We start from the raw sequence: 223,433 nt of genomic DNA on the forward strand, positions 1-223,433 counted from the left end.
ACTCGGCGTCGAGCACGGTGATCGCGTACTGCGAGGTGCGCACTTCCTCATCCGCGCCGAGCAGCGTCGGCGAAGCCTCTGCACGGGCGAACCCGCCCATCGCCGCGACGACGATGGCCACGGCGGCGACCGCGACTGCGGCGAACCAGATCCATCGGGGCAGCTCGGCGATCCCGCGCGTCCACCGGGAGGCAGCGTGCCGCACGACCTGCGCGGGCGCCGGGCGCGAGGCCGCAGGCGTGGCGCCACCGTGATCCCCCGTCATGCTCACGGGGCCAGCATATCGATGTGCATTGCTGAGGCGACGGTCAGCGATCGCAGGTCTCGAACACGTACCCGTCGTCCGACGGCGTGACGAGGTCGCGGTCTCGCAGCACCATCGACGAGGGGGCGTCGTCGTCGGCGCACATCTCGTCGAACGACCGCGGCAGCTCGTCGGAGTACTCGATGTCGATCACGGCGTCTCCGTAGACGTCGGTGAACGCCCCGCACTCGTCGAAGACGCTGCACTCCTCGACGACGGCGAAGTCGAATCCCGCGCGCTCGCGCAGCACCGGTGCGTCTTCGGCGGCGTTCTTCTGCCCGGCCGCGAGTCCGGAGTCGTGGGCGACGTCGACCAGCAGCGCCGCGAGGGCGAGGTTGTCGTCGAGAGTGAGCGCGTCGTCCGAGCGGGTGTACGAGTCGAGGTTGTCGAACTCGACCGCGTCGAATCCCGACTCGGCGCACCCCTCGATCCACGGTCCGGCGATCTCGGCGATGCGCTCGCGGCGCTCGTCCGTCGACGTGTCGAGCAGAGCCTCATCGGGCCAATCGGGGTCGAACACCGGCTCGCCGTCGCTCTGCAGCACGAGGTCGTCGGGCCAGGTGTCGAGCTCGCCCGGCTGGGTCTGGAATCCGTTCACATAGCAGACCGAGTACAGCCCGTCGGCGGGCACATCCGAGCGGTCCCGGCCGACGATGCCGACTCCGTCGGCGGGGTCGTAGCCGCCGCCGAGCTGATAGTCGGGGGTCGCTCCCGCGGGGGGAAGGGCGAACTGCGCCGGAGGGTCGGAGATGGTCGTGACGCACCCTGTGAGCGTGAGGACCAGCACGGCGATGGCGGCGACCTCGACCGTGGCGCGCCTCAGCTGCCGGCCCCGTACAGTGCGGCGATCTCTTTCGAACCCATCCCTTGAGAATACGTCTCATGCTGGGGCCAGCCGGCGGGGGAGTCCTCCCACTCCTCCTGTCGGCCGAAGGGCAGCAGATCGACGAGACCCTGCAGCTGGCTCATGCGCTCGGTGCCACGGCCGTTCGTGTGCCACGTGCGATAGACCGTGTCGCCGTCGCGGAGCAGCACGTTCACGCCGAAGCCCTCGTTCGGCCCGGCGTCCATGTCGGCACCGAAGGTGCTGTCGGCGCTCGAATACCAGGTCATGCGGTTGCCCACCCTGTCGCGGTAGGCCAGTGCCTCATCGATCGGTCCGTTCGTCACGATCACGAAGCGGGCGTCGTAGTAGCGCTCGAGGAAGTCGAGGCGGGTGAACTGCGACGTGAAGCCGGTGCAGCCGGGGCATTGCCACTCATTGCCGTCGGTCCACATGTGGTTGTAGACGATGAGCTGGCGGTGCTCGCCGAAGATCTCGGGCAGCCGCACCGGCCCGTCTTCGCCGACGAGCGTGTAGTCGGGCAGCTCGACCATCGGCAGTCGTCGTCGTTGTGCCGCGATCGCATCGAGTTCTCGCGTCGCCGCCTTCTCACGCACGCGCAGTGCGTCGAGCTCGCGACGCCACGTGTCGACGTCGACGACGGGCGGAAGGGGCGTCTGGGGCGTGCTCACGGTGGACCTCCGGGTGCTCGGTAGGACGATGCCCCCAGTGTGCGCCCGACCACCGACATCGTCAACCGATCGGCGAGGGTGCCCCGTCGACGGCCGGAGCCTCGGCCTCCTCGGCCGGATTGCGGCGGATGCCGATCCACGACACCACACCGCCGAGCACGAGCAGCGCGGCGGTGACCCAGGCCGCGTTGTGGAAGCCCGCGAGATCGAGCGTGCCGCCGATGATGGTCGACAGCATCGCGACGACGAGCAGCCCGGCGACGCGGGAGACCGCGTTGTTGACCGCGGAGGCGATGCCCGAGCGGGATTCGTCGATGGCGCCGAGGATCGCCGAGGTGAGCGGAGCCACGGTGAGCGAGAGCCCGAGGCCGAGCACGATCATCGCCGGCAATACCTGCCACCAGTAGTCGAAGTCCTCGCGGACGAGCAGCAGCATCAGCGCGCCGACCGCCATGATGAGCGGACCGACGGTCATGAAGATGCGGGGCCCGAAACGACCGGCCCAGGATCCGGCGCGCGAGCTGACGAGGATCATCAGGATCGTCATCGGCAGGCTCGCGAGGCCGGCCGCCGTGGCACTGAGACCTGCGCCCTGCTGCAGGTAGACGCCGACGACGAAGCCGTTGAGCGACAGTGCGGCGTAGACGAAGAGGGTGGCGAGGTTGCCCCAGGCGAAGTCGCGCACCCGGAACAGCGACAGCGGCATCAGCGGGGAGGCCGAGCGCTGCTGGCGCACCAGGAACCAGGCGAACAGCGCCGCTCCGGCGATGCCGGGCATCCAGATCGCGGGGGACTGCCACCCGAGGTTCGGCTGCTCGATCAGCGCGAAGACCACAGCGCCCAGACCGATCGCGCACAGCGCCCCGCTGAGCCAGTCGACCCGCACACCGCTGGGGTGCTCCTTCAGCTTCAGGCGCGAGAGCAGCACGAGCGTGACGGCGATCGGCACCACGTTGATGAGGAAGACGAATCTCCACGAGAGGAAGTCGACGAAGAGCCCGCCCAGCAGGGGGCCGACCAGCTGTGCCGCCGTCGTGAACGCGGTCCAGACGCCGATCGCCCGCGACTGCACGTCGGCGCGCATCGTCGCCGTGATCAGCGCGAGCGAGCTGGGCACGAGCAGTGCGCCCGCGGCGCCCTGCGCCGCGCGCGCGATGATCAGGATGAGGGGATCGGGTGCGGCGGCCACCGCGACCGATGCCACGCCGAAGGCGATCAGGCCGATGCGCATGACGAGCACCCGGCCGTAGGCGTCCGACAGCGACCCCGCGAGCAGGATCAGCGCGCTGAGAGTGATGAGGTATGCGTCGACCACCCACTGCTGAGTGGTGATGCCGCCGCCGAGCTCTCGGCTGATGGCGGGCAGAGCGACGGTCACCACGGTGCCGTCGAGGAAGGTCACGAAGGACGCGAGGACGGCGACGGATATCACGAGCCGCTGCAGCGGCGCGAAGCGAGAGGATGCCACACGGCGACACTACTGCCGCCGGGAGACCTCCGGGGCGGTCAGCGGGTCGCGGTGCTCGTCCGATACAGCTCGCGGAGTCCGGCGGCGCCGTCATCCGCGTAGGCGCGGTGCTGGCGCTGGGCGCCGGTGCCCTCGGATCGGAGGCGGGCGAGGCCGTCGACCACGAAATCGTCGTCGCCGAGCTGGGCGAGCGCCGGGCGCAGCCGTTCGAGCAGCCGGTCGGCGATCGTCCAGGCCGGTTCGATCGATCCGTCCACCGGGTCGACGAGGCGAGCATCCGTGCCGTATCTGGCCGCGGTCCACAGCGAGGCGTCGATCGCGTCGAGGCTCAGACCGTGACAGTCGTCGAGGGCGTCGCTCACCAGCAGCGCGCGAGTCAGGGCCACGGCGAGCAGAGTGTCGTCGACCGTCAGCTGCGCATCGAAGACGCGCACCTCGACGGTGGGGAACCTCTCGGACAGGCGGACGGTCCATGACAGCGAGCTGGCTTCGGCGATGGCCCCCATCGAGACCAGCTGATCGACGTGCGAGCGGTAGTCGCTCAGATCGTGGAAGAGAGGAGGACTCCACGAGGCAGGAAGTCGACGGATCAGGATGCTGCGCCAACTCGCGTAGCCCGAATCCCGCCCGTGCGCGAACGGCGCATTGCCGGTGATGGCGAGCAACGGAGGCAACCAGGCCCGCACGCGGTTGACCACGCGGACGCGCTCCTCCTCGTCCGGCACCTCGACGTGGATGTGCAGCCCGTTGACCTCGTGCTCACGCGTGATCTCGACGAGCTGGGCGGACACGGCGTCGTAATGGGGCGACGACGAGACCACGAGGCGGTTGGGCGAGACGAAGGGGGTGCCGGAGGCGGCCACGATCGATCCCTGCTCCGCAGCGACCTCGCCGAGAATCCCTCTCGTGCGACGCAGCTGCCCCTCGGCATCCGCTCGCGTGACGCACGGCTCGGTCGCCGACTCGAGCTGGCAGGTCAGATACTCAGGAGTGAGACCGGCGCCCGCCGCGTCGAGGATGCGCTCGCGCGTCTCGGGACTCATGGCCGACGGCACAAGTGTCTGCTCGTCGAGGAGGACGAACTCCTCCTCGACACCGAACCGGGCCACAGACGCGGACCTAATGATCGCGCAGCGCCGAGATGAGCTCGGCCTTGCGCTTGCCGCTGTAACCGGTGAGGCCGATCTCCTTGGCGCGTGTGCGCAGTTCGTCGACGGTCCAGTCCTCGTAGTCGCCGTGCTCGCCGCCTCGGCGCCCGACCGTGCTGCGGCCGTCTCTGGCTGCGGCGTTCGAGATCCTGGCGGCCTTCTCCTTCGAGGCGCCGTCATCGCGGAGCTCTTCGTACAGCTCCGGATCCTTCAGTGAGTTGTTCCTGCGTCCTGGCATGTCGTCTGCTCCTCTCGCACGGCGGGAAGCCCCGCGTCAAGGCCCTCCGGTGACAGGCCCCGGGGGTCTAGGTTGAGTGACCGATGGGCGCACTCCCCCGCGCCCCCAAGAAGGGAAAGACCGATGAACATCCTGCTGATCATCATCATCGTGGTCGCCATCATCCTGGCGATCACCGGCGGGCTCGTGCAGTCCCTGCAGTTCCTCCTGTGGGTCGGCCTGGTGCTGCTGGCCATCGCGGTCATCGCCTGGTTGATCCGAGCGATCTCCGGCAGCCGCACCCGCTGATCCACGCAGTGAGGCCCGCTTCGGCGGGCCTCACTCCGTCTTCAGGGATCAGTCCCGGGAAGCGTCCCGCAGGCCGTCGCCGACGTTGTGTGCGGCGTCCTTGACGTTCTCTCCGGCCTGCTTGACCGAAGCCTTCGTCTGGTCGGCGCGACCCTCGGCTTCGAGGCTCTCGTTGTCGGTCGCCTTTCCGACGCCCTCCTTGATCTTTCCGCCGGCCTTCTCGGCTGCGTTCTTGATGTCGTCTGCTCCACTCATGGCGCGATTCCTTTCATCAGTCGATCAATGGATGTCCACCGTCGCACGGACCGAGAATCCTGCACACGGGATTGACAACCGCGGTCGGGCGTGACAGCGCCACCTCCCCGTCGACGTGGACGTCGGCGACGACTAGCCTGGCCCCAGGCGGGTGGTCCTGCCCGCTCTCACCTCGGCTGCGGTCGACGAAGGAAGCGGTAGAACATGGACTCGATGATGATGGGCGCCATGCGCTCGAACATGATGTCGATGCCCGACATGGCGACCATGGACATGTCGGTCATGCAGGCCTGCATGGACGCGTGCTCGGCCTGCGAGCAGGCGTGCACGGTGTGCTCGACGCAGATGATGGACTGCTCACCGGCATGCATGAACTGCGCGGACATGTGCAACACCATGATGCGGTCGATGATGCGGATGCAGGGCATGACCCCTGCGTCGATGATGGCGATGCTCGACGCCTGCATCGCGATGTGTCAGACGTGCATGGACGAGTGCATGGCGCACGCCGACCACAGCGAGGTGTGCAAGATGTGCGCTCAGACCTGCAAGGACTGCATGGACGCGTGCATGGCCGTCAAGGACATGATGATGGCGGCCGCCTGAGCGGCAGCGAGTCGCACGGCGCCCTCAGGAGAGCGCGACGTTGAACTGCGTGCGACCGACGGCCAGCACGCCGTAGCGCACGTGCAGCGCGATCGGCGTGCCCGCAGGAGCCTCGAGCGCTGCGCCGCCGCTGTTCCACAGTGCGTGAGTCGCCCCGTCGAGGGTGCGCACGGTCAGTTCGCCGGTCGCCGCGTCGGCGTGCTCGACGATCGCGTCGGCCCACTCGGTCGGGGTCGCCGATGCGATGCGCGCCTGGATCAGGTGCAGCGCGTGACCCGCCTCGAACGAGGAGCACGCGAAGCCGTGGCGGCACATGCACGCAGAACGCTCACGCACCGAGAGGGGCGAAAGGCGGTTCAGCGGCGTGGACACGGTGGTCTCCTTCATGAGCGGACGTTCCGGCAAGAGTAGGTCGGCCGTGGCAGCGAGGAAACCCGAGCCGACATGCTCCGAAACAAACGGGCGTAGACTCTCGGGGTGCTGTTGTCGAAGAGCGCTCTCCGGATTCCGGATCGAGCGCGGAATGGAGCCGTGGGCGCGTTCAGCGCCACGGACAGAGGCTGACGATCGGCCGGAGGCGGAACATCCCGTCCCCGGAACCACGTCGTACCCGGCATCCGTGCGGATGCCGTCCTCCATTCCTCTTCCGCCGCCCTCTGCGGCCCACACGAAAGCACCGACCCATGCGTCCCATCGACGAGCGCACCCTGCGCGCCTCCTTCATCAACGCCTCCCGCAAGGAGGTCTCCGATCTCACCCTGCCCGCCGGCTTCGCCGACCTCGACGTCGAGAAGCTCGACTACCTCGGCTGGGTCGACCCCAAGCTCCCTCGACGTTCGTATGTCGTCGCCTGGGTCGATGACGTCCTCATCGGCGTGATCCTGCAGCGCGCCGAGCAGCGCGTCACGGCCAGAGCCCAGTGTTCCTGGTGCGAGGACGTCACCCTGCGCAACGACGTGCAGCTGTACGTCGCCCGCAAGGCGGGTCCGGCCGGCCGCAAGGGCGACAGCATCGGCACTCTCGTCTGCGCGGAGTTCGGATGCTCGCAGAACGTGCGCGTGCTGCCGCCGCTCGCGTACGAGGGCTACGACCGCGAGCTCGCCCGCGAGATGCGCATCCTGAAGCTCCAGGAGCACGTGAGCGCGTTCATCGCGGGTGTGAAGGGCTGACGCCTCACACGATCTCGAGCCGGGCGACCGTCTGCTCCTCGTCACAGGCGCCGCCGACCCACAGGCGTACGGCTCCTGCTTCGACCCGCTTGACGCCGTCGAGCCCGGTGAAGGCCAGCCGGTCGATGGGCACGTCGAACTCGACGATCTGCTCGGCGCCGGGCGCGAGCGCGACCCGCCGGAAGTCCAGCAGCTGGGCGACCGGACGGGTCACGCTCGCGACCTCGTCGTGCGCGTAGAGCTGCACGACGTCCGTCGCGGCGATCTCGCCGGTGTTGCGCACGCGCACCGTCGCCCGGAAGTTCTCCCCCGAGGTGACCGATGCGGGTGCGGTGAGCTGATCGTGGGCGAAGGTCGTGTAGCTGAGACCGAAGCCGAAGGGCCGCACGGGCGTCGAGTCGGCGCTCGTGACATCCGTGAGTCCGCCCAGCACGGGGTGCAGATACGAGTACGGCTGCGCTCCCGCCGAACGCGGCAGCGATACCGGCAGCCGACCCGACGGAGCGACGCGACCGCTCAGCAGCCGCGCGATCGCGGGGCCGCCCTCCTCGCCGGGGAAGAACGTCTGCAGCACAGCCGCGGGGATGCCCGCGGCTGCCTCGTTCGCCACGGCCGAGCCGTCGACCGCTCCGAGGCCGGTCATGGTCCCGGCGGCGCCCGCACGGGTCGGCAGCGCCCAGTCGAGGACGTACGGACGTCCGGTCATCGCGATGAGGATCACAGGAGTGCCGGTCGCGACGACGGCCTCGACCAGCTCGCGCTGGACGCCGGGGAGCTCGAGGTCCTCGACGTCGTTGCCCTCGCCCACGGTGCCTCGTCCGAAGAGGCCGGCGCGATCGCCCACCACGACGACGGCGACGTCGGCAGCGGAGGCGGCGTCGACCGCGGCGGGGATGCCGGAGCGATCGGAGCCCTCGACATCGCATCCGATCGCCGAGACGATCTCGGCGGCGGGGAACTCGTCGCGCAGCGAGCCGGCGACCGTCGGCAGATCTATGCCTGTGGGGGTGTCGGGGTGATGCGCGAGCACATGGTTGACGAACGAGTAACACCCCATCAGCGCTTCGGCGCTGTCGGCGTTCGGCCCGATCACGGCGATCCTGGCGGTGGTCGAGGGCGCGAGCGGCAGGGATCCGTCGTTGCTCAGCAGCACGATCGACTCCTCGGCGAGACGGCGCGCGAGCGCACGGTGCTCTGCCGGATCCAGGTCGATCGCGGTCGGAGGGGTGTCGAAGTCGGCATCCAGCAGCCCGAGCTCCTCCTTCTGCGCGAGCACCCGGCCCACGGCCCTGTCGAGGATCTCGACCGGGAGCCGACCGTCCCGCACCTGATCGGCGAGCGTGACGAAGGCGTCGGGCGAGGGCAGCTCGACATCGATTCCCGCTGTGAGCGCGAGCCTGGCGGCGTCCGCTGAGTCCGCGGCTGCGCGGTGCATGCTGTAGAGGAAGTCGACCGCGAAGTAGTCCGACACGACCACTCCGTCGAACCCCCAGCGATCGCGCAGGATGCCGGTCAGGTAGTGCGCGTCTGCCGTGACGGGAACGCCGTCGATGTCGACGTAGGAGTTCATCACGCTGCGGGCGCCGCCCTCGTGGATCGCCATCTCGAACGGCGGGAGCAGCACGTCCTCGATCTCTCGCTGGCCTGCGCTCACGGGCGCGTGATTGCGTCCGGCCTTCGAAGCGGAGTATCCGATGAAGTGCTTCAGGGTCGCGTGCACGCCCTCGGACTGGAGGCCGCGGACATACGCCGTGCCCACCCGGCCGACGACCAGCGGGTCCTCGGCGATGCACTCGTCGACCCGGCCCCAGCGCGGGTCGCGGATGACGTCGAGCACGGGAGCGAGGCCCTGATGGATCCCGAGTGCGCGCATCGATGATCCGACCGCTCGGCCCACCTCCTCGACGAGCTCGGGGTCGAACGCGGCGCCCCAGGCGAGCGGCGTCGGGAAGGTCGCTGCCTTCCAGGCGGCGAGACCGGTCAGGCACTCCTCATGCACGATGGCGGGGATGCCGAGTCTGGTCTGCTCCTTCAGGCGGCGCTGCTCGGCCCACAGCCACTCGGCGCGTTCCACAGGGTCGACCGGACGCGTGCCGTACACCCGGGTGAGGTGACCGATCCCGTGCTCCGAGGCGTCCTCGTAGCGGGTCGAGCTCTTCTTCTCGCCCGACATCGGCGCGACGACCTCGACGCCCTGGTCCACCCAGAAGCCGACGAGCTGCGCCTGCTTCTCCTCGAGGGTCATCCGCGCGAGGAGCTCCTCGACGCGGGGCGAGCGCGGCGCGGCGCCTGCGTACTGCGACATCTTGTTCTCTCTCTCGTTCTCGTTCTCGTCGACGTGCGGGGTCGCGACGGCGACCGTGTCAGCCCTTGACAGCACCGGTCAGCCCTCCCACGATCCGCCGTTCGAACAGGCTGAAGAAGATCAGCGCAGGGATCATCGACAGGGAGGTGAATGCCAGCACTTTCGCGGTGTCGACCGAGTACTGCGAGGCGAACGACTGCACGCCGAGCGGCAAGGTGAACGCCGAGGCGTCGTTGAGGATGAACAGCGGCAGCAGATAGCCGTTCCAGCTGCCGATGAACGCCAGGATGCCGGTCGTGATCACTCCCGGCAGGGAGAGCGGCAGCACCATCCGCCAGAAGAACCCGATGCGGCTGCATCCGTCGATGAACGCGGCCTCCTCGATCTCATCGGGGATCGCCCGGAGGAACGGCACGAGGATGATGATGGTCGTCGGCAGGGCGAAGGCGATCTGCGGCAGGATCACTCCGCCGAGCGAGTTCATCAGCCCGAGACTGCGCACCACGATGTACAGCGGCGTGATCGCCACGGTCAGCGGGAACATCAGGCCCGCGGCGAAGAAGGCGTAGAGCACGCCGCGACCGGCGAACCGGTATCGAGCGAGCACGTATGCCGCCATCAGCGCGAGAGCGACGGTGCCCACGGTGGTCGCGAGGGCGACGATCGTCGAGTTGCCCACGAGCCGCCAGAACACGTCGCCGGTGAGGACGTCGAGGTAGTTCGACACCACCCAGGGAGACGGGAACCCCGACGGGTCGGTCGTGATCTGCGCGTTCGTGCGGAACCCGCCGGTGATGATGTATGCGATGGGCGCGAGCATCAGTCCGACGGCGATCAGCGCGACGAAGTACACGGTCGGATGCGCCCACGGGAGCTTCGGCTTGGCGGTTCGACCCGGGCGTCCGAGACGTGCGGGTCGCTGGGTGACGAGCACCGAGGTGGCGGTCATCGGACGTACTCCTTCTGTGTGGTGGCGTCTGCACCGGAGTCGGCGTCTGCGTCTGCGACGGCATCCTGCGGGACGGCATCCTGCGACGCGCGCGACCGGGAGCCGCGCTTGCGACCCGAGGCACCCGTGAGGGCGCCGTCGGTGTCCTTGCGCAGCACCGCACGCTGATAGATGAGAGCGACCACGAGCGAGATGAGGAACAGGACGACCGCGACCGCGTTGCCGTAGCCGTAGTTGCCGGCGTTGCGGCCTTCGGAGACCATGTAGGTCGCCATGGTCGACGTACCGGCGGTGGAAGCGATGTACTGGCCCCAGATGATGTAGACGAGGTCGAACAGCTGCAGTGAGCCGATGATCGACAGGAACGCCCAGATGCGCAGAGTCGGCGCCAGGAGCGGCAGAGTGATGCGCCACTGGATCTGCCAGTAGGACGCGCCGTCGATCGCCGCCGCCTCGTGCAGCTCCTCCGGGATGCCCTGGAGGCCTGCGAGGAACAGGATGACCGCGAAGCCGATGTACTTCCACGTGATGATGGCCATCAGCGTCCAGATCGCGAAGCCAGGATCCGACAGCCAGTCGGTGGCGAGGAACCCGAGGCCCATGTTCGTCAGCATCGCGTTGATCGCGCCGTTGGTCTGCAGCATCAGGCTCCACCCCGTGCCCACGACGACCTCGGAGATCACGTACGGGACGAAGATCAGCACGCGGATCAGCGACTGGCCGCGCATCTTGCGGTTGAGCAGCAGCGCCAGCACGATGGCGATCGGGCCCTGGAGCACGAGGGAGAACACCAGGATGAACCCGTTGTGCGCGAGCGCGTCGTGGAACAGCGGATCCTGGAGGATCGTGAGGTAGTTCTTCAGCCCGACGAAGTCGGTGGGAGGGCCGTAGCCCTGCCAGCTGAAGAACCCGTAGTACGCCGCCATCAGCACCGGGAAGATGACGAAGGCGAGGAACACGAGCAGGGCGGGCCCGGCCAGAAGGATCACTTCCAGCCGGGCACGCATGTCACGCTTTCGCTGCGGCATCCTGCACAGCCTTGACGAGGTCTTCCGCGCTGCTGTTGCCGGCGAGCAGGTCGACCACGGCGACGTTCAGCGCGTTGCCCACGTTCTGGCCGTAGACGGTGTCGAGCCACTGCGTCGCGTAGGGGGCAGCGTTGTACGCCTCGAGGATCGTCTGCAGGTAGGGCTCGGTGACGGCCTCCTGAGCGACCGTGTTGACGGGCGGGGCGTTGAACGCCTTGTAGTACGCGGTCTGCACGTCCGAGGTGCCGATGTAGTTCAGGAAGTCGACGCAGGCGTCCGGTGCATCCACCGAGCACGAGTAGCCGTCGACGCCACCCATCATGGAGCCGGGTTCGCCGTCTCCGCCCTCGACCTCGGGGAACGGGAACCAGCTGAGGTCGGCCAGCGGCTTCTGATCAGGGGTGAGCGAGCCGATCACGCCGGGGTTCCAGGCGCCCATGAGCTCCATGGCGGCCTGGTGGTTCGCGATGAGGCCGGCCGAGCTGCCCGCGCCCTGCTGTGCGGGAGTCGTCAGGAATCCGGAGTTGAAGGGCTCGGTCTCGGCGAACGCCTGCAGGTCCTCGCCGGCACGCACCCAGCAGTCGTCGCTGAAGTCCATCTCGTCCGCCGCGGCGGCGAGGGTGTCCGAGCTGCATTCGCGCAGCGCCAGCCAGTAGTACCAGTGCGCGGCGGGCCAGGCGTCCTTGGCGCCGAGTGCGATCGGGTCGATCCCCTCCGCCTTCAGCGCCTCGGTGGCGACCTCGAGCTCCTCGAGGGTCGTCGGGTTCTCGGTGATGCCGGCCTGGTCGAAGAGGTCCTGGCTGTAGAAGAGGCCGCCGGGCAGTACGGCGACGGGCATGGCGTAGATCTTGCCGTCAAGGCTGTTCGCCGAGTACGACGCATCGGGGATCTCGTCGGCGGCCGGGCCGTCGATGGCGTCGGTGAGATCCTTGAGCTGGCCGGCCTTGACCATCGCCGCCATCTTGCCGCCACCACGCTGCAGGAAGATGTCGGGGGCGTCGCCCGAGTTGAGGGCGGTCTGCAGCTTGCCGTCGAGATCCTCGTTCTGGATCGACTGGATGTCGATCGTCACGCCCGGGTTGTCCTTCTCGAAATCCGCGACGGTCTGTTCCCAGAACTCCACTCCGGGGCCCGTCGTCGAGTTGTGCCACAGGGTCATGCTGGTGTCGCCGCCGTCTCCGGAGCCGGACGAGTCCGCGGTGCAGCCCGAGAGCGCGAGCGCTCCGACGGCCAGGACCGTGACTGCGGAGGCGAGGGGGAGCCTTCTGCTGTTCATGTGATCGTTCTCCTCATCGAGTTGCGCGCCGCGTCACTGCGGGGCGCCTGCGGACACTCTGGTGAGACCGCAGTGGCATGAGTCTCCGGCGGACGCGCTCGATCGTCAAACGTTTTCGAAAACAGTTTCCATCGCGATCGACGGGAGACTACGCTGGCGTCTCATGGGGGCACGCACGACGATCCATGACGTCGCGAAAGCGGCGGGAGTGTCTGTGTCGACCGTCTCGAAGGCGGTGAACGGCCGGTACGGGATCGCGGATGCCACGGTGCAGCGCGTACTCGACGCGGTGAAGGAGCTCGGCTACGAGTCGAGCCTCGTGGCGAGCAGCATGCGCGCGCGGCGCACCGGTGTGATCGGCGTGCTGCTGGCGGACTTCGAACCCTTCAGCGCCGAGATCCTGAAGGGCGTCGGCTCGGCCGTGCACGACACCTCCTTCGATCTGCTCGCATACAGCGGCTCCCACCTCGGCGCGGGCGACGGATGGGAACGCCGATCCCTGAGCAGGCTCTCCGGCACGCTGATCGACGCCGCGATCATGGTCACGCCCACGGTCGTCAGCGCCGGCACCGAGATCCCCGTCGTCGCGATCGACCCGCACACGGGCCGGGCCGACCTGCCCACGGTCGAGTCGGACAGCTTCGGAGGCGCGCTCGTCGCGACCAGACACCTCATCGAACTGGGCCACCGCCGCATCGGCTTCCTCGCCGGTCGCCCCGACCTGCGCTCGGCCGGGCTGCGCGACGCCGGGTATCGCAGGGCACTGTCGGACGCGGGGATCCCCCTCGATCCGTCCCTCATCGGTGTTGGTCGCTACGAGCTCGACGCGACCAGGGAATCCGCCCGCATCATGCTGAGCGGCGACTCGCGTCCCACGGCGATCTTCGCCGCCAACGACCTCTCCGCGATCGCGGTCATCGATGTCGCCCACGAGCTCGGTCTGCGGGTGCCCGACGATCTGTCGGTGATCGGATTCGACGACGTGCCGGAGGCCACCAGAAGGGCGCTGCCGCTCACGACCATCCAGCAGCCGATGCGGCGACTCGGCGCGGTCGCGGCTGACATGGTGTTCACGCTGCTCGCGGGGCAGGAGGTCGACGAGATGCACGTGATCCTGCCGACGCGGCTGGTGGTGCGGGCTACGACCGCCCCGCCGCGGTGAGCTCGGCGCCGGTCGCGGAGCTTCCGGCCGCGGAGTGTCGCGTGACGTCGCGCACACGCCGCCACGCGGCATCCGACAGCTCTGCCGACAGCCTCTGGAACTCGGCGACGCTGCGCCGACCGGGCCACTCGGCCGGCAGCATCGACGGCGGCAGCCCCGGATCGACGTAGGGCAGCACTCGCCAGCGGTCGAGCAGCTGCACATACGCGGCGAACGGCGCGGTGGGCAGCGTCGCGAGCGAGGCCTGGAACGCGAGGTGCTCGGCGCGCAGCGACTCGAGGTCCCACCAGTCGGCGGCGGCCTCGGGCAGTGTGCGGGCCGTCGTCGGCGTGCCGGCCTGGAACAGGGTCACCCACTCGCTCGCTTCGAGGTCGTCGACGATCTCCTGCACCTCGCCCTGCAGATGCCCCGGACAGATCCACAGCGCGGGCGAGACGACACCCGCCCCGATCCACTGCAGGCGACGGCGAAGCTGGTGCCGGGTGGCTCGCGCGCTCTCGGGCATCGAGAACGAGATGAGGCACCAGCTGTCGGCATCCGTCATCTCGCGCATCTCGAAGATGCGCCGATCGCCGCGCTCGAGCATCGTCGCGGCATCCGGATTCAGCAGATACCCGGCCGCGTGCCTGCGCTCGGCGAGCAGCAGCCCCTTCTGCTTGAGACGGGTGACGCCGGTGCGCGCCTGCGCCGTGGGGATCCCGAGATCGCCGGCGAGGGCGACCAGGTCGGCCGTCGAGATCCAGCCGCCGAGAGGTCGCAGATACAGCCCGACCAGAGTGCGCAAGAGGGAGGCGGTGCTGCCGGGGCGCGCATCGATGTCATCGAGCACGGGGCCTGTGGTCGCCTCTGCGCGGTCAGCGGTCATGCGACTCCAGCGCGTCGCGCACGGCGAGGACGCCGGTGAGCGTCTCGACATACGACGTGCTGAGAGGGGAGAGCCCCAGACGGATGCCGTCGGGGAAGCGGAAGTCGGGGATGATGCCGTCGGCCCACAGCCGCTGCGTCACCGCGCGGAAGTCGGGGTGGCCGATGGTCACGTGGCTTCCGCGCCGTACGGCGTCGCGGGTGCTGAGCAGGCGCACGCCGAGAGGCGCGAGCACCTCGTCGTGGGCGCGGACCGCGAAATCGGTGAGCGAGAGCGACTTCTCACGGATCGCCTCGACCGACGCCTGCTCGATGAGGTCGAGCATGCCCTGCATCGCGAGCATCGAGGTGATCGGGGGAGTGCCGCTGAGCAGCTGACGGATGTCGCCGGCCGGCTCGTACTGCGGACCCATCGCGAAGATGTCGGCGGCGCTCCACCACCCCTGGATCGGCTGGCGCAGCACGCCCTGATGCTCGCGCCGCAGGTAGGCGAACGCGGGGGAGCCGGGGCCGCCGTTGAGGTACTTGTAGGTGCACCCGACGGCCATGTCGACGCCCCAGTCGTCGAGCTGCATGGGGATCACGCCGGCCGAGTGGCACAGATCCCACATCATCAGCGCGCCGACCTTGTGCACCGCGGTGGTGATCGCCGGCATGTCGGCGAGGGCGCCGGAGCGGTAGTCGACGTGGCTCAGCGACACGAGCGCCGTCTTCGCAGAGATCGCAGCGACCACATCGGCCATCTGCACCCCGAGCACCGGATCGGGCTCGATCCACCGCACCGTCATGCCGGTCTCGGCGGCGACGCCCTCGGCCATGAACCGGTCGGTCGGGAAGTTGCCCGCCTCGATGACGAGCTCGGTGCGCGAGGGGTCGGCGGTGGCGGCCGCGCGCATCAGCTTGTAGATCAGCACGCTGGTCGAGTCGGCGACCACGGTCTGACCCGCGGCGGCGCCGAGGGTGACACGTCCGATGCGATCGCCGAGCTCCATCGGAAGGGCCATCCACTGCTCGTCCCATGAGCGGATCAGGCGGGTGCCCCAGTCGTCGCGCACGAATGCCTCGAGCTTCTCGGGGGTGTCCTTCAGGGGCCGGCCGAGCGAGTTGCCGTCGAGGTAGGCGCCGACGCCGGGCGCTTCGGCGAAGGCGGAGAGGTGCGAGTGCAGCGGATCGGCCGCGTCGAGAGCCTGCGCGAGGTCGAGGAGGGTGCTGTCGGCGGTCGGAGCGGCGGTCGTGGTCTCGGGTGAGTCGGTCATGTCATGCCTTCAGATCGGCGCTGGTCAGCGGGCGGGCGAGTGTCGGGTCGGCGTCGGTGCCGGGGAGTCTCAGGAGCAGAGCGGCGGGATCGAGCGGGTCCTGTGGCGCGAGAGCGCGCAGGAGGTCATCGCCCGCGATGCCTGCCTCGCGGAGCGCTGCGAGCTCGGCGGGGTTCAGGCCCACGGGCGTCGGACCGTTGCCCATGTCGGTGCCGTAGAGCACCATTCCGCCGGCGGCGTGGAAGCGGCGGACGTTGTCGACCGCGGTGGCTCGCTCGTCGCTGTCCGCATCGTGGATCGCGAGCGTCGAGATCCACGAGACGGATGCCGCCTGTCGGGCGATCTCGTCGTCGGCGAGCCGTTCGGTGAACGGTGCATGGGCGAGGCGGGCGGCCCCGAGGCGAGCGGCGCGCTGCGCCTGGCCCGGTCCCTCGGCATGGGCGACCACGGACAGCCTGCGGGCCGAGGCGGCGTCGACGATCGTGCGGAACAGGTCGTCGTCGAAGACGGGGCCTGCGGTGGCGTTGCTCGCCACCTTGATGCAGGATGCTCCGGCATCCGCCATCGCGGTGACGGCCGCGCGCGCCGTCTCTGCGTTCGCGATCTCGCGGAAGGATCCTGTGGGGGCCCAGTCGCGGTCACTCGGGTACCCGCCGACGGGAGTGAGGAATGCGCCGGCGAAGTCGACCTGGACACGGTGCGGGGCGTCGGTTCGCCGGAACTCCCGAATCCCCGGGTCGGATCGGCGGACATCCGCAGAATCCGGGATGGTGTGGCGCAGATCTCCGGAGTCGTCGGGCGACGATGCCCGGGACAGCGATTCGATGACGGCCGGGTCCGCGCCGAGGTCGACCACGCGGCCCAGGGTCGAGCTCGCGAGCAGCGTGTGGTCGACGAGCTGAAGGTGCACGTGGTGGTCGGTGAAGCCGCCGATGACCACGCCGTCCAGACGGGGCAGATCGCGGGCGGGAGGCTCGGCGCGGAGTCGCATCCGCTCGCCGTCGCGGTCGATGATGCCGTCGCGCCATCCTTCGCCGTCGAAGAAGGTCGCCGCGTGCATCAGCCGCCGATCTCTGTGCGCACGGTGTAGAGCTCGGGGAAGAACGTCAGGTCGAGGGCGCGCTGCAGGAATCCGACTCCGCTCGAGCCGCCGGTGCCGACCTTCATGCCGATCGTGCGCGCGACGGTCTTGAGGTGACGGAAGCGCCAGAACTGGAAGTTGTCCTCGAGGTCGACGAGGTCTTCGCACGCTTCATACAGATCCCAGTGCTGCTGGTGGTTCTGGTAGATCTCGCGGATGGCCGGCACGAGTGCGGGCGTCTCGCGGTAGGGGAGACGCACGTCCCGGTCGAGGATCTCGGTCGGGATCGGGAGGCCGCGTCGCGAGGCGTAGCGCAGGAACTCGTCATAGAGCGTCGGCTTGTGCCATTCGGCGGTGAGCAGCGCGAGGTTCGCGGGGTGGTCGCTGAAGACGCTCAGCATCTTCTCGTTCTTGTTGCCCAGCGCGAACTCGACGGCGCGGTACTGCACCGACTGGAAGCCGGAGGAATTGCCGAGCGCTCCGCGGAACTGCGCGTACTCGGTGGGCGTGAGCGTCGCGAGGATCGCCCACTGCTGGGTCATGACGTCCTGGATGCGCTTGACCCGCGCGACCCTCTTCAGCGCCTCACGGAGGTTGTCGCTCGCGAGCAGCTGGCGTGCGGACGACAGCTCGTGCAGCAGCTGCTTGAGCCAGAGCTCGGTCGTCTGGTGCTGGATGATGAACAGCAGCTCATCATGGTGCTCCGGGACGCTGACGGGATTCTGGGCGGTGAGCAGCTGGTCGAGCGACAGATACGACCCGTACGTCATGCGCCCGGACAGATCGGTGACGATGCCGGCCTCGAGCTCGCGCTCGTTGTTCTCGGTGCTCATGGGTTGCTTCCTGTCGTGACGGACAGGAAGAACATATAACAATCGTGGCGAGCGTCACAATAGTGAAATGTCGCGCGGTGGGATCGGCTTCCGCCGAGGTCAGAGGCGCGGCGTGCGCAGCGGGGGAGTACGCCGCTCGCCGGGTGCGCCGACGGCTTCGAACCCGGCCGCGAGTCGCAGCAGCGACGAGTCGTCGTAGGCGCGGCCGGCGAGCGTCAGGCCGATCGGCATGCCGATGTCGGCCATCAGACCCATCGGCACCGTCACGGTCGGAATGCCGAGATGACGGATGGTCAGGTTGCCGTTCGCGATCCAGGTGCCGTTGCGCCAGCCGAGGTCGGCGGATGACTCGTTCACATCCATGTCAGCCGGCCCGACGTCGGCCACCGCGGGGAAGACGACCGCGTCGAGCTCGAGCTCGTCCATCCACTGCTCGAGGTCGACCCGGCGGGTCTCCTCGAGTCCGCGGAGGCCGTCAGGCAGCTCGGGCATGTCCTCGAATCCGACGCCGGGGTTCTCGCGCACCCATTCCGGGTACTCGGCGATGTCGTCGTCGAAGCCGGTGTAGCGGTCGGGCAGCGCACCCTCAGGGTGGGGGAAGATCGATGCCCCGTCGACCTCCGCGAGAGTGTGCAGCCGCGGGTCGCCGTTCGCCTGCAGGAAATCCTCCCAGGCCCAGGCCGACAGGTCGACGATCTCGCGGTGCAGGTACTCCGGCGTGACGAGCCCGCGGGTGGCGATGGTCGGGGCGCCGGGTCGATCGCCCTCGTAGTTCGACACCACCGGGAAGTCCACGTCGACGACCGTCGCGCCGGCCGCCTCGAGGCTCCGTCGGGCCGCCTGCCACCGGTCGATCACGGACGGACGCGTCGCGATGCGCCGGCCGGTCGGGCCGCCGATGCCCGCATCGTCGGCGGTGCCCGCGTCGGAGTCGGCGTTGATGTACATGCGCGGGATTCCGATGCGAGCGCCGTCGAGAGCTGCCGCCGCATCGGTGGAGAGCGCGCGGTACGACGCGGGGCGGACCTCGGAGGACTGCGGCAGTGACACCCACGGCTGTGCGCGCCAGAAATCGCCGCGGACCTCGGTGTCGTCGGCGACGATCACATCGAGCACCTCGAGAAGATCGGCCATGGTGCGGGTGTGCGGCACGACGACATCCATCGTCGGCACGAGCGGCCAGTTGCCCCGCGTCGAGATGACGCCTCGTGAGGGCGTGTAGGCGCACAGGGCGTTGTTCGTGGCCGGGCCGCGACCGCTCGACCAGGTCTCCTCGCCCAGACCGAACGCGCCGAAGCTGGCAGCCGTCGCCGTGCCCGAGCCGTTCGACGACCCGGAGGCGAAGGGCGCGGTGAGGAAGTCGGCGTTGTAGGGGCTCTCGGCGCGGCCGTAGACGCCGCGCTGCATGCCGCCGTTCGCCATCGGCGGCATGTTGGTCAGCCCGAGGCAGATCGCGCCTCCCGACCGCAGACGCTCGATCGTGAACGCGTCGCGCTGCGCGACGAGGTCGGCGAAGGCGGGGCTGCCGGCGGCCGCCGTGAGCCCTCGCACGAGATAACTGTCTTTCGCCGTGTACGGGATGCCGTCGAGCGGCCCCCGCGTCTCGCCACGGGCACGTCTCGCGTCCGATGCCTCGGCCTCCGTGCGCGCCTCGGGATTCGCGACGACGATCGCGTTCAGAGCCGTGTCCGTATCGAGGCCGTCGTAGGCGGCGATGCGCGCGAGGTAGGCGTCGACCAGTTCGACGGAGGTGGCAGCGCCCGTCTCCAGCGCTCGCCGCAGGTCGGCGATCGAGGCCTCGACCACGTCGATCATGCGGACACCCCCACACTCGGCTGCTGCTGGGTGATGCAGTGGATGCCGCCGCCGCGGTCGAACAGCGGGCGCGCGTCGACGGTGACGACCCGGCGGCCGGGATAGACGTCGGCGAGGATGGCCCTCGCGGCGGCATCGGCCTTCTTGTCGCCGAACCCGCACGCGACGACGCCGTCGTTGGTGACCAGATGGTTGACGTAGCTCCAGTCCACGAACCCCTCGCCGTCGCGCAGGGTCGCGGGCGCGGGCAGGTCGACGATCTCGAAGCGGCGACCGGCGGCATCGGTCTGATCGCCGAGGTGCGCGCGCAGCTCGCGGGTGACCTCGTGGTCGGGGTGCGCGGGATCCTGCTGATCGTGCAGCAGCAGCCGACCGGGGGAGACGATCGTCGCCACGATGTCGACGTGGCCGTTCGTGCCGAAGTCGTCGTAGTCGCGGGTGAGGCCCCGGGGCAGCCATACGGCCTTCGAGGTGCCGAGAGTGCGGGCCATCTCGGCCTCGACGCGGGCCTTGTCGGCGTAGGGGTTGCGGCGCGGGTCGAGCTGCACGGTCTCGGTGAGCAGCACGGTGCCCTCGCCGTCGACGTGGATTCCGCCGCCCTCGTTGACGAGGGTCGAGCTCACGAGCTCGGCGTCGACGGCCCCGGCGATGATGCGCGCGTGCTGCGCCGCCTTCTGCCACTGCGCCCAGGCCGGTGCGCCCCACCCGTTGAAGATCCAGTCCACCGCGCCGAGCACGCCGGGTCGCTCGTCGTCGATGACGAACGTCGGCCCGGAGTCGCGCATCCAGAACTCGTCGACCGGCGCCTCGACGATGTCGATGGCACCGCTGAGCATCCGCCGGGCGCGGGCGATCTCCGCCGGGTCGACGATCATCGTGACCGGCTCGAACTCGGCGACCGCATGGGCGACGGCGGTCCAGGTCTCGTAGCCCTCGTCGCGCTCGGCCGCCGTCTCGCCGAGCGTCGGCCCCTCGGCGGGGAACGCCATCCAGGTGCGGTCGTGCGGTGCGGTCTCGGCGGGCATGTGCCAGGCCATGGTTGTCTCCCTCGCTGCTGATCACGACCTCGGGAACGAGAGTCGCCGTCGCTATTGAACACGCGATCAACGAGTGATACGGTAACCCGTGATGAAGACCACGTCAAGAGCCGCCGCACCGCGCAGGCTGCCGCCGGAGGAGCGCGAACGCTCGATCCTCGACGGCGCCGTATCGCTCGCCTCTGAGAGCGGCCTCGAGGCCCTCACCGTGCGAGCCGTCGCTGCGCGGGTCGGCGTCACACCCGCTCTCGTCGCCCACTACCGGCCCGTGATGGAGTCGTTCGTCGCCGAGGTCTTCACGACGATCGTCGCGGCCGAGCGCGAAGAGGTCATCTCCTCCTACGACCCGACTGTCGACCTGCGCACGAATCTGCTGCGTCTCATCGAGACGCTGCTCGACGACTCGCGCGACGACGTGGCGATGGTGTGGGTGCAGTCGTGGGCGCTCGGAGCCCGCAACGAGGCGCTCGGCACCCGGGTGCGCACCGAGATGGACCTCTGGCACAGCGCCCTCGAAGACCTCATCGCCCGGGCGATCGCCGAAGATCCGGCAGTGCGGGTCGATCCCGATTCGTCGGCGTGGATGCTGCTCGCCATGGTCGACGGGATGAGCGCCCACTCGCTCGTGCACTGGGCGCCGCGCGATCGGGCGGCACTCGCTCGCCGCACCCTCTCCGCCGTGCTCGATGTCCCCGTGACGGACGTTCCGGAGCCCTCCGCTCCGGTGTCGGACGATCTCGAGCCCGGCGCAGCACGACGGGCAGCACAGCCCGCAGAAACCCTCAGGTAAGGACAGCTCATGGGAGCAGAACGCATGCACGCGGCCTCGGCCGAATCGACGGCGATCGTCGATGCAGTGCTCGACTACTCGCGCCGGCGGATGCTCGCGGCCGATGTGCCGCTCGACAAGCCCCAGTCGCCCGCCGAGCTCGACCGTCTGGTCGGCACGACGATCACCGATGCGGGTCTCGGATCGCAGCGGGCGCTCAGCGTGTTCGAGCACATCCTCGCTCCCGCCTGCCTGACGACGAGCCACCCGGCGTATCTGTCGTTCATCCCGACGGCGCCGACCATCGCGTCGATCGCGTTCGACCTCGTGGTCTCGGCATCCGGCCTCTATGGCGGCAGCTGGCTCGAGGGCGCAGGAGCCGTGCATGCCGAGAACGAGGTGCTGTCGTTCCTCGCCTCCGAGTTCGGCCTTCCCGACACCGCGGGTGGGGTGTTCGTGCAGGGCGGCACGATCGGCAACCTGTCGGCACTCGTCGCGGCGCGCGAGGCGGCGAAGGCGAAGCTGCTCGACGCGGGCAAGGAGCTGCCTCGTCGCTGGAAGATCGTGTGCAGCGTCGAGGCGCACTCCTCGAACAAGTCGGCGGCGAAGGTCATGGACGCCGACGTGCTGCTCGTGCCGGCCGGAGACGACGGCGTGCTGAGGGCGGACGCGGTGCGCGACGCACTCGCCGAGCACGGCGACGAGATCTGCGCTGTGGTCGCCACCGGCGGCTCGACCAACTTCGGCATCGTCGACGACATCGCCGGCATCGCCGCGCTGAAGGACGAGTTCGACTTCTGGCTGCACATCGACGGCGCGTATGGGCTGACCGCCATGCTGGCCCCCGAGGCTCGGGGTGTCTTCGCCGGGGTGGAGCGAGCCGACTCGGTGATCGTCGATCCGCACAAGTGGCTGTTCGCGCCCTTCGACTGCTGTGCGCTGATCTACCGCGACCCCGATGCGGGTCGTCGCGCGCACACCCAGCACGCCGAATACCTCGACACGCTCACCGACGCGGGCGACTTCAGCCCGTCGGACTACTCGATCCAGCTCACCCGGCGACCCCGGGGGTTGCCGCTCTGGTTCTCGCTCGCGACGTACGGGGTGACGGCCTATCGCGAGGCCGTGAGCGCGACGCTCGCTCTGACGCAGCGGATCGCCGCCGAGATCGCCGCGCGGCCCGAGCTCCGTCTCGTGCGCGACCCGCAGCTGTCGGTCGTCGTCTTCGAACGCGAGGGCTGGGAACGCGGCGACTACGACCGGTGGTCCGACGAGCTCCTCGACTCGCAGCGTGCGTTCGTCGTGCCGAGCTCGCACGGAGGCCGCCCGAACACCCGCTTCGCGATCCTCAATCCGCTCACCACGTTCGACGACCTCGTCGGCATCCTCGACACGATGAAGTAGGCAGCGGGACACGAAAGACGGTCCACGCCGACCCCGCCCCGTCAGCGGGTGGTGTGCGCGTCCAGGAAGTCGATGGTCTTCTGCAGGGCCGTCTGCGCATCCGGCATGTCGAGATGGAACTGGTACTCGTGGGGCAGCTGCGGCTCGTGCGGCGCAGGCCAGAAGAGGGTCGTCACGTCGACGCCGAGCGCGTCGAGCCGCTGGGCCATGGGGATCGACTGCAGCCAGGTGAGACCGTCGCCGTTGCCGCCCGAGATGTAGGTCGTCGGGAAGTCCTCGGTGACCCAGTCGATCGTCGACATCGTGGCACCGGTCGAGTCCTCGGCCCAGGTCTTGGTGCCTGAGTACGCCCACATCGAGGTCTTCAGCCCCCAGCCGGCGATGCCGTCGAGCGTCGCGAGTGCGGCCAGGTCGTAGACGCCGCAGTTCAGCACGGTCGCCACCACCTGCTCGGCCTCGAGCGCCGGGGTGACGTCCATGATCTCGGCGTAGTCGGGGCTCGTGATGAGCGTCGCCATCTGACTGGCCAGCTGACCTCCGGCGGAGTCGCCCGCGAGCACGATCTGGGTCGGGTCGACGCCCAGCTCGTCGGCGTGCGCGTCGATGTAGGCGAGCGCGTCGTTGAGCTGGTGCACGGCGAGCGGATACACCCCTTCGGGTCCGATGGTGTAGTTCACGGCGATGGTCGTGTAGCCCTCCGCAGCGAGGATCCGCATGTACGGGTCGACGTTCTCCTTCGATCCCGAGATCCAGGCGCCGCCGTGAATCCAGACGACGGTCGGAAGCGGGCCCGTGGCGGATGCCGGTGTGAAGACGTCCATCGTGGTGTCGGCGCCGCCGTCCGCATACGCGAGATCGAGCTTCTCGGTGAGTTCGGTGTCGGGCACGTGCTTGTCCATCTCGGCGGCAGTCTCGTCGCCGCCCTGGGTGAACACCGCGCGGATGACCATCGCGGACGGCCAGGGGGTGAGCGCGCCGATGATCGTCACCACGGCGACGACGATCAGCACGATTCCGACCGCCACCTTCGTGCGATGCCAGGGGCGACGACCCTTCGTCGGGTGGACGGATCCGTCGTCGTGCGCGCTCGCGGTCATGGAAACCCCTCTCCGCGCATCATCTTGGCAGTATTCCGGTTGCTCTTCGGCGCAGCCGCTCGCCGAGCGGTGAGATCGGCAGGCCACCGAGCGGGGTGCTCCGACCTCTCAGGCGGTCAGTCCCGCGAGTATGCGCTCCACCGCGTAGTCGAACGCCTCGTCGACGTCGCCGCCCAGACGGAAGGCTCCGGCGAGTTCCATCTGCAGGAACCCGGTCGCCCAGGAGGTGAAGAGCCGGGCCGCATCGAGCGCCCGATCCGGCCCGACGAGAGCGGCGCATGAGCGCAGCACCGGAACAGACGTCCGGTGCAGGGCGTCTTCGGGCGCGGAGGCGGTGAACAGCAGGCGGAACGCGTGCGGGCGCTCGTGCGCGAAGGTGCGGTAGGCGGAGGCGAGGAGGGGGAGCTCGTCGCCTGCGGCGTCGAGCCTGACCGTCAGCGCGTCGGCCGAGGCCTCCGCCACTGCGGAGAGCAGAGCGTCACGATCGCGGATTCGCTTGTAGAGGGAAGGTGCGCGGACGCCCACCCGCTCGGCGACCGCCTGCATGGTGAGTCCCGCGGGTCCGGCGGACTCGAGGATGTCGCGACCGGCGTCGATGATGGCCGCCAGCGAGGTTCGTTCGGGGGACGGCATCCGGGTCTCCTTCATGGCTATTGACATTAGCTATGATAGCTACGTAGTCTAGCCATCATAAGCCACCGCGAAGGGAACGGCCATGAAGCTCGCACCGCACCTGCATCGACTCGGCAACGACATCGTCGCGTCATACCTCATCGATCTGCCCGAGGGGATCACGCTCGTCGACGCCGGGCTGCCCGGCCACTGGAACGATCTGCAGCGCACCCTCGCAGAACTGGGGCGCCCGCTCTCCGACATCCGGGGTCTCGTCCTGACCCACGGCGACAGCGACCACATCGGGTTCGCCGAGCGGCTGCGCAGCGAAGCAGACGTGCCGATCTTCATCCATAGCGCCGACGCGCACCGCGTGCGCACGGGTGAGAAGCCGAAGACCCCGATGGGACCCGCTCGCGTCGGTCCACTGCTCGGCTTCCTCGCCTATGGCGTGCGCAAGAACGGGCTGCGCGCGCGCCATGTCACCGACGTCATGACGGTCGCCGACGGCGAGGTCCTCGACCTGCCGGGATCTCCGGTCATCATCGGGATGCCGGGACACTCGCCGGGCAGCATCGCGGTGCACATTCCCGCAGCGGACGCGGTGTTCGTCGGCGACGCCCTCACCACGCGCCATGTGCTGACGGGGCAGGTCGGTCCTCAGCCCGCGCCATTCACGGATGAGCCGACCGAGGCCATCGCGTCTCTCGACAGGCTGGCCGCCGTGTCGGCATCATGGGTGCTGCCCGGGCACGGAGCTCCGTGGCGGGGGTCGCCCGCCGACATCGCGGCCGCGGTGCGCGCGGGGAGCTAGAGCCCCGACAACACGGAGGCGGTGTCGCTGATCGTGATCTGCGGCGGGTAGAGACCCATCACCTGCATCGCGGCCGCATGATTCTCCGCCGTCGATCCCGCGCAGGCATCGCCGACCACGGTGACGTGCGCTCCGGCATCCGCTGCGGCCAGTGCGGTCGAGATGACGCAGCAGTCGGTCGCGACACCCGCCAGCACGACGTGCGCCCCTCGGCCGACGACCGCCTCGATCTCTGTGCCCCACTTGCCGAAGGTCGGCAGGTCGAGAGTCGGATGCGGCGACAGCCCGGCCGCGTCGGGGACGAGGTCGAACAGCGGATCCGTCGGCGGCTGGTCGGCGAACGGCCACGCGGCGAAGTAGGCGCCCCAGGAGGTCGAGCGGTCTGCCGTCGGCATCCAGCGCGTGACGATCACGCGGTCGCCGAAAGCCGTGGCCAGCTCGCGGATGCGCGGCATCGTGTCGGCGAAGAACGGCGATCCCCACGCAGATCCGGGCAACGCGAAGATCTGCTGAGGGTCGATCACGATCAGCCAGGGACCGTCGCTCACGCCGAAGCCTCCTGCGCGCGGATCTTTCCGGCCCGGGCGAACCAGGTCACGACGAACGACAGCACGAGGGCGAAGAAGACCCCGAGGTTGGCATAGGCCCAGTCGCCGTCGACACCCCCGACGAGGCCGAGGAGGTAGCCCTGCCAGTTGTTCCACGGCGCCGCATCCGCGAATCCGTTGAGCACGAAGCCCCAGCCGATCACGCTCGCGATCACCATCGTGCCGATCGAGATCCAGTCCCACGCGCCGTAGCGGCCGCGGCTGTCGAAGAGCGCCTCGTCGTCGTAGTCCTTCTTGCGGCGCAGGATGTCGGCGATCAGGATGCCGGCCCATGACGCCAGCGGCACGCCCAGCGTGATGAGGAAGCTCTGGAACGGACCGAGGAAGTCGGTCGCGAAGAACACCACGTAGATCGTGCCGATCGTGAGGATCACGCCATCGATCGCCGCCGCGGACGGGCGGGGGATGCGGATGCCGAGGCTCAGCAGCGTGAGGCCCGAGGAGTAGATGCCGAGCACCGCGCCGGAGACGAGCGCCAGCACGGCGGTGAGCAGGAACGGAACGAGCACCCAGATGGGCAGGATCGTCGCGAGCGCGCCGATCGGGTCGGCGGCGATCGCCGCGCTGAGCTCGTCGTCGGATCCGGCGAGCAGCAGACCGAAGATGACGAGGATCACGGGAGCCACCGAGCCGCCGATCGTGTTCCACAGGACGATCGCTCCGTCGGATGCCGTGCGCTTCTGGTATCGCGACCAGTCGGCGGCGATGTTGATCCAGCCGAGGCCGAAGCCGGTCATGACCATGACGAGAGCGCCGGTGACCTGTCCGATCCCGCCGTCCGGACGCGCGAGGACGGCCGCCATGTCGATGCTCGGAGCGGCGAGGACGATGTAGAGCACCGTCACGATGCCGGTGACCCAGGTGAGCACCGACTGCAGCTTCATGATCGTGTGATAGCCGAGCACGGATGCCGCGACGATGAGCGCGGCGACGATCACGGTGGCGGTGATCTTCAGCGCGATGCTGTCGCCGTCACCTCCGAGCTGCGTGATGACGGTGGCCGTGGCGAGCACGGCCATGATCGCGAGGAACGTCTCCCAGCCGATCGACGTCAGCCACGAGACGATGCCCGGAACCTTCTGCCCCTGCACGCCGAACGCCGCACGGGACAGCACCATGGTGGGCGCCGAACCGCGCTTGCCGGCGATCGCGATCAGTCCGCACAGCAGGAACGACACGACGATGCCGATGATCGACACGAGGGTCGCCTGCCAGAACGAGATGCCGAAGCCCAGCACGAACGAGCCGTACGACATGCCGAACACCGAGACGTTCGCCGCGAACCACGGCCAGAAGAGGTCGCTCGGCTTCGCGGTGCGCTCGGATTCGGGGATGATCTCGATGCCCGCGCGCTCGATGAGAGCAGGCTTGATGTCCGTCATGCCATCATCCTGGCACTGCGCAGGGCCCGTGAGGGCGTCGGCAGGGCTCAGCCGGCGAAGAAAGCTCCGGCGACGCGGGTGAGGTCGTGCAGGTCCGAGACGCCGGCGAGCTCGCGCGCCGAGTGCATCGACAGGATCGGGATGCCGACGTCGACCGTGCGGATGCCGAGACGCGTGGCCGTGATCGGGCCGATCGTCGAGCCGCACGGCACGTTGTTGTTCGACACGAACTCCTGCGTGACCACGTCGGCGGTCTCGCACCAGCCGCGCCAGGCGGCGGAGCCGACGGCATCCGTCGCATAGCGCTGGTTGGCGTTGAGCTTGAGGATCGGTCCCGAGCCGAGCACCGGCTGCACGACGGGGTCGTGCTTGTGCACGTAGTTCGGGTGCACCGAGTGGCCCACGTCGCTCGACAGGCACCACGACGCGGAGAACGCGCGTCGACGCTCGGAGGCGTCGGCGCCGAGCGCGTCGTAGACGCGGCCGAGGATGTCTTCGAGCAGGGGGCCGCCCGCGCCGGAGCGGGAGTTGGAGCCCAGTTCCTCATGGTCGAACGCCGCGAGGATCGCGATCGGTCCGCTGACGGCCGTATCGATCTTCTCGAGCGCGACGACGCCGGCGTGCACCGAGGCGAGGTCGTCGAGTCGGCCGGAAGCGAAGAACGCGCGGTCCTTGCCGAAGATCGCGCCGCGCGCTGTGTCGGCGATCACGACGTCGTAACCGCGGATGTCGGATGCCGAGACGCCGGCCGAACCGGCGAGCTCGGCCAGGATGTCCTCCTGGGTCGGGTCGCCGAGGCCCCAGACCGGCTGCGTCTGGAACTGCTTGTCGAGCGCGAGGCCCGTGTTCGCCTCGCGGTCGAGGTGGATCGCGAGCTGGGGAAGCCGCAGCAGCGCTCCCGTGTCGGCGAGCACCACGCGTCCGTCGGCGAGAGCCAGCCGTCCGGCGAGACGCAGCTCGCGGTCGAGCCACGAGCTCAGCAGCGGACCGCCGTACACCTCGACGGCCGCCTGCAGCCAGCCCCTCGAACCGGTCGTCGGCTGCGGCTTGAGCTTGAAGCCGGGGGAGTCGGTGTGAGCACCCAGGATGTGAGCGGGCGTGGTCGCGGTGGCGTCCCCCGGAACCGTCCACGCGATCGCGGCACCGTCTCGTACGACGACATAGCGTCCGCCGGGGGCGACATCCCAGGCCTGATCCTCTTCGAGCCGCGTGAAACCGGCATCCTCGAGGCGCCTGGCCACCTCGGCGGCGGCGTGATAGCTCGAGGGCGAGGCGGCGACGAAGTCGGCGAGATCCTCGGCGTGGGCGAGAGCGTCCGGGGTGACGGGCATGAGCGACCTTCCTGGAGGGGCGGTCCTTCGATCGTAATCGGCGACTCGATGCGCGATCTCCGCGACGGTCGGATGGCGGTCGTTCACCTTCTCGTCACCATCGGCCGGTACGGTCGATCTCGATAGCGCCTAGGGTTCCGGGGTTCGTCCCGTCTGGTCCGAGCGGCGCCACGGTGCTCCTCCGCAGGAGCGCCGTCATCTGACAGGACAAAAGCCCGGAGGACCCTGTTCGTCGCGCCCGCGAAGAACGGAAGGGTCTCTGATGTCCGCTCTCGCCTTCGCTCTCGTCATCGCCGCAGCCGTCACGCACGCCGCCTGGAACATCATCGCCCACGGCGTGAGCCGCGCAGGGACGCCGTTCCTCTGGTGGGGGGCCGTCGGAGGAACCGCCGTCTGGATCGGGGTCGTGCCGTTCACCGGCGGGCTCGGCACCGACGACGTTCTGGCGTTCCTGCTCGGCGTCGGAGTCTCCGGTGTGCTGCACGTCGCCTACATGGCGGTGCTGCAACGCGGATATCGCGAAGGCAACCTCTCGACCGTCTACGCGACGGCTCGGGGAACCGGGCCGTTCCTCTCTGTGATCGTCGCCGTGCTGGTGCTCGGGGAGCGCCCGTCGGCCCTCGCGCTCACCGGCGTCGCGGCGATCATCCTCGGAGTCGTCGCGATCGGTCTCGTCGACCGAGGACGTGCCGACCGGTCGCGTCGCCTGGATCCCGGGCTCGTGTTCGGTCTGCTCACCGGCGTCGCGATCGCGGTCTACACGATCTGGGACGCCAACGCCGTGCGCACGTGGAACCTCTCGCCCGTCGCCTTCATGGTGGGGACGATGCTGCTCGAGATCCCGTTCTACTCGCTCGGCGTCCGAGGCCGATGGGCGGCCGTTCGCGCGCTCGGCCGCACGCAGTGGAAGCGCATCGTGGCTTTCAGCATCCTGTCGCCGCTCTCGTACATCCTGGTGCTCACGGCCATCCAGATCGCTCCGGTCGCACTGGTCGCGCCGCTGCGCGAGGTCAGCGTCGTGCTGGTCAGCCTGTTCGGTGTCTTCGCCCTGAAGGAGAGCAGGCCCGGATGGCGTCTCGCCGCGTCCGCGGTCGTCGCGGGCGGAATCGTGCTGCTCGCGCTGTAGCGGTGGGTCTGCAGCGGTGGTTCTGGGGTCGTGGTCGTGGTCGTGGTCGCTCCGGGTGCGTGGCCTGCGTGATTGTATGGATGCTGTGTGCGCCGGGTGGAGTCTTCGAGAGAGCAGTCCGTCGGATGCGCACTGGATGTCGGAGCTGCGAGCGATCGTCATGCGTGCCGATCTGGAGCGTCTCGGACGCTTCGACCCGGTGCGTGTGCGGCAGCGGTTCCTCGATGGGTTCGTCCCGCAGAACACGCGAGTGATCGTGGTTGCCGGGCAGGACGTGGGGCTCATCGCGGTGAGGCCCGAGAGCGACGCGGTGTGGATCGAGCACTTCTACCTCGATCCCGCTCAGCAGGGCCGCGGCCTCGGCTCCGCGGTGCTGGCGGACGCCTTGGAGACGCGTCATGCGGGCGATGACCGGCCGTTCCGCCTCAATGTGCTGCAGGGCAGTCCGGCGCGACGGCTGTACGAGAGGCACGGCTTCGAGCTCGAGAGCGAAGACGCGGTCGACGTCTTCATGAAGGCCGAGCCGCTCCGGCGCTGATCGGGTGCCCCGTGACGGGTGCTCGGTCTGGGGTCTCGTTCCTCGTGTCTGGGTCCTTGTTCCTCGTTCCTCGTTCCTCGTTCCTCGTTCCTCGTGTCTCGTTCCTCGTTTCTCGTGTCTCGTGTCTCGTTCCTCGTTCCTCGTTCCTCGTGTCTCGTTCCTCGTTCCTCGTTTCTCGCTCCTCTTGTCTCTTCTGCCCTCGTTGACTGGTCTCTCCGCTCCTCTTGTGCCTGCGTTGTGCGGCATTCCGGGAGATTGGAATACGTGCTGTGATCTGGGATAAATCGGACTGGTTTCGGGGGTCGAATGTCGGTGGCCCCGTGTTGACTCGAGGGTATGAACAGCATCGTGGAGCGTCTGGGTCGGGTCGTCACTGACCTTGATGCGGTGCTGTGTGATGACGCGTTGGCGGGGTTGAGCGATGCGGAGCGTGTCGCGGTGCTGCAGGCGGTGGGGGCCGTGTTCCGGCGGGCCGAGGCGGTGATCGTGGAGAGCGTGGCGACCGGGGATCCTGCGGGGTTTCCGCATGCGGCAGGGTGTCGCGGGGTGAACGAGCTGGTGCAGCGGATGGTCGGCGTGGATGTGCGGGGTGCGTCCCGGGTCGACAGGGTCGTCGATCTGGTGCGCCGGCCGGTGAGTCTGGCGGGGGAGCGGATGCCGGCGCGGTGGTCGGAGATGCGCGTGGCCTTGTTGGATGGTGTGGTGGGTGTCACGGGGTTTCTGGCGGCGACGGGCCCGATCGAGCGGGTGTGGGACCGGTTGAGCGTGGATCAGCGGTTGGCGGCGGATGTGGCGTTGGCGGGGTGCGCCCGCGGGCACGGGATCGGCGGGGGCGCGGATTCTGGTCCGGCGCCGACGGTGCAGGACCTGAAAGCTCTTGCGGAGGATCTCGCCTCGATGTTCGACCCGGACGGGGAGGAGCCGAAGGATGAGGACGCGCGGCGCAAGCGCGGGATCACGATCGGTCGTCTCACGGACGGGATGCATGCGATCCGGGGGTATCTGACTCCGGATGCCGCGGCCCAGTTGCAGCTGATCCTGGACGCGATGCTGAACCCGAAGGGTGACGGCCCGCCCATGCCGGGAGTGTTCTTCACCCCCAGCGGTGACCCCGGTCACACAGACACAGACACAGACACAGACACAGACACCGGTGCTGACCCGGGGGTTGATCCGTTCAATGTGGATGAGCGCAGCGCGCTCGATGATCGCACGTCATCGCAGAAACGCCACGATGCCCTCGCCGCCGCTCTCGCGATAGCCGCCCGTCACAAGGACATGCCCACGCTCGGTGGTGCATCCCCGGTGCTCGTCGTCACCGTCGACGCGACAGACCTCGCCCACCATGCGGAAGGTTCTGCTCTCGGTGCGGGCATCGCCGGCGCGGGTGGTGGTGCGGGCAACGGCGGGTGGGCGACGATCCCTGGATCCGGTGCGCATGTGCCTGTGTCCGTCGCGGCGCAGACCGCATGTGCGGGGGCGATCCAACGGGTGCTCCTGGACGAGGGGCGCATCATCGGGATCAGCACCACCGACCGGGTGTTCACCGTGCATCAACGCCGGGCGATCATCGCCCGCGACAAGGAATGCCTTATCCCCGGGTGTCACGTGCCCGCATCCTGGTGCGAGATCCATCACGTCACCGAACACGCCCGCGGTGGGCCGACCCACACCGACAATGGTGTGCCTTTGTGCTGGTGGCACCACCGATCCTTGGGCACCTCGCAGTGGGAGATCCGCATGAACCACGGGCTCCCCGAAGTCCGTGGACCGAACTGGTGGGACCCCGACCAACACTGGCGCACCCCACAACACAGCCTCCCCGCGGACCGTGACCGAAGGCGCCTCGTTCGAACCGGGTGATACGCGGCGGCATCCTTACGGCAAGTGCTGCTGATCCCGAACAGCCGGCCAGACTCAGCGAGCCGGACTCACAGTGCCCGGCTCAACGGCTCGCCTCAGCAGTCTCACTCCAATGATCCCGCCGGTCAGCGGTCTCGCCGGTCAGCGGTCCCGCCGGTCAGCGATCCCGCCGGTCAGGGGTCCCGCCGGTCAGGGGTCTCGCCGGTCAGCGATCTCGCCGGTCAGCGGTCTCGCCGGTCAGGGGTCCCGCCTCAGCGGAAGTCGACCAGCCCGGCGTGCGCTGCCGTGACGAGGATCTGCACGCGATCGCGCACGTGCCACTTCGACATGATGCGGCCGAGGTGGGCCTTCACGGTTCCCTCCGACACGATCAGTGTGCGCGCGATCTCGGCGTTGGACATCCCCTGCGCGAGTCGCTGCAGCACCTCCTGCTCGCGATCCGTGAGCGCCTCCAGGGTGTCGTCGCCGCCGACGGGCTCCGTATCCCGCACGTGCTTGATCAGCAGCGACGCGATTCGCGGCGACAGCGAGCTCGCTCCGCTGTACACCTCTCGCACACCTTCGAGAATGCTCGCCGCGCTCGAGTCCTTCAGCAGATAGCCCGACGCACCTGCGCTGAGCATCGGAAGCACGGTATCGCTGCCGTCCAGCGTGGTGACCGCGAGGATCTTGATCTCAGGCCAGCGTTCGCTGATCACCGCCGTCGCCTCGATGCCGTTCATCTCCGGCATCTGCACGTCCATCATCACGACGTCGGGACGCTCGCGTTCCACGACCTCGATGCCCTCGAGCCCGGACTCCGCCTCGGCGATCACCGTGATCTCCGGGTCGCGGGAGACGAAGTGAGAGAGCGCTGAGCGCACCAGGGGATCGTCATCGACGATCACGACGCGGATTTGGGACATGGAGGAAGCCTAACCGGGGTCTACCTGCGGCGCGAGGTATTAGACCTTTGGCTATCGAGGTGTAGCCGTGAGACAGATGTGCCGCTCGCAGATCACCGAGAAGATGAGTACATCGCTAGTCAAAAGTGCAATAAAGGAGGTGAACGTATATGTCTTTCTGGAACCAGGTTGGTCACTTCTTCGGCTTCTACCGCTAATATATATGGCGAAAAGGAGATACTGAAGTATGGCTTCAAGTCTTTCGACGGGTGACCGCTCTGACGTCACCCGACTCGGCAGGGGCGAGAAGCTCAGCACGATAGAACGCATCGCCGTTTTGGCGGTCGTCGGGACCATCGTCATCTTCGACATCGTCGGACTGTTCCTCCCTCCGGGGCTGGAACCTCTGACAGCGGCAATCGGGATCGCATCCACTGCAGTCCTCGGCCTCTTCCTCTGGTCGCCACTCATCGCGACATACGCCCTCGGCGTCGTGTTCGCCCTATCCTTCATCCCCGGCATCGAAGCCCAGGTGCTGACCGTCGCCGCTTTCGCGGCCGGCTTGATCGTGCGCCTGGGGTGGACCTCACTGGTCCTGTCCTATGTCGGAGTCTTCCTCGTCGCATCCGCGTTGGTCGCCATGGGCGATTCGACGGATGCGTTCAACATCGGCATCTTCCTGGTCGGCGCCGCAGTATCCGGAGCCGTCGGCTATGCGCTTCGCCTGGCATTCGCTCGAGGGCGGACGCTCGAGATGCAACTGGCCGAGAAGGCCGAGCAGGAACGCCAGGCAGTACTCGCTGAGCGGCGCTGGATCGCCGGCGAGCTGCACGACAGCATCGCGCACCACCTCACCGTGGTGGCGCTGCACGTGCAGATGCTCGACGACGATCGCACGAGCAGAGATTCGCAGGAGGCGATTCGCATCGCCGCACGTAAGGCGATGACCGACCTCCGCTTCGTGATCGACCTCGCAGACGACGGACCCCGCTCCGAGGGAATGCCCTCCGGTGATCTGGTGGCCTCCGTCGAGGAGGCCGCGCAGGAGTTCGAAGCCGCCGGCCATGCCGTGGCCGTCATCGGCGACCCCTCCGATGAGCGCGTCCCGCGGGCCGCCGAGATCATCCTCGCGCGCATCATGCGAGAGTCCGCCACCAACGTCCTCAAGTACGCCGGCGCGGGCGAAGTCGAGATCCGATTCGACATCGACGACGACGCCGCGAAGATGGCGGTGAGCAGTCCGCTCTCCATCACGCCGCGTCGCGAGCTCTCCTCGAGCCGCACGGGCATCGGCCGCATGGCCGAACGAGTTCTCGGTGCCAGCGGCGAATTCAGCGCCGGTGAAGTCGACGGCCGCTGGGTCGTCTCGGCGTTGCTGCCGATCGTCTGACGCCTCCGGCATCCCAGCATCCCGGCTTGAAAATGGCAGGGGATTGCGTACCGGTATTCCGGTACGCTGGGAGCAAGATCCGCGGAATTCCGGGGTTTTCGACGTGAAACCTAGACGAAAGTCCAGGGTAGATCTCGACTATAGACCGTGTTCCATGGTGTAGCCGGGCGCTTACATTGGGTATACCCCAGAAATAGCGCATCCCCAGCGCTGTGATCGCGAGCGCGGTCTTTGGAATCTGATCCCCATCGCGCTCGCGATCGGCTTCTTCCGACGAGTCACCTCGAGGAATCGATGCCGATCGACTGGCCGGCTGTCAGCCGCCCACCGCACGCATGTAGTGCCCGTCCGTCGAGATCCCCGACGCCGCGACCGTGAACCGCACCACCTCGCTGAGGTAGCGATCTTCGGATGCCTCGAAGATGCGCCCGCCCGCATCACGGGAGATACGGCTGAGTCGAAGGATCGGCGTTCCCTGCGGCACGCGCAGCAGGGCGGCATCCTGCTCGTCGGCGGCGACGGCGTCGATCTGGTGCTCGAGCCCGACGATCGGGTGTCCCACCGACCCGAGGTACTCCGTGATCGAGATCTCGTCCGTGTCGACGTCGAGCAGTCGTCGTCCTACTGCCTCGGTGTAGAAGAGCCGCTCGAGCATCGTCGGCCGGCCGTCGAGCAGGCGCAGTCGCACGACGCTGACGATCGTGTCGTCGGGCGACACTCCGAGCAGTTCTGCGCGGTCACCGGCCCTGCGAAGGCTCAACTCCTGCGTCTGCGCGCCCGGAGTCACCCCGAGATCGCGGGCCCAGCGAGTGAACGGCACCGACACATCGACCGCCTGGCTGGCCTTGCGCGACACGACCCGCGCGGGGCGTCCCCGCCCCGTCTCGATCAGGCCCTCTCCGCGCAGGGCGGCGAGAGCGTTCCTGATCGGACCCCGCGAGGTGCGCCACCGTTCGGCGAGCTCCGCCTCGGTCGGCACGTCGTCGCCGGGGCGCAGGGTGCCCGCCGCGATCTGCGCGCGGAGGTCGTCTGCGATCTGGGTGTATACAGCTTCGGCCACATAGGCATACTACTTCGCTATCGATGCCGAACGGTTGCGCGTTCCCTCGACGTTCATCCGAGGAAAGAGCGGGTGAACGGACCTTGAACTCTTCCAAGTTAGGTACATATCTTGGCTGTTGTCCTGTCAGAGTGGCTCGTGGATCACCCCTCCCACTCTGAAAGGTCCTCATGAAGCTCCGCGCTCTCCCCGTACTCGCCGGCGCCGCGATCCTCGCGCTCGGCCTCGCCGCCTGCTCCGGCTCCGCAGAGGCCACCGGCGCGTCCGGTGCCGACGCATCATCGGCCGCCGGTGGATTCGCCGTCGACGAGAACACGCTCGTCTTCGGCGTCGTGCCCGACTCGGTCGACACCGAGACGAACTACCAGCCGCTCATGGACTACATCGCGGAGATCACCGGCAAGACGGTGGAGTACCACGAGTCCACCGACTACGCGGCGCTCATCGAGGCCGCCGTCGCCGGCAAGGTCGATGTCGCCTCGTTCTCGGGTTTCACCTACGTCACCGCGACGAACAACGGCGCGAAGCTCACCCCGATCTCCTCGATCGTGACCGAGGAGGGCCAGGAGCCCGGGTACTACTCCCAGGCCATCGTGCCTGCCGACAGCGACATCTCGAGCATCGAGGACTTCGCCGGCAAGAAGGTCTGCTTCGTCGATCCCTCGTCGACGTCGGGATACCTCTTCCCCTCCTACAACCTGCTCGAGGCGGGCATCGACCCCAAGACCGACATCACGCCCGTCTTCGCGGGTAAGCATGACGTGAGCGTGCAGAAGGTCGGCGAAGGCGTCGAGTGCGAGGTCGGATTCGCCGAGGACTCCGAGGTCGAGAAGTCGGATGCCGTCAAGGTCATCGACGAGACCATGGTCCCCGGAGCGCCGCTCGTCTACTCGTCGACTCTGCCGGACGACGTCGCGCAGGAGCTCATCGACGGACTCTCCGAGATCACGATCGACGACATCATCGCCGCCGGCATCGAGGGCGCGGACACTGATGCGTTCCGCAGCGTGTTCTACGCCACCAAGCCCGTCGACGACGCGTACTACGACCTGATCCGCGACATCTGCAAGGAGACCGAAGCGGAGCAGTGCCAGGGCTGACGCCCGATCGCTGACCGCAGCGTCAGCCGAGCGCCCCCGTTCCGCAGTGTGCTCCCACCCCGGGGCAGCGGAGCGCGGGGCGCTCACCCGCAAGAACCACGCTCGACGCCACGACCCTGGAGAACTGACATGAACACGGCAACCGATGCCCTCATCCGCCTGGACGGTGTGACGAAGACCTTCGGCTCGACCACCGCGCTGAAGAACGCATCGCTGCAGGTCTCACGCGGCGAGATCGTCGTGCTGCTCGGGCTCTCCGGCTCGGGCAAGTCGACGCTGCTGCGCCACCTCGACGGTCTCGAGGTGCCGACCTCGGGCGAGATCGAGGTGCTCGGCGCGAAGGTCCCGACGCTCAAGGGCAAGGCGCTGCGCGCCCTCCGCAGCCGGGTGGGATTCATCTTCCAGCAGTTCGAGCTCGTGCCCTCGCTGACGGTGCTCGAGAACGTGCTCACCGGATCTCTGTCGGAGGTCCGCGGCCCGCGGCTCGGCCTCTGGGGCTACTCGAAGGCGGCGAAGCTGCGCGCCCTCGAGCACCTCGATCGCGTCGGGCTGCTCGACCGGGCCTATCAGCGCAGCGACACCCTCTCCGGCGGCCAGCAGCAGCGTGTGGCGATCGCCCGCGCCCTGATGCAGAAGCCCGACATCCTGCTCGCCGACGAGCCCGTCGCATCCCTCGACCCGGAGTCCAGCGACCAGGTGATGGCGCTGATCCGTGAGATCGCCGCCGACGAGGGGCTCACGGTCGTCTGCAGCCTGCACCAGGTCGACCTCGCGATCTCGTGGGCCGACCGCATCGTGGGGCTGCGCCACGGCGAGATCGTGCTCGACACCCCGACCGGCGACCTGACCAAGGCCGAGGTCATGGAGATCTACGGCCGCGTCGCCACGACCACCGCAGAGATCCGCGCCGTGCAGGACGAACTCACCGAGATCACGGTCGACGTCGCCCAGCTCGACAAGGCGCGGGCCTCATGACCGTCCTCTCGGACCCGCCGCGGGCGCACGCGACCCCCGCACGCACAAGTGTCGCCGATCGAGCTCCTCGCCGCCCGATCTCCGCCGAGCGCATCGCCGCCGGGCTGACGCTGCTGGCGCTCCTGGTGCTCGGCATCCTCGCCGTCGACGAGGTCGGCATCTCGATCCCGGCGATGGTGCAGAGCTGGGGCAACGCCGAGAACTTCATGGCCCGAGTCGGCGGCCTCTCGTTCCCTGAACCGGCCGACCTCGCCTGGCTGATCGCCCTCACCGTCGGGCTCGTGCTCGTCGGCACGTTGCTCGCCGCCGCCCTGTCGGTGCCGATCGCCTACCTCGCAGCCTCCAACACGACCCCCGGCAACGGATGGCGTGCCGCCGCGCGGTTCGTGGGAGTGCTCACCCGAGCGCTGCCGGATGTCGTGCTCGCGATGGCGTTCGTTCTCATGTTCTCGCTCGGCACCCTGCCCGGCATCCTCGCCATCGGCATCCATTCGATCGGGATGATCTCGAAGATGTTCGCCGACGCGATCGAGCAGATCGACGAGGGCCCCCGGCTCGCGATCCGCGCCGCGGGGGGATCGAAGATGCAGGAGTTCGCCTCAGGAATCCTTCCCCAGGTGCTGCCGAGCTGGGTCGCGACGGTGCTGCACCGCAACGACATCAACCTGCGCGGCAGCGTCGTGCTCGGCTACGTGGGCGTGGCCGGCCTCGGACTCGAGATGTCCTACGCCTTCAAGTCGCTGAACTACGGCAAGGGCCTCGGCATCGCCCTGGTCATCTTCATCCTGTGCGTCGTGATGGAGATCGTGTCGAGCCTGGTGCGCGGGGCAATGCTCGGCCAGCAGCGGCAGACGCGGTCGTGGATCGACCGCATCATCCACCCGCGACTGCGCGGGGCGACGGGCGCGGCGACGACGGAGCGCCCGGAGTGGGCGGCCAGCCCGCAGACCGCCGTGCGTCGACCGTGGACCGCAGAGCGGGTGCGCAACACGACCGGCATCGGGACGGCGGTGCTCGTCGTCATCGGCAGCGTCGTCGTCAGCCAGATCAACTGGATGGACTTCTTCACCTTCTGGGCCAAGCTCCCCGAGGTCGCGGCGAAGTTCTGGCCGCCGTCATTCGGCAGCTATGAGGCGTCGGCGATGATCGCGGCCATGCGAGACACGGTCGCGATCGCACTCGCGGCGACGGTACTCACGCTGCTGCCGTCGCTGATCCTCGGCTCCCTCGCCGCGAGCAACGTCGCACCCGGAGCGGGAGCGCGGGGCATCGCGCGCTTCCTGCTCGTCGGCATCCGCGGCATTCCCGAGCTGATCCTCGCGATCGTGCTCGTCGTCATCACCGGCCTCGGCGCCCAGGCGGGAGTCATCGCGCTGGCCATCGGCGGCATCGGTCTGCTCGGCAAGCTGATCGCCGATTCCCTCGAGGAGGTCGACCGTGGGCCCGAACGGGCCCTGCGGGCGGTCGGCGCCACCCGGCTGCAGACCTACGCCTCGGCGACCGTGCCGCAGGGCATGCAGGCGCTCATCGGGCACAGCTTCTACATGCTCGACACGAACATCCGCGCCGCGACCATCCTCGGCATCGTCGGCGGAGGCGGTGTCGGGTACTACCTGCTCAACGCCAGCCAGGGTTCGCGCTATGAGACCGTGACGGCGATCGTGCTGATGATCCTCGTCACCGTGCTCGTCGTCGAAGGGCTCGCGATGTGGATGCGCAAGGTGTTCCGATGAGCGGCCGCACCGGCTCGACCGACTCCGCCGACCTCGTGGTCGTCGGCTCGGGGATCATCGGCCTCGGCGCCGCCTACGCGGCGGTGCGGCGGGGTCTGAGCGTCATCGTCGTCGACAGAGCGGATGCTCCCGTCGGCGCGACGATCCGCAACTTCGGCCACCTCTGCATCGGCGCGCAGACGGGGGAGGCCCGGCGCTACGCGGACCTGTCCCGAGACCTGTGGCTGCGCCTCGCTCAGGATGCAGGGTTCTGGATCCGCGAGTCGGGGACGCTGGTCGCCGCCCGCCACGCCGACGAGATCGCCGTGCTCGAGCAGGCGGCGGCCGATGGCGGCATCCGGATGCTCGATGCGGATGAGCTGCTGCGCCTCGCCCCGCTCCGTCGCCGGGGACTCCTCGGCGGAGCGCACATCGAGACCGACCTGCAGACCGATCCGCGCACCGCCGCCGCGGCGATCGTGCGGCACCTCGCAGGACTGGGCGTCGACTTCCGCTTCCGCACGGCGGCGACCTCCGTCGCCGGACGCCGCGTCGAGACGACGAGAGGCGCGATCACCACGGGCGCGGTCGTCGTCGCGGCGAATCATGACATCGACCAGCTGCTGCCGGAGGTGGCGGAACGGTCAGGCGTCGTCCGGTGCGCTCTCGACATGATGCGTGCAGCGGTGAGTCTCGGGCATCCGCTCTCCGCCCCGCTGCTGACCGGGTGGTCGCTCGTCCGCTACGGACGCTTCGCCGACGGTGCCGCCACCGCCGCGCTCCGCGATCGCCTGCATTCGGATCGTCCGGACCTCGCCGCGCTCGATCTCAATCAGATGTACACGCAGCTGCCGGACGGCACGCTCATCATCGGCGACTCGCACGCCACATCGACCGCGCCGGAGCCGTTCCAACCCGAGGCCGCGTTCACGGCGTTCCTCGCCGAGGCGGAGGCGCTGTTCGAGATGCCGGCCCCACGGGTGCTGGAGCGCTGGCAGGGCGTGTATGCGAAGGCGTCGAAGGACTTCCTCATCGACACGGTCGACGAGGGGGTGCTGGTGCTCGCCGCGACCACCGGCATCGGAATGACCACGGGTCTGGGGCTCGCCGACGAGAATCTCACCGCCGCCTTCGGGTGGACACCTGCAATGGAAGGAACCCCATGACCACTCAGCTCGACGCAGCTCCGGCGCCGGCGCTCGAACTCATCGTGCTCGACATGGCCGGCACGACCGTGCTCGACGACGGGGTCGTCGAGACGGCGTTCCAGCGCGCCGCCGAACGCACCGGAGTCGCCGATCGGATGCCGTGGGACGACGCGCTCGCGCACGTGCGCGCCACCATGGGGCAGTCCAAGATCGAGGTCTTCACGCACCTCGCGGGAGGAGACCGTGCCGCCGCCGAGCGCGCGACGGCCGCATTCGAAGGCGCCTACGCCGAGATCGTGGCCGAGCAGGGGGTCACCGAGATCCCCGGGGCGGCCGATGCGATCCAGGGGCTGAAGGACGCCGGTCTGAGGGTCGTGCTCACGACCGGATTCGCGCCGGTCACCCGCGATGCGCTGATCGACGGTCTGGGCTGGCGCGGGCTCATCGACCTCGCCCTCTCTCCGGTCGACGCCGGGCGCGGGCGTCCGGCACCCGATCTCGTGCTCACGGCGCTGATCCGCACGCAGACCTCGTCGGTCGCCGCTGTCGCTGTCGCCGGAGACACGATCAGCGACGTCGAGTCGGGCCGCCGCGCAGGCGCCGGTCTCGTCGCCGGCGTCCTGACGGGCGCCCACGACGCACGCGCGCTCGAGCTCGCCGGTGCCGACGTCGTGCTCGAGGACGTGACGCATCTTCGCGGCACGCTCACCGAGCGCGGGCTGCTCCCTCTCGTGCCCACGGTCTGAGGCCCTGACATGGGAACTCTGCTGATCCGTCCTCCCGGCCACCGTCGCGACGTGGCCCTGCGGCCCGCGGCCACAGCGATGGTGTGGATCGGGGAGGGCCACCCGCACGAGATGATCGCCGTTCCCGGTGTCGCGCTCGGTGAGCACGACGTGCTCGTCGCCGTCGAGATGTCGACGATCTGCGGGTCCGACGTCCACACCGTGCACGGACGTCGGTCCGCCCCGGTGCCGCTGGTGCTCGGACACGAGAGCGTCGGACGCGTGATCGCCCTGGGCGACGGCGGGGCCTCGACGGTCGACGGCGTCCCCGTGCGCATCGGGGATCGGATCGTCTGGTCGGTCACGATCTCGTGCGGCACCTGCGACAGATGCGCCCGGGGTGTGCCGCAGAAGTGCCGCACGCTCGGCAAGTACGGTCATGACCGCATCGGCGTGCACGGCGACCTCACCGGCGCGTTCGGCTCGCACGTCCAGGTGCGGGCGGGCACGGCGATCGTGCGGGTGCCCGAGTCCCTGCCGGCCGCGGTGCTCGCTCCGGCATCGTGCGCGACCGCGACCGCCTGGGCCGCCGTCGCCCGGGCTGCGCGCGATCACGACCTCGACGGCGCGACCGTCCGCATCCACGGAGCCGGACTCGTCGGGCTCTCGGCCGCGGCGATCGCGGTGGAGCACGGCGCGACGGTCGAGGTGCTCGACCCCGCACCCGAACGGCTGGCTCTGGCCGCACGCTTCGGTGCCGGTCCGATCGATCGTGACCCGGACGTCGTGATCGAGGCCTCGGGGCATGCCGTGGCCGAGGCGCTCGCCGGCGTCGCCACCGGGGGCACGGTCGTGCTGGTCGGGAGCGTCTTCCCTGCCGAGCCGGTGCCCCTCGACGCCGAGAGCATCGTTCGCCGGCTGGTGACCGTCACCGGCGTGCACAACTACACGGGATCGGAGCTCGCCGAGGCTGTCGCATTCCTCGCAGGACGAGGACGCGCCTACCCGTTCGTGGACGCGGTCGGCGAAGTGCGGCAGCTCGCCGACCTCGACGAGGCCATCACCGCGGCATCCGCTCCCGGCGCGCCGTTGCGCATCGGCGTCGTACCCGGACGCTGACGGGAGACGGCTCGAGCGCAGAAGAGCCAGGGCTCAGGCCGTGGGCTCTGCCGCGCCACCTTCCTCGGCGTCGTCTTCGGCGTCGTCTTCGGCAGCCGCGGATGCCGAAGACCCCGGTCCCGAGCGCCGCGGTCCCGCAGGGCGGATGCCCTCGGCATGGAAAGCGAGCAGCCGCATGGCGGTGTCGACCGTCTCGTCGAGGACCTCCTGCGGATCGCCGCTGAGCGCCAGCCTGCGGTGACCGACCCCGTCGGCCGTGGCCCATCCGACGTAGACGGTGCCGGGCTCGTGCCCGCCTTCAGGATCGGGCCCGCCGACCCCCGTCGTCGAGATGCAGACGTCGGCGTCGAACAGCCGCAGTGCGCTCGCGGCGAGATGCTCGGCGCACTCGGGGGAACACGGATCCGTTCCGGGCGTGAGTCCGAGCAGGCTCTCCTTCACATCGGTGAGGTAGGCCACGATGCCGCCGGCGAACCACGAACCGGCGTCGGCCCCCGCGCCGATCGTGCTCGCCAGACGTCCCGAGGTCAGGGATTCCACCACGCAGATGCGCAGTCCGCGCTCAGCGGCGACCTCGCTGACGCGGTCCAGCGGTGACTGCTCTGCTGTCACTTCTCTTCAGCGGAGTCCGCGTGCGTCGGGGCGTCGGACTCGATGGTCGCCTCGTCGGAGTAGTCGGGCCGCGGGGGCTGCAGCGGCTGGTCGGAGTACTCGCCGCCGAGGCGTCCGCCGTACGGGCGCCCGTGGTCGGCGAACTCGTCGCGTGCGTAGACCAGCTCCCACTCGCCGACGGTGAAGCGTGCGCCGGTGCGCAGCGTCTGGGTGCGATCGCCGGGGTGGGTGGCGGTGGCGTCGGGGTTGCTGTTCATCTCGCCCTCGCCGTGGAGTTCGAGGACGTACTCGTCACGGTCGTCGTGCGTGATCGTGGCGTGCACGGGATCGGCGCCGTCGAGCCGCAGCTCGTTGTCGGCAGCGGAGCCGATGCGCACCACGTCGACCTCGAGGGCGAACTCGGCGCGCTCGCCGTCGCGCGTGACGCGCAGGCGCGGGTTGCCCTCGCCGAACTCGGCGTGAGTGGTCGTGGGGGTGTAGCCCTCATCGGAACGGTCGTCGATGTGTCGTGCGTTCATGGTGGGTCTCCTCGCGGTTCCTGCCAGGATATCGGCGAAGGGATCCGCACGCAGGGGGTTGACTTCGGCCCGCTCCGACCCCGTCTGGACAGCCCGCTCGGGCCGACGCATCGAGGGCCTGCGGTCCCATAAACTGCATGACGAAGACCTGCACACCAGAGGAGAGGGCGAATGGGCAAGTTCATCTACGAGGGCAGCGTGAAGACCGAGATCGAGGATCGCGCCCTCACCCACCTGCAGCTCGTGATGACCGCCAAGCTGCGACGCGCCGAGCCGTTCCCGTTCAGCTGGCGCGAAGACGCGAGCGTCGGCGGCGGCCGCACGACGGTGTGGGTGCAGCCGGGCAGCTCGCTCGTCTTCAAGTACTTCGGCAGCAGGCAGCCGTCGATCAACCGCGCCTGGATCGAGGCGCTCGCCTTCACCGCGAACGCGCCGAGCGGGCTGTATCTCGTTCCCGAGCCACAGGACACGTCCGGCCCCGTCGCGCCGGCCGACGACGAGCCTGCCGCTCCCGGGGCCTGAGCGGCCCGAGCCATTCACCTGTCGCACTCCGATCGTCGATCGAGGTGTCGATTGTCAACCCCCTCCCGAGGGCGCCGACGGGCCGCGAGTCTCGTTGAACGCCCGACTCAGGCCACGCACGATGATGGCGAGTCGCGAGGAAGAGGAGACACCATGGCAGACAGCACCCCCGACCCCCGCAGCCAGCACCGCGACGAGGAATTCCCCGGTCAGCAGCAGAACCAGCCGGGACTGACCGACGACATGCGCCCGGCTCCGGACCACGGCGAGGAGTCGTACGTGGGCCACGGGCGTCTTGAGGGGCGTCGAGCCCTGATCACCGGCGGGGATTCCGGAATCGGCCGAGCCGTCGCGATCGCCTTCGCCCGCGAGGGAGCCGACGTGGCGATCGTGCACATGCCGGAGGAGCAGGCGGATGCCGACGAGACCATCGACCTCGTGCGCGCCGAAGGCCGCCAGGGGCTGAGCCTCGCCGGCGACGTCCGCGACGAGGCCTTCGCCACCGAGGTGGTGACCGAGACGCGAAGCGCCTTCGGCGGCCTCGACATCCTGGTGCTGAACGCCGCGTACCAGCACGACATCGACGGCTTCGAGAATCTCGAGACCGACCGCCTCCGCCGCGTGTTCGAGACCAACCTCTTCGGCCTGCTGTACTCGGCCAGGGCCGCGTACCCGCATCTGGAGTCCGGCTCCAGCATCATCGTCACGTCGTCCGTGCAGGCCTTCGAGCCGTCGCCCAACCTCATCGACTACGCGATGACCAAGGCGGCGCAGGTCGCGTTCGTCAAGGCGCTCGCCGAGGAGGCGGGAGAGCGCGGCATCCGCGTGAACGCCGTCGCTCCCGGCCCCATCTGGACGCCGCTGATCCCGGCCACCGGCTGGTCGGACGAGCGGGTGAAGACCTTCGGATCCGACACGCCTCTCGGCCGGGCCGGACAGCCGGCAGAGCTCGCCGGCGCCTACGTGTACCTCGCGTCGGCGGAGTCGTCGTACACCTCGGGCGCGGTGCTCGCGGTCACCGGCGGCAAGCACCTCTGACAGGGCGGGTTCGTCGGCATCCGCGCGCGCCGTAGGCTGGCTGGGTGAAGCAGTCCACGCCGTCCCGTCCGCTCGTGGGCGTCGTGCTCGTGGTCTGCTCCTGCCTGTCTCTGCCGTTCGGGGCCGCGGTCGCGGCCCAGCTCTTCCCGGTGCTCGGCCCGTGGGGTGTGACCTCGCTGCGCGTGGCGATCGCGGCGCTGCTGCTGGTCGTCATCGTGCGCCCGAGACCGTTCCGGTGGACGAAGTCGCAATGGCTCGCCGCCGTGCTGTTCGGGGTCTCGCTCGCCGCGATGAACGGCTTCTTCTATGCGGCGATCGACCGCATCCCGCTCGGCCCGGCCGTCGCGATCGAGTTCCTCGGGCCGCTCGTCCTCGCCGCCGTGCTGACCAGGCGCTTCGTCGATGCCGCCTGGGTGGGGGTCGCGCTGCTCGGGATGGTGCTGCTCGGCGTCGACGGACTGATCGGCGCCGAGCCCCTCGATCCGCTCGGGATCGTCTTCATCCTGATCGCCGCCGGCTTCTGGGCCATGTACATCCGGATGAGTGCCCGGGTGGGTGCCATCATCCCCGGCAGCAGCGGACTCGCGGTCGGCCTGGTCGTGGCCGCGATCCTGCTGATCCCGGTCGGTGTGCCGGCCGCGGTCACCGTCGCGGGCGACATGCAGCTGCTGCTACTCGCCGCGGTCACCGCCGTGCTGTCGTCGGTGATCCCCTACAGCTTCGAGCTCGCCGCGCTGCGTCGCCTGCCGCAACGCGTGTTCGGCGTGCTCCTGAGCCTCGAGCCCGCATTCGCGACGCTCGCCGGGTGGCTGATCCTCGGGCAGTCGGCGACTCCGCTGCGGATGCTCGCGATCGCCCTGGTGGTGGCAGCGAGCGTCGGCACGACGCTCGGCGTGCGACGTCAGCGCCGTCGAGACGATGCGGCCGCAGCCCGAGAGGTCGGGACCGCGCCCGACGGCGCCCGCCGCGACGACGAGCCCGGTCCCTTCACCGCGCCGATCCCGCTGCCCGAATGACCGGCCGACCCGTCAGGCGCTGACCGCAGCAGGCACGGGCAGCGGATAGCGGCGCCGCAGCAGCATCCGCTGCACCAGCGTCCAGACCACGGTCACGGTGAGATACAGCGCGGCGGCGAGCGGCACGAACATCGCGAAGACGGCCGTCAGATAGTGCAGAGCGCTGGTCACACGCAGCATCGTCGGCGAGTTCAGCGGCGAGTCGTCGTCGACCACGGCCGGCCGGAAGACCCGTCGTGTGATCTCGGCCACCACGATCATCACGGCGATCAGCGCACCGAAGACCCACAGCGTCTCCGGCGTCGCCGTGCCGCCGAAGACGGCGGAGACGAAACTGGTGCCGAGCGGTGCACCGAGCAGGTCGTGCGTGAGCAGGTCGTTCGGGTGCCCGGCGATGTCGGGGCGGATGAACAGCGTGTACAGGATGCCGACGACCGGCGCCTGAGCGAGGACCGGCAGCATCCCGGCGAACGGAGACGTGTTCTCGGAGCGGTAGAGCTCGAGCATCTCCTTCTGCAGGCGCTCGGGATTCTTCTTGTGCCGGCGCTGCAGTTCGCGCAGCCGAGGAGCCAGGCGCGCTGTGGTCTGCTCGGCCTTCGCCTGCGAGACGCCGACGGGAATGAGCAGGGCGCGCACGAGAAGCGTGACGAGCACCACGGCGAGTGCCGCGGCGGATGCTCCGGCGAGCGGTTCGAGCAGTGCGGAGAGCCCGGCGAGGGCGCCGTACGCCGCGTCGAGCAGGAAGGTCAGGGGTGGAAAGGCGAAGATGTCCATGGAAGTCCGTTCGTGTGTCGGGAAGGGTCGGCGAAAGCCGCGCAGTCCCGTACGAGGACGGACTACGCGGAGACGGCGACTCCCGGCGCACGAGGACGCGGGTGACCGGCGGCGTCAGGATCGCTCTGGGCGAGCAGGGTCGAGACGTCGATCGCCCGCAAAGGGTGCGGGGCGCTGCGTGGAGAGGGCGGTGCGACGCTCAGCGCCACGGCGATCGTGAGGGTCGTCAGGGCGATCAGCGCGATCGCGACACCGAGTGCCGCGGCATCCGGCACCGCGATGACTCCGAGCGCGGCCGCGACGAAGCCGAGCATCTGCCCGAACCATTCGCTCATGCGCGCCTCCCTGATCCCTCACGCCGAGATTATCACCGGCATCCGAGTGCGGCATCGGTCGCGTGCCCGCCTCGGGGCAGGGGAGCGGAGATAGCCTCGAGGCATGAGTGATCTGCGCGCACTGCTCGGCATCGAACACCCCATCATCCTCGGTCCGTTCGGCGGGCTCTCCTCCGTCGGGCTCACGGCGGCGGTCAGCGAGGCCGGCGGCCTCGGCGGCTATGGACTCTACGGCTACGACGCCGACCGCATCGGTGCGACGATCGCGTCTCTGCGGGAGGCGACCTCGCGTCCTTTCGCGGTGAACATCTGGCTGCCGACCGGCGACGAGGTCGAGCCGAATCCGCAGCACACCGTGTTCGCGCAGGCGCTGCAGCCGTTCTATGACGCGGTCGGACTCGAGGTGCCCGCCCGCCCCGAGCGCTACCTGCCTCCCCTCGAAGAGCAGCTCGACGCGATCTTCGAAGCGGCGCCGGCCGTGCTGAGCACCGTCTTCGGGGTTCCGTCCGGGGCCGTCGTCGACGAGGCGCACCGCCGCGGCATCCGTGTCGTGGCAACCGCGACGACCGTCGCCGAAGCCGTCGCACTCGCGGACGCCGGGGTCGACGCCGTCGTCGCGACCGGCTTCGAGGCCGGCGGCCATCGGGTGTCGTTCCTCCGTCCGGCCGAGGAATCGCTCGTCGGGACCTTCGCACTCGTGCCGCAGGTCGTGGATGCCGTCGATGTGCCGGTCATCGCGGCCGGCGGCATCGCCGACAGGCGCGGAGTCGCCGCCGCGTTCGCGCTCGGAGCGTCAGCCGTGCAGGTCGGCACGGCCTTCCTCGCGACGGTGGAGTCGGCGGCGAACCAGGCGCATCGCGACGCCATCCGCTCCACCGCCGCCGACGGCACCGTTCTCACGAAGGCGATGAGCGGACGCCTCGCCCGCGGCACCCGCAACCGTGCGGTGCGGGCGATCGAGGCGAGCGGGACGATCGCCCCGTTCCCGATGCAGAACTGGCTCACCGGCCGATTCCGCGCGGCAGCGGGCGAACAGAACCTCGGCGAGTTGCAGTCGCTCTGGATGGGTCAGGGCGCGGCACTGGCCGGTCATGCGACCGCCGCCGAGGCCTTCGCCGAACTGCTGGCGGGAGTGCCGGAGGCCCGGTGAGGGTCGTTGTCGATCCGGGCTGTGAAGCTGGCCAGGTACGGGGGCTTGCCAGCGACGTCATCGGCTAGAGGCGTCGCACCCCTCTGAGCGCCACCTCAGAGGATGACGGTGGACCGGCCGTGGACGATCACACGGTCCTCGGCATGCCACTGCACGGCACGGGCGAGAACGAGGCGTTCGACGTCGGCGCCGCGCTGCTGCAGATCGGCGGCCGACTCCGAGTGCGTGACACGGGTGACGTCCTGCTCGATGATCGGTCCCTCATCGAGATCCGCCGTCGCGTAGTGCGCGGTGGCTCCGATCAGCTTCACACCGCGGTCCTTCGCCCTCGCATACGGGTTCGCCCCGATGAACGCGGGGAGGAAGGAATGGTGGATGTTGATGATCGGGGCACCGAGACCCTCGATGAAGTCGTCGGTGAGGATCTGCATGTACCGGGCGAGGACCACCAGATCCACGTTGCCGCGCAGGAGCTCGAGCTGACGCTGTTCCATCGTCTGCTTGTCGCCTGAGGGGATGTGCACGAACGGCACCCCGAACGAGCGTACGGACTCGGCGAGGTCGGGGTGGTTCGAGACGACCATCGTGACGTCGATGTCGAGCTGGCCTCGCTGCGTGCGCCACAGCAGCTCCATCAGGCAGTGATCGTACTTCGAGACGAAGATCGCGACGCGCTTGCGCCGCGCGGTGTCGTGCAGCGACCACTCCATGCCGAACCGCTCGGCGACCTGAGCCAGATCGGCTTCGAGAGCCGTGCGCGCCGCAGAGAGCCCGGGGAGGTGGATCACCGTGCGCTGGAAGAACCGGCCGCCCTCGGAGTCGGTGGAGTGCTGGTCGAGCGAGATGATGTTCGCGCCGTGGACGGAGAGCACGCCGGCGACGGCGGCGACGATGCCGGGCTGATCATCGCAGGCGATCAGCAGGCGGGCGGTGTCGGGCTGAGACATGAGGGCTCCTCGGGGGTGTGCATCGATTCTGCCGTGGATGCGACCACCGGGCGAATCGGACGCATCGCGACGACGGGTCGCTACTCTGGGAGCGTGGACGCGGGCGATCTCGGACTGGTGCTGATCCCGCTGCTCGCCGTGGCAGCGCCGCTGCTGGCGCGCGGCATCCGACCCCTCATCCGCGTGCCGATCATCGTGTTCGAGCTCGTCCTCGGGATTCTCGCGGGGCCCGCGGTGCTCGGCTGGGTCGAGCCGACGCCCATCCTCGAGAAGCTCAGTGATTTCGGTCTCGCGATGCTGTTCTTCATCGCGGGCTCCGAGATCGACTTCCGGGCGGTCGCCGGACGGCCCCTCGTCCGCGCCTCGATCGGGTGGGCCATCAGCGTGGTGCTGGGCATCGGGATCGGCTTCCTCCTCGCCCCGGGCGAGGGGATGGTCGTGATCGCGATCGCCCTCAGCTCCACCGCACTCGGCACGCTGATGCCGATCCTCAGGGATGCGCAGGAGACCGACACCCCGTTCGGACGTGCGGTCACCGTGATCGGCGCGGTCGGCGAGTTCCTGCCGCTGATCGCGATCTCGCTCTTCCTCAGCACCCGCACCACCCCGCTCGCCACCGCGGTGCTGCTCGCCTTCGTCGTGCTCGCGGGGCTCGCCGTGCTCATGGCTCGGAGGATGCCGCACGGGCGCCTCCACTCGTTCGTGCGTGCGACTCTGCACACCTCCGACCAGTTCGGGGTGCGGTTCGTGCTGCTGCTCATCGCGTCGCTGGTCGGCCTCAGCGTCGTGCTCGACCTCGACATGCTGCTGGGTGCATTCGTCGCCGGAGCGGTGTGGCGCATCATCATGGCGCGCGCGCCCGAGAAGGACGCCGAGGCGGTCGAGACGAAGCTTGAGGCCATCGCGTTCGGCTTCCTCGTGCCGATCTTCTTCCTCTACACGGGCGTGAACTTCGACCTGCAGGCGCTCACCGGCTCGTCGTCGGCGATGCTGATGCTTCCGCTGTTCCTCGTCGCGCTGCTCGTGCTCCGAGGCACGACCGCGCAGCTCTCCGCGCCGATGGGCGCGAGCGCCAGGGACCGCACCGCGATCGGGCTGCTGGCCGCCACCGGGCTGCCCATCATCGTCGCCGTGACGGCGATCGGGGTGGATCAGAAGATGATCGACACCGGCACGGCGGCAGCGCTCGTCGGGGCAGGGATGCTGTCTGTGCTGCTGTTCCCCCTGATCGGAATGCTGATCCGCGGCGAGGCGGCACGACTCGTCGACCCGGCGCTCGTCCGCGATACACCGCAGGGGGAGCTGTGACGGCCGCGTCCGCGCTCGTCGCCGACGCGGTGCGTGCGCTCGCCGGCCTTCCGAAGGAAGGACTCGGTGAAGAGCGCGAATCGCGGTGGCGCGGACGCCGCATCGTGCGGGTGGGCGAGGCGTGGCACCTCGGCGTGCTGCTGCTCACCGAGACGCACGCACTGGCGACCGCCGAAGTGCTGAGGGCCGCCGATCCGGGGCGCCGCGGCTACACGGCGGAGTCCGCGCGCGAGCGCGCAGAACGACGTGCCCTGGCACTGCGGGGCGGGTTCGACGAGGGCGATGTCGTGCACGTCGGGTGGTCGGTGATCGACCTCGCCGCCGTGGACGCGGGCGGAGCGTCCGGGCCTCTGGCGATGATCGACACGGTGCCATCCGTGCGATGGAGCACGGCAGGCGGTTGGATGCCGCTCGAGGCATACCTCCGCGAACGGGTGGTGCTGCTGCGCGGCTGAGGCGACGGGCTCGGCTGACCGGCCGAGCCCGCGGCTCGGCTGAGCCCGCGGGCGTCAGGCTGCCGCGAACGTCTGCGCGAAACGGCGCAGCAGCGCCGCACCCTCCGTCACGGATGCCGACAGCACCTGCCCCTGCACGGCGTCGAACTCGTCGGGGTCGAAGTACCCGGTGGTGCGATAGAACGTCATCCGATCGGCGAAGTCCCGCGGAGTCGGCTCCGGATGGAACTGCGCCGTGTAGAGGTGGGTGCCCACCCGATACGCCTGCACGGGACAGGTGTCATTCGTGGCGAGCAGCACCGCGCCCTCCGGCAGAGCCGCAGCGCTCTCCTTGTGAGCGGTGAAGACGGTGAGCGCGGGGGAGCTCGGACCGAAGACGGGGTCCGCGGCGCCGGCGGCGGTGGTCTCGATCACGGTGGCGCTCGCCGACTCGGGGGTGTCCGACGTGACGTGGCCGCCGAGCATCCGCGTCACCACGCCGATGCTGAAGCAGGTGAAGAAGGCGGCGACCTGCGAGTCGATCGCCAGCCGCGCGATGTGCTCGAGATCCGCTTCGACCCTCAGCTGCACAGCGGACTTCTCGACGTCGCTGACGTTGAACGGCGAGCCGCCGACGACGACGCCGCTGTATCGCGCGAGGCGCGCGGGGTCGAGGCGCTCGGTGAGCAGGTCGAGGCGGTCGACGACGTCGACGCCGAGCGCCCGTCGGAACGAGGCGTGCTCGGCATCCGCCGCCCCGAGTTCGGGGCGCACACAGACGTAGAGAAGCGAGACCACCACGAGAGTCTAACGACGACGGGACACGGTCGACGTCGCCGCCGACTCCGACCACATCACGGAGCCGCCGCGGAGCCGTCGCGGTGGCGGCGCGCTCGCGTCATCGGGACGAGTTTGACGTGCGGCCGCGCACGATCCCGATGAACGTCTCGACGTCGGGGGTGGTGTGATCGCGGCGCCAAGCCAGGGCGACCGTCGAGGTGGGGCCGTCGGCCAGGGGTCGGTGGCCGACATCCTTGCGGTGGTGCAGGCGTGCGAGCGACATGGGGACGATCACGACGCCCGTCCCGGTGGCGGCGGTCACGATGGCGTCCGCGACCGACAGCGGTGCGAAGGCCGGCGCGACGGCACCCGGGATGTCGATCGGACCGAGCGCATCGTCGGTCGGGACCATCACGATCTCGCCCGACAGATCGGCGACGGTCAACTCGTCGGCCGCGAGGAGGTGCGACTCGATCGATGCGACCACCACCGGCACCTCGTCGTACAGCGTGATGATGTGCAGGTTCTCATCCGACAGCGGCAGGCGCACGAGGGCCGCATCGAGGTCGCCGATGGCGTCTCGCTGATCGGCGACCTCGATCGTCACCAGCTCGATGGGCACATGCGGCATCCGCTGCTTCCAAGCATCGATCCACTTGCCCGGTGTCGCGCCGGGGACGACCCCGAGACGGAATGTACGCGGCTGCTCCGGTTCGGTGTCCGGCGCGTCGAAGACGACCTTGGCGGTCTTCTTCGGAGGCTTGGGCGGCGGGAACCGCTGAGCCGGTGCTGCCTTGTTGCGCCGCACGGGCGAGCCCTTGCCGGCACGTCCTGCCGGTCGTCGTCCCTGAGTCGCCATGTGCTCCAGGGTACCCGGCGGATGCGGTGAGACGTTCTGAGAGCGCGGCCGATCAGGCCGCGAGCCACAGCCCCTTCGGGTCGGTGGCGACCGTCAGTCCGGCCGCGACCGTCTCGTCGTCGCCGATGCGCGCACCGCGGACGATCCGCGCTCCCGCGCCGACCTCGGTGCGGACGCCGATGTGCGCGCCGTCTCCGACGGCGGCACCCTGGCCGATGTGTGCGTGCGCGTCGACGTGCGCACCCTCGCCGATCACGGCATCCGGTTCGATCCATGCGCCGCGGGCGATGGTCGCCCCCGCGCCGATACGGGCGCCGGGTTCGATGTAGGCGCCCGCTTCGATGTGCGCCTTCGGATGGACCTTCGCGCCGTGCGCGACGAGACCGCGACCGTTGGCGTGCTTGCGGTATCGCAGCGTGGCGCCCTGGTCGTTCTCGATGTCGACGTAGTTCTTTCCCACGATTCCTCCCGTGTTCCGGAGTTCTCCGGATATATCAATAACCACGGGGGTGCCGGATTCATTCCCGAGCATGGATGCGGGTCATCGCTGACACACGGGACACCAGAATGTGATCCTCTCGCGGGTCGGATCCGCGCCCTGCTCGCCGCGTCTGATGGGGGTTCCGCAGCGGCGGCACTGGCGTCCGGCACGTCCGTACACCCACGTCCCCTGACCGGGGCGATCGACTCCGGTGAAGGTGCGATGGCGACGATCGCGGTTCGCGCGGATCGTGCGCACGCCGAGGTCGAGCAGCGCGGGAACGTCGACCTCCGGTGCGGGGGTCGTCGGCAGGATTCCGCGGAGGAACAGGAGTTCCGCGGCGTATTCGTTGCCGAACCCCGCGACGTTCCGCTGGTCGAGAAGGGCGACGTGGATGCTGCGGGTGTCGGCGCTCACGCGTCTGGCGGCCTCGACGGCATCCCAGTCCGGGCCGAGCGGATCGGGGCCGAGATGGCCGACGAGCTCGTCCTCGTCGCGGGTCGGAACGACCTCGATCTCGGCGAGGTCGATGCCCACCGCCTCGCGCTGCGCCGTGCCGACGATCGCGCGGACCTTGAACGCCGGATGCCGCCACTTCTCACCCGCCCGGTAGACGAGCCAGGCGCCGTCCATGCGCAGATGGGAATGCAGCGTGCTGTCGCCGATCCGCAGCAGCAGATGCTTGCCGCGCGCGATCGACGAGAGGATCGGCTGACCAGTCAGATCGAGCGTCGCGAATCGCGGCACCCGAAGGTCGAAGCGCGCCACCTCACCGCCGACCAGCGCCTCGTCGAGACGTCTGGCGGTGCGGAAGACGGTATCGCCCTCGGGCATCAGGCGTGCCCTGACCCGGGGGGTGGCGGCAGCGGCGCCGAGACGCTGCCCGGCAGGGGAGGCGGAGGAGTGTGCTGTGGAGCGTGCTGCGGGGTGTGCTGTGGCAGCGGCGTGCGCTGCAGCATGGTGCGCGCGAGGGCAGTGGCACCCGCGACAGCGGCGGGCATGACCGCGACAGCCCCGCCGGGGATCAGAAAGCACAGCTGCGTGGCGACACCGAAGCCGAGCACGCGCGCGCGGCTGCCGCGGAACAGCACCGCCCGGTCGGCAGGGCTGAGATCGCGGGCGTCGAACGCCCGCCCGGTGAGCTCGCGGGCGAGCATCCGTCCCGACAGCACGACGCCGCCCACCGCACCGAGGAATCCGCCGATGAGAGGGATGAGACCGAGGAGCAGCACGGCGATCGCGATCAGGATGCCGAGGACCACGAGTCTCAGGCCCTCGCCGACCGCCATCCAGAATCCGCCGCCGTCCGAGGGCGGGGCGTCGCCGAGATCGGCCTCGACAGCGCGCCAGATGCGCTGGTAGAACGGGTCGCCGATCGTCAGGGCGAGGGCGCTGAACACGGCGCTCGCGAGTGCGAGCGCCGCGGCGAAGATCACGATGCCCACGGCGGCGCGCAGCACCGAGCGCCAGGCCGGGATCCAGCCGTCGGCGAAGGGCGTGAGACCGTCGGAGATCGGCCCGAGAGAGAGCGCGAGCGGCACGAGTCCGGCGAGCAGCACCAGCGCGGCGATGAAGCCCGGTACGAGACCGAGGGCCATGAGCCCCGGTCGGCGCCGCCATGTGCCGAAACCGCGCAGCAGGGTGCGGACGCCGCTGATGAACTCCCCGATCATGCGTCCAGCCTAGAAGCAGTGGTCATGGGCCGGTCAGATCGCCTTGCGCAGCGTGTAGCCGCGGGGGGTGGCCACGAATCCGGACTCCTGCAGAGCGAGGGCGAGCTCGGTGCCGTACACGCCTTCGCCGTTGACCTTCTCGACCGTGAGGGTGTCGAGGCGCCGCGCACGGGCGGTCGCTGCGAGGTCGGTCGCTGCCGCGCGCAGCACCTCGGCGTCGTCGGTGAAGCACAGCACCGTGCGTCCCCCGCGTTCGAGGTAGAGGACGAGCGATCCGTCGACGATCACCACCAGGCCTCCGGCCTTGCGCCCGGGGCGATGCGAGACCTCGTCGCGCTTGGGCCATCCGAGCGCCGCGCCGTAGGGGTTGGCGGGATCTGTCGCGGCGAGCGTGACGGCATTGCGAGGCGGCGGATCGGCGAGCCCGGCGAACGTGCGAAGTCGGTCGACGGTGGCGGATGCCGCGAACTGCGCCGCGCCGAGCCTCTCGATCACATAGCCGCGGCGGCAGTGCCCAGCCTCCTCGAAGCCGGCGAGGACCCGGTATGTCTGCGCGAACCCGCCCGGCACGCCCTCGGCCTGCACGGCTCCGCGGGTGACCACGCCGTAGCGGTCGAGGAGCAGCCCTGCGGTGACGGTCGCACGACGAGCGGCATCCGTGTCGACGGTGGGCAGCAGCGACCAGCGCCCGCCGATCGACGTCGGTCGGGGCGCGGTCCGTGCCAGCGACATCCCCCGATAGGTGCGCGTGCGCGGAGCACGTCGGGTGACCCGGTGCGCCTGGGAACCACCGGCCAGCAGCGACCGGATCGGGGCGAAGGTGTCGTTGGTGACCCGGCCGCCCCACGTCAGCGCCCACAGCGCCTCGAGCACGGACTGCTCGTTCTCGGCGCCGGTCATGTCCTTCAGCTGACCGGCGAAGTACGCGCCACCCGCATCCAGCGCGATCAGCACTCGGGCCTCGAGCGAGTCGGCGGCGATCTCGTCGTCGGGCTCGGGCAGCGTGAACGGCGCGAGGTCTGCGGGATGCAGCGAGACCCAGCCGTCGCGCCCCGGCAGCGTGCCGTGGCCCGACCAGATGACCTCTCCCGAGGCAGTGAGCTCGTCGAGCAGGGCGGGGGAGTAGTCGCGCACCCGAGAGGGCAGCACGAGCGACTCCCACGCGCTCGCGGGCACGGGCACCCCGGCGAACTGCTCGATCACCGCGAGCACCCCGTCGAGTCCCTCGAGCGGGCGTCCCAGGTGCTGCCAGTCCGGCAGGAAGCGCGCATACGCCTCGGGTGACACGGGCTCGACGCTGCCTCGGATCGCGGCGAGCGACCGCATCCGCAGGCGGCGCAGCACCTCGGTGTCGCACCATTCGGTCTCGTTCCCCGTGCCCGAGGCCTCGGGCAGGAAGTAACCGCTGGTCAGTCTGCCCGAGTGCTCGAGCCGCTGCAGGGTATGCCGCGCGACGGCGGCGCCGAGCCCGAATCGCGTCGCGACGGCATCCGTCGTGAAGGGACCATGCGTGCGGGCATAGCGCGCGATGAGGTCGCCGAGCGGATCGGCGAGCGGTTCGAGGAATGCGACGGGGATGCCGGTGGGCAGCGCGGCACCGAGTGCGTCACGCAGCCGACCGGCGTCCTCGATGGCTGCGACGCGCGTGGTGCCGGCGACGGTGACGGGGATCGCGCGGCGAGCGGCGATCAGAGCGTCGAGGTGGTCGGATGCGGACCCCGTCTCCGGGTCGAGGCGAGCGTCGATCTCGGCGGCATCCATCGGACCGAGCATCCGCAGCAGATCGGCGACGCCTTCGAGACCTCGCGCTCGTCGCTCGGGGTCGAGGCGCTGCGCTTCTCTCTCGAACTGGGCGATGACATCGGGGTCGAGCAGCTCACGGAGCTCGACCGTGCCGAGCAGCTCGCCGAGCAGCGCGGGGTCGACCGAGAGGGCGGCCGCCCGGCGCTCGGCGAGGGGAGAGTCCCCTTCGTACATGAAGGCGCCGACGTAGCCGAACAGCAGGTCGCGGGCGAAGGGCGAGGGCTGAGACGGCTGCGTCTCGACGAGCCGGATGCGCCGGTCGGCGATCGACACCGCCAGCGTGCGCAGCGAGGGCAGGTCGTAGACGTCCTGCAGGACCTCACGGAGCGTCTCGAGGATCACGGGGAACGTCGGGTGCCGGCGCGCCACCTCTAGCAGCTGCGCCGAACGCTGACGCTGCTGCCACAGCGGGGTGCGCCGGTTGGGGTTGGTGCGCGGCATGAGCAGCGCGCGCGCCGCGCATTCGCGGAAGCGCGACGCGAACAGCGCCGAGCCGCCGACCTCCTGGGTGACGAGCTGCTCGAGTTCATCCGGGTCGAACACGAAGAGCTCGGCCCCGGGCGGCTCGGCCTCGGCATCCGGGATGCGCACGATGATGCCGTCGTCGCTCGCGACCGCAGAGCCCTCGACTCCGAGTCGCTCGCGGATGCGGGCGTTGATCGCCAGCGCCCACGGTGCATGCACCTTCATGCCGTACGGGGAATGAAGGATGACCCGCCAGTCGCCGACCTCGTCGCGCCCGCGCTCGACCGTCAGAGTGCGATCGGTCGGCAGCGTTCCGGTCGCTTCGCGCTGCTCGGTCAGGTGCGCCATCAGGTTCATCCGCGCCTGCGCGTCGAGTCCGGCGTCGATCAGTCGCTGGGTGGCCTTCTCGGGAGTCGCGGCGGAGACCTCTCGCGAGAACCTCCCCAGCGCCTCGCCGAGCTCGAACGGTCGGCCGATGCCGTCTCCGTGCCAGAACGGCACCTTGCCGGGCTGGCCATAGGCGGGGATGACGTTGACCCGGTCATGGGTGATCTCGGCGATCCGCCAGCTCGTCGTGCCGAGCGTGAAGACGTCGCCCACTCGCGACTCGTAGACCATCTCCTCGTCGAGCTCGCCGACGCGGGCGCCGGTCGACTCGCCGGCGACGAAGACCCCGAAGAGTCCGCGATCGGGGATCGTGCCCCCGCTCGTGACGGCGATGCGCTGCGCGCCCGGACGTCCGGTCAGGGTGCCGGCGTCTCTGTCCCACACCAGCCGCGGGCGGAGCTCGGCGAACTCATCGGAGGGGAACCGTCCGGCGAGCAGGTCGAGCGTCGCCTCGTAGGCCGATCGCGGGAGCGACTGGAACGGAGCCGAGCGACGCACGGTCTCGAACCACTCCTCGACGCTGATCTCGCCGAGGGCGCTGGCGGCGACCGTCTGCTGCGCGAGGATGTCGAGAGGATTGCGGGGCACCTGGATCGCCTCGATCTTGCCCGCCAGCATCCGCTCGGTGACGATCGCGGTGTGCAGCACGTCGCCGCGGTGCTTCGGGAAGAGGGCGGCCCGGCTGATCTCGCCGACCTGGTGACCTGCTCGCCCGACGCGCTGCAGACCGGAGGCCGCGGACGGCGGAGCCTCGACCTGGATCACCAGGTCGACCGCACCCATGTCGATGCCGAGCTCGAGGCTGCTCGTCGCGACGACGCAGCGCAGGACACCGGACTTGAGCTCTTCTTCGACCTGGGCGCGCTGCTCTTTCGAGACCGACCCGTGGTGCGCCTTGGCGAGCACGGGGTCTGCTCCGGCGGTGGCACCTGCCTGCGCCATCATGGCTGCCGGCACGGAGGCCTCGGGCAGTGCGACGCCGATGCGCTCGGAGTAGATCTCGTTGAGTCGCCCGGTGAGGCGCTCGGCGAGGCGACGCGAGTTGGAGAACACGATGGTCGACTTGTTCTGCAGGATGCGATCGACGATCGCCTCCTCGACGTGGGGCCACACGGAGCCGGTGACCTCGGCGTACTCCGCATCCGCCGCGTCTCCCGCGTCCTTCGGCGCGCCGGGAGGGGGTGGCGGATTGGTCATGTCGTCCATCGGCACCACGACGCCCAGCTCGAACGTCTTGGACGCCGGCGGCGCGACGATCTCGACAGGCGCCGCGCCGCCGAGGAACCGCGCGACCTCGTCGATCGGACGCACGGTGGCCGACAGTCCGATGCGCTGTGCGGGTTGGTCGTGGCCGTGGGTGCGACGCAGCGCATCGAGACGCTCGAGGCTCACCGCGAGGTGGGCTCCGCGCTTGGTCGCGGCGACCGCGTGCACCTCGTCGATGATGACCGTGTGCACATCGCGCAGCGTCTCGCCGGCGCGACTGGTGAGCATCAGATACAGCGACTCGGGGGTCGTGATGAGGATGTCGGGCGGATCGGAGACCAGCTTGCGGCGATCGCTCGAGGTCGTGTCGCCCGAGCGCACGCCGACCGTCACCGAAGGGGCCTCGACGCCGAGCCGCCTGGCCGACTGGCCGATGCCGATGAGGGGCGAGCGCAGGTTGCGCTCCACGTCGACGCCGAGCGCCTTCAGCGGCGAGATGTAGAGGATGCGCGTGCGCGAGGCGTCGGCGGCCTTCGTGCGCTTCGCGGGAGGGGTGGGCTGCTCGATGCGCTCGCGGAACACGCTGTCGATCGCCCAGAGGAAGGCCGAGAGCGTCTTGCCCGAGCCGGTCGGTGCGACGACGAGCGCGTGCTTTCCGGCAGAGATCGCATTCCAGGCGCCCGACTGGGCGGGCGTGGGTTCGGGAAACGCACCCCGGAACCAGTCTTGCGTGGCAGGGGTGAAGCGTTCGAGCACGTCGCTCATCCCTCCATCATCACCCGTGCCACCGACATCGGGGTCGGCATTGTCCGAGGGTGAGGGCATGCTGTAGGCATGGCGACGCACACCACGAACTATGCGAGCACGTTCATCGAGGTCGCAGAAGACTGTCCCCTCGACCACGCCGAAGAGCCGCCGACGGGTGAGAGGCCCACGATCGCCGCACTGCACTATCGACTGATCGCGCAGGAGCCGTATGCGCGCACCTCCGACGACGTGATCTTCACCACGCATGCGCTGCGTGCCGGGATCGACCCCGACGACTCCGCCGCACGCGAGGCGTTCTTCTCGAAGGGGCAGCCCTGCCTGCGCTCATCACCGCTGGGAAAACGCTACGGGTGGGGGATCGCCCACGACGCCGAGGGGCGGGTCGCGCTCGTCCCTCGAGAATCCGAGGACTACACCCTGCTCGCCGCCGACCCCGCGATCGCCCATACCCGGGCGATGCGGAGCCGACGGGCGTGAGCTCACCTCGCGGTCAGTGAGCCGTCGACGTCGATCTCGAGCGTGAGTCCCAGGTCGAGACGCGCGAGGAACGCATCGTCATGACTCACGACCAGCACCGCCCCGCGGTATGCCCGGAGCGCCTCGACCAGCTGATCGACCGTGTCGATGTCGAGGTTGTTCGTCGGCTCGTCCAGCACCACGAGGTGGGGTGCGGGGTCCGAGAGCAGCAGTTTCGCCAGAGCCACGCGGAACCGCTCGCCGCCTGACAGAGCGGCGACAGGTCGCTCCGCGGTGGCCCCTCGGATGAGGAACCGTGCGAGGCGATTGCGCAGCTCCTTCTCGGGCACCTGCGGTGCGGCATCCGCGATGTTCTCGAATGCCGACCGGTTCTCGTCGAGCCCGTCGACGCGCTGCGGCAGGTAGCCGATCCGGTCGGTGAGAGCTGTCGCGACGAGGCGCGCTCCGGAGCTCCGGAGATCCGCGTCGTCACCTGACGGATCGGGCCGGTCCGCGTCGAGCGGCAGCGCTTCTCCGGAGTCGTGGCCGACGTCGGCCACGAGCCGTTCGAGCAGCGTGGTCTTTCCGGCGCCGTTGCGCCCGATCAGCGCGACCCGGTCGGGGCCCTGGATGATCCACGACCTCTCGCCGTCGCCGATCGTCGCGATGCGACGACTGCGTGACACCTGCGGATCCGGCAGCTCGATCTTCATCGACGCGTCGGACCTCAGGCGCCGCCCCGCCTCGTCGAGCGCGGTGCGGGCGGCATCCTCCTTCGCCCCGACCTCCGTGCGCAGCCTGCCCGCCGACACCTCGGCCGCCATCTTGCGCCCGTGGGCCACGATCTTCGGCACGCGCTTCTCGATCTCGGCCTTCTTGGCGGTGCGCGCTCGGTGGGCGAGCTTGACCTCGGCCTCGATGCGCTGGCGCTTCTCCTTGCGGAACTCCTGTTTCGCCGTCACCTCCGCCTGCCTCGCGGCATCCTGCTCGGCGTCCAACCAGGCGCGCCATTCGGAGTACGGCCCGCCGAACACGCTCAGCGTCTGGGCGTAGAGCTCGGCGGTGTCGTCCATCAGTTCGAGCAGCGACAGGTCGTGGCTGACAACGATGAGTGTGCCCTTCCACGAGCGGACCATCGCCGCGAGTCTCGCGCGGGCGTCGCGGTCGAGATTGTTGGTCGGTTCGTCGAGCAGGGTGATCGGCGCGCGCCGGAGACGGATGCCGGCGATCGCGACCAGCACGGCCTCACCACCCGACAGCTCGCCGACCCTCCGGTCGAGGAACTCGGGGGCGAGCCCGGCGTCTGCCAGGGACATCTCGGCGCGCGCTTCGATGTCCCACTCGTCGCCGACCGTGTCGAAGTGCACCTCATCGACGTCGCCCGCGCCGATCGCACGGACGGCATCGAGGGCGGGAGCCACTCCGAGAAGATCGGCGACCCGGCGGTCGACGTCGAGTGTGAGCTGCTGCGGCAGGTAGGCGACCTCGCCGGTGGTGGTGAGGTGCCCGGCCGTCGGGGTCAGCTCGCCCGCCATCAGCCGCAGCAGCGTGGACTTGCCGGCGCCGTTGCGACCGACGAGGCCGGTGCGACCGGAGCCGAATGATCCGGAGACCGAGTCGAGCGCTGACGTGCCGTCGGGCCAGGTGAAGGTGAGTCGATCGAGGGTGACCGATGAATGAAGAGTGGGGACTGACATGGTGTCTCCTGTCCGGTGCGAGGGTGCACTGACACCGGTCGCCCGATGGGCCCGTCTGAGCGGGTCGCTGTCGAAGGACAGCGGGCGGTGGTCTGCCGTGGAGTCGGCGATCGTCGGGTCAGCGCGCGGAAAGATGAGCGCGGAGGCGACGGATCAGATCAAAGGACTTCCAGACACGGCGGACAGGACTCAACGACGATACCCGGGCGTGTCGGAGTTTCGCAACCCCGGGCGTGTCGCGGCTGCGTGCGGGGGCGGTCACGCCTCGACGGCGCGCTCCAACCACTTCGTGAGGAACGCGCGCACGTCTCGGAGCTCCTCCTCCGAGATGCTGTGCGTGAGCCCGGTGTAGACGCGTCCGGACAACTCGGAGTGCGCCGCAAGCCACTCGGCGGTGTGCGCGACCAGCGCCTGGGGGATCACCTGGTCGTTCGTGCCTCGGCCCCAGAAGACGTGCGGTCGCGCCTCGGTCAGCGCATCGTCGCCCGGCAGCTCGCCGGGCGCGGCGTAACCGCTGAGGGCCACCACGGTGTCGATGCTCCCGGGCGCGAGTCGCATGGCCTGCAGGGCGACGGCGGCACCCTGCGAGAACCCGAGAAGGGCCACGGCAGGGGCGTCGGCCCTGACATCGTCGAGCCAGCGCAGGAACGCCTCTGCCGCGACGGTGACGGATGCCGAGCTGCGGCCGTCGAGACCCTCGATGGCGTACCACGAGCGCCCGGGCATCGGCCACGGGGGAGCGAGCGGGGCGGCGACGGACGCGACCACGATGCCGTCCGGCAGGTAGGGGACGAGACCGAACAGGTCGTGCTCGTCGGCGCCGTATCCGTGCAGCAGCACCAGCAGCGGCATCCCCGCGCGATCTTCCGTCGACCAGCGCGTGAGGAGCCCGTCGATCATCAGTTCTTCGCTCACGGTCCCATCCTGCCAGCGCCGTCCGACACCCGCAGGAGACGATCATCGGATCGTATGCCGGTCGTGGCCTCAAGTCGGTGTTCGCCGGAGGGCGCTGCTGGTAGAAAGGAGACATGGCCGTCCGCACACCTGATCCCGACCCCGAGCCCGACGACGGCATGGAGGGCTTCGGCGCCGCACAGCCCTCGCGTGACTCCAACCCGGGGTGGTTGAGCGACTTCGAGCTGGCGGAGGCGAGACGCCATCTGCCCATGCTCTACGTCGAGGCGATCCCGGTGAGGACCGATGGCTCCGGGCAGGTGACCGAGATCGGCATCCTGCTGCGTTCGACGCCCATGGGCGAGATGACGCGCACCATCGTCTCGGGGCGAGTGCGGTTCGGCGAGACGATCCGCGATGCGCTGTTCCGCCATGTCGAGAACGATCTGGGCCCGATGGCGTTCCCGCTGCTGCCGCCGCAGCCGCTGCCCTTCACGGTCGCCGAGTACTTCCCGATCCCGGGGGTCAGCGCCTACCACGATGACCGTCAGCATGCCGTCTCGCTCGCGTTCGTGGTGCCGGTCACCGGCACGTGCGAGCCGCGCCAGGATGCACTCGAGGTCACCTGGTTCTCGCCCGAGGCCGCGGCATCGGACGCCGTCGCCGCCGAGATGGAGGGCGGGCGAGGCACCCTCATCCGCCTGGCGCTCGCGAACCTCGGTCTGCTGCGCTAGCCGCTCCGCTCAGTTCCGCTCAGCTCAGCGTGTCGTGAGGCGCGCGAGCTCTGCGACGAACTCGTCGACGTCGGACTCCTCGGTGTCGAAGCCGCACATCCACCGCACCTCGTTGCGCGCGGCATCCCAGTCGTAGAAGCGGAACTTCTCGCGCAGCTGGTCGGCGATGCCATCGGGCAGCTGCGCGAACACGCCGTTCGCCTGGGTCGGCTGCGTGAACGAGACGCCGGTGATCTCGCCGGCCGCGATGCCGGCCTCGATCGCCCCGCGCAGCCGCTGCGCCATGGCGTTCGCGTGCTGGGCGTTGCGCAGCCACAGGTCTCCTTCGAGCAGCGCGATGAGCTGGGCGGAGACGAAGCGCATCTTCGACGAGAGCTGCATGTTGAACTTGCGGGAGTACTGCAGTCCGTTCGATGCCTCGGGGTTCAGCACCACGATGGCCTCGCCGAGCATGGCGCCGTTCTTCGTGCCGCCGAAGCTGAGCACGTCGACGCCGGCGTCGCGGGTGAACGCGCGCAGCGGCACGTCGAGGGCTGCGGCCGCGTTCGAGATGCGCGCGCCGTCGAGGTGCAGGGTCATGCCGCGTTCGTGCGCGTGATCGGCGAGAGCCCGGATCTCGTCGACGGAGTAGAGGGTGCCGAGCTCGGTCGACTGCGTGATCGAGACCACGAGCGGCTGCGCGCGGTGCTCGTCGCCCCAGCCCCAGGCCTCGCGGTCGACGAGCTCGGGCGTGAGCTTGCCGTCCTCGGTCGGCACGGCGAGGATCTTGAATCCGCCGATCTTCTCGGGCGCTCCGCCCTCGTCGACGTTGATGTGCGCGGAGGATGCCGCGATGACGGCTCCCCAGCGGGGCAGCATCGACTGCAGGCCGGTGACGTTCGCACCCGTGCCGTTGAACACCGGGAACGCCTGGATGCCCTCGCCGAAGTGGGCGCGGAACACCTCCTGCAGACGTGCGGTGTAGGCGTCCTCGCCGTACGCGACCTGGTGGCCGCCGTTCGCCGCTGCGATGGCCGCGAGGACCTCGGGGTGGACGCCGGAATAGTTGTCGCTGGCGAAGCCCCGGACCGCGGGGTCATGCTGAATAGTCACCGCACAAGCCTACGGGCGGATGCCGAGCCCGGCGTCCCCCGGCCGGCATACCGCTCTAGCGAATGTCCGAGGCCCCGCCTACCCTCTAATTCATGGAGCGCAGCGCTGCGAAGACCGCCTTCGCGAACGTCCTCGTCAACACGCTCATCGCGAACGTGACGACGAGCTTTCTGTGGTTCGCGCTGACCTTCTGGGTCTACATCGAGACGCAGTCCGTGCTCGCGACCGGCGTCATCGGCGGCGCGTACATGCTGTTCATCGCCTTCTTCGCGATGATCTTCGGCACCATCGTCGACCGCAATCGCAAACACACGGTGATGCTGCTCTCGAGCGTCATCTCGGCGGTCGCCTTCCTGATCGCCGGCGTTCTCTACGTCTGGCAGTCGGAGGCGGCGCTGCTCGACCTCGGCGGTCCGTGGTTCTGGCTGTTCTCGGCGATCATCCTGTTCGGCGGGGTGATCGAGCAGCTCCGCAACATCGCGCTCTCGACGACCGTCACGCTGCTCGTCCCCGAAGATCGACGGGCCAATGCCAACGGCCTGGTCGGCACGGTGCAGGGTCTGGCCTTCCTCGTGACCAGCGTCTTCTCCGGGTTGTCTATCGGCTTCCTGGGCATGGGGTGGACGCTCGCGATCGCGATCGGCGCGATGGTGCTGACCTTCGTGCACCTGCTCTTCATCCGCATCCCCGAGGGGGCGCCGCAGCCAGACCCCGATGCGAAGAGCGCCCTCGACTTCCGCGGCAGTGTCGCGGCGATCCGGCTGGCCCCCGGACTGTTCGCGCTGATAATCTTCTCGACGTTCAACAACCTCATCGGCGGCGTGTACATGGCGCTGATGGATCCGTACGGTCTCACGCTCTTCGACGCGCAGATGTGGGGCTTCGCGCTGGCGTTCGCGTCGACCGGGTTCCTGATCGGCGGTGGGCTCGTGGCGAAGTTCGGCCTCGGGGCGAAACCCATGCGCACCCTGCTGCTCGTCGTGATCGCGATGGGCATCCTGGGGTCGGTGTTCATGTTGCGCGAATGGTGGCCGCTCTACGTCGTCGGCATGTGGATCTACATGGCCCTCGTGCCGCCCGTCGAGGCGGCCGAGCAGACCATCATCCAGAAGGTCGTCCGCTATGACAGGCAGGGGCGTGTGTTCGGCGTCGCCGCGGCGATGGAGGCCGCAGCCGCTCCGATCACGGCATTCCTCATCGCGCCGATCGCGGAGTTCCTGATCATCCCGTACATGAGGACGCCCGAGGGGCAGCAGCAGTGGGAATGGCTGCTGGGTGAGGGTGAGGCTCGGGGCATCGCCCTGATCTGCCTGTTCGCGGGCATCATCATGGTGATCGCCGCGACGCTGGCCTTCTTCACGAAGTCGTATCGCAAGCTCACCGAGCTCTACGCGAACGCGCCGGAGCAGAATCCCGGCGACGGCGAACCCGACGGCGACGGCGCACCGGACGACGCAGGCGAGAACACGGGCGGCGGCACGGGCACCGGCGCCGAGTGGAACGCGGACGCGGTGGCCGAGGGCCGAGCGGATTCCGCGGAGGACCGCAGCGTCGATGCGCGCGTCGCGGATGCTCCGCCGCCCCTCCGAGGGCTCCCTCCTGAGGTGCCGGAGGCGCGCCGCTAGCGGAACGGCGTCACCAGCCGAACGCGTCGGCAGCGGAACGGGCTGCGGCGTTCAGTCGAGCGTGATGATCCGGTCGTTGAGATCGGCGGCGTCCGCATCCCACAGCGCGAGCACCTGCGGCGCGAGCGAGTCCGGGTCCAGTGCCTTGGCGCGGAAGACGACCGATGCCGCGCGCAGGGGCTCGACGGCATCCCGCGCTGCCTTCGCGAAGCCCTGCGCCACCGCGCGCGTCCACGCCTCGCTCGCGGCCTTGACGGCGGCGTAGTTCGCGCCTCCCGCCAGAGGGCGACCGACCGCTGTCGACGAGACGATCGCGAAACGTCCGGCGTCAGAGGCGCGCAGCAGGGAGTCGAAGGCGCGGCTGGTGGCGCGCACCGCATCGAACGCGGGCATAAGCGCGTGCAGGTCGTCGTCGGTCTGCCCGGCGAGGCCCCCTCCGCCGCGCCAGCCGCCGACCAGCGGGATCACGGCGTCGATCGCCTGCAGGCGGGAAGCGAGTTCCGTCATCGACGCCAGCGAGGTCGCGTCGGCCACCTCGACCTGTGCGCCGAGTGCGTCGAGCGCGTGCAGCCGTTCTGAGGATCGACCGGTGGCGACGACGCGCGCGCCGGCGTCGACGAGTGCTCGCGCCAGGGCGAGGCCAGACGGGCTGGTGGCTCCGGCGAGGAGGATCGTGCGGTCGCTGACGCTCATGTGCTCAACTCTCGTGAAGAAACAGTTCTGCGGCCACCCCGGGCAGGAATGGCCGCAGACGCTGCGTCCGGTCGCACCACACGATCGGACCCCAGAAATGCGCGATTCGAGTCAGTCGTCGGTGCCCCGGATGCCGACGGTCGACTCGATGACCGCCTTCATCTTCTTGTCGAGGGTCTCGAAGAACATCGACAGCGGGAACTCGTCGTCCATCACGGCATCCGTGTAACCCTTCGGCGCGCCGGCGAGGATCTCGTCCGACAAACCGCGGGCCCACTGCGATGCCGGGTGCGGCGTGAGCGTGCCGCGCACGAGGTCGTACGCGGCGAGCCAGTGCGCGACCTTCGGGCGGTCGATCGAGTGCCAGTACAGGTCGTCGATCGCGTCGCCCAGAGCCACGACGGCATCCGGCACGTTGTCCCAGTCGAAGGTGAGCGCCGTGTCGGTCCAGTGCAGCACGCCGCGCTGGTGCAGCCAGGCGAACAGCAGCTGTCCGCCGACGGCGTCGTAGTTGCGCGTGCGGGTGCCGGTGATCGAGAAGCGGAAGATCCGGTCGAAGATCACCGCGTACTGCACGAGGTGCGCGTAGTCGTGCATCTCCTGCTCGGTCTCGGTGAGCTCCTCACCCGCGGCGATGCGGGCCGCGAGGGTGCGCTCGATGTTCACCGACTCGCGGAACGCCGTCATGTCGCAGCGCATCTCCTCGAGCGAGTAGAGGAAGAACGGCATCCGCTGCTTGATCATGAACGGGTCGAAGGGCAGGTCGCCGCGCATGTGGGTGCGGTCGTGGATGATGTCCCACATGACGAAGGTCTTCTCAGCCACCTGCTGATCGTCGAGCATCGCGCTCGCGCGTTCAGGCAGGTCGAGGTTGGTGATCGCGGCAGCGGCGCGGGTGACCCGGCGGTAGCGTGCGGCCTCGCGGTCCTGGAAGATCGCGCCCCATGTGAACGAGGGGATCTCGCGCATCGCGACGGTCTCGGGGAACAGCACGGCCGAGTTGGTGTCGTAGCCGGGCGTGAAGTCGACCAGACGCAGCGAGACGAACAGCTTGTTGCCGTAGTCGCCGGCCTCGAGGGCGGCGATGAACTCGGGCCAGATCGTCTCGACGATCAGCGCCTCGACGAGTCGGTCGCTCGATCCGTTCTGCGTGTACATCGGGAAGACGACCAGGTGGCGGATGCCGTCGACGCGGTGCTGCTGCGGCTGGAACGCCAGGAGCGAGTCGAGGAAGTCCGGCACGCCGAAGCCCTCCGAGACCCAGCGGTCGAAGTCGACGACGGAGGCCGCGAGGTACTCTGCGTCGTGCGGGAAGGCGGGAGCGAGTGCGCGGATGCCGGCGGTGATCGCGGCGACGAGGTCGCGCGCCGTGGCGTGGTGCGCGGCATCCGGGATCGATCCGTCCTTGATCTGCATCTCGCGGATCGCGATCGCGGCGTCCTTGAGCTGAGCCCAGGCGACGCTCTGCTCGGCGATCGATGCGTCCTCGACGACCTCGGGTTCGCCGACGATGGCCTGAACAGCGGTGCTGTGGGCAGAAATGATGGACATCGGGACCTCCGATCGGAGAGTTTGACGGAAAGATTCCGGCATATACGGAATCCTGACGATAATATTACATCTATGGATGACTCTGTCGACCGCGCGATCCTGGCCGAGATCTCACGAGACGGCCGTGCGACACTGTCCCAGTTGTCCGATGCTGTCGGCCTCTCCGTGTCGGCCGTGCAGTCACGTCTGCGTCGCCTCGAGACGCGCGGGATCATCACCGGCTACCGCGCGATCCTCGACCCCGAACTCGTCGGCACGCCCCTGTCCGCCTTCATCGAGATCACGCCGCTCGACCCGGCGCAGCCCGACAACGCCCCCGAGCTTCTCGAACACCTCGACGCGATCGAGGCGTGCCACTCGATCGCGGGAGACGCCAGCTACATGCTGTTCGTGCGGGTCGCCTCGCCCCGCGCGCTGGAAGAGCTCGTGCGCGACATCCGGCTGGCCGCGAACGTGAGCACCCGCACCACGGTCGTGCTGCAGACCTACTACGAGCACCGGCCGATCATCTCGGTCGCGCCGGACGCATCCGCATAGCGCGGACGCGCGGTGCTCATAGGGCGGCGCCGACCATCGCCTCGCCGAGGGGCGTGCGCAGATGCAGCATCCTCGCGCCGTCGCGCTCGCTCGAGATCAGTCCCGCATCGCGCAGCACGGTGAGGTGGTGGGATGCGGTCGACACCGCGATTCCCGCGTCCTGAGCGACCTGCGAGGTCGTGCGGGACGTGCCGGATCCGAGGAGGATGCCGGCGCGAGCGGGGCCGAGGAGGGCGCCCAGCGCCCCGGAGATCTCGGCGGCGTCCCTCGACCAGCCGGCGGTCACCCCGCGCGCCGGGTAGAACAGCGTGGGTTGCGCCGGCGGCTCGGTGAGCACCATGCACCCCCATGTCGACATCACCGACGGAACGAGCACCAGCCCGCTTCCGTGGCAGTCGACGACCTCGCTGTGGCGTCGCAGCGAGACGCGCACGGCCCCGTCGCCCCAGGTCACCTTCGGGTGGAGACCCCCGGCCATCTCTCTGATCCCCGACGTGGCGATCACGCGCGATCGGACCGCGATGTCGGCTCGCAGCAGCCGATCCAGCTGCGGCCAGACCGGCGCCAGTGCGGCATCCCACATCTCCGACCAGGCGTCTGCGATCATCGCCCGCGCTCGTTCGGGCTGCTGCTGCATGTCGCGCAGCGCGCGTCGGCGAGCGCCGGTCGAGCGGATGACCATCTTGCCGAGGTCGACGCGCAGCGGATCGAGGGGTGCGCTGCGCAGCGCCGACAGCTCGGTCTCCGGTGTCATGTCCCATGCGGGGGCGGTCGTGAAGAAGTCGGGAAGATAGCCGTCATCGCCGACGACGACGGCGAGCAGGCGGAAGCTCTCGCGAGGCAGCCGATCGCGCACGGCGCGCAGCCATCCCCACTGCAGGGGATGCTGGGCCGGCCGCAGCAGCACGCGCACGGCGTGGGCGAGCTCATGCCCGGGGGATATGCCGAATCGCACCGCCTGGATGTCTCCGGGGCTCAGAAGGAACTCCACGCGGTGGTCGGGATGCTCGACGCCCTCGCGTGGCGTGCCGGCACCTGCGACGACAGAGTTTCGATCCACATCGAAACTCTAGCTCGTTCATCACGGCCTGTCGAGACTGGGCTCATGAACACCACGTCATCTGCTCTCGCAGCCGTCGCCGCAGCGGACATCCGCATCGGAACCGGGAACAGCCGACGCTTCGTCGGCGCGGATCACGGTGCGGCCATCTCCTACTTCTACGTCGAGAATCAGCCCGGCGACGGGCCCGGGCTGCACTGGCATCCCTACCCCGAGACGTGGGTGGTGCTCGAAGGCACGGCGCGCATCACGGTGGGCGCGGACACGATCGTCGCCTCCGCCGGTGACACGGCAACGGGCCCGGCCTTCGTGCCACACTCCTTCACGAACATCGGTCGCGGAACGCTGCGCCTCATCGGCATCCATGCGTCCGCCACGATCATCCAGACCTTCCTCTCCGAGGACTGACCAACGACACACCAGGAGCACCCATGTCCTTCCAGGCATACCTCGACAAGGTCGAGACGCAGACCGGCCTCACCCCGCGGCAGTTCATCGAACTGGCGAAGGAGCAGGGCTTCGACGAGACGACCAAGTCCACCGTCGTCCTCAACTGGCTCAAGCAGGACTACGGCCTCGGGCACGGGCATGCCCAGGCGATGGTCCACGTGATCCTCAAGGGGCCGAAGATCAGCGACAAGCACGTCGGCAAGGGCGGCGCGCACGGCGATGCGTCCGACACGCTCTGGCTCGACGGCAAGGACACCAACCCCGACGGCTGATCCCGCCCGCCCACCGCACGACCGAGAACACCCAGAACACCGCACCGAGGAGCCACATGGCAGTCCGCGTCGATCTCAACGTCTCTCTCGACGGATTCGCGACGACCACCGACCAATCACCCGAGAATCCGTTCGGCGAGGACTGGTCGCGTCTGGTCGCGGCGTACACCGCGACGCGGACGTTCCGCAGCCGCGTGCTCGGCGACACGTCGGGTGCCGGCACGACCGGCGTCGACGAGAGATACGCCCAGGAGTACTTCGAGGGCGTCGGCGCCGAGATCATGGGTGCCGGGATGTTCGGTCTGCACCAGAACCCCGATGACACCGAGTGGCGCGGATGGTGGGGCGACGAGCCGCCGTTCGAGGTGCCGGTCTTCGTGCTCACGCATGCACGGCGCGAGCCGATCGAGTTCGCCAACGGGACCGTCTTCCACTTCCTCGAGACGACCCCGGAGGAGGCGCTCGCCCGGGCTGCAGCGGTGGCCGGCGACCGGGACGTGCGCGTCGGCGGCGGCATCGACGTCGTGCGGCAGTTCCTGCGCAGGGGCCTGGTCGACCGGCTGCACCTTGCGGTCAACCCGCTCGTGATCGGCAGCGGGCAGCGCATCTGGGACGGACTGCGCGGCATCGAGAACGACTACGAGCTGCGTTCCGAGGTGGCCGAGAGCGGTGTCATCCATCTGAACTTCCGCCGAGACTGAGGCGCAGAGGGGGCGTCCATCGGCGCCCCCAGTAGGATTCCCTGCGTGGCAGCATCCTCGAAGCGCAAGAAGAATCAGCCCCGTGTGAGCGGCAATCCCGCGAAGCGGGCGAGCGGCAATCCGGCGACCCAGACCGCCATCGACGCCGGGCCCGTCACAGTCCGCGACTGGATCGGCGCCGCACGGCTGCGCACTCTGCCGCTCGCCGTCGCCCCCGTCGTCATCGGCACCGGCGCCGCACGCAGCACCGGTCCGGAGTTCCACTGGGTGATCGCGCTCGCGTGCCTCGCGGTCGCCGTGCTGCTGCAGGTCGGCGTCAACTTCGCGAACGACTACAGCGACGGCATCCGGGGCACCGATGCCGTGCGCGTCGGCCCGGCCCGCCTGACGGCATCCGGTCGGGTGAAGCCCCGCACCGTGCTCGTCGCCGCGTTGGTCTTCTTCGCACTCGCTGCGGCGGTCGGCGTCGCGATCGTGGTCCGCACCGAGCAGTGGTGGATGCTGGCCATCGGCGCCGCGTGCATCATCGCCGCGTGGTTCTACACCGGCGGCAAGAGGCCCTACGGGTACAACGCTCTCGGCGAGGTGTTCGTCTTCATCTTCTTCGGCCTCGTCGCGACGCTCGGCACGACGTGGGTGCAGGCGTTCGAACTGCCCCAGCAGGCGTGGCTCGGGGCGATCGCGGCGGGCCTCTTCGCCTGCGCCGTGCTCCTCGCCAACAACCTGCGCGACATCGATCAGGATCGCCTGGTCGGCAAGCGCACGCTGACGGTGCTGATCGGCAAGCGCGCGACCCAGGTGCTCTTCACGCTGTTCGTGATCGTGCCCTTCGGCATCCTCGCGTTCATCGCGCTGCTGTACCCGATCGCGTGGATCGGGCTGCTCGCGCTGCTCGCCGGGCTCCCGGCCATCCTGATCGTCTGGACCTATCGTCAGGCGAAGGAGCTCGTCACGGCCCTGGCGCTGACATCGCTGACCGCACTCCTCTATGCCGGTGCGTTCTTCTGGGCCCTCGCCGGCTGAGCCGCCGATCGAACCGGCTGGCGCTGTGCGTCAGGCCCTCTCGGCGCCGTCGATCGCGTCGTCCTCGACGTCGGCGTCCTTCTGCGCGGCGGAGCTCTTGCCTTCGCGGCGCTCGACGATCCGGGCCGAGGCGTCGGTGAGCGGCCGGCGCAGGAACAGCATCGAGATGCTCACGCCGATGAGCGCGGCGAAGATCGCGGCGAGCCACCAGTACTCGCGGAAGATCGGGAAGAAGAACCACATGATCGCCAGCGGCACGAGGAAGGCCAGCAGACGCAGCACGGTGTAGACGAGGAAAGGTGCACGGTTCTTCACCTGCCCAGTCTACGTTCGCGACCTGAGGGGTCAGCTGTCAGCCGTCGATGCCCAGCGTCCGGAACGGGATGCCGCGAACGACGCGCTTCCACGGGTGCTCGCCGAGCGACCACAGCAGCTTCTCGTCGAGGTCGAGCGCGAGGTCCTCGCAGCCGACGGGCAGCGGCACCCGGTCGCGTGCCAGCGAATCGCGGTTCCCCGTCCACAGGACGCCGGGTCGCATGTGATCCGACTGCGAGACGAAGTGCCGGTCACCCCAGCGGACGGCGCCCTGCATGTGCGTGATGCCTGGCGAGAAACGGCTGATCTCGCGGAACTCGTCGCCATCGCCGTCCGGCACGGAGAACTCGCCGATGCGTCCCTCGTCGTCGCGGGTGTACTCGCCGATGAGCACCCTCCGCAGGGGCACTCCCTCGTCGTCGTAGACGCGGCCGAGGTACGAGCAGCGGAGGTCGAGCGGGTGCACGCGGGTGCGCACCGCGACGAGCGCGGTGGCCCGCAGACCGCGTCCCCGCGCGCCGGCGAGGCGTCGCGCCTCCGGGCCGCGGACGCGCCGGATGTCGGCGAGGTCGAACTCCCAGATGCCACGGCCGGTGGCTGCGACGAACAGGCGGTCGTCGAACCACGCGAGTCCGCCGGCGTGGATCCGGGCGGGCTGGAGCTCGCCGTCCTCGTCGATCGCGAGCAGCACGTCGAGATGTCGGGAGCGCTCGAGGTCGACGAACGCGACCCGCGATGCCAGGTGGTGTCCGTCGAGCTGCTGCCGGAACCAGCTCACGGCGAGAGTCCGACGCCCCTGCCACAGGCCCAGGTCGATGCCCTGCGGGTACCAGCGGCGGGTCCAGGTGCGGGCGCTCAGCCACCGCAGGTCGACCGTGCTGCGGCGCTTCTGCCGCACCGGGCGCCACGTCGTTCCGAACGGCCAGAGCATGCTCCCATCGTCGCCGATCCCCGGGCGCGGTGCGAATCCGGCATCGCCACGCCGGGGTCGACCGAGATCACGTCACCGCGCGTTCACCCGCAGGCCGCCGACCGGCAAGGAGCGCCTGAGAGCATTCCGACACCGTCGACCCGGGGGAGTTCTGTGCGCACACCGCTCGTGACCGTCATCCTGCCCGCCAAGGACGCAGGCGCCTACATCGGCACGACGCTCGAGACGCTGACACGGCAGTTCGACGATCCCGCCGCGCTCAAGCTGGTGGCGATCGACGACGGCTCCCGTGATGACACCGGCATGCTCATGCGACGTTACGCCGAGCGCTTCCCGCACGCCGAGGTCATCGTCAACGCCCGGCCGAAGGGGCTCGCGAGCGCCCGCAATCAGGGGCTCGAGCGGGTCGACGGCGACGCGTTCTGCTTTCTCGACGGCGACGACTGGATGCAGCCGGGGCGGCTCTCGGTGCTGGTGCGCCGACTGCATGAGCTGCGCTGCGACATGCTCCGCACCGATCACGTCACCGTGAAGGACGGCGTGCGCACCCTCGTGCCGGCGCCTCACCCGTGGCGCGAGGCGGTCGGCTCTCCGCGCGACGCGATCCTGCCCGAGAACGAGCCGACCATGGTCGACTATCCGTTCGCGTGGGCCGGCATCCTGCACCGTCGCCTGATCGACGAGGGACTCGCGGGGTTCACACCCGGCCTGTTCACCGCCGAGGATCGTCCGTGGATCTGGCGTCTGCATCTGCGGGCCCGGTCGTTCGCGGTGGTCGACGCTCCTGCCCTGCTCTACCGCCGGGGGGTGTCGACATCGCTCACCCAGGTGCGCGACCGCCGCCAACTGGACTTCGTGCGGGCGATGGGCGAGGTGCTCGACATCGTCGAGGCGGATGCCGAGGCCGACCGCTTCCTCCCGAAGGCGGTGTGGAGCGTGATGGCCCTCTCGTCCCGGCACCTGGTGCGATCGAGGCGGATGACGCCGTCGCTGCGCGCCGAGATGCGCGCGGGCCTCCGCGGGCTGCTGGCCCGCCTGCCCCAGAGTGAGACGACGGCCGTGCTGTCGCGCCTCGACGGGCCGCGTCGCCGCGTGCTCGCCCCGCTGCTGCGTGCGGTCGGACGTGCGGCATGACTCAGCTCTTCGCGGTGCACAGCGCCTATGGGCTCGCGACCGTCGCCGCCGCGCTCGACGGCGGGCTGCTCGGCGAGCACGGCGAGCGCGTGCTCGTGCCGTTCGTGTCCTCGCGGGTGCCCGAGACGTCCGTGGGCATCGTCGCCGACCCGGCGCTCGCGAGCCTCCGCGACCGGTTCGACCGGATCGAGGATCTCGACGCGCTGCTCGGTCCGCTCCATCCGAGCTCCTGGAAGCCGGATGCCGGCGACCTGCCGCTGCTGCGGCGACTGCTGACGAAGGCATGGGGGATCGACCCCGGCGACCTCGAACTGCTCGTGCAGAGCCCGCAGGTCGCCCCGGCGCGCGTCCTGATGCAGATCTTCCCTCATGCGCGTCTCACGATCATCGGCGACGGGCTCATGACGTACTCGCCGATGCGGGTGCGGATGCCGCACACGATCACCGCTCGGATCGGCCGCGTCGTGCACGTCGACGTGGTGCCGGGGGTCACACCGCTGGTGGGTTCGCCCGTCGCGACGCCGGTGCCGGTCTCACCCGATCTGTTCCGGGCGGTGCTCGCCGAGACCGCCGAGGCGGTCGACGACACGGCGGAGCTCGACAGCGCGCTCGACGGAGAGCCGACAGTGCTCGTCCTCGGCCAGTACCTGTCTGCCCTCGGCCTGGTCGGCGAGCGCGAGGAGATCGCGCTGCAGAAGGAGATGATCGATCGTGCGGCCGGCCGGCGACCGCAGCACATCGTCTTCAAGCCGCACCCGTCGGCGCCGCCTCGGCTCAGCGACGCACTGCGCGACCGAGCAGCGGTCCACGACATCGACTTCCGCGAGTACCGCGGCGCGCTCGCCGCAGAGGCGCTGGCCGAGCGGGTCGATGCCAGGGCCGTGATCGCCGGGTTCTCGACGGCGCTGCCGACCGTCCAGGCCCTGTTCGGTCGAGAGATCGAGGCGGTGGGCACCGACACCGTGCTCGCACGTCTGACCCCGTACGAGAACAGCAACCGGGTGCCTGCGACGATCGTGGACGCGCTGACCAGGCCGGACTCCCCGTATCGCGATCCGGCGCGCATGCAGCTCCTGATCGACGCGGTCGGCTACGTCATGCAGCCCGTCGTCGCCGCACACCTCCGCGATCGTGCCGAGCAGCTGCTCTCCGGCATCCGCCCGTCCGATCGCGATCGCTACTTCGCGCCCGAGAGGCTGATCGAACTGCGGTTGCCCGGGGCGCCGCGCGAGACGGCGATCCGTCGCGTGCTGCGCCCGGTGGGCGGCATCGGTCGAGTCGAGCAGGTGCGGCTCACCGTGCTCGCCGCGCGGCGCAGACTCTCGCGTGCCTGGCGCGTGCTCAGAGGGCGATGACGGACGATGACGGGCGATGACGGCGAGGGGACGAGCGGCATGATCGACGAGCAGCAGCAGCAGAGGACGGATGTCGGCAGGGTCGTCGCCATCATCCCGGCACGTGGCGGGTCGAAGGGCGTGCCGCGCAAGAACCTGCGCCGTGTGGGCGGTGTGCCTCTCATCGAACGCGCCGTGCGCACGGCGCTGGAGGCCGAGGGCATCGACCTCGTGGTGGTGTCGACCGACGACGACGAGATCGCGGCGGTGAGCGAGGCGGCCGGGGCGCGAGTCGTGCGGCGTCCGACCGCGATCTCCGGCGACACGGCGTCGTCGGAGTCGGCCATCCTGCATGCTCTCGACGAGCTCGCCGCCGGGGGAGACCGGGCTGACGTGGTGGCCTTCCTGCAGGCGACATCGCCGTTCATCCCGCGCGAGGCCCTGTCTCGTGCCGTGCGCGAGGTGAGCGAGCGTCGGGCGGACAGCGTGTTCGCGGCCCATGAGACCTACGGATTCCTCTGGGCACGCAGCGCGGATGCCGACGCAGCCGTCGCACTCAACCACGACGCCGCGCGTCGCCCGCGTCGCCAGGATCGCGAGCCGCACTACCTCGAGACGGGCGCGTTCTACGTCTTCCGCGCTGAGGGCTTCCGTGAGGCGGAGCACCGCTTCTTCGGCCGCATCCGCATCGCCGAGGTGCCCGAATGGACGGCGATCGAGATCGACGACGAGCAGCAGCTCCGCATCGCCCGAGCGCTCGCCGCCCTTCACGAGAGCCCGGACCGGGTGCCGGTGCGAGCGATCGTGACCGACTTCGACGGCGTGCACACCGACGACACGGCGACGGTCGACGCCGACGGCATCGAACGGGTGCGGGTGAGCCGGGAAGACGGCATGGGGGTGTCGCTGCTGCGGCGGGCCGGCATCCCGATGCTGATCCTCTCCACCGAGGTCAACGCGGTGGTGCGGGCTCGGGCCGACAAGCTGCGCGTTCCGGTGCTGCACGGCATCGACGACAAGGAGTCCGCGCTGCGCGGGTGGGCAGAGGAGGTCGGCATCGCGCTGGCCGACATCGCGTACCTGGGCAACGACGTGAACGACCTGCCGGCGCTGCGCATCGTCGGCTGGCCGGTGGCGGTGGCCGACGCGCATCCGCTGGTGCTCGAGGCCGCCAGGGTCGTGCTGACGCGCCGGGGCGGCCACGGCGCCGTCCGCGAGCTGATCGAACGGGTGTTGCCCGCCTGACCGGTGCCGGTAACCCTCCTGTCGTTCGGCGTTCACCCCCGGCGCGTACTCAGGAGAGAAGGCCATTTCGACGACCGGAGGAACCATGACTGTCAGCATCGGCTCACGCGTGATCGGCGGCGGTCACCCCGCCTATGTCATCGCGGAGATCGGCCTCAACCACAACGGCGACGTCGACCTCGCCAAGCGCCTGATCGACGTCGCGGCGAAGGCGGGAGCCGACGCCGTGAAGTTCCAGAAGCGCACCCCCGAGATCTCCACCCCCGAGCACATGCGCGATGTTCCGCGCGAGACGCCATGGGGCACCATGAGCTACCTCGACTACCGCCGCCGCGTCGAGTTCGGCCGTGACGAGTACATCGCGATCGGCGATCACGCCACGATGCTCGGGCTCGACTGGTTCGCGTCGCCGTGGGACGTGCCGAGCGTCGCCTTCCTCGAAGACCTCAACGTCGTGGCGCACAAGGTCGCCTCCGCGAGCCTGACCGACACCGAGCTGCTCGTCGCGCTGCGCGAGACCGGCAAGCCCGTCATCCTCTCCACCGGCATGTCGACGATCGAGCAGATCGATCGCGCCCTCACGACCCTCGGCACCGACCGGGTGGTGCTGATGCACGCCACCTCGACGTATCCGCTCGAGCCCGAAGAGGCCAACCTGCGCGCGATCGCCACCCTGCGCGACCGCTACCCCGGTGTTCCGGTCGGATACTCGGGCCACGAGCGGGGGCTGCAGATCTCGCTCGCCGCCGTCGCGATCGGAGCGGTGGCCGTCGAACGCCACATCACGCTCGACCGCACGATGTGGGGCTCCGACCATGCGGCATCCCTCGAACCCACCGGACTCGAGCACCTCGTGCGCGACATCCGCGTGATCGAGATGGCCCTGGGCGACGGCGTCAAGCGCGTGTTCGACAGTGAGCGGGCGCCGATGGCCAAGCTGCGCCGCATCCCGGCATGAGCGGATCCGGTTCGCTGCGGGTCGTCGCGATCGCCGACGCCGACTCGTTCGTGAAATGGTCGGCGTCGCTGCTCGGCAGCGTGCCCGGCATCCGTCCGCACCTGCTGCTCGTGCAGACGCCGCTGACCGCCAGCCTCGACCAGCAGCGGAGTGCGCTGGCGGGCACGGGGATGCTGTCCGACGATGTGACCCGCCTGTCCTTCGCGCGCGTGAGCGCCTGGCTCGAGGGGCAGCGTCCTGACGTCGTGCTGCTCGCTGGCCGCGGCCCGTTCGTGCGCTTGTTGGGCCGGGTCGTCGACGGGCTCACCGTGCGACCGGTCGTCGTCGCCGGACTGCCGGGCATGGCCGTTCCCGCACAGCGCGGTGCCCTCGAGTACCGGCGTCACGCAGATCTGCTCGTCGTGCACTCGCATCGGGAGGAGCGCGCGTTCGCCGAGCTGGGTCGCCGGATCGGCGTGCAGGTGCCGACAGCGCTCGCGACCCTGCCGTTCGCGAGATCCCGATCGCGGATGGTGGCGGCTGATCGGGCACGGGTGATCGCGGCCGAGTCCGGAGGATCGACCGGAACCCTCGTCGCCGAGAGGCCGGCCGAGCCCCGGGCGGTGCGGATGCCGGCGACCGACATCGTGTTCGCGGCCCAGGCCCTCGTGCCCACCGACCGGGAGGAGCGGGCCGAGATCGCGGCCACCCTCGTGCGCGCGGCCGCAGCGGACCCGAACCGCCGTGTGGTGGTCAAGCTGCGGTCGCGGCCCGGTGAGTCGGAGACGCATCTCGAACGCGACGCGTACCTCGATCTGCTCCCTGCGAGGCGTCCGGGGAACCTCGTCGTCTCGTACGGATCCATGGCACAGGCGCTGTCGACGGCGGCCGGACTCGTCACGGTCAGCTCCACCGCGGCGGTCGAGGCGGTGGCGCAGGGGGTGCCCGTGATCGCCCTCGACTCGTTCGGAGTGAGCAAGAGCCTGTTGAACACGGTGTTCGTCGGCAGCGGTCTGCTGGGCGGGCGCAGTGAGGTCGTGGCCGGGCGCTTCCGGCATCCGCACCCCGTCTGGCTGCGTGACAACTACTTCCACCCCTCGGCCGAATCGACCTGGTGGGAGCACGTCGAACAGCTCGTCGCGCTGCGCCGCGCCGGGGGACTCCCGGCGAAGCGCGTGCCGGCGGCCCGCGGTGGCGCGATGCACGAGGCGTGGCATCGCGCGAGTGTGCTCGGGGCGAACGACCGCACACTCCGCGGAACCGCGGCGCTCGCCGTCGGCGTGCCCGCCACGGCGCTGCTCGGCGCTCTGCGGCGGGGTCGATCGTCGGTGGGCAGCGGCACCTGGGCCGACGCGTCGACCGATTTCACGCTCGAGCCGAACCCCTTCCACGACTCGATCCGGCGCTGAGGGCGCTGCCGACCCCTCACACGGCTGAGTGCCCTCACGCGGCGGACGGTCGAGGCGCGGAGATCGACGGCGGGTTCGGGTCGTTCCACCGCTGGAAGGTCTGCACCCACCAGAACGTGGCGAACAGGATCAGCGCGACGGCCTCGCCGATCAGCACGACCGGAGTCTCACCGAAGGCCTGACGGAAGAGCAGAGCCACCACCAGCAGCACGAGGTCGGCGATCATCAGCCCCGAGATCCACCGATAGATCGTGCGCTGTCGGGGCGTGGGCGGCGTCTCGTCCGGGTCGAGCGGCCCTCCCGCGTAGAGGATCGGGACGGCTGCGAACACTCCGAAGAACAACAGGGTCGCTGCGAAGTGGATGCTGTTGACCGGCCAGAAGTTGAACGGGAAGTGCTCGTTGACCGCCGGAGCGAATGCGAGCGCCACGACCACGACCGCGGTCACGAGCGCGATGATCGAGACGAGCATCGCCGAGCGATTCGGGGTGCGGGTGCGGCGACGGATCAGCGCCATCGTGACCACGACCGCCACGACCACCACGGCGTAGACGGCGATTCCCGCTTTCGCGCTTGCGACGGCGTCGACGGGGATGCACTCCTGCGCCGTCGGGCACGGCATCCGGTCGACCGCGCGCGGATCGGCGATGCCCACGGGGACGATCGCGATGAGCGGCGCGAACACCGCGCACACGTCGAGCAGGGTCGTCGCGCGACTGCGTCCCGAGAGCGCGAGCAGGGCCACGGATGCCGCGATCAGCGTGCCGACGAAGATGTCGCGGACCGGTGTGTAGAAGGCGTGGCTGATCGAGGGCAGCGGGTTCCAGCCGAAGATCAGGGGTGTCCACGACACGACGACGCTCTGCAGCACGACAGAGAAGATCAGCGCGACGACGATGAGAACCAGCGCCAGACGCAGGTAGCGATGCGTCTTCTGTCCGGTCGTGACGAGGGCGTCTGCGGCTGCCATGATCGTGACGGTACACCGCCGGGCCGACGCCGACGTGTGACGCCCCGCGACGGCCCTTGTCATGCGCGGACTCACTCTGTCAATCCCCGCAACGTTCCTGGTCTTCCCGGTCGGGGCCGGGTAGCGTCATTCCCATCGCGGCGATCCGGGCGGTCCCGGGCCTCAGCTCATACCTGATGGCGTTGCGGGTTCGACTCCCGCCGTCGCGTCCAACTCAGAAGCCCCGCCAGCCTTGGAATATCAGGGTTTACGGGGCTTCTTCGCGTCCTAGGGTGCGCTCCGTGACAACGAAACAGCAACACTCGACGATGCGCGAGCCTGATCGAGAGCATCCGAAACGGCCTCCAGGTCGTCGTCGAAAAGGTCGGCGTAGACGTCGAGGGTCATCGCGGCGGACTTGTGTCCAAGCATCCGCTGCACGGCTTTGACGTTCGCGCCGGCCGAGATCGCGAGTGACGCCGCGGTGTGCCGCAGGTCGTGGATGGTCATGCGGGGGAGTCCTGCTGTCTCGAGCGCGGTGATGAACCAGGAACGGGATCCTGCGCTCGTGCGTGGTCGTGGAACGTGCACGAGTCCGTCGCCGAACAGGAGTGCGTCACGGCTCTTGCCCTCGCATTCGCGGGCGACTGGCAACGCGAGGAACCGCGGGAACGAAACGCTTCGCCGCTCGTGCGTCTTCGGCGTCCCGACGTGGATGGTCGCTCCGACCTTCACGGCATTCTCCTGGACGCTCAGCCGCCGCTTCAGTGCGTCCACGTCCCGGACGCGCAATCCGGTGAGCTCGCCCCACCGGAGGCCCGTGTACGCCGCCGTGAGGATCAGCGTCGCGTTCTCGCCGGATGCCTCGGCGAGCGCGCCCACCTGCTCATGAGACAGATACACGTGGGGCTTGGACACCTTGCGGGGGAGGTTGTCGAGGCCGCGGGCAGCGTTCTGTGTCACCCGGCGATCGCGGAGCGCGACGTCGAGGATCGCCGCAAGCACGCCGTGCGCCCGCAGGACGACCGTCGCGCTCTTCGGCTTCGACGCCAAGCCCGCAGTTCTCGCAGACTCGCGGCGCGCGCTCGGAGCTGTGCCGTCAGACAGCTGCCGCACCCACTCCCGCACTGCAGAGTGCTGCACCGCGGAGACGGGCGTCTCCCCCCATCTCGGGGCAACATAGACCCGCCAGGCATCCGACACGGCCCGGAAGGTGGAGGGCTTCAGGCTCGCCTCCTTGTCGCGCAGCCATGCCTCGCCGAGCGCTCCAATGGTCACTCTCGCTGTCGAGGGGTTCACGTACTCGCCGCGCCCCTTCGACACCTCGACCTCGGCGAGCCGCAGTTCAGCATTCCGCTTCGTCGTGAAGCCGCGCTCAGTGGTCTGCGAGTGATCGGGGCGCCGGTACGCGATCCGATAGAGCCGCTTCCCGGCCTTCGTCGTGTAGGAGTGGACGCTGCCCATCAGGGCCGCTTGCGGTTCGGGAAGTCAGCACCCTCCGGCTCCTCGGCGATCTTCCGGCGATCGACCCGATACCAGGCGTCCCAGTCGTCGTCGTTGGCGCCCTCGAACGCGTCTGCATCCGCGAGAGGAGCGACGCCGTCGACCCAGTCGGTGACCCGGTCGGATGTCGTCCAGTTGAAACCGGTCATCTTGACGGCTGTCTCTCCCACCGGGAACGCCGGGGGAACGAGGAGGTCGAGTGGGCTGACTTTCAGCACTCGCGAAAAGACGAGGAGGTCGTCAACGTCGATTCGACGCTGACGGTTCTCGATCTGGCTCAGGGTCGCTTTGGACATCTTCCTGCCGTGGAACGACATGAGGTCCGCGACGTCCTCGAGTCGCATGCGACGAATGCCACGGATGCGGCGGATGTTCGCGGCGACTGTTTCGCCAGTCTCGCCAATCGGAATCGAGGAAGTTGCCATGATCTTGACTCTAGAGCAGATCATATGATTTGATCTAGCCAGTTCGGATAATCCGAACTCAAGTACAGTTTTTCCGAACAGGAGACGATTCATGGAAGCCGCGGAGACCTACCTCAGCCCGGAGCAGGCGTGCTTGCTGATCCCGGGCATGTCGAAGAGCAACCTGGCGCAACTGCGCTTCACCGGCAAGGGGCCAAAGTTCCTCAAGCCGACGCCGCGAACCGTCGTTTACCGGCGTCGCGACATCATCGAGTGGCTCGAGGCGTCCGAGCGCACCAGCACGGCGCAGGCAGTCTGACGATGGAGGACAAGAAGAACGCCCCCGGCGCCTGGCAGGGCGACGAGGGCAATGACACAACCGATTCAGCAGAAAAGGAAGCGAACGTGCCTCAGAATATCCGCTTCGCGCCCGAGGCGCAGGCCATGATCGATTACCTCTCCGACGCGGCGCTCATTCGCGATCGGCTGCTCGAGGCGATCACCGCATCCCGACCCGCATGGGCTAACGCCGTCTCGGTGGACGACTGCGACTACCAAGGCACGGCGGGGGTGACCTTCACCCACGTCTTCGGCCAGGTCGTTCTCGAGCGTTGCGCCGTCGCTGAGAACGGCGCGATCGAGTTCCTCGACGACGTCACCCGGCCAAACGTCTTCGTCACCGCTCCGGACGACATGGACTCGACCGCGATGCGCGCGCTCGCCGCCGACCTTGTCGCTGCCGCAGCGGAGCTCGAGAGAGGAAACCGGACTGTGCGTCGTTGCTCGCGTGTCGACGAGGCGCTGCGCGACCGAGAGGGAGGTGTGTGACGTGTGGCCCGACTCACCACCCGCTGGCTCGTGCGGGGCGGCATGGCAGAACTCAACCTCACCCAGAGCGACGCTCTCGTCCTCATCGCCCTCCTCGATCACGAACAGGACGGCATCGCCTGGATCCCGCAGACTCACCTACGTGACCACCTCGGCATCGCGCGATCCACTATCCAGGCGTCGATCGCGCGACTGCTCGAGACGGGCGCGATCCTCGAGCATGAGCCGGGGCGCCAAGGTCGAGCGACGCGGTATCGGTTTGGGGATATCCGAGACCTCAAACCTGCCCGATCATCGGGCACCTTCGCGGCCTGAAACATGCCCGATTCACGGGGCAACTTCGGGAGTGGCAACATGCCCGATGGTCGGGCTTGAGGGTATAACTACTAGCGCGAGCCGGTCTGCCGCAGATATGAGGCGAGGATCTTCCTTGATCGGCTTCGTCGGGCCGCTTGCGGCTCGACGCCCCTCTGGCGAAGAGGCTCAGGGCGAGGTCATCTCTGGAGTTGGGCACGGTCTTGCTCGCTCCCGCTCGCGCTGGCTGATGAGGACGCGGTGGCAAGGTGGTCGACCCCGTCGCCCGGTCGGCGGATCCGAGCATGGGGGCGAGGTGGCGAGTACCCAGCGCGAGTTCAGTACGCGCGAGGCGTCATTCGAGCAGCGTGATGATGAGCCAGGTCACCCAGTGCATCCACGTGCCGAGGTCGGTGGGGAGGATGCACAGTTCCGCGAGCTTCTGGGGATCGCGGGTTCCGAGGTAGGTCGAGGCGCTGTCGATGTGAGCTCGCATGTTCGTGATACGTGCGAACAGCCGACGGGGGAAACGGTCTGGTGCGGTCATGCATCGTCTATGCGCGCCGCCTCCGATCCCGCCATGAGCAAGAGCGACGCCGCGGTTGCGGCAGGAGGCAGGTAATCGTGGCCAGCGTGCCAACAGAGATCGTTATCCACACGGCCGCCGACAGGCAGAGCACGTGGGAGTGGCTCGTAACGAACGGCGGCTACTGGCTCTATCTCGGGCCAGACGGCAAACTGCATGCCCTCCCGTTTCGGTGACGAGGAACTCAGCACGCGCGTGACAATCACGCGATCGGACAGCGCCGCAAGTGCGGCTGAAAGCGAGGAACGACATGGCTATTGATCCCCCGTACCCCGGCACCCAGCTTTGGGGCCAATGGCGAAACCCCGGCACCGGGGCATATAACGCCGGCCGAATGCACTTCGGCGACGTCCACTCCAACTTCCCGACCGTCTCTGGCCCATCGGTTGGGCTCCCGGCGAACACGATTTACATCGAACCGAACAGCGGCAAGCTGTACCGGACGGTGTGACGTGGATGGGGTGCATCGATCGCGTAACTCCGCGGTTCCTGGCCGCAATTCCGCACGGAATCCGGGCGGAATCCAGCTGGAATGCGGCGAGGCGGCGTCATGAGCCGACAGCCGAAGGACAGCCGCCTCGCGGACGAAGCCGCGAGGTGGCGGCGGTCGTACCGAGAGGCTCAGGCGATCATCGCCGAGCAGAACAGGGTTCTACTGACCGTCTTCCTGCAGGAGCGTCTCGCGGATCCGTCTGACTTCACGCTCCTCGTGAAGCAGTCGGAGTTCACGGCACCGTCGGGGCGCATAGATTGGCGGCTCGTCGACAGGCTCGTGAGCGAGCTCCTCGACGCGAAACCGCACCTCGGCACGCCGTCACACGAGCGTGATCCGTTTAAAAAGTCCAGTTCAGCGGTAGAATGGTTCCAGCAACAGTCGGCGTGAGCTAGGGGCCGTCGACTTGGGGCAGGAGCTCAGGGAGCAACGCACGACGGGTCGGGGGCCGGTGCGGTGGATCGACTCGAATCGAGTTCTCTCATGGCTTCCCTTCCTCCGTTCCCTCTTCCGGATCTCACGCCGTCGATGCGTGCCGGTGTATTCAACGCGATGCCACCGGCACGCATCACCTCGACTCCGGCGAAGGATGCGCACCTCGCCGCTCGACGGCGCGCTCAGGCATCCGCCACTGCACCCGACGCCTCCGCTTCCCGGCCCGCGGCGAACCGCGAGCAGAGCTCGGACTCTGCTCTGTGGGACACGGTGTATGGAGAGCGGGCATCGGAGGCCGCTGAAGCTCCGCGATCTGATGCGGGGCTGTACGAGCGGGTGTTCGGGGCATGAAGAAGCCGCTCGTGAATCTGTACCACGCGACCGAGTTCCTCGAGCAGTGCGAGCGCTTCGGTGTGCCGGTTCCGCCGTCGCTCTACGCCGTCAAAGATGTGATCGCGACCGCTGAGTCGTTCGCGGATGCACCTGAAGCGGGCGGTCTGCTCGCGATGACTCCCGAGCAAATCCGTGAATTCGTCACCGATCGATCGGTGAGGCTTCATGCTTCGCCTGGCGACGGCCAAGGCCTGAAGCCCGGAATCTCGGCGTTCACGAAGGCCGCGACCCGCGAGTTCTCAGATGCCGTGATCCCTCAGCTGGACGACATCGTGGTCGCGCTGCAGCCTCGCTTCGAGGAAGCGGCGGCACCGCTGGTCGATGCGGTGAGTGAGTTCGGCTTCACGCTGAATACGACCGCTGACGAGATCATCAGCATGGAGAACGATGCCGCGACATCGGCTTGGCGCGACGCCCGCCGTTCATGGGAGGCGATCTATCCGCTCGTGAGGCTCCGGATTCAGATGGTCGAGGTGTTCAACCTCCGCCCTGCTGAGCATGAGCAGCCGTCCACGCGATCCCGACACCGGGAGCCGAACATGTCGGTGCTGTTCGCAGCCGGAGACAACTGGTCGCTTGGCGATGAGTACCGCGTCGAGAGGTCGAACTCGATCGACTGGTTCGAGCTCGCGCGCGGAGGACTCCGACTCAACACGCCCAGCGAGGTGGACGACAGGCTCGCATCCCGCGATGCGCGTATCGCCCGGGCAGTGAGGGCCGAGAAGGAAGCGGAAGCTCAGCGCGCACAGGCGGCGGCGATCGCGCTCCTCTCGGACTCCGAGCACGCGTTCGAAGCAGGGACGCTCTCCTTCGCTGGATAGATGACTCGGCGCCGGCCGATGGTGGCACGAAGGTCGGCGCCGCGGTGGAGGGATTAGGCCACTCGCCTCGCGAGGCTCTCCACCACCCGTCGTGGGGTCCGGGTCACACACGGACCCCACGACACAACCCGCGCCGATCAGAAGGTCGGCAACTCGTCGAGGTTGTTCCGGGTCGTCGTGTCAGCAGTAGTCCTCAAGTGCTTCTTGCGGTAGATCGTCGCGGGCACCACATAGACCGCAGCATCCACGCCACCCACCCGCACGTAGTAGCCGTACTTCCCCTGCTCGATGTCCTTGATGACACCTTCGATCGTGTCTTGCCACAATCCACCACTCAGATGAGTGATGTCACCATCCCCGTCCTTGCGCACTGCGGTGACCTGAAGCGCCATTGCTCCTCCTTCTCCTTAATTGGCCCCATCTTGTCAGCCACCCCCGACCGGCACCCACCCCCACCAAAAAATCCAACAACCACCCCACCAGCGGACACCTCCCGCCCGGGCTGTTCCTCTCCCCCCGGGGTTGGATTCGGATTTCCCACCACCTCGACACAAAAACCCCAGTTCAAGAGCATTTTGTGACCGCGAATGCCACTCCTGAACCAGCCTCGAGACTGAGGCGAGCGGTGAGTGGGCCCAACGGAAAGGCTCTCTACAGGGCCTTCGAGAACGGCGAGCTCACCGCGCAGCTCCGTCCGCGCTCGGTCTCGGAGGAGCGCCGAGGCCGAGGGCTATGACTGCAGCGACCACGTCGCGCGGCAGTTTGACTGGAGTTGGATCCGAGATGCGGACAGCATCATCGTTCTCGACGGGTGGGCCGGCATGTGCATCCGTCTGAGGGCGGCGGCGGTCCCGGGCAGTCGCGACAAGATCGACGTGACCCCGGTGAGCAATCGCTGGCGTCAGAGCCAGGCGGTCTACGACCGAGTGCACCGGGTAATCGAGCAGTTGTGCGCTGGCCTCATGCGGGATCTCACTCAGCAACGCTGAGCGAATAGCGCTTCGTCGCTGGTGCCCCCTACGATGAGGCTCATGACTGGCGAGGAACAGCGGAGTGCGAAGCGCATCAAGCTGACCGGCCCTCGCTTCGAGGGGGGCCGTCTCCCGATCGATTCGCTGGTGGAACTCGAGCGCTATCAGCGCGCCGTGCAACTCATGGCGGAGCACGAGTGGCGCCGCGAGCACCCGGGCGAGATTCCTCCCGCCGAAATCACTGAAGCCGTGAGTCTCGCGATTGAGAGAATCGAAGAGGGTAGCGCGGACATCTTCCTCGCTTTCGAACAGCACGCAGTGTTCGAGGAGTACCAAGCCAGTGCGCAGGATGCAGTCGACTCGACAATAGAGGCGGCGTATCTAGGGCTAGACCTGCCCGAACTTCCTGATGAAGTTGGCGACGAAGTGCGGGGCACGCTCGCCGAGATCGGCGAGACCCTGCAGGCAGGCCAGTCACTGCAGTTCTTCGTCGATGGTCAGCGCTCGGAGCCGATCGCGATCACAGTGGAATCGCGGCCAGCTGCTGCTGAGCGTCTGATCCTCTCGACTTTCCTGCAATCGCCCCTCGTGAAGCCCGCAACTGGGATCACCCACGAAGAAACGAGCCTCGTCGCACGCGTCACGGTGATCGACGCAGAGAACATGAAGTACGAGCTCAACAGCGAGGCGTACGGGCCTATCCACGGTCGCTATCGGGACAACCCAGAAATGCTCGACGCGTTGCGCGATGTAGTGAACTCGACAAGCGACGGCCCTCTGACCCGCATCTTCGGCGACTTGCGGCACAGAGCGGGAAAACCGTGGTCCTTCTGGACAACGACGAAGATCGAGCGCGTCGAATTCGACGACACGGACTGGGGTCGTTCGCTCGCGCGCTACGCCTCGTTGCCGAAGGCGTGGGCCGGAGGGCATGGAGAGCAGATCAGTTCGATCGCACTTGACGCCACGCAGGCTCTGATGCGGTTCATCGGAGCTGGGGTTACACCTCCGGCAATGGCACCTACCGAAGACGGTGGCGTCCTTCTCGAGTGGACCGACCAAGAGGGCATTCGCTCCGTTGAGATCCTCGAGGACGGCACGTTCGAGCTGTTCAGCATGGCCCGCGATGAGCATCGTGGACGGCAGATCGAAACGAACGACGCCTCCGAAGCGGCGTCGTTCGCGAAGGGAGCGAGCGCGTGACCAACGTTCCTGACCTGGAGCTCGCAGAAGGCGAGACCCTGCTGGTCGACCCGGACGAACTGGCCCTGCGCCAGATAACGGAATGGATGGTGCCCGACGGCACGATCCTGACGCACGTGTTCGGACCGTCTACAGCGGACCGCGGCATGCCGTCGTACTCGCGCGATTCAGTGGTCGACGCGCAGACGGCGCGCGATTGGCATAACAGTCGTAGCACTGGAAGTCGGTCTACAGGGGTCTGGGCGGTAAGTGTGGGAGAGGTTCTCGAGGCCGGGGTCTATGCGATCGATGACAGCGAGTCTCCTGAGATTCCCGGGGTCGACCGCGCACCCGGACACTGTTTCGTTGACTTTCGCGGACTGCCCAAGCCTGAGATCAAGTCGATCCGATACCTCCTTTGGCAACGCGCTATGGACCGCGGAGAGATCCCGACGGACGAGACTCTTCCCGATGGGCACCTGATCGCCTGAAGGCATCGCGAATGACGACTCGGGAAGAAGCGCTGCAGAGCCTGTCTGACTTCGTCGCCGAGTGCGCCGAGCAGACAGCCGCTCTCACCCCGCGAGAAGCGGCGGAGCGTGCATGGCACCCCGGGGGGTTGTCGGTCGACGAACTGACCGAGACCATCACTAAAAACCGTGCGGCTCGATCGAAGGTGTCGCTTCCGGCCACGGACGACGCGTCGCCTGCACCAGGTGGGACGCGTAGCGAGGATCCGCACGACGCGTCGCACCGCGGTTGAATTCGACGCCTAGATTGACCGCTTTCCTAGGTCGCTGTCGGGGGCATGGATGTACCACTCCGACTCCTCGACAACCGTCGTCGCCTTCACGGTTTTTGACCGGTACCACCGGATGAATGGCAACGCTCGCCATCTGATGACTAGTTTCAGCTTCTTCTCGTCAACCGGGCCGCTATCCCAGCTGCCATCTTCCCGGGGGCGCGCGGGGTCAGACGGTACGAACGGCGAGATCATGAGCTCCTCGTCATACATCTCGTCGGGCTTCAGAGTGCCCACCAAGATCACAGACCCCAGGCCGTCACCCGGTTCCGCTTTTAGCCTCACGTCCCAGGCGTCACCGTTGCCACGGTTCGCGATACGCACTCGCCAAGTGGGACTCGCATGCGAAGAATCGTTGCCTTCGATCGCGCTGAACTCGACCCGGATCAACGGTCGAGCTCGCCACAGCAAGGTGAAGAGCAACGCCCCCACTGACACGATGAGTGCCGCCAGTGACAGCCCGCCACTCACGAGATCAGCGGTCGAGAGTCCAGAGTCGACAGGTGGTTGTGTGCTTGGCGGCATGCTCCGACTCTAGTGATGCGCACGCGTCGCGTGACACCGGCGCGACGAGACGTCTACGGGATGCTCTGACGCATCTCTCGCCACGTCTGACCTGCCCAGAATCCCAGCTTCGGCTTCTCAACGAGCGCGAACGCGTGGCATTGATCGAGCACGTCACATGCTGCGCAGATCGATCGCAGCACTGGAAGCTCGTCGGTGTCGAAGTTCTCTGATGTGAAAGCCTCGACGTCGCGGCATCCAGGCTCGTCGTCCTGTAGTGCCGTGTCGAGCGCGGCGTACTCATCGGACGCACGGAGCCTCGGAAGCTCACGCAGGATCGCCTCCCACGCGACCTGAGGCGCTTCTGGCTCCTGCTCGCCCCCCGGGACGTCTCCGGCGCTTCTAGCGGCTCTCCTGGCCCGCTGAGCCTGGATCTCGGCGGGCATCTCGGGTGGGGGCGCTCCGAAGTCGGCAAGGCGCTTCCGCAGCCGGTAGAACTGCGCCGGGTTGCTCGAGTTCTTCCTGCGCTTCCACGCGGGTAGCGTCTCCTCGTCGACTACGAGCTCGCGTTGCCCGTCTGCGGTGTCGCGCCATTCCGTCGGCATCCCCTGCTGATGCCACCGCCTGATCGTGCGCCGATCCAACTTCGCCCGCTTCGCCGCCGCGGACAGATTCAGCCAAGTCCGTTCCCCAGTGCCCATGACCGCATGGTGTCACCGCTGTGCGGGATCGACCACATGACAACACCGTGACAACACAAGCCGTGATTCAGATCGCTTTGCGGTGATTGGAGCAGGATCAAGATCCGCGTGTTTTCAACCATCGCCCGCTGTGCTCACGTGGTGGCGAGGGAGTGCGTAGGGTTCGACTCCCGCCGTCGCGTCCACTTCACAGGTGACGCCGTCAGTCCTCGCCGGTGATCCGCGCTTCGACCGGCGCCCATCCGTTCTCGAGCACGGTGAATCCGGCGGCGAGGAGCCCGAGCTGGTCGTCGCTCTCGTTGACGAGCAGCTGCATCTGCAGCACGAACCGCGAGTACACGCGGATCTCCGGGGTGGCCAGGGTCAGCCCCAGTTCGACCGCGATCGCATCCGCGAGCGCGTCCTCGTGTCGCAGCCACATCCGGGCGGCGTATTCACGCAGCGCCGGCGTCTCGTTGAGGAACCGCGAGAAGACCTGCGACACCTCCGCGCCGTGCTCGGCGAGGTTCGCGTCCACCTCGGCCGTGTAGAAGTCGTGGATCGCGCGGTTGATGGTGACGCCCGGGGCGCGGTCGCGAACGGCGGAGACGAGCCGGTCCCGCTGCTCGTCGTCCTCGTCGAAGACGAGCGCCTCCTTCTGCGGAAAGTGCGCGAACACCGTCGTCGGGGAGACGTCGGCCGCGTCCGCGACCTCGCGGATGCTGACGTTGTCGAACCCGCGCTCGAGGAACATCATCGTCGCGACGTCGGAGATGTTCTTGCGCGTCGCGGCCTTCTTGCGCTCGCGGCGACCGATCGGCTCAGCGTTCGTCATGTGTCCACGATATCGCGAACCCGATCCGAAACTGGCTTGACAACAAAACTGGTATTGATACAGTTTCGGAGTGACTTCACTAAACACATCGCTCGCGCGCAGCGACAAGCGCGCCTGGACCATGCTCATCGTGCTGACGATGCTCACCGTCGTCGGCATGACCGTCGTGCTTCCCGTCCTGCCGTTCGTCGTGCTGCAGTACGTGTCGCACGAAGGCGACCTCGCGATCTGGGTCGGCATCCTCGAAGCGATCAACGGCCTGTGCGCCTTCCTGGTCGCCCCCTTCCTCGGTCGCCTGTCCGACCGCTTCGGGCGACGACCGGTGATCATCGCCGCCGCCTTCGGAGCGGCGTTCGCCATGGCGCTGTTCGGCATCGGGGGAGCGATCTGGGTGCTCGTGCTCGCGCGTGTCATCCAGGGACTGACCGCCGGCGACCTTCCGGCCCTCTTCGCCTACCTCGCCGACATCACGCCGCCCGAGAAGCGCGCTCAGCGGTTCGGTCTGCTCGGTGCGCTCTCGGGAATCGGCATGATGATCGGACCCGCGATCGGCGGACTGCTCGCGGCCGTCAGCCTGCAGCTGCCGGTCTTCCTCACCGCAGCCGTCGCCCTCGTGATCGCGATCCTCAGCATCTTCCTGCTGCCCGAGAGCCTCGCGCCCGAGAACCGGATCGAGCGCATCTCGGTGCGCGAGATCCAGCCGTTCGGCGTCTTCAAGGAAGCGTTCGGACGCAAGGAGCTGCGTGGTCTGATGATCGGATTCGGCCTCCTGGCGCTTCCGTTCGGCTTCTTCGTCAACAACTTCAGCGTGCTCGCGCTGGACTCGATCCAGTGGGGGCCGACGCAGATCGGTCTGCTCACGGCAGGCGTCGGCATCATCGACATCCTCATCCAGGGCGTGCTGCTCGGCATCCTGCTTCCTCGCATCGGCGAGCGGGGCGTGATCATCAGCGGCATCGTGGCGCAGGCGATCGGACTGGCCGGGCTCGCTGTCGTCGCGTCGATCTTCGCGCAGCCGTGGGTGTTCATCGTCGGTGCGCTGATGCTCGCCGCAGGGCAGGGCGCCTCGACCGCGGCGATGGACGGAGCCATGTCGAACGCGGTCGGCGACGACGAGCAGGGCTGGCTCGGCGGAGCGACGCAGTCGCTCAACGCCGCGATGAACACGGCGGCCCCTCTGATCGCCGGTGCGCTCTATGTCACGGTCAGCCATGCGGCTCCCTACTGGCTCGGCGTCGCGCTGATGATCGTCGCCGTGATCGTCGTGTCCCGTGCGCACATCGCGAACACGGCGAAGAAGGACGCGCGGACGCACGATGTTGGGGCCGAGGTCGAGACCGACGCGAGGGACGTCCCGGTCGCGGTCACGGACGCCCGCAGCTGAGACGCAGGCTCCGCAGCCGGGGGATGATGGATACATGCCCAGTCCTCATCGCCCCGGTCTGCGGGTCTCGTCGGGTCTCACGATCCCCGAGGCCGAGCTGTCATGGCGTTTCTCGCGGTCGTCGGGCCCCGGCGGACAGAGTGTGAACACGGCGGACTCGCGGGTCGAACTCCTGTGGGATGCCGCGGGCAGCACGACGCTCACCCCGCACCAGCGTGATCGCCTCCTCGATCGGCTGAGCGGGCGTCTCGTGAACGGCGTGCTGACCATCGCCGCATCCGAGCACCGCGCCCAGCTGCGCAACCGCGACGCCGCACGTGAACGACTCGCGAGCATCGTCGCCGAGGCGCTGCGTCCGCCGGCGCCGCAGCGCCGCGCGACCAAGCCGAGTCGAGGGTCGAAAGAGCGGCGGCTCAAGGCGAAGCAGCAGCGCACTGATGTCAAGCAGCTGCGCAGGCGCCCGAGCGACTGACCCGCGCATCGCACCGACAAGGTGAGGTCCGCTTTCGCCACCCGCCCTCTGCGGGCACTCTGAGTTCATGACCGCACTCACCATCGGCACGCCTCTCGACAGCGGGCTCGGAACCGTCACCCTCGATCCGCGGCGCTTCAACCGGCACACCTTCTGGTGCGGCCAGAGCGGCAGCGGCAAGACCTACGCGCTGGGCGTCGTGCTCGAGCAGCTCCTGCTCGAGACCGAGCTGCCGATGCTGATCCTCGACCCGAACGCCGACTTCGTGCGGCTGCAGAGCACGCGGCCGTCCGCGGCCCCGCATCACGCCCAGCGCATCGCGGACTCCGACATCCGGGTGTTCCGCTCGGGGCGCGTCGAGGGCGAGCCGTTGCGCGTGCGCTACATCGATCTGTCGCCGGCATCCAAGGCAGCCGTGCTGCGGATGAGTCCGATCCAGGATGCCGAGGAGTACAACGTCCTCCTCCATCTCGATCAGAACGCGAGGCTGCTCGGCTCGGATCGCATCGTGCCCCACCTGCGCGACGGCGGGCACGACGCCCGCAACAGACTCGCCGACCGCATGGAGAACCTGCAGGTGCTGGAGTGGGAGCTCTGGTCCCGCGGCGAGCCGTCGGTCGTCGACGTGATCGAGCAGCGGCCGCGGGTGACGGTGCTCGACCTCGGCGGATTCGACCACCCCGCCGAACCGAAGGTCGCAGCCCTCGCGGTGCTCGAGCACCTGTGGGCTCGTCGCGAGAAGCGAAAGCCCCTGCTCATCGTGATCGACGAGGCGCACAATCTGTGCCCTCCCGACCCGCGCACCGAGGTCGAGCGGGCGCTCACCGAGCAGCTCGTGCAGATCGCCGCCGAGGGTCGCAAGTTCGGGCTGTGGCTGTTCCTGTCGACACAGCGGCCGACGAAGATCCATCCGAACGTGCTCTCGCAGTGCGACAACCTCGGTCTGATGCGCGTCAACGCGCCGCGCGACCTGGCGGAGCTGGCCGAGGTGTTCGGCTTCGCGCCGGAGGAGGCGATCCGCAGGTCCCAGACCTTCACACAGGGTCAGGCCCTCTTCGCCGGGGGGTTCATCGCCGAGCCGACCTTCGTGCAGATGGGGGAGCGACTGACGGAGGAAGCGGGCGGCGACGTCTCGGTGCCGCTCCGCTCGACCCCGTAGCGCCACCCCTCGGGCGCGGGATCAGCTCGCCGTGAGTGCGGGGAACGACCACGTGCCGTCCAGCACTTCTGGTCGAGGTCGGTAGAGACGCACCAGGTAGTTCCACCCTTGAGTGAGGGGAAGCACGTTGGGCAGTGCGGGGTCGCCGCCGAAGCGCACGGTGATCGACCCGTCCGGATCCCGCACGCCCGTCACGCTGTTGACGCTGTATGCGCCGGCGTCGTTCGGAGCGAAATAGCCTTCCGCGTCGTACAGCGAGACGGACCAGAAGCCGTCCACCGGCACGTCGCCGACCCGCAGCGTGTACTCGCCGACCGGGAGCCGGGGATCGACGTTGATATAGAAGGCCTCGTTCTCGGGCAGACCGCCCCAGGCGGCTGCGGTCCCCAGAAGGTGCCGCACGGGGTCGACGTCCTCGGCTCGACCGAAGCAGCGCTCCAGACCGCCGAGGCCCTTCGCGAGGGTGAGGAGCGCCTGGCGGGTCTCGGCGAAGCTCGATTCGTCGTAGGTCGGCGCAGCGAACTCCCGCGCGCCGGTCGAGCTCACAGCGAGTTCGTCCTGGAGGGCGTTCACGATCGAGACATCATCAGGATCCTCGGAATCCACCAGGATGCGAGTGGCCGCGAGCACGAAATCGGAACCGAGGTCTTCGGCCGAGAGCGAGTGGACGCCGGGGTCGTGCAGCACCCGGTCGATGTAGTGGCCCTCGTTCACCAGCATCACCGAGACGTACCGGTCGCCGGCATCCGGCACGGTGATCGTCGCCCCTTCGGAGATGTCGATGATCGCAGCGCTGTAGAGGGTGTCGCGATTCATCCTGATCACGGTCTGCTGGTCGATCGGCGTGGGCACTCGATAGTGGTTCCACCGGTTGGAACCGTCGGCCGACGCCGCGATCGCGGCGAACATGCGGGCCGTCTCGATCTCGGCGAAGTTCGCGAACGTGACGGGAACGGAGGTGTCGGTCATGGCTTCATCCTGGCGGTGCCGGTCTCGGCGAGCGCGGAATCATCACCTCAGGAAGGTGAGGCCTCAGTCCTTGCTGCCGCGCACCAGCTCCAGCCCCGCTCCCGCGAACTGCCTCAGCGTCGCATCCGGCAGGAACGCGCGGGTGAGCGCTGTGCCGATCGCCGCGAGATCGCTCTCGTCGCGGAAGAGCAGATACATGGTCTCGTACCGCGGGTGGAACTTCTGCTTGAAGCGGTGCAGCGAGCCGAAGCCGTACACGGGCTCGAGCGCTTCGGCGAGGCGTTCGCTGAGGACGGCGATGATGCCCGCGTCCGGCGGATAGTCGTGCGCGAGCGGAGCACCCGAGAGCGACATGATCTCGGCACCCTCCTCGGAGAACTGCTTCGCGGACGAACCGATCAGGTACTCCATGACGGGTGCGAAGCCGCCGTCGCGGCGGCGCATCAGGTCGAGCGTCCAGCCGCGCACGACGCCGCCTTCGCCATAGACCGGCAGCCACGAGAGGAAGCCGTCGACGTCGCCGTTCGGGGCGATCGCGAGAGCGAGTCGCACCTCGCGGTCCTCCGCCTCATCCAGCGTGCCGAGAGTGAACCGCATCTCAGGCAGGTCCTTGTCGCCGACCCATGCCTCGGAGATCGCACGCAGCTGCTGCCGGACGCCCCACGATTCGTCCGCCAGGCGCGTCATCCGGAAGGTCATGTCCTCGCGCCCCGCCCGATTGAGCGAGCTGCGCACCGAGTTCCAGCGCTTGCCGGTGAACTCCAGACCCGGCAGGTCGACGATGGTGTCGTCGGCGACGACCAGGCTGCGCCAGCCGGCGGGCACGGCGGCCCGGGTGGCGTCGTCTGCGCTGAAGAAGCACGGGACGAGGCCTGCCAGCTCCGCCGTGCGGATGAACTCTGTGACGGCGACCGCGCGGGATGCGGGCGGCCCGATCGGATCCGCGAGCGCGAGCGCCACACCGGCCCGTCGCTGGTAGGCGACGATCCCGGCATCGCTGCGGGCGTAGTTGTTGCCCTCCCAGGTCGTCATCCACGACAGGGTGCCCCCGCCGTGCGCGCGCAGCTCGGTCTTCACGTCGTCGACCGTCGGGGCCGGCTGGATGCCGAGGAGAGACTTGCGCTTCGCCCGGAACGCGCGGCGCACGGCGATCAGGTAGACGAGCAGGATCACCCAGAGGAAGCCGTTGGCGAGCGCGAGCTCCGTCTCACCGTCCCACCGCAGATCGACCTGCGCCTGCGAGAACACCGTGATGAGGATGAGGACCAGAGCTGCGACCAGGATGTTGAAGAGCCCGAGCAGCATCACGAGAACCCACGCCCAGCGACGGCCGCGCAGGAGTCCGTTCACGAGCACGACGATGACGACGAGGTCGAGCGCGAGGTCGATGAACCCTCCCGACGCGGGCTCGGTCGGGCCGAACGGGCCGTCGGTGGCGACGAGAGTCGTGATGATCTCGACCGCTCCGAGCACCATGAGCGAGATCACGGCGATCAGACGCTGCTCTCGCACCGTGGTCCGCTGCACACGCAGGGTGCGGTCGACGACGAGGATGAGCAGCACCGCGAGCAGGTGCTCGAGATCGGCGACCGCACCCCAGAACAGCATCGCGATGAACACGAAACCGAGCAGCACGAGCCAGCCGCGCACTCGCCACGGCGGGCGGAAGAGCCCGATCGCGGCGGCGATGCACGCCATGGTGCCGCCGGAGGCGCCGACATCGAGCGCCTGGGCCTGCTCCTGAGCCCACGCCCAGGGCAGTTGCGAGGCGACGAACAGGACGAGCGCGGTGGCGAGGATCGCGAAGAGCTGTCCGACCCAGTAGTACGCGAGCGCGACCCTGGTGCCACGTCGGTATTCGAGATACGCCATGCCCCAGAAGCCCGAGATCGTGAACAGGTACACCCACGGCTCGTTGACGAAGAACGTGCCGGTGAGCGGCGTCCACCACATCCCCTGCGCGAGGTTGGGCAGGCCGTATGCGACGGTGCCGAACAGGTCGGTCTTCTCGAACGGGGTCCACAGGCCCTGCCAGATCACGCCGACGGCGAGGATCACAGCCACCATCGTGAGGGTGGCAGGAATGCGCCGCAGTACGGCGGCGACGGGATGCGATGTGGGGGTTCGCGCCTCGGTCATGCGCTCAGCGTAGCGACCGACCGTCGCCTTCCGGAGTGGAACGTCGTGGCGCGTGATGGCTCCATGCCCAGCGGTAGCCGACGCCGCCGAACGTCATGAAGCCGGCGGCGAGCACCACTCCCGCGACGATGCCGATTGCGATAGCCCCGGCGAAAGCGCCGCCACCCGCGATCACGGCCGAGCCGACCAGCATCCCCACGACGCAGGCGTTCACGACGATCAGCAGCATGACCGAGCTGCCGAGCAGGATGCTCAGGCGACGGGGACGGAGGAACGAGTACGTGCGCTTCATCCCCGGTTCATCGTCGTGCGGCGAGGCGAGGAAGACATCGGCGACCTCCGGATCCAGGTCGACGTACGCGCCGCGGATGCGGTTCATCGCGACCACGTACATCATGTCCTCCTCCGACACGTTCATCACGCGCACCTGGGTCATGAAGCCGATGACCGCGAGGAACGCGAGGATCGCGAGCGACGCGCCGCCGAACCACCCGCCGAAGTCCGACGCCTGCCCCAGCAGTCCGATGGTCACGAGTCCGGCGGAGACGAGGGTCAGGAAGATCGTGATGCGCGACAGCACCTCGCTCTGCGCGGTGCTGCGGGCGGCGAGAAGCCCCCAGTGCTCGGTGGCGAGAAGCTGCGCACGGCGGCCCAGCACCGCATCCGACTCCCCGCTCGTCCGTAGCGGCGCGACATCGTCGTGCGGCCCTCCCGGCCCCTCCGCAGGCACGGGCTGCTCCACGGAAGCGCCCTCGTTCATATCGGTATTGTGCTCCTGCATCCGACTCTCCGAAATGGGTTCATCGGCACGCACACCCGGTCGACGCTGTCGCTCGGCGTCGATTCCGCGTTGGATGGAGTCATGTCCGCGCACCGATCCGATCGCTCCTCGACGACACGTCGGCGCGCATCCATCGCGTCGATCACGGCGAGCGTCGCCCTGCTCGCTGCCTGTGTGGCGCAGCCGACGTCGACGTCGGTGTCGGGGGCGGAGTCGTTCACGGAGGATCTCAACGCCCCCTGGTCGATCGCATTCCACGGCGACGTGCCCCTGGTGAGCGAGCGCGACACCGCCCGCGTGCTCGAGATCGCCGAGGACGGCGAGGCGCGCGAGGTCGACGTGATCGACGGGGTCTCGCCGGGTGGCGAGGGAGGCCTGCTCGGGCTCGCGGTGCACGACGGCGAGCTCTACACATACGTCACCGCCGACGACGAGAACCGGGTCGAGCGGCGGCCGATCGTCGGAGCCGCCGGTGCGCTGTCGCTCGGACCCGCCACCACTGTGGTCGACGGCATCCCCGCCGCGGGAAATCACAACGGCGGGCGCATCGCGTTCGGCCCTGACGGGATGCTCTACGTCACGACGGGCGATGCCGGCGACCGCGACAGTGCGCAGGATCTCGACGCGCTGTCGGGCAAGATCCTGCGCCTCACTCCCGCGGGTGAGGTGCCCCCCGACAACCCGTTCGATCAGTCGCCCGTCTACAGCTACGGACACCGCAATCCGCAGGGCATCGCCTGGGATGCCGAGGGCACGATGTATGCGAGCGAGTTCGGACAGGACACCTGGGACGAGCTCAACGTCATCGAGGCCGGCGGCGACTACGGCTGGCCCGAGGTCGAGGGGATCGCCGATGACGACGAGCACATCGATCCGGTGCAGCAGTGGAGGCCCGACGAGGCGAGCCCGAGCGGCATCGCTGTCGTCGGCGCGGACATCGTGATCGCCACGCTCCGCGGCGAGCGGCTGCGCGTCGTGCCACTCGATGACCTGACCTCCGGCACCGAGCGGTTCGTCGGGGAGCTCGGCCGGCTGCGCGACGTCGTCGCCGGACCGGACGGCATGCTCTGGGTGCTCACGAACGATACCGACGGACGCGGAAGCCCCTCGCCCGGCGACGACCGCATCCTCCGTCTCGCCGCCGACTGACGGCAGCAGCCCGACGCGGGCCGCCGCTCAGGCGAAGCCGTCGACTCCCGTCGCGGTGACCGAGAGCGCCCACAGCCGCTCGGCGGCCTCGGGATCGATCGCCCAGTGCTTCACGCCGCCGGTCGTCATGTCCGTGTGCTCGGGCGGGACGATGCCCTTGATCGAGCAGTCCTCGCAGTATGCGCCGCTGCGATCGGCCAGTTCGGGAGCCGTCGCGGCCCAGAGACCCGTCGACGCTCCCTCTGCCGGAGTCTTGAAGCGCGGGTTCGGCGTGCCGTCCTCGTCGATCCAGCCGCGTGAGATCAGCTCCGCACGGGGCACGTGCCGCTGCAGGTCGGTCATGATCCCGCCCGGGTGCACCGAGAAGGCGAGGATGCCGCGGGCCGCGCCACGACGGGCCAGCCCGACGGCGAACAGCGCGTTCGCCGTCTTCGACTGCCCGTAGGCGACCCACGGGTCGTAGGGCGTCGTCTCGAAGTCGATGTCCTCGAATCGCACGGGGGAGCGGAAGTGCCCTCCCGAGGAGTAGGAGACGACGCGAGCGCCCTCCGGCAGCAGGTCGGCCACTCCGTTGACCAGGGCGAAGTGGCCGAGGTGGTTGGTGCCGAACTGCGACTCGAAGCCCTGCGCGGTGTGACCGAACGGGGTGGCCATGATGCCGGCGACATCGAGCACGAGATCGATCGGGCGTCCGTCGCGACGGACGGTCTCGGTGAACGCTGCCACCGAGTCGAGGTCGCCGAGGTCGGCGCTGCGGACGTCGACCGCGTCGATCCCTGCGAGCGCCTCCTCGGCGGCGTCGAGACGACGCGCAGGCACGATCACGCGCACTCCGGCATTCGCGAGCGCACGCACCGTCTCGAGTCCGAGTCCCGAGTATCCGCCCGAGACGATCGCGGTCTTGCCCGAGAGGTCGACCCCGGCGATCACCTCGGCCGCAGTGGAGCGGTAGCCGAACTCCGAGGCGAGGGGCTGCTGACGGGCGATCATGTCGAGAGGGGGGAGTGCATCTGTCATGCTCCGACCGTACGATCTAGAGTGCACTCGAAGTCAAGGAGGAGTCCTCGTGGAGGATGTGATCGACACGACGCGCACGTTCAGCATCGGCGAGCTCGCCCGTCTGGCCGGCGTGAGCGTGCACACGCTGCGCTGGTACGAGGCAGAAGGGCTCTTCCCTCGCGACGTGCCGCGCACCCCCGGCGGTCGGAGGGTCTACGCGCACGACTCGCTCGCGTGGCTCGCGCTGCTGGCGCGACTGCGCGAATCCGGCGCCCCCATCGCCCTGCTGCGTGAGTACGCCGCCCTGGTGCGCGCCGGCAGCGGCAACGAGGCCGAGCGTCTCGCCCTGCTGCGCGCGCACGAGCGCTCTCTCGACGCGCAGATCGAGACGCTGATCGCCTGCCGTCAGGTCGTCAGCGCGAAGGCGGGCGCGTACCAGGAGGCGCTCCTCGCCCGAGGACTCCTCTGACGGCGGCTCTGCGGGCTACTGCTCCACGGCCTTCTCCAGAGCCGCTTCGAGGTCCCCCCACGCCTCCAGCACCACGGGCTCGCCGTCGATGAAGAAGCTGGGGGTGCTGCGCACTCCGAGCCGCTCGCCGTCGCTCCTGTCGGCCTGCACGCGATCGAGCGTCGCCGGGTCGGTGATCGCCGCATCGTAGGCGGCCATGTCGAGTCCGAGCTCGGCCGCGATTCCCCGGAACACCTCGGGCGTCTCCTCGGACTTCTCGCCCCACTGGGCCTGCGTCTCGAAGAGGCGGTGGTACATGTCCTCGAAGCGGTCCTGCTGCGCCGCGGCTTCGGCGGCGAGAGCGGCCTGCGTCGAGTTGATGTGACCGGGCAGAGGGAAGTACCGCACGACGTAGGTGATCTCGCCCGAATACTTCTCGCGCAGGTCTTCGACGATCGGATAGAACGCTCCGCATGCCTCGCATTCGAAGTCGAGGAACTCGACGACGGTGACGGCGTCCGGTCCTCCGTCGTCGAGGACGTGCGAGTCGGTGCGCACTGTCTGCCGCTTCTCACCCTCGGGCGACAGGGGTTCTGCGGGGCGCTGCGACAGGGCGTAGGCGACGCCGACGATCGCGAGGACGATCGCGGCGGCGACGGTGATCAGGGCCACCTTGACAGGGGTCTTCATGGGGTTCTCCAACGGTTCGGATCAGGCAGGGTGAGTGAGCCGCGACGAGCGCGGCCGGGGTCGTCGACGAGCGGCGTGCCTGATTCAGGTGCGGGAGACCGAGAGCTGAGCGAGGGTGAGTGCGGGGACGTGCAGACGAGGACCCGCGCGGCTCGGAGCCGATGCACGTACCACCGCAGCGCGACGGATCAGCGGCGCGCCTCTGACGGAGCGCAACGAGAGCAGCACGAGGAGGACGCAGCAGAGCGCCGCGACCATGACGATCCCGGCGTCGTCCGATGGAGCGGACTCGACCATGCTCGTCTCGTCGTGGTGCGCCGTGACCGACGCGACGCTCGCGCCCGGAGCGAGGCACAGCGTCGTGTGCGCATCCGCCTTGCCGTGCGACGCCGACCACGCGCCGATGACGAGCAGCAGGGCGAGGCCGAGGGCGAGACCGACCCGGAGGATCAGCATCCGCTCGACGCCCTGGTGACGCAGTGGCATCGACGGGGCAGGCATGGTCCGCGCAGTCTAACAATCGGGCATCGGCGCCCGCGCTGAGCGCCCAGGCAGATCCACGCGACACAGAGCCGCCTACACTGGAGGGGTGGCGAGACTGTTGATCGTTGGCGGCTTCCTGGCCGCCATATTCTGGGTGTACAGCATCGTCGACTGCGCAGTGCAGCCGCCGACGCGACACCGGGGTGTGCCCAAGGCCGCCTGGATCGCCATCGTCATCCTCATCCCGGTCATCGGGGGCATCCTCTGGTTCACGATCGGCCGACGCCGCGCGAACGACAACGGCGGAGCGATCACGATCATCGCGCCCGACGACGACCCCCAGTTCCTCCGCAGCATCAGCAAGAGCGAGCAGGATGCGCGCATCCGCCGTCTCGAGGAGGAGCTCGCTCGTCTCGAGGACGAGACCGACGACGGAGCCGCACCGGACGGTACGGCGCCGGACGCGCGTCCGTGACGTCATCGCCCGCGACGGATGCTGCGGCATCCCTGATCGCCGACCTGATCGGCCACGGCGTGCGCGATCTCGTGCTCTCGCCGGGGTCTCGATCTCAGGCGCTCGCGCTCGCCGCGGTGCATGCCGCGAATCAGGGGCAGCTGCGTCTGCACGTGCGCATCGACGAGAGGGTCGCAGGATTCACCGCGCTCGGTCTCTCGCGTGAGACGGGTGTGCCCGCGGCGGTGCTCTGCACTTCGGGGACCGCTGCCGCCAACCTCCTTCCCGCAGCGATGGAGGCCTTCCACTCGGGGGTGCCGCTGCTGCTCCTGACGGCCGATCGGCCGCCCGAGCTGCGCGGAGTGGGAGCCAATCAGGCCACCATCCAGCCGGGCATGTTCGCCTCCTGGGTGCGCGAGCAGATCGATGCCCCCGTGCCGGGCGACGGTGACTGGGCGGGTCTCGCGATGCGCGCCGTCGCCGCGGCGATGGGCGCGGATGCCACCCACGGTCTGGCCGGTGTCGCCGGCCCCGTGCACCTGAACCTGCCGTCGCGCGAGCCGCTGTCGGGCGACCTCCCGACCGTCGACATCGTGCCGGGCGACGTGCCCAGACCAGTGGCGGCAGAACCGCTCCTGCTCGAGCGGGGGCCGCGCACGGTCGTCATCGCCGGCGCCGACGCGGGACCGGATGCCGAAGAGATCGCGCACGCCGGATCCTGGCCGTTGATCGCCGAGATCGTCAGCGGTGCGCGCTTCGGTCGCCAGGTCGTGCACGGCTATCGCGCGCTGTTGGGCGACCACGAGCTGGGCGGCCGCATCGAGCGCGCCGTCGTGCTCGGGCACCCGACCCTCAGTCGTGAGGTGGCTCGCCTGCTGTCGCGGCCGGATGTCGACGTGATCGCCGTCCGACGTGGCGGCGAGGCTCTCGATCTCAACGGCCGCACGACGGCCGCGGCGTCCGTATCGGTCGCACCCGGCGTCGCCGACCGCGAGTGGCTCGGTGCGTGGCTCACGGCATCCGCGGCTCACGCCGTCGATCTCAGCGAGCGGGCGCCCGACCAGGACGGTCTCACGTCGACCGATCCGTCGGCGCGGCGCGACGCGGTGAAGGCCGAGCTGGCGGCGGTGCGCCGGCCGCTCGACCGTGAGCTGCTCGCCGACGCCGTCTGGCGGGCGACCTGGCCGCACGATCGACTCGTCTTCGGCTCGTCGCGGCTCGTGCGGGTGGCCGATGCGGTGCTCGGTGGCAAGAAGGTCCCGGTGCACGCCAACCGCGGGCTCGCGGGGATCGACGGCACGATCGCCACCGCCACGGGCATCGCGCTCGCCAGTCAGGCCGGGGGAGCGCCCGGGGTCACCCGCGTGCTGCTCGGCGATCTGACCTTCCTGCACGATGTCGGCGCCCTGCTGCTCCCGCCCGACGAGCACGAGCCTCGCATCCAGGTCATCGTGGGCAACGACGGCGGCGGCACGATCTTCGACGGCCTCGAGGTCGCGGGCACGGCGGATCGGGCCGATCTCGATCGCGCGTTCTACACGCCCCATGCCGTGCGGCTCGAGCAGCTGGCACTCGCCTACGGATGGGAGTACCAGCGCGTGACGACCCGCACGGCACTCGACCAGGCCCTCACCACCCCGGCCGGTGGCCGTCAGCTGATCGAAATCCCGCTGTCCCGCTGAGGATCTTCGCCTCCGCTGCGGATGCGCAGTGGCAGGATGAACGCATGACAGCGCATGAGTGGGCCAAGGCCCTCCAGGTCGGCGACGGATTCCGCCTCTCCGACCTCGATCCGCAGAGCACACCCGGCTACAGCGGCGCGAAAGCCGACGGCAAGCGCGATCTCGAGGCGGGCCTCGACGAGCTCAATCAGCTGCAGGAGCGGCTCTTCGCCGAGAGCCGCGTCGGCGTGGCGAAGGACTCGGTGCTGCTGATCCTGCAGGCGATGGACTCCGCGGGCAAGGGAGGCATCGTGCGCCACGTGGTCGGCGGGGTCGATCCGCAGGGCGTCGCACTCACGGCGTTCAAGGCGCCGACCGACGAAGAGCTCGAGCACGACTTCCTGTGGCGCGTGTCCAGGCGCCTCCCGGAGCCCGGGTTCATCGGCGTCTTCGACCGCTCGCACTACGAGGACGTGCTGATCGGCCGGGTGCGTTCGCTGGCCCCGGCGGACGAGATCGAGCGCCGGTACGACGCGATCAACGAGTTCGAGGCCGCGGTCGCCGCATCGGGAACGCGCATCGTCAAGGTCATGCTGCACATCTCGCCCGACGAGCAGAAGTCGAGACTGATGGAGCGGCTCGAGCGACCCGACAAGCACTGGAAGTACAACCCGGGCGATGTCGACGAGCGACTGCTGTGGGACGACTACATGGCGGCGTATCAGATCATGTTCGAGCGCACCTCGACCGAGGCGGCTCCGTGGCATGTGATCCCGGCGAACCACAAGTGGTTCGCCCGCCTCGCCGTGCAGGAGCTGCTGCTCGACGCGCTGCAGCGCATCGATCCGCAGTGGCCGGCGGCCGACTTCGATGTCGACGCGGAGAAGGAGCGCCTCGCAGCGAGCTGACTGCGGGCGGTCCGGGCGCGGGTCAGGCGAGCGCGTCGACCAGCGGACGGAACTTGACCCGGGTCTCGAGCAGCTCCGACTCGGGGTCGGAGCCCGCGACGATGCCTGCGCCCGCGTAGGCGGTGACGGCGATCTCGGTCTCGGCGGGGGTGAACTGCGCGCAGCGCAGCGCGATCGCCCACTCGCCGTTGCCGGCCGCGTCGACCCATCCCACCGGACCGGCATACCGCCCGCGGTCGAACGGCTCGAGCTCGCGGATCGCCGCGATCGCCGCAGACGTCGGGGTGCCGGCCACGGCGGCGGTCGGATGCAGGGCGCCGACCAGGTCGAGTGACGAGCCGCCATCGGCCAGCTCGCCCTCGACGTCGGTCGCCAGGTGGAAGAGGTTCGGCAGCTTGAGCAGGAACGGCTGCTCGCTCGCCGCCAGTGCGCGGGTGTGCGGACGCAGCGAGGCCAGCACGCTCTGCACCGCGTACTCATGCTCGTCGAGGTCCTTGGTGCTCGAGGCCAGGTGGCTGGATGCGACGGTGTCGGCATCCGCGTCGGCTCCGCGTCCGATCGTTCCGGCGAGCACGCGGGCGGTGACGGTGCGCTGCTGCACGGTGACGAGGGTCTCGGGACTCGCGCCGATCAGCCCGTCGACCGCGAACGCCCACGTGTCGGGGTATCCGGTCGACAGCGCGCGCACGAGCCGGCGCAGGTCGGAACCGGCCGGGATGCTGCCGGTGAGGTCGCGTGCGAGCACGACCTTGCTGAGCTCGCCGGCGGCGATGCGTTCGAGTGCCTGGCGCACCGAGTCCTGATAGCCCTGCGGACTCTGGGCACCGGGGCCGACGGTGCCGGCCCAGTGCGGGCCGTAGGCGATCGTCGCCGCCTCAGGCTGCGGCTCGGGCTCGGGCGCGGGTGCCGACGCCGAAGACGAGCGGATGCGGGTGAGCCAGGTGCGCCCGTGGTGTCGACCGATCACGAGCGCCGGCACGACGAGGATGCTGTCGGCGGCGGAGTCCTCGTCGAAGGTCAGCGCACCGAAGGCGACCAGTCCGGAGCCGGGGAGCCCGAGCTCGTCGTCGATCTCGGCATCCTGCGCGAGCTCTCGCCATGCCCGAGCGATCGCAGCGGATCGCAGGGCCGCTGCGCCGGCGGGGATGCGGACCGTCTCGACGATGGCGTCGCCGACGGCGACGATGCCGTCGCCGCGGCGCAGCCAGGCGAGAGGCCGCGACGGGTCGGCGTAGGCCAGGAGATCCTCGACCGGATCGATCTCACGGGTCTCCACGACCAGCCTGCTGCTCACCCCTCCAGCCTAGTTCGTCACCCGTCGACCGGGATGTGACAGGCCACGCCTACGCTGAGTGCATGAGCGACGTCCGCCCCGCACCCGGCACCGAGATGATCTTCCAGTGGCGCAAGTGGGACGGGTCTCCGCACTGGCGTCATGAGTGCGTGTACCTCGGCGCCGACGAGTGGGGCGACTGGCTCGGCCAGCCCGTCGGCTGGTCGAGCGCTCGACCGGGCGCGGGCTACATCGCCGAGGCCCCCAATGTCACGCTCGTGCCGAGGCGGTCCGACTTCGCCCTGACCGTGAACCGTGACCACCCGAAGGGCATGCGGATCTACATCGACATCGGATGGGAGGTGCGCTGGTCGGACGACCCGCTCCTCGCCGTCGGCATCGACATGGACCTCGACGTCGTGCGGGTCGAGGGTCCGCGCGGCACATGGGTCGACGACCGCGACGAGTGGGCCGAGCACAGCATGAGCTACGGATACCCCGCCGAGATCATGGCCGGACTCGAGGCTCTGGCCCTCGATCTCGAGCGGCGGGTGCGAGATCGCCTCGCCCCTTTCGACGATGCCACGCCGGATCTCTGGCTCGACCGCCTCGACGCGCTGCACCTCGCGCCTAGACTGGGCGTGTGACCTCGAACGAAGCCAACCGCGCCGATCTCGGCAAGGACCCCGCCCGCGTCAGCGGCATGTTCGACCAGGTCGCCGCGGGCTACGACCGGACGAATACGGCGATGACGGTCGGCAACGACGCGCTCTGGCGCGCGGCCACGACGAGGGCCGTCGCCCCGAAGCCGGGGGAGAAGATCCTCGACCTCGGTGCGGGCACCGCGTCCTCGTCGGCATCCCTCGCCCGCAGCGGTGCGCAGGTCGTCGCCGCCGACTTCTCGCCGGGCATGCTCGCCGAGGGGCAGCGCCGCCACGGCAGCATCCGCAATCTCTCGTTCGTGCAGGCGGATGCCACCGATCTGCCGTTCGACGACGGCGAGTTCGACGCCGTCACCATGTCGTACGCGCTGCGCAACGTCAACGACCCGAAGAAGGCGCTGCGTGAGCTGCTGCGCGTCACGAAGCCGGGCGGTCGTCTGGTGATCAACGAGTTCTCGACCCCGCCGGGCTCGGTCTTCCGCGCCGCGTACCGCTTCTACAACTCGCAGGTGCTTCCTCGGGTGGCTCGCGTCGCCGGCACCAACGGCGACGCCTACGACTACCTCAACGAGTCGATCCGTGACTGGCCCGACCAGAAGAAGCTCGCCGCGTGGATCCGCGAGGCCGGGTGGACCGAGGTCGAATACCGCAACCTCTCGTTCGGTATCGTCGCGCTGCACCGGGCGTTCAAGCCCGCGTGAATGCGACGCGCGTACCCGCCCAGCTGACGACGGTAGGCTGAGACCGTGACTTCGAGCCGCGTAGCCCCGGGTTCGCGACTGGCGAGCCGTCTCGGTTTCAGCGACCGTGTCTTCATCGGCACCGCCGGTCGACGCATCGCGCAGGCGATCGAAGACGGGCTCGAGCTCGTCGAGACCGGTCTTGCCGACGACGTGCGTGTGGCCGATCCGCTCGCCGATGCCGCCAGCCGCTATCTGTACGAGGCGGGGGGCAAGCGCATCCGCCCCGTGCTGACGCTGCTCGCGGCCCAGCTCGGCGACGGCAACACCGATCAGGTGATCGATGTCGCGAAGGCGCTCGAGATCACCCATCTCGGCTCGCTGTATCACGACGACGTCATGGACGGTGCGGATCGCCGTCGTGGAGTGCCCGCGGCGCAGACCGTGTGGGGCAACAACATCGCGATCCTGACCGGTGACATCCTCTTCTCCCGTGCGAGCCAGCTGATGTCGCGCCTGGGCGAGCGGGCCATCCGGCTGCAGGCCGACACCTTCGAGCGCCTCGTCCTCGGACAGATGCACGAGACGATCGGCGCTCAGCCCGACGATGATCCCATCGAGTTCTACCTGCAGGTGCTGGCCGACAAGACCGGCTCTCTCATCGCCGCGGCGACGCAGGGCGGCGTGATCTTCTCCAACGCACCGTCGGAGTACGAAGAGCCGCTGCGCGTGTACGGCGAGAAGATCGGCGTCGCCTTCCAGCTGCTCGACGACGTGATCGACCTGTCGGCGAAGCCCGAGGACACCGGCAAGGTGCCGGGCACCGACCTGCGGGCCGGGGTTCCGACGATGCCGTACCTGCTGCTGAAGGCCGAGGCCGATGACGCCTCGATCGGTCTCGCCGCTCGCATCGACGACGGGGTGGCGCGCATCGCCGAAGGGGCCGACCCCGCGATCCTCGACGGACCGCTGACCGAGCTCCGCGACCACGTCGGAACGCAGAAGACCCTCGCGCTCGCGCACTCCTGGACTCAGGATGCGATCGACGCGCTCGCCCCGCTCCCGCGTGGCACCGTGCGCGAAGCGCTCACTCGTTTCGCAGAGACCCTCGTCGAACGCTCCAGCTGATCGCGTCGCGGCCCTCGGCCGCGTGCGCCGGGCGTGACGGCATACGAAAGGACCCCTTATGACCAAGCTCAGACTGGCCATCGTCGGAGCGGGCCCCGCCGGCATCTACGCAGCAGACATCCTGCTGAAGGCCGAGCGCAAGTTCGACGTCTCCATCGATCTCTTCGAGCAGCTCCCCGCCCCCTACGGCCTGGTCCGCTACGGCGTCGCACCCGACCACCCGCGCATCAAGGGCATCGTCAACGCGCTGCGCGATGTGCTCGACCGCGGTGACATCCGGCTGTTCGGCAACGTGCGGTTCGGCGAGGACATCACCCTCGACGACCTGAAGAAGCACTACAACGCGGTCATCTTCGCCACCGGCGCGATCCGTGACACGACGCTCGACATCCCCGGCATCGACGCGGTCGGCGCCTACGGGGCAGCAGACTACGTGAGCTGGTTCGACGGCCACCCCGATGTGCCGCGCGAGTGGCCGCTCGACGCCGCATCGGTCGGTGTGCTGGGCAATGGCAACGTCGCTCTCGACGTCGCCCGCATGCTGGCGAAGCACGCCGAAGACCTGCTCGTCACCGAGGTGCCGGAGAACGTCTACGAGGGTCTCAAGGCGAGCGCCGTCACCGATGTGCACGTGTTCGGACGCCGCGGACCCGCTCAGGTCAAGTTCACCCCGCTCGAGCTGCGTGAGCTCGGCGAGCTGCGTGACGTCGACATGGTCGTCTACGACGAGGACTTCGACTACGACGAGGCGTCGAAAGACGCGGTGGCCAGCAACAAGCAGGTCATGGTGATCGACCGCATCCTGCAGTCGTGGCGCAAGCGCGACTCGGTCAACAATGCGGGAGGCACGGCATCGCGTCGTCTGCACCTGCACTTCTGGGCCCGCCCGGTCGAGGTCCGCAAGGACGACGCCGGTCGCGTCGCGGCCCTCGTCTACGAGCGCACGAAGCCCGACGGACAGGGCGGAGCCGTGGGCACGGGCGAGATGCGCGAGGTTCCGCTGCAGGCGCTCTACCGCGCCATCGGCTACTTCGGCTCGCCGCTTCCGGGCGTACCCTTCGACAAGAAGCACGGCGTCATCCCCAACCGCGAGGGCCAGGTGCTCGCCAAGGACTCGAACCAGCAGATGCCCGGCATCTACGCGACAGGGTGGATCAAGCGCGGACCGGTGGGCCTGATCGGCCACACCAAGTCGGATGCCATGGAGACCGTGCGGCACATCATCAACGACCAGGGCTCGTGGTGGCACCCGGAGGACCCGTCTGAAGAGGCGATCCCCGCCCTGCTGCTCGAGCGCGGTGTGAAGTGGACCGACCTCGAAGGCTGGCACCGGCTCGACGAGCACGAGGTCGCTCTCGGTGCGCCGCACGAGCGCGCGCGCGTCAAGGTCGTGCCGCGCGACGAGATGGTGCGCGTCTCCCGCGGAGAGTGACCGACACCGGATCGTTGTCGGCACCCGGTGCGCCTGCGGGGCGGCATCCGTAGGGTGAAGGGATGCGACTGCGATCCCTGATCGTCCTCGGCACCGCCGCTCTGCTGCTGGTGTCGGGGTGCACTGCCGAGCCGGCCGCCGAGCCGAAGCCATCAGGGTCGCCGTCTGCGACGGCGTCGTCGACCGGCACACCGTCCCCGACGCCGGCGCCCGTCGTCGAACCGGCGGCGGCGTTCGATGTGACGTGCGACGACGTCGCCGCCACCATGGCCGAACTCGTGGGGGAGCCGTCGACGCCGGTCGCACCGGCGCTGTCGCTGGTGTCTGCGATGGGCTGGCTGCCGGGCCCCGGGCAGTACATGTTCCAGCGCGCAGGGGGGATCGCGTGCTCCGCGGGTGACACGGAGCGCAGCTGGGAGGTCACGATCGTGCCGGATGCCCAGGCTGTGATCGCCGGCGCGACCGAGCGTCAGGGCTTCTGGGGTGAGCAGGCGAGTTGCGAGGACGGGCGCTGCGGCTTCGAGCTTCCCGACGGAGACGTGCTGCTGTCGGCCACCGTCGTCGACCCCGATCTGGGAGCGGATGACACCGCTCCGATCGAAGAGGCGCTGCGTCGGATCGCCGCCTCGGCGGCTGCGAGCCTGCGCGACGTCGACTACGTCGAGAGCGACATCGTCGGTGCGCCGTGCGAGCGCTTCATCACACCGGAGCAGGTGAATGCCGAATTCGGAGTGACGGATGCCGCGCTCTTCTCGGACTTCGGCGGCTGGGGCATCCCAGCGGAGGTGTACGAGGTCGTCAACGGATCGCGCATCTGCTATTTCAAGTCGGCCGGGAGTGAGTACGAAGGATCCAGCTATCTGATGCTCACGACACTTCCCGCCGGGGCATGGGCGTTCGAGAAGATCGACGGTGAACCCGTCGAACTCGAGGGAGCCGATGCCGCCACGGCGAGCACGGGTGCGAACGGCGAGAAGATCGTCGACGTGCGAGTCGGTCCGGACTGGATCCGGCTGGTGACCTTCGACAACGGAGCCGGGGCCGCTGATCCGGCACCGCTCGCGCAGCAGGTCGTGCGCAGCCTCACGGTCGGACACACCGCTCCCCAGTAGTCGACACCGTTTCGATAGCCTGGCGGCATGCCTGAGTGGATACCGGACGTCCTCGGCGACGAGTTCGAGCAGCTCACGCTCGAGCTCGGCGAGGACGATGAGGGACCGCTCGTCGCCACGCTCGTGCGTGCGGTGCCGCGGGACCGGCCCTGGTGGGACCGGCTGCGCGGGCAGAGCCTCCCGCTGGACGATGTCGACGTGCTCTATGTGCACGGCTGGTCGGATTACTTCTTCCAGAAGCGGCTCGCTCGATTCTGGACGTCTCGCGGGGCGCGCTTCTTCGCGCTCGACCTGCGCAAGTACGGCCGGAGTCTGCGCGATGGGCAGACTCCCGGCTACATCACCGACCTCGTCGCGTACGACGAGGACATCGCCGCGGCTCTGTCCGCGATGGGGCACGGGACTGGAGCCGCGGCATCCCCCCGGCGGCTCGTGCTGCTCGGCCACTCGACCGGCGGACTCACCCTGAGCCTGTGGGCGTCGCGGCACCCCGAGGCGGCGGATGCCGTGATCCTGAACAGCCCCTGGCTCGAGTTCCAGGTCGCTTCCGCCCGCCCGCTCATCGCTCCGGTCGCCGAGCTGCAGGCCAGGTGGGCTCCTCGGGAGGTCGCGCCGCAGGTCGATCTCGGCTTCTACACCCGCGCGCAGCAGGAGGTCGCCGACCCCGACGATCCGGTCGAGGTGAACCTCCTCTGGCGTCCGGCGCAGACGATGGCCGTCCACGCGGGGTGGTTCCACGCGATACTCACCGGACACGCCAAGGTCGCGGCGGGGCTGACGATCGACGCGCCCGTGTGCGTGCTGCTGTCCGCGCGCTCAGCGACGCCCACGCGATGGTCGGAGGACCTCACCCGAGCAGACTCGGTCTTGGTCGTCGACGACATCGCGCGGGCGTCGCTGAAGCTCGGTCCGTCTGTCACTGTCGAGCGCATCGACGGAGCCCTGCACGACGTCTTCCTCTCGCGGCATGGGGCCAGAGAGGAAGCGTATCGCCGCCTCGACCGATGGGTCAGAGGCTGGACGGCCGCGCGCCGACAGTGATCAGGCGCAGTGTCCGACCCAGTGGTCAGACGTAGTGCATCAGACGTGCCTGCTGCTCGGCCTCGTCGGCATCGCCGCGCAGCACCGCGTCGTGGAAGTCCCGGTAGACCTGGAGCATGCGCTCGCGGTCGTTCTCGGGCACGCTCCAGCCGCGGAGATTGCGGAAGAGAGCCATGCTCGCGTCGTTGATCAGCACCTGGTGCTGCGCGTTACGACTGCGCGCGCTGAGGAACGAGAACACCGCCCACCGTGTGTTGGAGATGTGCACATCGTCATCGAGCGCCGTGTACATCTCCTCGACCAGTGCGGCGAGACTCTCGCGGTCCTGCTGGCTCATCCGCGCGACGCCCATCCGCGCGGCCATCCCCGCCTGATACCCCGCGAACTCGAGCGTCTGCTCGACGGTCTCTGCCGTGACGGCGGTGACCTCGGTGTATCTGCTCGGGTACATCGTCACGAGCCCGAGACGCTCGAGACGCTGTAACGCCTCTCGCACCGGAGTCCGTGACACATGCAGTTCTTCGGCGACGTCGACATCGCGGATGCGATACCCCGGCTCCAGCACACCGTCGACGATCTGCGCGCCGATGTGCTGAAACACCTCCTCCGCCAAGAGCTGCTTGCTTTCTCGAATACTCGTCATCGAGTTGTTGGTGTTCATGGACTGCCCCCAGTTGCTTTCCAGATCCGGGCTCCCCATGATGTGCCCGGACGGCCACTACATCACGAAGTGGATCGCGATGCCAATAATCCACAGACGAGTTTTCCGACGATCACGCAGGCGCTTGTCGTCGGCGCGTCGTCGCAGGATTGAGTACGGGTGATTCTGTGGTCGGCGAGTGTTGGGACACTCGCCGACCACAGACGATGGCGTGCACGGAGCTGAACTGCGCCCAGTCCCCACAAGGCGGGAACCGCGATCCGCGAAGCGCGGAACCGTGGTTCGGCAGCGCGTCATGCATCGCCGCATCGTCTGTCGCATCGGGACGCGACTGCATCCAGTCTCGGTCACTCCGACCCATATATCGGAATGGGATCCGAGGGCACAGAAAAGGGGACGGATGCGGCGGCATCCGTCCCCTGCGTTGTGGGATCAGCGGTAGTTGATGAACTGCAGGTCGAGATCGAGATCCGCGCCCTTGAGCAGCGCGATCACCGACTGGAGGTCGTCACGGCTCTTCGACTGCACGCGCAGCTCGTCGCCCTGGATCTGGCTCTTCACGCCCTTCGGACCCTCGTCGCGGATGAGCTTGTTGATCTTCTTCGCGTTCTCCGAGGAGATGCCGTCCTTGAGGGTCGAGACGATGCGGAACTCCTTGCCGCTGGCGAAGGGTTCGCCCGACTCGAGGCTCTTGAGCGAGATGCCGCGCTTGATGAGCTTCGACTGGAAGACGTCGAGAACGGCCTTCGCGCGCTCCTCGGTGCCGGCGATGATCAGGATCTGCTCGCCGCTCCAGGCGATGGAGGCGCCCGTGCCTTTGAAGTCGTAGCGCTGCTCGATCTCCTTGCGCGCCTGGTTCAGGGCGTTCTCGGCCTCCTGGTGATCCACTTTCGAGACGATGTCAAAGGAACTGTCAGCCATACGCAAAGTGTATCGACACCGCCGTTTTCACGCTCGCTTGGAAGCGCTTCCATCGACTCTCACGCACCAATCCGCGGTTACAGCTTGATATCGAAGGGCTTTTGCATTGCGATTCCCGTCGTTCTCGATGCATACTGTAAGCGCTTGCAGTCCTTGCAGGCCACCAGTACTCAGAGAGGCACACACCAATGAAGGTGAACAAGAGGGGCATCGTCGCCGCCGGCGTCATCGCGATCGTTTCGACTCTTTCCCTGGCCGGTTGCTCGACCGCGACCGACGGCGGCGACGCATCCGAGGGTGAGAACGGCGGCACGCTGACCGTCTGGGTCGACGCCGAGCGCGTCGACGCGCTGCAGAGCGCCGCCGACTCCTACGAGGAGAAGACCGGAGTCAAGGTCGAGCTCGTCGGCAAGTCCGTCGACGACATGAAGGACGACTTCATCCAGCAGGTGCCGACCGGCAAGGGCCCCGATGTGGTCATGGGCGCGCACGACTGGCTCGGAGAGCTCTCGACCAACGGCGTGGTCGCCCCGCTCGAGCTCGGCGACTCGTCGGCCGACTACCTGCCCGTCGCCCTTCAGGCGGCGACCTACGACGGAACCGTCTACATGCTTCCCTACGCGGTCGAGAACATCGCCGTGCTGCGCAACGCCGACATGGTGCCCGCCGCCGCGACGAGCTTCGACGACATGGTCTCGAAGGGCGCGTTCGTCGTCGAGCAGGGCACCGAGGGCAACCCGTACCACCTGTACCCGTTCCAGACGGCGTTCGGCGCTCCGGTCTTCGGCACCGACGACTCGGGCAGCTACGACTCCGCAGATCTGCAGCTCGGCAGCGAGGGCGGAACGGCCTTCGCCGACTGGCTCGCCGCTCAGGGCGCCGCAGGCACGCTGAACACCGACGTCGACGGCGAGATCGCCAAGCAGCAGTTCCTCGACGGCACCGCGTCCTTCTGGCTGACCGGCCCGTGGAACGTCGGCGCCGCAGTCGACGCCGGAATCAACGTCGCGATCGACCCGATCCCCAGCCCCACGGGTGAGACCGCGTCGCCGTTCGCCGGCGTCAAGGGCTTCTTCGTGAGCTCCGAGTCGAAGAACAAGGTCGCCGCGAACGACTTCCTCGTGAACTACATCGGCACCGAAGAGGTGCAGCTCGAGCTGTTCGAGGCCGGCAACATCCTCCCCGCGCTGACGGCCGCCGCCGATTCCGCCGCCTCCGACCCGATCATCGCCGGCTTCCAGGCCGTCGGTGCGGATGCCGTCCCGATGCCCGCGATCCCCGCGATGGGATCGGTCTGGGAGTTCTGGGGCGTGGCCGAGGCCGCGATCATCAACGGCTCCGACCCGGCGTCGACGTGGCAGAAGCTCGTCGACGACGTCACCGCAGCGATCAAGTAAGACACCCAGCACCATCTCTGCCGGGGCGGACCTCGTCCGCCCCGGCAGCTCGACGACGGGGACGAGATGACAGACACCGCCGAGCCCACGGCTCCACTCACCAAGCGCCAGCGCCAGGCCGCCGGCATCGCCGAGGCCGCATCCGGGCCGATCGGCTGGATGCTCTTGAAGATCCTGCTGCTGGCCATCGTCGACGCCATCGCGCTGTATGCGGCGTTCGTCCTCTTCGGGCAGCAGGAGTGGCTGGTGCTCGGCCTGGTCGTGGCCGTCACCGTGCTCGTCAACTACATCTACTTCTCGCGCAAGCGCATCCCCGCGAAGTACCTCACGCCCGGCATCATCTTCCTGATCATCTTCCAGGTGTTCACGCTGCTGTACACCGGGTACATCGGCTTCACCAACTACGGCACCGGCCACAACGGCACGAAGGACCAGGCGATCTCGTCGCTCCTCGCCTCCGCCCAGGAGCGCGTGGAGGACTCCCCGACGTACCCGGTCACGGTCGTCGAGCAGTTCGGCACCTACGGCCTGCTGGTGACCGATCCCGACTCCGGCGACGCGCTGCTCGGCACGGCCGAGCAGCCCCTGGAGGAGGTCGACGCCGAGTTCGACGGCGACCAGGCTGTGGCCGTCGACGGCTGGACCACGCTGCCCCTCGCGAAGGTGTTCACGCTCTCGGAAGAGCTGGAGAAGCTCTCGGTGCCGTTCAGCGACGACCCCAACGACGGCAGCCTGCGTGCGCCCGACGGCCAGAAGGGCTACCTGTACGTCTCGACGCTCGAGTACGACGCGGATGCCGACACCATCACCGACACCACGACCGGCGCGGTGTACTCCGACACGGGGGAGGGCTCGTTCATCGCCGAGGACGGCACCGAGCTGCTTCCCGGCTGGCAGACCACCGTCGGGTTCGACAACTTCGTGCGCGCGGTGACCGACGACTCGATCCGCGGCCCGCTCATCTCGGTGACGATCTGGACTTTCGTCTTCGCGGTGCTCTCCGTGGCGACGACGTTCTTCCTCGGCCTGCTCCTCGCGCTGGTGTTCAACAACACGCGGATGCGCTTCCGCAACGGGTACCGGATCATCCTGATCCTCCCGTACGCATTCCCCGCGTTCCTCTCCGCCCTCGTCTGGGCCGGGATGATGAACGAGAGCTTCGGCTTCATCAACCAGGTGATCTTCGGGGGAGCGGACATCCCGTGGCTCACCGATCCGAACCTCGCGAAGGTCTCGGTGCTGCTGGTGAACCTCTGGCTCGGCTTCCCCTACATGTTCCTCGTCTGCATGGGCGCCCTCCAGGGCATCCCCGAAGACGTCAACGAGGCCGCGGTGATGGACGGCGCCAACCCGTGGCAGGTCTTCCGGCGCATCAAGCTTCCGCTGCTGCTCGTCACGGTGGCGCCGCTGCTGATCTCGTCGTTCGCGTTCAACTTCAACAACTTCAACCTGATCTACATGCTGACCAAGGGCGGGCCGCGGTTCGACGATGTCAGCATCCCGGTCGGGCACACCGACATCCTGATCTCGATGGTCTACAAGGTGGCCTTCACGGGGCAGTCCCGCGACTACGGACTCGCCTCCGCGTTCACGATCCTGATCTTCATCGTGGTCGCGACGATCTCGATCATCAGCTTCCGCAAGACCAAGGCCCTCGAGGAGCTGAACTGACATGAGCACCACGGACATCGGCACCACCGCCCGCACCGTCGCCGTCGAACAGAACCTCGCGCCGCGTCGCCGCAGCTTCGGCGCATGGTTCGCCGACACCGGATGGCGCCATGTGGTCGCCATCGTCGTCAGCGCCTTCGCGCTGTTCCCGCTGCTGTACGTCGTCTCGGCGTCGCTCAACCCGAGAGGAACGCTGACCGGATCGAACCAGCTGTTCTCGGCGTTCGGCTTCGACAGCTACGTGCGCATCCTGAGCGACCCGCAGAACCCCTACGGGCTGTGGTTCCTGAACACGCTCGTCATCGCCGTGGTCACGGGAGCCGTGACGGTGTTCATCGGCGCCCTCGCGGCATACGCCTTCTCGCGCATGCGCTTCGCGGGTCGCCGCATCGGCCTCGTCACGATCGTCGTCGTGCAGATGTTCCCGCAGCTCCTCGCCGTGGTCGCGATCTTCCTGCTGATGTCGACGCTGGGGGACTGGTTCCCCGCGATCGGACTGAACACGCACACGGGGTTGATCCTCGTCTACCTCGGCGGCGCGCTCGGGGTGAACACCTACCTGATGTACGGGTTCTTCAACACCCTGCCGATGGAGCTCGATGAAGCGGCCCGCATCGACGGCGCCGGACACGCGCGCATCTTCTTCACGATGATCCTGCCGCTGGTCGCGCCGATCCTCGCGGTCGTCGCGCTGCTGTCGTTCATCGGCACGGTGAACGAGTACGTGATCGCGAGCGTCATGCTCGTCGATGTCGAGCAGCAGACCCTGGTCGTCGGTCTCACCAAGCTCGTCGCCAACCCGCGATACGCGGACTGGTCGGCCTTCTCGGCCGGCGCGGTAATGGCCGCCATCCCGGTGATGATCCTGTTCCTGTTCCTGCAGCGGTACATCGTCGGCGGACTGACCGCGGGCGCCACGAAGGGCTGATCCGCGATCATGGTCGCAGCGTTCGCGGCGTTGCGATCACCCGTCGTGCGACGGCGGCCGTAGCGTGATGGCATGACGCGTGTGGCCGGGCGGAACGTGGCGATCAGCTGGGTCGCCGGAGTGCTGTGCGCGGGCGTGATCGGCGCTCTCGTCTGGTTCTCGATGCCGATCGTGCCGGTCGTCGCATCGTTCGTCGGCGACACCCTCCGTTCGACGCTTCCCTAGCGATCACGGGCTGCACGACACGTCGGCACGCCTCCCTCGGGGTGCGGTCGGGCGGCGGTAATCTCGCAATGCACACATCCGATGAGAGGCGCACCCCCATGAGTGACCCCGAGGTTCCACAGCCCGAGCGGCCGAAGGACGTCAACGACGTCGTCGACAGCGCGAACGCTGGACTCGACGCCGCCGCCGCAGCGGGTGCAGGCGTGCATGGCACGCCCGCGGACGCTACGCACGACACGTCGGCTCCGACACCTGCCCAGCCCGCCGTCGACCCGGATCTCGCCGCGTTCGAAGCCGCCGAGAAGGATCACCCCGGCACCTTCGCGACGCCCGAGCTCAACGACCCGAAGTACCTCGACGCAGACGACACGACGACGTCGCGGAACACGGATGCGGACACGACGAAGTCGTTCGGCACGGATGCGGACGCACCCCCCGCCTACACGCCGCCGGTCGCGCACGAGCAGTCCGCTCTCGCCGGAGCCGCGTACTCGTCGGCCGACCACACCGAGACCCGGATCGTCCCGTCCGAGCCTGCCGCCGCCGAACCGGTCATCGCGCCGGTCCAGCAGCAGCCGATCTTCGTCCAGGCTCCCGAGCCGCCCCGCGAGCGGGGAAACCGCGGCACCGCTGGTGCGATCGGTCTGCTCGCGACCGTCGCCTTCGCGATCCTCTACCTGGGTGCGACGCTCGGCCTTCGTGCCGTCGCGGGTGACATCACGGGCGAGAACATCGGCGAAGCGGCTCTCGCTCCGCTGATGACCTGGGGGTTCTGGGTCCCCGTCGTGGTGTTCTTCCTCGGCTTCTGGCTTCTCGGAGCGTTCATCAACCGCGGACGCTGGGGACTCTGGGTGGTCTTCGGCATCATCGTCGGGCTCATCGCCTACGGCGGACACATCCTCGGTGCTCTCTTCGAGGCGCCGTTCTGGCTGCTCACGGCTCGGGAGGGGAGCGAGCTCATCGGAGCCCAGCTCTTCCACCCGCTCGCCATCGCGGCGTTCGTCTTCGGCCGTGAGCTGACCATCTGGTTCGGCGCGTGGGTCGCCCGCAGTGGGGCGCGCAAGACCGAGCTCAACGCCGAGGCGCAGCGTGAGTACGAGCGCACGCTCGAGGCCGGTCCGACGCTCTCGAGGTAATCACGAACATGTCATCGCCGAACCCCCGTGGACCCGCGTCCCCGGGGGTTTCGGCCATCCTGGCTCTGGTTCTCGCCACGATCAGCTTCTTCGCCCTGGCGGTGTTCGGCCTCGGCGCGCTGAGCGTGGCCACCGACCGGGACATCATCGCCGTCCCTGGCCTGGGGCAGGTGCCGGGAGCGGTCGGGATGCTCGCGGCGGTGGTGGCGTTCGCGCTGTCGCTCTGGGGGTCGCTGCGGCGATCGCATCCGTCGTTCCTCGCGGCGCCCGCCGTCGCGCTGGGCACGGCGCTCGCGCATCTGGTCGTCCTCTGGATCGCGGTCGCGGTCGCGAGCGGTGACCTGATCGTCGCGACGGTCGTCGCGGGCGATCTCGTCCGTGGGGGGGCGAGCGCGGTGCTGTTGGCCGCCGGGGCCATCGCCGCCTGGGGCGGCATCGCGCTCCGCCGCACGCGCGCGCAGCAGCCGCAGTGGCCCTGGGAGCGCGACGACGAGGAATGACGCCCCGCCGTCGAGACGAAATCTCGGCAGCAGCGGTGCACGCGCCGTACGCTCTACGTGTGGAGCGCTCGTTGGAGACGCAGGTCGACCAGGCCGTCGAGGCCTGGTTGCGGTGGGTGCCGCGCTGGGAGCCGGCGACCCATCGTGGTCGGGTCGCGCCCTGTCGGCGTTGCCTGGGCTCGCCGATCCTGTCGGCGGCGGGCATCGGCTCGAACACGCCGCACGGCGTGCAGCACGGCCTCTCGACTCGGATCAAGACGATCGTCGACCATGCCGTGGCCGAGTACACCGCGAGGAACCTCCCTATGCTGCAGCGCGAGCTCGACCAGCAGGCCGCACGGAACCGGGCGCGCAGCTACCGTCCGGCCGACGGGCTGGATCCGGAGTTCGACGGCCTCCCGCTCGATCCTGAGCCGGTCCCCGGTGCGCCGTTCCTCTTCACGATCGCGGGACTGGCGGACGAGGCGGTCGACGATCTGCCGCCGTTGCCGCCGCTGAGCGACGAGGCGAAGGTGGCGCTGCGACAGGAGGTCGCCCTCGCCGACGAGTACGCGAACATGGTCGGCCGTGAGATCTGCGGCATCCTGCTGCGCCACCGCATCTACATCCAGGCCGCGATCTCGCAGCATGTCGAGCCGCAGATCGAGGCGCTGCTCGCCGAGCTCACCGATTCGCTCGACTCCCCGTTCGACTCGGACCAGACCTAGCGACCGCCGCTGAGCGGCCTTCATTTGACCACCACGTTACGCGGCATTACACTTGATCAGGTGTGTGCACGTCTCGACGTGCGCGCTGGGCGTCGGCACCATGCCGGTCCGCCCCCACGGCATACCCACCACCACAAAGGCTCGTCGATTCCGGCGTGCCGGTGGGTCACTGATGTGAAACCCATCACGCTGTCACCGTGCAGCATTATGAGGAGAGAACGTGCCAACCATTCAGCAGTTGGTTCGCAAGGGTCGCTCGCCCAAGGTCTCGAAGACCAAGGCGCCTGCACTCAAGTCGAACCCGCAGCAGGCCGGGGTCTGCACCCGCGTCTACACCACCACCCCGAAGAAGCCGAACTCGGCGATGCGCAAGGTCGCTCGTGTGAAGCTCCGCAACGGCACCGAGGTCACCGCCTACATCCCCGGTGAGGGTCACAACCTCCAGGAGCACTCGCTGGTGCTCGTCCGTGGAGGCCGTGTCAAGGACCTCCCCGGTGTCCGTTACAAGATCGTCCGTGGCGCCCTGGACACCCAGGCCGTCAAGAACCGTAAGCAGGCTCGCAGCCGCTACGGCGCAAAGAAGGGCTGAGTCCAATGCCTCGTAAGGGTCCCGCCCCCAAGCGTCCCGTCGTCAACGACCCGGTATACGGCGCTCCGATCGTCAGCCAGCTGGTCAACAAGATCCTGGTCGACGGCAAGAAGTCCCTCGCCGAGTCGATCGTCTACAACGCCCTCCGTGGCGTCGAGGCGAAGAACGGTCAGGATGCCGTCGCCACTCTGAAGAAGGCGCTCGACAACGTGCGCCCGACTCTCGAGGTCAAGAGCCGCCGCGTCGGTGGCTCGACCTACCAGGTTCCGGTCGAGGTCAAGCCGCACCGCGCGAACACCCTCGCGCTGCGCTGGCTCGTCAGCTACGCCAAGGGTCGTCGTGAGAAGACGATGACCGAGCGTCTCCAGAACGAGATCCTCGACGCGTCGAACGGTCTCGGTGCAGCGGTCAAGCGCCGCGAGGACACGCACAAGATGGCCGAGTCGAACCGCGCGTTCGCTCACTACCGCTGGTAAACAGCTTCGCCCGCCCCCGATCACACATCGGGGGCGGGCACCCCCTCTTCGCAGTACGACTGCACAAAAGATAAGGACACTCCTGTGGCACAAGACGTGCTCACCGACCTGAGCAAGGTTCGGAACATCGGCATCATGGCTCACATCGATGCTGGCAAGACCACCACGACCGAGCGCATCCTGTTCTACACGGGCGTCAACCACAAGCTCGGCGAGACCCACGACGGTGCCTCGACCACCGACTGGATGGAGCAGGAGAAGGAGCGCGGCATCACGATCACGTCTGCCGCCGTGACCTGCTACTGGAACAAGAACCAGATCAACATCATCGACACCCCCGGTCACGTGGACTTCACGGTCGAGGTGGAGCGCTCGCTCCGCGTCCTCGACGGTGCTGTCGCCGTCTTCGACGGCAAGGAGGGCGTCGAGCCCCAGTCCGAGACCGTGTGGCGTCAGGCCGACAAGTACAACGTCCCCCGCATCTGCTTCGTCAACAAGATGGACAAGCTCGGCGCGGACTTCTACTTCACCGTCGACACCATCATCAACCGCCTCGGCGCCAAGCCGCTGGTCATCCAGCTGCCCATCGGTGCGGAGAACGACTTCATCGGCGTCGTCGACCTCGTCGAGATGCGCGCGCTCGTCTGGGCGGGTGACTCCAAGGGTGACGTCACCATGGGTGCCTCCTACGAGATCCAGGAGATCCCGGCCGACCTCAAGGAGAAGGCCGACGAGTACCGTCAGCAGCTCCTCGAGACCGTCGCCGAGACCGACGACGCGCTGCTCGAGAAGTTCTTCGGTGGCGAGGAGCTGACCGTCGCCGAGATCAAGGGCGCGATCCGCAAGCTCACCGTGGCTTCCGAGATCTACCCGGTCCTCTGCGGTTCCGCGTTCAAGAACCGTGGCGTGCAGCCGATGCTGGATGCCGTCGTCGACTACCTCCCGAACCCGCTCGACGTGGGCTCGATCGAGGCGCACGACCCCAAGGACTACGACACGATCATCGAGCGTCACCCCGACGCGAAGGACCCGTTCGCGGCTCTCGCGTTCAAGGTCGCCGTGCACCCGTTCTTCGGTCGCCTGACCTACGTCCGCGTCTACTCGGGACAGCTCGACTCCGGCGCTGCGGTCATCAACTCGACCAAGGGCAAGAAGGAGCGCATCGGGAAGATCTTCCAGATGCACGCCAACAAGGAGATCCCGGTTCCCTCGGTCACCGCCGGCAACATCTACGCCGTCATCGGTCTGAAGGACACCACCACCGGTGACACCCTCACCGACCCGGCCTCGCCGGTCGTCCTCGAGTCGATGACGTTCCCCGAGCCCGTCATCGAGGTCGCGATCGAGCCGAAGACCAAGGCCGACCAGGAGAAGCTGGGTGTCGCCATCCAGAAGCTCGCTGAAGAGGACCCGACCTTCCGCACGGAGCTCAACCCCGAGACCGGTCAGACGACCATCAAGGGCATGGGCGAGCTGCACCTCGACATCCTCGTCGATCGCATGAAGCGCGAGTTCAACGTCGAGGCCAACGTCGGCAAGCCGCAGGTGGCGTACCGCGAGACGATCCGCAAGGGCGTCGAGAAGTACGACTACACGCACAAGAAGCAGACCGGTGGATCGGGGCAGTTCGCGAAGATCCAGTTCAACATCGAGCCGCTCGACCTCGACGACGAGAAGACGTATGAGTTCGTCAACGCGGTCACCGGTGGTCGCATCCCGCGTGAGTACATCGGCTCGATCGATGCCGGCTTCCAGGACGCGATGAACGTCGGCGTGCTCGCCGGATACCCCATCGTGGGTGTCAAGGCGACCATCGTCGATGGTGCTGCTCACGACGTCGACTCCTCGGAGATGGCGTTCAAGATCGCAGGATCGATGGGCATGAAGGAAGCCCTTCGTCGGGCGAACCCGGCGCTGCTCGAGCCGCTCATGGCGGTCGAGGTGCGTACTCCTGAGGAGTACATGGGCGACGTCATCGGCGACCTGAACTCGCGTCGTGGCCAGATCCAGTCGATGGAGGACGCCGCAGGCGTCAAGGTCGTCCGTGCACACGTCCCGCTGTCCGAGATGTTCGGCTACATCGGCGACCTGCGCTCGAAGACCTCGGGCCGCGCCGTCTACTCGATGGAGTTCAACAGCTACGCTGAGGTTCCCCGCGCTGTGGCCGACGAGATCGTCCAGAAGCACCAGGGCGGCGGCGAGTAACACTTTCCTGGGAGCCGGGTTCACGCCCGGCTCCCAGGTCCCCTACAACTTCACATTCCCTCTCTACTAAACTGAGAACCTAACCCGTAGAGATCCGGTCGCAATCCAGTGCCCGGTGACCTCTACACGACGTCCTGAGGAGGACCAAGTGGCTAAGGCCAAGTTCGAGCGGACCAAGCCGCACGTCAACATCGGAACCATCGGTCACGTCGACCACGGCAAGACCACGCTCTCCGCAGCGATCTCGAAGGTGCTTGCTGACAAGTACCCCTCCGACACGAACGTGCAGCGCGACTTCGCTTCCATCGACTCGGCGCCGGAAGAGCGCCAGCGTGGAATCACCATCAACATCTCGCACATCGAGTACGAGACCCCGAAGCGCCACTACGCGCACGTTGACGCTCCCGGCCACGCCGACTACGTCAAGAACATGATCACCGGTGCTGCTCAGATGGACGGCGCGATCCTCGTGGTCGCCGCCACCGACGGCCCGATGGCTCAGACGCGCGAGCACGTGCTGCTCGCCAAGCAGGTCGGCGTCCCCTACCTGCTCGTCGCACTGAACAAGGCCGACATGGTCGACGACGAGGAGATCCTGGAGCTCGTCGAGCTCGAGGTCTCCGAGCTGCTCGCCTCGCAGGGCTTCGCCGAGGACGCTCCTGTCGTCCGCGTCTCCGCTCTGAAGGCACTCGAGGGTGACGAGAAGTGGACCCAGTCCATCCTCGACCTCATGGAGGCCGTCGACAACAACGTTCCCGACCCCGTGCGCGACAAGGACAAGCCGTTCCTCATGCCCGTCGAGGACGTCTTCACGATCACCGGTCGTGGAACCGTCGTCACCGGCCGCGCCGAGCGTGGCACGCTGGCCATCAACTCCGAGGTCGAGATCGTCGGACTCCGTCCGACCGTCAAGACCACGGTCACGGGTATCGAGATGTTCCACAAGCAGCTCGACGAGGCATGGGCCGGAGAGAACTGTGGTCTCCTGCTCCGTGGCACGAAGCGTGAGGACGTCGAGCGCGGTCAGGTCATCGTCAAGCCGGGTTCGGTCACGCCGCACACCGACTTCGCCGGTACCGCGTACATCCTGTCCAAGGATGAGGGTGGGCGTCACAACCCGTTCTACACGAACTACCGCCCGCAGTTCTACTTCCGCACCACCGACGTCACCGGCGTCATCACGCTGCCCGAGGGCACCGAGATGGTCATGCCCGGCGACACCACCGACGTGACGGTCGAGCTGATCCAGCCGATCGCCATGGAGGAGGGCCTCGGCTTCGCCATCCGTGAGGGTGGACGCACCGTCGGCGCCGGTACGGTCACGAAGATCATCAAGTAAGCATCTGCTTTCTCGCACAGGGGTCGGGCCTTCGGGTCCGGCCCCTGTGTCGTACCCGGGGCAGTGGGCCTCCGAGGCGGTTTCTCGGTGACTTCGCGGCGAGATGCGATCGACGATCGATAGCATGGCCCGAGTCTGTCCGCAGGCGTCGTCGCCCGGCCCCGGGCATGAGAGGAACGCGACCATGACACAGATCCACGTGGGACCGCCGCCCCCGCGAAGCCATGCGCGGCTGTGGATCTCGACGCTGCTGCTCATCGTCTACTCCGCCTTCGTGCTGCTGGTGACGATGTGGCCGCAGCCCGAGCAGCTCGAGTTCGACAGCATCGCCGGGCGGGTGCTCCGCGCACTGCACAACCTCGGGGTGCCCGAGCGGTTCGGCTACAACGAGCTGGAGTTCGTCGCCAACATCGGCATGTTCGTGCCGCTCGGATTCCTGCTCGGACTCGCGCTCGCGCGCAAGGCCTGGTGGCTCGCGATCTTCCTGCTGCCGGCTTTCTCCGGAGCGATCGAGTTCACGCAGGGCATCGCCCTGGACGAGCGCGTGTCGACCGTTCTCGACGTGCTGTCGAACACGGTCGGCGGGTACCTGGGGCTGCTGCTCGCGATGATCCTGAGGGCGATGATCCACGCCAGAGATCGCACCATGATCGAACGCGAGCTCTGGGAGCGTCGCGCTGCCGCCGCCGAACTGCAACGGCAGAACGCGGCGCGAGCGGCGGCTCGTCACGCGTCACCGGTGCAGGCGGCGACGGCGTGGGCCGAGGAGCCCGATCCGGTGACCCGCGTGCTGGACGCGGACTTCTGGGAGACGGGGGACGCGCCTACGGTGCGGATCCCGGTCTAGGTTCTCGAAGAGGCTGCCGTATCCGAGATCTGGAACAGCGTGGGGGTTCAGTTCGACTGCGGGCAGGCCGATAGGATTTCGGGGGCTGGACAACCAGCATCTTGATCGGAGGAACGCCATGAACGCCAGAGATCAAGATCGAGGAACGCTCCCGAGCTGGCGGATCGAGAACGACGTTCTGGTCTCGAGCAGCGGAGTCGCCTTCCTGGCCGGGGGAAATCAGCAGCCTCTCCAATATGCGACCGGCGAGCTGAAACCGGCGCCGGAGTCCGTCCGAGTCTTCTCTCGCAATCTCGAGGCTCGCGCTGCCGACACCTTCGCACGAGGTGTGGGCTACGCGCATGTCGTGTTCCCGGACAAGCAGTCCGTCCTGACGGAAGAATTTCCGTTCCAGCCTGTCGTCAGGTTGAGCGAGACGTATCTCGAGCAGCTTCCAGCGACGATGGTTCCGCGCGTCGTCTACCCCGTGCGCGAGCTTCGCCAGGAGCCGAACAGCTGCCTGCCTCTCGACACCCATCTGTCGCACACAGGCTCGCTCGTCGTCCTGCGCGAGATGGTGGCGGCTGTCGGAGTGGAGGCACCCGAGGCACTCGATCGAGTGGCGAGCCGGATCATGCGACCACGCCGTTGGTCAGGAGACCTCGGGAGCAAGTTGAATCCAGAGCGCTTTCAAGAGGCGCTCCAGCTCCACCCCGATTGGGAGGTGCAGGAGTTCAACAGCGGGGGCGGCTTCAACGATGGGATGATCGACATCCTCCTCAGTCCGGACGCGCCGATCAACAAGACGGTCCTGTTGTTCGGAGATTCCTTCTTCCGGCTGATGCTGAAACACCTGAGCGGAGTCTTCACCCGGGTGGTGTGTCTGAGGACCAGGTTCTATCACCGCGAGATGGTGGAACTGATCGAGCCCGACATCATCTTCACGGGCAACGCCGAGCGCTATCTCTCCCGCGTGTACTCGGATGAGAACGCCCTGCCCTTCGCGCTGTACCGTGCGTCCCGAGGTATCGCAGAGCCCTTCGAGCCCGAGTTCCTGGAGGCCTGGAGAAGCATCAGCTCACCGCGCGCGGCACAGTCCAGAGCCTTCCTCGCGGATCGCCGGGTCCCGCCAGAGCGACGGATCGCATGAGTGGCGATTCCGCCGGAGCGACAGATCGCCGATGCCCGGAGGCAGCGCCGACCATCCCCAACGGTGGACTTCCCCGTAGGTAGGAGCCGTTCTCAGCCGGATCGTCGATCAGACGCTTGATCACACAGCGGGGGAATCGCGCTTGCGCAACGAATCCAGTTCGCGCCGTACGGCGCGCAGCTCCGTTTCGAGTTTGCGTCTCTCGTTGGCGACCTGCCGCAGCTCGAGATGGAGATCGTAGACGTCCGTGTCCCTCGCAAAAGCGGCGTCGTTCCCGGACGCGGCGTCGATGACGAGGTCGGGCGCGTCCGCTACGGGAACGCCGTCGAGCGCGTCGGAAGCGGTGAGATCGACAGGTGTCCCTTTCTGACGCCCGTCGAACAGCACAGCTGCGCCCGACTTCGCGCGCAATATCGTTCGCGCTTCGAGCGTCTCCGTTCCCGCCTCGGCGTTGAACTTGAGCGGGAGCTCATAGCCGTGCGCGTAGCACAGAGATGTCAGGAGTGAATAGAGCCGGGTCATCTTGATCGACGGGATGTCCGCGCGAGCGTCCGTGATGGCGGACCTCGCCTTCTCCTTGTCGAAGTAGTCCCAGAGGGGGCTCGATCCGCACTCGTCGATGATCTGAAGGAAGCGCCGCTGCAAGGGGGACTTGAAGAACAGGGCAGATTGCCAGCCCGACGCCGACACGAGCTGGCGGGTGTTCCGCACGGGAGGCACGTGGACGGCGCTGCACCCCGCATTCAGTTCCAATCCGCCGTGCCAACCGTGCTCGGCGAACGGCAGGTCGACCAGATCGAAACGACTCCGCTTGACGATCTCGTAATGGATACGTTCGTCGTTTCGCCATTCCGGCGGAGCCAGGAAGGAGAGATCGATCAGGTCCGGGTCGTAGAGAGGATGCACGGGGTGGCTCGCCCACAATGCTCCCTGGGAGAACTGTGCGCTCTCCCATGACTGCATGCCCTCGATGCGGAAGACGCCTCCGAGCTGGGCCACGCTCGCGCCGCTGTCGACGTAATAGCGTGCGCGCTCAACCAGCTGTTCCTTGAGGTCTGCGGCAGCGTCCGCCCGCAGGAGATCATTCGGATCGATGTTGGCTCCCGCGAACATCCGCTGAGCGAAATCTTCGGGAGAAGCGTACGGAGTGCTGAACCACTTGTCCCGATACACCTCACCCACGTGACCCTGGAGCAGTACCGCGGGCGAGATGCCCGCGCTCCCTCCGCCATCCCAGATCGGCAGCATTCCGTCGTAGCGGAAGACCGCGCCGAGGCGCTGCCTGAATATGTCTCCCGAGGAGAAGCTCGCGGGCTTGGGAATGTTGTTGGTGAACTCAGCGCCGATCGCCTCGGCGACACTACGGCCCACGACGACATCGGGGTGATCCGGGACACCGTTGGAGAACGCCGCCAGAGTGGCCGGGAGCGGACCGGTCATGGTCGCCAAGGCCGCGATGGCGCGAGAATCGCGGCCACCGGTGAGCGCCAGGTTCACCCTCGCTCCCGTATCGAACACAGCTCGAAGCGAGCCGGCCATCTCGCCGACCACCCGGTCCAACACCGCTTCGGGATCTCGCGCGAGTTCCGCGCGCATCTCGCCGCCGTCTTGACGGTTGAGATAAGAGAGAGGGCGCTCATGGACCAGAACGCCGCTGTCCGTGATTCCGAGCCAGCCACCCTGGGGCACGCGACGAATGCCGCTGACCAGGGTGTCCTCTCCCAAGGGCCAGAATGCGATCGCCTGCCAGGCGAGGCTTCGGTAGTCGAAGTCCAAGTGCGGCATCAGGGCCTGAATCAAACGCGGTCGCGTGGTGACGATGCATGTCCCATCCCCGGCCTCGTGGTAGAAGAGCGGGACCATGGACAGGGGGTCACTCACGAAGGTTGCGTCACTTCCATCGAAGTGACAGATCCCGTAGTCGCCGACGAGGCGTTCGCGCAGAGTCGGCGAGCCTCCGCCCGTGATCTCGCGGGCGATCGCCTCGGCGGTCAGGAGGTGGGCATCGTCCCGCCCGCGCCTGATCGCATGGCCCTTGAGCAGGGTCACCGCGCCGTCTAGGTCCGTGTGCCTCTGATCGCTCGCCCGATAGAGGTGAGTGGAGCGCGAGAAGTGCATGGCCGCCATGCGTCGGTCGGCTGAGACCAAGAGCTCCGCGCCTTCGGAGCGGTATCCGAGCGCCGCGATCAAGGAAGAGGACCGGTTGTTGAGGATCTGTGCACCCTGGCCAGTCCGGTCACTGATGAACACATAGTCGCTCATTGTCCAGCCACTCCCAATCATCTGCGCGCAGGCGCGTCTGCCTTCAGTAGCGTACATGCGCGCGCTCGCGCTGCACTTCTCGGTCTGAGCCGCCCGATATGACGGCGTGGCGACGGGGGCGTGCGGGGACCGGGGCCGCGCGGGGCGTTGCGATATCCTGGCATCGGCTCGTGATCCGCAAAGACAGGTTCTTTCTGCGTGCCGTACTAGGAGGGGTGTGGCTGCCGATATGACAGCACTGGTCGGAGTGATCGACGGGTTCAATGGACGAGGTGTGTTCGGGTGGGCTCGTCGCGACGGCGACGGCTCGAGTCTTCACATCGACATCGAGCTCGACGGCGTGCTCGTCGCGACGAACGTCCCCGCCGACAGGTTCCGGAAGGATCTCGTCTCCGCCGGTGACGCTCATGGCAGGCACGGTTACGTGTGGGAACTCCCCGCCTCCGCGACGTTCGGGGAGCGTGTGAAGGTCGCAGTCCTGGCGAACGGATCGGGCGAACTGATCGCAGAGCGCGAGTTCGCAGCGCCTTTCAGCGGCACGCCCTGGCGCGGTGCCATCCGCGAGCCCAAGAACCGGGCGCTGAACGGTTGGGTGAAGCTGAACGGCAAGAACGACCCTGTCGTCGCTGACATCTATCTCAACGAACACCGCGTCGCTGCAAGTCACAGGTGCGACCTCGCAGTTCCGGAACTCACCACGGGAGCCGGAACAGGATCGTGGGGATTCAGTGTTCCCACCGGCAAGTTCCGCCCCTCGGCAGACTCCGTCGTGGTGTCGCTCCGCGATCCCGCAGACGGGTCGATCATGCTCGAGAGAGAGGTGAGCACCGCCGCCCTCAAAGACTCGTACCGCGGCAGCCTCGAAGGCACCGACGACGCTGACGTGCGCGGATGGGCCATCAATGAGAACTGGCCGGATGACGTCTTCGATGTCGAAGTGCTTCTCGACGGCCATCCATATCTGACGGTCAAGAACTCGCTGCCGCGAAATGACCTGCGCAAAGCCGGCCTCGCCAACGGCCAGGGCGGAGTGAGATTCATCAATCCGCTGCACCGATGGATCTCCGACGGTGCTGAGCACGCACTCTCGCTGCGGTTCCCCGACCAGACGACGAGTAGCGAGTATCGCTTCAGCTCACACCCGCGCCAGTCACAGGGGGAAGCGTCCGCTTCGAGGAGCCCTCGCGCCGTGGCGTGACCATCATCGTCCCGATCTACAACGCGCCGGACGATGTGGCGATATGCATCGAGCGTCTCCTGGCTCACACCCCTGAATCCGCACGCATCCTGCTGATCGACGACTGCTCACCCGATGCACGGGTGAGAGAAGTGCTTGCTCGCCACCGCGACGAGACGAGGCTACGGATCCTCGGCAACGAGACGAACATGGGGTTCACGAGGACCGTGAACCGGGGGATCGTCGAAGCAGGGGATGACGACGTCGTGCTCCTGAACTCGGACGCGCGCGTGACGCCCGGATGGCTCGACGGCATGCTCGCGGCCGCCGCCAACTCGCCTCGGACCGCGACAGTGACCGCCATGTCGGACCGAGCCGGCGCGTTCTCGGCGCCGCGAATCGGGAACGACAATCCGCTGCCTGCCGGCGTCGATGAGATCGCGTATGCGCGTGCGTTCCGCCGGGAATCGGTGCGGGTGTATCCGAGAGTCCCCACCGGCAACGGTTTCTGCATGTGGATCAGCCGACTCTGCATCGAGGAGATCGGGCCGCTCGATTCGCAGGCTTTTCCGCGTGGTTATGGCGAGGAGAACGACTTCTGCATGCGCGCGGGCCGCGCCGGTTGGATCCACGTCATCGATGACAGCACCTATGTCTTCCACGATCGATCGAAGAGCTTCGGCGATACCAAGACCGAGCTGCTCGCCGCAGGCCGGGCCGTCGTAGACGCTCGATACCCCGAATACAAGCACGCGATCCGCGTTTTCCGAGAGAGCCCGGAGATCGCGATCGCGCGAAATCGTGCGCACGTCGCGCTGACCGTGGCGTCCAGGAGCGCTGTCGCGCTTCCTCGTGTTCTCTACGTCATCTCGACGACGACGGGTGGGACGCCCCAGACGAATGCGGACCTCATGAACGCGCTCGACGACGCCGTGGAGCCTTGGGTGTTGCGCTGCGATTCGCGGGAGATGACTCTGAGCCGGGTCGTCGACGGCGAGCTTCACGAAGTGTACCGACACGAACTGCATCACGAGCTCGAGCCGATCGGTCACATCTCGCCCGAGTACGACAGCGTGGTCGGGTCGTGGCTCAGACAGTGCGATTTCGACATCGTCCACATCAGGCATCTGCTGTGGCACTCGCTGTCGCTGCCGGGCATCGCGAGCCAGCTCGGGATGAAGGTCGTCGTCTCCTTCCACGACTACTACGCCTTGTCTCCCAACCTGAAGTTGATCGACGATCGGGGCACCTACCTGGGTGACGAGTACGTCGGGTCAGGTTCGGTGTACCGCGACTCCGGCTGGCCGGTGCAGCAATACCCGACACCGACAGGCGAATGGCTGCAATGGTGGCAGGACCGTTTCTGGCGGGCGATCCGGATGTGCGACGCATTCGTCACCACGTCGGACAGCGCCCGCGACCTGATCCTCTACCACTTTCCCGAGATGGATCCCGAGCGGTTCAGTGTCATCGAACACGGTCGGGACTTCGAAGTCCTCCGCTTCGTCGCCGCTCGGCCGGTATATGGCGAGCCCATCAGGATTCTGGTGCCAGGGGGGATCAACGCGGCGAAGGGCGCGGAGATTCTGCGATCGATGGCGGACGCCGATGCCCAGGGGCAGATCGAGTGGCACATTCTCGGACCGATAAAAGAGAAGTTCGAATCCAAGGGGTCACGCGTCGTCTACCACGGCGCCTACAAGCGTGAGAACTTCGGCAAACTCGTCGAGAAGATCGCGCCCCATGCGGGAGCGGTGCTCTCGATCTGGGACGAAACCTACTGTCATACCGTCACGGAGATGTGGAGCGTCGGCATCCCCGTCTTCGTTCTCGACTTCCCCAACGTTGCGCAGCGCGTGAGACGCTTCAATGCCGGCTGGGTTCTCGACGGCCTGGACGCCCCCTCCCTGCTCACGCAGATGACGGAGGCGCTCTACGATCGTGAGGCACGCGTGGCGGCTCTGCGTGGTGTCCACGATTGGCAGAACGGTTGGGGCATCGCGTGGACGACGAAGCAGATGGCGCTGCGGTACCTCGACGTCTACCGCCGGATTCTCGCCGGATCGGAGGGCGATTCGTCAGACACGCTCCGAGTCGGCGTCCTTTCCCGTTCTTCCCGTGACCTCACGCGAGCCCCCGCATCGACCTATATCCGACTGTGGGAACGCACGCGGAACTCTGTGGCCCGCGATGTGGACTTCGTGCGGGTCGCACCGGACGGCGCGATCGCATCCGTGCGGCAGGGCTTGATCGACGGATTGATCGTGCAGCGCGACGCGGTACCCGCCGCAGCCGTCACTGACCTGATCACGGCACTCAGCGCGGCCGGTGCGGCGCTCGTGATCGAGGAGGACGGCGATCTGATGCCGGCCGATTCCGAAAGCGACGCGCGCCTGAGAGATGTCGCGGATGCACCTGCATCGACGGCGCTGCTGCGCGGCGCGACGGCCTTCTCGGTGTCGACAGAGGCGCGCCGTGACCGATTGGCGGATCTGGATGTTCCGGTTGAGGTCTTCCCTGCCGCGCTGAGTGATCGTCTGTGGAGCGTGCCGGTCAGTCCGCGGGTACGAGATGGGAAGGTCCGCGCGCTGTACCTCGGAGACCGGACGCACCGCGCGGATCTCGACGTGGTGCTCCCGGCGCTCGATGCGTTCGCGGCCACCCGCCCCGACTTCGAACTCGTGTTGATCGGCATCACCGCTGAAGATGAGCTGGAAGAGCTGCGAGACGGCCGGCCCTGGCTGCAGGGCTTCGAGGCGCCGGAGAGCGTTCGGCAGTTCCCGCAGTCCGTCGAATGGCTGCATGAGTGTGCCGAACGAGTCGACTTCGCGATCGCACCGCTGGCGGGCACGGAGCTCGACGCGTCCCGGTCTGACCTCCAGCTCCTCGAACATCTCGCCCTGGGGATGCGTACTGTCGCCAGCGCCGTCGGGCCGTACCGGGAGACCTCGATCCCCGGGGTGACAGCCGTCGCGAACTCGGTCGACACATGGGTCGATGCGCTCCGTCGCACGACCACCGAGGTCGAGTCGGAAGGATCGCGTATCGAGGGCCGCGCCTGGCTGGTCGAGAACGGCATGCTCGCGGGTCAGCAGCCCCGGTTCGATCGGTTCCTGAGATCAGCGGTGGATACCGCGAGAACCCCGCACTAGGACGCAATGATCGCGGTGTGATTCCGTCGGCCCCGCTGCGCGGGGCCGACGGCGAGTGTGTCCGCCTCCTGGCCGACGCGCTGCTAGTGGGCAGCGACCGTCCGGGCAGCGCACTGCAGTGCCCCTCGAAGCTCAGCCCAGTGATCGTCGATTCTCCGGAGGGCCGGCTCGATATCGACGGGGGTCAGTGCGGTCTGCCGGCCGCCGGCGCTGAGGACCTTCAGGGCCTCGTCCCAGCTCGAGACCAGGCGTTCTTCGGCGTCGAGGTGCGCAAGCAGCCCGCGGAACTTGTGCTGGGCGGCGTGGCTGGCGACGATGAGTCCGGGGACTCCGAACGACGCGGCAGTGATGAACCCGTGCATGGATGAGCCGATGTACGCGCACGAGCGAGAGATCACGTAGGCGATGTCCTCTACGGCCTTCGGCGCTCCGAACACGACCGGGTCAGAGTGCATCTGTGCAGCCACCGTCTCGGCGAAATCGTCGTCGCCGTGACAAGGACCGATGGCGATGAGGACGATCGTCGCTTGGAGCGTCGCGGATAGCTCATCGAGACGTCGGGCGAGCGACGCGACGTCGCCGCCCTTGTAGCGGGCATTGATGTGCACTGCTGCGAACCGGGAGTCCAACGTCTCCGTCAGCCGGGTCGGCGCGTCCAGGTTCGCAGGCGCGCTCGTGGTGAACATGTCGCGGAGTTCCAGTGCGGAATCGGGGACCACGGTGGCTCCCGGGACGCCGATAGACCGCAGTACCTCTTGGCTGTAGGTGTCGCGGACGGAGAGGTAATCGGCTCGGGAGGCGAAGCGACGCATCAGAGGTGCGGCCGTCCTGCCCGGCACCTTGGGAACTCCCGGGGCGTTCACCACCAGAGGGATCCGCTGTCTCGTTGCGAGTTGCGTGGCACCGAGCCACAATCGCGGGTACGCCACGCTTTTCACACTCTTGTAGGTGGCGAGGTTGGTCCCATTGTCATGGATGATGTTCCCGCCCCCGACAACGACGGCGTCGAACTCGGTTCCTGCTCGCTGCACGTCGGCCAGAGAACGGCTGACGGGAACATCCCGATAGATCCGTATGCCGCCTACCGGCGATATATGAACGACCTCATCTGAGATGTCTGCGAGTCGCCATTCCAGAAGACGGGGAACAGGAGATCGCCGTAGTTGGCGACGTCGAATGTGCCGAAGTGAGCAATTCGCACTAGGTCTCCCAGTCTTCGTGCACGATGCGGGTATTCATGTCAGAGCAAGTCGAGGCGCCGGAGCCGCTCGTCGAACCGGGCGGGTACTCGACGGGCGCGGAACCTTCGGGTGGTCTTCTGACCGGCGACGCTGTCACGAACTATACAAGCGAATCGAGAGAGAAGGCGAGTAGTCGTGGACTGGCCTCGCCGGGGTTCGGGAAGCGTGCCGGCATCCGATGATCGATCCCATTCGGATACCCGGGCTGTGGAGGCGTGGCACGTGCCCTCACGTCAGCTACGCCGCGACAGCGCCGCGTCGAGAAGCGTACGGGCCCGCGAATCGAAGGAGTGATCCGCGCGGATTCTCGAGGCGATCTCGGCCATCCGCTCGGCCGACGGCATCCAGCTTCGATCGGTGACGAGCTCGCGCATGCGCTCCACCGAGTCCGCGACGACCACGGCACCTTCGAAGATCTCCAGGCCGTCGATCGCGTCGCTGATCAGCGGTGTTCCGCAGGCGAGGGCATCGAACGTGCGGTTGTTGATGAAGCCCCACTCCGCCATGTCGGAGAAGTGGTCATTGAGAACGATGTTCGCCGACCTGTAGGCGTGCGGCAGACGATCGGCATCGAGGTACCCGTCGCGCACATAGCGCTCGGGCGCGAACTTGTGCCAGCCGGGGCCCCAGAGGCCGACCGGAGCTTCGGCCTGCACGGCCATTCCCACGATGGCGCGTCCGAATTCGTGCCCGTGACTTCCTCCGACGAAGATCAGATCATCGGGCTCACTGACCGGGTCCAGGTCGGGCCGGAAGCGTTCAGGCGACGTCGCCTGCAGAAGCGGCTCGATGGTTCGACCGGAGCGTGCCGACATCCAAGCGGCCCACTTCTCCGAGGCGGCGTACACGAGGTCGTATCCGCGAACCTCGTCGACAGTCACCAGCTCCGGTCGGCTGATCACCCAGAGGATGTTGACAGCCCCGGGCTGCGGAGGGATCGCATGGCGTCCTCGCAGTGTCAGCACGACGTCGTCGAGGTACGAGGTCGACCGGGTCCAGGCCTCATGCCGATCCGTGACAACCTGCTGCCCCTGAGCCCTGAGTGCGCGTGCGAGATCGGACGCGAACGGGATGTCACCCCAGTGATCGCCGCCCCGCGTGCATGGAACGCCGGTCTTGATGGCCCAGCGCAACTGCGTGGGTGAGGTCGCGGATGCGGTCTCCAGACGACGCGACTCTCTCAGCAGCACTGGATTGGCCGACGGCTGCCCAGGGCTGAAGGTGGGCGCGAAGCCGGCGACCGTCATACCCAGAGCGCCGTAGCGGTATCGGTCGTCGGGTGCGCTCTGTCCGTGCCAACGCTCGAGATAGGTGCGGCGATTCTGCACCTGTCGGCGTTCGCGATAGGCACTGGTGCCCGGCTGATGAACGACGATCGCTTGCGGTTCGCATTCGAATCGAGCCGTGGGCATCTCGCGCTTCGCCCGACGGCAGAAGTCCATATCTTCGAGGCCGTTCGCATACATCGGGTCGAAGCCCGAGAGCTCGGCGAAGATCGCGGCGTCGAAAAGACTGGCGCTGGCGCTGATGGCGGTCAGGTCATCAGTCCGTACGACTGCGGCGTCGTCGATAGTGAGATTCGCGAGCAGCCCGCTCGGCAGGGGCAGCTGGTCGTAGAAGGCATAGCCGGCGTGCTGCACTGTGTAGTCCCGGTTCACCAGGAGGGCTTGAACACCGGCTGCCCCGCGCTCCCGCCGCCTCGTCGACAGGGCCTCGAGCCAACCGTCTCGGGCATCCGCATCAGGGTCGAGGAACGCGACCTGAGCGCCCGTGGTGAGGGAGAATCCGTAGTTGGCCGCGAGGGCGAAGTTGTTGTTCGCCGGGAGGCGGACGTACCGGACTCGCGGTTCGCTCATATAGCGGAGCGTCAGGTGCCGACCGACCGCAGCACGTGAACCGTTGTCGATGATGACGACCTCGAGATCGTCATCGAAGGAGTGCAGGAGGCGGTCGATGGACCGAGCGGCGTGCCCTGTCGATCCGGCGACGACAGTCACGAGGCTCGTGCGATCTGCGACGCGGTCATCGACGGACCGGCGCGTGGCCTCCCAGTCGATGAGGTTGCGCTCAGTGACGACCCACTGCCAGTGCTGTGACTCATTCTGAGTGATGCGCCCGTCGGCACTCTTGTTGTCGTATTCGCATCCGACGAACGGGAGGTATTCGAGTCGTCCCAGCTTCGCCAGTCGAAGGACGAGGTCGTAATCCACCCAGCGGCGCAGCGTGACGTCGAAGACGCCGGTCTCCTGCAGGGCCTGCGCCCGAACCACCAGCACGTTCAAGTCGATGGAGTTTGCGAGCTGAAGGTCGATGAGCTGTGCATCGCCGCCGCGATAGGCCACATCGTCGTCGCCGTGCAATCGCAGTCCAGCATGGGACGCGACGACGTCGGGAGCCGCGTCGAGGGCAGCCAACGACAGCTCGAGGAATCTGCGGGTCCAACTGTTGTCACTGTCGAGGAACGCGATGAACTCGCCCCGCGCCTGCTCCAGCCCGGTGTTGCGGCTGGCGCCGACGCCCGCGTGGGGACCTGCGAGAAGGCGCACCCGAGGGTCGGTGCGCACGTACTCTGCGACGACGTCACGTGTGGTGTCGGTCGACCCGTCATCGACGACGATCAATTCGAACTGGTCATGGGTCTGCGCGAGCACGGATTCGATCGCCACCCCCACGAGATCGGCTCGATTCAGAACCGGCATGATCACGGAGACGAGCGCGCGCGAGGGAGCGTTCGCCGAAGTGACGCCCGTGATCCACTGCTGAGTCTCTTTGTGGTCCCATGTCTTGCGACGAGGCGGCAGCGCGGCGGCCATCTGGTCCCGGTGGGTCTCTGCGAACTCGATGGCCGCCCTGCGCGCCTCGCCAAAGGTCGGGACGGCGCCCGCGAACCCCTCGGGGACAGGGAGAACCTGGTCGGGGCGGAGACGGGAGAGCAGGTCCAGGGGGTCTTCGTCGGTGAGGCGAGGATCGAACAACGGCCCCCAGGCATGTGTCCGCGCGTGGGGGCTGCGCAGGTAGCTGAGCAAGGTCGCCACGCCGTCTCGCGCGCGGGTCGCACTGCGGACGCTCGAGGGGAAGAACTCGATCTCGATCAGCGGGTGCGGAGAAAGCCCCGATCCGATGCCGTGAGCGAGATAGTGCTGCATCGCCTGTCGGGGTGTCTGCCCCTTCAGCTGGACGATCTCGGAGTAGTAGGAATGGTCGAATATCCCGCTCCTGAGCAAGGCGCCCGTGGCGTACACGCGGCGTGCCTCGATGTACTGAGCCCGCGCCGTCTTCTTCAATCCTGCTACCGACACTCGCGATTCCCCCTGATATATGGCGTTTTGTCTGATGCTATTCGATGTCGTCCGCGCTCATGCGGAGGTGATCGCACGCCGCACACGCTCGGCGGCGGGTCTCAGCCACGGCGCGCGCGCGAGCACAGCCCGCGCCGCCGGGATCGTCTTGCGCGAGAGGCGTCGTGCGAGCGTGCCCCGGCTGCTCGTCGTGGAGTCCTCGCCGCCACTGCGCACATTCGTGCTGCGCGAAGGAGAGCGCGTTGCCGCATGCTGCTCGGCGAACATGATGGACAGGTCCACGATCTGCCGGACATCGGCGAGAGTCGGTTCGGGCGACAGCTCGGACGGCAGCGTGCCGGAGACGAGTCCGCGATACCAGGACGCAAAGTCGTGGGAGAGTTCGCGCTCGGCCGCGACCAGCGATGCGTCCGACATGCGTGCGTAGCGGGTCGAATCAGCCACGATCTCGGCGACACGTCGGGCAAGCGCCTCGGCATCCCCCCATCTCGTCGTCGCGACGCCGCCGTTCTCGCGGGTCACGGCCAACCACGGCAGGTCGTACATCGCGACAGGGAGACCTCGCGACTGCGCCTCGGGGATGGTGAGCGGGTAGCCCTCGATGATGCTGGTGTTCACGAAGAGATCGGCGGAGTCGATCGCCGCGAGGAGCGCGTCGCCACGAAGCGGTCCTACGGCCGTGACTCGGTTGCCCAGTCCTCGTTCCTTGGCCGTTCTGTTCAGCTGCGCGGCAGTCATGTCTCGCCAGTCGGGACCGATGATCCGAAGGCGGAAGTCGACACCCATGCGATCGAGATGCTCGGCCATGTCGATCAGTTCGCTCACCCGTTTGGTGCGTTCCTGCAGTCGCCCCCACCAGACGAGTTCGGCCCGACGGCCCGCAGGTGCGCGCCTAGGCGCGGCCTCGATGCCCGCGGCGAGCAGGTTCGAGGACGGCGGATTGGGCAGGTAGGACACACGCGGCATCCCCCGCAGCTTCCAGAATGCGACGTCGAGCGGCGAGAGCACGACGAGATGCGAGAGCAGGGGAAAGTAGCGCGGGGCGGATTCGAGCCGTGCGAGACCCAGCAGCAGCGATCGACCGGCGAAGTTGTGCGACCAGCCGATGGTGCCGACGCCCTCTGCGCGAGCCGCGAGGGCGAAGGCCTGCCATGACGTCGAGTACTGCCACTGGTGATCGATCACGAGATCCACTTCGTGGAGCGCGCATACCTCGGCCCATTGCGCGAGCGCGCCGCCGAGAGTGTCAGTCGACACCTCGGCGAACCCCACCCCTGCCGGAAGGTTGGAGAGGTCGCTCCCCGGCTCACGCGCGACGACCGTGACCCGGAACCCGGACTCCTGCAGCACTCGCGCCTGAGAGATCACGACGCCCGAGATCCCGCCGGTGCGCAGATGGTTCGTTGCGAGCATGATGCTGCGCACCGGGCGAGCTGCGAGGTCGATCGCGTCACCGTGCGCGGCGAGCGTGTCGATCGCCTGGGGCCAGTGCAGCGCGGTGGACTGCACGATGTCGCTGGCGGACGCTCGCGTGTACAGGTCGGCGAACATCGCACTCCGCAGATCCGAGCGCGTGTGCTCCGCGAGATAGCGCGTGGTGTAGCCGATGATGGCGCGTCGGACGGACCCGTAACTCGTGAGGACGAGATCGGAGTCCGTGCTGGTGCTGGCGATCTGTCGAACCGCCGGCTCGATCGAATCGATGGATCGGATGGCGCCCGCGTAGAACGATGCTGTGCGGAGATCGCGCACCTTCTGACCGCTCCCACCGCGCCCGAAGTGATAGCGGTACAGACGGTCCGGGATCGACTCGAGGCGCGTGGCCAGCGCTGCGGCGAGGAAAGTGATCGGCAGGTCGTTGACCCTCGGCAGCACGAGATCTGCGGGCATGAGCGCGTAGGCATCGACGAGTAGGCGGGTACGGAACAGGTACCGCCACAGCTGCCCCTGGGCGGGACGATCGAGTGGGAACAGGTTGCGGAGCACATCGCTTCCGGCGAGCGACGAGTGCTTCGGTTGCAGGCGCGACTCGAACCGCCCGCCGGTGCGACCGTCGAGCTGCACGACCTCGACGCCGAACTGCACGAGGTCCGCACCGGTCGCCGTCGCCTTCTCGACCGCTGCCTCGGCTGCGGTGCCGGCGAGTTCGTCGTCGCCGTCGAGGAACAGCAGGTGGTCCGCCTTCGCCGCGAGGATCCCGGTGCGACGTGCGTGGTACGCCGACGCGTTCTTCTCGTGACGGATCAGCCGAACACGAGGGTCTCTCGCGATGTAGCGTTCGACGATCGCGGCGGTGTCATCTGTCGACGCGTCATCGACGACGATGATCTCGATCGCTGCGAGAGTCTGTCGAATGCAACTGTCGAGTGCGTCGGAGATCACGTCCGCGTCGTTGAAGACGGGGACGACGATGGAGACGAGGGGAGTCGCGGTCATGTGATCTCTCGTTATCGGCGCCGCAGTATGCGTGTGACCTTCGTCGCCGCCGGTCGCAGCCAGGGGGCCGCATCGATGACGCGACGGCCGATGGGGGTAAGCACGCGTTCGATGCGGATTCCAAGAGCCGGCCGCGATGAAGCGGCGAGCGCGGGTGCGCTCGTCGTGGACCGGGCCGGTGCGGGACGCGGGGGTGGCGTGCTTCGCTCGGCGAAGAAGACGAGCAGCTCGAGCACCTTGCGTCCGTCCTCGAGCGTCGGCTCGGGGGAGAGCTCCGGCGCCAGCTCCCCGCGCAGCAGCTGCGAGTAGAGCTGGGAGAAATCATGCGAAGTCGCCTCGACAGCAGCTGCCACCGAGGCGCGGGACATCGCCTCGTACAGCGCCGGATCCACGGCGAGGTCGGCGATCGCCCCGGCGAGAGCCTCGGGATCCTGCTGGGGGGTGGAGATGACTCCGTCGTTGCCCTGGATGAGCGAGAGCCACGGCAGGTCGTACATCGCGATCGGAAGACCGCGCGACTGCGCCTCAGGCAGCGTCAGAGGGTAACCCTCGATGATGCTCGTGTTCACGAAGACATCAGACGAGTCGATCACTTCGAGCAGATCGGCACCGTGCCGGGGGCCGATGGCTTCGACACGCTCCGAGACGCCGCGGGCCTCGGCGAGAGCCAGCAGCCGATCCGCACTCATATCGGCCCAATCAGGACCGACGATCCGCAGGCGGAAGTCGACTCCGAGCCGCTGCAGTGCCGCGGCGACCTCGACGAGCTGCGTGACCTTCTTGGTGTGCTCCTCGAGCCGGCCCCACCAGACGAGCTCCAGTCGCCGGTCGAGCGGCGCAGGCTTCGGGCCGCGCACTTCGCCGGCGGCGAGGAGGAACGGCGACGGTGGGTTCGGGAGGTAGCTGACATGACGGATACCCCGCAGCTTCCAGAACGCCACATCCAGCGGCGAGAGCACCACCAGGTGTGCGAGAGCCCGGAGGTGGGTGTGCAACAGCGTCTGCAGGTCGTTTCCGTTGTAGGTGGGCCGCCCGGCGAAGTTGTGCATCCACCCGACGGTCGCCGACCCCGCGGTGCGGGCAGCCAGTGCGAACGACGGCCAATCTCGGGAGTACAGGACGCGGTGATCGACGACCACATCGACGTCGAAGCGGCGGCAGAGCTGCGCCCACTGCATCACGCGCTGACGTCGGCTGATGCCGGTCAACTGCACGAGCGTCACGCCCTCGGGCACGAGCGACTCGGCGCTCCCCGCGCGGTGTGTGGCGATCGTCACACGATATCCGGCTCCGATCAGGATCCGCGCCTGCGCGAGCAGCACACCGGAGACTCCGCCCGTGGTCAGGACGTTGGTCGTCAACAGCACGCTGTGCACCGGAGTGCGACCGAGTTCGAGGCGTTCCCCCTGAGCGACGAGCGCGGGGATCGTGTCGGGAGCGAACGTCACGGCGGCTGAGATGAGGTCGAGGTCGGTGACGCAGGCACGCAGTGCCTCGTACCCGCGGGCGCGCATCTCCGGCGGCAGCGAGGTGAAGGCGTCAAGCGCTTCCCCGATGGCAGTGAGGTAGGCCGCGATGTGGCCGTCGAGCAGCGGTTCGGGGTCGGAGCTGTGACGGGCCTGCTCCCGGATGGTCGCCTCGATGGCCCGGAACGACGCGATGCGATGCAGTGCCCGATCGAGGCGGTGCTCCGGCTCGGTCTCGATGTCGCGACGGGATGACCGGTGCAGATACTCGACCGTGCTGACAGCTGCGTACGATGTGGCCGATGCATAGGCGAGCAGCACGGTCGCGCGGTCATCGAGCGGGTGGTCGGCGGCGGTCGCGGCGTACGCCTGTCTGAGCAGACTCGTCTCGAACAGGTGACGTGAGATGTCCAGTTCCGCCGCTGTGTCTCGCGGAACGAGGCTGCGCAGGATGTCGACTCCGCGGAGGGGGCGGGCCTCGACGGTGCGCTTCACACGGGAGCGGGCGCCCTTCGTCGCCGGGAGGGGGAACCCGACGAGCTGCGCACGCGACTCCACTGCGCGGCGGTGAAGGCGCATCGCCGTGCCACGCTGCACTGCGTCTCCAGGTTCGAGCACCAGCACATACGGTGCGCGCGCAGCTTCGATGCCGGCCCGACGCAGCTGCGCGTGAGCGGAATCCGACGGCTCGGTGATGATGACGACGCGTTCGTCGGAGAAGTGGGTCATCGCGCCGGAGCCGGCACCGCCTGCGCGGACGCACACGACCTCGATCCGGGTGAGCGACTGCGCGAGACAGGAGCGGATGCTGCGATCGACGGCGTCCGAGTCTGCGTCCGCAGCGATGATGAAGGAGACCAGGGGAGTCGAGGGCGTCGTCATGGGATCGGGTGGCGGTCAGCGCGCTGCCGCCGCGGCGCGATACACGGCGCGATACTGCGCGCTGATTAGGTTGGGTGCCCGCGATTCGAGGTTGGGTCGGCCGGTGGGGGGATCCGCTCGGAACGAAGCGAGCGTCTTCTCGAGCTCGTCGGCCGTCAACGGGCCGCTGTGACGCCGCACCCAGGACGGGCCGACCTCTTCGGCCAGCGACCGCGTCTGCTCGGTGTCTTCGACGAGCACCGGCCGGTCCAGGGACAGGGCGAGCATGAGGATGCTCTGGGACTCGTAGGCCTCGGCCGCTCCGACGATCACGATCTCGGCCTGACTCACCTCGGAGACGCAACTGGCATCGGAGAGGAGTTCGTCACGGAGTGACATCGAGTCGGGGTGGTCCGCGAGGGTTCGCATGTACGCTGCCTCGTGTTCGACTGGCACCTTGCCTGCGACGCGCAGCGTCCACGCGGGAAGGTCTGCGAGGCCGAACACCGTGAGAGCGGCTCGGCATGTCGGATGGAGCGTGGTGACCGCCGTGATCAGCACGCGCCCTGGCACGGACTCCTGCCGAGGAAAGCCGAGGAACCGGTCCCGCATGTGGCTGTGGGCGACGACCTGCGCCGATCGGCCATCCGCCGCAGTCGTGGGGTGCAGAGCGAGCACCGCAGCCGCGGCGCCGTCCACGATGACTTCTGCTCGAGAGTCGGGGCCGTTCGCCTCCTCGCCGCGGAGTGTGCGCACGAGTGCGATGCGTCGGCGCCGCAGAAGCCGGATGAAGCGCTTCGCACGCCTCGTGCGGTCGCGAGCACTGCGGTCTCCGAGGACGCTCGAGATGTCGGTGAGATGGATCACATCCGCCCCACGCGCGCGAAACGGGTCGGTGCGGAACTCCAGCACGACATCCTTCGGCGCCCGCCCCTCCGAGTCGTCGCCGATGAGCTGGTCGACGTAGTCGACCCGATATCGCGGGGGACGCGAGGTGACGAGCACCGTCGGAACGGAAGCCTCGGTCGCGCCCTGTTCAGTCGCTGCCCCGGTCCTGGGAACGGGCACGGAGAACACAGAGCCACCATATAGTGGGGTGCAGTGATTGTGAAACCGACTCAGCATGTCTTCGCCCATCTCAGCGGGCAGGACGACAACCTCGGCGACTCTGCCCTGCGGCTGGCGTATCTCGCCGCACTTCGAGGCCCGGGGCGGCATGTGCACCTGCACCTCGGGGAAGCGACGAGCGACTTCATGGCGGGGTTCGCACCTGCGCCCGATCTCACCATCTACAGCGCGAGAGCGCAGTGGTCAGCTGCCGAAGCCGCGACGGCTCGCCCGGTGCTGGCGTTCAACGCCGGTGAGATCAATCCGCGTACCGGCCACTTTCCCGTTCCGACACGTGCGGCCGAGTGTGCGCGCGCTCTCGACGCGGGCGGGACGGTGATCTTCGCCGGCCTCGGCATCAAGAACGTCGACAAACTGCAGGGTGTCGCCTTCGACCCGGTCATGCGCGAGGCCCCGGTGATGTCGTGGCGGGACCGGGGGTCTCGCGACGGCGCCGGCTTCGGTGATTTCGCGCCGGATTGGGCGTACTCGGAGGGAGCGGCTGTCGACGAGTGGGCGCCGGCTGCCGGGCGGCCGCTCATCGCGGTGACGATGCGCTTCGACCGGGCGTGGCCGGGGGAGGAGTGGCTCGCATCCGTCCGCGCGTTCGCAGCTGCGACGCAGACCCGAATCGTCACCGTGGCGCAGGTGGCGCGTGACGCGCCACGAGGCGTTCACCTCGCGCGCGCTCTCGGCGGCGAGTACGTGATGCCCTCGAGCATGCGGCACGACGTCCTCGACGAATACGTGCGCGCCGTGTACCGGCAGTCGCTCGCCGTCATCAGCGACCGGGCACACGGCCTCATCATCGGCGCGACTGAAGGCGCTCATCCGATCGGCTCGGGAAGCGACCCGAACAAGATCTCCCGCCTGCTGACGGCGGTGGGGCTCGGCGCCCTCGTAGGTGGGTACGACCAGTTCGACGACTTCGCCCGTCGATTCGAGACTCACCTTCCGACGCTCGCCCCCGCGGTGGACGCCGCTCGCGTCGATATCGCGGGCCTGACCGCGCGCATCCACGCGGCGATGGATGCTGTGGCGTAACGCCGGACATCACAGGTCAGCGCGCGCCGAGCCATCTCTTCGCGCGGTGCGCGAGCGGCTGCAGCCCGGGCACCCGTCGCAGCGTCGCGCGCCCGAGCGGTGCTGCCGACTGCCAGACGCGCGTGCCCCACGTCGATGAATCGGCGGATGCGACGGTGCGGCCCTCGGCGCGCTGGGCGAAGAACACCAGCAGACCGAGCAGCTGCCTGGCATCGTCGAGCGTCGGCTGCGGTGAGAACCTCGGCGGAAGCGCACCGGTGACCACGTCGCGGTAGAGCTGTGCGAAGTCGTACTCACGCGACCGTGACGCAGCATCCGACGAGGCCAGCGACAGCTGCACATAGCGCTCCGGATCCTCGAACGTCTCCGCGAGTCGGGAGGCGAGCCCGCGCCTATCGCCCTGGGGCACGGCGACGACACCCTGGTTGTCCTGCACGAGCGTGAGCCAGGGGAGCTCGTACATGAAGACCGGGAGCCCCCGGGCCTGTGCTTCGGCGATCGTGAGCTGATACCCCTCGATGATGCTGGTCGAGACGAAGGCATCCGCGGAGTCGATGGCCGAGACCAGCGCAGCCCCTCGCAGAGGCCCGACGGCGACGACGGCATCTCCGACGCCGCGACGACGCGCGAGGGCGTTGAGCTTCTTCGCGGTGACGTCATCCCAGTCCGGGCCGACGATCCGCAGTGTGAAAGGCACGCCGAGGGCGCGCAGCTGCACTCCGACCTCGACGAGCTCCCGCACCTGCTTGGTCCGCTGCTCGAGTCGCCCCCACCACACCAGCTCGAGACGGTCGGACGGCGGCGTCTTCGCACCTGTGTGAGCCGCCGACTCGAGCATCAACGGCGAGGGCGGGTTCGGCAGGTACGCCACGTTCTCGATGCCGCGCAGGCGGAAGTAGGCGACGTCGAGCGGTGACAGCGTGATGAGCTGAGCGAGCGTCGGACTGCAGTGCTCGATCAGGGTGAGCCGATCGTTGCCGTCGTAGACCGGTCGAGCGACGAAGTTGTGCAGCCAGCCGATCGTCGCCGCGCCCTCGGCTCGTGCCACGAGCGCGAACTCGGGCCAGGTGTCGGTGTAGAGCAGTTGGTGGTCGATGACCACGTCGACCTCGTGGGCGCGACAGATCTCGGCCCACTGCGTGAGCTGGGCGGGCAGTTGACGTGAGGTCAGCTCGACGAACGGGATGCCGGCGGGAAGAACGGTCGCGTCGCTGCCGCCGTTGCGGGCGACGACGGTCACCCGGTAGCCCGCCTCATGCAGATAGCGCGCCTGCGAGGTGAGCACGGCCGACACGCCGCCGGTACGGAGGGTCGACGTGACGAGCAGGATGCTGCGTGCGGGCCGGTCAGGCAGCCCCTGCCACGTCGTGTGGAACCTGAGAGCCTTGAGAGTCGCCGGATAGAACCGCGCAGCGGCATGGATGATGTCCGGGCCGCTGACGACCGTGTGCAGATGTGCGAGAGCGCCGTCGAGCATGCCCTCGTCGCTGTGCTCGACCAGCTGGAAGCACACGTATCCGATGATCGAGAAGCGCACCGACGCGTAGGTGTCGCGGACGAGGGTCGGATCGGCATGTGCGGTTGCGAGTGCCTCGACAGCCGATCCGATCACGTCGACCGAGCGGATCGCCCCTGTGTAGAACCGCGCCCGTTCGAGGGTGTCGACCCGGTGCCCGCTGCCACCGCGACCGAAGTGATAGCGGTACAGCTTGTCGGGGACCGCCGCGTAGCTCTCGGCGAGTATGGCCACGAGGAAGAGAAGCGGCAGGTCGTTGATGCGCGGGAGCACGAGGTCGTCGGGGACGAGGGAGTACGCCTCGCGCAGCACGCTCGTGCGGAAGAGGAATCGCCAGAGCTGACCCTGAGCAGGCTTTCCCACCGGGAAGAGGGCGCGCAGCACGTCATCGCCGGCGTGCGGATGCTGCGGCGGCTGCAGGCGCACCTCGTACGGGCTGCCGGTGCGGCCGTCGCGCTCGATCACCGTGACACCGAACCCGACGATGTCCGCGTCCGTCTCCTCGGCCTTCGCGACCGCGACCGCGGCGGCATCCGGGGTCAGCTCGTCGTCGCCGTCGAGGAACATCACGCGATCGGCGCTCGCCGCGAGGATCCCCGTGCGGCGAGCCTGGAAGGCCGACAGGTTGCGTTCGTGGCGCACGACGCGCACTCGCGGGTCCCGTAGCCGGAATCGCTCGAGCACGCCGGCAGTGCCGTCGGTCGAGGCGTCATCGACGCAGATGATCTCGATGTCGACGAGGCTCTGCGCGAGGGCGCTCTCGAGAGCCGTCGCGACAGTCGCGTCGTCACCCGAGACCGGTATGACGATGGAGAGCAGAGGGCGCGGTGTCATCGCGCACGAGTCTATCCGCGGGCCGGGATAGCCTGAGGGCATGAAGATCGCCATCGCCGGGACCGGATACGTCGGCCTGTCCAACGCCGTCATCCTCGCCCAGCACCACGAGGTGTTCGCCGTCGACATCGACCCGGCGAAGGTCGAGATGCTCAGCCGCAGAGTCTCGCCCATCGCCGATGTCGAGCTCGAGGACTACCTCGCCACGCACGAGCTCGACCTCACGGCGACGGTCGATGCCGACTCCGCCTACCGGGATGCCGAGTTCGTCGTCGTCGCGACTCCGACGAACTACGACGAGGTCACCAACTACTTCGACACCTCGTCGGTCGAGAACGTCATCGACACCGTGCTCGCGGTGAATCCCGACGCCGCGATCGTGATCAAGTCGACCGTGCCGGTCGGGTTCACCGCGCGTATGAAGGCGGAGCATCCGCAGTCGAAGATCGTGTTCTCCCCGGAGTTCCTGCGAGAGGGGCGCGCGCTGCACGACAACCTCTATCCCTCGCGCATCGTCGTCGGAGACCGAGGCCCCGTCGGGGAGCGCTTCGCCGCCCTTCTGCTCGAGGGCGCGATCGCCACCGACGTGCCGGTGCTGCTCACCGAGTCGACCGAGGCCGAGGCGATCAAGCTCTTCGCCAACACCTACCTGGCGTTGCGAGTCGCGTACTTCAACGAGCTCGACACCTACGCGGTGGTGCACGGGCTCGACACGAAGCAGATCATCGAGGGTGTCGGACTCGACCCGCGCATCGGGTCGCACTACAACAACCCCTCCTTCGGCTACGGCGGATACTGCCTCCCGAAAGACACCAAGCAGCTGCTGGCGAACTACTCCGAGGTGCCGCAGAACCTCATCGCGGCGATCGTCGACGCCAACAGCACCCGCAAGGACTTCGTCGCCACCGACATCCTCGCCAGAAAGCCGCGCACCGTCGGCGTCTACCGCCTCGTCATGAAGTCGGGGTCGGACAACTTCCGCGCGTCATCGATCCAGGGGATCATGAAGCGCATCAAGGCGAAGGGCGTCGAGGTGGTCGTGTACGAGCCGTCACTCGACGAAGACGAGTTCTTCCACTCGGAGGTCGTGCGCGATCTCGACGAGTTCAAGTCCCGGGCCGATGTCATCATCGCCAACCGCTCGACCGATGCGCTCGACGACGTCGCCCATAAGATCTACACGCGCGACATCTACGGCCGCGACTGACCGACGCTCAGACGACGGATAGTCGCTGGGGTAGCATGTTCCGATATGCCGCCCTGGCTCTTGGACGTCTCGCGTCAGGGTAGAGAGAGGTAGAGGAATCCGAATGGGAGCGATCGCTGCGCCCGCGGTTGCCGGTCTGACCGAGGTGGGAACCCGCCCTCGGCTTGGCGGCTATCTGGCAGAGTCATGGCGACTTCGCGCGTTCGCAGTGCGGCTGGCAGGCAGTCGCCTGATTTCGGGTCTGTTGCCGAATCGCCTCGGTGTGCTCTGGATCGTCCTCAAACCGCTCTCGCTCGCGATCACGTACGGCGTGATCTTCCACTTCATCCTCTCGGGCGCCGCCCGGCCCGAGAACTTCGTCCAGTTCCTCATCGTCGGCGTCTTCGTCTTCGAGTTCTTCACAGGCTGCTTCGGCAACGGCTCGAAGGCGATCACCAGCAACAGCAAGCTCGTGCAGAGCTTCGGCTTCCCGCGCGTCCTGCTCCCGCTCTCGGTGATCGTCGAGCAGGCGATGCGGATGATTCCCGTCGTTCTGCTCCTCGGCATCCTTCTGCTCATCCTGGGCGAGCCGATCTCCTGGTCATGGTTGCTCATCGTCCCGGTCCTCGCGGTCATGGGCGTGTTCAACTTCGGGGTGGCTCTCATCGTCGCTCGGATCTCTGTGCGCACGAGAGATGTGCAGCAGCTGATCCCGATCGTGACCCGTGTGCTGTTCTACGCCAGCGGCATCTTCTTCGACGTCGACGGAGCGCTCGCCGACTATCCGACGCTACTGACCATCGTGCACCTCAACCCCATCTACGAGTTCATCGCCATCGCACGTGACGTGCTGCTCGATGGGTACACGGCTCCGTTGCTCGTATGGGTCGCTGCTCCGATCTGGGCACTGGTGGTGCTCGTCGGCGGCATCATCTACTTCTGGCAAGCCGAACCGAAGTATGGCCTCAGTGACTGATCTTCTTCTCCCCGGCCAGAAGCCGGCCATCGACGATCACGCGCCCCGAGCGATGATCGTGGCAGACGATGTGCACATCAACTATCGCGTCTACGCATCGGGCAAGCGGATGACCACCCGCGAATCGATGTTCAGCCTGCGCTCGCTCAGAGGGGGACGAGACCTTCAGACCGTCCCCGCACTGCGAGGAGTGAGCTTCACGGCCTCTGAGGGCGAGTCGATCGGCGTCGTCGGACACAACGGCTCTGGCAAGTCGACGCTCTTCCGGGCGATGACCGGGCTGATTCCGCCTTCGGACGGGCGCATCTTCGCCCGAGAGCGTCCTGTGCTCCTCGGTGTGAACGCGGCTCTCGTACCCGAGCTCTCGGGTGAGAACAACATCCGCCTCGGGCTGTTGGCGATGGGCTTCACACCTGAGGAAGCTGCCGAGCACGTCGACGAGATCGCCGACTTCGCCGAGCTCAACGACTTCATCTACCACCCCATGCGCACGTACTCATCCGGCATGGCGGCACGGTTGCGATTCGCGATCGCATCGGCGAAAGCGCACTCGATCCTCCTCATCGACGAGGCCCTCGCGGTGGGAGACCGGCGATTCCGGACCAAGAGCGAGAAGCGCATCAACGAGCTGCGTGCCAGCGCCGGTCTCGTGATGATCGTCAGCCACTCCACGAGCTCGCTGAAGGAGACCTGCGAGCGGGTGCTGTGGGTGCACAAGGGCGAGCTCATCGCCGACGGCCCCACCGACGACGTCATCGCCGAGTACATCGACTGGACGAAGAACCCGGGGTCCAGCGCCGTGGGTGCGGCCTCCGCGCCCAGGCCCTCGACGAAGAACGCCCCCGTGGCCGTCGGTTTCGATGCCAGTGACGTTGATGACCCGCAGGGTGCTCGGTCGACGAGCGGCGCGCCCGCGGCGGCCGCGATCTCCTCCGATGCCGGAGAGCCGCGCGCTCTCGCCCGGCGCGACAGGCACCGTCGGGCCGAAAGGCGCACGAGGAAGCGCAGCGCCCTGCTGATGGTGCTCTCCGGGGTCGCCGTGCTGCTCGCGGTCGCCGCCGGTGCGATCATCGGCACGCTCAGCAGCGTCGCGGCACCGGCCGGAGCCGAACCGTCCACGCGACCGACGCCGCAGCAGTCCACTCCTGCGGCGGACCCCGTGATCAAGAGCTTCACCGCGAATACCGCGACAGTCGAATGCGCCTCCGAGGAGGCCGAAGACGCACAGGTGCTGCTGAGCTGGCAGATCGATGACGCGAAGAGTGTCGCGATCGCAGCGGCCGAGACGCAGGTCGACGCGCTCGAGCTCCCACTCGCTGCAGCCTTGCCGGCGAATCTGACCGACCGAGCCGTTCCCTTCTCCTGCGCGACCGAGGCCGTCGTCTACACGGTGACCGCCGAGAACGAGGATGGCGTGAGAGTCAGCGCCCCCGTAACGGTCACGCGCGTGCTCCCGGTCGAGACCGAAGAACCCGACTACGAGGCGCCCCGGCCCGACCCGCGGCCCTCGCAGCCGAGCGAACCCGAGCCGGTCGCCCCGCCCGCCCCTGAGGTGCCTGTCGAGCCCGAGCCGACCACGCCGCCCACGGAGCCGACGCCGGAGCCCACGACGCCGCCGATCACCGAGCCTCCCGTCTTCGATCCGGGAACCGGCACGACCATCCCGTGAGCGTGCGGGGCGGCCGCACCGCATCCGAGAACAGCTCCCCTCGGGGAAGCGAGGAGATGTACCTCATGCGCCGCCGGGAATCACGATCGTCCAAGGCGTCCCGAGCGACCCGAACCTTCGTGTCGCTGACGGGTCCCGCCGGCAACATCGGTGACGCGCTGATCCGCCGCGAGACCCTCGGGTGGTCGCTGGGCACGAGCGACGAGCTGGTCGCGTACACGGGGGATGCGCCCGATGTGTGGCTGAGGCAACTGGGCCTGCCTGCTGAGGCCATCGTGCTTCGGAACAAGAAGTCCGTGCCGCGCTGGCTCCGGCTGCTGGTTCTCGCCCCTCGTCGCCCCGTGCTGGTGTTCGAAGCCGGTGAGATCCCGCTCGACCGAGGCAACGGTCTGCGAGAGCTGGTCTTCCTCGTCGAGACCCTCATCGTCCGTCTCAAGGGAGGGATCGTCGTCCGTCCGCCGCGCGGTATCCGAGCGCCGTCGCAGCCCGCGCTCGCCATTCATCGCCTGGCAGCTCGTCTCTCGCAGGTGACGCTGTGGCGCGACGAGGCGACGCTGAGGACCGCGCGATGCGGTCGGCTCGCTCCGGACATCGGATTCTCCGCCGGCTCGCGCCTCGGAATCCCGTGGGGCGAGCGCCCCGAGCTTCTGGTGAGTCTGCGCGGCGCGCGTCCTCTGCCGGATGCAGACTGGCTCGCTACGGTGCGTGAGGCCGCTGAGCGCGCCGGCCTCTCCATCCGTACCGTCGTCCAGGTGCGGGAGGACGAGAGCCGAGCGCGAGAGCTCGCACAGCTGCTCGGTGGTGAGTTCGAGGCCTGGGGCGACACCGATCCGCTGGCTCAGGAGGAGCGCCTCCGGCAACGCTACGACGCGGCGCAGGTCGTCATCAGCGACCGCATGCATGTGCTTGTGCTCGCCGCTCTGAGCGGGGCGGTTCCGCTCGAACTGGTTCCCGGCCCCACGATGAAGATCACGAAAGCCTTCGCCGCCATCGGACTGCACGGCGTCTCCGTCGACTCGTCTGCGAGCGATCCGACTCGTATGCTCGCTGCGCTTCTCCCGACGCCGGAGCGCGCATCGGAGGTCTCCGAACGCGTGCGTCACGCGGCGGCGACTCTCGAGGGCATCCAGCACGAGATCCGTGACGCCGTGCGCAGGGCGCGAGCATGACCGATGCCACGGGGCGAGCCGGCGCCTCGCCCGCGCGCATCCTGTTCCTCTCGCACAGCCATCCGTTCGGCGCCTTCCGGGTCGGCAGTCACCACTACGCCCGTGTGCTCTCCCAGCGTGGAGCGGACGTCGTGCATCTGAGCACTCCGATCTCCCTCGTGCATCGGCTGACCGGACGAGTGGACAGACAGCAGCTGGCACGCGTGCCGCGTCGCGCTCGGCGAGATGACGACGGGGTCCTCCAGGTCGTCCCGCGCACGATCCTGCCGGCGCCTGTCGGAGCCCCCAGTGTGGCTCGGATGCTGCAGCGTGAGGGCATCTCCGCAGGATTCGACGCCGTGCTCATCGATCAGCCACTGCTCTGGGACCACTCCGTGCGATCGCTTTCGGAACGCGTGATCTATCGACCCACCGATCTGTACCCCGGTGGGCTGAAGAATGCGCTGCAGCGGCGCATACTCGCCGAGGCCGACGGTGTCGTCGCCACCTCTGACGAGGTCCTGCGAGGGCTCGGAGCGCTGCACGTCCCCTCGCTCGTGCTGGGCAACGGGGCTGAGGTCGCGCGCTTCGCACAGCCAGCTGCCGAGGCTCGTCCCCGTCCGGCGCGGTGCGTCTACGTCGGGGCGCTCGACGATCGCTTCGATTGGGAGCGCGTCGAGGCCTGGGCCCGAGCGCGACCAGAGGTCGAGTTCGTCATCGCCGGCCCCGACGGCCGACCGCCGCGGCCCGTGCCGTCGAACGTCGACGTCGTCGGCCCCGTCCCCTACGCCGACGTTCCGGCGTTGCTGCACACGGCGCGCGTCGGCCTCCTGCCGTTGTCCGACAGTCCCCTCAACGCCGGTCGAAGCCCGATGAAGCTCTACGAGTATCTCGCGGCAGGTCTCGCCGTCGTGGCGCGTGAGACGCCCGGCATCCGCGCCTCACCCGATCTCGGCATCGAGGTGTACACCGACGTCAGTGACGCGGACGCCGCGCTGGAGCGCGCCCTGGGGCACCCGTCACCGAATCGTGCCGGTGGACAGGCCGCGTCCTCCGCCTCGTGGGAGCACAAGACCGATTCGCTGGAGGAGTTTCTCCCGTCGGTCCGGCGACGCAGAGCGTAGTCAGTCGAGCAGTCTGGTGATCGTGTCCGAGATGATCGCCGCGGTGCGGTTCCAGTCATAGCCGTCGGGCGGAACGACCCGTCGCTCGGTGGCCACCGCCTCGGTCAGCGCGCTCGCCCACTCCTGCGCATCGTCACGGGAGGTCACCGCGTGACCGCGATCTTCGACGATCTCCGCGACCGATTCGCACCCGGCCCAGTACACGACGGGCGTTCCGCAGCGAATCGACTCCAATGCGGGAAGACCGAACCCTTCCAGGGTCGAGGGCATCACCGTCGCCGCGGCGCCCCGGTAGAGGTCCGCCAGCTTCTCGTCGTCGACGCCACTCACCCAGCGCACTCTCGTGTCGACGCGCCGGTACGCCGCCCTGGCGTCGAGGTCGGCGATCTCGCGCTCGGGCACGACGGCGACCAGGCGAACGTCGCGCGCCGAGACCAGGGCGTCGAGCACGACGTCGAGGTTCTTGTGGGCACGGCCGTTGCCGACGAACAGGACGTAGGGGTCGGACTGCTCCGACGTGCCTGCGCGCGGGTGGAACGCATCCGAGCATCCGTTGCCCGCGTTCACGATCTCGACGTCGTCGTCGTCCACCCATGAACGGAGCGCTCGAGCCGATGTCTCGGAGACCGTCAGCACGACGCCGGCTCTGCGCACGACGTTCCTGACCGGGCCGGAGTAGTAGGCGGCGAACTTCCACCCTCCGAGCCCCGGACTGCTCAATTGGATGAGATCGTGCAGGGTGAGCAGCTGCTTTCGAGCGCGCAGGAGCGCGCCATAGCCGGGCGAGTAGACGAGGGCGTCGGGAGCGGTGGCGGCACCCACCGAGCGGAACGCATCGACCGCGGAGAACGGGGTGCCAGCGAGGTGCAGGGGCTTCCAGGGCAGGCTCAGCCGGGGGAGGACCTCCGCGGCGTATCGGCCGATGCCGTGTGCGCCGCGGTATCGGTCATCCACGAGAACGGTCATGCGCTCCTCGCTTCCGACGAGTGTGCGCCATCGACCGACTCCGCCACCCACTCCCTGATGCGATCCGCGAACACCGCTTCGGAGAACTTCATCGCCTGCGCGCGGCACGCGTCGGGTGAGACACCGGCGGCCACCTCGACGGCTCGGCGCAGCTCGTCGCGCGTCCAGCTCTCGACGAAGGCGCCGGTGGTGCCTTCGACGATGGTCTCGGTCGTACCGCCCACGGGTGCGGCGATCACCGGTCGACCTGCCGCCATGGCCTCGACCGGGACGATGCCGAAATCCTCGACCGCAGGGAAGACGAGCGCGATGCAGCGCTGCAGCAGCGCGCGGTAGAGCTCCGCTCCGGGCGACCTCACGAAGAAGACCCGACCCGGCGCGCGCTCTTCGGCGAACGAGCGCAGACGATCCTCATCCGGTCCCGCACCCGCGAGCACGACCGGCATGTCGGCGGCGTTGCCGGCCTCGATCACGAGATCCAGTCGCTTGTAGGGGATGAACCGCGAGAAGCCGAGGAGGAAGGTCTCGGGCAACTGCGCGAGCGCGTCCTGATCCCGTTCGTCCGGTTGAGGTGCGCGGAGGAAGCCGGTCACATCGACGGGAGGGTGGATCACCGTGCTCTCGCGATGCCATGCCTCGGCGATGCGCTTCTGCACGAACACGCTGTTCGCGGCGATCGCGACGGGCTCCTGGGCCCTCCGGCGATCCAGCCCCTTCAGCAGCGTCGCAGCGGCCCTCGCGGCGAACGTGTTGCCGCGCACATCGAGCTCGGGGTTCCAGATGTAGCGCGCCGGGGTGTGGGCGTAGACGAGCTTCGGGGCGCCGCGCCCGGAGCCCCCGAATCTCGCATGGTGCGCGAAGAGATGCGAGCTCGTGAGGATCCAGTCCGCATCGACGCTCGGAAGAGTCCGCCAGGCGAGCGGCATCAGACCGACGGCTGCGGCCTTGCGTCCGCGCAGCGGTGTGCGGGCCAGCCATGTCTCGCCATCGACGACGAAGCGGCCTTCGCTTTCATTCCACAGGCAATAGCGCGCTGCGTCCGGGAAGACCCGGCTGAGTGCCTCGAAGACGTTCTCGGAGCCGCCTCTCGGAGCGAGCCATTCGTGCACCAGCACACCGCTCACAGCGCCGACCTCGCACCACAGGGCACGCGGGCGCGCAGTGTCGGCTGGGCCTCTGCAAGCATGCGTCGAGTCTAGGGAAGTTCTCGGCGGGCGGGCCCAGGGCGGCTGTCAGGTTCGTCCCGAGTACGACCCGATACATTGGAGACGAACACTCGGGGGAAAGGACATGATGGCTCTGCGCGCGACGAAGAAGACGATCATCATCGCGAGCGCGGTCACCGTGCTCCTTGTCGGAGGAGGTGCCGCTGCTGCGATGGTCATCTCCGGGCAGCAGGCGCAGCCTCGCGCCGATGCCTCTCCTGAGGCTTCTCCCGAGCCGGTCGTGACCGAGTCGCCGGCCGTGGTTCCGGTGACGAATGTGGCACGCGCATCGGTCGACGGATGGACACTCGCAGACCGCCGAGTGGTCGGCACGGTTCTGCCCGAAGTTGGCGACGCCGCGCAGGGCGCTGTGTCTCTGCGAGTGGATGCCCCGGCTGATGATGCGGACATCGTCGCCGCGACCGCTCCCGTCGCACTCGCGCCGGACACGGAATACACGCTCACCGCTTCGGTGCGGGTGCTCGCAGAGGAGAAGACCGAGACCGGTGTTCGCCTGACCGCGGGAGGCCAGACCTTCACGCTTCCCGAGCTGGATGCGGAATGGGAGACGATCGAGTTCCCGTTCACCTCGACGGCCGATCAGCCCGCCGCATCGACGTTGGACGTCGTGCTCTCCGGTGCCGTGCGCGGGTTCGGGATCGACGACGTGTCAATCACCGCGGCCGGCACCGACAACCTCGTGCCCAACGGCTCCTTCGAAGCCGTGCAGACTCCGGCGGGCATCGTCAACGACTCACTCGTCATGACGGATGAATCCGCGGTGCTCGCCGTCTCTCTCGCTGAGGGGCCCGTGCAGTGGAGCGCCACATCGACGGCCGGCGGTGAGCCGATCACCGGCGAGTTCGAGTCCGCAGGCCCTCTCTCGGCCCTGCCGTTGACCGGCGTGACTCAGGGGCACTACACCGTCGCCGTCAACGACTCCTCCGGGCGGCAGATCCAGACGGACGTCGCAGTGATCGACACCGACGGCTTCTCCGTGAGCCAGGACGGGCGCTTCGGCGTGGGAGCGCACGTCGAGAAGGAGGCCTTCATCGGCACCGGATCTCTGGCGGCCGCGATCGGCTTCGCCGAGGTGCGCAACGACATCTCGTGGGAGCGGAACGAGAAGGTCGCCGGCCAGTACGTGTGGGACGAGAACTATGTGCGCGAGTTCGAGCGCATGCACGCGAACGACGTGAAGCTGCTGGGCCTCGTCGTGTACGGCAACAGGCTCTACGGTGCCAGGAAGGCGCCGGGCAACGAGGCGGCGATCCAGGCATACGGCGCCTATGCGAAGGCCGTCGCCGACCGGTTCGATCTCGTCGGTCTCGAAGTCCTGAACGAGTTCAACCATCGCGAGAACGACACGGCCTGCGGGCCGGCGCCCGCCTGCTACGTGCCGATCGCGCAGGCCGTCCGCGACCACGTCAGCACGGCGTATCCGGACCTCCCCATCGTCACGGGCTCCACCGCCCTCTACGACAGCGAGTGGTTCACCGGGTTCTGGCAGGCCGGCGGCATGGCCGTGACCGACGCGGCGAGCTACCACCCCTACGAGTCGTGGATCAATCGCGACGCCGATCTGATCGCCGGCACGGTGCAGCAGTCCTACGCCGACATGCAGGAGTTCGCGGGGGAGACGCGGCCTGTGTGGGTCACCGAGATGGGATTCCCCACGCATTACGACGGGGTCTCCGTGCTCGAGCAGGGGCAGATGATGGTGCGCAACCAGGCCCTTGCCTTTGCAAACGGCGTGGAGAAGTACTTCTGGTACGACCTCGTCAACGACGCTGCCGACCCCGCCGCGGGGGAGTCGAACTTCGGCCTTTACGAGAACTCGCCGCGCCCGGACGTCGTCGCTCTGGCTCCGAAGCCCGGGGCCTTCGCTCAGGCTCTGATGATCACACAGCTCCGCGACAAGGCCTTCGCCTCGGATGAATCCGACGACACGACCACGGTGGAGGTGTTCGGGACGGAAGGCGACGAGACGCGAATCGCGTGGGCGAAGCAGGGCGAGGTGCAGCGCACCTTCGCGTCCGACGTCCCCGTGACGGTCACCGACATGTCCGGGCAGACGCAGTCGATCGTCCCCGAGGGCGGCGAGGTCACTCTGACCCTCGGCGCGTCTCCGATCTTCATCTCATCGGAAGCGGAGTGAGCGCCGCGAAGACGGTCTCAGGTGTCGCCAGTACAATTCACCAGATCACTCCAGCACGAAAGGCAAGTCGACCATGAGCGCAGGTAGTCAGGATGCGCAGAGCATCGACGAGCAGAAGTCGGGCCGTCAGCGTCGACGACGTCGTGTCTGGGTGATTCTCGCTCTCGTCGTCATAGCGTTCCTCCTCGCGGTGTGCTGGGTCGGGCTCCGCGCCATCACCGTGAAGGACGGGCTGATCCAGAGCCAAGAGCTCATCGGTCAGATCCAGGACGGTGGCGCCGAGGTCGACGAGGTCCTCCCCGAGCTGTCCGAGAGCGCTGCGAGCGCCGGTGCCGCGGCATCCGATCCGGTGTGGTGGGTCATGGAGTGGGTCCCCGTTGTGGGCGACAACCTCAAGGGGGTGCGCCTCGCGGCACAGTCGCTCGACGCGCTCGTCAACGGTGTCGCACTGCCCGTGATGGGCGATGAGGATTCGACGGGATCGATCACGGAGCGGCTGCTCGAGGCCACCGACGATCAGGCGACGCACATCACCGAGCTCGCGGACGGGCTGGAGTCCGTCTCGCAGTCTCCCTTCCTCGTGTCGGTCGTGCGCGAGGGCGTCGACCAGGTCGACGAGGTGATGTCGGCGGCCGCCCCCATGATCGGAGTGCTCCCGACGCTGCTCGGAGGCGAAGGCGCGCGCAACTATCTGCTCGTCTTTCAGAACAACGCCGAGACACTCGCCCTCGGAGGCAGTGCTGCCGCGCAGACCCTCGTGCGGGTCGAGAACGGCACGATCTCGATCGGCGCGCAGGGCGACAGCGGCAACTACCAGAACGGCGTCGCGGTTGACGTCGACGTCCCCCCGAGCGCCATCGAGCTGTACACGAGCTACCTCGTCGACCACATCAACACGAGCATGAGTCGCCCCGACTTCCCCACCGCGGCGAAGATCATGCGCGCCTGGTGGCAGCGAGACATCGCTGACGACGAGATCGCCGGCGTGGTCTCGATCGATCCGATGGCGCTGTCGCGCATCCTCAAGGCCACAGGTCCGATCGAGCTGGCCTCGGGCGAAGTCCTCTCCGAAGAGAACGCGGTCTCGCTGCTGCTGAGCGAGGTCTACGGACGCTGGGATTCCTACAAGGAACCCGAACTCGTCGATGGATTCTTCGCCGACACCGCCGCGGCAGTGTTCGACCAGATCGCGTCCGGGGACTTCGATCTGAAGGACATGATGTGGGCGATCACGGAGAGCGCGTCGCAGGGCAGCGTGCTCGCCTGGAGTGATGACGCTCAGGTCGCCGCCGCGATCGAAGGCGAAAGGATCAGCGGCGTTCTTCCGACGGACAACTCCGATGCGACGACTGTCGGCATCTATTTCAACAACAGCAACGGCTCGAAGATCGACTACTTCACGGAGACCGCGACGACGGCCACGGCGATCTGCGAGGCGGGCAACACGACGTTCACAGCCACGGGTTCGCTCACGCTACCGCTGACCCAACGTCAGGCCGAGGCGCTGCCCCGTTATGTGCAGAGCATGACCTTCGGCGCCCGGTTCCGTGACTGGATCTTCATCTACGGTCCTCCGGGAACGACGCTGAGCGACGCCACCTTCAACGGCGACGAGGTGTCGGTCATGCACCGCGACATCGATGACCTCGGCCGACCGGTCGTCGCGTTCGAGGCGTGGTTCGACCCAGGGGACTCGATCGACGTGACGGCGACGTTCGTCGGATCAGACGGCGATTACGGACCGCTCGCGGTGCAGACGAACCCGATGGTGCGGGGAGAGAAGCCCGTCGTCACCGACGACTGCGCCGGCTGAGGTCTATCCCCGGCTCGGCGGCAGCCCGATATACTTGCACGCGTTCTGACGTCAGCGCGGTCAAGGGGGGTGAGTGTCGTCGTCGTTCAACTCGAGCACGGTGGCTCCAGCGCCGCGCGTGAGCCGAGGAACACCGCCCCGGTGCAGATGAAGAAAGCCCGGCGAGTCGCATGGACTCGGCTCTACGCGAGTCGTCTCTTCTACAACGACGTCGTCGTCGTCCTTCTCGCACTCATCATCGCGGCGATTATCGTGCTTCCGGGGCTGCTGACCGGTGTCTCCTGGCCCGGCGGGCCCCGAGTGTCGTATCTCCTGGTGCTCGCGCTGATCGGCATCCTGTGGTTGATAGCTCTCGACGTGACGGATTCCCGCGACCGTCACACGGTGGGGCACGGGGCGGATGAGTACCGCAGAATCGTCAACGCGTCGGTCGCCGTGTTCGCGGTCACCGTCGCCATCGCGTTCTTCCTCGGCATGGAGCTTTCGCGCGCGCTCGTCGCAGTCGTCTTCCCCCTCGGACTCGTGCTGCTCCTCCTGTCGCGGTGGATGTGCAGGCAGTGGCTGCGTGGGCGGCAGAAGACGGGGCGGTATCTGCACAGGGCGGTGGTGATCGGCGAGCCGTCGAAGGTCGCCCTCGTGGGGCGCGAGATCCGGCGTGCCAAGAGCAGCGGGTATGAGATCCTCGGAGTGATCACCGAGACCACCTCCGCTGCGGACATCTCGGGCTTCGAGGTGCTCGGCGACATCGCGAACGTCGAGAGAGTGCTCGACGAGGTGCGCTTCGATGCGCTGATCATCGTCGGGTCCGATGATCTCGACCCACTGACGATGCGCCGCCTGGGGTATTCGGTGTCCGACCGCGACATCCAGCTCATCATGGCCCCGGTGCTCACGGACATCGCCGGACCTCGCATGCATGCGACGCCCGTCGCCGGTCTGCCTCTCGTGCACGTCGACTTCCCGCGGATGGAAGGTGCCAAGCGCTTCCTCAAGCGGGCCTTCGACATCGTCGGCTCCTCGCTGCTGCTCGTCCTCATGTCGCCGGTCTTCCTGATCGCCGCCATCGCGATCCGTATCGACGGACCCGGGGGCATCTTCTTCCGTCAGGAACGGATCGGCCGCGGAGGGCGCACCTTCGGCATGCTGAAGTTCCGATCGATGGTGGCGGATGCCGACGACCAGCTGGCGACCCTCCTCGATCTGCAGGGGGATGCAGGAACGCCGCTGTTCAAGATCAACGACGATCCGCGCATCACCAGAGTCGGACGCTTCTTCCGCAGGCACTCCATCGACGAGCTGCCTCAGCTGGTCAACGTTTTCCTCGGGCACATGAGCCTGGTGGGTCCACGGCCTCAGCGCGCCACGGAAGTCGCGCTGTACGACGACTTCGCGCATCGCCGCCTGCTGGTGAAGCCCGGCATGAGCGGGTTGTGGCAGGTGAGTGGACGCTCTTCGCTGTCGTGGGAGGAGACCATCCGCCTCGACCTGTACTACGTCGAGAACTGGTCGCTCATGCAGGACCTCATCATTCTGTTCCGCACCGTCCGCACGGTCGTTGCCCCCGGTGCCACGGCGCACTGAGCGATCGTCGCGAAGATTCCCCGCGACTGTCCGCGTCGCATCCACGGCTGACGCCAGGCGCTGGGTACATTCAAAATCATGAGATCCCCCCTTGCTCGGTGTGTCGCCGCGAGTGCTCTGGTCGTCTTCCTCGTCGGTGGTGCCTCGGGTTGCGCTGCGCTGCCGAGCGCGTCGAGCCCGGTGCCGACCTCGACGGCCTCGACTCCCGATCCCAGCCCGTCGGCCGCAGACCCCACTCCCGACCCCTCGGTCAGCCCGGAGCCCACGGCGACTCCGTCCGACGGCTTCGGTGGTTTCGAGAGTGGAGAGCTGGCGCAGATCTGCATCGACGCGACGCTCTCGGCATTCCCCGCCGACGTCGCCTTCACCATCGAAGACACCCGCATCGAGAAGCGGTCGGTCGCTCCAGAATGGCTCGTGCTGGTTCCGGCGCAGGCCTCCGGGCTCGAGGCGCAGGCCCAGTGCACGATCGGAGGCTCGCCCTCCGCGCCTGAGCTCGGCATGTCGTCGGCATCACTCGAGCCACTCCCGGAGGAGCAGATCGAGAACCTGATCCGCGGCGAGAACGAAGGCGGCGACCGCTAGTGTGCGACGCGGGGGACGCTGAGCCCTCGGCCAGCCGCTCACCACAGCCGCTCCTCTCTCGGCGCGCGATGCTGATCGCCGCCGGCGGGGTCGTCGGGGCTTCCGCCGTGGGGTGGGACCTGTTCTCGCCGGGTCTCAGCGCGACCGCGGCGGGGACCTACCTTCGGCCGTGTGGAGACGTCCGCATCTCAAGCTCCTGGCAAGGGCACAAGAGCCGGAATCCGCCCTCGGGCGAGCCGGGCACCGATTATGCGGTGATCACCGGCACGCAGATCCGGGCGGCCGCGAACGGAGTGATCGTCGATCGGAAGGATTCGACGACGACCGCGACCGGACGCTACCTCGCGCTTCGGGCCGACGACGGCAACTACATCCGTTATCTGCACCTGCAGTCGAGCACGGTTCCCCTGGGTGCACGTGTCGCTCGCGGACAGGTGATCGCCTACTCGGGCGCGTCCGGTTTCGGCAGCGATGCCGGTTACGGCCCCCATGTCCACGTCTCCCTCTGGATCGGTGGCACGCCGCTCCAGCTGGGATTCACCAACTCGGTCGACTTCGAGAACTACGTCGAAACCGGTCCCTACCAGCCCCCAGCGGAGGATCCTGTGCCCACCCATAAGTCATCGACACTGTCGTGGAACGCTGTCTTGCCGGAGGGGGCGTGGGCTCGCATACCGGTTGCCCCCGGTGCCTTCTGGCTGGCTGAGAGCAGCGCGACCATCAAGGAGACGGGCGAGCTCTCGCTCTATCTCACGGCGACCGGGGTCACCAAGGGATTCCAGGTCCGCGTCGTGGCACAGACCCTCAATGGCAGCGGAGGGGTTGTGAGCACATCCCCGCAACCGATGCTCGAGGTCCCGGCGACGAAGGCAACCGCAGCGAACTCTCCGACATACGGCCTTTACACGCTGCCGTACTTCCTGTCGGGTCCGCTGCGCCTGTATGCCGATATCCGTGCTCTCAATCCGGGTATCAGGGTGCAGCAGGTCGTGTTCAAGAAGAACTACTGGCAGTCGTAGCCGCACATCCTCCGCTCGAGTGTCGGTGTCGCAGCCGCGGGGGTCGTGTTCGGAGGACGTTCCCGTCCGAACGTCTTCCGCCGACCACCCGTTGCGTGCAGAATGAACGTGCGTCGGGGATCCGTCGCACTGATCGCACACAAGGGGGCCCGCATGGGTATCGATGAGACTGTCAACAAGGGCAAGGATCTGTACGAGCAGAACAAGGACAAGATCGCCGAGGCAGTGAAGAGCGAGCAGGCGGAAGACATCAGCGACAAGGTGCTCGACGGCGTCGCCGACTTCGCCAAGAAGATCGCACCGGGTGCCGCTGACAAGATCGACGAGATCCGCGACAGCGCCGACAAGGCCGTCGGCAACGAGTGAGACCACGCGTCTGAGACGCAGAGCGGCGATTCCCCCACGGGGGAGTCGCCGCTCCTCTGCGTGCGGCACCAAGTATTCGGCCCGCCGGTATCGCGTTTCACGTCCGGGTTCCCTTAGAATGGATGACGATCGCCTGGGGAACTTGCGATCAGGGATGTCGAAGGGGTTCGACTTCCCGAATTCACGCGGTTCGCCGCGTCAAACTGGGGATAACGATTTTGGGGATCATCGTGCGACGCGCGCACTCTGTGCGCTCAGACGTCTTCCCGCCCGCGCGGCGGTCTCTTCGCCGCGCCCTCGGTCGAGGAACCCGGCGTCCCTTCACGCCGGAGTCCTCGCGTTCGGTGTGCCCCCTCGCACTGAACGCCCTCCCCAAGCGGGGCGAGGCATGGGGATGCCTCGCCCCGCTCTCCTCAGCGCGCTGAGGGGTCGTCGGCGGCGTCGATCAGAGGCGCCGATCCGACGGCTGGGGTGCGCACTCAGGGGATGCTCAGCGAATGCGACACGCCCGGGTTTGCGCAAGTGAAATCGGCCGTGGCAGAATAGACAGGTTCGACATTCCGGCGCGCTCAGCGTCAGCCGGATCACCATCACGACAGTGCATAGGCGGCGCAGACGCGCAGGGACCTAGGCCGCGGGTGGCAGAACGATCCCGACATCTTCATCACGAGGGCTTCGCCGTGCGCGGCGGAGGTCGGACATCCGCTCGCCGAGGCGTGCGGGATGACAGCAGAACAGTGGTGCAGCAGATCGACTCGCGAGAGCCGTTCGAGTGCCGAGGCGCGAACAGCGCCGACGTGCGTCCAATGCCCCTGGGTCACCCGGCCCAGGTCGGTAAGACGCTTAAAGAGAGAGAGCAGACAATGGCGGGACAGAAGATCCGCATTCGCCTGAAGTCGTATGACCACGAGGTCATCGACACGTCCGCACGCAAGATCGTCGACACCGTGACCCGTGCGGGCGCAACAGTCGTCGGCCCCGTGCCCCTTCCGACCGAGAAGAACGTCGTGTGCGTCATCCGGTCGCCCCACAAGTACAAGGACAGCCGCGAGCACTTCGAGATGCGCACCCACAAGCGTCTGATCGACATCGTCGACCCGACGCCGAAGGCTGTCGACTCGCTGATGCGTCTCGACCTGCCTGCCGATGTCAACATCGAGATCAAGCTCTGAGGTCGGACATGGTTGACATCAACTCCAAGATTTCCAAGGGCATGCTCGGCACCAAGCTCGGCATGACCCAGGTGTGGAACGAGAACGGCAAGCTCGTTCCCGTCACCGTCATCGAGCTCGCCTCGAACGTGGTCACGCAGATCCGTACCCCCGAGAAGGACGGCTACAACGCCGTGCAGATCGCGTACGGCCAGATCGACCCGCGCAAGGTGAACAAGCCGCTGACCGCTCACTTCGAGGCCGCCGGCGTCACGCCGCGTCGTCACGTCACCGAGATCCGCACCGCGGATGCCGCTGACTACTCGCTGGGCCAGGAGCTCACGGTCGACGGCACCTTCGAAGCCGGTCAGCTCGTCGACGTCGTCGGCACGAGCAAGGGCAAGGGCTTCGCCGGTGTCATGAAGCGTCACAACTTCAAGGGCGTCTCGGCTTCGCACGGTTCGCACCGCAACCACCGCAAGCCCGGCTCCATCGGCGCATCGTCGACCCCGAGCCGCGTCTTCAAGGGCATGCGCATGGCCGGCCGTATGGGTGGCGAGCGCGTGACCGTCCTCAACCTCACGGTGCACGCCGTCGACATCGAGAAGGGTCTGCTGCTCGTCAAGGGCGCCGTCCCCGGTGCTCGTGGTCGCATCGTCTACGTCCGCAACGCAGTGAAGGGTGCCTGATCATGGCTGACTCCACTCTCGCGCTTGACGTCCTCAAGGCAGACGGCAAGAAGGCTGGCTCGATCGAGCTTCCCGCCGAACTGTTCGACGCCAAGACGAACATCCCGCTCATCCACCAGGTCGTCGTCGCGCAGCTCGCGGCGGCTCGCCAGGGAACCCACTCGACCAAGCGTCGCGGTGAGGTCTCGGGTGCAGGCCGCAAGCCCTTCAAGCAGAAGGGCACGGGTAACGCCCGTCAGGGCTCGATCCGCGCGCCGCACATGACCGGTGGTGGAATCGTGCACGGCCCCAAGCCGCGCGACTACTCGCAGCGCACCCCCAAGAAGATGATCGCCGCAGCCCTCCGCGGTGCACTCAGCGATCGCTTCCGCGGGGACCGTCTGCACGTGATCGACACGTTCGGCACCGATGGCGCCCCCTCGACGAAGGCAGCCGTGAGCTTCCTCTCGCAGGTCGCCACGTCGAAGAACGTCCTGGTCGTCATCGTGCGCAACGACGAGCTCGCGCTCAAGAGCATCCGCAACCTCAGCAACGGTCACGTTCTGACGTTCGACCAGCTCAACGCCTACGACGTTCTCGTCTCCGACGACATCGTCTTCACCCAGGCCGCGATCGAGGGCTTCATCGCCTCGAAGTCCGGCGCCAACCAGGAGGTCTCCGCATGAGCGAGCAGGCATCTGTTCTCCAGACGGCCCTGAACAAGGACCCGCGCGACGTCATCCTGAAGCCGGTCGTGTCCGAGAAGAGCTACGGTCTCATCGACGAGGGTAAGTACACCTTCCTCGTGGACCCGCGCGCTTCGAAGACCGAGATCAAGCTCGCCATCGAGAAGATCTTCGGCGTCAAGGTCGCAGGGGTCAACACCCTCAACCGCGTCGGCAAGGCTCGTCGCACCCGCTTCGGCACCGGCAAGCGCAAGGACACCAAGCGCGCCATCGTGACCCTGAAGTCGGGCACCATCGACATCTTCACGGCAATCGGCTGATCCGGGGGATAAGGACAATAATGGCTATTCGCAAGTACAAGCCCACGACCCCGGGCCGTCGCGGCTCGTCGGTGGCTGACTTCGCCGAGATCACCCGATCGACGCCGGAGAAGTCGCTGCTGCGCCCGCTCTCGAAGACCGGTGGTCGCAACAACCAGGGCCGCATCACGACCCGTCACATCGGTGGTGGCCACAAGCGCCAGTACCGTGTCATCGACTTCCGTCGCAATGACAAGGACGGCGTCGACGCCCGCGTCGCTCACATCGAGTACGACCCCAACCGCACGGCACGCATCGCGCTGCTGCACTACTTCGACGGCGAGAAGCGCTACATCCTCGCGCCGGCGAAGCTGAAGCAGGGCGACGTCGTCGAGTCGGGTGCTGGTGCCGACATCAAGCCGGGCAACAACCTCCCGCTGAAGAACATCCCGACGGGTACCGTCATCCACGCGATCGAGCTCCGTCCCGGTGGCGGCGCGAAGATGGCACGTTCGGCCGGTGCATCCGTCCGTCTCGTGGCCAAGGATGGCAACTTCGCCCAGCTGCGTCTGCCCTCGGGCGAGATCCGCAACGTCGATGCGCGCTGCCGCGCGACCATCGGCGAGGTCGGCAACGCCGAGCAGTCGAACATCAACTGGGGCAAGGCCGGCCGCATGCGCTGGAAGGGCGTCCGCCCGACCGTCCGTGGTGTCGCGATGAACCCGGTCGACCACCCGCATGGTGGTGGTGAGGGCAAGACGTCCGGTGGACGTCACCCCGTCTCCCCGTGGGGCCAGGCTGAGGGTCGCACCCGTCACGCCAACAAGGAAAGCGACAAGTACATCGTGCGTCGTCGTAACGCCGGCAAGAAGCGTAAGTAGGAGTAAGAGAAGATGCCTCGCAGTCTTACAAGGGCCCCTTCGTCGACGATCACCTGCTTCGCAAGGTGGTCGTGCAGAACGAAGCCGGCACCAAGAACGTCATCAAGACCTGGTCTCGCCGGTCCATGATCATCCCGGCCATGCTGGGTCACACGATCGCGGTCCACGACGGTCGCAAGCACATCCCCGTGTTTGTGTCCGAGACCATGGTCGGCCACAAACTGGGCGAGTTCGCGCCCACCCGCACCTTCCGCGGCCACGAGAAGGACGACAAGAAGGGCCGCCGCCGCTGACGCGGTGGCGATAGAGGAGAGAGAAATGGTGGAGTCCATCGCACGCGTGCGACACATCCGCGTGACCCCTCAGAAGGCTCGTCGTGTCGTCGCGCTCATCAAGGGCAAGCAGGCCCAGGAGGCTCTGGCGATCCTGAAGTTCGCACAGCAGAGCGCCAGTGAGCCGATCTACAAGCTTGTCGCGTCGGCCATGGCCAACGCACAGGTCAAGGCGGATCGTGACGGCGAGTACCTCGACGAGCAGGACCTGTACGTGGCTAACGCCTACGTAGACGAGGGGACGACGCTCAAGCGTTTCCAGCCTCGTGCACAGGGTCGCGCTTTCCAGATCAAGAAGCGCACGAGCCACATCACGGTCGTGCTCTCGACGCCTGAGGCGGCTCCGGCCGCTGCAAGCGACAGCAACAAGAAGGCGAGCAAGTAATGGGACAGAAAGTAAACCCGTACGGCTTCCGCCTCGGCATCACCACGGACCACGTGTCGCGTTGGTTCTCGGACTCGACGAAGCCGGGTCAGCGTTACGCCGACTACGTCGCCGAGGACATCAAGATCCGCAACCTGCTGAAGACGCAGCTCGACCGCGCCGGTGTCTCGAACATCGAGATCGAGCGCACCCGTGACCGCGTCCGCGTCGACATCCACACCGCCCGCCCGGGCATCGTGATCGGTCGTCGTGGCGCCGAGGCCGAGCGCATCCGCGGCGACCTCGAGAAGCTCTCGGGCAAGCAGATCCAGCTGAACATCCTCGAGGTCAAGAACCCCGAGGCTGACGCTCAGCTCGTCGCACAGGGCATCGCCGAGCAGCTGTCTGCTCGCGTGGCGTTCCGTCGTGCGATGCGCAAGGGTCTCCAGGGCGCGCAGCGCGCTGGCGCCAAGGGCATCCGCATCCAGGTCTCCGGCCGCCTCGGCGGCGCCGAGATGAGCCGCTCGGAGTTCTACCGCGAGGGTCGTGTGCCGCTGCACACGCTGCGCGCGAACATCGACTACGGCTTCTACGAGGCGAAGACCACCTTCGGCCGCATCGGCGTGAAGGTCTGGATCTACAAGGGTGACCTGACCAACAAGGAGCTTGCTCGCGAGCAGGCCAACGCCCCGAAGTCCCGTCGTGACGACCGTGGTGGCGACCGCCGCCGCGCGCCGCGCAACGAGGCCCCTGTCGCAGAAGGAGCGTCTGCCTGATGCTTATTCCCCGCAAGGTCAAGTACCGCAAGCAGCATCACCCCAAGCGTGATGGCCAGGCCACCGGTGGCACGAAGGTCTCCTTCGGCGACTTCGGCATCCAGGCCCTCACGCCCGCTTACGTGACCAACCGTCAGATCGAGTCCGCTCGTATCGCGATGACGCGTCACATCAAGCGTGGTGGAAAGGTGTGGATCAACATCTACCCCGACCGCCCCCTCACCAAGAAGCCTGCCGAGACCCGCATGGGTTCCGGTAAGGGTTCCCCCGAGTGGTGGGTCGCCAACGTCAAGCCGGGTCGCGTCCTCTTCGAGGTCGCAGGCGTCAATGAGGAGCTCGCTCGCGAGGCCCTCACCCGAGCAATCCACAAGCTGCCGCTGAAGGCACGCATCATCAAGCGCGAGGAGGGCGACGCGTAATGGCGATCGGCACCAAGGAGCTCGCTCCGGCAGAGCTCGACACGTTCGAAGACCAGCGCCTCGTTGAGGAGCTGCGTAAGGCCAAGGAGGAGCTGTTCAACCTCCGTTTCCAGTCGGCCACCGGCCAGCTGGAGAGCCACGGCCGCATCCGCGCCGTCAAGCGCGACATCGCGCGCCTGTACACCGTGATCCGCGAACGCGAGCTGGGCATCCGTGCGACGCCCGCTCCGGTCGAGGCTCCGGCCAAGAAGGCGACCAAGTCGAAGGCGAAGAAGGCGGACTCCGCTGACGACGCCGTGAAGGAAGAGGCTGAGTGATGGCCACCAAGAAGGAAGCTGCCGTCGAGGCTGAGCACGCAGAGCACGATGTTCGCGATGCGGATGCCCGTGGGTACCGCAAGTCGCGTCGTGGCTACGTCATCAGCGACAAGATGGACAAGACCATCGTGGTCGAGGTCGAGGACCGCGTGAAGCACCCGCTTTACGGCAAGGTCATCCGCCGCACCTCGAAGGTCAAGGCGCACGATGAGGCGAACTCCGCCGGCATCGGCGACCTCGTCCTGATCAACGAGACCCGCCCGCTCAGCGCCACGAAGCGCTGGCGTCTGGTGGAGATTCTGGAGAAGGCCAAGTGATCCAGCAGGAATCCCGCCTCAAGGTCGCCGACAACACCGGCGCGAAGGAACTGCTCACCATCCGTGTGCTCGGCGGCTCGCGCCGTCGTTACGCCGGACTCGGTGACACGATCGTCGCGACCGTCAAGGACGCGATCCCCGGCGGCAACGTCAAGAAGGGCGATGTGGTCAAGGCCGTCATCGTCCGCACGGTCAAGTCCACGCGTCGTCCCGACGGCTCGTACATCAAGTTCGACGAGAACGCCGCCGTGATCCTGAAGAACGACGGGGAGCCCCGCGGCACCCGTATCTTCGGACCGGTCGGTCGTGAGCTTCGTGACAAGAAGTTCATGAAGATCGTCTCGCTGGCGCCGGAGGTTATTTAAGTCATGGCGAAGATCAAGAAGGGTGACCTGGTTCAGGTCATCACCGGAGCCACGCAGGAGCGTGGCGGCGACCGCGGCAAGCAGGGCAAGGTCCTCGAGATCCTGTCCGACAAGAACCGCGTCATCGTCGAAGGCGTGAACTACGTCACCAAGCACACGCGCGTCGGACAGACGCAGCGTGGCACCAAGACGGGCGGCCTCGAGACTGTCGAGGCCTCCATCCACATCTCGAACGTCGCACTCGTCGACCCCTCGACCAAGAAGCCGACCAAGGTCGGCCACCGGGTCGAGGAGCAGACCAAGGACGGCGTCAAGCGCACCGTCCGTGTGCGGTACGCGAAGAAGTCAGGTAAGGACCTCTGATGGCAACCACCGACGCTGCGGTGGCTGGCAAGATCCAGCCCCGCCTGAAGGCGAAGTACAAGGCCGAGATCCAGCAGAAGCTGCAGGATGAGTTCGGCTACACCAACGTGATGCAGATCCCCGGTCTGGTCAAGGTCGTCGTGAACACCGGTGTCGGTGAAGCGGCCCGCGACAGCAAGGTGATCGACGGCGCGATCGACGATCTCACCAAGATCACCGGTCAGAAGCCGCTCGTCACGAAGGCTCGCAAGTCGATCGCGCAGTTCAAGCTGCGCGAGGGCCAGGCCATCGGCGCACACGTCACCCTCCGCGGTGACCGTGCGTGGGAGTTCCTGGACCGTCTCGTCTCGCTCGCTCTGCCCCGTATCCGCGACTTCCGCGGCCTCTCGGGCAAGCAGTTCGACGGAAACGGCAACTACACCTTCGGTCTCCAGGAGCAGAGCGTGTTCCACGAGATCGATCAGGACAAGATCGACCGGGTTCGCGGTTTCGACATCACCGTCGTCACCACCGCGAAGACGGACGACGAAGGTCGCGCGCTTCTTCGTCACCTTGGCTTCCCCTTCCGTACGGAAGACGCCCAGGCGTAAGCGGTTTCGGGCGGGGCGCACAGCGCCCCGCCCGATCCCGTACAATTGAAGATTGCGTGTCATCGCAGGCCGTCTGTCGTGTAACGGCAGCCGGAACCTCATGAACAAAGGAAAACAACAATGACAATGACAGACCCGGTCGCAGATCTGCTGACCCGTCTGCGCAACGCGAATTCGGCGCATCACGACTCCGTGACCCTGCCGTCGAGCAAGCTCAAGACGCACATCGCCGAGATCCTCCAGCAGGAGGGCTACATCGCTGGATGGGAGACGACTGACGCTCGCGTCGGATCGAACCTCACCCTGCAGCTGAAGTACGGCCCCAACCGTGAGCGTTCGATCGCGGGCATCAAGCGCGTGTCGAAGCCCGGCCTCCGCGTCTACGCGAAGTCCACCGAGCTGCCCAGGGTCCTCGGCGGACTCGGCGTGGCCATCCTGTCCACCTCCTCCGGTCTCCTCACTGACCGTCAGGCAGAGCAGAAGGGCGTGGGCGGAGAAGTTCTCGCCTACGTGTGGTAATCGAAAATGTCGCGTATTGGACGACTTCCCATCGACGTTCCCGCGGGCGTGACCATCTCGGTCGACGGCCGTGAGGTCGCGGTGAAGGGCCCCAAGGGTGAGCTCACCCTGACGGTCGCCAAGCCCATCGAGGTCGCGGTCGAGGAGAACCAGGTTCTCGTCACCCGTCCCGACGACGAGCGTGAGTCCCGGTCGCTTCACGGCCTGACCCGCACGCTCATCAACAACAACATCATCGGCGTGACCCAGGGCTACACCAAGGGTCTCGAGGTCGTCGGAACCGGTTACCGTGTCGCTCAGAAGGGCAGCTCGGTCGAGTTCGCCCTCGGCTTCTCGCACCCGGTCCTCATCGACCCGCCCGCCGGTATCACGCTCACGGTCGAGGGCACCAACAAGCTCACCGTCAGTGGTATCGACAAGCAGGCTGTCGGCGAGGCAGCTGCGAACATCCGCAAGATCCGCAAGCCCGAGCCGTACAAGGGCAAGGGCGTGCGTTACGCCGGCGAGGTCGTGCGTCGCAAGGCCGGAAAGAGTGGTAAGTAACCATGGCTCTCAAGTCAAAGTCTGACGCCCGCGCGCGTCGTCATGCCCGCCTTCGCAAGAAGGTCGTCGGCACCGAGGCGCGTCCGCGTCTCGTCGTCAACCGCTCGGCTCGCCACGTCTTCGTGCAGCTTGTCGACGACAGCAAGGGTCACACCGTCGCGTCGGCATCGACGCTCGAGACCGACCTGCGTTCGCTCGAGGGTGATAAGACCGCCAAGGCCCGCAAGGTCGGCGAGCTTCTCGCCGAGCGTGCGAAGTCTGCCGGCGTTTCCGAGGCAGTGTTCGACCGTGGCGGAAACCGCTACGCCGGTCGTGTCGCCGCCATCGCCGACGGCGCCCGCGAAGGGGGTCTGGCACTGTGAGTGACAACAAGGAGAACGAAGTGACCGAAGCGGCAGCTGCCACTTCCGAGACTGCCACCGGCACCACGCAGGCAGAGCCGTCTCAGCGCGACAACCGCCGTGGCGGCCGTAGCGACCGCAACCAGGGTGGCCGTGACCGCAACTCCCGCGACCGTGGGGACAACCAGTTCCTCGAGCGCGTGGTCACCATCAACCGCGTCTCGAAGGTCGTGAAGGGTGGTCGTCGCTTCAGCTTCACCGCTCTCGTGGTCGTCGGCGACGGCAACGGTCTGGTGGGCGTCGGCTACGGCAAGGCCCGCGAGGTCCCTCTGGCGATCTCGAAGGGTGTCGAAGAGGCCAAGCGCAACTTCTTCCGCGTTCCGCGCGTCGGCAGCACCATCCCGCACCCCGTGCAGGGTGAGGCCGCAGCAGGCGTCGTCCTGCTCCGTCCGGCCGCTGCCGGTACCGGTGTCATCGCCGGTGGTCCGGTTCGCGCCGTGCTCGAGTGCGCCGGCATCCACGACGTGCTGTCGAAGTCGCTCGGCTCGTCGAACACGATCAACATCGTGCACGCGACGGTGACGGCCCTGAAGATGCTCGAGGAGCCCCGTGCGGTCGCCGCACGTCGTGGCCTCGAGTTCGACCAGGTCGCACCCGCGCGTCTCGTCCGTGCGGAGGCTGACGCCATCGCCGCACAGAAGGTAGGTGCCTGATGGCTGCGCGCCTGAAGGTCACGCAGGTCAAGTCCAAGGTGAGCGAGAAGCAGAACCAGCGTGACACGCTGCGCAGCCTCGGTCTGAAGCGAATCGGTGACAGCACCGTTCGCCCCGACGACGCGCAGACGCGCGGTTACGTCAAGACCGTCGCCCACCTCGTCAAGGTTGAGGAGATCGACTAATGGCTGAGAAGAACGAAGCCGCAGGCGCCGAGAAGGCCCCGAAGAAGGCTGCCGCTCCCAAGGCCGCAGCCGAGAAGAAGCCCGCCGCCAAGAAGGCACCGGCGAAGGCGACCGAGGCCAAGGCCGACGCCGTCAAGAAGCCGGCCGCCAAGAAGGCTGCGCCGAAGAAGGATGCTCCGGCATCCCGCCCCGGCGTGCTGAAGGTGCACCACCTGCGTCCGGTCCCCGGATCCAACACCGCGAAGACCCGTGTCGGTCGCGGTGAGGGCTCCAAGGGTAAGACCGCGGGTCGCGGTACCAAGGGCACGAAGGCTCGCAACACCGTTCGCGTCGGCTTCGAGGGTGGGCAGATGCCTCTGCACATGCGCACCCCGAAGCTGCGCGGGTTCAAGAACCCGTTCCGCGTCGAGTACCAGGTCGTCAACCTGGAGAAGCTCGCGGAGCTGTACCCCACAGGTGGCGACGTCACCATCAGCGACCTGGTCGCCAAGGGTGCCGTTCGCAAGAACGAGAAGGTCAAGGTTCTCGGAGACGGCGACATCGCCGTGAAGCTCACCGTCGCGGTCGACAAGGTCTCGGGTTCCGCCGAGCAGAAGATCGTGGCGGCTGGCGGATCCGTCAAGTAACCACTTCATGAGAGGGGTCGGAGATTCTCCGGCCCCTCTTATGGGTTAGCCTGTTCTTTCAGCCGTCCTTCAGGGATCGGCAACCTTTCAGGAGGACGTCCTTGTTTAGCGCCATCGCGCGGATCTTCCGCACGCCCGACCTGCGTCGGAAGATCGGTTTCACCCTCGCCATCGTCGCCATCTACCGGCTTGGCTCGAATGTGCCTGCTCCGTTCGTGAACTTCCCGAACGTCGAGGAGTGCCTCGCGCTGAACTCCGGGACGGAGGGACTCCTCGGACTCGTCAACCTGTTCTCGGGTGGCGCGCTCCTCCAGCTCTCGATCTTCGCCCTCGGCGTGATGCCGTACATCACCGCGACGATCATCACCCAGCTCCTTCGCGTGGTCATCCCTCACTTCGAGGCTCTGCACAAAGAGGGCCAGGCCGGCCAGGCCCGTCTGACCCAGTACACGCGCTACCTCACCATCGCTCTCGCACTGCTGCAGTCGACGACGCTGGTCACGGTGGCACGCAGCGGTCAGCTCTTCGGCACCACCGACATCGCCGCGTGCCAGAACCTCCTCACCAACGACGTGTGGTGGGCGCAGCTGCTCATCATCATGGCGATGACCGCCGGCACGGGCCTCATCATGTGGTTCGCAGAGCTCGTCACCGAGCGCGGTATCGGCAACGGCATGTCGCTGCTCATCTTCACCTCGATCGCCGCCACGTTCCCCGGAGCCATGTGGCTCATCTGGGAGAGCAAGGGCTTCGAGGTCTTCCTCCTGGTGCTTCTGGTGGGAATCATCGTCATGGGCCTCGTCGTCTTCGTCGAGCAGTCCCAGCGCCGCATCCCGGTGCAGTACGCCAAGCGCATGGTCGGTCGCCGCACCTACGGCGGCACCAACACGTACATTCCGATCAAGGTCAACATGGCCGGTGTGATCCCCGTGATCTTCGCCTCGTCGCTGCTGTACATCCCGGCGCTCATCGCACAGTTCAACACCCCGCAGGACGGCTCCGAGCCGGCAGCGTGGGTCACCTGGATCAGCGCGAACTTCACGACCGGCAACAGCCCGATCTACATGGCCGTGTACTTCCTGCTGATCATCGGCTTCACGTACTTCTACGTCGCGATCACCTTCAACCCGGTCGAGGTCGCCGACAACATGAAGAAGTACGGCGGGTTCATCCCCGGCATCCGTGCCGGTCGTCCGACCGCCGAGTACCTCGACTACGTGCTCACGCGCATCACGCTGCCCGGGTCGATCTACCTCGGCCTCATCGCGCTGATCCCGCTCATCGCTCTCGCCACCGTCGGCGCCAACCAGAACTTCCCGTTCGGCGGCGCATCGATCCTCATCATCGTGGGTGTCGGTCTCGAGACGGTCAAGCAGATCGACGCACAGCTGCAGCAGCGACACTACGAAGGGCTCCTCCGATGACTCGATCAGCTCGTCTCCTCATCGTCGGTCCGCAGGGCTCGGGGAAGGGCACGCAGGGCGTCCGCATCGCAGAGTCCTACGGCATCCCGGTCGTCTCGACGGGCGACATCTTCCGCGCGAACATCAAGGAGGGCACGCCGCTCGGCCAGCAGGTCACGGCGATCCTCGACAAGGGCGATCTCGTTCCCGACGAGCTCACCAGCGAGATCGTTCGCGATCGCCTCTCGCAGGACGATGCAGCCAAGGGCTTCCTGCTCGACGGATACCCCCGCAATGCCGCGCAGGTCGAGCACCTCGACGCGTTCCTCGGTGCCCGGGGGGAGTCCCTCGACGCCGTCATCCTGCTCGACGTCCCGCGCGAAGAGAGCATCGAGCGTCTCAAGCTCCGTGCAGCGGAGCAGGGTCGCTCGGATGACACGGATGAGGCGATCGCACACCGTCTCGACATCTACGAGCACGAGACGGCCCCGATCCTCGAGGTCTACGGCCCCCGTGGGATCGTCGACCGCATCGACGGCGTGGGCTCGCTCGACGAGATCACCGAGCGCGTGTTCGCGGCGCTGACCGCACGCGGTCTGCGCCTCGCGGCCTGATCACCGAACGATGTTCCGCAAGTCGATCTACAAGAGCGCGGCTCAGCTGCGTGCGATGGTGGAGCCCGGTCTCATCACGGCGGCTGCGCTCGACGCCGTGCGGCCGCTGATACGACCCGGTGTCACGACTCTCGAGCTCGACGCCGAAGCGAACCGTGTGATCCTCGCCCGTGGCGCGGAATCGAACTTCCAGCTCGTTCGCGGATACCGGCACACCACCTGCATCTCGGTGAACGAAGAGGTCGTCCACGGCATCCCGGGTGAGAGGGTCCTTCAGGCAGGCGACATCGTCTCGATCGACTGCGGCGCGCAGTTCCAGGGCTGGAACGGCGACAGCGCCATCACCGTCGTCGTCCCTGATGAGACGCGCCCCGAGCTGGTCGCCCGGCGCGAGGAGCTCTCGCGGGTCACGGAGGGCTCGATGTGGGCGGGGATCGCCGCCATGGCGTCCGCTTCGCACCTCGGTGACATCGGAGCCGCGATCCAGGGTTACATCGAGGCACAGGGCCCGTCAGCCGTCTCCGGCGAGACGTACGGCATCCTGCGCGAGTACGTCGGCCACGGCATCGGACGCAAGATGCACGAGGCGCCCAGCGTCTTCAACTACCGCACGCCCGACCCGGGCGCCGAGGTCAAGCCCGGTCTCGTGCTGGCGATCGAGCCCATGGTCACCGCCGGCAGCGACGAGACCTTCGTCGAGGACGACGACTGGACCGTCTCGACGGTCGACGGCACCGACGGCTCGCACTGGGAGCACAGCGTCGCACTGCACGCGGATGGGATCTGGGTGCTGACCGCGGCAGACGGGGGAGCGGCCGGTCTCGCCCCGTTCGGCGTGACGCCGACCCCGATCGCCTGAAGCCGGCGCTGTCGGTCACGGCGCGATCGGCGATCCAGCGCTCGATCACAACGTGCGCATAGGTTTCTCCGGGCACAATGGGTGTATGGGTGCGCGTGCGCCCGAGGACTTCAAGCCCGGTCCGCCATGGGCGGACCGCGACAGAAACGGAAAGCAATGGCAGCCGCGAAGAGCAACACCAACTGGTTCGTGATCGGCGTCTCGGCGGCAGTGGTGGTCGTGCTGGCCGTTCTGGCCTTCGTCGTCGTGTTCCTGAACAACCAGGCGACCTCCCCGGGCACGGCCCCGCAGAGCTCGATCGTGAACGAGGAGACCGGCGCCATCTCGTTCGGGTCGGGCGAGGACGAGATCGACACCTACGTCGACTTCATGTGCCCCGTCTGCGGGCAGTTCGAGGACGTCTACGGCGAGCAGCTGCAGGCGGCAGCCGCCGACGACAAGATCACGCTGAACATCCACCCGGTGTCGATCCTCAACCGCTACTCGACGACGGGGGAGTACTCCTCGTTGTCGGCCGGCTCGATGTACTGCGTCGCCGCCGAGGCTCCCGACTCGACTCTCGACTACTTCAACCTGCTCTTCGCGAACCAGCCGGAGGAGAACTCGGCCGGTCTCAGCGTCGAGGAGCTGAGCGCGCTCGCCGAGCAGGCCGGGGCGGGCGCCGCGGCTGACTGCATCGCCGACGGCACCTACAACAAGTTCGCCGACTCGCAGACGAAGGCGCATGAGATCACCGGAACCCCGACCGTCGAGGTCAACGGGAACCGCATCGAGAACAGCGAGATCGAGGCGGAGTTCGCCAAGATCCTCGGCTGATCCCGTCTGGTCCGATCAACGGGAGTTCCGGCATTCTGCTCAGGTTGCCGGAACTCCCGTTGTCGGATAACATAGATCCTTGGTGCCTTGCGCCTTGATTCGGCGTGTCTGAATCGGCAGAGGTATCGCAATCCAATCACCCACCGCAGATCGACCGGTCTGCAGAAGCGTCAGCGAGGCTATGGCTAAGAAAGACGGTGTCATCGAGATCGAGGGCGTGATCTCCGAGGCTCTGCCCAACGCGATGTTCCGCGTTGAGCTCTCCAACGGACACAAGGTCCTTGCAACGATCTCAGGCAAGATGCGGCAGAACTACATCCGCATCATCCCCGAAGACCGTGTGGTCGTGGAGCTCAGCCCCTACGACCTGACCCGCGGACGAATCGTCTACCGCTACCGCTGATCGGTCGAGAAGTAACACCCCAGGCACTCAGCCTGCCCGGTGAAGACAGCGAATAGGACACATCATGAAGGTCAACCCCAGCGTCAAGCCCATGTGCGATCACTGCAAGGTGATCCGCCGTCACGGCCGCGTCATGGTCATCTGCAAGAGCAACCCGCGCCACAAGCAGCGCCAGGGCTGAGCGCCCGTCGGCGATGCCGACGGACTCTTCGGATCTGACTCACAACTCAATACACACAACGGCAGGATCAGATCCCACGCGAGTGGGGGACACCTCGGGGCGGAGGCCCGAGCACCGATCCTGCTCCACACCTCCACAACACTCAGGAGAACCGCATGGCACGTCTTGCCGGCGTTGACATCCCGCGCGATAAGCGCGTGGTGATCGCCCTTACCTACATCTACGGCGTCGGCCGTACCCGCTCGGTCGAGATCCTCAAGGCTACGGAGATCGACGAGAGCATCCGCGTGAAGGACCTCAGCGATGACCAGCTGATCGCCCTCCGCGACTACATCGAAGGCAACTACAAGGTGGAGGGTGACCTGCGCCGCGAGGTCGCCGCAGACATCCGCCGCAAGGTCGAGATCGGCTCCTACGAGGGCATCCGCCACCGTCGTGGCCTCCCGGTCCGTGGTCAGCGCACCAAGACCAACGCCCGTACCCGCAAGGGCCCGAAGCGCACCGTCGCAGGCAAGAAGAAGGCCCGCTAAGCGCGGCCCCAGGGACTAGGAGAACACTTTCATGGCTGCACCCAAGGCCGCCGCGCGCAAGCCGCGCCGCAAGGAAAAGAAGAACATCGCGCTGGGCCACGCCCACATCAAGTCGACGTTCAACAACACGATCGTCTCGATCACCGACCCGTCCGGCGCTGTCATCAGCTGGGCATCGTCGGGTGGCGTGGGCTTCAAGGGCTCGCGCAAGTCGACGCCCTACGCCGCTGGAATGGCTGCCGAGTCGGCCGCCCGCCAGGCGCAGGAGCACGGCGTCAAGAAGGTCGACGTCTTCGTCAAGGGACCGGGCTCGGGTCGCGAGACCGCGATCCGCTCGCTGACGGCCGCCGGCCTCGAGGTCGGCTCGATCCAGGACGTCACGCCGCAGGCGCACAACGGCTGCCGCCCGCCGAAGCGCCGCCGCGTCTGATCCGGCTTGTTGAGCCGCTCGGTCCTTCGGGTCCGAGCGGCTCGACGCCCGCCAGCGCGGGCATCGACTCCCAAAACTCAAGACCTCACCCCACCACATGTCATATAGCGGGCATGTGATCGAAAGGAACACAGAGTGCTTATTGCACAGCGTCCCACACTGACCGAGGAAAAGATCGTCGAGAACCGTAGCCGGTTCATCATCGAGCCTCTGGAGCCCGGCTTCGGATACACGATCGGCAACGCGCTTCGTCGCAGCCTGCTGTCGTCGATCCCCGGCGCCGCGGTCACCAGCGTTCGCATCGACGGCGTGCTGCACGAGTTCAGCACCATCCCCGGCGTGAAGGAGGATGTCACCGAGATCATCCTCAACATCAAGCAGCTCGTGGTCTCGTCGGAGCGCGACGAGCCCATCACCGCTTATCTGCGCAAGACCGGTTCGGGCGAAGTGACCGCCGCTGACATCTCGGCTCCGGCCGGTGTCGAGGTCCAGAACCCCGAGCTCGTCATCGCGACGCTCAACGAGACGGCGAAGTTCGAGCTCGAGCTCACGATCGAGCGTGGCCGCGGCTACGTCTCGGCGACGCAGAACCGCAACGAGTACGCCGAGGCCGGTCAGATCCCGATCGACTCGATCTACTCGCCGGTGCTCAAGGTCAGCTACCGCGTCGACGCCACCCGTGCGGGTGAGCGCACCGACTTCGACAAGCTCGTCCTCGACGTCGAGACCAAGTCCGCCATCAGCCCCCGCGACGCCGTCGCTTCGGCTGCGAAGACGCTCACCGAGCTGTTCGGTCTCGCCCGCGAGCTGAACGTCGAGGCTGAGGGCATCGAGATCGGCCCGGCACCGGTGGAGGCAGTGAACTCCAGCGAGCTGTCGATGCCGATCGAGGACCTCGACCTCTCCGTCCGCTCGTACAACTGCCTGAAGCGTGAGGGCATCAACACTGTTTCCGAGCTCGTCGCCCTGTCGGAGACGCAGCTCATGAACATCCGCAATTTCGGCCAGAAGTCGGTCGACGAGGTGCGCGACAAGCTCATCTCGCTCGGTCTGTCGCTCAAGGATTCGGTGCCCGGTTTCGACGGCGCCCACTTCTACGGCGGCAGCGAAGACGAGTCCTTCTGATACCCGACCTTTCTGACCAGGAGTTAGACGATTATGCCCAAGCCCACTAAGGGTCCCCGCCTCGGAGGCGGCCCCGCACACGAGCGCCTGCTGCTTGCCAACCTCGCGGCGGCTCTGTACACCCACAAGTCGATCAAGACGACCGAGACCAAGGCCAAGCGCCTGCGTCCGCTCGCCGAGCGCCTGATCACCTTCGCCAAGCGCGGAGACCTGCACGCTCGTCGTCGCGTTCTCTCGGTCATCGGCGACAAGAGCGTCGTGCACACGCTCTTCGCCGAGATCGCCCCGCTGGTCGCAGACCGTGAGGGTGGCTACACCCGAATCACGAAGGTCGGCAACCGCAAGGGTGACAACGCCCCCATGGCAGTGATCGAGCTCGTTCTCGAGCCCGTCACCCCCAAGGCGAAGTCCACCAAGAAGGCTGCCAAGGCTGAGAAGCCGGCCGAGGTCGTCGAGGAGGCTCCCGCTGAGGAGGCTCCCGTCGAGGAGGCTCCGGCAGACGAGACCGTCGAGGCCGGCGCCGAGTCGCAGGCCGAGGGCGAAGCAGCCGAGGCTGCCGCCGAGGACGCTGTCGAGAAGAAGTCCGAGTAAGCACCTCGCTCACTCGAAGAAGCCCGCCGCCCCGTGAGGGACGGCGGGCTTCTTCGTGTATCCGGCGTCTGGACTCAGCGTGCGCGCAGATCCTTGCGAAGGATCTTGCCGGATGCCGACTTGGGAATGGCGTCGATGAACTCGACCTGCCTCACCTTCTCATGAGGCGCGACATGGGCGGCGACGTGCGCCATCACCGCATCCGCGTCGAGGTCTGCTCCCTGCTGCGCGACCACGAACGCCTTGGGTACCTCCTGCCCATCCGCGTCGGGCACGCCGATCACGGCCGCATCGGCGATGGCCGGATGCTCGAGCAGGACCGCTTCGAGCACGGCCGGCGCGACCTGGTAGCCCTTGTACTTGATGAGCTCCTTGAGACGGTCGACGATCCGGAAGATGCCGTCGTGCGTCACCGTCGCGACGTCGCCGGTGTGGAGCCAGCCGTCGCTGTCGAGCATCTCGGCCGTCGCATCCGGCCGGTTGAGGTATCCGGCCATCACCTGGGGACCGCGGATCAGGAGCTCGCCGGGATCGCTTGCGCCCTCGGCCGGCGCAGTGACATCGGAGCCGTCCCCCGCGACGAGACGCGCCTCCGTGTTCGCGAGCAGCATCCCCACGGACGAGCGGTCGATGTCAGGGCGGTCGTACGGGATCGCGTGCGTGACCGGGCTCGTCTCCGTCATTCCGTAGCCCTGACAGACCGTGCACCCCAGCCGATCGGCCACTGCGGATGCGAGAGCGCCGTCGAGCGGAGCAGCCCCCGAGAAGATGACCTTGATCGCGGAGGTGTCGTACTGATCGATGAGCGGATGCTTCGCGAGCGCGACGGCGATCGGCGGCGCGATGAAGACCCAGCTCGTCCGGTGCTCCTGCACGACCCGGAGGAACTCCGTCAGGTCGAACTTCGGCATCGTGACAAGAGCCGCGCGCTGGCGCAGCGCGAAGTTCAGCAGCACCGTCATCCCGTAGATGTGGAAGAACGGCAGGACGGCGAGTACTCGGTCGTCGTCACCGAGAGAGATCGTCGAGCGGCACTGGCTGACGTTCGCGATCAAGTTGCGGTGGGTCAGCATGACGCCCTTGGGCCGGCCGGTCGTTCCCGAGGAGTAGGGGAGTACGGCGAGATGCGTCGCCGGGTCGAAGCTCACTTCGGGAGCGGGGCGACCCTCGCCGAGCAGGGCAGGCAGCGATGGATGCCCCTCGGCGCCGTCGAGGACGATCACGTGGTCGTCGGCGAGTCCGACGGCGTCCGCGGCGGCCTTCGCGCCCGGCAGCAGCGGCGAGACGGTGATCAGCCACGTCGCCTCGGCATCGGTCAGCTGGTTCGCGATCTCCTCGGCCGTGTACAGGGAGTTGATCGTGGTCGCCGTCGCTCCTGCCCGCAGGATGCCGTGGAAGACCGTCGCGAAGGCGGGGATGTTGGGACAGAGGACCCCGACCTTCGTCCCGACGTCCACCCCTCGCGCTGCGAGCGCGCCCGCGAAGAGGTCGATCTGGGCGATCAGCTGACGGTAGGTCGTGGTGGCGCCGCTGACTCCGTCGACGAGGGCGACCGCGTCGAGACGGTCTTCCTCGACGTCTCCGAAGAGGAACTGGTGGATCGAGACCGCGGGGATCTCGACATCGGGATAGGAACTGCGCACCATGAGATCTCCTTCGATCCGGGTCATCGACGACGCCGTCTGATGCGATCCAGTGTCGCACAGGAGGAGACCCGGTCCCAGGGGTATGGAGGACACATGACCGAGGTGCCGGTGCGGCGGAGAGTAGGCTGATCCGGTGAGCGATGCAGAGACCCCGAGCAGAGGGCCTCGCGCCTATACGGCATTCATCGGAATCGGCCTGATCGCAGGCCTCCTCTCCGGCCTCTTCGGCGTCGGCGGCGGCACGGTGATCGTTCCGCTGCTCGTGCTCTTCCTGCATTTCAATCAGCGTCTCGGCGCCGGCACGTCGCTCGCCGCGATCGTCCCGACGGCGACGGTGGGCGTGATCTCCTACGCGATCAACGGATCGGTGGCGTGGATCCCCGCTCTGATCCTGGCGGCAGGCGCCGTGGTGGGTGCGCAGATCGGCACGCGGCTGCTGCCGAAGATCTCGCAGACGGTGCTGCGCTGGTTCTTCGTCGGCTTCCTGGTGATCGTGATCGTGAGCCTGTTCCTGGTCGTCCCTTCGCGCGACGCCGAGTTCGAGCTGGAGCTGCTCAACGGGCTCGCGCTGCTCGCGGTCGGAGTCGGCACCGGAGTCCTCGCCGGTCTGATCGGTGTCGGCGGGGGCGTGATCGTGGTGCCCGTGCTGATGCTCGCATTCGGCACGAGCGACCTCGTGGCCAAGGGCACGTCGCTGCTCATGATGATCCCGACCGCGATCTCGGGCACCATCGGCAACCTGCGCAATCACAACGTCGATCTCGTCGCCGCGGCGATCGTCGGGGTCTCCGCCTGCACGACCACCGCGCTCGGAGCCTGGCTGGCCACCCTGATCGACCCCACGGTGGGCAACATGCTGTTCGCGGCATACCTCGTGGTGATCGCGGTGCAGATGGCGATGAAGGCGATCAAGGGGCGCAAGAAGAAGGACTGAACGCCCTTAGTTCCGGCTTACGGGCACCGTGCCCCATGACCGAGAAAGTAGGATCGAGGGGTGGCAGTCAACCAAGATCTGGTCGGCCGGGAGTTCCCGCCGACATCCCCCTACCTCGTCGGCCGTGAGAAGGTGCGTGAGTTCGCGCGTGCCGTCTTCGCCGACGCACCGCAGCACACCGACGTCGAGGCGGCTCGCGCAGCCGGTTTCGCCGACGTCGTCGCGCCCCCGACGTTCGCGATGGTCATCCAGGACCACACCCTCCAGCAGCTCCTCGCCGAACCGGACTCCGGCATCGTCCTGGCGCGCACGATCCACGCCGAGCAGAAGTTCGCGTACTCGCGCCCCATCGTCGCGGGTGACGAGCTCACAGGTCGACTGCGCGTGACCGGCATCCGCATGATGGGCGGAAACGCCATGATCACCAGCGCGGCCGAGATCACGGATGCCGATGGCGAGCACGTCGTCACCGCCACCAGCGTGCTGCTGGTCGGCGCGGAAGAAGGAGCCGAGTGATGCCGTTCGCTGTCGGAGACGTCGTCGCGGAGCGCACCGTCCATCTCACCCGGGAATCGCTCGTGCGGTACGCAGGAGCATCGGGTGACTTCAATCCGATCCACTACCGGGACGACGTCGCCGCCGAGGTGGGTCTGCCGGGAGTGCTCGCGCACGGCATGCTCACGATGGGCATCGCGTCGTCGGTGGTCGTCGCGGCTCTCGAACCGGGAACGCGGATCCTCGACTACGGCGTGCGCTTCACCAAGCCGGTCGTGGTGCACCCGACCGAGGGAGCGGACCTCCACGTCATCGCGACCGTCGGTGCCGTCGACGACGAATCGACTCGGATCGATCTCAAGGTCACGTTCGCTGAGACGACGGTCCTCGTCAAGGCGCAGCTGCGCGTCGCCTCCTGATGGGTGGCGCTGTGCACGAGGTCGAGCCGCTGAGGCTCGCGACTCTCACGACCCTGCGCACGGGAGGCGCCCCGGAGCGCATGCTCGAGGCATCGACCACGGCGGAGCTGATCGACGCGCTCACCGATGTGTGGTCACGCGGCGACGAGTGGTTCGTGCTGGGCGGAGGATCCAACCTGTTCATCGGCGACGAGTCGTTCGAGGGGACGGTCATCCGCGTCCTCACCCGCGGCATCGAGGAGCTGCCCTCGCCGCACGCGGGACGCATCAGGCTGCGTGTGCAGGCCGGGCATGGCTGGGACGATCTCGTCGCCTATGCGGTCGAGCACGGTTACGCCGGTCTCGAGGCGATGAGCGGCATCCCGGGCACCGTCGGCGCCTCACCCGTGCAGAACATCGGGGCGTACGGGCAGGAGATCCAGGAGACCCTGGTCGAGGTCGAGCTGATCGACGAGGCCACCGGCGAGGTATCGGTGGTGCCGGCATCCGAACTGGGGCTCGGTTTCCGCACTTCCGTGCTCAAGCATCACTACGGCAGCGTGCCGCAGCGTCGGGCCGTCATCCTGTCGGTCACGGTCGACCTTCTCGTCGCTGACGAGCGCGTGGTGCGCGGCGAGCAGCTCAGGAGGGCGCTGGGTCTGGACTCCGACGCCCCGGTGCCGCTGACCTGGGTGCGCGAGCGGATCCTCGCCACCCGCGCCTCGAAGGGGATGCTGCTCGACGAGAACGATCCGGACACCCATGGCGTCGGCTCGTTCTTCCAGAATGCGATCGTGCCGGAGGTCGTGGCCCGTGCTCTGCCGCCCGAGTGCCCGCGGTGGCCGGTGACCCCGGATCTGGATACCGTCACGGTGATCCCGCTCGCCTCGTACGACGGGTATGTCCCTCCCGCCAAGCCGGAGGCCCCCGACGTCAAGGTGAGCGCAGCGTGGCTGATCGAGCAGGCCGGAATCCGCAAGGGGTTCAAGCTGCCGCGCTCGCGCGCCTCGGTCTCGACGAAGCACGCGCTCGCCCTCACCAACCGGGGCGGGGCGACAGCGGCCGAGGTCTCGGAGCTCGCACGATTCATCCAGAACCGCGTCCATTCGGAGTTCGGTCTCGTGCTGCAGCCGGAGCCCGTGCTGCTCGGCGTCGAGCTCTGAGTCGCGACGCAGCGAGCCCGCGCCCGCCTGACAACGTCGCCCGTTCGCCGTACACTCGCGGCATGAGCGGACTGATCCCGTACCTGCTGTTTCCCGGAAACGCGGCCGAAGCGCTGGAGCACTACCGTGACGTCTTCGGAGGAGAGCTTCAGCTCGTCGACTATGCCAGTGCGGGTCGTGCAGACGGTCCGGCCGATGCGGTCGCCCACGGGCAGCTCTCAGGACCGGTCGAACTGGCGGGAGCGGATGCCGGTGCGGACGACGATGCCGTGCAGATGAGCGGGATGTTCCTCTCTCTGCTCGGCACCGCCGACGCGTCGACGCTGACGAGCTGGTTCGACCGGCTGTCAGAGCATGGCCGAGTGACCGACGCCCTGCAGAAGCGCGTGTGGGGTGACTACGACGGCACCGTCACCGACCGCTACGGCATCCGCTGGCTGATCGGCTTCCACGACGAGGAGTGATCTCGTCGCAGACCGGCCTCAGGCGAACAGACGCTGCAGTCGCTGCACACCCTCGAGGAGCTGGTCGTCGCCGAGCGCGTACGACATGCGGATGTACCCAGAGGGACCGAATGCCTCGCCCGGGACGACGGCCACCTCGGCCTGCTCGAGGATGAGGTCGGCGAGCTCGAGCGAGGTCGTCGGCGTCTTGCCGCCCCACGTGCGTCCGAGCAGACCCTGCACGTCGGGGTAGACGTAGAAGGCGCCCAGCGGGTTCGGCACCACGAGTCCGTCGATCTTCGACAGTTCGGACACGATGAGGCGGCGGCGGCGGTCGAACGCCTCGCGGAACTGCTCGGCTTCGGTCTGGGGCCCGTTGAGGGCAGCGATCGCCGCCTTCTGTGCGACGTTGTTGACGTTGCTCGACAGGTGGGACTGCAGGTTCGCGGCGACCTTGATGGCATCCGCCGGTCCGACCATCCAGCCCACGCGCCAGCCGGTCATGGCGTAGGTCTTCGCGACGCCGTTGACGAGGATCGTCTGCCCCGCCACCGCGGGCACAGCCTCGACGATGGAGGTCGCCTTGACGCCCTCATAGGTGAGGTTCTGGTAGATCTCGTCGGAGATGACCCAGATGCCGTGCTCGAGTGCCCACTCGCCGATCGCCGCCGTCTCCTCGGCCGTGTACACGGATCCGGTGGGGTTGGAGGGCGACACGAACACGAGCGCGGTCGTGCGCTCGGTGCGAGCGGCCTCGAGCTGGTCGACGGTGACCTTGTAGTCCTGATCGGCGCCCGCGAAGACCTCGACGGGCGTGCCGTCCGCAAGACGGATCGCCTCGGGGTAGGTCGTCCAGTACGGTGCCGGCAGAAGCACTTCGTCGCCCGGGTTCACCACCGCCTGGAACGCCTGGTAGACCGACTGCTTGCCGCCGTTGGTCACGATGACCTGGCTCGGCGAGACCTCGAGGCCGGAGTCACGCAGCGTCTTCGCGGCGATCGCCTCGCGCAGCGCGGGCAGGCCCGGAGCCGGGGTGTACCGGTAGCTGGCGGGATCGGCGAGCGCCTCGGCGGCCGCGTCGACGATGAACTGCGGGGTCGCGAAATCGGGCTCGCCGGCGGCGTACGAGATGATCGGCTTGCCTTCGGCCTTGAGTGCCTTGGCCTTGGCGTCGACCTTGAGGGTCGCGGATTCGGCGATGGCGGAGAGCTTGCGGGAGAGAGGAGCGCGTTCGGTCACGACTACGAGCGTACCCGGGTCGACCCCGCCGATGACGGGTGAATGGTCGTCAAGAATCACGGTTCTTTCGTGCTGATGCTCTCCGCTCAGGCGGTGTGCATGCCGTGCGCGCGCGCGACGGCATCCAAGGTGATGCGGCCGCCCTGGACGTTGAGGCCCTGGGCCAGTGCGGCGTCGTCGGCTGCTGCACGCTCCCACCCCTTGCCGGCGATCGCCGAGACATAGGGGAGCGTGGCATTGGTCAATGCCCGCGTGGCCGTCTCGGGCACCGCGCCCGGCATGTTCGCGACGCAGTAGTAGATCGAATCGTGCACCGCGAACGTCGGGTCGTCGTGCGTCGTGGGGCGCGAGCCTTCGAAGCATCCGCCCTGGTCGATGGCGATGTCGACCAGCACGGATCCGGGCTTCATGGTCGCGACCATGTCGTCGGTCACGAGCTTCGGCGCCGCAGCCCCGGGGATGAGCACGGATCCGATGACCAGGTCGGCCGTCGCGAGCTCTTCGGCGATGTCGTACCGGCTCGACGCGCGAGTCTGCAGAGCACCGCCGTAGCGGTGCTCGAGCTCGCGGAGTCGCGGCAGCGAGATGTCGATGACGGTCACCTGTGATCCGAGCCCGAGCGCGTTCGCGGCCGCGTGCTCACCGGCGACACCGCCGCCGATCACGACGGTCTTGGCGCGCGGTGCGCCCGCGATGCCTCCCATGAGCACGCCCCGTCCTCCTGCGGATCGCATGAGGGAGTATGACCCCATCGTCACGGACAGGCGCCCCGCGATCTCGCTCATCGGCACGAGCAGAGGGAGGCTGCGGTCGGGCAGCTGCACCGTCTCGTAGGCGACGGCGGTGGTGCCCGCGTCGACGAGCGCCGTGGTCAGCGCCCGGTCGGCGGCGAGATGCAGGTAGGTGAAGAGGGTGAGATCCGAGCGCAGGAACCCGTACTCCTGGGCGATCGGCTCCTTGACCTTGATGAGCAGCTCCGCCTCGCCCCAGGTCTCCTCGGCGGTGTCGACGATCTCGGCACCGGCTATCCGGTAGGCCTCATCGGAGATGCCTGAACCGACGCCCGCTCCGGACTGTACGAGCACGCGGTGGCCCTCGTGCACCAGACGGTCTGCGCCTGCGGGGGTGAGCGCGGTGCGGTTCTCGTTGTTCTTGACCTCGGTCGGCACGCCGATCTTCATCGATCCTCCAAGTGACGGTTGCGTGAGTGCATTTCAGAATCGCAGAAACTTCGATCATTCGACAGAATGCCTGAAGAAGATTCGCGCTTCGGCTGATTCCTGCATAATCGTTCGTATGGAGACGTCACCCGAAACCCCTCAGCCGAATACCCTTCGGGCGCCGGCGCTCGACGCGATCGATGCGAGGATCGTACAGCTGCTGAGCGCGGACGGTCGGATGACGAACGCCGAGCTCGCGGGTCACCTCGGAGTCGCGCCGTCGACCGCGCACGCGCGTCTGCGCGCACTCGTCGAACGCGGAGTCATCAGCGGCTTCCATGCCAGCGTCGACGAGCGGAAGCTGGGCGCCGGCCTGCAGGCCATCATCGGAGTGAGCCTTCGACCGAGCGCTCGGCGCGAGAGCATCGTCGAGTTCGCCGACCGTGTGCGCGCCCTGCCGCAGGTGATCCAGGTCTTCTTCCTCGGCGGGGACGACGACTTCCTCCTGCACATCGCGGTGGCCGACTCATCGGAGATGCGCGAGTTCGTGCTCGAGCATCTCTCGGCCCAGAGCAGCGTCGCCTCGACCAGGACCAGCATCGTGTTCGACTACCACCGCAACTCGGTGGCTGCGTCGTTCCGCTGACCCGCAAAACGGCTGGCGGCGCGCCGCTGTCGCGGGCGCACGCAACGTATATTGCATGGCTCCTGGCGCGAACCTAGGGTGAGGGCGGGGACGGAGCAGCCGATGCGCACGCGGCGGGCTTCCGCTGGGGGTTGCGATGGGGCGAATGATCGACGACGCGGAGTTGGCCGGCTGGCTCGCCCGGCTTTCGGGCGGACTGTGGTCGTCATCGATCGGAGGCGCCGAGACGCTCGCGTTTCCCTCGTGGTTCTCCGAGCAGGTCATTCGCCTCGACGGTCGAATCGGCATGCTGCAGCTGTCGAACTTCGGCGCGATGAAGGCCGACGACCCGGATGCGTTCGAGGCGGCGCTGCTTCGCAGGTCCATCGGCTCGACCATGCTCTACAGCACCCTCGAGACGGCGCACACCGTGAGCTACGAGCGAGCGATCGCCGAGGACGAGGACATCATCATCGTCGGGATGGTGCAGCAGGGCGGGCAGCGCCTGAACACCGCGGCGGGGGTGCAGGCGATGGGCGTCGGCCGCGTCGGCTTCATGTCGAGCCTGGGCCCATCGGCCGTCGAGCAGTTCGGGGTCACCAACTCGACCGGGGTCGTCGTTCCCGTGGCGGCCCTCCCCGGCTATCGGCACGTCCTCGCTCGAGGGGCCGACATGTTCCCGGACACCCCACTCACCCGGGCAGCGGGAGCCTCGCTCGCGCGGATGCTGTTCGAGTGGGCGCAGGATCCGGATCAGGGTCAGGGGGCGCTCGCCGGCACCGAGGCGGCGCTGATCGCGCTCGTGCGAGGGCTCTTCCGACAGTTCCCCGGCGACGGCGAGACCAGCCGGACGAGTGAGTTCCGCGCGGAGGCGGGGCGCATCATCGAGCGGCGGCATCGTGATCCGGCATTCGGCATCGCAGAGCTCGCCGCCGACCTGCACGTCAGCCGTCGCCAGCTGTTCCGCCTGTATGAAGGTGCCGACGAGAGCCCCGCGAACCGCTTGCTGCGTCGGCGTCTCGTGACGGCGCGCGAAGAGCTGCTGTCGACGCCCCCGCAGGACCTTGCGGCGGTCGCAGCCCGCTCCGGTTTCGCCGACGCGTCCGCGCTTCGGGCCCAGTTCTCCCGGCACGTGGGGCACAGTCCCAGTGCCTTCCGCCTCGCGGCCCGCACGCAGCCGCCGCGTCTCGCCGAGGCGATGCTGCTCAGCGACGAGCAGTCCGCCCCGACCGCCTGACCGAGGCCGGCCCATCGGGCCGACCCGGTCGGGGCTGTCCGTCGCGGACCGACGCGCGCGCCCGCGCGGGCCTGCCGTGTGCGGTCCGGCTGCTTCGCCGACCCCGACGGAGAGTGACACATGATCGCGAATCTGGTGCCAACGCGGGTTCTGCGTGCCGGGCCGAGCGCACCGGGTGACGCAACGTCCTGCGGCGCTTCCGGATCGTCGGAGCCGCTCCTAACCTGAACCTGCCCGTGTCCCCAGGCGGGCCATGACGGCAGATCGCGACGGAGCTCCGCTCCTGGCGCATCGGCCGTCACGGCTTCCGGACGCGGCGGGATCGCCCGTCCGGAAGTTCGGGGGACAGGCGCGAAAGCGTCGGGCATGACGGACCACCTGCGCGAGGGCGCGGGTGGACGTGCGGGTGCTTCGGTCAGGGGAGACCGGGGCACCCGCGAATCCCCCTCGGCGTCACGCGCCGAACGAGGAAGGCAGCGCGCAGTAGTCGGCGAAACGCCGCGTCGGAGCCGCCGGGTCCGTCACGTCGACGATCGCGCCGGCGATCGAGTGCGGGGACTCATCATCGGCGAGCTGCCACACGATGAAGTTCCAGATGCCCCTCGCCGTCGGGCTGAGCAGCGCTGCCGGGCCCGAGACGATCAGGACCGTCGCCGGATCGGAGCCGGTGCGGAACGGAGCGATCACGTCGCCGCGCAACGCCGCTTCATCGGCATCCGCGCTGTGCGCACGCTCGACGTGCTGCCCGGCGGCGATCAGCGCCGTCGCGAGGTCGTCCGCCGCTCGACGCGAGCGCTCGGCATCCGCTCCGGCGACCGCGATCAGTCGGCGCCCTCGCGGGTAGAGGTGAAGGAACTCGGACGAGATGTCGGACCACACGTCGCTCATGTTCTCAGGCTACGCCCGCCGGCGGCGGCGGGCTCCGGCGGTCCTCCGCATCACGCACGAGGAGCCCCTCGGCTGCCGATGGCGGCATCCGAGGGGCTCCTCGTCAGAGTCTCAGGCCTCCTCGACGAGGAACCTGCTGTAGGCGCCGAGTGTGAGGAACGCCGGGAACTCCTCCTGCAGGGCGACGTCGCGGAACACCGAGGCGGCATCGTCGAACCTGTCGCCGTCGTGCCGGTCGACCTCGCCGAGGACCTCCGCGATCAGGCTCTCGACGTAGTCGGCGGTGATCGCGGTGCCGTCCTCGGTGGAGCGGTCCTGGTGGATCCACTGCCACACCTGCGAACGGCTGATCTCCGCCGTCGCGGCATCCTCCATCAGGTTGTCGATCGCCACGGCGCCAAGCCCTCGCAGCCATGCCTCGAGGTAGCGGATGGCCACCGACACGTTGTCGCGCACACCCTGCGCGGTGATCGGCCGCCCGATGTGCAGGTCGAGCAGCTGCGACGCGGTCACCATGACCTCGGGGCGCTGGCGGCCGACCTGGTTCGGGTGGTCGCCGAGCACGGCGTCGAACTCGGCCAGCGCTGTGGGGACCAGATCGGGGTGCGCGACCCACGTGCCGTCGAAGCCGTCGCCGGCCTCGCGCTTCTTGTCGGCGGAGACCTTCTCGATCGCCCGCTCGGTCACCTCGGGGTCGCGGCGGTTCGGGATGAAGGCGCTCATGCCGCCGATCGCGTAGGCGCCCCGCTTGTGGCAGGTCTGCACGAGCAGCTCGGTGTACGCCCGCATGAACGGCACCGTCATCGTGACCTCACTGCGGTCGGGGAGCACGAAACGCGCGCCGCGGCCGCGGTAGTTCTTGATGATCGAGAAGATGTAGTCCCAGCGCCCGGCGTTGAGACCCGCGCAGTGGTCGCGCAGCTCGTAGAGGATCTCGTCCATCTCGAAGGCCGCGGGCAGGGTCTCGATCAGCACGGTCGCGCGGACGGTGCCGTGCGGGATGCCGATGTACTCCTCGCTGAAGGAGAACACGTCGTCCCACAGCTTCGCCTCCTCGCTCGACTCGATCTTCGCGATGTAGAAGTAGGGGCCCCGACCGTTCGCGATGAGCTCCTGCGCGTTGTGGAAGAAGTACAGGCCGAAGTCGACGAGCGAGCCGGATGCCGCCGTGCGGCGCCCCGCGCGGTCGGTGAACTGCAGGTGCTTCTCCGGCAGATGCCAGCCACGCGGACGCATCACGATCGTCGGTGTGCGCTCGGCGGTGACGTGGTACTCCTTGCCTTCGGGGGAGCGGAAGGACAGCTCGCCGCGGATCGCGTCGCGCAGCGACAGCTGCCCCTCGACGACGTTCTTCCAGGTCGGACTCGTGGCATCCTCCTGGTCGGCGAGCCACACGCGAGCACCCGAGTTCAGCGCGTTGATCGTCATCTTCGGGTCGGTCGGACCCGTGATCTCGACGCGGCGGTCCTCGAGACCCGGCCCCGCGCCTGCGACCCGCCAGTCGGCATCCGCGCGGATGTGCGCGGTATCGTCGCGGAAGCGCGGGTCGTGGCCGTTGCCGATCTCGAACCGACGGCGCATCCGGTCGGCGAGCCGATCGTGGCGGCGCGAGGCGAACCGGTGGTGCAGCTCGGTGAGGAACGCGGTCGCCTCGGGGGTGAGGATCTCGTCGTAGCGGTCGCGCAGCGGACCGGTGACCGCGATCGCCGGACCCTGCTGCGTGGTCTGGATCGGAGCCGTGGTCGGGCTGGTGGTCGGGGGAGCGATGGGAGTGGTCATGATCGTGTGTCCTTCACAAGTGGCTCAGTGGAACTGCGCGGCTTCGGTGGAGCCGGCGAGGGCGAGGGTCGCGCTGTCGGGGTTGAGCGCGGTAGAGATGACGTCGAAGTAGCCGGTGCCCGCCTCGCGCTGGTGCTTGGTGGCGGTGTAGCCGTTCGCCTCCGCGGCGAACTCGGCCTCCTGCAGCTCGACGTACGCGCTCATGGCGCGTTCGGCGTAGCCACGGGCGAGGTCGAACATCGAGTGGTTCAGGGCGTGGAAGCCGGCGAGCGTGATGAACTGGAACTTGTAGCCCAGGTCAGCCAGCTCCTGCTGGAACGTCGCGATCTCGGCGTCCGACAGGTGGCGCTTCCAGTTGAAGCTCGGTGAGCAGTTGTAGGCGAGCAGCTTGCCCGGGAACTCGGCATGGATCGCGGCGGCGAACTCACGTGCCAGCTCGATGTCGGGTTCACCCGTCTCGACCCACAGCAGATCGGCGTAGGGCGCGAATGCGAGGCCTCGGCTGATGACCGACTCGATGCCGGCGCGGATGCGGTAGAAGCCCTCGGTCGTGCGCTCGCCGGTGGTGAACTGCTGGTCGCGCTCGTCGACATCGCTGGTGAGCAGGTCGGCCGCGAGAGCATCCGTCCTGGCGATGATCACCGTCGGGACTCCGGCCACGTCGGCGGCGAGACGCGCGGCGTTCAGGGTGCGGATGTGCTGCTGCGTCGGCACGAGCACCTTTCCGCCGAGGTGGCCGCACTTCTTCTCGCTCGCGAGCTGGTCCTCCCAGTGGATGGCTGCGGCACCGGCCTGGATCAGCGACTGCGCGAGCTCGTAGGCGTTGAGCGGTCCTCCGAAGCCCGCCTCGGCGTCGGCGACGATCGGCGCGAGCCAGTCCTGCGTGACGTCGCCCTCGGCGTGCTCGAGCTGGTCCTGACGGATCAGCGCGTTGTTGATGCGACGCACGACCGCGGGCACCGAGTTGGCGGGGTACAGCGACTGGTCGGGGTAGGTCTGACCGGCGAGGTTGCCGTCGGCCGCGACCTGCCAGCCCGAGAGGTAGATGGCCTTGAGGCCCGCCCGCACCTGCTGCACCGCCTGCCCGCCTGTGTAGGCGCCCAGTGCCCGGACGTAGTCCTCGGTGTGCAGCAGGTTCCACAGGTTCTCGGCTCCGCGGTGCGCGAGCGTCGCGTCCTCGCGGACCGAGCCGCGGACGCGGATGACGTCCTCTGCCGTGTACGTGCGCTCGACGCCGTCCCAGCGGGGATCCGTCTCCCAGATCTCCCGGAGCTCGGCGGCCGTCTGAACCTGGTCCCCGGCGCGCAGCCCTGCGGGGCGAGGGGTGTGGTTCTGGGCGGTGTTCGTCATGGTGTCTCCTCCGTTGGATGCCCGGATCGTGAAGCCGGGTGGCGTGTTTCCACTGTGTGTGAAGTTCGCACCCTTCGATGGCCAATTGGGGAGTGAAGATCAGCCGAAATTCTGTTTCTGTGACAGAATCGGCCGCATGAGCACTCCAGCGGTCGAAGAAGACGCCGACGCCCTCACGATCGGACGCCGCATCCGTCAGCTGCGCACGGCGCGCGGGATGACCCTCGACGACCTCGCGGCGGCGGTCGATCGAGCGCCCAGCCAGATGTCGATGATCGAGACGGGCAAGCGCGAGCCCAAGCTCACGCAGCTGCAGTCGATCGCGCGCGCTCTCGGCGTCACGATCGACGCGCTGCTCGAGGGCGAGCCGCTCGATGAACGCAGTGCGATCGAGATCGCCCTCGAACGGGCCATGAAGGGGCAGACCTTCCAGGCTCTCGGCATCGAGCCCTTCCGGATCGCGAAGAGCATGCCGACGGACGCGCTCAAGGCCCTGCTCGCACTGCACGGCGAGATCGACCGACTCAAGGATGAGCGCGCGGCCACTCCCGAGGAGGCCAGGCGCGCGAACGTCGAGCTCCGCCACCTCATGCGGCGGCAGGACAACCACTTCGCCGATCTCGAGACGAAGGCGGCGGAGATCCTCGCGGCGGTCGGGCACCCTGGCGGACCCCTCACCCAGCGGACGGCCTCCGAGATCGCCGCGTACCTCGGATTCACCCTGCACTACGCCCCGGACCTGCCGCAGACCACCCGCAGCGTCGCCGACCTCGCGAACGGACGTCTGTACCTCTCGAGCAGCGTCCCGGCCAAGGGCGACGCACGGACCGCGGTGCTGCAGGCGCTGTCCAGCCGCATCCTCGGTCACTCCGAGCCGCGCAGCTATGCCGAGTTCCTGCGCCAGCGCGTCGAGACGAACTACCTCACCGGGGCGCTGCTGGTGCCGGAGGCCCACGTCGTGCCGGCGCTGAAGGATGCGAAGACGCGCAGGGCGATCTCGATCGAGGATCTGCGCGACGCGTACTCGGTGTCGTACGAGACCGCTGCGCACCGATTCACGAACCTCGCGACGCGCCACCTCGACATCCCCGTGCACTTCCTCAAGGTGCACGAGTCGGGCACGATCACGAAGGCGTACGAGAACGATGACGTGAACTTCCCGACCGATCGCCTCGGATCGATCGAGGGGCAGATGTGCTGCCGCCGATGGACCAGCCGCGTGGTGTTCGACGAGGACGACCGCTTCAACCCGTACTACCAGTACACGGACACGGGCAACGGCACCTACTGGTGCACGGCCCGCGTCGAGGCGTCGAGTGAGGGACTGCACTCGGTCAGCGTCGGCGTGCGATTCGACGACACGAAGTGGTTCGTCGGGCGCGACACCCCGCATCGCGGAGTCTCGAAGCACTCGGTCGAGGTGTGCTGCCGGCGGGCGCCCGCCGACCTCGAAGGGCGGTGGCGTGAGAACTCCTGGCCGAACGTCAGGACCCCGCGCACTCTGCTCGCCACACTGCCGACCGGGGCCTTCCCGGGCGTCGACACGACGGATGTGTACGAATTCCTCGAGGCGCACGCGCCGCGCTGAGCGCCCGTACGCGCCGCGCTGAGCGCCCGCACGCGCCGTCGATTCCGGTCGCCTTCCTGTCACGAGGAGGGGGTTGAGCGAACAACGAACACGTGTTAGGTTTTCGCAGGTCGGAGCGCCGCGCTCGGCGGCGCCGTTCTCGATGAGGAGACACGATGAAGCGATGGATGAGCACGCTGGCGACGATCGGACTCGTGACTGCGGGCCTGACGGTCGCCGGGCCCGCGACGGCCGGCGGTGGACGCCCCGGCACCGGTGACCTGAACCGCTGGGCGGTGGACACCTGGCACTCCCTCGACGCGATGACCGATGAGGAGACCGGCCTTCCCGCCGACAACGTGAGCGGCGACCTCGAGACGCCGAGCGCCTACACCTCGCCGACGAACATCGGCGGATACCTGTGGTCGACGGTCACGGCTCGCGACCTCGGAGTCATCAGCGACGAGGAGGCGCGCGATCGCATGTCGATGACGCTGGAGACGCTCGGAACCCTCGAGCGCAACGACGCCAGCGGCATGTTCTACAACTGGTACTCGCCGACGACCGGCGAGAAGCTCACGACATGGCCCGACTCGGGAGACCCGGTGCACCCGTTCCTCAGCACGGTCGACAACGGGTGGCTCGCCGCCGCACTGCGCATCGTCCGCGAAGCGGAGCCCGACCTCGCGCAGCAGGCGGACGCGCTGTACGACTCCATGGACTTCGCGGCGTTCTTCGACCCCGAAGGCGCGGCAGGACTCCCTGCAGGCACGAACCGCGGGGGCTTCTGGGATGCGGCTCCGCCGGACTGCAGCGTCGAGGCGCCGATGTACAACGGCTCGGGGGACACCGCGTTCTACACGTGCCACCACTACGACACGACCGTGAGCGAGAGCCGCATCGCGACCTACCTCGGCATCGCGAACGGTCAGATCCCGGCCACGGCCCTGTACGGCACGCATCGCACGATGCCTCCCGGGTGCGACTGGGCGTGGCAGGAGCAGCTCCCTCAGGGCGAGTACCGCACCTATGACGGCGTCGAGGTGTGGGAGGGCGCCTACGCATATGACGGGATGTCGTTCGTGCCGAGCTGGGGCGGCAGCATGTTCGAGTCGCTGATGCCCGACCTGCTCGTGCCGGAGACCACGTGGGGTCCGCGTTCGTGGAAGCTCAACCACCCGATCACCGTCGCCGTGCAGAAGCAGCACGGGCTGGACGAGGCCGGATACGGCTATTGGGGCTTCTCGCCCGCGAGCGACCCGTTCGGCGGGTACGCGGAGTACGGGGTCGACGTAGCCGGGATGCGGGCGGACGGGTACACCTCGGACGCGGAGAAGACCGACGTCGACATCGACAGGCCCGGATGCACCACGGGGACCGATCCCGCTCCGGAGTTCGGTGACGGGGTCGTGACGCCGCACGCCGCGTTCCTGGCGCTTCCGTACGATCGCACGGGCGCGCTCGACAACCTGCGCGGCATCGAGACGGACCTCGGCGCCTACGGCCCCGGCGGGTTCTTCGACGCGGTGGCGGTGAAGAGCGGCACGATCGCCGAGCGCTACCTGTCGCTCGACCAGTCGATGATCATGGCCGCGATCGGCAACGAGCTCACGAAAGATACACTCAAGGACTACTTCGTGGATCGCGACATGGAGCAGCGCCTGCGGCCCGCCATGCGGCAGCAGGTGTTCGGCTCGTCGTGGGGAACGGGGAACGGCCACCACGGCTGAGGTCCGCGCTTTCGCGCCGAGAGACAGGACGGGCGCATGAGCACGGATGAGCAGCCGATGGCGGCGCGACGGCCCCGCGGTCCCTACGCCACCGGCCAGGCGCGCAGGCAGGCGATCGTCGACGAAGCGCTCGCGGTGTTCTCCCGCACGGGATTCCACGGTGGATCCCTGCGGGAGATCGCGAAGCGCGTCGGCGTGACGCCGACCGGCCTGCTGCACCATTTCGCGGGCAAGGAGGAGCTCTTCGCCGAGGTGCTCCACCAACGTGACGAGAAGGTGCGAGAGGCGGCGGGCGACCCTGCCGAGCACACCCTGATCGAACAGGCCACGCGCGTCGTCGCGCACAACCAGACCTCGCGGGGTCTCACCGCCCTCTACGCGATCGTCTCGGCGGAGGCCACAGACCCCGGCCACCCGTCGCACGCCGACTTCGCCGCCCGATACCGCGAGCGCGCCGTGGCCGCAGAAGAGATCCTGCGGCGAGGTCAGGCCGACGGAGAGGTGCGCGAGGACATCGACCCCGCTCGGGCGGCCCGGCTGATCAGCGCGGTCATGGACGGCATCCAGCTCCAGTGGCTCCTCGACGATTCCGTCGACATGGTCCCGCTCTTCGAGGAGTTCGTCGGCCGCTACCTTCACCCCGCTGAACGACGGCCCGACTGAAGGGCGCGCGGATGGCGGAGGCCCGGCATCCGCCACCCCGCCGGGCGGGGACCGCCGGCCGTTCGGTCGAGGACCCCGGTTCAGTCCCGTGCGGTCTGCAGCAGCGTCCACAGCTCGGCGCGGGCGGGGAACGACGAGAGGTCGCTTCCCAGGAGCGCTCCGGCCTGGGCGATCCGCGACCGCAGCGTGTGGCGGTGCACACCGAGTGCCGCCGCCGCAGGATCCGCCTTCGCATCGTGCTCGAGCCAGGTGCGCAGCGACCGTTCGAGGTCGCCGCCGGATCGCGCGTCGTGGTCGCGGATCGGCGCGAGCCGCGATTCGGCGACCAGTCGGGCCTCATCCGTGGCCAGTGCGCTGAGGATGCTGGATCCGGCGGCATCGGCGAAGTGGAACACCCCGGCGCCGGACTGCTGGCGCAGCGCCGCGAGCGCCTGTGCGTGGGCTCGGGAGAACGCGTCGTACGACTCGGAACCGGACGCGCCGATGCGGATGCCGAACCGGGTGGCGACCTCGTCGAGCAGTGCGTCATCGGCCATGGACAGGCAGAGCACCACGCCCTCGGATGATTCGGCGAGGAAGCTGGCGGTGCCGTGCTCGGCCCTGCGCCGATCCCACCAGTCGGCGAACGGGCCGGTCGGAGCATCCGCGGCGATCGCGACCACCACGGGTGCAGAGGGCATCGAGCCGAGGACCTTCCGCGCGAGGGACGGATCGTCGTCGAGCAGCGAGCTCAGCAGCTGCGAGTTCAGCCGACGCTTGCTGCGGGCGAGCTGGTCGCTCTGCTCGAGCGCGAGTCCGGCCATCGCGATCACCGACGTCACGACCGTGCGCGCCTCGGCGTCGAGCGCATCGACAGCCAACGCGATCACCCCGCGCAGGTGTCCGCCGCGCCCCACCGTGAAGAGCGTGAACGTCTGATCGTCGATCGTGAGCGACTGCCCGGCCTCGAGCCCACGGGTGAGGATCTCGGTGACCCGTTCGCCGAGCTCGGTCAGTCGTCCTGCAGTGACGGCCGATCGGGGGTGCGACAGCTGCAGGGCGCCGGACGCGTCGTACATTCCGGCCCAGACATCCAGACGGCGGCCGAGCTCTGCGACGGTCGCGTCGAGTCCGCGGGGGCGCAGCGCGGCCAGTGCGAGTGCGCGCTGGGTGTCGAGCGCCCACGACCTGCGGGCGTAGGCCTGCGCCGCGATCGCTTCGGAGTGCGCGCGGGCGACGGCGATGAAGGGCGTGCGATAGGGGACTTCGAAGAGGGGGATCCCGCGGCGTGCGCACTCGAGGATCAGCTCGTCGGGGATCGCGGCACGGTGCACGTCCGTGCCGAATCCGAGGCCGAGCACCCCGCGATCCGCCAGCCGCCCGACGTAGACGTCGAAATCGGTGCCGACGTCGAACTGGGTGCCCGTCGTCAGCAGTGCGAGGTCCTCGGCGAGGAACGGCGTCGGGTCGGCGAGGTCGGAGCTGTGCACCCACCGCAGGGGGCGATCGAGGGCGCCGTCCGGAAGGCCGTCCGCGTCCGAGATCAGCACGAGCCCGAGATCGCGGCGCCGGAAGAGAGCGCGCAGCGTGGGCTGTTCGGCGTCGTCCATGCGCTGCGGTCCTCTCGGCATCCGGATCAGCGCTTATACGGTCGGGCGATGATCTCTCCCAGATTGTACAGCCGGGCGAATGCGCCGACGTCGGATGCGGTCGTACGCTCACGGACATGGCTCTCCTCGACACCGCAGCTGTTGCAGTCCCGCTCGGCGGACCCGACCTCCCCCAGGAGCGTCGTCTCGTCACCGACCTTCCCGGCCCCCGCTCGGCCGAGATCCTCGCCCGCAAGGCCGATGCCGTCGCCGCCGGCGTCGGGCACACGGTTCCCGTCGCGGCCGTCGCCGCAGGCGGGGGAGTGGTCGTGGATGCCGACGGCAACTCGCTGATCGACCTCGGCTCCGGCATCGCCGTGACGACCGTCGGCAACGCGCACCCCAAGATCGCCGCAGCCGTGGCCGCGCAGGCCGCGCAGTTCACGCACACCTGCTTCATGATCTCGCCGTACGAGTCGTACATCGGTGTCGCCGAAGCGCTCAACCGCCTCACTCCCGGCGACTTCGCCAAGAAGAGCGCCCTGTTCAACTCCGGCGCCGAGGCCGTCGAGAACGCGATCAAGATCGCCCGCAAGCACACCGGTCGCCAGGCCGTCGTCGCCTTCGACCACGGCTACCACGGCCGCACCAACCTCACCATGGCGCTGACCGCGAAGTCGATGCCGTACAAGAGCGGCTTCGGCCCGTTCGCCCCCGAGGTGTACCGTGCGCCGATGTCGTACCCGTTCCGCGACGGTCTCGACGGCGCAGAGGCCGCCGCCCGCGTGATCCTGCAGCTCGAGAAGCAGATCGGCGCCGACAACCTCGCCGCCGTCATCATCGAGCCGATCCAGGGAGAGGGCGGCTTCATCGTCCCGGCGGAGGGCTTCCTCCCGGCGATCGCCTCGTGGTGCCGCGCGAACGGCGTCGTGTTCATCGCCGACGAGGTGCAGACCGGCTTCGCCCGCACCGGCCACATGTTCGCGAGCGAGATCTTCGGCATCGAGCCCGACCTCATCACGACCGCCAAGGGCATCGCGGGCGGTCTGCCCCTCGCCGCCGTCACGGGGCGCTCCGAGATCATGGACGCCTCGCACGCAGGCGGCCTCGGCGGCACCTACGGCGGAAACCCGATCGCCTGCGCTGCGGCGCTCGCCGCGATCGATGTGTTCGAGAACGACGGCGTGATCGACCGCGCTCGCGAGATCGGCGAGATCCTCACGGCACGCCTCGGAGCCATGCAGGAGAAGGACACCCGCATCGGAGACATCCGCGGCCACGGCGCCATGATCGCCGCCGAGTTCGTCGACCCCGAGACCAACGCGCCCGACGCCGCCCTCACCTCCGCGGTCGCCAAGGCCTGCGTCGCGCAGGGCGTCATCGTCCTGACGTGCGGCACCTACGGCAACGTCATCCGGTTCCTCCCGCCGCTCTCGATCGGCGACGACCTCCTGAACGAGGGCCTCGACGTCGTCGCGGCCGCGCTCGCCGCCACCGCGGGCTGACAGACCAGCAGCCGCGGTTCGTCCGCGACTGCCACCACACGTCCGGCCGCGACGAGGATCGGGGGATTTCGAGTCGCGGCCGGCACAACCTTTCCAATGAAGGAGAAGCAGATGGCTGAGATCACTCGCGACGTGCTGATCGTCGGAGCCGGAGCCGCAGGGCTCACGGCGGCGAACGACCTGCGCAAGGCCGGCCTGTCGGTCGCCGTACTCGAGGCGCGTGACCGCGTCGGCGGACGACTGTGGACCGACGTCATCGACGGCGCCATGCTCGAGATCGGCGGCCAGTGGGTCTCGCCCGACCAGGACGCCCTGAAGGACACCATCGACGAGCTGGGGCTCGAGACCTACAGCCGCTATCGCGAGGGCGACAGCGTCTACGTCGGTCCGGACGGGCAGACGCATCGCTTCACCGGCGAGATGTTCCCGGTGTCCGCTGAGACCGAGGCCGTCATCGCCGAGATCACCGAGCGCCTCGACGCCATGGTCGCCGAGATCGACCCCGACCGCCCGTGGGAGCACCCGCTCGCGAAGGAATGGGACTCGATCACCTGGGACGCCTGGCTGCGTGTGCAGACCGACGATGACGAGGCCGTGCGCAATCTCGCCTTCGCCACCGGCTCCGCGATGCTCACCAAGCCGACGCACTCGTTCTCGCTGCTGCAGTCGCTGCTCATGGCGGCATCCGCCGGGTCGTACTCCTACCTCGTCGACGCCGACTTCATCCTCGACAAGCGGGTGGTGGGCGGTCTGCAGAAGGTGCCGCTGCTGCTCGCCGAGCGCCTGGGCGACGACGTCATCCTCAACCAGCCGGTGCGCTCGCTCGAATGGGGCGTCGACGGTGTGACCGCCACGACCGACGACACCACCGTGCGCGCCCGCTTCGCGATCCTCGCGCATGCTCCGGTGCTCTACAGCCGTATCGCCTTCGTCCCGCCGCTTCCCCGGCGCCAGCACCAGATGCACCAGCACATCTCGATGGGCTTCGTCATCAAGGTGCACGCCGTCTACGACCGCCCGTTCTGGCGCGAGCAGGGCCTCAGCGGCACCGCGTTCAGCCCGTACGAGCTCGCGCACGAGGCGTACGACAACACGAACCACGGCGACGAGCGCGGCACCCTGGTCGGCTTCGTCAGCGACCAGAACGCCGACGACCTGTTCACGCTGTCGGCCGAGGAGCGCAAGGAGCGCATCCTCGAGTCCCTCTCGCACTACTACGGCGACGAGGCGAAGAACCCGGTCGTCTACTACGAGAGCGACTGGGGCACGGAGGAGTGGACCCGCGGAGCGTACGCGGCGAGCTTCGACATGGGCGGACTCCACCGCTATGGCGCCGACCTCCGCTCGGCCGTCGGCCCCATCCACTTCGCGTGCAGCGACATGGCGGGCGCCGGATATCAGCACGTCGACGGCGCGATCCGCATGGGGCACCTCGTCGCCTCGAACATCGTCGAAGCGACGCGCGCCGCCGGCGACACCGCCGAGGTCGGCTGATGACCGGGGCGGTCGTCGTCGGCTACACCGCGACGGATGCGGGAGCGGATGCCGCAGCGCTCGGCGCGCGGCTCGCCCGCAGCCTCGGCGCGGTGCTGCACCTCGTGATCGTGCTGCCGTCGGAGGGCACCCGCAGCGCGGCCGTTCCCCCCGAGCGGGCGTATGAGGACCACATCCGCCGCCAGGCGAAGGAATGGCTCGAGGATGCGGTCGTCCGACTGCCGCAGGAGCTCACCCGCACGGGCCACGTGCGGTTCGGCGAGTCCTTCGCCGAAGGGCTGATCGCCGCAGGCGAGGAGTTCGGCGCCAGGCTGATCGTCATCGGCACGGCCGGCGGCAGCATCTTCGGCCGCCACCGCCTCGGCAGCGTCGCGTCGGAGCTGCTGCACTCGTCGACCATCCCCGTCGCGCTCGCCCCTGCGGGCACCGCGGACCAGGACGATCACGTGCTTCCTCGCGTGACGGCCGCGGTCGGCAACCGCGCGGGTGCCGACAACCTCCTCGACGAGGCCGCCGCGATCGCCACCGAGTCCCGTGTCGGCCTGCGCCTCGTCTCGCTCGTGCCGTTCGACGTGCCGCCCGGTCTCGACACCGGCGCGATCCGCGTGGTCGGCGACGCGCACGCGAACGACGTGCTCGAGGTCGCCAAGAGCCTGCTGCCCGACGAGCTGAAGGCCGAGGTCGAAGAGGCCCCCGGCGACACCGTCGAAGATGCCGTCGCGAACCTCTCGTGGCTCCCCGGCGAGGTCGTCCTCGTCGGCTCCAGCCGCCTGGCGCAGCCGCGCCGCCTGTTCCTGGGCTCGACCGCAGCGAAGATGCTGCACGAACTGCCCGTTCCCATGATCGTCGTCCCGCGCACCCGCGCCGAAGCAGGAGTCCGCTGATGAGCAGCACGAACCGGGCGACGGAGCCCGCATCCGGTGTGACGACCGGCATCTCGCAGAAAGGGCTGAGCGCGGGTGCCGTCGGAGTGCTCGGAGCCGTCGTCATCGGCGTCTCGACCATCGCGCCGGCCTACACGCTCACCGCATCGCTCGGCCCGACGGTCGCCGTCGTCGGCACCCAGGTGCCCGCGATCATGCTCGTCGGCTTCATCCCGATGCTCCTGACCGCCTTCGGCTACCGCGAGCTCAACCGCATGATGCCGGACTCCGGCACCTCGTTCACGTGGGGAGTGCGGGCGTTCGGGCCGTGGATCGGCTGGATGACGGGCTGGGGCCTGATCGCCGCCACCGTCATCGTGCTGTCGAACCTCGCCGGCATCGCGGTCGAGTTCCTCTTCTTGCTGATCGCCCAGCTCAGCGGAAACCCCGAGATCGCCGACCTGGCGTTCAACCCGATCATCAACGTCGTCGTGTGCCTGCTCTTCATGCTCGGCGCGACGCTCGTGTCGTACCGCGACATGCAGACGACGCAGAAGTTCCAGTACATCCTCGTCGGCTTCCAGGTGCTCGTGCTCGTGGTCTTCGCCACCGTCGCGATCGTCAAGGCCGTCTCCGGAGACGCTCCCGAGCCGACCCCCTTCTCGTGGTCGTGGTTCAACCCGTTCGAGGTTCCGTCCTTCAGCGCCTTCGCCGCAGGGCTCTCGCTGTCGATCTTCATCTTCTGGGGCTGGGACGTCGTCCTCACCATGAACGAGGAGACGAAGGACCCGGCCAAGACGCCGGGGCGCGCCGCGATGGTCACGGTCGTCGTCGTCGTCGCCCTCTACCTGCTGCTGGCCATCGGCCTCATCATGTTCGCCGGCGTCGGCACGGGCGACTACGGGCTCGCGAACGAGGACATCTCGGCGAACGTGTTCTTCGCGCTCTCGGATCCGATCCTCGGACCGCTGGCGTTCCTGGTCTCGCTCGCGGTGCTGTCGAGCTCGGCGGCCTCGCTGCAGTCGACCGCAGTCGGACCCGCTCGCACGCTGCTGGCGATGGGGCACTACGGCGCCCTGCCCAAGAAGTTCGCCCGGGTCAGCCCGCGGTTCTTCACGCCGGGCTACTCGACGATCGTGTCGGCCGTCGTCGCATCCGTCTTCTACGCCGTGATGCGCCTCGTCAGCGAGAACGTCCTCACCGACACCATCCTGTCGCTCGGCATGATGATCTGCTTCTACTACGGCCTCACCGCGTTCGCGTGCGTCTGGTACTTCCGCAAGCAGTGGTTCGACTCCGCCAGGAGCTTCTTCTTCACGTTCCTGTTCCCGCTCGTCGGCGGTGCGATCCTCGCCGTCCTGTTCGTCACGACGCTCATCGACTCGATGGACCCCGCGTACGGCAGCGGATCGAACATCGGAGGCCTCGGACTCGTGTTCATCCTCGGCGTCGGCATCATCGTGATCGGCATCGTCATCATGATCTGGCAGTCCATCAAACGCCCGGCGTTCTTCCGCGGCGAGACCCTCAGCATGGATGCTCCCGCGAGCAACCGCCGGCGCTGACGGAATCCCGCGGCACCGGCATCCCATCCTCCCCACAGAAAGAGATTCCATGAGCACTCAGACTGAGCAGGCGCTGCTCGACAGCATCCCCACCGGCCTCTTCATCGGGGGAGAGTGGATCGACGGCGAGACCGGGGGCACGTTCGACGTGAAGGACCCCGCGACCGGTGCGGTCATCCGCACGATCGCCGACGCGACACCGGGTGACGGCATCCGCGCGCTGGATGCGGCAGTCGCCGCGCAGGACGCATGGGCCGCGACCGCACCTCGCACCCGCAGCGACATCCTGCGCCGGGCATTCGACCTCGTGCAGGAGCACAAGGAGGATCTCGCGCTGCTGATGACCCTCGAGATGGGCAAGCCGCTCGCCGAGGCGCGCGGCGAGGTCGGCTACGGCGGCGAGTTCCTCCGCTGGTTCAGCGAGGAGGCCGTGCGCATCAGCGGTCGCTACGGCATCAACCCGGAGGGCACCGGCCACATGGTCGTCTCGCAGCGGCCCGTCGGCCCCTCGTTCTTCGTGACGCCGTGGAACTTCCCGTTCGCGATGGCCACTCGCAAGATCGCGCCGGCGCTCGCCGCCGGCTGCACCGTGGTGATCAAGCCCCCGGCACTCACGCCGCTGACGACGATGTTCTTCACGTCGCTGCTCGAGAAGGCCGGCCTCCCCGCCGGTGTCGTGAACGTGGTGCAGACCTCCAAGTCGTCGGCGCTCTCGGCCCCGATCATCGCCGACCCGCGCCTGCGCAAGCTGTCGTTCACCGGTTCGACGGAGGTGGGCCGCAAGCTCATCGCCCAGGCCGCTGAGGGCGTGCTGCGCGTGTCGATGGAGCTCGGCGGCAATGCGCCGTTCGTCGTCTTCGACGATGCCGACCTCGACAAGGCCGTCGACGGCGCACTGGCCGCGAAGTTCCGCAACATCGGCCAGGCGTGCACCGCTGCCAACCGCTTCATCGTGCACAAGGACGTCGCCGAGGAATTCGGCCGCAAGGTCACCGAGCGCGTCAACGCGATGAAGATCGGCCGCGGCACCGAAGAGGGCGTGGCCATCGGCCCGCTGATCGACGAGGATGCCGTCGCGAAGGCCGGCGAGCTCGTCGACGACGCCGTCGAGCGCGGCGCGACCCTGCTCGCGGGTGGCAAGGCCGTCGAGGGCACGGGCACCTTCTACGAGCCGACCGTGCTCACCGACGTGGTGGCGGGCTCGGCGATCCTCCGCGAGGAGATCTTCGGCCCGGTGCTCGCGATCGCGACCTTCGAGGACGAGGACGAGGCCGTCCGTCTCGCCAACGACACCGAGTACGGACTGGTCTCGTACGTGTTCACCGAGAACCTGCAGCGCGGGCAGCGGATGATCGACAGGCTCGAGACCGGCATGATGGGTCTCAACGTGGGCGTGGTGTCGAACGCCGCCGCCCCCTTCGGCGGCGTCAAGCAGTCCGGCGTCGGCCGCGAGGGCGGTCTCGAGGGCATCCACGAGTACCTGTCCACCAAGTACACGCTGATCCCGGTCTCCTGACCGGTCGGCCAGAGGAGGAGAGAACATGACCGATTACGCCGTCATCAACCCCGCCACCGGAGAGACGCTGGCGTCCTTCGACACGTTCACGGATGCGCAGATCGAGGCGGCTGTCGCGGCCGCCGACGAGGCGCACCGCGAATGGTCCCGGTCCTCGACCGTGGCTGAGCGCGCAGCGCTCCTCCGTCGCGCCGCCGAGCTGCACCGCGAGCGCCGCGAGGAGCTCGCCGACGTCTTCGTGCGCGAGATGGGCAAGCCCCGCGAGGCCGCCCTCGGAGAGGTCGACTTCGCCGCCGACATCGCCGAGTACTACGCCGACCAGGCCGAGGCCATCATGGCCGACCAGCCGATCGCGATCCTCGGCGAGGGCTCGGCGATCGTGCGCCGGTCGTCGCTCGGACCGCTCGTCGGCATCATGCCGTGGAACTTCCCGGCCTATCAGATCGTCCGCTTCGCTGCGCCGAACCTGATCGTCGGCAATACGATCCTGCTGAAGCCTGCTCCGCAGTGCCCGGAGTCGTCGACCGCGATCGAGGCGATCTACCACGACGCCGGATTCCCGACGGGCGCGTACCAGAACGTCCTCGCGACCAACGAGCAGATCGCCGACATGATCGCCGACCCGCGCGTGCAGGGCGTCTCGCTCACCGGCTCGGAGCGCGCAGGCGCCGCGGTCGCCGAGATCGCCGGACGCAACCTCAAGAAGGTCGCGCTCGAGCTCGGCGGGTCCGACCCGTTCATCGTGCTCTCGACCGACGACCTCGACGCCACCGTGCAGGCGGGCGTCGACGCGCGTCTCGACAACAACGGCCAGGCGTGCAACGGCGCGAAGCGTTTCATCATCGTCGACGACCTGTACGACTCGTTCGTCGAGAAGTTCACGGCCGCGATGGCATCGGTGCAGGCGACCGACCCGACGCTCGACGACACCGTGCTCGGCCCGGTCTCGTCGGAGACGGCGGCGGAGAACCTGCAGAAGCAGATCGACCAGGCCGTCGAGCAGGGAGCGACGCTGCTGACCGGCGGCACCCGCGACGGGGCGTTCTTCGCCCCGACCGTGCTCGCCGACGTGACGCCCGACATGAACGTGTACCGCGAGGAGCTCTTCGGCCCCGCGGCGGTCGTCTACCGGGTCGCCGATGAGGATGCCGCTGTCGCCCTCGCGAACGACACGACCTTCGGGCTCGGCTCGTACGTCTTCACGACCGATGCCGAGCAGGCCGAGCGTGTCGCCGACAATATCGAGGCGGGCATGGTCTACGTCAACCTGGTGCTGGCCGACAGCCCCGAGCTGCCGTTCGGCGGCATCAAGCGCAGCGGCACGTCGCGTGAGCTGGGTCACCTCGCCGCCGACGAGTTCGTCAACAAGAAGCTGATCCGCATCGGCTGAGCGACTCTCCCTGATGGGGGCGGATGCCACGGCATCCGCCCCCATCATCGTCTCCGCAGTGCGGCATCCGGAGAGCGGATGTTCGACGGATGCCGGATCCCTCCGCGGCACCCGGGCGTAGGTTGGAAGCATGGCAACCGTCGCAGCGAACATCGTCAAGACCCTCCGCGCCAACGGGATCGACCGTGTCTACGGCCTCCCGGGCGACTCCCTCAACGGGTTCACCGACGCCCTCCGGAAGGACGGCGGCATCCGCTGGGTGCACGTGCGGCACGAGGAGTCCGCGGCATTCGCGGCGGCGGCCGATGCCTCGCTCACGGGTGAGCTCGCGGTGGTCGCCGGTTCGTGCGGTCCGGGCAACCTGCACCTGATCAACGGACTCTTCGACGCGAACCGCTCGCGGGTGCCGGTGCTGGCGATCGCCGCGCACATCCCCACCACCGAGATCGGCACGGGGTACTTCCAGGAGACCCACCCGCAAGAGCTCTTCCGCGAGTGCAGCGTCTACGTCGAGTACGTCGCCGACCCCAAGCAGATGCCGCGCCTGCTGGAGATCGCGATGCGCGCCGCCATCGAGCAGCGCGGGGTCGCGGTGCTCGTGATCCCGGGCGACGTCGCGCTCTCGGAGATCGCCGACGACCGAGCCGTGGTCATCGAACGCTCGCACCCCGTGATCGTGCCGAGCGGAGACGAGCTCGCGCGCGCCGCGACGCTGCTCAACGCCTCGAAGAAGACCACGATCCTCGCAGGCGCGGGTGTCGAGGGGGCTCACGACGAGGTCATCGCACTCGCCGACCGACTCGGTGCGCCGATCGTGCACGCGCTCCGGGGCAAGGAGTTCATCGAGTACGACAACCCGTTCGACGTCGGCATGACGGGGCTGCTCGGCTTCGCCTCCGGTTACCGGGCGATGGAAGCCGCCGACACGCTGCTGGTGCTGGGCAGCGACTTCCCCTACGAGCAGTTCTATCCCGAGCACGCCACGACGATCCAGGTCGACATCCGCGGCTCGCAGCTCGGCAGACGGCATCCGCTCGATCTGGGCCTGGTCGGCGACGTCGGCGCGACCGTCACGGCGCTGCTGCCGCGACTCGCCGAGACGAACGACCGCGGTCACCTCGACGACTCCACCGCGCACTATCGCAAGACCAGGGCCAAGCTCGACGACCTCGCGACGCCGACCAAGGCGGGCCGCCCCATCCATCCGCAGTACCTCGCCCGGCTGCTCGATGAGCAGGCCGCGGATGACGCGATCTTCACCGCCGACGTCGGCTCGCCCACCGTGTGGGCCGCCCGCTATCTGTCGATGACCGAGAACCGACGCCTGATCGGCTCGTTCACGCACGGGTCGATGGCGAATGCGCTGCTTCATGGCATCGGCGCGCAGGTCTCGCATCCGGCTCGTCAGGTCGTCGCGCTCGCCGGCGACGGCGGGCTCGCGATGATGCTGGGCGAACTGCTCACGCTCACGCAGAACAAGCTGCCCGTGAAGACCGTCGTCGTGAACAACTCGTCGCTGAACTTCGTCGAGCTCGAGATGAAGGCCGCGGGCTTCGTCAACTACGGCACCGCGCTCGACAACCCGAGCTTCGCGGCCATCGCCGAGGCCATGGGGATCTTCGCCCGTCGGGTCGAGAACAGCGAGGACCTGCCGGATGCCGTCCGCGAGGTGCTCGCGCATGACGGCCCTGCGCTGCTCGACGTCGTGACCGAGCGCCAGGAGCTGTCGATGCCCCCGGCGATCGAGGCCGAGCAGGTCAAGGGCTTCGCTCTGTACGCGATCCGCACGGTGATGTCGGGCAAGGGAGACGAGCTGCTCGACCTCGCGCGGGCCAACTGGCGTCAGTTCCTCTGAGTCAGCAGGTCCTCTGAGTCAGCTGTCGAGGAGTGCCCGCACCTCGGTCGCCTCGCCGTGGCGTCCGAGCGCCTCGAGCACGTTGCCGAGTTCGAGCGCCGAGACCTGCTGCAGCGGCGGGTAGCCGTCGGAGTGCTCGAGGGCGCTGCGGTAGATCGGCACGGAGTCCGCAGCCCGGTCGTCGCCGACCAGCAGACGGGCGGCGAACAGCTCGGAGCCGCCGGCCGAGCCCGCATCCCCGATCGCCGCGAATCCGTCGGCCGCGGTGAGCGCAGCGGCGACGGCCTCGTCGGTGCGGCCGAACTGGGCGAGCGCCCGGCCCCGCGAGTCGGTGACGTCGGCGAGCAGCCACGCCGCCTCGTGCTCCTGAGCGAGCGCGGCGACCTCGTCGAAGAGGGCGAAGGCGCGGTCGTCCTGTGTGGCCGCATAAGCCTGTCCGAGGTTGTGCAGCACGTCAGCGAGGGCGCCGACCGCCTCGGGGGCCCGGCGCACGATCTCGGATGCCGATTCGAGTGTCGCGATCGCCTCCGCGTGCTCGTCGAACCGGGCGAGGATCTTGGCGCGCTCGGTCAGCGCCATCGCCTGGTCGGCATGCTCCTCCGCCTCGCCGAACAGCTCGCCCGCATACCCGAATGCACCGACAGCCTGTCCGAACTCGCCGGCCGATCCGAGGGCGCGCGCGAGAAGAGACGCCGTCATCGCTCGGGAGGCGGCGGGCACCTCGGCCTGCTCTTCGCGCTCGAGCACCTGTCCGAACAGCTCGGCCGCCACCTCGGCGTCCCCGGCCGCGAGCATCGCGCGCGCGAGCCGGAAGTCCGCGCCCGCCTGGTCGCCGCCCTCCTGCGCGACGAGCCGCGAGGTGACCCGGTAGCGGGTGACGGCCTTCTCCGGGTCGCCCGCGTCCTCCCAGAGCGCCCCCGCGAGCAGGTGCGCGGCGGCCAGGGCCGTGGTCGCACCGAGCCCGGCGAGAAGACGGGTCGCCTCGTCGGCATCCGCAGCGCCCTCCGCGAACGACTCGCTTCCGCCGCGCACCTTCGCGCGCGTCTGCAGCGCCTGCGCGCGATGACCGATGCTGAGATCGTCCTGGGCCAAGAAGCGATCGAGCAGAGCGGATGCCGCTTCGATGTCGCCCTTCTGCAGCACGGCCGAGATGGCGACGAGCGTCGTCGTGTTCGAGAGGCGCGCGTCCTCGGCCTCGGCGAAGGCGCGAGCCGCGATCTCCGCCATGTCGAGGGCGGCGCCGGGTTCATCCGCGTGCAGGTGCAGCGACGCGCGGCTGATCGCCAGGTCTCCGCGCGACCATGCGGGCAGAGCGTCCGTGTTCGCGAGCTCGTCCTCGAGCGCCGCCGCAGCCTCGGGGGTGTTCAGGCCGAAGGTCGCGAGACCGAGGCGCAGTTCGAGATCGGCCTGTGCGTCGAGGCCTGCGGCGCGCAGGGCATCGATCCGCGCGGGCAGCAGGTCGGCGGCCTCTTCTGCTCGGTCGAGGGCGATCAGGATGCCGAGGCGCATCGACAGGAGCTCGGCGAGCTTCGAAGGGTCCTCGACGCTCAGCGCGTGCGGCAGGGCGCGCAACGTCTCGTGCTCCGCGCCGAACTGGGCGAGGTTCATGACCCGTTCGAACCACGCGTCGGGATCGTCGGGTGTCGCCGCGTCCGGAGCAGTGACGAAGGCATCCGAACGGATGGGCACGTCGTAGTGCTCGTCGGCGAGAGCGCGCAGGCGGGTGAGGCTGCGGGCGTGGCCCTCGGTGCCGTCCCGCAGATCGAAGTCCGAGCCGATGCGCTCGGCGGCAGCCCACGCGGTGGCGGCGAGTTCGGCGGCGCCCCAGGCTCCGTCGTGCTCGCCGAAGAACTCCTCGAGCGCGGGGGAGTCGGCACCGCGCACCGTGGCATCGCCGTGACCCGCCGCGGTCACACGATCGAGGGCGAAGGCGAACGCCGCCAGCGCGGCGAAGTGGGCATCGACGTTGAGTCCGTCGTGAGCGAGCCAGCCGATGTGACGCTCGACCTGCGCGAGCGCGCGTGCCTCGTTGCCGGTGAGGGCGGCGAACACGATGTTGTGGGCGACGATCCGCAGGTTGTCCGGGTTGTCCTTCGCGAGCCGGTAGCTGCGCAGGTGCGCGCTCCTCGCCTCGTCGAAGCGCCCGGCACGAAGGTAGGGCACGAGCACGCGTGACAGTGCGTGCTCGGGCTCCTCGCCGCACGAGAAGCCGCCTTCGAGCATCTCCTCGACGAGTCGGATGGCCTCGGCATCCCGATCGGTCTCGGCGAAGAAGCCGGCGAACTGGCTGCGTCCGCAGGCGTCGCAGTGGCTGTGGTCGTCTCGGGGTGTGGCCTCGAGCTGCGCGCGCAGAGCCTCGGCGTCGTCGAGTCGACCGGCGTCCCAGGCGTCTTCGAATCGGGCCGTGAGCACTCCGCTCATGCCGAGCCCTGCCTTGCGATAGTGCGTCTCCATGTCGTCGAGGACCGCGGTGATCTGCTCGGTCGAGAACGCGGGCGACGAACGCAGAGAAGACGCCATCCATTTGAACTGCCACATCAGATCGGCGCCGCCGTAGTCGAGGTCGGCGGGGAAGCGCTGCGGGTCGGAGTCGTGTCGGGCGAGGCACCACGCGAACGAGTTCAGCATCACATCCGTCGCGCCGTTCATGTTCGCGGAGGCGGTCTGCCTCATCCGCGCCTCGTACTCGAGCCGCTCGTCGCCGAGCTCGACGGCGAGCGAGACGGCATCCGCCACCAGCGCCTGCTCCGCCGGACCCCAGGGCGTGCGGTCGATCTCTTCGATGAGCTGAGAGAAGCGCTTCTTCGGACTGGTCATGGGGGATCCTTCGAACGGAGCGAGCGGTCGGAGCGAGATCAGGGGGCGTCGTCGAAGGGGATCGAATCCGCTTCGATGCCGGCGGACAGCGAGACGAGGTCCGAGAGCGCGGTCGACATGAGTGCGCGATCGGCGTCGGAGAGCGGATGGTGTCCCGCCAGCAGCGCCTGGATGTAGAGCAGCTGCACCGTGCGGGCGAACACCGCGTCGTCCTGCACGCGGACGAGCGCGCGCACGACGCGGTTCGACCAGTTCAGGCACAGGCGCGCGCTGAGATCGTCGTCGCGGGAGGCCGAGAGGGTCGAGTCGATGCGGTCGAGCACCCCGCCCCACAGCGATCCGGTGATGCCCTTGGTGCGGCCGCGGTCGATCCTGCGCAGCACCTCGGGGTCGGCGACGTACAGTGCTGCGAGTTCGGGCTGGTCGATCGACCGCACGGTGACGGAGCAGCCGGATGCGGTCAGCACGCCGCCGGCGCGGGCCTCGAGGGCCAGCGCGGCGTCGCGGTCGTCCAGCGGCGGAGGGTCGAGACGATCGAGCTCCCCGGCCACGTCGACGAGTTCGATCGTCACGTGCGGGTAGAGCTCCGGCAGCATCCGCACGAGGTCCGCGTCGTACAGGTAGCCGCCGTTGACCAGCACCTCGGACCCGGGGGAGATCCCCGCGACCTGGCGGAACTCGTCGACCGACTGCGCGAATCGCACGTGCGGGTATCGTTCGACGAGGTCGCCGATGCGCATCGTTCCGTGGGTGGTCTCGAGGGTCAGCCAGCGCGTGATGAACTGCGCGAGCTCGTCGTCGTGCCGCACCAGCGATTTCAGACCGACCTCGTGGATCGCCACGAACTGGGCGAGTCTGTGCGGTTCGCGCAGGCCCAGCTCGAGCACCCAGCGGCGGATGCCGGCACCGAGCTGCTCGCGCACACGCTCGAGGGCCGCGTCGTCGACGAGCGATTCGCGGCTCGCCGTCGGGGCGAGGCCGGTCGAATCGACCACGGCGCGCACGAAGAACGCCCATTCGGGCAGCACGTCGTCGACCCGCTCGCCCAGGAGCATCCTGCCGAGATACATGCGCGTCGCCTGGCGGGCGCCCGGCGGGGGAGCGTAGGGCAGGACGTAGGCGAGTCCCCGTGTGCCGGTGGCCGGCTCGCTGAGCTCGATCACGTCGAGCGGGCTCGCACCGAGCAGGTCGCGCCCGTACTGCACGGCGCCGTCGATGTCGTCGGCGGGGTCGAGGAACGGCGCGCGCCGGGTGATGTCGATGTCGCCGCTCGGAGAGTCGAGGATCACCCGCACGGGGAGGAACTCGGCGAAGGTGGTGGCCAGCCCTCGCACGGCCGCGGGGCGCAGCAGCTCGTCGGCATCGAAACGAGGGCGGAGATGCACACTCGTGCCGATCGGCAGATCGTCGTCGATCTCCACGACGCGGAAGGTCCCGTCCGCGCTGCCCGTCCACTCGACGGCCGGGCCGCCCCGGACGCTGCGCGAGCGGATGACGATCGAATCGGCGACCATGAAGCAGCTCAGCAGGCCGATGCCGAACTGACCGAGGTAGTCGCTGCGCGGGAGGTCGAAGATGTCGCGCTTCGAGCTGCGGCCGACCGTGGCGAGCAGATCGCCGACCTCGGCTGCGGTCAGGCCGATCCCGTCGTCGCGCAGGATGAACTCGCCCGTGGTGTCCGTCAGCGCGGTGATGCGGATGCTCCCGCCCTGCCCGTCGACCTCGCGGCGTGCGGTGATCGCATCGCGGGCGTTCTGCAGCAGTTCGCGCAGATACACGCGAGGACTCGAGTAGATGTGGCGGCTCAGGAGGTCGACGACACCGCGCAGGTCCACCTGGAACTGCTGCACGTCAGCGCTCACTGCGCCCCCTCCCGTTTCGTCCGCCCGCCGAGCCTAACAACAACGACGAGAGCGGGCCCGGTTCGGCGCTGACCGACGGATGCCGTATGCTTGACGAGCAGTTGTTGTCTGCATTCTTTCGCCGTGCCCCGGTCCTTGCGGTCGGGTAACGATGGCAGGATGGAGATGACACCCCGAGACCTCCCGGTCTCTAGGGCGGTAGCTCAATTGGCAGAGCAGCGGTCTCCAAAACCGCAGGTTGCAGGTTCGATTCCTGTCCGCCCTGCGCGTCAGCACACGCTGACACACGAAAGGTACATTCAGGATGGATCAGGACGAACCGCGCGGCGAGGTCGTCGCGGCCGGCGCCACCCGCGAGAAGAAGCGTGGCATCGTGGGCTTCTTCGGGGGCATCGCTCTGTTCTTCCGTCAGGTCATCGCCGAGCTGCGCAAGGTCGTCACGCCGACCCGCAAGGAACTGGTCAAGTTCACCGCAGTGGTGCTCGTCTTCGTTCTCATCGTCATGGGCATCGTCTACGGACTCGACACCCTGTTCGCCTGGGTCACGCACATCGTCTTCGGGGTCCCGGGCGCCTGACGCCCTCGCGGCCCTGGCCGCAGTGATTGGAAAGAAACAACGTGTCTGAACGATATTCCGACGACGCCGACTGGGCGACTGCTGCTGAGCAGTCCAGCGAAGAGGACGAGGCCCAGGAGGGCAACGTGCTCGCTGCGGAAGAGCAGTCGGTCACCTCGGCCGAACATGTCGCCCTCCACATCGAGGACGTCGACGGAGACGCCGACGCCGATGTGCAGGACGACGACAACGACATCGAAATCGACGACCCGGAGGCGGACGCGATCGTGAACGACGCTCTCAACCTGGACGAAGCGGCCGAGTCTGAGGCTGCCGCTGAGGTCCTGAACGATTCTGTGGCGGAAGAGACCGCCGAGCTCGAGGCCGCTGAGGCCGACGAGGTCACCCCTTACGACGGACCCGACATCAACGGCGACGATGACGCCGTGGCCGAGTCCGACGACGATGAGTCCGAAGAGGGCGACGACGCCGAGGAAGACCCGTATGAGGCGTTCCGCCTCGACCTGCGGATGCTTCCGGGCAAGTGGTACGTCATCCACTCCTACGCCGGATTCGAGCGCAAGGTCAAGGCCAACATCGAGCAGCGCAAGTCGACGCTCGAGGTCGAGGACGAGATCTATCAGATCGAGGTCCCGATGGAAGACGTGGTCGAGATCAAGAACGGCCAGCGCAAGATGGTCACCCGCGTGCGCATCCCCGGCTACGTGCTCGTGCGCATGGAGCTCACCGAGGACACCTGGTCGGTCGTGCGTCACACGCCTGGCGTCACCGGCTTCGTGGGCAACGCCCACAACCCGACGCCGCTGCGCTTCGAAGAGGCCTTCAACATGCTGAAGTCGCTCGTCGAGGTCAAGGACGTCCCGACCGCCAAGAACATCGCGTCGAAGGGCGGCCTCGCCGTCGCTCGTCCGCTTCCGGCCGAGGTCGACTTCGAGGTCGGCGAGACCATCACGATCAAGGAGGGCTCGTTCGCGGGTCTTCCCGGTTCGATCAGCGAGATCAAGCCCGAGAGCGGCAAGCTCACGGTGCTCGTGTCGCTCTTCGAGCGCGAGACCCCGGTCGAGCTGTCGTTCGACCAGGTCACGAAGATGGTCTGACCGACGCTTCTCCGAGAACGGCCGTCCCATTCGGGGCGGCCGTTCTCGCGTTCTCGGGCCCGCTCCGCATCAGGTAGACTTGTCTGGTTTGTGTGCCGCTTCGGCGTGCGCGCAGACGACCGCAGCCCGGAGATGCCGGGTTCGCGGGAGAGCGGATGCAACCGGCATCCGTTCGATGAAAGGAAGAGGATATGGCACCGAAGAAGAAGGTGACCGGCCTGATCAAGCTTCAGATCAACGCCGGTGCAGCCAACCCGGCGCCGCCGATCGGCCCCGCGCTCGGTCAGCATGGCGTCAACATCATGGAGTTCTGCAAGGCGTACAACGCCGCGACCGAGTCGCAGCGCGGCAACGTCATCCCCGTCGAGATCACCGTCTACGAGGACCGCAGCTTCACGTTCATCCTGAAGACCCCGCCGGCCGCGGAGCTCATCAAGAAGGCCGCCGGCGTGCCCAAGGGCTCGTCGACGCCGCACACGGTCAAGGTGGCGAAGATCACCAAGGACCAGGTCCGTCAGATCGCCGAGACCAAGCAGGCCGACCTGAACGCGAACGACATCGAGGCTGCCTCGAAGATCATCGCCGGCACCGCCCGTTCCATGGGCATCACGGTCGAGGGCTGAGGAGAATAATCATGGCTACGAAGTCCAAGGCTTACAAGGCTGCCGCCGAGAAGATCGAGGCAGACCGTTTCTACACTCCCACCGAGGCAGTCGCCCTCGCCAAGGAGACCGGCTCGTCGAAGTTCGACTCGACCGTCGAGGTCGCGCTGAAGCTCGCCGTCGACCCCCGCAAGGCAGACCAGATGGTGCGCGGCACCGTCATCCTGCCCCACGGCACCGGTAAGACCGCCCGCGTCATCGTCTTCGCCACCGGCCCCGCGGCCGAGGCAGCGATCGCCGCAGGTGCAGATGAGGTCGGCGGCGCCGAGCTCATCGAGAAGGTCGCCGCAGGCTGGACCGCGTTCGACGCGGCCGTCTCGACCCCGGAGCTCATGGGCCAGGTCGGTCGTCTCGGAAAGGTCCTGGGTCCGCGTGGACTCATGCCGAACCCGAAGACCGGCACCGTGACCCCCAACACGGCCAAGGCCGTCGAGGAGATCAAGGGCGGAAAGATCGAGTTCCGCGTCGACAAGCACGCCAACGTGCACTTCGTCGTGGGCAAGTCGTCGTTCTCGGCCGAGCAGCTCGACGAGAACATCGGCGCAGCGCTCGAGGAGATCGTCCGCCTCAAGCCGTCGAGCTCCAAGGGCCGTTACATCCAGAAGGGCGCCGTGTCGACCACGTTCGGCCCCGGCATCCCGCTGGACGTCAACGCCATCTGAGTGTTATTCCGGAAAGGCCCCCGCATTCTGCGGGGGCCTTTCTGCGTGCAGTACGACATCGGACGTCATCGGATGTTGGGATGCCGGTCCGATGCCGCGTACTGTGAATGAGTTCCGCGCCACAGCACTCGCGCCTCACCGCACCCCAGGAGGGTCACATGTCCCGTCGCATCATCGCAGTCACCGCACTGGTCGTCGCCGCAGCAGCACTCACCGCGTGCAGCGGAAGCACCACGCCTGCCGACAGCAGCTCGAGTGAGAGCGGATCCGGCTTCGGCCTCGTCACGGACGGCACGCTGACGGTCGCCACCGAAGGCACGTACCGTCCGTTCAGCTTCCACGATGACGGCGGAACCGGCGACCTGACCGGATTCGACGTCGAGATCATCCAGGCGGTCGCCGACAAGCTCGACCTCGAGGTCGAGTTCCAGGAGACCCAGTGGGATGCGATCTTCGCCGGTCTCGACGCGGGCCGTTTCGACGTGATCGCCAACCAGGTGAGCATCAATGAGGAGCGCCAGGAGAAGTACCTGTTCAGCACCCCGTACACCGTCTCGCCGGGAGTCATCGTCGTCGCCGAGGATGACGACTCGATCTCGTCGTTCGACGACCTCGAGGGCAAGACGACGGCGCAGTCTCTCACCAGCAACTGGTACGAGCTGGCCACCGAGTCCGGTGCCACCGTCGAAGGCGTCGAGGGGTGGGCGCAGGCCGTCGAGCTGCTGCGTCAGGGCCGCGTCGATGCGACCGTCAACGACAAGCTGACCTTCCTCGACTATGAGACCACCAACAGCCCGTCCGGCCTGAAGATCGCCGCCGAGACCGACGAGGCCGGTGAGCAGGCATTCGTCTTCACCAAGGACAAGACGGACCTCGTCGAGGCGATCGACGGCGCTCTGGAAGAGCTGCGTGCCGACGGCACCCTGGCCGAGATCAGCGACAAGTACTTCGGCGAAGACGTGACCCAGTAACCCATGGAGAATCCCTGGCAGCTGTTCTTCGACTCGCTCGGACCGATCGCCCTCGCGGGGGTGACGGTGACGGTTCCGCTCGCGCTGATCTCTTTCGCGCTGGGTCTCGTGCTCGCCATCGGCGCAGCGCTGATGCGGATCTCGGTCAATCCCGTGCTGTCGGGCATCGCCAGGTTCTACATCTCGGTCATCCGCGGCACGCCGATGATCGTGCAGCTGTTCGTGATCTTCTACGGGCTCGGATCGATCGGACTCAAGCTCGATCCGTGGACCAGCGCGATCATCGCACTGTCGCTGAACGTCGGCGGGTACGGAGCCGAAGTGGTGCGCGCCGCCATCCTCTCCGTCCCGAAGGGGCAGTGGGAGGCGGCGTACACGGTCGGCATGAATCGCACGCGCACACTCACGCGGGTGATCCTTCCGCAGGCAGCGCGGGTCTCGGTGCCTCCGCTGTCCAACACGTTCATCTCGCTGGTGAAGGACACGTCGCTGGCCTCGCTGATCCTCGTGACCGAGCTCTTCAAGGTGGCGCAGCAGATCGCGGCGGCGACCCTGGAGTTCATGGTCGTCTACCTGGCTGCCGCGCTCGTGTACTGGGTGATCTGCCTGGTGCTGTCGTTCGGCCAGAGCGCACTCGAGAGGAGACTCGATCGCAATGTCGCTCACTGATCCGGCGCACTCGCCCAGGTCCACAGCCGACGCCCTGCTCACCGCCCGCGGCCTTCACAAGCGCTTCGGCGACAACGAGGTGCTCCGCGGCATCGACCTCACGCTGCACCGCGGAGAGGTCGTCGTGCTCATCGGTCCGAGCGGATCGGGCAAGACGACGGTGCTGCGTGCGCTCAACGGGCTCGAGACGCCGGATGCCGGGACCATCGTCGTGGCCGGGGGCCCCGACATCGACTTCGCCCCGTCGGATCCGGTGTCGAAGCGCACACGTGCGCAGAAGCGTCTCGCGCTGCGTGATCGGTCGGCGATGGTCTTCCAGCATCACAACCTCTTCCCGCACTTCTCGGTGCTCGAGAACGTGATCGAGGGACCATGGCGGGTGCAGGGCAGACCCAAGGCCGAGGTGGTCGCCGAGGCCCGCGTCCTGCTCGCCCGCGTGGGGCTCGCCGACAAGGCCGATGCTCGACCTCACGAGCTCTCCGGCGGTCAGCAGCAGCGGGTCGGCATCGTCCGCGCTCTCGCGCTGCGTCCCGACCTCCTGCTGTTCGACGAGCCGACGAGCGCACTCGACCCCGAGCTCGTGGGGGAGGTCCTGCTCGTGATCAAGGAGCTCGCCGACGAGGGGTGGAGCATGGTCGTGGTGACGCATGAGCTGAGCTTCGCGCGCGAGGCGGCGGATCATGTGCTCTTCATGGACGCGGGTGTGGTCGTCGAGCAGGGCGCGCCGGCCGATATCTTCGGCGCGCCGCAGCATGAGCGCACCCAGAGGTTCCTCACTCGCATCCTTCGGCCCCTCGACGGCGACTGACGGGCGTCCGCTCACGTCTGCGACGCAGGGTCAGCCGCCGAGCACCGGCAGCACCAGGCTGACAGCCAGGGTGATCATGACGACGGCGATCAGCGCGTCGAGGATGCGCCACGCTCGTTCCGTGCGCAGCCAGCGGCCGAGATAGCGGGCGCCGAACCCCAGCGCGGTGAACCACAGGATGCTGGCGGCGATCGCTCCGGCGGCGAACAGCCAGCGCTCGTCGCCGTGCGTCGCGGCGATCGACCCGAGCATCAGGACCGTGTCGAGGTAGACGTGCGGGTTCAACCAGGTCAGGGCGAGAACCGTCGCGATCACGGGAGCGAGCGCGGTGCGGGTCGCCGTCGTGGCTCCGCCGCCCGACCCGGGCGCCGAGCCCTCCGCACCGGTCCGGTCGACTCGCAGCTCCTCCCCGCCCCTCCAGGCGCGGCGGGCGGCGAGGATGCCGTAGGCCAGGAGGAACAGGGCCCCCGCCCAGCGCGCGACGACCACGAGCCACGGGGCTGCGGAGATGACGAAGCCGAGTCCCGCGACGCCGGCGGCGATGAGCAGGGCGTCGGACACGGCGCAGATGATGACGACCGGCAGGACGTGCTCTCTGCGGATGCCCTGACGGAGGACGAACACGTTCTGCGCGCCGATGGCGACGATCAGGGAGAGGCCGAGTCCGAGACCCGAGAAGACGGAGAGCATGAGTCCACGGTACGGATGCCGCAGACATGAGCACCAGCGATGATTCCTTGTGTGCCATTAGCATGGCTAATGTGAAGATCGATCCGGAGCTTGCCGCCACTGTCGCCGCCGTGGCCGACGAGGGAACCCTCGACGCGGCGTCGCGGGTGCTGCATGTGACTCCTTCCGCCGTGAGCCAGCGGCTCAAGACGCTCGAGGAGCAGCTCGGACGGGTCCTCGTCGTGCGCACCAAGCCTGCCCGTCTCACCGAGGCGGGCGAGGCTGTCGTGCGGCTCGCACGACAGTTGGCACTCCTCGAGCACGATGCCCTCGCAGAACTCGGCCTCGAGGGCGACGAGGCGCCCCGCACCCGCATACCGCTCGCCGTGAACGCGGACTCGATGGCGACGTGGTTCCTGCCTCCGCTCGCACGGCTCTCGGCAGCCCACGACCTCGACTTCGACCTGCACCGCGACGACCAGAACTTCACGGCTCGGCTGCTCGAGTCCGGCACGGTGATGGCGGCGGTCACGAGTGAGGCGGCGCCGGTCGCCGGGTGCTCCGTCGCACCGCTCGGCGTGCTGGAGTATCACGCGATGGCAGAACCGGCGTTCGCTGATCGCTGGTTCTCGTCCGGTGTCACCAGAGAGGCGTTGAGCGCGGCGCCCTTCGTCGACTTCGACAGACGAGACACGCTTCAGCACGAATGGCTCGAGCGGATGGGGGTCGCGCACCACGGGGCTCCTCGGCACTACGTGCCCGCGTCGCACGACTACGCGCTCGCCGTGCGGCTCGGCCTCGGATGGGGGATGCTGCCGCTCCTGCAGAAGGAGCGCGAGCTCGTGCCGCTCGGCGGGCCGCCGCTGCGAGTCAGGCTGTACTGGCAACAGTGGAACCTGCGCTCCGCGCTGCTCGACACCATCGCGGCCGAAGTCTCCGTCGAGGCGCAGCGTGTTCTCGCGAGCTGAGCTGCAGCTCTGGACGAACTGCAACCATCCGATCGGTCGCAGAAACCGATAGACGTTTCTGCGCAATTCGTGAGCCGGAATGCACAATCGTGACGCGGAAGGCCTTGAACAGGTGCAGGAAGTGGACAAAGCTGTCGGGAACGACACGAGTACCGGATGCAGGCCGCGAAGGGCGACCATCCCCAGCCATCTGCGTCTCGTGAGATTCCTGAGGGGGAATGTCATGGCTGAGAAGGACACGCAACGCAAGGTTCTGGCAGTGCTCGCCGGTGGGCTGGTGCTCGGCGTCGGTATCGGGGTGACGCTCGCGGCATGGAACGACTCCGAGTTCGCGACCGGCACCTTCACCGCAGGCTCGTTCAATCTGGAGGGATCCACGACGAGCGCGACCGACGGGTACGACGATCACAACGTCGATCTGGGGGACACTGCAGCGGCGCTCGTCTTCCAGCTGCCCGCCGTGGCGTCGTCGATGTCTCCGGGCGATGTCGTCTACGCACCGTTCTGGGTGCGTCTCGACAGCACGACCACCAACGGCGCCACGCTGGTGCCGTCGGGGATCACCGCGGGCACGGGGGGCAACGAGGCCAATCTCTCATACACCGTGACGGCCATCGACGCGGGCGACGTGTGCGACGCCACGGCGGCAGGAACCGTCGTCGCGACGGGCACCACATTGAGCGCTCAGACGGGAGCCACGTCGGTTCCTCTCGCCGAGGGCGCACCGGCAGGGACGGCGGGAACGCCTGTGCAGCTGTGCTTCGCGGTGACCGCGGGCGCCGGTCTCACGCAGGGCGCCGCCGCGACCGCGACCTGGGAGTTCACGGCCACCTCGACTGCGGACTGATCATGGCCGACACCCGCAGAGGCATGCGGGAGGGGAAGCGACTGCTCTCCCGTCGGATACGCGCTGTGCTCGCGGGCGGGCTGGTGTTCGGCGTCGGCGCGACGATGACCCTGGCCGCCTGGAACGATTCCGAATACGGCAATGCGACCTTCACCGCCGGGCGGTTCGACATCGTCGGGGCGACCGACGGTGCCACGTTCTCGAGCCACCCGGTGGGCACGCCGGCGGCGCTGTCGTTCAGCGCACCGTTCTCGGCCATGGCTCCCGGCAACACCACGTACGCGCTGTTCAGCGTGCGGACCGCGAATCCGTCAGTGGCCGGCACGCTGCAGCTCAGCGTGACGTCGACGGCGGGAACCGGGCTCGGCACCTACCTGCGATACGGGGTGAGGGCCATCGCGGGGACGGCCTGCAACAGCACGACCTACACGGCCGGGACGGCTGTCGTTCCCGACAACTCGCTGCTGTCGGTCGGCGGCACGGGCACCCAGGCGGTCGCGGCCAACGGCGGCACGACCGTCAACTACTGCTTCGCAGTGACGTTGCCGGTAGCGACCGACAACGGCGCGCAAGGGCTGACGGCGATCCAGACGTGGCAGATCGCCGGAGTGTCGAGCTGACGTGCGGGCAGAGCATCGGATGACGTGAGGAGGAGACATGAGTGCACCGACGAGGCGCAGCCTGCGTGAACAGGCGACGGTCGATGATGCGTCCGCGTCGCCGGCATCCGCCACGGCGTCCTCGCGAGGCACTCTCGGGAGGGCGCTCGCCGATGTCCTCCTCTGGCTCGCCGCCGCCGCAGGGGTCATCTGCATCGTGCTCGTGATCGTCGCCTTCACGGCGAACATCACCCTCATCATGTTCCGCACGGGATCGATGGCGCCGACGATTCCCGCCGGTTCCGTGGCGGTGGTCCAGAGCGTCCCGGCATCCGAGGTGCAGGTCGGCGACGTCGTCACCGTCGATCGAGCAGGCGATCTGCCGGTCACGCACCGCATCACCTCGATCGCTCCCGGTGCGAGTGCGGACGAACGGGTGATCACGATGCGCGGAGACGCGAACGCGGCCGACGATCCGTATCCGTACACCGTGCAGACCGTGCGGATCGTGCTGTTCTCGATCCCCGGCATCTCGACCGTGATCGTCGCGATGGGCGATCCGTACGTGCTGGGCGGACTCACGATCGGCGCGACGGTCCTCGTCGTCTGGGCGTTCTGGCCGCGCTCCCGGAAGGAGAGTCTCGAGCAGGTCGATCCGGCGGGAGTCGACCGATGAACCGGCGGGTGGCGTGCGTCGCG

224 protein-coding genes, 2 tRNA genes and 1 pseudogene (2 of these 227 cut by a window edge) are annotated in these 223,433 nt (G+C 68.1%); 146 read left to right on the forward strand and 81 right to left on the reverse strand.

The window, feature by feature from the left end; all coding sequences use genetic code 11:
- The 6 genes from ACZZZF_RS15285 to ACZZZF_RS15310 all read right to left on the reverse strand — a co-directional run.
- Positions 1–271: the 5' end (the start) of a hypothetical protein gene (locus ACZZZF_RS15285; RefSeq protein ID WP_053097617.1), read on the reverse strand. It extends 431 nt beyond the left edge of the window; only the first 271 of its 702 coding nucleotides appear in the window; its start codon is at positions 269–271; its stop codon lies beyond the left edge, outside the window.
- A 37-nt stretch (positions 272–308) separates the two neighbouring features.
- The gene (locus ACZZZF_RS15290; RefSeq protein ID WP_442922969.1) at positions 309–1,091 is read right to left on the reverse strand and encodes an endo alpha-1,4 polygalactosaminidase; all 783 of its coding nucleotides are present in this window, start codon (positions 1,089–1,091) and stop codon (positions 309–311) included.
- A gap of 32 nt (positions 1,092–1,123) precedes the next feature.
- Entirely contained in the window at positions 1,124–1,819 is a 696-nt protein-coding gene (locus ACZZZF_RS15295; protein WP_072591748.1) for a DUF899 family protein, read from the reverse strand.
- A gap of 61 nt (positions 1,820–1,880) precedes the next feature.
- On the reverse strand, positions 1,881–3,287 hold the full coding sequence (locus ACZZZF_RS15300; RefSeq protein WP_053097614.1) for an MFS transporter: 1,407 nt from the start codon (positions 3,285–3,287) through the stop codon (positions 1,881–1,883).
- A 38-nt stretch (positions 3,288–3,325) separates the two neighbouring features.
- Entirely contained in the window at positions 3,326–4,396 is a 1,071-nt protein-coding gene (locus tag ACZZZF_RS15305; RefSeq protein WP_463499394.1) for a carboxylate-amine ligase, read from the reverse strand.
- Positions 4,397–4,406: 10 nt separating this feature from the next.
- A complete protein-coding gene (locus ACZZZF_RS15310; RefSeq protein WP_056279581.1) occupies positions 4,407–4,673 on the reverse strand; it encodes a DUF7218 family protein in 267 nt (88 codons plus the stop codon).
- Between the two features lie 123 nt (positions 4,674–4,796).
- Between ACZZZF_RS15310 and ACZZZF_RS15315 the strand changes: the two genes are divergently transcribed.
- Positions 4,797–4,961: a hypothetical protein gene (locus ACZZZF_RS15315; protein ID WP_167347464.1), complete on the forward strand. Its 165-nt coding sequence runs from the start codon at positions 4,797–4,799 to the stop codon at positions 4,959–4,961.
- Between the two features lie 48 nt (positions 4,962–5,009).
- On the opposite strand, the gene ACZZZF_RS15320 is transcribed toward ACZZZF_RS15315, so the two are convergent.
- Positions 5,010–5,216: a CsbD family protein gene (locus tag ACZZZF_RS15320; protein ID WP_053097611.1), complete on the reverse strand. Its 207-nt coding sequence runs from the start codon at positions 5,214–5,216 to the stop codon at positions 5,010–5,012.
- Between the two features lie 167 nt (positions 5,217–5,383).
- Complete coding sequence (locus ACZZZF_RS15325; RefSeq protein WP_232224473.1) at positions 5,384–5,644, reverse strand: hypothetical protein; 261 nt, start codon at positions 5,642–5,644, stop codon at positions 5,384–5,386.
- Here ACZZZF_RS15325 and ACZZZF_RS15330 point away from each other — a divergent pair.
- Positions 5,643–5,822: a hypothetical protein gene (locus ACZZZF_RS15330; protein ID WP_261987848.1), complete on the forward strand. Its 180-nt coding sequence runs from the start codon at positions 5,643–5,645 to the stop codon at positions 5,820–5,822. The two genes, ACZZZF_RS15325 and ACZZZF_RS15330, sit on opposite strands and share 2 nt — an antisense overlap.
- A 24-nt stretch (positions 5,823–5,846) precedes the next feature.
- Here the strand turns inward: ACZZZF_RS15330 and ACZZZF_RS15335 are convergent, their stop codons facing one another.
- Positions 5,847–6,194, reverse strand: a complete 348-nt coding sequence (locus ACZZZF_RS15335) for a hypothetical protein (protein ID WP_072592350.1) — start codon at positions 6,192–6,194, stop codon at positions 5,847–5,849.
- A 311-nt stretch (positions 6,195–6,505) separates the two neighbouring features.
- On the opposite strand from ACZZZF_RS15335, the gene ACZZZF_RS15340 reads away from it, so the two are divergent.
- Positions 6,506–6,991, forward strand: a complete 486-nt coding sequence (locus ACZZZF_RS15340; RefSeq protein WP_463499397.1) for an FBP domain-containing protein — start codon at positions 6,506–6,508, stop codon at positions 6,989–6,991.
- Positions 6,992–6,995: 4 nt separating this feature from the next.
- Here the strand turns inward: ACZZZF_RS15340 and ACZZZF_RS15345 are convergent, their stop codons facing one another.
- From ACZZZF_RS15345 to ACZZZF_RS15360, 4 genes are read right to left on the reverse strand one after another with little or no spacing between them, the layout of a single operon-like run.
- On the reverse strand, positions 6,996–9,296 hold the full coding sequence (locus ACZZZF_RS15345) for a beta-xylosidase/alpha-l-arabinosidase (RefSeq protein WP_463499958.1): 2,301 nt from the start codon (positions 9,294–9,296) through the stop codon (positions 6,996–6,998).
- 58 nt (positions 9,297–9,354) lie between these two features.
- Complete coding sequence (locus ACZZZF_RS15350; protein WP_295103432.1) at positions 9,355–10,245, reverse strand: carbohydrate ABC transporter permease; 891 nt, start codon at positions 10,243–10,245, stop codon at positions 9,355–9,357.
- Positions 10,242–11,273 (reverse strand): carbohydrate ABC transporter permease, encoded by a 1,032-nt coding sequence (locus ACZZZF_RS15355; protein WP_463499398.1) that lies wholly within the window; start codon positions 11,271–11,273, stop codon positions 10,242–10,244. The genes ACZZZF_RS15350 and ACZZZF_RS15355 overlap by 4 nt, the downstream gene beginning before the upstream one ends.
- Entirely contained in the window at positions 11,254–12,549 is a 1,296-nt protein-coding gene (locus ACZZZF_RS15360) for an ABC transporter substrate-binding protein (RefSeq protein WP_187250262.1), read from the reverse strand. Before ACZZZF_RS15360 ends, ACZZZF_RS15355 begins: the two co-directional genes overlap by 20 nt.
- A 163-nt stretch (positions 12,550–12,712) precedes the next feature.
- Between ACZZZF_RS15360 and ACZZZF_RS15365 the strand changes: the two genes are divergently transcribed.
- Positions 12,713–13,711: a LacI family DNA-binding transcriptional regulator gene (locus tag ACZZZF_RS15365; protein ID WP_053097606.1), complete on the forward strand. Its 999-nt coding sequence runs from the start codon at positions 12,713–12,715 to the stop codon at positions 13,709–13,711.
- Here the strand turns inward: ACZZZF_RS15365 and ACZZZF_RS15370 are convergent.
- From ACZZZF_RS15370 to ACZZZF_RS15395, 6 genes are all read right to left on the reverse strand, one after another.
- The gene (locus ACZZZF_RS15370; RefSeq protein WP_463499400.1) at positions 13,689–14,576 is read right to left on the reverse strand and encodes a PaaX family transcriptional regulator; all 888 of its coding nucleotides are present in this window, start codon (positions 14,574–14,576) and stop codon (positions 13,689–13,691) included. The genes ACZZZF_RS15365 and ACZZZF_RS15370 overlap by 23 nt on opposite strands.
- Complete coding sequence (locus tag ACZZZF_RS15375) at positions 14,566–15,831, reverse strand: kynureninase (RefSeq protein WP_463499403.1); 1,266 nt, start codon at positions 15,829–15,831, stop codon at positions 14,566–14,568. Before ACZZZF_RS15375 ends, ACZZZF_RS15370 begins: the two co-directional genes overlap by 11 nt.
- Position 15,832: 1 nt before the next feature.
- Entirely contained in the window at positions 15,833–16,891 is a 1,059-nt protein-coding gene (locus tag ACZZZF_RS15380; protein ID WP_463499405.1) for an amidohydrolase family protein, read from the reverse strand.
- Entirely contained in the window at positions 16,891–17,745 is an 855-nt protein-coding gene (locus ACZZZF_RS15385; protein WP_463499408.1) for a tryptophan 2,3-dioxygenase, read from the reverse strand. The genes ACZZZF_RS15380 and ACZZZF_RS15385 overlap by 1 nt, the downstream gene beginning before the upstream one ends.
- Before the next feature lie 99 nt (positions 17,746–17,844).
- Positions 17,845–19,560 carry an amidase gene (locus ACZZZF_RS15390; protein WP_463499411.1) on the reverse strand — a complete coding sequence of 572 codons (1,716 nt, stop codon included), beginning with the start codon at positions 19,558–19,560 and terminating at the stop codon, positions 17,845–17,847.
- Positions 19,557–20,597 (reverse strand): agmatine deiminase family protein, encoded by a 1,041-nt coding sequence (locus tag ACZZZF_RS15395; RefSeq protein ID WP_463499413.1) that lies wholly within the window; start codon positions 20,595–20,597, stop codon positions 19,557–19,559. The genes ACZZZF_RS15390 and ACZZZF_RS15395 overlap by 4 nt, the downstream gene beginning before the upstream one ends.
- Before the next feature lie 91 nt (positions 20,598–20,688).
- Between ACZZZF_RS15395 and ACZZZF_RS15400 the strand changes: the two genes are divergently transcribed.
- The gene (locus tag ACZZZF_RS15400) at positions 20,689–21,387 is read left to right on the forward strand and encodes a TetR/AcrR family transcriptional regulator (protein ID WP_463499416.1); all 699 of its coding nucleotides are present in this window, start codon (positions 20,689–20,691) and stop codon (positions 21,385–21,387) included.
- A 9-nt stretch (positions 21,388–21,396) separates the two neighbouring features.
- Positions 21,397–22,770, forward strand: coding sequence for a pyridoxal phosphate-dependent decarboxylase family protein (locus tag ACZZZF_RS15405; protein WP_053097599.1), 1,374 nt, complete (start codon positions 21,397–21,399; stop codon positions 22,768–22,770).
- 41 nt (positions 22,771–22,811) lie between these two features.
- Here the strand turns inward: ACZZZF_RS15405 and ACZZZF_RS15410 are convergent, their stop codons facing one another.
- Both ACZZZF_RS15410 and ACZZZF_RS15415 read right to left on the reverse strand, forming a co-directional pair.
- Entirely contained in the window at positions 22,812–23,867 is a 1,056-nt protein-coding gene (locus tag ACZZZF_RS15410) for an alpha/beta hydrolase (RefSeq protein ID WP_463499417.1), read from the reverse strand.
- 108 nt (positions 23,868–23,975) lie between these two features.
- On the reverse strand, positions 23,976–24,500 hold the full coding sequence (locus ACZZZF_RS15415; protein WP_463499419.1) for a TetR/AcrR family transcriptional regulator: 525 nt from the start codon (positions 24,498–24,500) through the stop codon (positions 23,976–23,978).
- Between the two features lie 82 nt (positions 24,501–24,582).
- Here ACZZZF_RS15415 and ACZZZF_RS15420 point away from each other — a divergent pair, with 82 nt between their 5' ends.
- On the forward strand, positions 24,583–25,293 hold the full coding sequence (locus ACZZZF_RS15420; RefSeq protein ID WP_463499421.1) for an MBL fold metallo-hydrolase: 711 nt from the start codon (positions 24,583–24,585) through the stop codon (positions 25,291–25,293).
- Here the strand turns inward: ACZZZF_RS15420 and ACZZZF_RS15425 are convergent.
- Genes ACZZZF_RS15425 through ACZZZF_RS15435 form a run of 3 tightly spaced genes read right to left on the reverse strand, consistent with a single transcriptional unit; the run spans position 25,290 to position 28,614 of the window.
- Positions 25,290–25,841 (reverse strand): cysteine hydrolase family protein, encoded by a 552-nt coding sequence (locus ACZZZF_RS15425; protein WP_463499424.1) that lies wholly within the window; start codon positions 25,839–25,841, stop codon positions 25,290–25,292. The two genes, ACZZZF_RS15420 and ACZZZF_RS15425, sit on opposite strands and share 4 nt — an antisense overlap.
- Positions 25,838–27,283 carry a purine-cytosine permease family protein gene (locus tag ACZZZF_RS15430; RefSeq protein WP_056279607.1) on the reverse strand — a complete coding sequence of 482 codons (1,446 nt, stop codon included), beginning with the start codon at positions 27,281–27,283 and terminating at the stop codon, positions 25,838–25,840. The genes ACZZZF_RS15425 and ACZZZF_RS15430 overlap by 4 nt, the downstream gene beginning before the upstream one ends.
- Before the next feature lie 47 nt (positions 27,284–27,330).
- A complete protein-coding gene (locus tag ACZZZF_RS15435; RefSeq protein ID WP_463499426.1) occupies positions 27,331–28,614 on the reverse strand; it encodes a M18 family aminopeptidase in 1,284 nt (427 codons plus the stop codon).
- 262 nt (positions 28,615–28,876) lie between these two features.
- On the opposite strand from ACZZZF_RS15435, the gene ACZZZF_RS15440 reads away from it, so the two are divergent.
- From ACZZZF_RS15440 to ACZZZF_RS15450, 3 genes are all read left to right on the forward strand, one after another.
- Positions 28,877–29,740 (forward strand): EamA family transporter, encoded by an 864-nt coding sequence (locus tag ACZZZF_RS15440; protein WP_187250272.1) that lies wholly within the window; start codon positions 28,877–28,879, stop codon positions 29,738–29,740.
- Positions 29,741–29,876: 136 nt separating this feature from the next.
- On the forward strand, positions 29,877–30,278 hold the full coding sequence (locus ACZZZF_RS15445; RefSeq protein WP_261987849.1) for a GNAT family N-acetyltransferase: 402 nt from the start codon (positions 29,877–29,879) through the stop codon (positions 30,276–30,278).
- A gap of 336 nt (positions 30,279–30,614) precedes the next feature.
- The gene (locus ACZZZF_RS15450) at positions 30,615–32,141 is read left to right on the forward strand and encodes an HNH endonuclease signature motif containing protein (RefSeq protein ID WP_463499429.1); all 1,527 of its coding nucleotides are present in this window, start codon (positions 30,615–30,617) and stop codon (positions 32,139–32,141) included.
- Between the two features lie 251 nt (positions 32,142–32,392).
- On the opposite strand, the gene ACZZZF_RS15455 is transcribed toward ACZZZF_RS15450, so the two are convergent.
- Positions 32,393–33,046 carry a response regulator gene (locus ACZZZF_RS15455; RefSeq protein WP_222839407.1) on the reverse strand — a complete coding sequence of 218 codons (654 nt, stop codon included), beginning with the start codon at positions 33,044–33,046 and terminating at the stop codon, positions 32,393–32,395.
- A 226-nt stretch (positions 33,047–33,272) separates the two neighbouring features.
- On the opposite strand from ACZZZF_RS15455, the gene ACZZZF_RS15460 reads away from it, so the two are divergent.
- Positions 33,273–34,415, forward strand: a complete 1,143-nt coding sequence (locus tag ACZZZF_RS15460; protein WP_187250275.1) for a sensor histidine kinase — start codon at positions 33,273–33,275, stop codon at positions 34,413–34,415.
- A 316-nt stretch (positions 34,416–34,731) separates the two neighbouring features.
- On the opposite strand, the gene ACZZZF_RS15465 is transcribed toward ACZZZF_RS15460, so the two are convergent.
- On the reverse strand, positions 34,732–35,475 hold the full coding sequence (locus ACZZZF_RS15465) for a GntR family transcriptional regulator (protein ID WP_400341658.1): 744 nt from the start codon (positions 35,473–35,475) through the stop codon (positions 34,732–34,734).
- A gap of 170 nt (positions 35,476–35,645) precedes the next feature.
- Here ACZZZF_RS15465 and ACZZZF_RS15470 point away from each other — a divergent pair, with 170 nt between their 5' ends.
- From ACZZZF_RS15470 to ACZZZF_RS15495, 6 genes are all read left to right on the forward strand, one after another.
- Positions 35,646–36,575: a phosphate/phosphite/phosphonate ABC transporter substrate-binding protein gene (locus ACZZZF_RS15470; protein WP_053097587.1), complete on the forward strand. Its 930-nt coding sequence runs from the start codon at positions 35,646–35,648 to the stop codon at positions 36,573–36,575.
- A 129-nt stretch (positions 36,576–36,704) separates the two neighbouring features.
- Complete coding sequence (gene phnC / locus ACZZZF_RS15475; protein ID WP_053097586.1) at positions 36,705–37,550, forward strand: phosphonate ABC transporter ATP-binding protein; 846 nt, start codon at positions 36,705–36,707, stop codon at positions 37,548–37,550.
- Positions 37,547–39,283, forward strand: coding sequence for a PhnE/PtxC family ABC transporter permease (locus ACZZZF_RS15480; RefSeq protein ID WP_463499431.1), 1,737 nt, complete (start codon positions 37,547–37,549; stop codon positions 39,281–39,283). Before phnC ends, ACZZZF_RS15480 begins: the two co-directional genes overlap by 4 nt.
- Complete coding sequence (locus ACZZZF_RS15485; protein ID WP_463499434.1) at positions 39,280–40,428, forward strand: TIGR03364 family FAD-dependent oxidoreductase; 1,149 nt, start codon at positions 39,280–39,282, stop codon at positions 40,426–40,428. The genes ACZZZF_RS15480 and ACZZZF_RS15485 overlap by 4 nt, the downstream gene beginning before the upstream one ends.
- Positions 40,425–41,156, forward strand: coding sequence for an HAD family hydrolase (locus ACZZZF_RS15490; RefSeq protein ID WP_056279623.1), 732 nt, complete (start codon positions 40,425–40,427; stop codon positions 41,154–41,156). The genes ACZZZF_RS15485 and ACZZZF_RS15490 overlap by 4 nt, the downstream gene beginning before the upstream one ends.
- A 9-nt stretch (positions 41,157–41,165) precedes the next feature.
- A complete protein-coding gene (locus tag ACZZZF_RS15495) occupies positions 41,166–42,254 on the forward strand; it encodes an alcohol dehydrogenase catalytic domain-containing protein (RefSeq protein ID WP_363521050.1) in 1,089 nt (362 codons plus the stop codon).
- Between the two features lie 33 nt (positions 42,255–42,287).
- On the opposite strand, the gene ACZZZF_RS15500 is transcribed toward ACZZZF_RS15495, so the two are convergent.
- Together ACZZZF_RS15500 and ACZZZF_RS15505 are read right to left on the reverse strand one after the other, a co-directional pair.
- Positions 42,288–42,866, reverse strand: a complete 579-nt coding sequence (locus ACZZZF_RS15500) for a CinA family protein (RefSeq protein WP_053097581.1) — start codon at positions 42,864–42,866, stop codon at positions 42,288–42,290.
- The gene (locus ACZZZF_RS15505) at positions 42,863–43,384 is read right to left on the reverse strand and encodes an FHA domain-containing protein (protein WP_053097580.1); all 522 of its coding nucleotides are present in this window, start codon (positions 43,382–43,384) and stop codon (positions 42,863–42,865) included. Before ACZZZF_RS15505 ends, ACZZZF_RS15500 begins: the two co-directional genes overlap by 4 nt.
- A 171-nt stretch (positions 43,385–43,555) precedes the next feature.
- Here ACZZZF_RS15505 and ACZZZF_RS15510 point away from each other — a divergent pair, with 171 nt between their 5' ends.
- The 3 genes from ACZZZF_RS15510 to ACZZZF_RS15520 all read left to right on the forward strand — a co-directional run bounded on the left by ACZZZF_RS15510 (position 43,556) and on the right by ACZZZF_RS15520 (position 45,960).
- Positions 43,556–43,906 carry a DUF7882 family protein gene (locus ACZZZF_RS15510; protein ID WP_053097579.1) on the forward strand — a complete coding sequence of 117 codons (351 nt, stop codon included), beginning with the start codon at positions 43,556–43,558 and terminating at the stop codon, positions 43,904–43,906.
- 153 nt (positions 43,907–44,059) lie between these two features.
- Positions 44,060–44,944 carry an SDR family oxidoreductase gene (locus tag ACZZZF_RS15515; RefSeq protein ID WP_187250281.1) on the forward strand — a complete coding sequence of 295 codons (885 nt, stop codon included), beginning with the start codon at positions 44,060–44,062 and terminating at the stop codon, positions 44,942–44,944.
- Between the two features lie 44 nt (positions 44,945–44,988).
- Complete coding sequence (locus tag ACZZZF_RS15520; protein WP_463499436.1) at positions 44,989–45,960, forward strand: EamA family transporter; 972 nt, start codon at positions 44,989–44,991, stop codon at positions 45,958–45,960.
- 12 nt (positions 45,961–45,972) lie between these two features.
- Here ACZZZF_RS15520 and ACZZZF_RS15525 read toward each other — a convergent pair whose 3' ends face one another.
- Positions 45,973–46,734, reverse strand: coding sequence for a YidC/Oxa1 family membrane protein insertase (locus ACZZZF_RS15525; RefSeq protein WP_463499438.1), 762 nt, complete (start codon positions 46,732–46,734; stop codon positions 45,973–45,975).
- Between the two features lie 62 nt (positions 46,735–46,796).
- The gene (locus ACZZZF_RS15530; RefSeq protein WP_053097575.1) at positions 46,797–47,069 is read right to left on the reverse strand and encodes a DUF6412 domain-containing protein; all 273 of its coding nucleotides are present in this window, start codon (positions 47,067–47,069) and stop codon (positions 46,797–46,799) included.
- A 103-nt stretch (positions 47,070–47,172) separates the two neighbouring features.
- On the opposite strand from ACZZZF_RS15530, the gene ACZZZF_RS15535 reads away from it, so the two are divergent.
- Entirely contained in the window at positions 47,173–48,219 is a 1,047-nt protein-coding gene (locus ACZZZF_RS15535) for an NAD(P)H-dependent flavin oxidoreductase (protein WP_463499440.1), read from the forward strand.
- Between the two features lie 95 nt (positions 48,220–48,314).
- Here ACZZZF_RS15535 and purU read toward each other — a convergent pair whose 3' ends face one another.
- Positions 48,315–49,166: a formyltetrahydrofolate deformylase gene (purU, locus tag ACZZZF_RS15540; RefSeq protein ID WP_056279633.1), complete on the reverse strand. Its 852-nt coding sequence runs from the start codon at positions 49,164–49,166 to the stop codon at positions 48,315–48,317.
- A gap of 93 nt (positions 49,167–49,259) precedes the next feature.
- On the opposite strand from purU, the gene ACZZZF_RS15545 reads away from it, so the two are divergent.
- On the forward strand, positions 49,260–50,474 hold the full coding sequence (locus tag ACZZZF_RS15545; RefSeq protein ID WP_463499443.1) for a cation:proton antiporter: 1,215 nt from the start codon (positions 49,260–49,262) through the stop codon (positions 50,472–50,474).
- Positions 50,471–50,929, forward strand: coding sequence for a glutaminase (locus ACZZZF_RS15550; RefSeq protein WP_463499445.1), 459 nt, complete (start codon positions 50,471–50,473; stop codon positions 50,927–50,929). Before ACZZZF_RS15545 ends, ACZZZF_RS15550 begins: the two co-directional genes overlap by 4 nt.
- A 54-nt stretch (positions 50,930–50,983) precedes the next feature.
- On the opposite strand, the gene ACZZZF_RS15555 is transcribed toward ACZZZF_RS15550, so the two are convergent.
- The 6 genes from ACZZZF_RS15555 to ACZZZF_RS15580 form a co-directional block, all read right to left on the reverse strand.
- The gene (locus ACZZZF_RS15555) at positions 50,984–51,706 is read right to left on the reverse strand and encodes a glutamine amidotransferase-related protein (protein ID WP_431738960.1); all 723 of its coding nucleotides are present in this window, start codon (positions 51,704–51,706) and stop codon (positions 50,984–50,986) included.
- A gap of 100 nt (positions 51,707–51,806) precedes the next feature.
- The gene (locus tag ACZZZF_RS15560) at positions 51,807–52,547 is read right to left on the reverse strand and encodes a LysR substrate-binding domain-containing protein (protein ID WP_463499447.1); all 741 of its coding nucleotides are present in this window, start codon (positions 52,545–52,547) and stop codon (positions 51,807–51,809) included.
- A gap of 52 nt (positions 52,548–52,599) precedes the next feature.
- Positions 52,600–53,007: a DapH/DapD/GlmU-related protein gene (locus ACZZZF_RS15565; protein ID WP_053097570.1), complete on the reverse strand. Its 408-nt coding sequence runs from the start codon at positions 53,005–53,007 to the stop codon at positions 52,600–52,602.
- 81 nt (positions 53,008–53,088) lie between these two features.
- Positions 53,089–53,862 (reverse strand): DNA-formamidopyrimidine glycosylase family protein, encoded by a 774-nt coding sequence (locus ACZZZF_RS15570; RefSeq protein ID WP_056280260.1) that lies wholly within the window; start codon positions 53,860–53,862, stop codon positions 53,089–53,091.
- Positions 53,862–54,701 carry an EI24 domain-containing protein gene (locus tag ACZZZF_RS15575; RefSeq protein WP_463499450.1) on the reverse strand — a complete coding sequence of 280 codons (840 nt, stop codon included), beginning with the start codon at positions 54,699–54,701 and terminating at the stop codon, positions 53,862–53,864. The genes ACZZZF_RS15570 and ACZZZF_RS15575 overlap by 1 nt, the downstream gene beginning before the upstream one ends.
- A 33-nt stretch (positions 54,702–54,734) precedes the next feature.
- Positions 54,735–59,327 carry an ATP-dependent helicase gene (locus tag ACZZZF_RS15580; protein WP_463499453.1) on the reverse strand — a complete coding sequence of 1,531 codons (4,593 nt, stop codon included), beginning with the start codon at positions 59,325–59,327 and terminating at the stop codon, positions 54,735–54,737.
- Positions 59,328–59,396: 69 nt separating this feature from the next.
- Here ACZZZF_RS15580 and ACZZZF_RS15585 point away from each other — a divergent pair, with 69 nt between their 5' ends.
- Positions 59,397–59,807, forward strand: a complete 411-nt coding sequence (locus tag ACZZZF_RS15585; protein ID WP_447648029.1) for a DUF6157 family protein — start codon at positions 59,397–59,399, stop codon at positions 59,805–59,807.
- 2 nt (positions 59,808–59,809) lie between these two features.
- Here ACZZZF_RS15585 and ACZZZF_RS15590 read toward each other — a convergent pair whose 3' ends face one another.
- Both ACZZZF_RS15590 and ACZZZF_RS15595 read right to left on the reverse strand, forming a co-directional pair.
- A complete protein-coding gene (locus tag ACZZZF_RS15590; RefSeq protein ID WP_463499455.1) occupies positions 59,810–61,483 on the reverse strand; it encodes an ABC-F family ATP-binding cassette domain-containing protein in 1,674 nt (557 codons plus the stop codon).
- Between the two features lie 258 nt (positions 61,484–61,741).
- Complete coding sequence (locus tag ACZZZF_RS15595) at positions 61,742–62,398, reverse strand: alpha/beta hydrolase (protein WP_463499457.1); 657 nt, start codon at positions 62,396–62,398, stop codon at positions 61,742–61,744.
- Between the two features lie 113 nt (positions 62,399–62,511).
- On the opposite strand from ACZZZF_RS15595, the gene ACZZZF_RS15600 reads away from it, so the two are divergent.
- Positions 62,512–63,111 (forward strand): DUF4916 domain-containing protein, encoded by a 600-nt coding sequence (locus ACZZZF_RS15600; RefSeq protein WP_053097566.1) that lies wholly within the window; start codon positions 62,512–62,514, stop codon positions 63,109–63,111.
- A 24-nt stretch (positions 63,112–63,135) separates the two neighbouring features.
- Here the strand turns inward: ACZZZF_RS15600 and ACZZZF_RS15605 are convergent, their stop codons facing one another.
- Complete coding sequence (locus ACZZZF_RS15605) at positions 63,136–64,203, reverse strand: threonine aldolase family protein (RefSeq protein ID WP_463499459.1); 1,068 nt, start codon at positions 64,201–64,203, stop codon at positions 63,136–63,138.
- 92 nt (positions 64,204–64,295) lie between these two features.
- Here ACZZZF_RS15605 and ACZZZF_RS15610 point away from each other — a divergent pair, with 92 nt between their 5' ends.
- Positions 64,296–65,828: an MFS transporter gene (locus ACZZZF_RS15610; RefSeq protein ID WP_463499461.1), complete on the forward strand. Its 1,533-nt coding sequence runs from the start codon at positions 64,296–64,298 to the stop codon at positions 65,826–65,828.
- Between the two features lie 51 nt (positions 65,829–65,879).
- On the opposite strand, the gene ACZZZF_RS15615 is transcribed toward ACZZZF_RS15610, so the two are convergent.
- Together ACZZZF_RS15615 and ACZZZF_RS15620 are read right to left on the reverse strand one after the other, a co-directional pair.
- Positions 65,880–66,521 (reverse strand): SDR family NAD(P)-dependent oxidoreductase, encoded by a 642-nt coding sequence (locus ACZZZF_RS15615; RefSeq protein ID WP_463499464.1) that lies wholly within the window; start codon positions 66,519–66,521, stop codon positions 65,880–65,882.
- A gap of 111 nt (positions 66,522–66,632) precedes the next feature.
- Complete coding sequence (locus tag ACZZZF_RS15620) at positions 66,633–68,072, reverse strand: DUF6421 family protein (protein WP_463499466.1); 1,440 nt, start codon at positions 68,070–68,072, stop codon at positions 66,633–66,635.
- A 72-nt stretch (positions 68,073–68,144) separates the two neighbouring features.
- Here ACZZZF_RS15620 and ACZZZF_RS15625 point away from each other — a divergent pair, with 72 nt between their 5' ends.
- Positions 68,145–68,609, forward strand: a complete 465-nt coding sequence (locus tag ACZZZF_RS15625; RefSeq protein ID WP_053097561.1) for an Lrp/AsnC family transcriptional regulator — start codon at positions 68,145–68,147, stop codon at positions 68,607–68,609.
- 16 nt (positions 68,610–68,625) lie between these two features.
- Here ACZZZF_RS15625 and ACZZZF_RS15630 read toward each other — a convergent pair whose 3' ends face one another.
- Positions 68,626–69,669, reverse strand: coding sequence for an ArsR/SmtB family transcription factor (locus ACZZZF_RS15630; RefSeq protein WP_463499469.1), 1,044 nt, complete (start codon positions 69,667–69,669; stop codon positions 68,626–68,628).
- Positions 69,670–69,714: 45 nt separating this feature from the next.
- Between ACZZZF_RS15630 and ACZZZF_RS15635 the strand changes: the two genes are divergently transcribed.
- The 4 genes from ACZZZF_RS15635 to ACZZZF_RS15650 are packed head-to-tail and all read left to right on the forward strand — an operon-like array spanning position 69,715 to position 72,115.
- Positions 69,715–70,077, forward strand: coding sequence for a cupin domain-containing protein (locus tag ACZZZF_RS15635; RefSeq protein WP_082586670.1), 363 nt, complete (start codon positions 69,715–69,717; stop codon positions 70,075–70,077).
- Between the two features lie 23 nt (positions 70,078–70,100).
- Positions 70,101–70,391, forward strand: a complete 291-nt coding sequence (locus ACZZZF_RS15640; protein ID WP_053097560.1) for a DUF4287 domain-containing protein — start codon at positions 70,101–70,103, stop codon at positions 70,389–70,391.
- A gap of 56 nt (positions 70,392–70,447) precedes the next feature.
- Positions 70,448–71,092: a dihydrofolate reductase family protein gene (locus tag ACZZZF_RS15645; RefSeq protein ID WP_072591709.1), complete on the forward strand. Its 645-nt coding sequence runs from the start codon at positions 70,448–70,450 to the stop codon at positions 71,090–71,092.
- Between the two features lie 45 nt (positions 71,093–71,137).
- The gene (locus ACZZZF_RS15650; RefSeq protein ID WP_053097558.1) at positions 71,138–72,115 is read left to right on the forward strand and encodes a 1,4-dihydroxy-2-naphthoate polyprenyltransferase; all 978 of its coding nucleotides are present in this window, start codon (positions 71,138–71,140) and stop codon (positions 72,113–72,115) included.
- A gap of 30 nt (positions 72,116–72,145) precedes the next feature.
- On the opposite strand, the gene ACZZZF_RS15655 is transcribed toward ACZZZF_RS15650, so the two are convergent.
- Positions 72,146–72,430: a DUF4229 domain-containing protein gene (locus ACZZZF_RS15655; RefSeq protein ID WP_053097557.1), complete on the reverse strand. Its 285-nt coding sequence runs from the start codon at positions 72,428–72,430 to the stop codon at positions 72,146–72,148.
- 37 nt (positions 72,431–72,467) lie between these two features.
- Positions 72,468–73,361, reverse strand: a complete 894-nt coding sequence (locus ACZZZF_RS15660; protein WP_056279657.1) for a hypothetical protein — start codon at positions 73,359–73,361, stop codon at positions 72,468–72,470.
- A gap of 153 nt (positions 73,362–73,514) precedes the next feature.
- Here ACZZZF_RS15660 and ACZZZF_RS15665 point away from each other — a divergent pair, with 153 nt between their 5' ends.
- From ACZZZF_RS15665 to ACZZZF_RS15685, 5 genes are all read left to right on the forward strand, one after another.
- A complete protein-coding gene (locus tag ACZZZF_RS15665) occupies positions 73,515–74,495 on the forward strand; it encodes a glycosyltransferase family 2 protein (protein ID WP_463499471.1) in 981 nt (326 codons plus the stop codon).
- Positions 74,492–75,850: a polysialyltransferase family glycosyltransferase gene (locus tag ACZZZF_RS15670; RefSeq protein ID WP_463499474.1), complete on the forward strand. Its 1,359-nt coding sequence runs from the start codon at positions 74,492–74,494 to the stop codon at positions 75,848–75,850. Before ACZZZF_RS15665 ends, ACZZZF_RS15670 begins: the two co-directional genes overlap by 4 nt.
- Before the next feature lie 6 nt (positions 75,851–75,856).
- Complete coding sequence (locus ACZZZF_RS15675) at positions 75,857–77,074, forward strand: cytidylyltransferase domain-containing protein (RefSeq protein WP_463499477.1); 1,218 nt, start codon at positions 75,857–75,859, stop codon at positions 77,072–77,074.
- An 85-nt stretch (positions 77,075–77,159) separates the two neighbouring features.
- Complete coding sequence (locus tag ACZZZF_RS15680) at positions 77,160–78,032, forward strand: N-acetylneuraminate synthase family protein (protein WP_056279662.1); 873 nt, start codon at positions 77,160–77,162, stop codon at positions 78,030–78,032.
- Positions 78,029–79,420 carry a DUF6716 putative glycosyltransferase gene (locus ACZZZF_RS15685; RefSeq protein WP_463499479.1) on the forward strand — a complete coding sequence of 464 codons (1,392 nt, stop codon included), beginning with the start codon at positions 78,029–78,031 and terminating at the stop codon, positions 79,418–79,420. The genes ACZZZF_RS15680 and ACZZZF_RS15685 overlap by 4 nt, the downstream gene beginning before the upstream one ends.
- Before the next feature lie 34 nt (positions 79,421–79,454).
- On the opposite strand, the gene ACZZZF_RS15690 is transcribed toward ACZZZF_RS15685, so the two are convergent.
- Positions 79,455–80,390, reverse strand: a complete 936-nt coding sequence (locus tag ACZZZF_RS15690; protein WP_463499481.1) for a hypothetical protein — start codon at positions 80,388–80,390, stop codon at positions 79,455–79,457.
- A gap of 136 nt (positions 80,391–80,526) precedes the next feature.
- Here ACZZZF_RS15690 and ACZZZF_RS15695 point away from each other — a divergent pair.
- Positions 80,527–80,602: transfer RNA gene (locus ACZZZF_RS15695), tRNA-Met, on the forward strand.
- Between the two features lie 55 nt (positions 80,603–80,657).
- Here the strand turns inward: ACZZZF_RS15695 and ACZZZF_RS15700 are convergent.
- Together ACZZZF_RS15700 and ACZZZF_RS15705 are read right to left on the reverse strand one after the other, a co-directional pair.
- Positions 80,658–81,833 carry a tyrosine-type recombinase/integrase gene (locus ACZZZF_RS15700; protein WP_463499483.1) on the reverse strand — a complete coding sequence of 392 codons (1,176 nt, stop codon included), beginning with the start codon at positions 81,831–81,833 and terminating at the stop codon, positions 80,658–80,660.
- Positions 81,833–82,390 (reverse strand): helix-turn-helix domain-containing protein, encoded by a 558-nt coding sequence (locus tag ACZZZF_RS15705; protein WP_463499485.1) that lies wholly within the window; start codon positions 82,388–82,390, stop codon positions 81,833–81,835. Before ACZZZF_RS15705 ends, ACZZZF_RS15700 begins: the two co-directional genes overlap by 1 nt.
- Between ACZZZF_RS15705 and ACZZZF_RS15710 the strand changes: the two genes are divergently transcribed.
- From ACZZZF_RS15710 to ACZZZF_RS15720, 3 genes are all read left to right on the forward strand, one after another.
- Entirely contained in the window at positions 82,389–82,595 is a 207-nt protein-coding gene (locus ACZZZF_RS15710) for a helix-turn-helix transcriptional regulator (protein WP_463499487.1), read from the forward strand. The two genes, ACZZZF_RS15705 and ACZZZF_RS15710, sit on opposite strands and share 2 nt — an antisense overlap.
- A gap of 86 nt (positions 82,596–82,681) precedes the next feature.
- A complete protein-coding gene (locus ACZZZF_RS15715; RefSeq protein WP_463499488.1) occupies positions 82,682–83,104 on the forward strand; it encodes a hypothetical protein in 423 nt (140 codons plus the stop codon).
- Positions 83,105–83,107: 3 nt separating this feature from the next.
- Positions 83,108–83,419 carry a helix-turn-helix domain-containing protein gene (locus ACZZZF_RS15720; protein WP_463499491.1) on the forward strand — a complete coding sequence of 104 codons (312 nt, stop codon included), beginning with the start codon at positions 83,108–83,110 and terminating at the stop codon, positions 83,417–83,419.
- 334 nt (positions 83,420–83,753) lie between these two features.
- Here the strand turns inward: ACZZZF_RS15720 and ACZZZF_RS15725 are convergent, their stop codons facing one another.
- Complete coding sequence (locus ACZZZF_RS15725) at positions 83,754–83,945, reverse strand: hypothetical protein (RefSeq protein ID WP_463499494.1); 192 nt, start codon at positions 83,943–83,945, stop codon at positions 83,754–83,756.
- 589 nt (positions 83,946–84,534) lie between these two features.
- On the opposite strand from ACZZZF_RS15725, the gene ACZZZF_RS15730 reads away from it, so the two are divergent.
- The 3 genes from ACZZZF_RS15730 (at position 84,535) to ACZZZF_RS15740 (ending at position 86,126) form a co-directional block, all read left to right on the forward strand.
- The gene (locus ACZZZF_RS15730) at positions 84,535–84,867 is read left to right on the forward strand and encodes a hypothetical protein (protein WP_463499497.1); all 333 of its coding nucleotides are present in this window, start codon (positions 84,535–84,537) and stop codon (positions 84,865–84,867) included.
- A gap of 93 nt (positions 84,868–84,960) precedes the next feature.
- A complete protein-coding gene (locus tag ACZZZF_RS15735) occupies positions 84,961–85,263 on the forward strand; it encodes a hypothetical protein (RefSeq protein WP_463499499.1) in 303 nt (100 codons plus the stop codon).
- 11 nt (positions 85,264–85,274) lie between these two features.
- On the forward strand, positions 85,275–86,126 hold the full coding sequence (locus ACZZZF_RS15740; RefSeq protein WP_463499502.1) for a hypothetical protein: 852 nt from the start codon (positions 85,275–85,277) through the stop codon (positions 86,124–86,126).
- Positions 86,127–86,263: 137 nt separating this feature from the next.
- Here the strand turns inward: ACZZZF_RS15740 and ACZZZF_RS15745 are convergent, their stop codons facing one another.
- The gene (locus tag ACZZZF_RS15745; protein WP_463499505.1) at positions 86,264–86,518 is read right to left on the reverse strand and encodes a DUF3892 domain-containing protein; all 255 of its coding nucleotides are present in this window, start codon (positions 86,516–86,518) and stop codon (positions 86,264–86,266) included.
- Positions 86,519–87,157: 639 nt separating this feature from the next.
- Here ACZZZF_RS15745 and ACZZZF_RS15750 point away from each other — a divergent pair.
- Positions 87,158–88,300: a hypothetical protein gene (locus ACZZZF_RS15750; protein WP_463499507.1), complete on the forward strand. Its 1,143-nt coding sequence runs from the start codon at positions 87,158–87,160 to the stop codon at positions 88,298–88,300.
- Positions 88,297–88,770: a hypothetical protein gene (locus ACZZZF_RS15755; RefSeq protein ID WP_463499510.1), complete on the forward strand. Its 474-nt coding sequence runs from the start codon at positions 88,297–88,299 to the stop codon at positions 88,768–88,770. Before ACZZZF_RS15750 ends, ACZZZF_RS15755 begins: the two co-directional genes overlap by 4 nt.
- Before the next feature lie 281 nt (positions 88,771–89,051).
- On the opposite strand, the gene ACZZZF_RS15760 is transcribed toward ACZZZF_RS15755, so the two are convergent.
- From ACZZZF_RS15760 to ACZZZF_RS15770, 3 genes are all read right to left on the reverse strand, one after another.
- Positions 89,052–89,606, reverse strand: a complete 555-nt coding sequence (locus ACZZZF_RS15760) for a hypothetical protein (protein WP_463499514.1) — start codon at positions 89,604–89,606, stop codon at positions 89,052–89,054.
- A 53-nt stretch (positions 89,607–89,659) separates the two neighbouring features.
- Positions 89,660–90,286: a WhiB family transcriptional regulator gene (locus ACZZZF_RS15765; protein ID WP_463499516.1), complete on the reverse strand. Its 627-nt coding sequence runs from the start codon at positions 90,284–90,286 to the stop codon at positions 89,660–89,662.
- 202 nt (positions 90,287–90,488) lie between these two features.
- Positions 90,489–91,100, reverse strand: a complete 612-nt coding sequence (locus ACZZZF_RS15770; RefSeq protein ID WP_463499517.1) for a TetR/AcrR family transcriptional regulator — start codon at positions 91,098–91,100, stop codon at positions 90,489–90,491.
- Positions 91,101–91,170: 70 nt separating this feature from the next.
- On the opposite strand from ACZZZF_RS15770, the gene ACZZZF_RS15775 reads away from it, so the two are divergent.
- From ACZZZF_RS15775 to ACZZZF_RS15785, 3 genes are all read left to right on the forward strand, one after another.
- On the forward strand, positions 91,171–92,484 hold the full coding sequence (locus tag ACZZZF_RS15775; protein ID WP_233277235.1) for an MFS transporter: 1,314 nt from the start codon (positions 91,171–91,173) through the stop codon (positions 92,482–92,484).
- 34 nt (positions 92,485–92,518) lie between these two features.
- Complete coding sequence (gene arfB / locus ACZZZF_RS15780; RefSeq protein WP_363521103.1) at positions 92,519–92,956, forward strand: alternative ribosome rescue aminoacyl-tRNA hydrolase ArfB; 438 nt, start codon at positions 92,519–92,521, stop codon at positions 92,954–92,956.
- A gap of 67 nt (positions 92,957–93,023) precedes the next feature.
- A complete protein-coding gene (locus ACZZZF_RS15785; protein WP_463499520.1) occupies positions 93,024–94,115 on the forward strand; it encodes an ATP-binding protein in 1,092 nt (363 codons plus the stop codon).
- Positions 94,116–94,136: 21 nt separating this feature from the next.
- Here ACZZZF_RS15785 and ACZZZF_RS15790 read toward each other — a convergent pair whose 3' ends face one another.
- The 3 genes from ACZZZF_RS15790 to ACZZZF_RS15800 form a co-directional block, all read right to left on the reverse strand.
- Positions 94,137–95,084: a DUF1214 domain-containing protein gene (locus ACZZZF_RS15790; RefSeq protein WP_463499523.1), complete on the reverse strand. Its 948-nt coding sequence runs from the start codon at positions 95,082–95,084 to the stop codon at positions 94,137–94,139.
- A 63-nt stretch (positions 95,085–95,147) separates the two neighbouring features.
- Positions 95,148–97,223 (reverse strand): bifunctional lysylphosphatidylglycerol flippase/synthetase MprF, encoded by a 2,076-nt coding sequence (locus ACZZZF_RS15795; protein WP_463499526.1) that lies wholly within the window; start codon positions 97,221–97,223, stop codon positions 95,148–95,150.
- Positions 97,224–97,227: 4 nt separating this feature from the next.
- Positions 97,228–97,983 (reverse strand): hypothetical protein, encoded by a 756-nt coding sequence (locus ACZZZF_RS15800; RefSeq protein ID WP_463499529.1) that lies wholly within the window; start codon positions 97,981–97,983, stop codon positions 97,228–97,230.
- Between the two features lie 102 nt (positions 97,984–98,085).
- Here ACZZZF_RS15800 and ACZZZF_RS15805 point away from each other — a divergent pair, with 102 nt between their 5' ends.
- Positions 98,086–99,153, forward strand: coding sequence for a PQQ-dependent sugar dehydrogenase (locus ACZZZF_RS15805; RefSeq protein WP_463499531.1), 1,068 nt, complete (start codon positions 98,086–98,088; stop codon positions 99,151–99,153).
- A gap of 27 nt (positions 99,154–99,180) precedes the next feature.
- On the opposite strand, the gene ACZZZF_RS15810 is transcribed toward ACZZZF_RS15805, so the two are convergent.
- The gene (locus tag ACZZZF_RS15810) at positions 99,181–100,170 is read right to left on the reverse strand and encodes an oxidoreductase (protein ID WP_463499533.1); all 990 of its coding nucleotides are present in this window, start codon (positions 100,168–100,170) and stop codon (positions 99,181–99,183) included.
- A 49-nt stretch (positions 100,171–100,219) separates the two neighbouring features.
- Here ACZZZF_RS15810 and ACZZZF_RS15815 point away from each other — a divergent pair, with 49 nt between their 5' ends.
- Positions 100,220–100,621, forward strand: a complete 402-nt coding sequence (locus ACZZZF_RS15815; RefSeq protein ID WP_056279678.1) for a MerR family transcriptional regulator — start codon at positions 100,220–100,222, stop codon at positions 100,619–100,621.
- Positions 100,622–100,636: 15 nt separating this feature from the next.
- Here ACZZZF_RS15815 and ACZZZF_RS15820 read toward each other — a convergent pair whose 3' ends face one another.
- Together ACZZZF_RS15820 and ACZZZF_RS15825 are read right to left on the reverse strand one after the other, a co-directional pair.
- On the reverse strand, positions 100,637–101,290 hold the full coding sequence (locus ACZZZF_RS15820; protein ID WP_056279680.1) for a DsbA family protein: 654 nt from the start codon (positions 101,288–101,290) through the stop codon (positions 100,637–100,639).
- A gap of 84 nt (positions 101,291–101,374) precedes the next feature.
- Positions 101,375–101,791, reverse strand: a complete 417-nt coding sequence (locus ACZZZF_RS15825) for a hypothetical protein (RefSeq protein ID WP_320490397.1) — start codon at positions 101,789–101,791, stop codon at positions 101,375–101,377.
- Positions 101,792–101,879: 88 nt separating this feature from the next.
- Here ACZZZF_RS15825 and ACZZZF_RS15830 point away from each other — a divergent pair, with 88 nt between their 5' ends.
- The 3 genes from ACZZZF_RS15830 to ACZZZF_RS15840 are packed head-to-tail and all read left to right on the forward strand — an operon-like array spanning position 101,880 to position 104,796.
- Positions 101,880–102,248: a PLD nuclease N-terminal domain-containing protein gene (locus tag ACZZZF_RS15830; RefSeq protein WP_053097541.1), complete on the forward strand. Its 369-nt coding sequence runs from the start codon at positions 101,880–101,882 to the stop codon at positions 102,246–102,248.
- A complete protein-coding gene (menD, locus tag ACZZZF_RS15835) occupies positions 102,245–103,909 on the forward strand; it encodes a 2-succinyl-5-enolpyruvyl-6-hydroxy-3-cyclohexene-1-carboxylic-acid synthase (RefSeq protein ID WP_463499534.1) in 1,665 nt (554 codons plus the stop codon). The genes ACZZZF_RS15830 and menD overlap by 4 nt, the downstream gene beginning before the upstream one ends.
- Before the next feature lie 44 nt (positions 103,910–103,953).
- Positions 103,954–104,796, forward strand: coding sequence for a polyphosphate kinase 2 family protein (locus ACZZZF_RS15840; RefSeq protein ID WP_053097539.1), 843 nt, complete (start codon positions 103,954–103,956; stop codon positions 104,794–104,796).
- A 22-nt stretch (positions 104,797–104,818) separates the two neighbouring features.
- Here ACZZZF_RS15840 and ACZZZF_RS15845 read toward each other — a convergent pair whose 3' ends face one another.
- Positions 104,819–106,090, reverse strand: coding sequence for an isochorismate synthase (locus ACZZZF_RS15845; protein ID WP_463499537.1), 1,272 nt, complete (start codon positions 106,088–106,090; stop codon positions 104,819–104,821).
- 62 nt (positions 106,091–106,152) lie between these two features.
- Between ACZZZF_RS15845 and ACZZZF_RS15850 the strand changes: the two genes are divergently transcribed.
- From ACZZZF_RS15850 to ACZZZF_RS15875, 6 genes are all read left to right on the forward strand, one after another.
- A complete protein-coding gene (locus ACZZZF_RS15850; protein WP_463499539.1) occupies positions 106,153–106,716 on the forward strand; it encodes a hypothetical protein in 564 nt (187 codons plus the stop codon).
- Positions 106,717–106,772: 56 nt separating this feature from the next.
- Positions 106,773–107,432 (forward strand): ubiquinone/menaquinone biosynthesis methyltransferase, encoded by a 660-nt coding sequence (locus ACZZZF_RS15855; RefSeq protein ID WP_222839434.1) that lies wholly within the window; start codon positions 106,773–106,775, stop codon positions 107,430–107,432.
- Between the two features lie 45 nt (positions 107,433–107,477).
- Complete coding sequence (locus ACZZZF_RS15860; RefSeq protein WP_053097535.1) at positions 107,478–108,539, forward strand: polyprenyl synthetase family protein; 1,062 nt, start codon at positions 107,478–107,480, stop codon at positions 108,537–108,539.
- A gap of 58 nt (positions 108,540–108,597) precedes the next feature.
- On the forward strand, positions 108,598–109,971 hold the full coding sequence (locus ACZZZF_RS15865) for an FAD-dependent oxidoreductase (RefSeq protein WP_053097534.1): 1,374 nt from the start codon (positions 108,598–108,600) through the stop codon (positions 109,969–109,971).
- Between the two features lie 62 nt (positions 109,972–110,033).
- A complete protein-coding gene (locus ACZZZF_RS15870; protein WP_463499542.1) occupies positions 110,034–111,083 on the forward strand; it encodes a hypothetical protein in 1,050 nt (349 codons plus the stop codon).
- A 27-nt stretch (positions 111,084–111,110) separates the two neighbouring features.
- Positions 111,111–112,124, forward strand: a complete 1,014-nt coding sequence (locus tag ACZZZF_RS15875) for an alpha/beta hydrolase (RefSeq protein WP_363521132.1) — start codon at positions 111,111–111,113, stop codon at positions 112,122–112,124.
- Between the two features lie 25 nt (positions 112,125–112,149).
- On the opposite strand, the gene ACZZZF_RS15880 is transcribed toward ACZZZF_RS15875, so the two are convergent.
- Both ACZZZF_RS15880 and ACZZZF_RS15885 read right to left on the reverse strand, forming a co-directional pair.
- Positions 112,150–112,785 (reverse strand): GntR family transcriptional regulator, encoded by a 636-nt coding sequence (locus ACZZZF_RS15880; protein ID WP_053097531.1) that lies wholly within the window; start codon positions 112,783–112,785, stop codon positions 112,150–112,152.
- Between the two features lie 432 nt (positions 112,786–113,217).
- Positions 113,218–113,706 (reverse strand): YajQ family cyclic di-GMP-binding protein, encoded by a 489-nt coding sequence (locus ACZZZF_RS15885; protein ID WP_053097515.1) that lies wholly within the window; start codon positions 113,704–113,706, stop codon positions 113,218–113,220.
- A 188-nt stretch (positions 113,707–113,894) separates the two neighbouring features.
- Between ACZZZF_RS15885 and ACZZZF_RS15890 the strand changes: the two genes are divergently transcribed.
- The 13 genes from ACZZZF_RS15890 to ACZZZF_RS15950 all read left to right on the forward strand — a co-directional run bounded on the left by ACZZZF_RS15890 (position 113,895) and on the right by ACZZZF_RS15950 (position 126,855).
- Entirely contained in the window at positions 113,895–115,103 is a 1,209-nt protein-coding gene (locus ACZZZF_RS15890; RefSeq protein ID WP_053097514.1) for a sugar ABC transporter substrate-binding protein, read from the forward strand.
- A gap of 66 nt (positions 115,104–115,169) precedes the next feature.
- On the forward strand, positions 115,170–116,774 hold the full coding sequence (locus ACZZZF_RS15895; RefSeq protein ID WP_295104790.1) for an ABC transporter permease subunit: 1,605 nt from the start codon (positions 115,170–115,172) through the stop codon (positions 116,772–116,774).
- Position 116,775: 1 nt separating this feature from the next.
- On the forward strand, positions 116,776–117,702 hold the full coding sequence (locus tag ACZZZF_RS15900; RefSeq protein WP_053097512.1) for a sugar ABC transporter permease: 927 nt from the start codon (positions 116,776–116,778) through the stop codon (positions 117,700–117,702).
- A 72-nt stretch (positions 117,703–117,774) separates the two neighbouring features.
- Positions 117,775–117,927: a hypothetical protein gene (locus tag ACZZZF_RS15905; protein WP_171821933.1), complete on the forward strand. Its 153-nt coding sequence runs from the start codon at positions 117,775–117,777 to the stop codon at positions 117,925–117,927.
- Positions 117,928–118,025: 98 nt separating this feature from the next.
- On the forward strand, positions 118,026–119,063 hold the full coding sequence (locus ACZZZF_RS15910) for an ABC transporter (RefSeq protein ID WP_463499544.1): 1,038 nt from the start codon (positions 118,026–118,028) through the stop codon (positions 119,061–119,063).
- An 8-nt stretch (positions 119,064–119,071) separates the two neighbouring features.
- Positions 119,072–119,563 (forward strand): hypothetical protein, encoded by a 492-nt coding sequence (locus ACZZZF_RS15915; RefSeq protein WP_463499547.1) that lies wholly within the window; start codon positions 119,072–119,074, stop codon positions 119,561–119,563.
- Between the two features lie 59 nt (positions 119,564–119,622).
- Positions 119,623–120,270 carry a spermidine/putrescine ABC transporter substrate-binding protein gene (locus ACZZZF_RS15920; protein ID WP_463499549.1) on the forward strand — a complete coding sequence of 216 codons (648 nt, stop codon included), beginning with the start codon at positions 119,623–119,625 and terminating at the stop codon, positions 120,268–120,270.
- A gap of 220 nt (positions 120,271–120,490) precedes the next feature.
- Positions 120,491–120,859 carry a 30S ribosomal protein S12 gene (rpsL, locus tag ACZZZF_RS15925; protein ID WP_013584051.1) on the forward strand — a complete coding sequence of 123 codons (369 nt, stop codon included), beginning with the start codon at positions 120,491–120,493 and terminating at the stop codon, positions 120,857–120,859.
- Between the two features lie 5 nt (positions 120,860–120,864).
- Entirely contained in the window at positions 120,865–121,335 is a 471-nt protein-coding gene (rpsG, locus tag ACZZZF_RS15930) for a 30S ribosomal protein S7 (RefSeq protein WP_050722490.1), read from the forward strand.
- Between the two features lie 84 nt (positions 121,336–121,419).
- Positions 121,420–123,540: an elongation factor G gene (fusA, locus tag ACZZZF_RS15935; RefSeq protein WP_053097509.1), complete on the forward strand. Its 2,121-nt coding sequence runs from the start codon at positions 121,420–121,422 to the stop codon at positions 123,538–123,540.
- Positions 123,541–123,688: 148 nt separating this feature from the next.
- On the forward strand, positions 123,689–124,879 hold the full coding sequence (tuf, locus tag ACZZZF_RS15940) for an elongation factor Tu (RefSeq protein WP_053097508.1): 1,191 nt from the start codon (positions 123,689–123,691) through the stop codon (positions 124,877–124,879).
- Between the two features lie 184 nt (positions 124,880–125,063).
- On the forward strand, positions 125,064–125,726 hold the full coding sequence (locus ACZZZF_RS15945) for a VanZ family protein (RefSeq protein ID WP_463499551.1): 663 nt from the start codon (positions 125,064–125,066) through the stop codon (positions 125,724–125,726).
- 118 nt (positions 125,727–125,844) lie between these two features.
- Positions 125,845–126,855: a hypothetical protein gene (locus ACZZZF_RS15950; protein WP_463499554.1), complete on the forward strand. Its 1,011-nt coding sequence runs from the start codon at positions 125,845–125,847 to the stop codon at positions 126,853–126,855.
- A gap of 120 nt (positions 126,856–126,975) precedes the next feature.
- Here the strand turns inward: ACZZZF_RS15950 and ACZZZF_RS15955 are convergent, their stop codons facing one another.
- Positions 126,976–129,117: an asparagine synthetase B family protein gene (locus ACZZZF_RS15955; protein WP_400341734.1), complete on the reverse strand. Its 2,142-nt coding sequence runs from the start codon at positions 129,115–129,117 to the stop codon at positions 126,976–126,978.
- Between the two features lie 229 nt (positions 129,118–129,346).
- Here ACZZZF_RS15955 and ACZZZF_RS15960 point away from each other — a divergent pair, with 229 nt between their 5' ends.
- Positions 129,347–130,315, forward strand: a complete 969-nt coding sequence (locus ACZZZF_RS15960; protein WP_463499556.1) for a hypothetical protein — start codon at positions 129,347–129,349, stop codon at positions 130,313–130,315.
- Positions 130,312–133,446 (forward strand): glycosyltransferase, encoded by a 3,135-nt coding sequence (locus tag ACZZZF_RS15965; protein WP_463499558.1) that lies wholly within the window; start codon positions 130,312–130,314, stop codon positions 133,444–133,446. The genes ACZZZF_RS15960 and ACZZZF_RS15965 overlap by 4 nt, the downstream gene beginning before the upstream one ends.
- 83 nt (positions 133,447–133,529) lie before the next feature.
- On the opposite strand, the gene ACZZZF_RS15970 is transcribed toward ACZZZF_RS15965, so the two are convergent.
- The 5 genes from ACZZZF_RS15970 to ACZZZF_RS15990 form a co-directional block, all read right to left on the reverse strand.
- On the reverse strand, positions 133,530–134,681 hold the full coding sequence (locus ACZZZF_RS15970) for a polysaccharide pyruvyl transferase family protein (RefSeq protein ID WP_463499960.1): 1,152 nt from the start codon (positions 134,679–134,681) through the stop codon (positions 133,530–133,532).
- A 239-nt stretch (positions 134,682–134,920) separates the two neighbouring features.
- Positions 134,921–137,986: a glycosyltransferase gene (locus tag ACZZZF_RS15975; RefSeq protein WP_400341740.1), complete on the reverse strand. Its 3,066-nt coding sequence runs from the start codon at positions 137,984–137,986 to the stop codon at positions 134,921–134,923.
- Positions 137,987–138,043: 57 nt separating this feature from the next.
- Positions 138,044–140,422, reverse strand: a complete 2,379-nt coding sequence (locus ACZZZF_RS15980) for a glycosyltransferase (protein ID WP_400341742.1) — start codon at positions 140,420–140,422, stop codon at positions 138,044–138,046.
- Between the two features lie 11 nt (positions 140,423–140,433).
- Positions 140,434–142,770, reverse strand: coding sequence for a glycosyltransferase family 4 protein (locus tag ACZZZF_RS15985; RefSeq protein WP_463499560.1), 2,337 nt, complete (start codon positions 142,768–142,770; stop codon positions 140,434–140,436).
- A gap of 15 nt (positions 142,771–142,785) precedes the next feature.
- Complete coding sequence (locus ACZZZF_RS15990; protein WP_400341746.1) at positions 142,786–143,826, reverse strand: hypothetical protein; 1,041 nt, start codon at positions 143,824–143,826, stop codon at positions 142,786–142,788.
- A gap of 24 nt (positions 143,827–143,850) precedes the next feature.
- Between ACZZZF_RS15990 and ACZZZF_RS15995 the strand changes: the two genes are divergently transcribed.
- A complete protein-coding gene (locus tag ACZZZF_RS15995; protein WP_053097498.1) occupies positions 143,851–144,900 on the forward strand; it encodes a hypothetical protein in 1,050 nt (349 codons plus the stop codon).
- Positions 144,901–144,916: 16 nt separating this feature from the next.
- Here ACZZZF_RS15995 and ACZZZF_RS16000 read toward each other — a convergent pair whose 3' ends face one another.
- Entirely contained in the window at positions 144,917–147,250 is a 2,334-nt protein-coding gene (locus ACZZZF_RS16000; protein ID WP_400341748.1) for a glycosyltransferase, read from the reverse strand.
- Between the two features lie 40 nt (positions 147,251–147,290).
- Here ACZZZF_RS16000 and ACZZZF_RS16005 point away from each other — a divergent pair, with 40 nt between their 5' ends.
- The 5 genes from ACZZZF_RS16005 (at position 147,291) to ACZZZF_RS16025 (ending at position 153,353) form a co-directional block, all read left to right on the forward strand.
- Positions 147,291–148,457 carry a nucleotide sugar dehydrogenase gene (locus ACZZZF_RS16005; RefSeq protein WP_400341750.1) on the forward strand — a complete coding sequence of 389 codons (1,167 nt, stop codon included), beginning with the start codon at positions 147,291–147,293 and terminating at the stop codon, positions 148,455–148,457.
- A gap of 103 nt (positions 148,458–148,560) precedes the next feature.
- Positions 148,561–149,412 (forward strand): ABC transporter permease, encoded by an 852-nt coding sequence (locus ACZZZF_RS16010; RefSeq protein ID WP_053097495.1) that lies wholly within the window; start codon positions 148,561–148,563, stop codon positions 149,410–149,412.
- A complete protein-coding gene (locus tag ACZZZF_RS16015) occupies positions 149,405–151,081 on the forward strand; it encodes an ABC transporter ATP-binding protein (RefSeq protein WP_463499562.1) in 1,677 nt (558 codons plus the stop codon). The genes ACZZZF_RS16010 and ACZZZF_RS16015 overlap by 8 nt, the downstream gene beginning before the upstream one ends.
- A gap of 65 nt (positions 151,082–151,146) precedes the next feature.
- Positions 151,147–152,250, forward strand: coding sequence for a hypothetical protein (locus ACZZZF_RS16020; RefSeq protein WP_463499565.1), 1,104 nt, complete (start codon positions 151,147–151,149; stop codon positions 152,248–152,250).
- The gene (locus tag ACZZZF_RS16025) at positions 152,247–153,353 is read left to right on the forward strand and encodes a glycosyltransferase family protein (RefSeq protein WP_372983969.1); all 1,107 of its coding nucleotides are present in this window, start codon (positions 152,247–152,249) and stop codon (positions 153,351–153,353) included. Before ACZZZF_RS16020 ends, ACZZZF_RS16025 begins: the two co-directional genes overlap by 4 nt.
- On the opposite strand, the gene ACZZZF_RS16030 is transcribed toward ACZZZF_RS16025, so the two are convergent.
- Together ACZZZF_RS16030 and ACZZZF_RS16035 are read right to left on the reverse strand one after the other, a co-directional pair.
- A complete protein-coding gene (locus tag ACZZZF_RS16030) occupies positions 153,354–154,319 on the reverse strand; it encodes a glycosyltransferase family 4 protein (RefSeq protein ID WP_400341756.1) in 966 nt (321 codons plus the stop codon).
- Complete coding sequence (locus ACZZZF_RS16035; RefSeq protein WP_463499567.1) at positions 154,316–155,443, reverse strand: glycosyltransferase; 1,128 nt, start codon at positions 155,441–155,443, stop codon at positions 154,316–154,318. Before ACZZZF_RS16035 ends, ACZZZF_RS16030 begins: the two co-directional genes overlap by 4 nt.
- A 166-nt stretch (positions 155,444–155,609) precedes the next feature.
- Here ACZZZF_RS16035 and ACZZZF_RS16040 point away from each other — a divergent pair, with 166 nt between their 5' ends.
- The 36 genes and pseudogenes from ACZZZF_RS16040 (at position 155,610) to rplQ (ending at position 180,453) form a co-directional block, all read left to right on the forward strand.
- The gene (locus ACZZZF_RS16040; protein ID WP_400341760.1) at positions 155,610–157,682 is read left to right on the forward strand and encodes a glycoside hydrolase 5 family protein; all 2,073 of its coding nucleotides are present in this window, start codon (positions 155,610–155,612) and stop codon (positions 157,680–157,682) included.
- Positions 157,683–157,755: 73 nt separating this feature from the next.
- Positions 157,756–159,495: a DUF4012 domain-containing protein gene (locus ACZZZF_RS16045; protein WP_463499568.1), complete on the forward strand. Its 1,740-nt coding sequence runs from the start codon at positions 157,756–157,758 to the stop codon at positions 159,493–159,495.
- A 147-nt stretch (positions 159,496–159,642) separates the two neighbouring features.
- A complete protein-coding gene (locus ACZZZF_RS16050) occupies positions 159,643–161,076 on the forward strand; it encodes a sugar transferase (protein WP_150115189.1) in 1,434 nt (477 codons plus the stop codon).
- 78 nt (positions 161,077–161,154) lie between these two features.
- A complete protein-coding gene (locus tag ACZZZF_RS16055; protein WP_400341764.1) occupies positions 161,155–161,661 on the forward strand; it encodes a hypothetical protein in 507 nt (168 codons plus the stop codon).
- A gap of 68 nt (positions 161,662–161,729) precedes the next feature.
- Positions 161,730–162,680, forward strand: a complete 951-nt coding sequence (locus ACZZZF_RS16060; protein WP_463499570.1) for a M23 family metallopeptidase — start codon at positions 161,730–161,732, stop codon at positions 162,678–162,680.
- Positions 162,681–162,833: 153 nt separating this feature from the next.
- A complete protein-coding gene (locus ACZZZF_RS16065) occupies positions 162,834–163,046 on the forward strand; it encodes a hypothetical protein (RefSeq protein WP_053099214.1) in 213 nt (70 codons plus the stop codon).
- 863 nt (positions 163,047–163,909) lie between these two features.
- A complete protein-coding gene (gene rpsJ / locus ACZZZF_RS16070; RefSeq protein WP_017201594.1) occupies positions 163,910–164,218 on the forward strand; it encodes a 30S ribosomal protein S10 in 309 nt (102 codons plus the stop codon).
- An 8-nt stretch (positions 164,219–164,226) separates the two neighbouring features.
- A complete protein-coding gene (rplC, locus tag ACZZZF_RS16075; protein ID WP_053097486.1) occupies positions 164,227–164,886 on the forward strand; it encodes a 50S ribosomal protein L3 in 660 nt (219 codons plus the stop codon).
- A 2-nt stretch (positions 164,887–164,888) separates the two neighbouring features.
- The gene (gene rplD / locus ACZZZF_RS16080; RefSeq protein ID WP_463499573.1) at positions 164,889–165,551 is read left to right on the forward strand and encodes a 50S ribosomal protein L4; all 663 of its coding nucleotides are present in this window, start codon (positions 164,889–164,891) and stop codon (positions 165,549–165,551) included.
- The gene (rplW, locus tag ACZZZF_RS16085; protein ID WP_053097484.1) at positions 165,548–165,871 is read left to right on the forward strand and encodes a 50S ribosomal protein L23; all 324 of its coding nucleotides are present in this window, start codon (positions 165,548–165,550) and stop codon (positions 165,869–165,871) included. The genes rplD and rplW overlap by 4 nt, the downstream gene beginning before the upstream one ends.
- 20 nt (positions 165,872–165,891) lie before the next feature.
- The gene (rplB, locus tag ACZZZF_RS16090; RefSeq protein WP_053097483.1) at positions 165,892–166,731 is read left to right on the forward strand and encodes a 50S ribosomal protein L2; all 840 of its coding nucleotides are present in this window, start codon (positions 165,892–165,894) and stop codon (positions 166,729–166,731) included.
- Between the two features lie 12 nt (positions 166,732–166,743).
- Positions 166,744–167,024 (forward strand): annotated as a pseudogene (gene rpsS / locus ACZZZF_RS16095) (30S ribosomal protein S19).
- Between the two features lie 25 nt (positions 167,025–167,049).
- Positions 167,050–167,448: a 50S ribosomal protein L22 gene (rplV, locus tag ACZZZF_RS16100; protein ID WP_053097482.1), complete on the forward strand. Its 399-nt coding sequence runs from the start codon at positions 167,050–167,052 to the stop codon at positions 167,446–167,448.
- Positions 167,448–168,203 carry a 30S ribosomal protein S3 gene (rpsC, locus tag ACZZZF_RS16105; protein ID WP_042538759.1) on the forward strand — a complete coding sequence of 252 codons (756 nt, stop codon included), beginning with the start codon at positions 167,448–167,450 and terminating at the stop codon, positions 168,201–168,203. The genes rplV and rpsC overlap by 1 nt, the downstream gene beginning before the upstream one ends.
- Positions 168,203–168,622 carry a 50S ribosomal protein L16 gene (gene rplP / locus ACZZZF_RS16110; RefSeq protein ID WP_053097481.1) on the forward strand — a complete coding sequence of 140 codons (420 nt, stop codon included), beginning with the start codon at positions 168,203–168,205 and terminating at the stop codon, positions 168,620–168,622. Before rpsC ends, rplP begins: the two co-directional genes overlap by 1 nt.
- The gene (rpmC, locus tag ACZZZF_RS16115) at positions 168,622–168,939 is read left to right on the forward strand and encodes a 50S ribosomal protein L29 (protein WP_017829202.1); all 318 of its coding nucleotides are present in this window, start codon (positions 168,622–168,624) and stop codon (positions 168,937–168,939) included. The genes rplP and rpmC overlap by 1 nt, the downstream gene beginning before the upstream one ends.
- Positions 168,939–169,256, forward strand: a complete 318-nt coding sequence (gene rpsQ / locus ACZZZF_RS16120; protein ID WP_053097480.1) for a 30S ribosomal protein S17 — start codon at positions 168,939–168,941, stop codon at positions 169,254–169,256. The genes rpmC and rpsQ overlap by 1 nt, the downstream gene beginning before the upstream one ends.
- A complete protein-coding gene (rplN, locus tag ACZZZF_RS16125; protein WP_053097479.1) occupies positions 169,253–169,621 on the forward strand; it encodes a 50S ribosomal protein L14 in 369 nt (122 codons plus the stop codon). The genes rpsQ and rplN overlap by 4 nt, the downstream gene beginning before the upstream one ends.
- Before the next feature lie 3 nt (positions 169,622–169,624).
- Positions 169,625–169,984 carry a 50S ribosomal protein L24 gene (gene rplX, locus ACZZZF_RS16130; protein ID WP_045253837.1) on the forward strand — a complete coding sequence of 120 codons (360 nt, stop codon included), beginning with the start codon at positions 169,625–169,627 and terminating at the stop codon, positions 169,982–169,984.
- Positions 169,984–170,574: a 50S ribosomal protein L5 gene (gene rplE, locus ACZZZF_RS16135; protein ID WP_053097478.1), complete on the forward strand. Its 591-nt coding sequence runs from the start codon at positions 169,984–169,986 to the stop codon at positions 170,572–170,574. The genes rplX and rplE overlap by 1 nt, the downstream gene beginning before the upstream one ends.
- Before the next feature lie 120 nt (positions 170,575–170,694).
- Positions 170,695–171,093: a 30S ribosomal protein S8 gene (gene rpsH, locus ACZZZF_RS16140; RefSeq protein ID WP_045253835.1), complete on the forward strand. Its 399-nt coding sequence runs from the start codon at positions 170,695–170,697 to the stop codon at positions 171,091–171,093.
- Between the two features lie 6 nt (positions 171,094–171,099).
- A complete protein-coding gene (gene rplF / locus ACZZZF_RS16145) occupies positions 171,100–171,636 on the forward strand; it encodes a 50S ribosomal protein L6 (protein WP_053097477.1) in 537 nt (178 codons plus the stop codon).
- Between the two features lie 2 nt (positions 171,637–171,638).
- Positions 171,639–171,998, forward strand: a complete 360-nt coding sequence (gene rplR / locus ACZZZF_RS16150) for a 50S ribosomal protein L18 (protein WP_053097476.1) — start codon at positions 171,639–171,641, stop codon at positions 171,996–171,998.
- Complete coding sequence (rpsE, locus tag ACZZZF_RS16155; protein WP_072591671.1) at positions 171,995–172,690, forward strand: 30S ribosomal protein S5; 696 nt, start codon at positions 171,995–171,997, stop codon at positions 172,688–172,690. The genes rplR and rpsE overlap by 4 nt, the downstream gene beginning before the upstream one ends.
- Positions 172,690–172,875, forward strand: a complete 186-nt coding sequence (rpmD, locus tag ACZZZF_RS16160) for a 50S ribosomal protein L30 (protein WP_042538783.1) — start codon at positions 172,690–172,692, stop codon at positions 172,873–172,875. Before rpsE ends, rpmD begins: the two co-directional genes overlap by 1 nt.
- On the forward strand, positions 172,875–173,501 hold the full coding sequence (gene rplO, locus ACZZZF_RS16165; protein WP_072591670.1) for a 50S ribosomal protein L15: 627 nt from the start codon (positions 172,875–172,877) through the stop codon (positions 173,499–173,501). Before rpmD ends, rplO begins: the two co-directional genes overlap by 1 nt.
- A gap of 101 nt (positions 173,502–173,602) precedes the next feature.
- Entirely contained in the window at positions 173,603–174,925 is a 1,323-nt protein-coding gene (gene secY / locus ACZZZF_RS16170) for a preprotein translocase subunit SecY (protein WP_053097474.1), read from the forward strand.
- Positions 174,922–175,518, forward strand: coding sequence for an adenylate kinase (locus ACZZZF_RS16175; protein ID WP_053097473.1), 597 nt, complete (start codon positions 174,922–174,924; stop codon positions 175,516–175,518). Before secY ends, ACZZZF_RS16175 begins: the two co-directional genes overlap by 4 nt.
- 10 nt (positions 175,519–175,528) lie before the next feature.
- A complete protein-coding gene (map, locus tag ACZZZF_RS16180) occupies positions 175,529–176,377 on the forward strand; it encodes a type I methionyl aminopeptidase (RefSeq protein ID WP_072591669.1) in 849 nt (282 codons plus the stop codon).
- A 156-nt stretch (positions 176,378–176,533) separates the two neighbouring features.
- Positions 176,534–177,193 carry a DsbA family protein gene (locus ACZZZF_RS16185; RefSeq protein ID WP_053097471.1) on the forward strand — a complete coding sequence of 220 codons (660 nt, stop codon included), beginning with the start codon at positions 176,534–176,536 and terminating at the stop codon, positions 177,191–177,193.
- 181 nt (positions 177,194–177,374) lie between these two features.
- On the forward strand, positions 177,375–177,596 hold the full coding sequence (gene infA / locus ACZZZF_RS16190; protein ID WP_017201569.1) for a translation initiation factor IF-1: 222 nt from the start codon (positions 177,375–177,377) through the stop codon (positions 177,594–177,596).
- Positions 177,597–177,660: 64 nt separating this feature from the next.
- Positions 177,661–177,777: a 50S ribosomal protein L36 gene (rpmJ, locus tag ACZZZF_RS16195; RefSeq protein WP_033106073.1), complete on the forward strand. Its 117-nt coding sequence runs from the start codon at positions 177,661–177,663 to the stop codon at positions 177,775–177,777.
- A gap of 155 nt (positions 177,778–177,932) precedes the next feature.
- Complete coding sequence (gene rpsM / locus ACZZZF_RS16200) at positions 177,933–178,307, forward strand: 30S ribosomal protein S13 (protein ID WP_047524098.1); 375 nt, start codon at positions 177,933–177,935, stop codon at positions 178,305–178,307.
- Between the two features lie 31 nt (positions 178,308–178,338).
- Positions 178,339–178,737 carry a 30S ribosomal protein S11 gene (gene rpsK, locus ACZZZF_RS16205; protein ID WP_045253826.1) on the forward strand — a complete coding sequence of 133 codons (399 nt, stop codon included), beginning with the start codon at positions 178,339–178,341 and terminating at the stop codon, positions 178,735–178,737.
- A 135-nt stretch (positions 178,738–178,872) separates the two neighbouring features.
- Positions 178,873–179,862, forward strand: coding sequence for a DNA-directed RNA polymerase subunit alpha (locus ACZZZF_RS16210; protein ID WP_042538798.1), 990 nt, complete (start codon positions 178,873–178,875; stop codon positions 179,860–179,862).
- 33 nt (positions 179,863–179,895) lie between these two features.
- Positions 179,896–180,453 carry a 50S ribosomal protein L17 gene (gene rplQ, locus ACZZZF_RS16215; protein ID WP_053097470.1) on the forward strand — a complete coding sequence of 186 codons (558 nt, stop codon included), beginning with the start codon at positions 179,896–179,898 and terminating at the stop codon, positions 180,451–180,453.
- 74 nt (positions 180,454–180,527) lie between these two features.
- Here the strand turns inward: rplQ and ACZZZF_RS16220 are convergent, their stop codons facing one another.
- Positions 180,528–182,099, reverse strand: a complete 1,572-nt coding sequence (locus tag ACZZZF_RS16220) for an AMP-binding protein (protein WP_463499576.1) — start codon at positions 182,097–182,099, stop codon at positions 180,528–180,530.
- A 133-nt stretch (positions 182,100–182,232) separates the two neighbouring features.
- Here ACZZZF_RS16220 and ACZZZF_RS16225 point away from each other — a divergent pair, with 133 nt between their 5' ends.
- From ACZZZF_RS16225 to ACZZZF_RS16245, 5 genes are all read left to right on the forward strand, one after another.
- Entirely contained in the window at positions 182,233–183,033 is an 801-nt protein-coding gene (locus tag ACZZZF_RS16225; RefSeq protein WP_295100788.1) for a sulfite exporter TauE/SafE family protein, read from the forward strand.
- Between the two features lie 60 nt (positions 183,034–183,093).
- Entirely contained in the window at positions 183,094–183,549 is a 456-nt protein-coding gene (locus ACZZZF_RS16230) for an FAS1-like dehydratase domain-containing protein (RefSeq protein WP_056279753.1), read from the forward strand.
- On the forward strand, positions 183,549–183,947 hold the full coding sequence (locus tag ACZZZF_RS16235; RefSeq protein ID WP_320490295.1) for a MaoC/PaaZ C-terminal domain-containing protein: 399 nt from the start codon (positions 183,549–183,551) through the stop codon (positions 183,945–183,947). Before ACZZZF_RS16230 ends, ACZZZF_RS16235 begins: the two co-directional genes overlap by 1 nt.
- Positions 183,947–185,089 carry a UDP-N-acetylmuramate dehydrogenase gene (locus tag ACZZZF_RS16240; RefSeq protein ID WP_463499578.1) on the forward strand — a complete coding sequence of 381 codons (1,143 nt, stop codon included), beginning with the start codon at positions 183,947–183,949 and terminating at the stop codon, positions 185,087–185,089. Before ACZZZF_RS16235 ends, ACZZZF_RS16240 begins: the two co-directional genes overlap by 1 nt.
- 62 nt (positions 185,090–185,151) lie before the next feature.
- Positions 185,152–185,553, forward strand: a complete 402-nt coding sequence (locus ACZZZF_RS16245) for a VOC family protein (protein ID WP_285364024.1) — start codon at positions 185,152–185,154, stop codon at positions 185,551–185,553.
- Between the two features lie 18 nt (positions 185,554–185,571).
- Here ACZZZF_RS16245 and ACZZZF_RS16250 read toward each other — a convergent pair whose 3' ends face one another.
- Both ACZZZF_RS16250 and ald read right to left on the reverse strand, forming a co-directional pair.
- On the reverse strand, positions 185,572–186,771 hold the full coding sequence (locus ACZZZF_RS16250; RefSeq protein ID WP_053099212.1) for a pyridoxal phosphate-dependent aminotransferase: 1,200 nt from the start codon (positions 186,769–186,771) through the stop codon (positions 185,572–185,574).
- Between the two features lie 86 nt (positions 186,772–186,857).
- The gene (gene ald, locus ACZZZF_RS16255; protein ID WP_053097463.1) at positions 186,858–187,952 is read right to left on the reverse strand and encodes an alanine dehydrogenase; all 1,095 of its coding nucleotides are present in this window, start codon (positions 187,950–187,952) and stop codon (positions 186,858–186,860) included.
- A 115-nt stretch (positions 187,953–188,067) separates the two neighbouring features.
- Between ald and ACZZZF_RS16260 the strand changes: the two genes are divergently transcribed.
- Together ACZZZF_RS16260 and ACZZZF_RS16265 are read left to right on the forward strand one after the other, a co-directional pair.
- Complete coding sequence (locus ACZZZF_RS16260) at positions 188,068–188,577, forward strand: Lrp/AsnC family transcriptional regulator (RefSeq protein WP_053097462.1); 510 nt, start codon at positions 188,068–188,070, stop codon at positions 188,575–188,577.
- Positions 188,578–188,722: 145 nt separating this feature from the next.
- On the forward strand, positions 188,723–189,793 hold the full coding sequence (locus tag ACZZZF_RS16265; RefSeq protein ID WP_463499581.1) for a helix-turn-helix domain-containing protein: 1,071 nt from the start codon (positions 188,723–188,725) through the stop codon (positions 189,791–189,793).
- Between the two features lie 453 nt (positions 189,794–190,246).
- On the opposite strand, the gene ACZZZF_RS16270 is transcribed toward ACZZZF_RS16265, so the two are convergent.
- From ACZZZF_RS16270 to aceA, 3 genes are all read right to left on the reverse strand, one after another.
- Complete coding sequence (locus ACZZZF_RS16270; RefSeq protein WP_053097460.1) at positions 190,247–190,681, reverse strand: hypothetical protein; 435 nt, start codon at positions 190,679–190,681, stop codon at positions 190,247–190,249.
- A gap of 111 nt (positions 190,682–190,792) precedes the next feature.
- On the reverse strand, positions 190,793–192,460 hold the full coding sequence (gene aceB / locus ACZZZF_RS16275) for a malate synthase A (protein WP_463499583.1): 1,668 nt from the start codon (positions 192,458–192,460) through the stop codon (positions 190,793–190,795).
- A gap of 24 nt (positions 192,461–192,484) precedes the next feature.
- The gene (gene aceA / locus ACZZZF_RS16280; RefSeq protein WP_463499585.1) at positions 192,485–193,810 is read right to left on the reverse strand and encodes an isocitrate lyase; all 1,326 of its coding nucleotides are present in this window, start codon (positions 193,808–193,810) and stop codon (positions 192,485–192,487) included.
- 136 nt (positions 193,811–193,946) lie between these two features.
- Here aceA and ACZZZF_RS16285 point away from each other — a divergent pair, with 136 nt between their 5' ends.
- The 3 genes from ACZZZF_RS16285 (at position 193,947) to ACZZZF_RS16295 (ending at position 197,770) form a co-directional block, all read left to right on the forward strand.
- Complete coding sequence (locus ACZZZF_RS16285; protein ID WP_053097458.1) at positions 193,947–195,398, forward strand: helix-turn-helix domain-containing protein; 1,452 nt, start codon at positions 193,947–193,949, stop codon at positions 195,396–195,398.
- A gap of 155 nt (positions 195,399–195,553) precedes the next feature.
- The gene (locus tag ACZZZF_RS16290; RefSeq protein ID WP_463499588.1) at positions 195,554–197,107 is read left to right on the forward strand and encodes a glucoamylase family protein; all 1,554 of its coding nucleotides are present in this window, start codon (positions 195,554–195,556) and stop codon (positions 197,105–197,107) included.
- Between the two features lie 36 nt (positions 197,108–197,143).
- Positions 197,144–197,770, forward strand: coding sequence for a TetR/AcrR family transcriptional regulator (locus tag ACZZZF_RS16295; protein ID WP_056279772.1), 627 nt, complete (start codon positions 197,144–197,146; stop codon positions 197,768–197,770).
- 80 nt (positions 197,771–197,850) lie between these two features.
- Here ACZZZF_RS16295 and ACZZZF_RS16300 read toward each other — a convergent pair whose 3' ends face one another.
- Positions 197,851–199,359: a PucR family transcriptional regulator gene (locus ACZZZF_RS16300; protein WP_072591661.1), complete on the reverse strand. Its 1,509-nt coding sequence runs from the start codon at positions 199,357–199,359 to the stop codon at positions 197,851–197,853.
- Between the two features lie 116 nt (positions 199,360–199,475).
- On the opposite strand from ACZZZF_RS16300, the gene gabT reads away from it, so the two are divergent.
- The 7 genes from gabT (at position 199,476) to poxB (ending at position 209,526) form a co-directional block, all read left to right on the forward strand.
- Positions 199,476–200,843: a 4-aminobutyrate--2-oxoglutarate transaminase gene (gabT, locus tag ACZZZF_RS16305; RefSeq protein WP_463499590.1), complete on the forward strand. Its 1,368-nt coding sequence runs from the start codon at positions 199,476–199,478 to the stop codon at positions 200,841–200,843.
- Between the two features lie 111 nt (positions 200,844–200,954).
- On the forward strand, positions 200,955–202,337 hold the full coding sequence (locus ACZZZF_RS16310) for a flavin monoamine oxidase family protein (protein ID WP_463499593.1): 1,383 nt from the start codon (positions 200,955–200,957) through the stop codon (positions 202,335–202,337).
- The gene (locus tag ACZZZF_RS16315) at positions 202,337–203,221 is read left to right on the forward strand and encodes a universal stress protein (RefSeq protein WP_053097452.1); all 885 of its coding nucleotides are present in this window, start codon (positions 202,337–202,339) and stop codon (positions 203,219–203,221) included. Before ACZZZF_RS16310 ends, ACZZZF_RS16315 begins: the two co-directional genes overlap by 1 nt.
- The gene (locus tag ACZZZF_RS16320; protein ID WP_463499595.1) at positions 203,221–204,765 is read left to right on the forward strand and encodes an APC family permease; all 1,545 of its coding nucleotides are present in this window, start codon (positions 203,221–203,223) and stop codon (positions 204,763–204,765) included. The genes ACZZZF_RS16315 and ACZZZF_RS16320 overlap by 1 nt, the downstream gene beginning before the upstream one ends.
- Before the next feature lie 49 nt (positions 204,766–204,814).
- Complete coding sequence (locus ACZZZF_RS16325) at positions 204,815–206,281, forward strand: NAD-dependent succinate-semialdehyde dehydrogenase (protein ID WP_053097450.1); 1,467 nt, start codon at positions 204,815–204,817, stop codon at positions 206,279–206,281.
- Positions 206,282–206,306: 25 nt separating this feature from the next.
- A complete protein-coding gene (locus ACZZZF_RS16330; protein ID WP_056279780.1) occupies positions 206,307–207,671 on the forward strand; it encodes an NAD-dependent succinate-semialdehyde dehydrogenase in 1,365 nt (454 codons plus the stop codon).
- A gap of 130 nt (positions 207,672–207,801) precedes the next feature.
- A complete protein-coding gene (poxB, locus tag ACZZZF_RS16335; protein WP_187250345.1) occupies positions 207,802–209,526 on the forward strand; it encodes a ubiquinone-dependent pyruvate dehydrogenase in 1,725 nt (574 codons plus the stop codon).
- Positions 209,527–209,544: 18 nt separating this feature from the next.
- Here poxB and ACZZZF_RS16340 read toward each other — a convergent pair whose 3' ends face one another.
- Positions 209,545–212,343, reverse strand: coding sequence for a hypothetical protein (locus tag ACZZZF_RS16340; protein ID WP_372983954.1), 2,799 nt, complete (start codon positions 212,341–212,343; stop codon positions 209,545–209,547).
- 38 nt (positions 212,344–212,381) lie between these two features.
- Positions 212,382–214,205, reverse strand: a complete 1,824-nt coding sequence (locus tag ACZZZF_RS16345) for an HSP90 family protein (RefSeq protein WP_400341816.1) — start codon at positions 214,203–214,205, stop codon at positions 212,382–212,384.
- Positions 214,206–214,397: 192 nt separating this feature from the next.
- Here ACZZZF_RS16345 and ACZZZF_RS16350 point away from each other — a divergent pair.
- From ACZZZF_RS16350 to ACZZZF_RS16385, 8 genes are all read left to right on the forward strand, one after another.
- A tRNA-Trp gene (locus tag ACZZZF_RS16350) sits at positions 214,398–214,470 on the forward strand.
- 39 nt (positions 214,471–214,509) lie between these two features.
- Positions 214,510–214,782: a preprotein translocase subunit SecE gene (secE, locus tag ACZZZF_RS16355; protein ID WP_053097445.1), complete on the forward strand. Its 273-nt coding sequence runs from the start codon at positions 214,510–214,512 to the stop codon at positions 214,780–214,782.
- A 41-nt stretch (positions 214,783–214,823) separates the two neighbouring features.
- Complete coding sequence (gene nusG, locus ACZZZF_RS16360; protein ID WP_056279788.1) at positions 214,824–215,879, forward strand: transcription termination/antitermination protein NusG; 1,056 nt, start codon at positions 214,824–214,826, stop codon at positions 215,877–215,879.
- Positions 215,880–216,070: 191 nt separating this feature from the next.
- Positions 216,071–216,502, forward strand: coding sequence for a 50S ribosomal protein L11 (rplK, locus tag ACZZZF_RS16365; RefSeq protein WP_053097443.1), 432 nt, complete (start codon positions 216,071–216,073; stop codon positions 216,500–216,502).
- Positions 216,503–216,513: 11 nt separating this feature from the next.
- On the forward strand, positions 216,514–217,203 hold the full coding sequence (rplA, locus tag ACZZZF_RS16370; protein WP_053097442.1) for a 50S ribosomal protein L1: 690 nt from the start codon (positions 216,514–216,516) through the stop codon (positions 217,201–217,203).
- Between the two features lie 158 nt (positions 217,204–217,361).
- A complete protein-coding gene (locus ACZZZF_RS16375) occupies positions 217,362–218,174 on the forward strand; it encodes an amino acid ABC transporter substrate-binding protein (protein WP_285364039.1) in 813 nt (270 codons plus the stop codon).
- Positions 218,175–218,177: 3 nt separating this feature from the next.
- Positions 218,178–218,843 carry an amino acid ABC transporter permease gene (locus ACZZZF_RS16380; RefSeq protein WP_053097440.1) on the forward strand — a complete coding sequence of 222 codons (666 nt, stop codon included), beginning with the start codon at positions 218,178–218,180 and terminating at the stop codon, positions 218,841–218,843.
- Positions 218,830–219,651, forward strand: coding sequence for an amino acid ABC transporter ATP-binding protein (locus ACZZZF_RS16385; protein ID WP_285364042.1), 822 nt, complete (start codon positions 218,830–218,832; stop codon positions 219,649–219,651). Before ACZZZF_RS16380 ends, ACZZZF_RS16385 begins: the two co-directional genes overlap by 14 nt.
- 30 nt (positions 219,652–219,681) lie before the next feature.
- Here ACZZZF_RS16385 and lysE read toward each other — a convergent pair whose 3' ends face one another.
- A complete protein-coding gene (gene lysE, locus ACZZZF_RS16390; RefSeq protein ID WP_363521265.1) occupies positions 219,682–220,341 on the reverse strand; it encodes an L-lysine exporter in 660 nt (219 codons plus the stop codon).
- Between the two features lie 71 nt (positions 220,342–220,412).
- Here lysE and ACZZZF_RS16395 point away from each other — a divergent pair, with 71 nt between their 5' ends.
- The 5 genes from ACZZZF_RS16395 to ACZZZF_RS16415 form a co-directional block, all read left to right on the forward strand.
- On the forward strand, positions 220,413–221,288 hold the full coding sequence (locus ACZZZF_RS16395; RefSeq protein WP_463499598.1) for a LysR family transcriptional regulator ArgP: 876 nt from the start codon (positions 220,413–220,415) through the stop codon (positions 221,286–221,288).
- 223 nt (positions 221,289–221,511) lie between these two features.
- Positions 221,512–222,135 carry a SipW-dependent-type signal peptide-containing protein gene (locus ACZZZF_RS16400; RefSeq protein WP_053097436.1) on the forward strand — a complete coding sequence of 208 codons (624 nt, stop codon included), beginning with the start codon at positions 221,512–221,514 and terminating at the stop codon, positions 222,133–222,135.
- Between the two features lie 2 nt (positions 222,136–222,137).
- Entirely contained in the window at positions 222,138–222,755 is a 618-nt protein-coding gene (locus ACZZZF_RS16405) for a SipW-dependent-type signal peptide-containing protein (RefSeq protein WP_187250351.1), read from the forward strand.
- A gap of 37 nt (positions 222,756–222,792) precedes the next feature.
- Positions 222,793–223,410 (forward strand): signal peptidase I, encoded by a 618-nt coding sequence (locus tag ACZZZF_RS16410; RefSeq protein WP_463499601.1) that lies wholly within the window; start codon positions 222,793–222,795, stop codon positions 223,408–223,410.
- Positions 223,407–223,433: the 5' end (the start) of a hypothetical protein gene (locus tag ACZZZF_RS16415; RefSeq protein WP_053097433.1), read on the forward strand. The gene runs 615 nt beyond the window's last position; only the first 27 of its 642 coding nucleotides appear in the window; the start codon lies at positions 223,407–223,409; its stop codon lies beyond the right edge, outside the window. Before ACZZZF_RS16410 ends, ACZZZF_RS16415 begins: the two co-directional genes overlap by 4 nt.

The sequence above is a fragment of the Microbacterium sp. AC215 genome, from assembly GCF_979258645.1.

Coding starts and splice junctions, on each gene's coding strand:
- ACZZZF_RS15310 (WP_056279581.1), bottom strand. CDS start 4,673: ATGCCAGGACGCAGGAACAACTCACTGAAGGATCCGGAGCTGTACGAA.
- ACZZZF_RS15315 (WP_167347464.1), top strand. CDS start 4,797: ATGAACATCCTGCTGATCATCATCATCGTGGTCGCCATCATCCTGGCG.
- ACZZZF_RS15320 (WP_053097611.1), bottom strand. CDS start 5,216: ATGAGTGGAGCAGACGACATCAAGAACGCAGCCGAGAAGGCCGGCGGA.
- ACZZZF_RS15330 (WP_261987848.1), top strand. CDS start 5,643: ATGACCCCTGCGTCGATGATGGCGATGCTCGACGCCTGCATCGCGATG.
- ACZZZF_RS15325 (WP_232224473.1), bottom strand. CDS start 5,644: ATGCCCTGCATCCGCATCATCGACCGCATCATGGTGTTGCACATGTCC.
- ACZZZF_RS15340 (WP_463499397.1), top strand. CDS start 6,506: ATGCGTCCCATCGACGAGCGCACCCTGCGCGCCTCCTTCATCAACGCC.
- ACZZZF_RS15345 (WP_463499958.1), bottom strand. CDS start 9,296: ATGTCGCAGTACGCAGGCGCCGCGCCGCGCTCGCCCCGCGTCGAGGAG.
- ACZZZF_RS15350 (WP_295103432.1), bottom strand. CDS start 10,245: ATGACCGCCACCTCGGTGCTCGTCACCCAGCGACCCGCACGTCTCGGA.
- ACZZZF_RS15355 (WP_463499398.1), bottom strand. CDS start 11,273: ATGCCGCAGCGAAAGCGTGACATGCGTGCCCGGCTGGAAGTGATCCTT.
- ACZZZF_RS15360 (WP_187250262.1), bottom strand. CDS start 12,549: ATGAACAGCAGAAGGCTCCCCCTCGCCTCCGCAGTCACGGTCCTGGCC.
- ACZZZF_RS15365 (WP_053097606.1), top strand. CDS start 12,713: ATGGGGGCACGCACGACGATCCATGACGTCGCGAAAGCGGCGGGAGTG.
- ACZZZF_RS15370 (WP_463499400.1), bottom strand. CDS start 14,576: ATGACCGCTGACCGCGCAGAGGCGACCACAGGCCCCGTGCTCGATGAC.
- ACZZZF_RS15375 (WP_463499403.1), bottom strand. CDS start 15,831: ATGACCGACTCACCCGAGACCACGACCGCCGCTCCGACCGCCGACAGC.
- ACZZZF_RS15380 (WP_463499405.1), bottom strand. CDS start 16,891: ATGCACGCGGCGACCTTCTTCGACGGCGAAGGATGGCGCGACGGCATC.
- ACZZZF_RS15385 (WP_463499408.1), bottom strand. CDS start 17,745: ATGAGCACCGAGAACAACGAGCGCGAGCTCGAGGCCGGCATCGTCACC.
- ACZZZF_RS15390 (WP_463499411.1), bottom strand. CDS start 19,560: ATGATCGACGTGGTCGAGGCCTCGATCGCCGACCTGCGGCGAGCGCTG.
- ACZZZF_RS15395 (WP_463499413.1), bottom strand. CDS start 20,597: ATGGCCTGGCACATGCCCGCCGAGACCGCACCGCACGACCGCACCTGG.
- ACZZZF_RS15400 (WP_463499416.1), top strand. CDS start 20,689: ATGAAGACCACGTCAAGAGCCGCCGCACCGCGCAGGCTGCCGCCGGAG.
- ACZZZF_RS15405 (WP_053097599.1), top strand. CDS start 21,397: ATGGGAGCAGAACGCATGCACGCGGCCTCGGCCGAATCGACGGCGATC.
- ACZZZF_RS15410 (WP_463499417.1), bottom strand. CDS start 23,867: ATGACCGCGAGCGCGCACGACGACGGATCCGTCCACCCGACGAAGGGT.
- ACZZZF_RS15415 (WP_463499419.1), bottom strand. CDS start 24,500: ATGCCGTCCCCCGAACGAACCTCGCTGGCGGCCATCATCGACGCCGGT.
- ACZZZF_RS15420 (WP_463499421.1), top strand. CDS start 24,583: ATGAAGCTCGCACCGCACCTGCATCGACTCGGCAACGACATCGTCGCG.
- ACZZZF_RS15430 (WP_056279607.1), bottom strand. CDS start 27,283: ATGACGGACATCAAGCCTGCTCTCATCGAGCGCGCGGGCATCGAGATC.
- ACZZZF_RS15435 (WP_463499426.1), bottom strand. CDS start 28,614: ATGCCCGTCACCCCGGACGCTCTCGCCCACGCCGAGGATCTCGCCGAC.
- ACZZZF_RS15440 (WP_187250272.1), top strand. CDS start 28,877: ATGTCCGCTCTCGCCTTCGCTCTCGTCATCGCCGCAGCCGTCACGCAC.
- ACZZZF_RS15445 (WP_261987849.1), top strand. CDS start 29,877: ATGTCGGAGCTGCGAGCGATCGTCATGCGTGCCGATCTGGAGCGTCTC.
- ACZZZF_RS15450 (WP_463499429.1), top strand. CDS start 30,615: ATGAACAGCATCGTGGAGCGTCTGGGTCGGGTCGTCACTGACCTTGAT.
- ACZZZF_RS15455 (WP_222839407.1), bottom strand. CDS start 33,046: ATGTCCCAAATCCGCGTCGTGATCGTCGATGACGATCCCCTGGTGCGC.
- ACZZZF_RS15460 (WP_187250275.1), top strand. CDS start 33,273: ATGGCTTCAAGTCTTTCGACGGGTGACCGCTCTGACGTCACCCGACTC.
- ACZZZF_RS15470 (WP_053097587.1), top strand. CDS start 35,646: ATGAAGCTCCGCGCTCTCCCCGTACTCGCCGGCGCCGCGATCCTCGCG.
- phnC (WP_053097586.1), top strand. CDS start 36,705: ATGAACACGGCAACCGATGCCCTCATCCGCCTGGACGGTGTGACGAAG.
- ACZZZF_RS15480 (WP_463499431.1), top strand. CDS start 37,547: ATGACCGTCCTCTCGGACCCGCCGCGGGCGCACGCGACCCCCGCACGC.
- ACZZZF_RS15485 (WP_463499434.1), top strand. CDS start 39,280: ATGAGCGGCCGCACCGGCTCGACCGACTCCGCCGACCTCGTGGTCGTC.
- ACZZZF_RS15490 (WP_056279623.1), top strand. CDS start 40,425: ATGACCACTCAGCTCGACGCAGCTCCGGCGCCGGCGCTCGAACTCATC.
- ACZZZF_RS15495 (WP_363521050.1), top strand. CDS start 41,166: ATGGGAACTCTGCTGATCCGTCCTCCCGGCCACCGTCGCGACGTGGCC.
- ACZZZF_RS15505 (WP_053097580.1), bottom strand. CDS start 43,384: ATGAACGCACGACACATCGACGACCGTTCCGATGAGGGCTACACCCCC.
- ACZZZF_RS15510 (WP_053097579.1), top strand. CDS start 43,556: ATGGGCAAGTTCATCTACGAGGGCAGCGTGAAGACCGAGATCGAGGAT.
- ACZZZF_RS15515 (WP_187250281.1), top strand. CDS start 44,060: ATGGCAGACAGCACCCCCGACCCCCGCAGCCAGCACCGCGACGAGGAA.
- ACZZZF_RS15525 (WP_463499438.1), bottom strand. CDS start 46,734: ATGGACATCTTCGCCTTTCCACCCCTGACCTTCCTGCTCGACGCGGCG.
- ACZZZF_RS15530 (WP_053097575.1), bottom strand. CDS start 47,069: ATGAGCGAATGGTTCGGGCAGATGCTCGGCTTCGTCGCGGCCGCGCTC.
- ACZZZF_RS15535 (WP_463499440.1), top strand. CDS start 47,173: ATGAGTGATCTGCGCGCACTGCTCGGCATCGAACACCCCATCATCCTC.
- purU (WP_056279633.1), bottom strand. CDS start 49,166: ATGTCTCAGCCCGACACCGCCCGCCTGCTGATCGCCTGCGATGATCAG.
- ACZZZF_RS15560 (WP_463499447.1), bottom strand. CDS start 52,547: ATGGCGACTCAGGGACGACGACCGGCAGGACGTGCCGGCAAGGGCTCG.
- ACZZZF_RS15570 (WP_056280260.1), bottom strand. CDS start 53,862: ATGCCCGAGGGCGATACCGTCTTCCGCACCGCCAGACGTCTCGACGAG.
- ACZZZF_RS15575 (WP_463499450.1), bottom strand. CDS start 54,701: ATGATCGGGGAGTTCATCAGCGGCGTCCGCACCCTGCTGCGCGGTTTC.
- ACZZZF_RS15580 (WP_463499453.1), bottom strand. CDS start 59,327: ATGAGCGACGTGCTCGAACGCTTCACCCCTGCCACGCAAGACTGGTTC.
- ACZZZF_RS15585 (WP_447648029.1), top strand. CDS start 59,397: ATGGCGACGCACACCACGAACTATGCGAGCACGTTCATCGAGGTCGCA.
- ACZZZF_RS15590 (WP_463499455.1), bottom strand. CDS start 61,483: ATGTCAGTCCCCACTCTTCATTCATCGGTCACCCTCGATCGACTCACC.
- ACZZZF_RS15600 (WP_053097566.1), top strand. CDS start 62,512: ATGGCCGTCCGCACACCTGATCCCGACCCCGAGCCCGACGACGGCATG.
- ACZZZF_RS15610 (WP_463499461.1), top strand. CDS start 64,296: ATGGAGCGCAGCGCTGCGAAGACCGCCTTCGCGAACGTCCTCGTCAAC.
- ACZZZF_RS15615 (WP_463499464.1), bottom strand. CDS start 66,521: ATGAGCGTCAGCGACCGCACGATCCTCCTCGCCGGAGCCACCAGCCCG.
- ACZZZF_RS15620 (WP_463499466.1), bottom strand. CDS start 68,072: ATGTCCATCATTTCTGCCCACAGCACCGCTGTTCAGGCCATCGTCGGC.
- ACZZZF_RS15625 (WP_053097561.1), top strand. CDS start 68,145: ATGGATGACTCTGTCGACCGCGCGATCCTGGCCGAGATCTCACGAGAC.
- ACZZZF_RS15635 (WP_082586670.1), top strand. CDS start 69,715: ATGAACACCACGTCATCTGCTCTCGCAGCCGTCGCCGCAGCGGACATC.
- ACZZZF_RS15640 (WP_053097560.1), top strand. CDS start 70,101: ATGTCCTTCCAGGCATACCTCGACAAGGTCGAGACGCAGACCGGCCTC.
- ACZZZF_RS15645 (WP_072591709.1), top strand. CDS start 70,448: ATGGCAGTCCGCGTCGATCTCAACGTCTCTCTCGACGGATTCGCGACG.
- ACZZZF_RS15660 (WP_056279657.1), bottom strand. CDS start 73,361: ATGCTCTGGCCGTTCGGAACGACGTGGCGCCCGGTGCGGCAGAAGCGC.
- ACZZZF_RS15670 (WP_463499474.1), top strand. CDS start 74,492: ATGACTCAGCTCTTCGCGGTGCACAGCGCCTATGGGCTCGCGACCGTC.
- ACZZZF_RS15675 (WP_463499477.1), top strand. CDS start 75,857: ATGACGGGCGATGACGGCGAGGGGACGAGCGGCATGATCGACGAGCAG.
- ACZZZF_RS15680 (WP_056279662.1), top strand. CDS start 77,160: ATGACTGTCAGCATCGGCTCACGCGTGATCGGCGGCGGTCACCCCGCC.
- ACZZZF_RS15685 (WP_463499479.1), top strand. CDS start 78,029: ATGAGCGGATCCGGTTCGCTGCGGGTCGTCGCGATCGCCGACGCCGAC.
- ACZZZF_RS15690 (WP_463499481.1), bottom strand. CDS start 80,390: ATGGCAGCCGCAGACGCCCTCGTCACGACCGGACAGAAGACGCATCGC.
- ACZZZF_RS15700 (WP_463499483.1), bottom strand. CDS start 81,833: ATGGGCAGCGTCCACTCCTACACGACGAAGGCCGGGAAGCGGCTCTAT.
- ACZZZF_RS15710 (WP_463499487.1), top strand. CDS start 82,389: ATGGAAGCCGCGGAGACCTACCTCAGCCCGGAGCAGGCGTGCTTGCTG.
- ACZZZF_RS15705 (WP_463499485.1), bottom strand. CDS start 82,390: ATGAATCGTCTCCTGTTCGGAAAAACTGTACTTGAGTTCGGATTATCC.
- ACZZZF_RS15725 (WP_463499494.1), bottom strand. CDS start 83,945: ATGACCGCACCAGACCGTTTCCCCCGTCGGCTGTTCGCACGTATCACG.
- ACZZZF_RS15730 (WP_463499497.1), top strand. CDS start 84,535: ATGAGCCGACAGCCGAAGGACAGCCGCCTCGCGGACGAAGCCGCGAGG.
- ACZZZF_RS15735 (WP_463499499.1), top strand. CDS start 84,961: ATGGCTTCCCTTCCTCCGTTCCCTCTTCCGGATCTCACGCCGTCGATG.
- ACZZZF_RS15745 (WP_463499505.1), bottom strand. CDS start 86,518: ATGGCGCTTCAGGTCACCGCAGTGCGCAAGGACGGGGATGGTGACATC.
- ACZZZF_RS15750 (WP_463499507.1), top strand. CDS start 87,158: ATGACTGGCGAGGAACAGCGGAGTGCGAAGCGCATCAAGCTGACCGGC.
- ACZZZF_RS15760 (WP_463499514.1), bottom strand. CDS start 89,606: ATGCCGCCAAGCACACAACCACCTGTCGACTCTGGACTCTCGACCGCT.
- ACZZZF_RS15765 (WP_463499516.1), bottom strand. CDS start 90,286: ATGGGCACTGGGGAACGGACTTGGCTGAATCTGTCCGCGGCGGCGAAG.
- ACZZZF_RS15770 (WP_463499517.1), bottom strand. CDS start 91,100: ATGACGAACGCTGAGCCGATCGGTCGCCGCGAGCGCAAGAAGGCCGCG.
- arfB (WP_363521103.1), top strand. CDS start 92,519: ATGCCCAGTCCTCATCGCCCCGGTCTGCGGGTCTCGTCGGGTCTCACG.
- ACZZZF_RS15785 (WP_463499520.1), top strand. CDS start 93,024: ATGACCGCACTCACCATCGGCACGCCTCTCGACAGCGGGCTCGGAACC.
- ACZZZF_RS15790 (WP_463499523.1), bottom strand. CDS start 95,084: ATGACCGACACCTCCGTTCCCGTCACGTTCGCGAACTTCGCCGAGATC.
- ACZZZF_RS15795 (WP_463499526.1), bottom strand. CDS start 97,223: ATGACCGAGGCGCGAACCCCCACATCGCATCCCGTCGCCGCCGTACTG.
- ACZZZF_RS15800 (WP_463499529.1), bottom strand. CDS start 97,983: ATGAACGAGGGCGCTTCCGTGGAGCAGCCCGTGCCTGCGGAGGGGCCG.
- ACZZZF_RS15805 (WP_463499531.1), top strand. CDS start 98,086: ATGTCCGCGCACCGATCCGATCGCTCCTCGACGACACGTCGGCGCGCA.
- ACZZZF_RS15810 (WP_463499533.1), bottom strand. CDS start 100,170: ATGACAGATGCACTCCCCCCTCTCGACATGATCGCCCGTCAGCAGCCC.
- ACZZZF_RS15820 (WP_056279680.1), bottom strand. CDS start 101,290: ATGAAGACCCCTGTCAAGGTGGCCCTGATCACCGTCGCCGCCGCGATC.
- ACZZZF_RS15825 (WP_320490397.1), bottom strand. CDS start 101,791: ATGCCTGCCCCGTCGATGCCACTGCGTCACCAGGGCGTCGAGCGGATG.
- ACZZZF_RS15840 (WP_053097539.1), top strand. CDS start 103,954: ATGACAGCGCATGAGTGGGCCAAGGCCCTCCAGGTCGGCGACGGATTC.
- ACZZZF_RS15850 (WP_463499539.1), top strand. CDS start 106,153: ATGAGCGACGTCCGCCCCGCACCCGGCACCGAGATGATCTTCCAGTGG.
- ACZZZF_RS15855 (WP_222839434.1), top strand. CDS start 106,773: ATGTTCGACCAGGTCGCCGCGGGCTACGACCGGACGAATACGGCGATG.
- ACZZZF_RS15865 (WP_053097534.1), top strand. CDS start 108,598: ATGACCAAGCTCAGACTGGCCATCGTCGGAGCGGGCCCCGCCGGCATC.
- ACZZZF_RS15870 (WP_463499542.1), top strand. CDS start 110,034: ATGCGACTGCGATCCCTGATCGTCCTCGGCACCGCCGCTCTGCTGCTG.
- ACZZZF_RS15875 (WP_363521132.1), top strand. CDS start 111,111: ATGCCTGAGTGGATACCGGACGTCCTCGGCGACGAGTTCGAGCAGCTC.
- ACZZZF_RS15880 (WP_053097531.1), bottom strand. CDS start 112,785: ATGAACACCAACAACTCGATGACGAGTATTCGAGAAAGCAAGCAGCTC.
- ACZZZF_RS15885 (WP_053097515.1), bottom strand. CDS start 113,706: ATGGCTGACAGTTCCTTTGACATCGTCTCGAAAGTGGATCACCAGGAG.
- ACZZZF_RS15890 (WP_053097514.1), top strand. CDS start 113,895: ATGAAGGTGAACAAGAGGGGCATCGTCGCCGCCGGCGTCATCGCGATC.
- ACZZZF_RS15895 (WP_295104790.1), top strand. CDS start 115,170: ATGACAGACACCGCCGAGCCCACGGCTCCACTCACCAAGCGCCAGCGC.
- ACZZZF_RS15900 (WP_053097512.1), top strand. CDS start 116,776: ATGAGCACCACGGACATCGGCACCACCGCCCGCACCGTCGCCGTCGAA.
- ACZZZF_RS15905 (WP_171821933.1), top strand. CDS start 117,775: ATGACGCGTGTGGCCGGGCGGAACGTGGCGATCAGCTGGGTCGCCGGA.
- ACZZZF_RS15910 (WP_463499544.1), top strand. CDS start 118,026: ATGAGTGACCCCGAGGTTCCACAGCCCGAGCGGCCGAAGGACGTCAAC.
- ACZZZF_RS15915 (WP_463499547.1), top strand. CDS start 119,072: ATGTCATCGCCGAACCCCCGTGGACCCGCGTCCCCGGGGGTTTCGGCC.
- rpsG (WP_050722490.1), top strand. CDS start 120,865: ATGCCTCGTAAGGGTCCCGCCCCCAAGCGTCCCGTCGTCAACGACCCG.
- ACZZZF_RS15945 (WP_463499551.1), top strand. CDS start 125,064: ATGACACAGATCCACGTGGGACCGCCGCCCCCGCGAAGCCATGCGCGG.
- ACZZZF_RS15950 (WP_463499554.1), top strand. CDS start 125,845: ATGAACGCCAGAGATCAAGATCGAGGAACGCTCCCGAGCTGGCGGATC.
- ACZZZF_RS15955 (WP_400341734.1), bottom strand. CDS start 129,117: ATGAGCGACTATGTGTTCATCAGTGACCGGACTGGCCAGGGTGCACAG.
- ACZZZF_RS15960 (WP_463499556.1), top strand. CDS start 129,347: ATGACAGCACTGGTCGGAGTGATCGACGGGTTCAATGGACGAGGTGTG.
- ACZZZF_RS15980 (WP_400341742.1), bottom strand. CDS start 140,422: ATGACCGCGACTCCCCTCGTCTCCATCGTCGTCCCCGTCTTCAACGAC.
- ACZZZF_RS15985 (WP_463499560.1), bottom strand. CDS start 142,770: ATGACGACGCCCTCGACTCCCCTGGTCTCCTTCATCATCGCTGCGGAC.
- ACZZZF_RS16000 (WP_400341748.1), bottom strand. CDS start 147,250: ATGACACCGCGCCCTCTGCTCTCCATCGTCATACCGGTCTCGGGTGAC.
- ACZZZF_RS16005 (WP_400341750.1), top strand. CDS start 147,291: ATGAAGATCGCCATCGCCGGGACCGGATACGTCGGCCTGTCCAACGCC.
- ACZZZF_RS16010 (WP_053097495.1), top strand. CDS start 148,561: ATGGGAGCGATCGCTGCGCCCGCGGTTGCCGGTCTGACCGAGGTGGGA.
- ACZZZF_RS16020 (WP_463499565.1), top strand. CDS start 151,147: ATGCGCCGCCGGGAATCACGATCGTCCAAGGCGTCCCGAGCGACCCGA.
- ACZZZF_RS16025 (WP_372983969.1), top strand. CDS start 152,247: ATGACCGATGCCACGGGGCGAGCCGGCGCCTCGCCCGCGCGCATCCTG.
- ACZZZF_RS16030 (WP_400341756.1), bottom strand. CDS start 154,319: ATGACCGTTCTCGTGGATGACCGATACCGCGGCGCACACGGCATCGGC.
- ACZZZF_RS16040 (WP_400341760.1), top strand. CDS start 155,610: ATGATGGCTCTGCGCGCGACGAAGAAGACGATCATCATCGCGAGCGCG.
- ACZZZF_RS16045 (WP_463499568.1), top strand. CDS start 157,756: ATGAGCGCAGGTAGTCAGGATGCGCAGAGCATCGACGAGCAGAAGTCG.
- ACZZZF_RS16050 (WP_150115189.1), top strand. CDS start 159,643: ATGAAGAAAGCCCGGCGAGTCGCATGGACTCGGCTCTACGCGAGTCGT.
- ACZZZF_RS16055 (WP_400341764.1), top strand. CDS start 161,155: ATGAGATCCCCCCTTGCTCGGTGTGTCGCCGCGAGTGCTCTGGTCGTC.
- ACZZZF_RS16060 (WP_463499570.1), top strand. CDS start 161,730: ATGCTGATCGCCGCCGGCGGGGTCGTCGGGGCTTCCGCCGTGGGGTGG.
- ACZZZF_RS16065 (WP_053099214.1), top strand. CDS start 162,834: ATGGGTATCGATGAGACTGTCAACAAGGGCAAGGATCTGTACGAGCAG.
- rpsJ (WP_017201594.1), top strand. CDS start 163,910: ATGGCGGGACAGAAGATCCGCATTCGCCTGAAGTCGTATGACCACGAG.
- rplC (WP_053097486.1), top strand. CDS start 164,227: ATGGTTGACATCAACTCCAAGATTTCCAAGGGCATGCTCGGCACCAAG.
- rplD (WP_463499573.1), top strand. CDS start 164,889: ATGGCTGACTCCACTCTCGCGCTTGACGTCCTCAAGGCAGACGGCAAG.
- rplW (WP_053097484.1), top strand. CDS start 165,548: ATGAGCGAGCAGGCATCTGTTCTCCAGACGGCCCTGAACAAGGACCCG.
- rplB (WP_053097483.1), top strand. CDS start 165,892: ATGGCTATTCGCAAGTACAAGCCCACGACCCCGGGCCGTCGCGGCTCG.
- rplV (WP_053097482.1), top strand. CDS start 167,050: ATGGTGGAGTCCATCGCACGCGTGCGACACATCCGCGTGACCCCTCAG.
- rpsC (WP_042538759.1), top strand. CDS start 167,448: ATGGGACAGAAAGTAAACCCGTACGGCTTCCGCCTCGGCATCACCACG.
- rplP (WP_053097481.1), top strand. CDS start 168,203: ATGCTTATTCCCCGCAAGGTCAAGTACCGCAAGCAGCATCACCCCAAG.
- rpmC (WP_017829202.1), top strand. CDS start 168,622: ATGGCGATCGGCACCAAGGAGCTCGCTCCGGCAGAGCTCGACACGTTC.
- rpsQ (WP_053097480.1), top strand. CDS start 168,939: ATGGCCACCAAGAAGGAAGCTGCCGTCGAGGCTGAGCACGCAGAGCAC.
- rplX (WP_045253837.1), top strand. CDS start 169,625: ATGGCGAAGATCAAGAAGGGTGACCTGGTTCAGGTCATCACCGGAGCC.
- rplE (WP_053097478.1), top strand. CDS start 169,984: ATGGCAACCACCGACGCTGCGGTGGCTGGCAAGATCCAGCCCCGCCTG.
- rpsH (WP_045253835.1), top strand. CDS start 170,695: ATGACAATGACAGACCCGGTCGCAGATCTGCTGACCCGTCTGCGCAAC.
- rplF (WP_053097477.1), top strand. CDS start 171,100: ATGTCGCGTATTGGACGACTTCCCATCGACGTTCCCGCGGGCGTGACC.
- rplR (WP_053097476.1), top strand. CDS start 171,639: ATGGCTCTCAAGTCAAAGTCTGACGCCCGCGCGCGTCGTCATGCCCGC.
- rpmD (WP_042538783.1), top strand. CDS start 172,690: ATGGCTGCGCGCCTGAAGGTCACGCAGGTCAAGTCCAAGGTGAGCGAG.
- rplO (WP_072591670.1), top strand. CDS start 172,875: ATGGCTGAGAAGAACGAAGCCGCAGGCGCCGAGAAGGCCCCGAAGAAG.
- ACZZZF_RS16175 (WP_053097473.1), top strand. CDS start 174,922: ATGACTCGATCAGCTCGTCTCCTCATCGTCGGTCCGCAGGGCTCGGGG.
- map (WP_072591669.1), top strand. CDS start 175,529: ATGTTCCGCAAGTCGATCTACAAGAGCGCGGCTCAGCTGCGTGCGATG.
- ACZZZF_RS16185 (WP_053097471.1), top strand. CDS start 176,534: ATGGCAGCCGCGAAGAGCAACACCAACTGGTTCGTGATCGGCGTCTCG.
- infA (WP_017201569.1), top strand. CDS start 177,375: ATGGCTAAGAAAGACGGTGTCATCGAGATCGAGGGCGTGATCTCCGAG.
- rpmJ (WP_033106073.1), top strand. CDS start 177,661: ATGAAGGTCAACCCCAGCGTCAAGCCCATGTGCGATCACTGCAAGGTG.
- rpsM (WP_047524098.1), top strand. CDS start 177,933: ATGGCACGTCTTGCCGGCGTTGACATCCCGCGCGATAAGCGCGTGGTG.
- rpsK (WP_045253826.1), top strand. CDS start 178,339: ATGGCTGCACCCAAGGCCGCCGCGCGCAAGCCGCGCCGCAAGGAAAAG.
- rplQ (WP_053097470.1), top strand. CDS start 179,896: ATGCCCAAGCCCACTAAGGGTCCCCGCCTCGGAGGCGGCCCCGCACAC.
- ACZZZF_RS16220 (WP_463499576.1), bottom strand. CDS start 182,099: ATGGTGCGCAGTTCCTATCCCGATGTCGAGATCCCCGCGGTCTCGATC.
- ACZZZF_RS16235 (WP_320490295.1), top strand. CDS start 183,549: ATGCCGTTCGCTGTCGGAGACGTCGTCGCGGAGCGCACCGTCCATCTC.
- ACZZZF_RS16240 (WP_463499578.1), top strand. CDS start 183,947: ATGGGTGGCGCTGTGCACGAGGTCGAGCCGCTGAGGCTCGCGACTCTC.
- ACZZZF_RS16245 (WP_285364024.1), top strand. CDS start 185,152: ATGAGCGGACTGATCCCGTACCTGCTGTTTCCCGGAAACGCGGCCGAA.
- ald (WP_053097463.1), bottom strand. CDS start 187,952: ATGAAGATCGGCGTGCCGACCGAGGTCAAGAACAACGAGAACCGCACC.
- ACZZZF_RS16260 (WP_053097462.1), top strand. CDS start 188,068: ATGGAGACGTCACCCGAAACCCCTCAGCCGAATACCCTTCGGGCGCCG.
- ACZZZF_RS16265 (WP_463499581.1), top strand. CDS start 188,723: ATGATCGACGACGCGGAGTTGGCCGGCTGGCTCGCCCGGCTTTCGGGC.
- ACZZZF_RS16270 (WP_053097460.1), bottom strand. CDS start 190,681: ATGAGCGACGTGTGGTCCGACATCTCGTCCGAGTTCCTTCACCTCTAC.
- aceB (WP_463499583.1), bottom strand. CDS start 192,460: ATGACCACTCCCATCGCTCCCCCGACCACCAGCCCGACCACGGCTCCG.
- aceA (WP_463499585.1), bottom strand. CDS start 193,810: ATGACGAACACCGCCCAGAACCACACCCCTCGCCCCGCAGGGCTGCGC.
- ACZZZF_RS16285 (WP_053097458.1), top strand. CDS start 193,947: ATGAGCACTCCAGCGGTCGAAGAAGACGCCGACGCCCTCACGATCGGA.
- ACZZZF_RS16290 (WP_463499588.1), top strand. CDS start 195,554: ATGAAGCGATGGATGAGCACGCTGGCGACGATCGGACTCGTGACTGCG.
- ACZZZF_RS16295 (WP_056279772.1), top strand. CDS start 197,144: ATGAGCACGGATGAGCAGCCGATGGCGGCGCGACGGCCCCGCGGTCCC.
- ACZZZF_RS16300 (WP_072591661.1), bottom strand. CDS start 199,359: ATGGACGACGCCGAACAGCCCACGCTGCGCGCTCTCTTCCGGCGCCGC.
- gabT (WP_463499590.1), top strand. CDS start 199,476: ATGGCTCTCCTCGACACCGCAGCTGTTGCAGTCCCGCTCGGCGGACCC.
- ACZZZF_RS16310 (WP_463499593.1), top strand. CDS start 200,955: ATGGCTGAGATCACTCGCGACGTGCTGATCGTCGGAGCCGGAGCCGCA.
- ACZZZF_RS16315 (WP_053097452.1), top strand. CDS start 202,337: ATGACCGGGGCGGTCGTCGTCGGCTACACCGCGACGGATGCGGGAGCG.
- ACZZZF_RS16320 (WP_463499595.1), top strand. CDS start 203,221: ATGAGCAGCACGAACCGGGCGACGGAGCCCGCATCCGGTGTGACGACC.
- ACZZZF_RS16325 (WP_053097450.1), top strand. CDS start 204,815: ATGAGCACTCAGACTGAGCAGGCGCTGCTCGACAGCATCCCCACCGGC.
- ACZZZF_RS16330 (WP_056279780.1), top strand. CDS start 206,307: ATGACCGATTACGCCGTCATCAACCCCGCCACCGGAGAGACGCTGGCG.
- poxB (WP_187250345.1), top strand. CDS start 207,802: ATGGCAACCGTCGCAGCGAACATCGTCAAGACCCTCCGCGCCAACGGG.
- ACZZZF_RS16340 (WP_372983954.1), bottom strand. CDS start 212,343: ATGACCAGTCCGAAGAAGCGCTTCTCTCAGCTCATCGAAGAGATCGAC.
- secE (WP_053097445.1), top strand. CDS start 214,510: ATGGATCAGGACGAACCGCGCGGCGAGGTCGTCGCGGCCGGCGCCACC.
- rplK (WP_053097443.1), top strand. CDS start 216,071: ATGGCACCGAAGAAGAAGGTGACCGGCCTGATCAAGCTTCAGATCAAC.
- rplA (WP_053097442.1), top strand. CDS start 216,514: ATGGCTACGAAGTCCAAGGCTTACAAGGCTGCCGCCGAGAAGATCGAG.
- ACZZZF_RS16375 (WP_285364039.1), top strand. CDS start 217,362: ATGTCCCGTCGCATCATCGCAGTCACCGCACTGGTCGTCGCCGCAGCA.
- ACZZZF_RS16380 (WP_053097440.1), top strand. CDS start 218,178: ATGGAGAATCCCTGGCAGCTGTTCTTCGACTCGCTCGGACCGATCGCC.
- ACZZZF_RS16385 (WP_285364042.1), top strand. CDS start 218,830: ATGTCGCTCACTGATCCGGCGCACTCGCCCAGGTCCACAGCCGACGCC.
- lysE (WP_363521265.1), bottom strand. CDS start 220,341: ATGCTCTCCGTCTTCTCGGGTCTCGGACTCGGCCTCTCCCTGATCGTC.
- ACZZZF_RS16400 (WP_053097436.1), top strand. CDS start 221,512: ATGGCTGAGAAGGACACGCAACGCAAGGTTCTGGCAGTGCTCGCCGGT.
- ACZZZF_RS16405 (WP_187250351.1), top strand. CDS start 222,138: ATGGCCGACACCCGCAGAGGCATGCGGGAGGGGAAGCGACTGCTCTCC.
- ACZZZF_RS16410 (WP_463499601.1), top strand. CDS start 222,793: ATGAGTGCACCGACGAGGCGCAGCCTGCGTGAACAGGCGACGGTCGAT.